Source organism: Glaciecola sp. 1036, from assembly GCF_050306235.1.
In the GTDB taxonomy this organism is placed as follows: Bacteria; Pseudomonadota; Gammaproteobacteria; order Enterobacterales; family Alteromonadaceae; genus Glaciecola.
The window spans coordinates 1-171,042 of sequence record NZ_JBLWFH010000009.1 but is presented as its reverse complement, the minus strand read 5'-3'; the positions used below and the strand labels follow the sequence as shown (position 1 = coordinate 171,042).

The window sequence follows — 171,042 nt, the reverse complement described above, 5'->3', positions numbered from 1 at the left end:
CGCGTGCGGAAGGATTCGAACCTCCGACCGCCTGGTTCGTAGCCAGGTACTCTATCCAGCTGAGCTACGCACGCGCAGTGAAATTGGTGCAGATGAAGAAAAAATGGCGCGTGCGGAAGGATTCGAACCTCCGACCGCCTGGTTCGTAGCCAGGTACTCTATCCAGCTGAGCTACGCACGCGCATTAGTCTAATTCCCTATTATATACGATCTGCAAAGGTATACAAAAATGGCGGAGAGGGAGGGATTCGAACCCTCGATACAGCTACAAACTGTATGGTCCCTTAGCAGGGGACTGGTTTCAGCCACTCACCCACCTCTCCTGAATTAGGGCGCAAAGTTTACTGAATCAGAATACTAAGTCAATGTTTTTTTGGTGTGAATTTAGCGATTGATAGTTTTTTCACCAATCAACCCCAGAAGTAGCTGTTGAAAGCGCTATAAAAAGAAAAAACCCAGCGAATTGCTGGGTAATTTTTATCCGTTAGTAACGTTGCCGTTACCTTTTTCCGCTTGAATACGCATGTAGATTTCTTCCCTGTGCACAGAGACATCTTTTGGCGCATTGACACCGATCCTCACTTGGTTACCTTTAACACCAAGTACTGTTACTGTTACGTTATCGCCCACCATCAAAGTTTCACCAACTCTGCGTGTTAAAATAAGCATTTAATTAACTCCTTATCAAAGACCATTTTTCAATACTGCATGGCCTATCTCTATACACTTTACATAAACTATAATTCAAGGTGGCAGTTTTCGCCAATCTAAGCCATGTAAAAAGAACTTATATGCATTATCTGTCAAAAAGATAACACACAAATATTATACTTTAGTTCAAGCAGTCTTTGAGCCAATCGCTCGCACTTGCTATCGCTTGATGTAATTTTTCAGTCTGAGATCCACCAGCTTGCGCCATATCAGGACGCCCACCACCTTTACCGCCAACTTGAGTAGCCAAATGATTTACCAATTCCCCTGCTTTCACTTTGGACGTCAAATCGTTTGTTACACCTACTATCAAGTTTACTTTTTGTCCATTTTTAAGACCTAAAGCGATTACACCTGAACCAATTTGATTTTTTAAATCGTCAAGGATGCTTCGTAACGCCTTAGGCTCCACTCCATCTAGTTCGGTCGCGAGCAATTTTACCCCATTAATCTCGACCACTTGGTCTAACAAGCCTTTTGACTTCTGGCCAGCGAGTTTTTGCTTGATAGTGTCCAATTCTTTTTCTAACTGCTTAGTGGTTTGTATTTGTTGCTGAAGTTTCGAAACTAACGAACGCTTGTCAGCTTTCACCAAGTTTGCAACTGCAAATAACAAATCAGCATCTTTATGCATGTAATCGAGCGCTACCTGACCGGTAACCGCTTCAATTCTGCGTACGCCTGCAGATATTCCGCTTTCAGATACTATTTTAAATAAACCAATATCACCTGTACTCGATACGTGTGTGCCGCCACAAAGTTCGGTAGAAAATTCTCCCATACTTACAACACGCACATCATCGTCATATTTTTCACCAAACAATGCCATAGCACCTGAAGCTTTCGCTTCATCTAATTTCATCATTTTGGTTTTTAGCGGATGGTTTGCTCTTATTTGGGCATTTACTGCATTTTCAATAGCAGTAAGCTGTTCACTGCTAATACTTTCAAAATGAGAAAAGTCAAATCGTAGTTTTTCAGCATCAACCAAAGAACCTTTCTGATTTACATGGTCACCAAGGATGTTACGCAGAGCTGCATGTAAAAGATGCGTTGCACTGTGATTTAATTTTATAGCTTCCCTTCTAGCACTATTGACTTCTAACGAGACTTCATCACCGGTAGCAAGTGTTCCAGTTACTTCACAGGTATGTGCAAATGCATTACCCGACTTTTGTGTGTCTTTTACGACGCCATTGCCATTACGCCCAATAATTCTTCCTGTATCACCAACTTGACCACCGGATTCGGCATAAAATGGTGTTTTAGTAAAAATCAGGGTTGCCTCTTGATTAGACACTTTTTCTACAGGTTTTCCATTCACAAAAATTTCAGAGATTTTTGTCGCACCCGTCACACTGTCATAGCCAGAGAATTCTGTGCTTATTTCCGTACGTAACAAACTATTGTAATCAGTACCAAATTTACCCGCTGCTTGCGCCATTTCACGCTGCTTTTGCATCGCAGCTTCGAAGCCTTCTTGATCAACTTCAAAGCCTTGCTCTCGCGCTACATCGTTCGTTAAGTCAACCGGAAAGCCATAGGTGTCATAGAGTTTAAACGCCAGTTCCCCTGGAATTTTCTTACCTTCAACGTCTTTCAAGGCATCCGTCAGGATCCCCATCCCTCTCGCGAGAGTATTAGAAAACTGCTCTTCTTCTAATTTAAGCACTTTTTCAATCAACGCTTGTTGCTCGACCAACTCGGGATAAGCTTCTCCCATTTCATTAGCCAAGGTTGCAACCAATTTGTAGAAAAATACGTCTTCACAACCAAGTTTGTAACCGTGTCTAACTGCGCGTCTGATAATTCTTCGTAATACGTAACCACGCCCTTCATTAGACGGCATAACGCCATCAGCAACCAAGAAGCTACATGAGCGAATGTGGTCAGCAATAACGCGCAGTGATTTGTTATTCAGATCTTTAGCGCCAGTAATATCTGCTGCACTTTTGATTAAACTCTGAAATAAATCGATTTCATAGTTTGAATGCACATTTTGTAAAATGGCAGAGATACGCTCAAGTCCCATCCCTGTATCGATAGAAGGCTTGGGTAGCGGTTCCATAGAACCATCAGCTTGCTTATTAAACTGCATGAATACTAAATTCCAGATTTCGATAAATCTGTCACCGTCTTCTTCAGGTGAACCTGGAGGACCACCCCAAATATGCTCTCCGTGGTCATAAAAAATTTCAGAGCAAGGGCCGCATGGACCAGTATCGCCCATTGACCAAAAGTTGTCAGAGGTCGCTATTCGAATAATTTTTTCTGCCGGTATACCGATTTGGGAGTGCCAAATGTCATAAGCTTCATCATCCTCATGGTAAACAGTAACCAGTAATTTTTCTTTTGGTAACTTTAATTCTTCGGTCAAAAATTCCCACGCAAAATGAATAGCTTCTTTTTTAAAGTAATCACCAAAACTAAAATTACCCAGCATTTCAAAAAATGTATGGTGGCGAGCAGTATAACCAACATTCTCTAGGTCGTTATGCTTACCACCTGCTCGTACACATCGCTGTGAGGATACAGCTCTATTGTAATCTCGCTTTTCTAGCCCTAGCAGCACATCTTTGAACTGATTCATGCCTGCGTTGGTAAACAGCAAAGTGGGATCATCATGAGGTACTAGAGAAGAGCTAGCCACCGCTTTATGTTGATGGCGGCCAAAAAAGTCGATAAATGCGCTTCTGATATCGGCTGTAGAGCGTGTCATTGAGCTTCCTGTTGTGTTATTTTTTGAACCTAAAATTTCCGCCGCAACAATAGCACACAGCGGACATGTTTTAAATATAGATTGTTAGAATGCGGCCTCTATTTGTGCCATAGTAAACCCTCGTGTTTGCAAAAATCGTTTTTGTTTTTGTACTAACGTCCAATCATCGGGTATTTCTTGACCAAATCGCTTGATTCTCACTTGTTGAGCAAGGGCAAACCAATCATATTCTTGTGTATCTAATTCTGCAAAAGATATGGATTGAATATCATGCATCTGCAATTGTTGCATGATGTACTGTGGACCTTTGCCTTTGTGATAGGCTGAGCGAGTTAAAACGACAGCAAATCTTTCATCTGACTGAATATTCTTATCGACAAATTTCTGCAATTCTGATTCTGCAATGGCATAGGGAATCTCTTTTGCACTGAGTTTTTGCATTAACTCTTTATAAGAATGTTCTCGACGCGCCAATAAACGCGTAATCGTGTGTCTTGTTTGTTGATTATAGTCGATATCCTGCACTTTATAGCCGTTTTAGAATTTGTATTTTTTCATTGATGCCTTTTAAAAGATTCTTTGGTCATTTTTGACAACACGCAAAAACTTGACGAGACACCAATCGAACTATGCTCTATGATATTAAATATGCGTGACTTTTACCATTTTGACAACTAAAGCTTTGTTTTCTATTAGCCTTTTTAAAAGCATTCAACAACTTCTGGAACAAGTGCCAGACGCCAGTAATCTATTACCCGCTCAAGATCCTTTTGTAAACCTGACATTTCTAGAACTTTTAGAAAAAAGCCAAAGCGTAGGTGGCGAAACTGGCTGGCAACCTAACCATTTCGGCATATGGCAGAACCAGTCGTTAATTGCATTGATTCCTTGTTATGAAAAATACCACAGTTATGGCGAATATGTTTTCGACCATGCATGGGCAAACGCTTATCACCAACATGGTTTGGAATATTACCCGAAATTACTTTGCGCTATTCCATTTACGCCTGTAACCCTGAATAAAATGTTGCTAAAACCACAATCCAATCTAACCGAAGAGGATTTGGTAAACCTTTTATCTCAACATTGGCTTGAAATGGAGCCAATTCACAGCTCTTTTCATGCTTTATTTATACCTGAAAACCAGCGGCAAATTTTTTCCCAACATGACTTCCATACGCGGTTAAATGTACAGTTTGTTTTTAACAATCAAGACTATGGCTGCTTTGATAATTTTCTAGATGATCTAAAATCTCGTAAACGCAAATCCATTCGCAAAGAGCGCAATGAAGCAGTAAGCACTGGAGTAAACATAAAACGTTTCAGTGGAAAAGAAATCACACCGGAATTAATGGATGATTTTTACTTGTGCTATCAAGCGACTTATTTAAAACGTTCAGGTCATACGGGTTATCTAACCGAAGCGTTTTTTAAAGGTTTGGTAACTAACATGCGAGATCACATAATGCTGGTAATGGCATTCAAAAACCATAAAACGGTAGCCGGTGCTTTATTCTTTTTTGATAACACTCATCTTTACGGCAGATATTGGGGGGCGCTAGAGGATATCTCTCAATTGCATTTTGAATGCTGTTATTATCAAGGCATTGAATTTACTATTGAAAAAGGTCTTCAATACTTTAACCCCGGGACTCAAGGTGAACACAAGATTGCCCGGGGTTTTCGCCCGACACTTTGTTACTCCATGCATAAAATGCGTCATCCTGCGTTTGATGATGCAGTAAAAGATTTTACGGAAAGAGAAGCTCCTCATATGCTGCAATATTATGAAGAAACACAGCAATTGCTTCCATTTAAACTTGAATAGATATCAATTGCTATTTAACGTGTAACCGCTTAAATCAAGGTGGGATTGGAAACAGTTTCCCTAAACTGCGTAACTAAACCAATAAAAACGCAAACCCAATTTGAGTATTGTTTAGAAAATGGTCAAGGAAAATGCAGTACTGAAAATTTACTAATAAATTCACACTGTATTACAGGCCCTCATATTGACGTTATTCGTTCAGTTGGCTCGCCGATTAGGCGTGCTAGACAGCTGTAAAATTCAGTTAATTTTGTTACAAAACGTGTTTCCAGTATTGGCATAGTCTCCACTTCGTTAGATAATTTGGCTTTACAATAATAAAAATCGACGGAAGTATATTAATGAAATTAAAACTAATTGTATTGGCCTTGTCGCCAATCTTGGCCCTATCGGCTTGCTCTCAGCCAGAAAATTCAACTACTCAACAAGTTTCAACTGAACAACAAGCTAGTGTTGAAACCACTAAAGGCAAACCTGAACTGGGCAGTTTCGGCGTTGAATTGAGCGCCAGAAACACCAATATCAAACCTGGTGATGACTTCTTCGGTTATGCGAGTGGCACTTGGTACGACAATTTTGAAATGCCATCAGATAAAACGCGATTTGGCGCATTTGACAAATTACGTGATCTAAGTGACGAAAGAGTAAAAGAAATCGTTGAAAAAGTCGCTTCCGTTGAGAATAAAACCGAAGAACAACAGTTGATAAATGCCTATTATCAATCTTATATGAACACCGAGTTGTTGAATGAAAAAGGTGTCACACCTCTTCAACCTATGGTGGATACAATTAATGCTATTAGTAATCAAAGTGAACTTGCTAAGGTTTTTGGTTCAAATTGGTTGTTAAACACTAATTCTCCAATAGCTGCAGGCCTATCAATTGACCGCAAAAATCCAGATAAATATCAGTTATCTATAAGTGCAACAGGGCTAGGACTGCCCGATCGTTCATATTACCTGCAAGAAGGTGAACGCTTCGAGAATATTAGAGCAGCTTACCAAGAAAATATTGCAGCTATGTTGGGATATTTAAGCATTGAAAATCCTTCGGAAGTCGCTCAAGAGATTGTTGCGTTAGAAACCAAAATCGCTGAAATTTTGTGGCCGCGAGAAAAAAGAAGGAACCGTGATCTGACGTTAAATCCAATTGCTAGAAATGACCTAGCAAGTGAATATCCTAATTTCGATTGGGATACCTTTTTTACCGCCACAGGTTATGCAGCTCAAGATTTAAACGTTAATCATCCAGAGCCAGTGAAACAATTAATTGCATTGATTAACGAACAGCCTTTGTCGACCTGGAAAAATTACCTGAAATATCACTTAATCAGCGACAATGCTTCTATTTTATCTCAAGAAATATTGCAAACTAACTTTGATTTTTACGGCAAAACCTTAAATGGTCAGCAAGAACCTCGCCCTAGAGAAATTCGTGCAGTCAATGCAATGTCAAGCACACAATCGTTGGGTTTCGCCATTGGTAAAACCTATGTAGAAGAATATTTCCCTGAATCATCCAAACAACAAATGAGTGAATTGGTGGAAAATCTACGCACTGCGCTTGGACAAAGAATCAAAGATTTAGATTGGATGGGCGAAGAGACTAAAGTAAATGCTCAAGCTAAATTACAAGCGTTTAATCCTAAAATAGGCTACCCAGATGAATGGGAATCCTATGAGGGTTTAACCTTATCCGAACATGACTTAATGGGTAATGTGCAATCTCTACGCAAATTCTTTAGAGCAAAATCTGTAGAAGAAGAAACCAAACCAACCAATAAAGACGACTGGTTTATGACGCCACAAACTGTAAACGCCTACTACAATTCTTCTTATAATGAAATTGTATTCCCAGCGGCGATATTACAACCGCCATTTTTCGATCCTAATGCCGATCCTGCTGTAAACTACGGCGCAACTGGTGCTGTTATTGGACATGAAATGGGACACGGATTTGATGACCAAGGTTCTAAGTCTGATGCTCATGGTATTCAAACTAACTGGTGGACAGATGAAGACCGTGCTGCTTTTGAAACCAAAACCCAACAACTTATTGATCAATACAGTGCTTACGAGCCAATTGAAGGCAACCATGTAAATGGCGCTAACAGCTTAGGTGAAAACATTGGTGACGTTGGCGGATTGGCCATGGCTTACCATGCTTATAAATTAAGCCTTAACGGCAAAGAAGCGCCAGTGATTGATGGATTAACAGGCGACCAACGTTTCTTCTTAGCATGGGCACAAGTGTGGCGTGAAAAACGTACCGAAGAAAGTATGCTAAATCAATTAAGAGCAGGTACCCACAGTCCTGGTCAATATCGAGCTCTAGCACCACGTAACCACGATGCATGGTATGAAGCGTTTGATGTTCAACCAGGTGATGCCTTATATCTTGCGCCTGAAGATAGAGTGCGTATTTGGTAAGCAAATTTGCAACCTAAAAAAAGGGGCTTATAGGCCCCTTTGTTATTAGTCTTGCAAATTAGGCATTAGCCACTTTTGAGCTTCTTCTAAAGACCAGTTTTTGCGTTTCGCATAATCGTCTAATTGATCTTGTTGAATTTTAGCTACAGCAAAATATCTTGATTCTGGGTGCGAGAAATACCAACCTGATACAGAAGCTGCCGGCCACATGGCATAAGATTCGGTTAACTTCATGCCGATAGTATTTTCAACGTCCAATAAATCCCATATTTTCTGCTTTTCAGTATGCTCAGGACAAGCAGCATAGCCAGGGGCTGGGCGAATGCCTTGATATTTCTCGCCAATTAATTCATCGTTACTAAATGCTTCGTCACTGGCATAACCCCACAACTCTTTTCGCACTACTTCATGCAAGTATTCGGCAAAGGCTTCAGCGAGTCTATCGGCAACGGCTTTGACCATAATGGCATTGTAGTCATCCCCTGCCTTTTCGTATTCTTGGGCAAGTTCATCTTCACCTATGCCTGCAGTGACTGCAAAAGCCCCTATGTAGTCGGGTTTGTCTACTGCTATAGGGCTAACAAAATCACTTAAACAATAGTTAAACCCTTTGGCCTTTTCAGTTTGTTGTCGCAGATGCTGACAACGTAATAGCTCCTTATCGCTATTTTCTGGATCAAAAACTATGACTGACTCATCTTGGCTATTGGCAGGGAAAATGCCAACTCTAGCTTTAGCTGTTAAGTTCGCTGATTGAATGAGGGTATCCAACATACTATTAGCATCTTTAAACAGTTTTTGAGCCTCCTCCCCTACTACTTCATCATTTAAGATGCGAGGATATTTACCGGCAAGTGACCAAGTAAGGAAGAATGGTGTCCAGTCGATGTAATTTCTTAGGGTTGGTAAGTCTACAGAGACTGTTTTCACGCCGGTAAAATTCGGCGTCGGCGCATCATAATTAGTCCAATCACAAGTGAACTTATTTTCCTGTGCTTGTTCAAAACTGATCGCTTTTGTACGCGGTTTTTTACGCGCATGTTGGTCGCGCGCTTTTTCGTATTCTACCGCTATTTGTGCTGCATATTCAGCTTTGGCATCTTCAGATATAAGTTTCTGACAAACGCCTACTGCTCGGCTAGCATTTGGCACATAGACCACAGGATGTTCATAAGCTGGCGCGATTTTCACCGCAGTATGTGCTTTTGAAGTTGTCGCCCCACCAATGAGTAATGGCAAGTCCAAACCTAAACGCTGCATCTCACTGGCCACATGCACCATTTCATCAAGCGAAGGTGTGATTAAGCCAGACAAACCAATCATATCGGCTTTTTCATCAATGGCTGTTTGAATAATTTTTGCTGCGGGCACCATAACGCCCAAATCAATGACTTCAAAGTTGTTACATTGCAAGACCACGCCCACGATGTTTTTACCTATATCGTGTACATCGCCTTTAACCGTTGCCATGACGATTTTTCCGTTAGCTTTGGCGCCTTCTTCTTTGCCCGCTTCAATATAAGGTTGAAGATGAGCCACAGCTTTTTTCATTACCCGAGCAGATTTGACCACCTGAGGCAGGAACATTTTACCTTCGCCAAATAAATCCCCTACTACGTTCATGCCGTCCATCAAAGGACCTTCGATGACGTGCAGCGGTTTTTCCGCGTTTAGTCTGGCTTCCTCAGTGTCTTGCTCGATATATTCAGTAATACCTTTGACCAAACCATGTTCTAAGCGTTTATTGACGGGCAATTCTCGCCAAGCCAGATCTTCCACCTGGGCAGCTTTGCCATCCCCTTGATAATTTGGCGCAATTTCTAAAAGGCGATCTGTGGCGTCATCACGACGATTAAGAATGACGTCTTCAACGGCTTCTCTTAATTCCGCTGGAATTTCGTCATATACTTCTAATTGACCAGCGTTCACAATTCCCATATCCATTCCGGCACGAATGGCATGATAAAGAAATACCGAGTGCATAGCTTCGCGCACTGGATTATTGCCACGAAATGAAAACGAAATATTGGATAGCCCGCCTGAAACATGACAGTGAGGCAAGTTTTGGCGAATTAATCGGGTTGCCTCAATAAAATCGACAGCGTAGTTATTGTGTTCTTCAATCCCAGTCGCCACGGCAAAAATATTGGGATCGAAAATAATATCCTCTGGTGGAAAGCCTATTTCATTCACCAGAATATTGTAACTGCGTTTACAAATCTCAAATTTCCGCGCTTGAGTGTCAGCTTGCCCTTTTTCATCAAACGCCATTACAACTGTTGCAGCACCATAGCGTTTGATTTTTTTTGCTTGCTCTTTAAATGGTGCTTCGCCTTCTTTTAGGCTTATAGAGTTGACAATTGCCTTGCCTTGCACGCATTTCAAACCGGCTTCAATAACCGTCCATTTGGACGAATCCAACATAATGGGGACTCGGCTTATATCAGGCTCTGATGCAATAAGGTTAAGAAACCTTACCATAGCAGCTTCGGAATCTAACATGGCTTCGTCCATGTTGATGTCGATAATTTGCGCGCCATTTTCTACTTGCTGACGTGCGACATCTAAAGCCGCTTCATAGTCTTCTGATAGTATAAGGCGTTTAAAAATGGCGGAACCGGTGACATTGGTTCGTTCGCCTACATTTACAAAGGTTGAAATCTGTTTTGTCATCTTAAGCTCAATTAATGGACAAAAGGTTCAAGGCCAGAAAGCCGCATACGTGTATCAATTTTGGGTAGCTTGCGCGGCCTTACACCTTGAGTAACGCGCGCAATTGCAGCTATATGCTCAGGAGTGCTACCACAACATCCGCCTACGATATTCACCAAGCCGCTAGCTGCCCATTCTTTGATGTGGGCGGCCATTTCGTCAGCATCCATATCATACTCACCAAATTCATTGGGCAACCCTGCGTTTGGATGAGCAGATACTAAAACTTCAGATACTCTGGATAATTCTGCCACATATTGTCTAAGCAAATCAGGACCAAGGGCGCAATTCAAGCCAAATGAAAACGGATTTACATGGCGCAATGAATTATAAAAAGCTTCAGTGGTTTGCCCAGATAAAGTTCTTCCAGACGCATCGGTAATTGTACCGGAAATCATTACTGGTAAAGTGATTTGCATCTCTTCAAACACCTGCATTACGGCAAAGGCTGCAGCTTTGGCGTTAAGGGTATCAAATATTGTTTCGAGCATAATAAGATCAACTTGTCCTTCGATTAGGGCAATTGTTGCCTCACGGTAAGACTCGACTAGTTGATCAAAATTTACGTTACGTTTTCCCGGATCATTTACGTCGGGAGAAATTGACGCCGTTCGACTTGTGGGACCAAGAACTCCTGCCACAAATCTTGGCTTTTCAGGGGTTTGCAGTGTCATTTCATCCGCAGCTTCTCTGGCCAATTTAGCTGCTGCTTTATTAATCGCTACTACTTCTGATTGCATGTCGTAGTCAGCCATGGAAATAGCGGTAGCATTAAAAGTGTTGGTTTCAATAATGTCGGCACCGGCTTTTAAATAGGCTAAATGAATTTGTTTTATAATCTCTGGTTGAGTAATAGCCAATAGGTCATTGTTGCCTTTGAGGTCGCAATGCCAATCTTTGTATTGACTACCGCGATAGTCAGCTTCTTCTAATTTATGCTGCTGAATCATGGTACCCATTGCACCATCAAGCAGTAAAATTCTTTCGTTAGCCGCGGTTTGCAGTTGTACTAACTTATCCAATTGCGTTCCTTTTTTACTCAGTCAATTCATTTAAATCAAACGGCGTACTCTGGTAAACACAATAGTTTAACCAGTTAGTAAACAATAGTGTTCCGTGTGACTTCCAACGCACTATAATATCATTATTGGGATCATCCTGCTGATAATAGTTTTCAGGAATACTCGGATTTAACCCCAATTGCTGATCTCGCTTAAATTCAGAATCTAAGGTATTGGGATCATATTCTGGATGCCCAGTGACAAATACCATTCTAGCATTTTGTGTAGCCGATAAATAAACCCCAGCTTGTTCTGAACTTGCCAACACTTTAAGGTTTTCTACTGACACGTAATCTTGTAAAAGAATTTCACCTACTCGAGAATGTGGTGCACAAAAAATAGGGTCAAATCCACGCATTAATTCATGTTTACATTCTAGCACTTGATGTTCATAAACGCCTGAGAGCTTATTTTCTCTTATTTGACGTTGCAAGCCATAAAAATGATAAAGTGCAGCATGGGCTGCCCAGCATAAATACAAAGTAGATTGTACGTGACGTTTAGCCCAATCCATCAATTCAACCATTTTGTCCCAATAATTAACCTCTTCATACTCCAGGGTACCAAGAGGAGCGCCTGTGACTATCAAGCCGTCGTATTTTTTATCTTTAACTTCATCAAATACATGATAAAACGCATTCATATGTGACACAGGTGTATGTTTGGGCACAGTATCATCGATACGAATCAAATCGATATTAATTTGCAAGGGGGTGTTTGAGAGCATGCGTAAGATTTGTAGCTCAGTCTCAATTTTATTTGGCATTAGATTCAAAATACCCACTTCTAACGGACGAATATTTTGTTTAAGCGCGCGTTCGTTATCCATAGCGAAAATGTTTTCGTTGAGTAACTCATCTAACGCGGGCAATTCTGCGGGTATTTTAATAGGCATACTGATAAAACCGACTAATTAGCATCTAATACATGCGGCTATTGTCTGCATACTGAGACAAATGTCAAGAATTTACGTCTAGACGTCTATACGTTTATTTGAATTTATTGATTATTTTCTTCTGTGCACATCAAAAAGCATTTCAACTTCGGCTCTTGGAAGCCCGCTTGCCGCCACTACATCTTCTAAATCTTCACCAGCGGCGACCAATTTATTTGCTTTGGCATAAAGCTTTAATTCCGGATCTCTTTCTTGAAGATCGATCACTTTTTCCTCGAACCTCGCTATTTTACTTTCAACGGTTTGGTGCTGCTGTTCCAATTCCAACACTCGTTGCTGTAAATCTGATGCATCAACAGAAGATTTTGACGCTGAAATACTGGTTTCGGCAGTGGCGAGTCTTTTCTCTAACTGCTGAAGCATTTTATGTAAATTATCAATAAGACCAACACTTTGAAGGAGTTTTGCTTTGGTATTCCTAGTGTAAGCAAATAGAATAAATATAATTACCAATAATAGCAGAATGATTGAAGAGAAGGTGATAAGCCAATATTGTTCGGACATGAAACTGAATACATAACAGTTAAAGGTATTATCAGTATAAACATGAACATTGAATTTACTCAATAAAAAAGCCGCAAAGGCAATACCTAAGCGGCTTTATTTCATAATTCATTTTTGTTGAAACGAATATTCTGGACTATAAGCCCATAACATCATCCCATTCGTCGTCTGACAATAACTTGTTCAAATCTACCAGAATAAGCAGCTCATCGCCTCTATTGCTTACACCTTGGATAAATTTAGCACTTTCTTCTGTGCCAACATTTGGCGCACTATCAATTTCTGAAGAGCGTAGATAGACGACTTCTGCAACACTATCCACTAAAATGCCAACGACATGTTCATCCGATTCAATTATAACGATACGTGAATTATCCGTAATATCAGCAGGCGGTAGTCCAAATCTTGCCCGAGTATCGATAACGGTCACAACATTACCACGAAGGTTGATGATACCTAATACATAGTTAGGCGCTCCGGGTACTGGCGCAATTTCGGTATAGCGCAATACTTCTTGTACTTGCATTACGTTTATACCATAGGTTTCCTCATCTAAACGATAAGTAACCCATTGAAGAACCTCATCATTTGGATCTGCGGCAGTCGCAGTGGCTCTTTCTTCTGACATAAAAATTACTCCGTATATCAATAGTGTTTTTGATATGTATAGCAACGATATCTAATTAACTTAATATGAGTATCGGCATATTTATCAGCTTCTAAAGCCTAGATTTGGATTTGTTGCAATAAAATTCGACAAAAGTTAAGCAAGCGCCTTAGATGTGCTTGGATTACTCAGAAGTTTTACCAGTTCTTCAGCATCTACAAGGGCACACATTTTTTCTTTCACCGTACCAGCAAACCAAGGTTGCTTTTTGCCATTGTCTCGCCACTTTATATCATGTTGAGAAATTTCTAAGGTATCCTCTATTGCTTCACAAGCAAGTACATACCCTGTTTTACCCAGCTGCACTGCAAATTTATAAGCCGGAATTTCTTGTTTAAGGCTTAAATATTTTTCTGGCATTATCCACCTGGCGGTGTCAATACATTGAAATTTTTCTTCCCCTTTTACCATAAGTCCTAAAATATACTCAGGCTTTCTTGGTAGTGAAGTGACTTTATCTAGTTTATGGATTCCACCGAGTTCAACTAACGGTAAGGCAAGTGTCACACCTGCTAAGTTAAAAAACAAAGCCTGAAATCTCACTGGCAAACGCTCTTTCAGTGCTATTAAATTTTCTTCGAGATATTGCTCAACATTCAGATTCTGATCAGATTCTTGATTTACTATCTCAGATGTTTCAGCTTGCACTTGCTCATTGAGTAATTGTTGTTGGGCGTTTTGCAATAAACTGGCGGCATTATCTAATGCTTTTAGTTCTTCAGCGGGAGTAATTAATACAGAAAAGTAATCCTGTAACACTTGAGATTCTGATGTTTTATTCATAAGGATTTTAAGCTTAGATTAACTAAATCATTCGACAATTTGTCATAAGCAAAACTGCCTCTTGACGCTGGGTTTAATAAATTAATAGGTTGACCTTTTTCGCTTGCATCTCTGAATTTTGTATCCACAGGGATGTAGCCACGCCATAGCATCTCTGAATGTGCTTCTTTCAACATTAAAAATGCTTTCTGACAAGCCTTTAAACGTCTATCAAACATAGTGGCGATTATCTTTATCTTTGCTTGGCTATTTAACAAGGGTTGCAGTAATTGCAAGGTTGACAGCATGTTCTTTAGCCCTTCTAAGGCTAAAAATTCAGTTTGTGTCGGGATAACTATCACATCAGCAGCTGTTAGCCCATTGACCATTAATACACCCAACACGGGTGGACAATCTATGAGTACATAATCGTATTGGCCAATCAAGGAGCGACACAACTGTTTAATCACCAATCCTTTACCTTGAGCATTACCAAACTCTCTATCAAGTGTAGCCAAGGTTTTTGATCCAGGTATAACGTCAACCTTAGGAATTGACGTTTTCGCGATAAGATCCGACACGTTTTTATCATCTGGTGCCAAAAAATAGTCATACAAACCCACTGTTGCTGACTGTTTAACTCTGAGGTAGACAGTCAGTGAGCCTTGGGGATCTAAATCCACGATCAGCACCTTATAGCCTTGATTAACCAAGCTTCCAGCGAGTGATACTGCGGTTGTAGTTTTGCCTACACCGCCCTTTTGATTGACTATCGTCCAGGTTTTCATTGGATATTTAATCTAAGTGTTTACACACAATTTTGGTTAGTTGCTCTGTATTGATAAATCTAATGCTATTTTTGGACCAAATCTGCATTTATCTAGCATAAAGTAAAAAGCCGAATGACAATGCATTCGGCCTTAGTTACTAATTGACTAAAATTAGTAGTTATCTGGGTTATCTGGCATAACGCTTAAGTAAACTTGGAATGTCCAAGATTAACGCTATTCCACCGTCTGATGTGATGGTTGCGCCAGCCATACCAGGAGTACCTTGAAGCAATGCATCCAGAGGCTTAATAACAACTTCTTCTTGACCAATTAAGCTGTCCACCACAAACCCAACTTGCTTAGTGCCAATCTGAACCACAACCACATGACCTTGTGCTCTATCCTTGATTGGTTTCATTGGATTTAACCAATCATTTAAATAGAACAATGGGATGGCTTTCGATCTAACGATCATCGTCAATTGACCATCTACAGTATTGGTTTTCTTTAGATCCATGTTAATGATTTCATTAACAGAACCTAAAGGTAACGCAAAGGTTTGTTGTCCAACTACTATCATCAGGGTTGGCAAAATAGCCAAGGTCAAAGGTACTTTAATTTCTAATGTAGTACCTACACCCAATTTAGAGTCAATGTTAACTGTACCATTGAGCTGGTTGATTTTGGTTTTCACCACATCCATACCTACACCACGGCCTGAGATATCACTAATTTCTGTTTTAGTAGAGAAACCAGGTGCAAAAATAAGATTGAAAGCTTCTACGTCAGACATTCTAGCGGCAGAATCTGCATCTAAAACTCCCCGACTGATAGCAATATCTTTCAATTTTTCAGGATCCATACCTTTACCATCATCTTTGATGGTCAGCAAGATATGATCACCTTCCTGAGAAGCTGCTAGTTTTACAGTACCCATTCTAGGTTTGCCTGCAGCTTCTCGCTCATCCGGCATTTCAATACCGTGATCCACACTGTTTCGCACCAAGTGCACCAAAGGATCGGCTAATGCTTCAACCAGATTTTTATCTAAATCGGTTTCTTCACCTTCTAGAACTAGGGTGATTTCCTTTTTCAAAGAACGCGCTAGGTCTCGGACAACTCTAGGGAATCGACCAAATACCTTTTTAATGGGTTGCATACGGGTTTTCATAACCGCGCCTTGCAAGTCACCGGTAACAACATCCAAATTCGCAATAGCTTTGCTCATGCTCTCATCATTGACGTTAATGCCAAGACTGAGCAGTCTATTTCGTACCAGTACCAACTCACCGACCATGTTCATGATCTGGTCTAGACGTTTGGTATCGACCCTAACCGTAGTTTCTGCTTGTGCCTGCGTAGGTTTAGCTTCGGCCTTTTTGGCCGCAGCTGGCGCTGGTGCAGGTTTAGCTTCTGGCTTAGGCGCTGGCTTGCTAGCCGCAATTGGCGCTGGTGTTTTCGGCGCTTCAGGCTTGTTAGGCTCGCTACTAGCTGCTGGCTTTTCAGCTTCAGGTACAGAACTCTTAGGACTTACATCCTTGGCTGCAGCTTTTTCCTCTGCACCGTCATTGAGTGTTGGAGATTTACCTTTACCATGCAAGTCATCTAATAAGGCTTCAAATTCTTCGTCAGTAATCTCATCATCACCGCCAGCTTTCGCTGCAGGTGATTCTGCTTTAGCTTCAGGCGCGGATTCTGTAACTTTGAAATCACCTTTACCGTGCAATTCATCTAACAAAGCCTCGAATTCATCATCGGTAATATCATCACTGTTTGATGGTGCTGCTGGCTTAGCTGCTTCCACACTTTCAGTTGGGGCTGACTGCCCTGGCGCTTTGTCGCCATGTAATTCGTCTAATAGCGCTTCAAACTCATCTTCAGAAATTTCGTCAATACTGTCGCCTTCATTTGTATTCTCTTTGGCTTCTGGCTCGACTAATTCAATATCCTCACCTACAGCTTCTGAAGATTCGCTTTGTGCATCTGGCGTTTCATCAGGCACACTACTTTTAGCTTCAGCGTTTTCAAAAATATTTTCGTCGGCAGTTTCAGGCGCGCTTAACTTATGGAGTAACTCTACTAACTCGGCAGGCGCTGGATCTAATGGTTCACGAGCTTTAACTTGCTCAAACATTGCGACCACAACATCCGTCGCTTGTAGAATGGTATCCATTAGCTCGGGCGTTAAGGTGCGTTGACCATTTCGCATTACATCAAATACGTTCTCTGCACCGTGACAAATTTCAACTAATTCGGTCAATGACAGAAATCCGGCACCACCTTTAACTGTGTGGTAACCGCGGAAAATTGCATTCAGCAGGTCTGCATCCTCAGGATTATTCTCGAGATCTACCAACTGCTCTTGCAATTGTTCAAGTATTTCTCCGGCTTCCACCAAGAAATCTTGTAAAATATCCTCATCAACCTCAAATGACATTGAATCGCTCCCCTAAAAACCTAAACTAGACAGCAAGTCATCAACGTCATCTTGACTTTGGGCGACGTCGTTTCGCGTTGCTGCATCAATAATTGGCCCTTCGGCTTTTATCTTATCGTCAGATTTCGACAAAGGTTGAGCTTTACTTTCTTTAACTTCTTGTTCACCAAAGGTCGCCAGCATTTCTACAAGCCCTTCTTCAACTTCGTTAACTAATTCAATTACCCGGCGTATCACCTGACCCGTTAAGTCTTGGTAGCCTTGCGCCATAAGAACTTCAGTGAGCATAGAATTTAACGCAGCAGAATCGTTTTGAGCATCGTTCAACAGGTCATCAAGTTCATGGCAAAGGGATTTAAATTCGCCAAGCTCAATTTGACGCTGCATAAGCTTTTTCCAATTAGGAATAAGGCTGTTTAATCTGTCATTAAGTTGCTCTGCCAATGGCATGCTGCGTTCAACCGCATCCATTGTCGAATTTGCAGCTTTTTCTGTTTCTTCAATAACATATTCGAGTCTTGATTGAGCATCAGGTATCGAATGATTGGTAATTTGCGACAGTTTTTCATCAAGCTGGAAATTGACCAAGGACGTGTGTAACTGACGAGTTAACTTGCCAACTTCAGAAAAAAGTTCGTTGGACTCTCTCAAAGCTGCACTATGCACAATGTCGTTTGCCGCTTCTACGTCGCCGTTTTCAAGAAATGCTACTAGCTCTTTCGCTTCTTCAAGCGAAATTAAAGAATTTTCGGTAGTCATTAGGCCTAACCTCTATTGTTCGTTTTAGCCCAGACGTTCAAAAATCTTGTCTAGTTTCTCTTTCAGCGTAGCTGCTGTAAAAGGCTTAACTACATATCCATTTACGCCAGCTTGCGCAGCTGCAACAATCTGCTCTTTCTTAGCTTCAGCCGTAACCATGAGTACAGGTAGATGCTTGAGTTTATCGTTTGAGCGGATTGCACGTAACAAATCAATACCCTGCATGCCAGGCATGTTCCAATCCGTTACGACAAAGTTAAAGTCACCTTGCTGTAGCATCGGCAACGCCGTATTACCATCATCAGCTTCTTGGATATTTGTAAACCCAAGATCTTTAAGCAGGTTTTTAATGATACGCCGCATTGTTGAGAAATCATCAACAACCAGTATCTTCATATTCTTATCCAAAACTACCTCCAGTATGGAAAATATTAATTACTATTTGTTACTCAGCACGCCAAGACTGCATCTTTGCTTTTAACTTCAGCATTGCTTGACTGTGAATTTGACTCACTCGCGATTCGCTAACCTCAAGCACTTCACCAATTTCACGTAAATTTAACTCTTCGTCATAATACAAAGAAAGTACGATAGCTTCTCGCTCTGGTAATGTTGTTATCGCCCGCGCGAGCGCTTTCTGAAATGATCCTTGCATCATTTCTTGAAAAGGTATGTCATTTCCTTTGTTTTCTTCGTTTGTAAGCACGTCTTCGGAGACACCCAAATCTTCGATTCCGACTAATTTTCCAGCATTTACTTCATTTAGCATCTGATGATAGTCGTTTAGCGATACTTGAAGTTTGGCAGCAACTTCTGTATCTCTGGCATCTCTGCCTGTTTCACTTTCCACTTCATTAATGGCTTCAGTAATAGATCTAGAATTTTTATGCACAGATCTTGGTGTCCAATCGCCTTTACGGATTTCATCCAGCATGGCACCTCGGATGCGAATGCCTGCGAAAGTTTCAAAACTAGCCCCCTTGGTACCATCAAAGTTTCTTGCTGCTTCCAAAAGGCCTATCATGCCCGACTGAATGAGATCGTCGACCAAAACGCTTGCTGGTAATCTTGCCATAAGGTGATGGGCAATGCGTTTAACGAGCGGCGCGTGTCTTTCGACAAGCTGATTTTTGTCTATTTGCTGTTGATATACTGTCACTTTGTTACTCACTTTTGCTTACCTACTCATGCAAAGACACAAGATTTTCCAAGAAAAACTCTAGGTGTCCGCCCGCTTGTTTGGGTATTGGCCAAGAATTAACACGACTTGCTAGCTGATTTATCGCTTTAGAAGCAGGTGTTGATGGATAAGCATCGACTACTGCTGTTTGCTTCCTGATTGCTTTTCTGACATTTTCATCGAAAGGAATAATGCCGACCAACTCCATAGCTACATCTAAAAAGCGTCCTGTTACTTTTGAAAGTTTGGAAAATAAATCCTGACCTTCACGCTCTGAACGCACCATGTTCGCGACCACTTTAAACTTAAAGACGCCATGTTCGCGATTTAGAATTTTGATTAAGGCATAAGCATCTGTTAACGATGTTGGTTCGTCGCATACTACTATGATGACTTCTTGTGAGGCCCTTGAGAAACTCACCACCATATCTGAAATGCCCGCGGCGGTATCCACTAACAACATATCAATAGGGGTTTTAAGTTCTCCAAATGCTCGAATTAAGCCAGCATGTTCTCGCGGATCTAGCTCTGCCATGTTTTTAGTACCAGAGGTCGCAGGGGCTATTTTGATACCATGAGGGCCATTCACTAGGACTTCATCGAGAGTACAGTCCCCTGAAAGCACATGAGATAGATTTCGCTGAACGCGTAGACCTAACATAACGTCAACGTTTGCAAGACCTAAATCGGCATCAAGGACCATGACTCGCTGGCCTAGTTTGGCAGATGCAATTGCAAGGTTAAGAGTGAGGTTGGTTTTGCCAACGCCGCCTTTTCCACCCGTTACTGCCACTACTTTAATTTGTTTGGACTGATTCATCTTTCTTAAGCTACTCGCTTGATCTTCCATCATAACCCACCAGCTATCGCTACTGAATCATTAGGCTGTTGTGACAATCCATACTTCTTGTATAGTTTTGCTGCGACCAGAGTAAGGTTCCCTGAATCAGCTAACTTGATGTCTTCCGGGACGCGTTGACCGTCGGTAACATAGCTTAATGATAGATCATTTTCAATGATTACGCTTAATGCTTCTCCAAGGCTGTAACATTCATCTAATTTGCTAAAGATACATCCAGTAAGATCAATGTTGTTGTAGGTCTTTACTGTTTCGTTCAGAACTCGATATTGAGAAGCCGCTGGTAACACTAAATATTTTTTGATATCAACAGATAAGCCGTTTTCATACTCATTCAACTGTTCAATAAGTCTAGCATCTCGCTGACTGAAACCAGCCGTATCTATTAACACCAATTTTTTATTGCGCATTTGATATAAAATTTGATTTAACTCTTCAGCGTTTTGCGCTTTTTTAACCGAACAGCCAATGATGCGGCCATAAGTTGCAAGTTGTTCGTAAGCAGCAATCCTATAGGTGTCGATTGTCACCAGAGCAACTTGGTCAGGACCGTATTTTTGTGCGTATTTCGCTGCAAGTTTAGCTAAGGTAGTTGTTTTGCCAGTCCCTGTTGGTCCCACTAAAGCGACAACTCCGGCTTTCCCCAGAATATCGTTTCCGCCAACTACAATTCGATTAGATAAGAGGTTTAGTAGGTATTTCCAACCTTGCTTTTCATCTATTTTATGCGGCATAAAGTCAATAAATTGTTGACATAAACGCTGGCTAATTCCCATACCGGTTAGCTGTTCTTTTAGATAATGATGCACAGGGTTATTGCGTTTTTTGCGTTCTTCAGAAAGTTCTGACACTTGGAATTTAAGCACATTTTTAATGGATTCAAGTTCAGCTCGAATACTATCTAACTGCTCAGGTTCTAACACACTTGGTGGAGGTGTTAAACTCGCTGCTTGAGTGTCATTTAGATTAAGATCATCGGTAAACGCAGGAGATCGAATCATACTCTCATCTGCTCGTTTTTTTTGATGACTAATCTGCTGCTGAGAGTTTGTATTAGCGTTGTAAGACGTAGTTTCCCGTATTTGGCTATTATTAGCCTGGGCTGAATTAAGGTTTTCTTTAGCAATTTCAGCACTTCGCTGCAAAAGCGCTTGCAGACTGTCACTGTCGTCTTCACCAATAACTTCGCGTAAAGTCGTTTTAGACGGCTTTTTGGCGGGCACTGGATCTGGTGTATGACTAGTAGGGTCTACTGCTGCAACTAACTCTACTCCTTGTGCTGTTTTTTTATTCGACATGATAACGGCATCACCGCCTAACTCTTCTTTCACTTTATTGAGAGCTTCCCGCATATCTTTGCCAAAAAAACGTCTAATTTTCATATCTTCCTCTCTTTTTCAGCAGCTCTGTCACTTTATTGACCTACCGACGATACTATTTTTATTTGTTTGTCATCCGGTATTTCCTGATATGACAATACATGTAAACCAGAAACCGATTGTTTGAAGAACCTAGCGAGTACAGGGCGTAAAATACCTGACGTCAATAATACAGCGGGTTCTCCAGCCATTTCTTGCTGTTGAGTCGCCTCAACTAGCGAATTCTGTAGCTTTTCAGCTAATCCAGGCTCAATGCCAGCACCATCTTCGCCACCAGCTTGAAGTGACTTATGCAACATCTGTTCCAGCTCTGGAGCAAGCGTGATAACGGGAATTTCCTGACCACCGTTATTGATTTCTTGCACAATTAATTTTTTCAGTGAAATGCGCAGTGCAGACACTAATACTTCGGGATCTTGGCTCTTAGGCCCATACTCGCAAAGAGTTTGAACTATGGTACGCATATCACGAATAGGTACGCCTTCAAACAAGAGGGTTTGAAGAACTTTTACCACGGTACTTAATGGCAAAATATCTGGCACCAAACCTTCAACTAATTTCGGATGAGTTTTCTCTAACATATCAAGTAGTTGCTGTACTTCTTCATAGCCTAATAATTGATGTGCTTGTGTGGTTAATAACTGACTTAAATGTGTTGCGATAACAGTAGCTGCGTCTACTACAGTGTATCCAAGTGTTTGGGCATGTTCGCGCTGACTCGGCTTGATCCAAACTGCATCTAAACCAAATGCAGGATCTTTTGTCGGTGTACCTTCCAAGGTGCCAAAAACTTGTCCAGGATTAATGGCCAATTCGCAATCATGGCTTATTTCAGCATCACCAACAGTGACACCTAGCATCGAAATAGCGTAACTACTAGGGGTAAAGTCAAGGTTGTCTCGTATATGTACCGCGGGAACGAGAAAGCCTAACTCTTGGGATAATTTTTTGCGCACGCCTTTAATACGATTAAGTAATTCACCGCCTTGGGATTTGTCGACTAATGGAATCAACCTATAGCCCACCTCAAGACCAATGCAATCTACTGGTTGTACGTCATCCCAGCTCAAGTCTTTAATTTCTGGCGCAGAGGTTGTAGCTTCGGGTAACTGTTTTGATTGACTTTCTTGCTCTTCTAGCTTTTTACGACTCCATTCACGGTAGAAGGCATATCCACCAACTGCTGCGGAGAAAGACAAAAATGCAAGGTGTGGCATACCTGGCACTATGCCCATTACAAATAGAATTGCCGACGTAATATAAAGCGCCTTTTTATTCGCCAGTTGTTCACGAATTTCATCTCCCATTTCTTGGGTATCGTTTTCGCGCGTCACAATTATGGCGGTGGCAACTGATAGCAGCAAAGAAGGAATTTGTGCGACCAAGCCATCTCCAATGGTAAGGACGGTGTATACTTCCATGGCGTTACTGAAGCTTAGATCATGTTGATACATGCCGATAAACAAACCGCCGACTATGTTAATCAACATGATAAATAAACCAGCGATCGCGTCGCCTTTTACAAATTTTGACGCACCGTCCATGGAACCATAAAAATCAGCCTCTGAGGTTATTTCTTCGCGTCTTTTTCGAGCTTCATCTTGATCGATATAACCTGCGTTCAAATCTGCGTCTATGGCCATTTGTTTACCTGGCATAGCATCAAGTGTAAATCGCGCACTTACTTCAGAGATTCGGCCCGCACCTTCCGTTACTACTTTGAAGTTAATAATCAGAAGAATGGTAAATACAACTATACCCACTACGTAATTTCCGCCGATCACAACCTCACCGAAAGCTTGAATCACCTTACCCGCTGCATCTCCACCGTCATGCCCTTCTATTAAAACAATTCGAGTAGATGCAACGTTGAGCGCTAGTCTTAGGACGGTTGCGACGAGTAAGACTAAAGGGAAAATACCAAAATCAATTGGACGCTGTGTGAATACACAAACAAGAATGATGATTAGAGACAAAGCTATGTTGAAGCTAAACAGTATATCCAGAAGAAACGAAGGCATGGGAAGAATAACCATCCCCATCAGTGCGAGTACAACGATAGGGGCACCTAAGCCACTGGTAAACTGTTTTATTGAATTGGTATTGACGTTTTGAAAAACATTAGTTAATTGCATACAACAAAATTTTGACTTCTCACTCCGAATATTCGTTGTACTTCAACTAACGTGCCAACCAGAAACAATACTTAAAAAAAATAATGGAGCCGTAGTACAAACAATGGAGCCGTAGTTCATTCTTAATACAGAATTTTTTATATTACTGTCACTTACGCTAAAATTAATGAACTACGATTCCATTGTTTAAACTTGAAGTTGGTGGTAGACCTTTTATTTTACGGGGGTGGAGTGAGAATGAACTACGACTCCATTGTTTGTACTACGGCTCCATTATTTTTTTTTTATCTTCTGAGTTCTGGAGGGATTGGTAGATCTTTCTTCAGCGGTTTGGGGCGTTTGCCCTTACCAGATTTGAATGCTTTTAATTGATATACATAAGCTAATACTTGCGCTACCGCCATAAATAACTTTTGTGGTACTTCATGATTTACTTCGGTCGCATAATATATAGCACGCGCTAATGCCGGTGATTCAACGATAGGAACCTCGTGGGCTGTCGCGATCTTACGAATATGGAACGCCAATTCGTCGACACCTTTTGCTACCACTACTGGCGCTCTTTCACCTTGCTGATCATACTGTACCGCTATTGAATAATGCGTCGGGTTGGTGATGATGACGTCTGCATTAGGAACTTCTTGCATCATTCGATTAGCCGCTGACTGGTACTGCAACCTTCGAACGCGACTTTTAACCGCAGGATCACCTTCTGCATTTTTACGTTCGTCTTTAACCTCTTGCAAGGTCATTTTTAATTCTTTGTTATGCTTATGGCGCTGGTAAGGCACGTCAATTAATGCAATGGGAATCATGCCGCAACACAACAACAAAAATGCCCATTCAATCATATCTAAAGCGTGGAACAAATTTAATGGGTACAACTCAATGTCAAGATGTAACGCTTCATCTTTAAAGATGTTCAAAGCTAACAGTGCCATACCAACAATAACGGAAACCTTACCAATGGCTTTTAATAATTCGACGATGGCATCTTTACCAAACATCCGTTTAAAACCTTGAATCGGGGATAATCGACTAGCTTTAGGCGCAGCTGAAGACCAAGTAAAATTATAACCGCCTAAGGCGATGGAGCCGTAAACCCCACCTACCATAGCAATAATCATAAATAGGATTAGAGGTGTAGCGCTTTCAAGCACTGACATTTCCAAAATTTGAAACATATGTTTTAAATCGTAGGTTTCATCTCTGGATAAGGTGAATGACCTTTGTGTGATCCCATACATAGCGCTGGCAATTAAACTGCCAACAGATAACAACGCAAATGAGCTAAAAATAAGTACCAAAGTCGTAGCCAGTTCTTTGGATCGCGCAATCTGCCCTTTCTCTCGGGCGTCCTTGAGTTTTTTGGGTGTGGGTTCTTCTGTTTTTTCCTGAGCTGAACTATTTTCTGCCATCTTATTATTCCTAACAAGTTAGCAGTAGTTGGCACATCATATCTTGTGCGCGCAACCACTGTTGTTCAAAGTGCAAAGCTTGGTTACCCAAGGTTATCCAAATAATAATCAGCCCCATAATTTGTGCAATTGCGAAACCAATACTGAAAATATTGAGTTGAGGAGCCGCTTTAGTCATTACGCCAAAAGCTAAATTCACAATTAATAACGACACTATTGGCGCCAAAGCTATGGTTACCGCTGAAATAAACATCCAGCCTGCCCACTGTGCTATCTGCTTAAATTGGTCTGGTGTCCACCAGCCTTCTCCAACCGGGAAAGCGTCAAAACTTAGAACGATCATTTGAATCATCATAAGATGACCATCCACGGTCCAAAAAATCAAAGTCGCCAGTACCAAATAAAACTGACCTACTGCTGGCACGTTGATACCGTTTATTGGATCCACTATAGATGCAAAGCCTAAACCTGTTTGCATAGCGATGATTTGTCCCGCCAACACAAAGGTATTGATAACCATCATTGAGATAAAACCAATACCAATGCCTATTACCAGTTGCTTAATCACCTCAACAAAGGTGCCTACACTGACAATTTCTTGCACCGGTACTGGCGGTAATACTGGTAACACCATTATAGTAATTACAATAGCAAGTAAGTTACGAACAGGAGTGGGAATAGTTCGAGCGCTAATACCAGCCATGGCCACAAATAAACCGCTTATACGCATAAATGACAGCATATAATCAGCTATAAAACCCATGATGGTGCTGCTCAGTATTTCCATTTTCGATTAACCGACCACTGAAGGAATGCTAAGCACTAAGTTATTGGTAAAATCCATCATCTTAGTAACCAACCAATTACCCAAAAAGCTCAGAGCAAGTAAGGTGATTAATAAACGTGGTAGAAAACTCATGGTTTGTTCATTGATTGAGGTTGCCGCTTGGAAAACCGCGACAACTAATCCCACTAACAAACCAGGCACTATGATAGCACTTGTAATAATAATGATGGTGAACATAGCATCGCGCATTATGTCAACAAAGGCTTCTGGACTCATGGTTAGACTCCCATTCCAAAACTATTCGCTAAGGTTCCAAAAATAAGGTTCCAACCATCTACTAATACAAATAACATTAGTTTAAAGGGTAGCGACACAATCATTGGGGACAACATCATCATACCCATTGCCATAAGTATTGAGGCTACAACTAAATCCAGTATCAAAAACGGTATAAACAACATAAATCCAATTTGAAAGGCGGTTTTCAGCTCGCTAGTCACAAAAGCAGGAATCAATACAGTTAATGGCACTTGCTCAGGTTCGTCAAACTGACCTTCATAACCGCCGATTCTGACAAAAGTTTCCAAATCTGAAATGCGGGTCTGACTTAACATAAATTGACGCATGGGTTCTTTGGCATTCTCGAATGCTTGTTTAGACGTAATAGTTTCTTCTAAATAAGGCTGTAAAGCCGACGCGTTAATCTCATCAAACACAGGCGCCATAATAAACATGCTCAAAAATAAACTTACACCAATTAAAATTTGATTCGATGGTGATTGCTGCAAGCCAATGGCTTGACGCAATATTGATAACACCACAATGATGCGGGTAAAAGACGTCATTAGCATCACAAATGCAGGAATCAAACTCAGCGCAGTCATAATAAACAACGCTTGCAAGGTCATAGAATAATCTTGAGACCCGTCTGCATTTGTCGTGACGGTAACCGCCGGAATTCCAGGCCCTTGTTGCGCGAGAGCGTCTGGCATGAAACAACAAGAACCCACAACTACCATTATCCAGATTAACTTACGCATCGTTTTTTCCTTTCCCTGATATGGTTTGCGCCATTGCTTGCACCAACTTTTGTTGAAATCCTTGCTTTCCATCAATAGGTAATTGATTGGGACCAGCTTTTGTATTGGTCAGCGGCTTCTCAAGTTTGGCAAGGTGGTTGATATTATGTGCGGTTACGCCCAGCAAGTGCTGTTCATCACCAACTTCGATAACCATGACTTTTTCTTTAGTGCCTGCGACCAAACTCGCAACGACGCGCATTTGACCATTTCCAGCTTGAGTGACATTAAATCGACGCATTAAGTAGGCCATGGCAAAAATTATGGCGATTACAAATAAAAGCGACAGAAAAATGCTGATGAAGGTGCTTGTAGATGAAAGAGAATTTGTTTTCTCTTGCGCCCACAAAGGTGAATGGAAAAGCGTTGCAACTAGCCCGTAAACACAGGATTTACAACGCTTTAGACGCGTTTCTCTATTTGAGTTTTTTAATTCTTTCGACTTGACTAATAACATCCGTTAACCGAATACCAAATTTATCGTTAATCACTACTACTTCTCCATGAGCAATCAACGTGCCATTTACTAAAACATCTAATGGCTCACCTGCAACTCGGTCTAATTCCACGACTGAACCTTGGTTCAGTTGCAATAAATTACGAATACTAATATTTGTTCGTCCTACTTCCATAGAAATAGTAACGGGAATGTCTAAAATGGTCTCTAGTTTCTGGTCTTCACTAGATTTGACCGCATCTTCCGATAACTCATCCAGCTCAGCAGCCTGCACTTCGTCTTCTGCAGCTTGCTCGGCAGCTTCGGCGTCTGCCTGTTCAGCCATCGCGGCTTCCCAATCGTCTAAGCCTTCGCCTTCTTCGCTCATCGTTATATCCTCTTCAATATTGTGGCTAAGTCTTCTTCGAGTACTTGTAACTCTGCATCACTATCGATGACTTTGCCGTTTTTAGTAAATGAATTAAGTTCTGATTTCACCGACACAGGTCTAGGTATCTTGTCGGTTATCTTCAATGCAATTGCATCTCTGGATTGCCCTAACTTAGCTCTAAAGGTAGGTAAATCTTCCACCGAAACTGTGACAGTTTCCGGCATATTAATCGGAATAATATCCCCATCTTTATAATGAATAAGATCGTCAAGGGTGACATCTAAGTCCATAAAGTGCACTGACATGTCGACTTTTACGTCCATAATTTCATCACGTAGCGCTTTACTCCACCTGAAGTCAGTATCTTCCTTGTCGGTTTGCACCCCAGCGTCTAACATTTCACGTATAGGTTCTAGCATGGAATAAGGCAAGGACACATGGAAATCGCCGCCACCGCCATCAAGTTCTATATGGAAAGAACTAATGACAACTACTTCTGATGGACTTACGATATTGGCCATAGCTGGGTTTACTTCAGAATCCAAATATTCAAATGAAACGTCCATCACAGGACCCCAAGCTTCTTTATAATCTTCAAAAATTAGCTTAAGGAGCATTTGAATTATTCGTCTTTCTGTAGGGGTAAATTCTCGCCCTTCAATCTTTGCATGATAACGACCATCACCGCCGAAAAAGTTGTCTACCATGATAAAGACTAAGCGCGCCTCCATGGTAATAAGGCCTGTACCTTTTAGTGGTCTAAAGCGCACCATGTTCAAACTGGTAGGTACAAACAAGGTATGAATGTACTCGCCAAATTTGATCATTTGGATGCCGTTAATGGAGACCTCAGCCGAACGCCGCATCATGTTAAACAAACTCACGCGCATATGTCTGGCAAATCGTTCATTTACCAGTTCGAGCGTGGGCATGCGTCCACGTACGATGCGATCTTGAGAAGAAAAGTCATATTCTAGGGCTGAGCCGTCTTCCTCGACTTCCTCGACCTCTTCTTCTTCTACATCATCTACACCGTGTAACAGCGCATCAATTTCGTCTTGTGATAATAAATCGCTCACTCGTGATTATCCTGCTATTGTATTACGAAGCCAGTAAACAACACTTGTTCTACTACTGGATTACCTTCTAATTCATTCATCACTTTTCTTACTTGGTCAGTGGCCCTATCGCGTAATTCTTTTTTACCCACTTCAGTGACCAAAACATCGGCACTAGCGGCACTGAATACTTGCAATAAGTTAGCTTTAATCATAGGAATGTGGCGTGTTGCCCTATCCTGATTTTCCACACCTCTAACCATTAATTGCACGTCTATTTGCACCAATCTTTCACGGGTTATGCCTGGCGCATTAAATTGAAATGAATCAGGCATCGCCACATAAATTGCTTGACCTTTATTGTCAGCCATTTCTTCGGAACTTTCGCCTTCAGCTACTTCACCTTCTGCAACTGGCTCATCTGATCCCATTAGAAAGAAATACGCTGCTCCACCGCCTCCTGCGAGTAAAACGACAACAATAATGATGATAAGCATCAGCTTACTTTTTTTCTTACCACCCTCTTCTGTATTTAACTCTTCGTCTGCCATTATTTGCCTCGTATTAAATGTGTTATCCCGTTAGGCGTAGTAATCTATGCCACCCAAGGAACCACCGGAAATTCTCTGTTCAATTACAGACCCATGAAATTCTTCATGCTGATCAGAAAATCCAGTGTCAGAAACTTGACCCATACCTTGATTATCGGCAAATCCTTGCTGATCCTGACCTGAGCCTTTACTATCTTGCTGAACAGAAGACTGTCCTAACTGAATCCCCTGCTCTTGTAACATCTCTCGCAACCTTGGAACTGCTTGCTCCAAAGATTCTTTAGCTTGAATGGATTGCACGGCAAAGTTCACTGTCGCAGCATCACCATTCATATTTATACGTATTTGCATAGCGCCTAACTCAGGCGGATCCATTCTTATTTCCGCGGCAGTGTTACGCCCGTTTATCATCCAGCGGACTTTTTCTACCAATTGTTGTTGTCCCTCTGGCTTAAAAATATTCACTGCTTTATCTATACTTGTAGCACTTGAACTGGCTTGAGCAAGTTTCGTACCTTCTAGAGAAGTTTGTGCAATTTTTTCCATAGCTACTGTTTCAGCCTGCGTAAATAGCTGGCTAGCATGAAGTTGCGGATTTTGCTGAACACTAGATGCTAAGTTTAATGTGGCGGAGAATTGACTGATTGACTGGTCTAATTTTGGCAGTGCTTTGTCAGATATTTGAGTTTCGGTAGATGCCAAAGCTTCGCTCACAAGGGCTTTTAAATCTATCCCTGGTTCTCGACCTTGGGCCAACTGATTTTTAAATTCCTTTACACCACTTTGCAAGGCAGCAACAAATTCGTTGCCTTTTGATTCAGGCATACTAACCACCAGCTGTTGCACTCTTTGCTGCAGATTATCCAGCGCTTTTTCCAAGCGCTGTTCATCTAAAGCAATTAATTGTTTTAAAGGTTTATTTGCATCCTCAGAACTAGTATTTACCTTGATTTCGATTGATTTATTTTCTTGCAGAATAGGCCCTGTGTCTGCTTGTGCTAGACTTTGTTCTTCAGCAGTTTCCGCCAACATCTGATTCAATTGTGAGTCAACTGCTTTGATGGTTTCCTTCAAAGTCTGTAGATCAGTCTTATCAATAGCTTCAATAGTAGTTTCTTTGGCATCTAAGAGTTCATTTAGCGCTTTTGATATGGATGCAAGGATCTCTTTAGGAAGGTTTTCTAGATCAATGGTAGTAGATTCTTGGGCAGAAAACTGCTGAATAATATCTGCAACCTCTGTATTTGTCTCTACCGGTTGCTGTAGAAGTTGCTCCATTAAAGCTTGATCAAATGACTCTTGAGCTTGAGTTTCTGCACTGTTAAGGCTGTCGTTTTCTTGAGCCTCTTTCATTTGCGACATCAGATTTTCGATTGCTTGGCGTAATTCTTCGTTAACTACTTCCCCTTCAGTATTCGTATTCTGCTGCGCTTCTAAAATAGCTTGCAAATCTTCTTGGCTTAAATGCACGATAGCGAAATCAGCTTCTTCCTCTGACAAAGTTTCGACGTCGACTTGTTCTGTGTCTAGTAAACCACCATCAATGCCTTTTTGTTCGGATGCTAAGGTATCTTGGTTGATTGCTTTTACGCTGGTGACAAATTCTACGTAATTAAAATCAGCACCCGATTCCTGCAAAATTTGCGAATACTTTTCATAGTTATCAATAGCGACAATATATTCATCATCATGATCATTTTCATTATCTAGATTACTATCAGAATTTTCCGTTTTAGGTTTTTCTGCCCCACTAATTTTTGTATCAACGACTTGGTCTACCTGTTCCACGTTTTCCGGTTTTTGGGGAGATTTAGCGTTGACGTCGTCAGACAAAGGCTCAGGCGTATTTGCTTGTGGTTCACTATTTTGCTGGTGTTTATTTCCAGTTGGCTCGTCACCTTTTATTTTCTCAGCTCGAGTACGCGCGCCTTCAAAGGCTGAAACTTTTGGACTGGTTTGTTCTTGTAGTACTAATGAAAACTCTGTCCCGTCTTTTGGTTCAACTTTGACATCTACCGGCAATATTGGGGCGGCAATATCTTTTGTTTGGGTGGCAATTTGTTGCATCATATATAAAGTTTCCTAAACGCCGTATGTTAGCTATAGCATTGATTTAAATAACAATTTAAATATGCAATCAGCCGAGTTATCTACACTTTTGCAAATGGCATACCAAAATACTAACAACAATCTAAATCAAAAAATCTAAGTGTTTATATATGACGACATCTGTTAACTTATAGCGGAATTACCGTTAAACAAGAATATAGACCGGTCGTCATATAATTGCCCAGTGATAAACAAAAGTAGTTTAGTCTGAGTAAAAACCTATGGAGACAGTTATGAAATTAATTAAAGCAATTTTACTCAGCCTACTGCTTAGTATTTTCGCCTCTGCTACTCAGGCTTCAGACGATTACTCAGGTCAGTGGCGCGGACTTTTAGAATTTGCGCCTAATGCAGGTATTGTTTTAGGCGTTCAAATAAATAAAACCCATGATGGCTACATAGTGTTATTGGATAGTCCTAATCAAGGAATGCAGGATAAACCCGTTGATGAGTTTTCTATTACAGGTAACACCCTAGAATTTAAGGTTAAAGAATTAAATGCTTCTTTTAAAGGCTCATTTGATGGTGATTTACTTTCTGGCACTTTTAGCCAACAACGCAAGTTCCCCATTGAACTCAAACGTTTAGACGCAAAAAGTCTTGTTATGTTAGACAATGAAACCCGCTGGTTTGGTGACTTACAAATTTCTAAGAGCGCTACTTTACCATTAGTGTTAGCAGTGGCCGTGTTAAACAATCAGTACCACGTTACCTTAGATAGCCCACAACAACAAAGTTTCGGCATTCCGGTAGACAAATTTAGCATCACTAATGACGATTTGAGTTTCACATCAAGCATGCTAAATGCAAATTACCAAGCCGACTGGCAAGATGGGGAATGGGTAGGAACCTTTATTCAAGGTGCTGCTATGCCATTAACACTTAAAAAAAAAGCCCTCCCTCAATAATTCCTGAACTAGGCGATTTGACACCTTGGTTGTCTGAATACTTTGGACAACAAGGTGTCGCTATTGCGCTAATAACCGCTGAAGACACTTCTATTCTCACCCATGGTTTTGCAGATACTGCTCTGAAGCTAAAGGTTACTAAGGATACCCTTTTTGAAATAGGTTCTGTGAGTAAACCTGTCACCGCATTCGCTTTTGCCGAACCTGTAGCAACCCATAAAATTGATATACACAAACCAGTGATTAGCCAAATTTCCATCCAAGATCTAGCTACTGAAGATACAGTGCTAGCAAATATTACCTTGGCAGAACTGATGAGTCATAGCAGTGGATTACCTCGATTACCAACAAATATGCCGTTAGATGATCTGACAGATCCCTATGCTACTTACACTAAAGACATGTTATTTAATGATCTTGCCAACGTGAGTTTAGGTGAAAAAACATTCAGCTATTCAAATTATGGTTTCGGCGTTGTATCAACCTTGGCAGAAATTTATTTCAAAGCCTCATATCCGGACCTAATGCAGAAAAGAGTTTTCGAGCCTTTAGGCATGAAAACAGCCGCAATTGCAGTGCCAAATAAAGTTCCCGAAGCGCTAGCATCAGGATATGATATTAGTCTAGAACAAGTGAGTAATTGGCATTTTGATGCTTTAGCGGGTGCCGGCTCTGTTATTGCTTCGATACAAGATATGAAAACAATGGTGCAAAGTATTCTGCATAAAGAAGATACTACTTTAGCTATTCAAACTTGGGTAAATTTAGCTACCAATGAAGATAGCTCCATGACTATGGGCTGGATGCGACATGGGGAAGACTGGCTTTGGCATGCAGGTCAAACCGCTGGTTTTTGTGCTTTTGTCGCTTTTAACAAGGAAAAACAATTAGGAATCGTCATTTTGACAAACGTAGCAAAAAACATTACCAGTGCAGGTTTTTCTATCGCTAAACAAATGGAAGAAAAGTACTGATGAGGTTGTCCCTTTACGCAATAATTCAAGTAAGCGCTTGGGGGCTAGTCTACGCCTTTACGAGTACCATAATTGCCCAAAGACCTGTTAATCCTCCCTTTGAATTTTTATACGGCGCCATATTAATTACTTGCTCAGCACTTGGCTCTCACGGAATTCGATATCTGTATCGAAAGTTGGTGAAAAATTGGGTTATGTGGCAGCAAATCCTTTATTTTATTCTCGCCAGCATCTTCTTTGCAGCCATGGCCGTGAGCGTCATGATTAGCATTGTGTTTATTCTTTCTACCACTGACTACGCATTCCCAATTCCCGCGAGTCAGCGTTGGTTTGTAATAAAATCAGTGTTCACTGGCAACTTTTTAAATATGCTTGCGCTACTATTTTTATGGTGCGCACTCTATGTTTCTATAAGCTACTGGCGCCAATTAAAGCAAACTCAAAAACTTCTACAGGATACTCAACTAGATGCGTTAACCAATCAATTAAAGCCGCATTTTTTGTTTAATAGTTTGAATAATATTCGAGCGCTTATATTAGAAGATCCAGAGCGCTCTCGAACGATGTTGGCGGTTTTATCTGACATGCTAAGGTACGCCCTTAATCAAGAACAAAGTGTTAAGGTGACAGTAGAAAAAGAAATGGGATTCGTGCGGGATTACCTTGCTTTGTGCAGTATCCAATTTGAAGATAGATTACATACAGAAGAGTTAATAGACGAAAACTGCACCAGATGTTTGGTGCCTAGAATGTTATTGCAGCTCTGTGTAGAAAATTGCATCAAACACGGACTCAGTCATAGTGTTTCTGGCGGTACAATTGGAATACAAATAAATAGTGAATCATCTAAACTGATAGTGATAGTCACTAATCCCGGTATCTTAAAGCAAGACAAACTCAAATCCGGTATTGGTATTGCCAATATCCGCCGCCGTTTAGCTTTATTGTATGATGGAGATGCATCCATCGACCTAAGTCAACAAGATGACGCTGTGGTCACTAAAATTTGTTTACCCTTGGAGTTGGGATAATGAAAGTTCTTATTGTTGACGATAGTCGACTGGCACGAGTGGAATTAAAACAACAACTTGAAAGCATAGATGGCATTGATGAAATACAAGAAGCCAGTAACATTATTGAAGCGAAAACCAGGGTTGAACAATACACGCCAGATCTATTATTACTCGACATTAATATGCCAGGGGGCGACGGTTTTCAGTTATTGGACCAACTTGATCACCCACCTCAAGTGATTTTTGTTACTGCTTATGATGATTATGCCCTTAAATCTTTTGATTATGATGCGAAAGATTATTTATTAAAGCCAGTAACCCGAGAACGCTTGATTACCGCATTGGATAAGCTTCCGGCTTATTCCAATAAAGTATGCGACGTTTTGACCATGGACAGTCAGGTGTTTTTAAAAGACGGTGAACATTGTTTCTTTGTGCCACTGCACAAAATTATCGCCTTCGAATCTATAGGCAATTACAGCAAAGTCTATCTTGAAGCAAAAACGCCCTGTATTTATAAGAATTTGACGGCGTTAGAAAGCCGCTTGCCTCAAGCGTCCTTTTTTCGTGCCAGTCGCAGTTGGATATTCAATACCCAATATATAGAACACATAGAAGCCTCTATTAGCAATGGTTTCGAGGTAACACTTAAAAATGGACTAGAGCTAGAAATTTCGCGCAGACAGGCAGTGCTGTTTAAACAACGATGGTCGTTGTAGCCAGATTCTAGCACTAGCCAATTCAGATTATTAAGGTTAACATCCGAGCAAATTAGCTAGCATTATACTGACTATGATTACTCAACTAACCGCCTTACAAGCCCGTGTAATTGGGGTTTTATTGGAAAAAGAAATTACCACCCCTGATCAATACCCCCTATCTTTGAACAGCTTAACCTTGGGCTGTAACCAAAAAAGCAATCGCGAACCTGTATTGCAACTTAGCGAACAAGAAGTGCAAAATGTATTAGACGAACTAGACGGTAAAAACTTATTGTTCCAGCAAGCTTCTGGTCGAGTAGTTAAGTACAAGCACAGATTTTGTAATACAGAATTTAGCAGTTTAAAATTTTCTCCACAACAAAGGGCCATTATTTGCGTTCTGTTGTTAAGAGGACCACAAACACCGGGAGAATTACGAACCCGCACCAATCGTCTGGCAGATTTTGCCAATGTACAAGAAGTAGAAGATTGCCTAACGTCTTTGAGCGACTTTAATAGCGAGACACTAGTAGTCAAACTGCCAAGAGAACCAGGCAAACGAGAGTCTCGTTATAGCCAGATGTTTAATCCTCACGATATAGAAAGTGACTTTGAATCTAGTTTTCAGGTGCAAACTGAATCATTGCAATCAGATGATGCTTTGCAACAGGCGCTAGAAAGAATAGCAGCGCTAGAAGCAGATGTTTTACAATTGAAAGCTAGACTAGATGACTTGGAAAATTAACGTAAACAGGATTCAGATTTCCTTATCCACTCAGGGCTAGATAATCAACTAGCCCCAAAGTTATCTAGTTATCGAATTTTTTCAAACACACTGCATTCAGACAAGCTATGTTGAAATTTTCGCTTGGTTTCACGAATTACAAAGGGGATTTCCACAGGGCCAAAAACACGTTTAAAATGAGGCGCCAGCGCTGATTCTAACGCATTGGTTGACGTTAAGGTTTCCCCTGTAGATTCCTTGTAACCGCCTAACCATTCATTTTTTTCTGTATACTCGGTAAGCCAAGTAAATGGCGAAGTAATCACTAAAATCCCCCCCACATTTAGCCGTTCTGTGACTATCTTAAGCACTTTGCGCGGGCTATAAACTCTATCCAACAAATTGCCCATGAAAATAAGGTCGTAGTTATCGTATTTGGTTGCCAGATTACAGGCATCGCCCTGCATAAAGGCAATATTCGGTGCTTTGGATAGCCCTAATGCACTTAACCTTTGTACATGAAACGAGGTTAATTCCCCTTCATCAACTAGGGTATATCGAATCTCAGCACTTTCCTGAAATGCCGCTGCTACTTTGATAAAACGCGCTGAAAAATCAACCCCATCCACATGCTCAAACGCTTTTGCCAATTCAAACGAAGCTCGACCCACTGCACACCCAAGATCTAGCGCTTTACGTTTAGGTTTATCTTCCATCTGTTTAAGACATAGTTGCGCGCATGCTTTTGGGAAATTAGGTACACCAAAGTATTCACTGCCATAGTGGAATTCACAATACTGAGAAATTTGGGTGTCACTTTCGTAATCTAAATCAGAGACTTGAATATCTAAGTCTGATTCGATGTAACGGAATCCAGCGTGTTGGAAAAAGTGCCGACGAAAAGCGTAACGACTATCTTTACTGGCCTCATTTCCTGTGGAGATCCAACTCCCGCCTTTAATCAAATTATGTTTATTGTCAAAAGTAGGTGTGGTGAAATCATCATATAAAGGATGTACTTTAAATCCTTCTAAAGGATAAATAGGCGTTTCCGTCCATTGCCAAACATTGCCAATAATATCAAAAAAGTCGCCGTGAGCATTAACGTCAACCGGCATAGAGGAAGCAAATTTTGATAAATGAATATTAGCATTTTCACTGTATCTTGCTTGTGTCAAACCAACAAAGTCGCGAAGTCTCAACCACTCATGTTCTGATGGTAAGCGTAAATTTTTACCCGTCTTTTCACTTTTCCAATTACAAAATGCCTTTGCTTCATGATAATTCACATCAACCGGCCAGTTTAAAGGTAATGGTATTTCCTCTAACATGGTTCGATATAGGATACCTTCTGGGGTTTTTCGCCAAAAGTGCGGATGTGTCGCTTGCGTGTATTCTCGCCACTGCCAACCTTCATCTTCCCAATATTCACTATTTAGATACCCATTTTCTTGTACAAAGGCTAAGAATTCGCCATTGGAAACTAAGTATTGAGACGCTTTAAAACTAGCAACGTCGGCATTATCGGCACCATATTCGTTATCCCAGCCATAAATGTTGTCATCAAAATTTTTACTTCGACTCACCTCACCTTGGGACACTTGGATGAGTCTATTTTCTGGATTCGAAGCAGAATTTGGGCATGCAGGCCAGTCAGCAGAGCCTTGTACATAAGATATATCCAGTTGACGAATCAAAACTGAGGACGTTTCAAGGTGAATTCGCTCGTGCTCAATGCCCATGATGATTGGCCACATAGGACTGTCCCAATCAATGGGCATAGTAAATTCAATATTCTGAATAATCTCAGTCACTACTTCTTTAACTTGTTGGCGATATGAGCGAACTTCCTCTACCTTGGGCCAGTTGTAGTTGGTTTCGTTGAGATCGTCCCAACTCATCTCATCCACGCCAACGGCAAACAATGACTCAAATTTTGGTTGAATTCGTTGCTTTAGAGCTTTTGCTAGGACTAACTTATTAATATAAAAAGTGGCTGTATGACCAAAATAAAAAATTAAGGGGTGACGAAGTTTTTCCGGTCGCTGATAAAAAGCCTGTTGGTCTTTAAGTACTGAAAAAAGTGATTCATAAGTGGAAAAGGCATCAAGAAAATATGACAGTATTTCTTTGCGTTTTTCCTCAACCGTACCTTCCCGTAAATCGGGGGTATGGGGATGCTTCATGTATTGCCCCTAAAAATTAAACTAACAGAAATTAGATGTTCATTTTTACTGTAAAAATACTTACTTATTTGTCACGCAATAAGATTTATTTGCATGTAATCTAACACAAATTCAAATCCGCGACATGCCAAATCTTATTGCGGAGTCATAGTAGAGCCTGTTTATCTTTATGCATTATTCGTGCTGAAGGTCATCTAGTTACTTTTAGGCGCTTCACCAAATCGACCAAGCATTTTTAACGCGCATGGAATTACCAACATAGAAATGATGGGACTTAACACCATGCCCCCAAGCATGGGCGCTGCTATACGCTGCATAACTTCATTACCGCTCCCTTCACCCAACATGATAGGTAGCAAACCCGCAATGATAGTTATTACCGTCATTGCTTTTGGTCTAACTCTTTGTAGAGCCCCTTGGTAGATGGCTTTATCGAGAGGTAAATCGGTATCTTGGCGAACCCGATTAATGTATAACAACATGATTACCCCAAATTCAGCGGCGACCCCCGCCAGTGCAATCATCCCCACGGCCACGGCCACTGACATTTCATAGCCGAGCAAATAAACTAACCACAAACTGCCAGAAAGCGCGATTGGCAAACTAGCCATGACTAAAAACGCCTGCACAAACGAATTAAAGGTCAGATATAACAAGACCAGTATGATTAATAAGGTCAAGGGCACCAAATATTGCATGCTTTGTTCGGCCCGTTGCATATATTCATATTGCCCGGTAAAAGTAACGCTTGATCCTATTGGCAAATTCACTTCGGTTTGCAAATGTGATTGGGCTTTTTGAATGTATGCAGCAATATCGACATTGTCCTTTAGATCCACAAATACCAAGGCCATTAATCGACCGTTTTCACTTTTTATAAGGGCTGGCCCATCTGCTATCTCAATACTCGCCACTTGTCCCAAAGTGAGCCATTGTCCGTTATTTCCTCGCATTGGCAGGTCCCGTAATTGCTCAGGCGATTGACGATAATCTTGAGGAAAACGCAAATTAATGCCAAATCTTTTGTCACCCTGTACACTAATGCCAATTTCATCTCCACCTACAGCGTAACGTACCAACTGTTGTACTTGCATGATATTCAAACCGTATTGTGCTAAAGCGAGTCGATTAGGTACTATTTCAATGTAACGCCCAGATCTGGCGCGTTCAGCAAAGGCGCTTTGGGTTTCAGGTAAATCTCCCAGAGCTTGCTCAACCGCTACTGCTGTTGCTTGTAATTGGGTTAAATTAGTACCTGAAATTTTAAGCCCTACAGGGGTTTTGACACCTGTTGATAACATGTCGATTCGGGTTCGTATCGGCTGTACCCAAGCATTGGTCAATCCAGGTACTTGTACTCGCTGATCAAGCTCCGAAATTATGTCATCTAACGTAATGCCTGGGCGCCATAAGCTTATATCTTTCAATTGAATGGTGGTTTCTAGCATTGTAAGCGGTGCAGGATCTGTCGCTGTATTTGCCCTACCTACTTTACCAAACACAGAGGCTACCTCTGGTTGTGTCTTAATTAAACGATCAGTTTGTTGCAAGAGCTCCCCTGCTTTAGCTGGTGAGACGCCTGGTAAGGTGGTTGGCATATACATGAGATCACCTTCTTGCAAATCAGGCATAAATTCGCTGCCCATTTTTTGCCAAGGATAATAAGCAGATCCTGCTATTGCGATTGCAAATAAAATAGTCAACCAAGGTAATTTTAATGACAGTTTTAACATGGGCGCATAAAGCCAAGTAAGTACTCGACTGATGGGATTAACTGATTCATCTTTTATATGTCCTCTTACCAACAAACTAAGTAGCACTGGTACTAGGGTAATTGCGAGTAGCGCTGAGGCTGCCATAACTAGCGTCTTAGTCATAGCTAAAGGACCAAATAACTTGCCCTCTTGAGACGTAAGACCGAACACTGGAATAAAACTCAAGGTAATGATTAATAGCGAAATAAAAAGTGCCGGACACACCTCAAAACAAGACTTTTTGACTATTTCCCAGTGTGCTTTCCCTTTTGCCACTTTGCCTTGAGTCTGTTGATAATGATGTAAATGTTTATGCAGGTTTTCTATCATTACAATTGCGGCATCGACTAGAGCACCAACAGCAATGGCGATACCACCTAAACTCATAATATTAATGCGCACATCGAGCAACCACATAACCACAAAGCCTAGCAAAACCGCCAAAGGTAGACTGATCATGGCGACTAGGGTCGAACGTAGGTGCCATAAGAAGAGTAAACAAACTACAATTACCACAATAATTTCTTGCAGTAGCTTGTTCTGTAAATTATCCACCGAACTTTGAATCAAGGTTGAGCGGTCGTAAACAGTTCGGATTTCAACCCCTTCCGGTAGTCCTTTGGCAAGTTGTTCAAGTTTGGCTTTAACACTATTGATGACTGTCATTGCATTTTCACCTTGACGCATCACCACTATGCCGCCAACGACTTCTCCTTCTCCATTTAATTCGGCAATACCACGTCGTAATTCAGGGCCATTTGTTACTACAGCTACATCTTTTAATAGCAAAGGGCTAGCTTGCGCACTCATAATCCCTAAAGGTATTTGTTCAATTTGTTCAATGCTTGTGAGATAGCCTTGGCTACGAATCATATATTCGGCTTCCGCCATCTCTATAATACCCCCACCAACTTCTCCATTATTGGCTGAAACTGCGTCCATAACTTGTTGAATACTCAAGTTGTATTGGGTTAACCGTTGTGGATCTAATACTATTTGATAGGTCTTTTTCATGCCGCCAACGGTTGCCACTTCGGACACCCCTGGTACAGATTGCAATTCTAATTTTAGAAACCAGTCTTGTAAGGTCGTCAGGTCTCCCAAATGTTGATTTCCCGTGGTATCTGTTAACGCATATTGATATATCCAACCCACACCACTGGCGTCAGGTCCAAGCTCTGGCTGAGCAGACGCAGGCAATTGAGAGCTAATTTGATTCAAATATTCTAAAACGCGGGTTCTTGCCCAATATATATCGGTGCCATCTTCAAAAATAATGTATATATAAGAATCACCAAAAAACGAAAAACCTCTTACTGTTTTAGCTTTGGGTACTGCTAATAGTCCAGTAGACAATGGGTAGGTAATTTGCTCTTCAACTAACTGAGGTGATTGACCTGGATAGCTGGTTTTTACGATAACTTGTACGTCACTTAAATCAGGTATAGCATCCACTGGAATTCGCTGCAGGCTTAAATATCCATAGATGCCTAACACCGTGAATATTAGCAATACTATGGCCGGAAAACGCATACTACGATCTATTAAAAATTTAATCATAATAGGATCCTAGTGGTTGTGAGACTGCGGCATAACAGTCTTTTCATCATGTTCTGATAGGCCATTGCTAAAATGAGATAAGCTGGCTTCAGAATCTAATAAGAACTGTCCTGAAGTCACCACTCTTTCATCGATAGATAACCCTTGCCGAATTTCGACCAGATCATCAGTAATCACTCCAATGGCTACTTTGCGCTGGACAAATTCTTGGTCGTTTGTCTGCACAATAACTCTTGATGATTTGCCAGTTCTAATCAGTGCTTGCAACGGAATATACAACACATCATTTAGTGCTTGAGTTTGAATTTCAAGCTTTGCCAGCATCCCTGGTTTAAGTGTTTGCTTTTGATTTGGTACATCGACCCGTAATTTCATTGTGCGAGTGTTAGGGTCCATATCAGGGTAAATAAAACTTATAGGCGCTGACAGATCATTAATGTCAGCAGCAGGAACCGATAGATTGACCTTGAGATTCTGTTCTATCAATGGCGCATTAGATTCAGATACATCCGCAACTATCCACACTTCACTGCGATCCGCTATCATCATCATTTCTTGCGCAGGTTGAACATACATTCCCTCACGGACATCAAGTCTATCAACCACACCTGATTGGCGAGCATAATAAGGCAATTGATAGATAGACTTTTTGGTGTTTGCTATTCGTTCAATTAACGCATCATCTACGCCTAATAAACTCAAACGTTTCTTTCCTCTTTCAATCAGTTCTGGATTACTGATACCGCTGGCCAAAAGGGATAAAAAATCATCTTGGGCAACAATTAATTCCGGTGAATAAATTTCATACAATAAGTCGCCTTTTTTAATGGCTTCACCCAAGCTATTTACCGCCAATTTCTCTATCCATCCACTTACCCTTGAATGAATATGTCTGATTTTTGTTTCGTCATACTCTACGCTTCCATAGGCTAGTATGACGGGTTGTATGCTTCCCCTTTGCACAAGCGCAGTTTGAATTGCCAGACTTTGTTGCATAGCCCCTGAGACCTGTACACTCGGTCCCTTAGATGTTTGCGCTGATTTTTTGGGAACTAAATCCATGCCACAAATAGGACAAGTCCCAGGGTGATCCTTGACAATATGCTCATGCATGGGACAAACATATTGGCTAGCGGTAGATTCAAATAGATTATCCAACTGCATTGATGGCATGCTTTGCATAGTATCCATTGATTCATGATCATCTTCACCATGCATCTCCAACATCTCATCGTCAGTATGTTCGTTCGATGTTTTCTTCGCCACCAAATCCATGCCGCAAATCGGACAATCTCCGGGGGTGTCGCTGGTAATATGATTGTGCATCGGACAAATATAAATCGGTTGGTCATTTTGAGCACGAAGCTCTTCAGTAGAAAGGCTGTATAACCCAGCAACAAGTAGGAAATATACAAAATAATTGCGCATGAGTACGCTCCATCAAACATTAAAAATTAAACTTTTTGTGTCTTTGGATTAAACAAATCCAAAGCACTTGACATCATTTTAAAATTTAATTGATGGGGGGATTATCAGCTCTAGGACAGGGGAACTATATGCCGTGATAACTGTGGCGATGTTATGGTCGCTTGAAAGTTCAGGTGCATGCGCTTGTATAGAGGTCGCTAAGGCTATAAAACCTGTGGCGCCGTGACAGTGACTACAATTACCTTCACAATTTGCCATTGCTAATCCACAGGTACCATTGTCGCAACAGTCATTTTCTTGCGCTTGGGTTGACTGCATAGCCTCAACATCAGAGTGCATGCTCTGCATGTGGCAATCCGTCATATCTACTTCAAAACTTTGCGCGCTTGGGCTAAAAGTTAAGTTGAAGATTAACGTAAGTGAAAATAGTATCGTCAACAATTTCATGGAGTTATGATAGCAATTCAAATTTAACTCAGCAAATTTACCAAGACAAATTATTAGAAGTTTTATGCATAGTACAATATTAGACATAAAAAAGCCGCTGAAAATTTCAACGGCTTTTAAAATTAACTCAATATTTTATACTTTAAATTGTTCTACATTTTGTGACAAGCGGCTTGCCGTCTGTTCTAAACTTAACACAGCATTAGTCGTTTGATTCACCGTTTCAACACTATTGTTGCTATGCTCATGTAGGGCAACAATATTACCGTTAATTTCATCTGTGGCTTCACTTTGTTGCTGAGTGCCAGTGGCAATTTGTGAAATTAAGTCACTAGCTTTATCGACAGATTGATTGGCTTGTTCTAATGACGATTTTACCGTATTTGATGCATTAACCACTTGTTCAACCTGAGAGTTACCCTTTTGTATAGCTTCTACAGCCTCGGTAACACCCTTACCAAACCCAGACAACATACTGTTGATGTCTTCTGTTGACTGTTGTGTTCTACTTGCAAGTGTGCGAACTTCGTCTGCAACAACCGCAAAGCCTCTGCCCTGTTCTCCGGCGCGTGCAGCTTCTATGGCCGCGTTAAGTGCGAGCAAGTTAGTTTGGTCGGCAATATCTCTAATAACATCTAGTACTGAAATAATATGCTTTGACTCGTCCGCTAGATTAGTGATTACGTCACTTGCATGCACAATTGATGAAGACAAGGACGATATATGTGAAACCGAAGCAGTCACCGATTTTGTTGAATCAATACTGAGTTCTTTGGCAGAGTTAATATACTCTAATGCGTTATTTGAACTCAGGGCGACCTCTTTTACTGCATAACTCAATTCGTTAACAGCCGCAGCGATGTTATCAAGGTTGGCATTTTGTTCATTTACAATCACTTTATTTTGCGCAGAAGAACCGTTCAATTCAATAACTGAGTCATTTAAACTACTGGCATCGTTTTTGATCGTAATAACCAATTGTTGTAGTTTTGACATCCAAAGATTAAATGCATGAGCAAGTTGAGAAAGCTCATCTTTACCATTCTCATCTAGTCGAACTTTAAGGTTGCCTTCACCCTCGCTAATGTCTTTCATTACTTTCAATAGTTGATCTAGTCGATTGGTAATAAGGCGTGGACCATAAATGATACTAACGGCACAAACAATTAAACTAATTAAAATCATCACTGTCAGTTGAGTCGCCTCTGAAGTGCCTATATCCTTAGCATTCGTCGTCGCCTTATCAGCATGTAATTTCAACTCACCACCGATAACGTCATAATGTTCTCTTAACCTATCAAAATTACCAATAACAGTTTGTTCATAAAACTGGGTGGCTTCTAACGCACTTCCTGTCTTCGCCATCTCTAAGGTTTTTTCTGAACTGGCTAACCAAGTATTATAATCTTGGTTGAAATTTCTAATTTTAGCTAACGATTCTGGGTATCCCACCATGAGGGATTTAACTTTTTCCATCCTGTCAAGCGCTTGCTGAGCGTTTTCATTAAACGTTTCTAGGTTTTTACTTTCTGTACCCAAATCCAATGAAGCAGACAACAAATAATTTTGTGCAGCGGCATGAGCTTGATATAAATCTCTATCAGCATTTAACGCTAAATTTATCCCTTCTAAAAAGGTATCAGAAATTGTATTTGTGGTTGTTAATAGTCGACTGTTTCCTAAATAGCTAACAGTTGCCATTATGGCGATAAGCAAAGTAATTAAAACGATAGGAAAGGCAAATTTGGCTCTAACCGAATAGTTTTGAGATTCTAGCATCAGTAATGTCCTCAAAAGACGCAAATCGTTGTGATTTTGTTCATATGACTATATCGGCAGATTTTAAATTTGATAAAATTATTTTTTTAAACTTAAGTATAATTCAACTAAAAACTTAAGTTGCCTAGATGGATGTCGATATCCTCGTTAACAATCATTATATTCACACCAATTAAGGGGAAAATCCTTATGTCCAATCCCACTGCAATTATCGGCAGAATGTTGTTAGCCGCGTTTATTATGTTATTAATCGGTAAGCCCGCTTTTTCTGAAGAGGGTTCTATTGGCGAACTTTATTCAAAGATAAATGTTAATGCCCAGCTTTCAGATGAAGGTGGCGATCAATTTACTGAAATTAGAAGTAACAACTCATGGATTGGAGTTAAAGGTGATGTTGAAGTCGATGACGACTTGACAGTCGTTTACCGATTGGAATGGAAAGTCGATATTACTGGCGAATCAGGTAGCGATAATATATCAGCTCGTCCACAGTATGTTGGTCTAAGATCTAAAACCTTAGGTGAACTTACTATTGGCCGAAATTTTACCCCTGTATGGGCGCCAGGTCGTGCTTTAGATCTATTTAACCATTATGAAGGTGATATAAAAGTCCTATGGGAAGGTGAAAACAGACTCACCGACGTAGTTACTTATATTACACCTACATTCAATAACTTTCGCATTGAAACTCTGTACCAAGCAGATAAATCAGAGGGCGGTGATTCAGCAGTATCCAGTGCGCTTTTTTACGGTGACCGTAAATTGAAAAAAACTAGTTTATACGCGGGTATCGCCCATGATTTTGATGTAGAAGATTATGATGTAACACGCATATTCGCTCGATTTAAACTAGCAGGTGCTCAGATAGGTGCTATGTATCAAACCCAAGAACCAGCGGTTGGCGGAGAAAGTGAAAACGGTGTGTTGTTAAACGCCAGCTACAAAGTGAAAAACATTGACTACAAAATCCAATATCAAACCCTTGAAGATGATTCCAACTTCAACATTGGATTAGATTATATTCTTTCAAAAAGCCTTAAACTCTATACTTGGTATAGCCTTATTGATAAAGAAGACGTGGAAGATAAAAGCTATTTTGCTTTGGGTATTCAATACAATTGGTCTTTTAAATTCTAAGCGCTCTATAAGTAAAGGTAAAAGCGGCTTTTAGCCGCTTTTTTTATGACAGAAAGTGAGAGAAGTCATGCTTGGCTAGGCGTTGATTCTATAATGGGTGAAAACCTCTCCGCGTCTAAAATCTTCTCTGCGACTATCACTATTTCGCGATGAAATTTAGACGGTACTACACGATAGGCTAGTGATAACAAGGCCTTTTTCTTTCCATTAGTATTTTTATGGAACCTGTAGGTTGTTGCAGTTGCGACAAATCCACTGGCTTCTAAACAACTGACGACTTCCTTTGAAGAGTATTCACGGATATGTCCCATGTGCCCTACGCCGCGAAGTTTTGCAAATTCATGAACGGGATCTGCGATGCTTCTACCGGTTATAAACCTTGCCACAGACGGTAACGAATATACATTTGGGGTTGTTAATAACAACTTACCTCCCGGCTTCAATACGCGGTTAAGTTGACTGAGTGTAAAGGGTAAATCAATCCTTAAATGCTCGAAGACTTCACTAAAGACTATGCATTCAAAAGCGTTATCAGGAAATGGTAAGGGTGCAGTTTCAATGTCGCAAGCATGAACATCTAAGCCAAACGCTTGGATTATTGGTGCCATACGCTCCGGTGCGAGATCTACCCCGGTAACATCTAAATCATGCAATGCTAATATAGCTGTCATATGGCCGGGTGCAGAACCAATTTCTAAAATAGGGCCTTTAGGATTAAGTGCCAATAATAAAGCTAAGTCGGCTTGGAATCGTTTTTTATGATCGGTGAAATAACCTTTTTGCCAAGGGTCTATTGGGCTATCAGGATGTTGTAAAAAGTTCTCTACAATTTGGAATGTGTGAAGATCCATCTCAATTGATTCCGGTAAGGAGTTGAAAATAGATTATTCATAAAATGGTTAAATTGCAATGGGGATTGGGAGATTCCAAATCAAGTTTGGAATGACGACGTGTGGTTTGGAATGACGACGTGTGGTTTGGAATGACGACGTGTGGTTTGGAATGACGACGTGTGGTTTGGAATGACGGCGTGTGGTTTGGAATGACGAGTTTGGTTGGGAATGGCGAACTAGAGTTGCAATAAAGGGTAAAGAAATTAGTACCCCATAGAACTCCGGCTGCGATGAAACCGCTGGGAGGCAATCTCGTCGAACAGTTTCTGCTCTTTCTTTTGTTCTAACATCTGAGCTTGAATTCGACGTTTTTGAATAAGCGCTTCAACCGCTTTAGTTTTCTTTTGCTGCAAAAGCCACTGTTGCTTGCGCTGATTCTCGGCCATTACACCTTGGTTAATAATATTAATTTGTTGCTGACAGGCTTTATCCAGCTTAGCTACAAAATTTTGGTGCTGAATTAAGGTTTTCGCTCCTACACCTTGATTCACTTTTTGCTTAATTTGCTTTAGGTATTCTAGTCGATAGTTTTCCAATCCTGATAACTTTCGTTGATTATCAAAAACATACTGCTTAGCCGTTTGATAATGTTGTAAAAGGGTGTTCTCTTTCTTTTTTTCAATATCTACCACTAGTTGTAATTGCTGAATACTCGCCATAATTTACGTCCTCTATTTACCGCCCCGTAGACCTGAGTCTAGGGTGGTGAGTGTTTCTAAGGCATTATCGAAAGGCACTACCTGTGATGTTTGCTGCTGTAAAAATGCATTAATAGCAGGTGCGGCAGCAATAGATAAATCGATTAATTGATCACTTCCTTTGGCATAAGCACCTAAGTTAATCAGATCTTTATTCTGTCGATAGGCTGAATACACACGTTTTAAGTTGCGTGCACTGGCTTCATGCTCAGGGCTAACCACTTGGGGCATGACACGTGAAATAGAAGCTTCGATATCAATGGCTGGATAATGGCCAGACTCAGCTAATTCTCTTGATAATACAACATGACCATCCAAAATAGCGCGAGCGGCGTCAGCAATGGGATCTTGCAAGTCATCGCCTTCGGTCAATACAGTATAAAAAGCGGTGATTGAACCTTGATACTGATTACCATTCCCCGCCCTTTCCACTAAGGCAGGTAATTTGGCAAATACTGAAGGTGGGTAGCCTTTAGTCGCTGGAGGTTCTCCAACAGCCAAGGAAATTTCACGTTGTGCCATAGCATATCGAGTTAACGAATCTATCAACAACAGGACATTTTTGCCCTGGTCTCTAAAATACTCAGCTATGGTCACTGCAGTTTCACTGCCTTTTAAGCGCATCAATGGTGATGTATCAGCCGGTGCTGCTACCACTACCGCTTTTTGACGTTCCTCTGGAGATAAAATATCGTCAATAAATTCTTTTACTTCTCGCCCACGCTCACCAATTAAACCAACCACTACAACGTCGGCTGTGGTACCACGAGTCATCATGCCCATAAGCACACTTTTACCCACGCCACTGCCCGCAAACAACCCCATTCTCTGTCCTTTACCCACAGTAAGAACTGAGTTAATGGCGCGCACGCCAACATCCAAGGGTTCTTTCACTGGTTTTCTTTGCAGTGGATTTATCGGCGGCGGGCTGGTAGACACTCTATGACTGCATTGAATTGGTCCTTGACCATCTAATGGCTTTCCATTGGCGTCTATTACGCGACCAAGCAATGCATCCCCAACCGCTAATCCAGTATCCATCGAAATCGGTTCAACCATAGAGCCTGGCACTATGCCTTGAATAGATTCTGCTGGCATTAAATACGTAATATCATCTGCGAAGCCCACTACTTCTGCTTCGACTTTTCCTGTGGTCGTTCTGACCAAACATCGACCGCCAATAGGAATTTGACAACCGACAGCTTCCAAGGTTAGTCCAACTCCCCGCACCAGTTTGCCAGAAGAAATTGGCGTAGGTTCTGCTACTTGTTCACGCAAATCGCGAAAACTATCAATCAGCTCTTGGATCATTGTTGATTCCTTGGGCCAAAAGCACTTGTGAAATGACTTGTTCGCTACGTCTTTTGATCGACAAATCTACTGCATTTTGCTTAGTGGTAATTTTGCAGCCACCTTTTGCCATGGATTCATCGGGTACCAACTGCCAATGCATTTCTTGATTATGTTGCGGCTGGTTTGAGAAATCCTGTAAGTATGCCTGTACCGTTGAAATCTGTGATGGATGCAAATGAATACTGGTGACTAAGTCATTTAACGGCAATGTCGCTATGCCCTTTTCTATAGCGTCGGTAATCAAGCTCTCATCATGTTCAATTTGTTTACCCACAATGGCATTCGCCATGGTCACAGTTAACAAGGTAAGTTCTTTTTTCAATTCGGAGGTAACTTGTTTAAACGGCTGATGGAGTTGCTCTAAAATTGCTGTTAATTCAGCTAATTTTGCCTGAATATCTTGTTCAGCTTGGGCCATTCCTTCCTCGAATCCAGCTTGTTTAGCGTCTTCAAAACCGAGTTGTTTTCCTTCTTCGTAACCTTGTGTTTTTCCAGCCTCTTTGCCTTCAGCTTGGCCTTGTTCAAAGCCTTCTTGATACGCAGATTTACGGATCGCTTCTATATCTTCTGCTGTTAACGGACGAACATCTTCCTCTTCTTCAGGGGGCTCATATTTCCATTTATTGTAAGGTTTATTTAATGCATTGGTTTTTGCATCATCTTCTGCCAAAGCATCATCGACAGATGGCAAATTCCAAAGCTTAGCCTCACTAAATTCAGTTTTGTCGTCGGCTTGTGTCATTATACAAACTCTTCACCGCCACCGCCGCCAAGCATAATTTCACCGGCGTCAGCTAAACGTCTTGCAACTGATAGAATTTCTTTTTGTGCGGTTTCAACTTCACTTAAGCGTACTGGTCCCATAGCTTCTATATCATCAAGTAACATTTCCGCGGCGCGTTTAGACATATTCTTAGTGAATTTTTCTCTAAGATCTTCATCCGCACCTTTAATCGCTTTCATTAATGATTCTTGCTGTACTTCTCTGAGAAGCGCTTGAATACCTCTATCATCTACATCAATCAAGTTATCAAATACAAACATAAGGTCTTGAATCTGTTGACTCATTTCTTCGTCTTGTTCTCTGATAGCATCCATCAATTGATTTTCGATGTTGGTATCTAGATAGTTCATGATGTTGGCAGCTGCTTTTAAACCGCCCATTTTGGCTGCTTGAGCACCGGCCTGGCCGGCAAATTGTTTCTCCATAATTTCGTTTAGTTCTTGTAATGCCGCAGGTTGAACTTCTTCTAAGTTGGCTACACGCATTAACAGATCTAAACGTACTTTTTCTGGGAACTGGGCCAAAATTTCAGCCGATTGTTCTGGCTCTAAATACGACATAACAATGGTTTGAATTTGGGGGTGTTCATTGCGAATAATAGTCGCAACCTGTTTTGAATCCATCCATTTAAGAGATTCAAGGCCTTTTGCGCCACTGCCCGCCATAATCTGATCAAGTAGGTGTGCAGCTTTGTCTTCACCCAATGCAGAAATAAGCGCTCGGCGAACAAAGTCTTCACTCTTAAAGCCTATGGTCGAGTAGTTCTGAATTTCTTCAATAAAATGTTTATGCACGGCCGTTATCTTTGGCTGTGTCATATCATCCATACTTGCCATTGCCGATCCAAGTACTTGAACCTGTTTTGGCTCCATGAATCGTAGGATCTGAGCAGCATCATCTTCCGTTAAGCTTAATAACAGGATGGCTGCCTTTTCTATACCTTCGAGCTTAGCAACGTCATATTCTACTTCTTGTTCTACCATTTCTTTACTTTCTGGCACAGTATCACCTATTCGTCTTCTAACAACCAACCGCGCACGACTTGAGCTGACAATTCAGGCTCATTTGCCACCAACGCACGCACTGCTTTTAATACATCTTCATCTTTATGTAGATTCGGTAATCTTAATGACCCATCAGCGGCAAAACCAACCTGACTTTCATCAAAATCATCACTTAGCATATCAATAGTTTCATCCCCAAGGTCAAGCTCAAGACTGGTTTCACCTTCGCTCTCTGCCACTTCTGCGTCAGGGAAGATAAGCTTCTTAAGCATGGGTCGAATAACCGCCATAATCAGTACTATGATGACCAATGCACCCATTACCAATTTCAGCATAGGCATAAAGAACTCTTGTTCCCAGAAAGGTTTTTCCGCTACTTCACCTATGTCTAAACGATTAAACGGAATGCTCACTACTTCTAGCGAATCACCTCTGGTCACGTCAAAACCAATACCACCTTGTAGCAAACGACGAATGTTCAATAATTCTTGTTGAGACATAGGCTGTGATTGCGCTTCACCTTCTGCGTTTACAGTTGTCATGTGATCAACTGCAACAGACACACTTAGGCGTCTTATTACACCTGTTTGTTGAGAAGTGTGGCTAATGGTAGTATCAAGTTCATAATTACGGGTTTGGTCTTTACTGCTATTACCTGGCACTGGCGTAGAGTTACCGTTGCCGACGGCTTCTTCAGGAATATCAGAATCTAAAGGAGGCTGGTTGGTCAAAGCACCTGGAATACCCGCAATAACATTACCCACACTGTTAGTTTCGGAAATACTTTCGCTGCGTACTGCAGGCAGATCTGGGTTGTAGCTACGTTGAGTTTGCTCAACTTTGGTAAAATCCATGCTCACATCAACTTGCGCAGTATAGTTACCCAGGCCTAAAACAGGAATCAAAATAGAGTCAATTTTTTGTAAGTATTCGTCTTCCCGTTTCTTTTCTAATTCATATTCTTTACGAGCTCGAGCACTAACAGAGTCTTGTGAACCTGAATTTAGTAAGCGCCCGTTATTGTCAGTAACTGTAACATTTGAAGGTTCCATGCTTTGCACTGCAGAAGCGACAATATCAACGATTGCATCGACTTCTTCACCCTTAAGAATCGACCCTCTTCTTGCAGTCACAACAACGGTGGCTGTGGCTGGTTTAGAATGTCTTGCAAACACGTTTTCTTTGGGTAAGGCTAATAAAACTCTGGCTTTGGCGACTGCATTGATATCTTCGATAGTTCGCGCAATTTGCTGTTCTCTGGCATGTTTAAGTCGTTCAAGTTCTAATCGTTGACTGACACCAAATCCCATGTCTTGCATGATGATGTTGCTGCCTTCATCATTTGACGTCTGGATCCCTGCCCTTGCCATACCTAAACGAACATCCTTAAATTGCGACTCATTGACTAAAATCGTGTTTCCATCAATTTTGTAATCAATTTGACTTTGATCTAAGTAGTCCAGAGTTTCTATCATTTCTTCTGGCGGCATGTGTGCCATAGGTCTGTAGGTGGGTTCTTTTGACCAAAGAAAAATGAAGAACGCAATAGCCACACAAATAACCAAGGTGACTACCATGGTAATTTGTCGAATAGTTTCAGTATTGCTTAAGGTATCTAAAACCAAATTACGCGGCGCTTCTTGTTGAGAATCGTTATCGCCTACATCATCGGTAATTGCAAGTTCAGTACTAGTTGATTCAGCCACTTTTTAGTTCCTTACTACACTGGCATATTCATAATGGTCTTATAAGCTTCTAGCACCTTATTTCTGACCTGAATTGTTGCTTCAAATGCGATTCCAGACTTTTCCTTGGCAACCATGACATCAACAAGTGATAAATCCGGGTCACCCATTTCAAATCTGCGTTGCAAATCTCTTGAAGTATGTTGTAGACCATTTACGCCATCTAACGCTTGATTTAGCATATCTGAAAACTCAGCTTTAGAAGGATTTGTTTCTACCCTTTGAAGTGGCGTTGATTGAGATGAAATCTCTGCCACCATTGATTGCATTTCCTGATATAAAGAACTGGCATTTATTTCCATCAGAAAGCTCCACCTGTCATTTTTTTGAATCTATGTTGTTCTAAAAATGACTAGTGCAAATGTAATGCCATGCTTTTACAAAAAGCGGCAATTTTTGTCATTTGGTATGCAATGAGTTGCAGTGAAGTTAAGTTTGGCAAAAAAAACCGCCCAACGAGATTGGGCGGAAGTAGGGAATCGACATCCATTGTCTACTGCTTACACATAAACCTTGGGAGAGGTTAAAGTATCTAGCACGGCAGCTCGATACCAGACTCTCGCATTTTGGCTAACTTGTATCTTAGTGTACGAGGACTAATACCAAGCTTTTCAGCAACATCTTTTCGTTTACCATGGCATTGCTGCAGTGCATCCAAGATAATTTGATGTTCCTGAAATTTTAATTCTGAACCTAATAATTTGTTATCGTCAGAAACTTGACTTTCATTAGCAACTTGAATTCTTGTCTGACCAGAAATTGGTTGGGTCATTTCAATTAACAAATCACTGGCATCAATTTGACCATTTTCAGCCAATATTAACGCTCGTTGAATAACGTTTTCTAATTCGCGAACATTGCCTGGCCAACTGTGATTAAGTAACTTGTGTACCGCACTCGCAGTAAGTTTTGGCAAAGATTGACCTGCTTGGGCTGCATGGCGAGCTATGAGATGTTCAGCCAGCGGCATAATATCGCCGGGGCGTTGACTCAAAGGTAACCAAGTGATCGGGAATACATTTAAGCGATAATAAAGGTCTTCTCTAAATTTACCTTGGTTCACCGCTTCTTTTAGATCTCTGTTACTTGTTGCGATTACTCTTACATTTAATCCAATAGTTTTGCGTCCACCGAGTCGCTCCACTTCTCTTTCTTGAAGTACACGCAGTAATTTTGCTTGCAGAGATAAATCCATCTCAGTAATTTCATCAAGTAAAATGGTGCCGTCTTGGGCTTGTTCAAATTTACCAGGACAGGCTTGAATTGCTCCAGTAAAAGCACCTTTTTCATATCCAAATAAGGTGGCTTCTAACATGTTTTCAGGAATAGCTGCGCAGTTAATGGCAACAAATGGCGCTTCGTTTCTTGGCGATTGATCATGGATATAACGTGATAAGACTTCTTTACCACTACCACTTGGTCCGAGCACCATAACGGTAGCGTCTGACTTTGCGACTTTGCGGGCTAAATTAAGTAACACTTGGCTACTTTCGTCACCAACGATAGGGTCTTTTGATTCTACTCGCTGCGCAGGCGCATAGCGTCCGATAAGGTTTAATAGTACCTGAGGTGCAAAAGGCTTGGATAAATAATCAGTTGCGCCATCTCGCATTGCTTGAATAGCATCATTAATGTTTGCATAAGCAGTCATTAGCACCATAGGCAATTTAGGATATTTGTTCTTTACGCTACGCAATAACGAAAGACCGTCCATGCCTTGCATTTGAATATCACTTACTACCAAATCAAACTCTGCTTCTGAAAGCTTCACCATGGCAGATTCAGCACTATCTACCGGTGTAACCTGATAGCCTCCCAACAAAAGAGTGTCGACTAAAGCTTCTCTCAGACCATGATCATCTTCTACAATTAAAATCTTAGTTTTGCTCACGTTCTGCTTCTCCTAAAGTTTGTTCAGTTTTGTTTGCATCATACATAGGAATGTAGATGCTAAACCAAGCGCCGCCGGATTCATTGTTGCCACAATTAACAAAACCTTTATGGGCTTTTGCTACTGTGTTTACTACCGCCAATCCCAGACCAGTACCTTGCGACTTGGTGGTAAAAAAGGGTTCGAATAATTTTTGTGCCTCACAGTTACCTAAGCCTTTGCCATTATCGGTAACCTTAAATTCAATATGAGGCAGCGCATTCACAGTTGCTTGCTGAATGCATAAACAGACTTGAGGGTTGTCTACTTCTGAAACCGCATGAAGCGCATTGTGTAGAAGGTTACCCAAGGCGCCATCTAATGCACTGGCATTGGCAAGAATGAATGAAGATTCAGACAAGTTTTGTTGATTAAAGCTCACATTAGCCGCCACAAACTGTGCTTCAACTTGTGCACAGGCACTGGTTTCAACATCTTTTGATGTCATAGGTTTTGCTATTTGATTATCGCCACTTTTGGCAAACAACAACATGTCATTTACTTGGGACTCTAAATCATGCAAACGAGAAAGCAATTTATCGGAAAATCTCTCGGCTAACGCATCATTGTCACAAATGCTTTTTAAGTTTTCAGCATACAAAAGCGCTGCGCTTAATGGGGTTCTCACTTGATGTGCTAATGAAGCAACCATCTTTCCTAACGAAGAAAGTCGTTGCATATGACTGACTCTATTTTGTAACGCACGGGTTTCAGTCAAGTCAGTAATCACCACTAATTGACCTTTTTCTTCAGTCAAAGGCGATATGTCTATTTTAACCCTTTTGCCGTTTCGCATGCTCACTTCATGCCCATCATCGGCTTTCGGAGCAAATGCACGTTGAATCACTTCACGCCACAGTTTACCAATCAATGGCTCTTCTAATAGCAGCTTTGCCTGATTATTCGCTAACGAAACCTTACCTTTATGATCAATCACAAGAACACCTGCTGGCATAACTGAAAGCAAGTGAGATAGTCTGTTTTGATCTTTACTCAGTTTTAACTGATGATTAGACGTTAGATGGCTTACATTTGGTGGCATTTGCTCACCAAGACTTAAGCTTGCTCTTGTCTCTTGGTTTTCGGTGACTCTAGATTTTGTGACGCTTAACGACATAAAAAACACTACCTATTCTTTTGTTGAATAGACTAATGCATTCATTATGCCAATGATAATTATTCTTAATTTTCAGCTAGTTACACAATAAATATTTATGAAGCGTCAAATAGCCGTCTTAAGATTAACCGTTGTCGGGTTCTTTTTGACGGTTGATATCATATTTGCGCATTTTTTCAACTAGCGTGGTTCTTCGCATCCCAAGTTGATCTGCAGCTCTAGCAACAACCCAATCCTGTTTATCCAGCGCTTGTTTAATTAGACTAATTTCTAAATCAGACAAATACTCTTTCAAATTTACGCCATCTGAAGGAAGTTCAGTGTCTGTTGCCATAGGTTGACTGATATCGGAATCAGAAGACAGTGGATTATTCTCTGCATATCTGAACATAGCGTTAATTGCATCACGTTCATTAGCATCGTTAGGCACAGCATGCTCTTGAGAATTGCCTTCTTCGTCATATTGATATTTGTGAGGCAAGTGTTGAGTATCTATCACTTTGCTTGGATGTAAAATAGACAAACGCTCCACCAAGTTAGACAATTCCCTTACGTTTCCTGGCCAATCATGCAACATCAGAGACTTCATGGCGTTTTGAGTGAATTTCACACTGGCTTGGCGAGCACCTTCTAAACGCGATGCTAACTCTTGTAATAAAAGCGGAATATCTTGCGCACGCTCACGTAAGGCTGGCGATTCAATAGGAAACACATTTAAACGATAAAATAAATCTTCCCTAAATTTGCCTTCTGCAATCATAGATTCTAGATTACGGTGAGTTGCCGCCACAATGCGAACATCACATTGCATGGTTTTATTTCCGCCTACGCGCTCAAATATTCGCTCTTGCAACACTCGCAATAATTTGACTTGCATTTGCAAGGGCATGTCCCCTATTTCATCGAGAAATAAGGTGCCGCCTTCGGCCAATTCAAAACGACCTTTACGGGCGCTAATCGCCCCTGTGAAAGCACCTTTTTCATGACCAAAAAGCTCACTTTCAAGCAATTCACCTGGAATAGCCCCACAGTTCACCGGAACAAAAGGGCCTTTGCGGCGTTTTGACATATAGTGAATATTTCGTGCAATAACTTCTTTACCAGTACCTGATTCACCAAGCACTAGTACATTTGCTTCTACTGGCGCTACTTGCTCAATCAAATCACGAACTTCTGTAATACCACGACTGTTCCCTACTAAGGATCTGAACAGTTTAGTTTTGCCCGACACTAGTGTTGAAATAGGACGGTTTGCAGTGAAATAGTCTTCACTTTTTCGCAATAGCTCAGTAAAACTTGGGTAGGTAATGGGCTCAAATAAAGAACCAATTAAATTTTTAAATTCTTTATCACCACTGAGTTGAAAGCCTATATTGATAAATGGGCGGTCAGGGAATTGTTGAATAATATCTTCCGCCAATTCAGGCATTTCTCCATCAATTAAAATAGCGCTTAAAACATCTTTACTACTGATTTTATTGATACAATCTTGATAGTTAGTTGCGCTGCTGTTTTCACCCAAAAACGTTAATATGATAGATAAGGTATCAATACGATCTTGGTTGTCACTAACTATTAAAATCTCACTCATGGCAATATTATTTCTTTTTTAGTCACTCAGAATTAATTGGATACTATCAAATCAACCGTTTAAAAACACACAATTTTATCTATAAATGGCGTCAATAACGGGATTATAGGTCACAAATGTGCATTTTTTAAACGATTCAGTGGAATTTTTGAATAAAATTGGCAATTTAATAGCGAGAAAATTATTCCTTTGCTAGTTTTTTATTCCAAACTCCAAAGATTAGGGCAAAGATATTTGTAACTAACGCTGAATATAATATTGATATTTAAATTCAGCTTGTTGCCAATCATCTTGGGTATCGATGTCTTGGACCAAATAACTGGGAATTATGATGGGATGAGAGTGGTTACTAAAAATTGGGCTGGCGTTCAACCATGTTCTCGCCCTTGCCCAATAAAACTGACCAGCATCATGGTAAACCTCAGGTAAATCTTGAGATCTTGTTTGCATGAACTCAGGGAATAGCATCTCGAGACCTTCCGCTTCTACTACAAAACCTCTTTGCACTGGAAATTCAAAAGCAGTCGCACAAAAGCTGTAATGTATATGGCGGTCAGACGCAACGATTTTTTGGGCAAGATCAATATTTTTGTTATCCACTAAGGGAGCAGTAGCATAGAGACAACAAACCAAACTATCATCTGTTAACGCGCATTGCTTAATAGCATCTTGAATAACATCCGCGGTGGTGGCGAAGTCATCGCTTAATTGGGCATTTCGCCAAATAATCTGATCAGCACCATTAGCCAAAGCTACCTCAGCAATTTCTTCATCATCTGTGGTCACTATAATTTTTTCAATTGATTGACTGCTCAGCGCTGCATTAATCGAGTAACTTATTAAAGGTTTGCCAAGAAATGACTTTATATTTTTACGAGGGATACGCTTACTTCCACCGCGCGCTGGAATTATACAATAGCTCATGAAGCTTGATCATCTGTTTGAGACTGGTTGACAAAAAAGTCCGAAATCAAACTTGAGACCTTTTGTTGTTGGTCGTCAGTTAAATCAACAAAGATGGGTAAACTAATTGCCCCGTGATAATAATTTTCGGCTACGGGAAAATCACCTTTAAAAAATCCAAGTGCTTGATAATAAGGGTGATAATGGATGGGAATATAATGTACATTTACCCCTATTCCATTCGCTAGTAAATAATTATACAGCGGTAATCTATGCTCATGTGCAACTTGTATGCTGTATAAATGCCAAGCCGAACTATCAGCTTGTTCCATGTTAGGCAATTTAATGGGTAAGTCGCCCAACAACTTCGCATAGTTTTTTGCCACTTTAACCCGAGCGCTAACAAAACTATCGATTCGTTTTAATTGACTGATGCCCAAAGCCGCATGAATATCACTGAGTCTAAAATTGTATCCCAACTCCAATTGCTGATAGAACCAACTCCCTTCTGAATGAGGCTGCATCCAATCAGGATTTCGGGTAATGCCATGCTTGGCAAATAGCGTGGCTTGCTTAGCTAATTCAGCGTTATTGGTTAATACAGCGCCACCTTCTGCTGTGGTAATTGTTTTCACTGGATGGAAACTTAATACACAAAAATCAGAATAAGCACAGCTACCCACCTTTGAATCAAGATAAGTGGCTCCCAATGCATGTGCTGCATCTTCGATAATAGCAACTGCATATTTTTGACATAAGGCATGAAGCTGCTGCATATCATTACTCATGCCTGCAAAATGCACTACCACTATGGCTTTGGGTAAAGTTTGGGTATTTGCTGCTCGTTCGAGCTTTAGCTTTAACTTTTGCAGAGATATATTGCGAGTGTCGGGATCTATGTCCACAAAATCTACATCAGCACCACAATAGCGAGCACAATTGGCTGATGCTGCAAAAGAGTTTGGTGAAGTCCATACCAAATCCCCTTGGCCTATACCTAAACTTAAACATGCCACATGTAAGCCTGATGTACCTGAATTCACCGCAATACAATGTTCAGCGCCTGTGTATTGGCACAGGGCTTCCTCGAAAGCTGGAACCATTTTGCCTTGAGTAATAAACTGGTTCTCTAACACATCCACCACTGTGGCTATGTCTTGCGGGTCTATTTTGTGCTTTCCATAAGGGATCATAAGGTATTTTTATCTAACTCAACGAGTTCTTCTACAGTTAAAAAGTGTGGATTGGTACCTGAATGATATTCGAATTTATCAGAAACCTGGGTTCCTCTCTCTAATAGCTTATTTTGAAAATAGTCTACCGAATTATCAAAAAACTTAATGGCTGGCGTTATGACAAAGTGATCGCTAAATTCTATCGAATGATGGGCCATCTCTTCAGGCACCATGACTTCATGTAATTTTTCGCCCGGACGAATACCTACCAATTTAAAATCTCGGTGGCCACTCATGGCTTCCACCAGATCGACAATATTAATGGATGGAATCTTGGGCACAAAGATCTCCCCTCCTTGCATACGGGCAAAGTTCTTAATTACAAAAGAAACGCCTTCATCCAAGGTGATCCAAAAACGTGTCATTTCTTCATGGGTGACAGGTAAAACTTCAGTACCTTTAGCCAAGAGTTCTCTAAAAAAGGGCACAACAGATCCTCTTGACCCCACAACATTGCCATATCGTACAACCGCAAATCTAGTGCCACTAGCCCCTGCGATGTTATTTGCAGCCACAAACAATTTATCCGAGGCTAATTTAGTTGCGCCATATAAGTTTACTGGGTTAGCGGCTTTATCAGTGGATAGTGCGATTACTTTGGAAATTTGATTAGCAATACAAGCGTCTATTACGTTTTGCGCGCCATTAATATTGGTTTTAATGCATTCATTTGGGTTGTACTCAGCGGCCGGCACTTGTTTTAGCGCTGCGGCATGCACAACAAAATCCACGCCCTTGGTGGCCGTGAGCAATCTTTCTCGATCTCTCACATCGCCCAAAAAATAACGCATGCAGGGATGATCGAATTGCTGCTGCATTTCAAACTGTTTTAACTCGTCTCTGGAAAATACGATGAGACGTGCAGGTTGATAATGGGCCAAAATATGGGTGATAAAACGTTTGCCAAAAGACCCAGTTCCGCCAGTTATTAAAATACTTTTGTTATCAAACACCTTTGGCAAACTCCTCTAAACATTGCTCAATTTGATTAATATTAGTTGCGAAATAGCCGTAGTCCAATACATCTGTTGCAAAGATGGGACGATTGAGCCATATACCTCTACTACCAAACTTATCAAGAATTGTGCCGCTTTGAATTTTTTGCTTTGGAATTGCGATATAATGTTTAAAAGCAAACACTTGAGACTGCTGTTGCAGAAGTTCGAGCAAGGAAACGACTGATTTATGATTGGCTGGGTGCTGAGGGTCTGATAAGGAAATCTGAAAAAACTGATTTAGTTTAAATCTAGGTTTTTGCACAAAAACGCCAAATTCATGACGTTGCTCGAATCTAGCTTGCAGATTATGTGTTAGATCTTGGATTAAGGGTAGACTTATTTGACCTTGGTTAAAATCTGAAATCAAGTTTTCACAAGCTAACCAGTTAGCATAATCCACCAGCATCACACTTATTGTATTGCTCGCTTTTGCAACTTCCTTGGCAATCTCAATGTTTGAGGTCACGAACAAACAATCACTTTTATCCCAATGTTTATAGGCTACTTTAAACTCAGTAAACTGCGCCTGACTATCTAAGTACAGAGCACATTTATCAAGATCCTTAGTATCATCTCTTTCTAGTAGTTGAATCTGTCCGCAATCCTGTTTTATTAACTGGGTAAGCTTAGGTTCAAAACTTAACAAAGGCAATTTGGGTGCTTGTAGATATTTTTTTTCTCTTAATTCAGCAAAGGCAACACTAATATCCCAAACCGGGGATGGAAGTTTAAGCAGGCTGATAACCTTAATTAAAAATTGATGCCATGCTGTTAAAATCTGATTAGCGTTTGCGATGGCACTTTCTTCAGGTAAGGTCTTTACCTTTATTAAAGCAGCCATGAAGCAACTGACCGTCGAGCTAAATAACACATTAAAATACATAGTGTTGAAGCTCTCTAATATAGATTTGGTTTGATAGGCGCTTAATAAGGCTTCAATTTCCTCAACTGCCTGCAGGTTTTTTGGCGTTCTTTCAGCAAGTTCTTGCAATAAGGCGACTAAATCTTCAGTAGCAAAAACGCTTTCAAAATCCTGTTTAAATGAAGCTTCAATTGGCGTAAAACAGGCTCTAAATGCCTCTAAGGATTTGACTTTTTCTTCAGGTGTGGCCAATACAAAAATATCTTCAATAGGAAGAGGATAACTGCCTTGCACTTTTGCGCCATCGGAGGTGTTATAACAATCTAGGGAAAAATCTCCAAGCACTTGTTCTAACATGGTCTTGGACATTTTAAATTCAAACTTAGTAAATACAGATTGACTAAAATTACCTGGCACTTGCAGTAAGTCTTTACCTTGGCCGGAAACTTTATATACATCCTTCCCCTGCTGATAGTACGCTGAGTTTTTACTGTGGTGGGCATTAGGGTCTTTAAAACCTAAATCGACGCCAAAAAGATAAATATCTGTAAAACCTGCGTGAGCAAAAAAGCTTAAAACAAAATTAGATACCGTTGGATAAGCCGCGCTAAGAGAAACAAAGTCATTCTCGGGGCGTAAAAATTTAACCACTGAGGAAGAGGCTTCGCCATTTTTTAATGCTAAAAGAACATCTTTGAACAACTGAGTATTATCCGGGTGAATGCCATCCACACTAATCAGCGTAATTTGCTTTAAATAGTCAGCATCATCAATTTGTGTAATCCAGTCATAATTTGCCCTATAGAGCTCAATTTCTGCATGAAAATCTGGGCAGATACCATGAGTGTATAAGGATTTTATTGCAGTGCCGCAACTAATGATAATAGCTGTATCTTGGCAAGCTTTGATTTGTTCAATACTGTAGTCCAGTGATGGACCATTGCCCACTATAAAGACAGGCTGTTGACGAAGTTTTTTACTTAATCCTGTTACATCTTTTGTCATGTATGGCACTGAAGTTTCAACTGAATGCAAAAAATGTTGAATGCCATAGAATGAATGATCAAAATTATCAGAAATACCAAACAAGCTGGTAAAGGTATTACGCAACTCGGTGAGTTTAAGGTCGATATTCTGGGCTGCATAGCCCTGAAAAATAAAGGATTGCGCGACCTGATGATTGCCTATTAATGCGAGTTGATAACTGTATTCAGATATCAAACTGGCGCCTAGTTCACCAATGTTTAAATATACGTGCCCGTCACCTTGATCTTTATGTTTAAAAATTTGTTGCCAATCTGACACCAGCAATGACCAGTAAAAAAAGTCTGGGTTTGGCTCATTAATAAAAAAGTGTTCATTTTCGCGCAAATTATAAAGTGCTTCCGCTACATAGCCATTGCCCAATCCGAAGGCGATTAGTACTCCAATTGATGGGGGCAAAGCGGCTCGTTGCTCTGTTTGACCGGAAATAACAGCGCCAATTTGAGTGTAAAATTGGTTAAACGCAAAGTGAGTAAGCTTATTCCCTGCATACCCCATCACCAGTGACTCTTTATTCGGATAATTGGCAAATTGCTCTGTACTGGCTACGGCGTCTTGTTCTGGGTTAGGAGTATAGGCACACAGGTGAATTGCATTAAACAGACTTATTTGACCTGAAGTTTTATGTACTATTGGCATCCAATACTGAGATTTATAGTTTTTAAAAACCTGATAAATATCATTGAAATAATATTCCAATGACGAAAGGTTGTTGGTCAATTTTTCAGGCGGTGTTTCCAGTACTTCCCAGTCTTGTATATTAATTGCAGAACGCCAAACGCCCGGCTCACTCAAATAGGCGTCACGGGAATTATCTTTCATCTCTGGATTTCGCAATGAGCGCAGAATTTCGTCAGAAGTAGCATTATGCAAATGCTGAAAAACAACCGCTTTATTAGCTTGTGTATGATTCGCCAATTCAACTAAATCTTGGGTTAACGTCTGTCCCGAGGACTGAGTTTGAAAAAACAGTGCCGTACCATCTTTAGCAAGTAATTCTAGAAAAGCAGCCCAATCAAAGGCTAACGCTGATGTATGAATAAAATGCGGATTTTCTTCATATATAATAAAATACTTAGGACGTAATTTTTGGTACAGGTCGAGCAAATGTAGCCCTTTACCCAAGCCCAAAACAACTAGGGTGTCGGCAGTTTTTGCATACATTTCTAACTGCTCAGTATACGCACAAGTTTGTTGAAAAATGTTGTCTTGGCCTACTAGTTTTACACTGGGAAAAATCCTCTCAGAGGAAGGGTCAATATCCACAAGCACCGAGGATAATGGCCAATGTTTGGTTTGATTTTGAATTTCAGTATCAACATGAAATGGATATAGCACTTTGCCTGTGGAAAAGTTTACAACATTGAGTTCACCGTTAGCATTAGTAAATACACTTGTAGTTTGAGGCACGAAGTGTTTTAAAAAATTACCAATATTAGGCAGATATTGTTCAAATGCGGCTAAATTGGCCGCAAATCTTTGTTGAATAAAGAGGGATTTTTGTTGTTCTATTTCAGCTTGGACAGTCTCATTTTCATGGAGATGTTGTCTTATGTAATTTAGCATGCTTACCCGTGTAATGGCCGATCGCTTTTTTACCTTTGCTTAAACCTAGAATTTCTTGTTGTACCCCTTTTTTAAGGTCATCAACAAATTTTAATAACTGTTGGTTTATTGACAGTTCAGCTTGTATAAAGGCTTTTACGTCGAAATTTGGCGTTTTTGGTTGTTCTTGCAAGCTAGTTAGCAAGTTTTCGACCAAAATTGCCCTTTCTTGGGTAAGTTTTGAAATTTCGTCTATATCTTGTATGTCATTTTCCAGATTCGCTTGCAAAGCTCGGTTTACAAGCGACAATTCTGGCGGCACCTGCTCGTGATTTAGCAGAGCAATATCAAATGTCATGGCTAAGCTCGCTGAGCATAAGCTTGTTGTTTGTCATTCTCAGAAATTTGCTGCCATGCTTCTTTGATTGGGGTAAAGAGTTGCAGTAATTCATCTAACGTCGATATTGCATTTTCTGCTTTAATATCAATAAGTTTTTCGATCATATAATCGTATAAACTGGCTAGGTTTTCTGCAAATTCTCCACCAATATTAGTATCTAATGTATCGCGCAGATTAATAAAAATCGCCGTTGCTTTGGCAACAAATTCTGCTCTGGCTTTAATGTCATTACGATCATGAGCTCCTTTAGCATAAGCTAAACGATCAAGCGCCCCTTGCATTAACATTAAGGTTAACTGATGGGGATCAGCAGAAGCAATTCTTTGCTTTAAACTATCTTTTTGGTAAGCATTAATTGCTCTAATTGACATTTTGTAATCCTCCTAACGCAGCGAATAGCGCATTTCCTGTATTTTGTAATTGTGCAACAGTCGTATCCAGACTCAGGTAACGAGCGCGCAAGGTTTGCTCGTAACTATCCATTCTGCGTTCAAAACGCTCAATATCATCTGCAATACGATCTTGTTGAGATTTGATACTACTTTCTCTATCGGACAAAATGCCAGATGATTGAGTATATTCTTTGGTAAACGTATTTAGACGGCTCGCAATGCCGTTTTCTGAATTAAACAGCACCGCGATATCGTCAAAATTATCATTTAGTGCTCTTTCTAAACGCTCGGAACCTGTACCTAATCCAAAGTCTGTAGAACCGATTTCCAAACGTCCGTCGATATTCAATTCAATACCAAGTGAAAATAATCCACCTAACTCTGAATCTGCCACTGCGCTTCCAAGAATATTACTAAGACCAGATAAAATACCACGAACGGTAGAATCCCCCGCTAAAGGGCCGTCACTATCATCTTCAGTTAGACCATAGCTACTTAATCTGTCTAGTTCATCGTAGAGCTCGTTATACTTTTCGACAAAGGTTTCTATATTTTCTTTTAACCCTTCAACATCAAACCCAACTTTTAATGTAGAAGCGATAGGGTCGCCATTAGTATCTAAGTCAGATAACTCTCGAACATCAAATCGAATGTTTTCTAAAGCATCTTCAAATGCATTGGTATCACTTTGCACTTCAATGCCGTCGATAGTGGCAATTGCATTTTGTGCATAAAGCTTAGGGGTTAGATAAGTAGCTGTTTCTGTTGAGTCCGTGGTACTCAGTTTATTTAATTCAGCATTGTTATCTTTGTTGATAATTCGAAGGTCGTTCCCGACGCCAGTGACATCTGAAGTAAATACCAATCGTGTGCCGCCATCCGCGGTATTGGTATTCACCACGTTTACATTAACGCCGAAATTATTCTCGTCGTCATTAATTTGATCACGTAGTTGGGATAAAGTTGTACCGGCAGCAACAGTGATTGTAAATTCTTCGCCACTGTCGCCAATTTTGAACGTAAGGTCAGCAGTGCCAGAGCTTAGTATAACCTCGTCAGAACTATTATAACCGCCATCTAAAGCTGATGCAGTTTCAATTCGACTACCACGAGCAAGTTGTGACACTGCAATTTGGTAACTGCCTGGAACGGCTGAATTTGAAGGCGTTGCCGTAAAAGGTTCATTGCCTTCAGAAGGGTTTTCAATATCAGGGGTGCGCCCTGATAGATTATTGATATCTTGTAATGCCTTAACTGCATCTTCAAATTCAGACAATTTAGACTTTACTTGCCCTATAGCAGATATCTCACTATCTAAGGCGCGCTCTTGTTGATTAAATCTTTGTTGTTTAGGCAAACGTTCTGCTTGTAACAACTGTTGTACCAAAGATTCTAGATCTAGCCCAGAACCTACACCCAAAGATTGAATCGACATAGTTTCACCTCATATTATGCCCGCCCATCAACTAAAACACCTGACGAATTGTCAGGATTAGCGGCAAGCTCTTGAATTCTTGCGGCAAAATCTAACACTTCCTCGGAAGGTATTTGCCGTATCACGTCACCTGTTTGCTTGTCCATAACGGTCACCACTTGACGTGATGTGCCATTGTCAATTGAAAATGCAAGTTCAGTGCCGCGTGCTCGCAAAAATTCACTAATATCTCCGATTGCCTCAGAAATATTGACTTTTTCCTCTCTCTTCTCTTTATCGGCATTAGCTAAATTTTCCTTTAGCTTTTTTTCCTCTAGAGCTTTACTTGGTAAGTCGGCTACAGCTTTATCGACAAATCTTACTTGTTGAAAAACGGCAGCGTTTTCACCACCAGAAAAAGCGCTTGCTCCGGTTTGAAACCCGATTAGGTTAGCATTAGTAAAGGTTTTTTCATTGATAGTAGTAGCAGCTTCTCGCGCTACCGACTGACCAATTCTTGTGTTTATGGAATCCATAATACACTCCTTTTAAAAGAGGAGCGGTTGCACCGATACTGCATGGTGAACCGCCCGTTCAACGCAACTGTTTAACGCAATATCTATTAACCTAATAACGATAATGCTACTTGCGGTCGCTGGTTAGCCTGCGACAAGACGGATAAGGATGCCTGCTGAAGGATCTGATTTCGAGTTAGATTTGCAGTTTCTGTTGCAAAGTCAGTATCTTGAATACGCGAACGGGCGGCTGACAAATTCTCACTTACGTTTGCAATATTTCGGATACTAGATTGAAAACGGTTTTCTGACGCACCAAGACCTGCTCGAATAGTTCCTACCGCAGATAGTGCGTTATCAATAGTAGTTAATGCCGTTGCAGCCGCTGCAGATGTAGCAATAGAAACACCATTTATACCTAATCCTGTGGCACTAAAACCGGCAGTTGGGATGGCAGCAGCTCGCAGATCAACGGCAACTGTTTGCCCCGCATTTGCCCCCACCAAAAAGCTCGCGTTAAAGGAACCATTAAAAATATTTTGACCATTAAATTCAGTGGTTGTCGCAATACGCGAAATTTCTAGTAATAGAGATGATACTTCTTTATTAAGTGCATTACGGTCTGCCGCTGAATTTATACCATTTTGCGATTGTACAGCCAATTGTCGAATACGTTGTAACGCATTAGTTGTTTCGCCCAAAGCACCTTCTGCAACTTGGGTCAAAGAAATGCCATCATTAGCATTGCGAACTGCTTCGTTTAATCCATTAATTTGCGAGGTAAGTCTTGTCGATACTTGCAAACCTGCTGCGTCATCAGCAGCACTATTAATGCGATATCCAGACGATAAACGCTCGTATGATTTGTTTAAAGAATTACTAGAATCAAATAATTGACGTTGCGCATTCAGCGCAGCTGTATTTGTGTTTACAAATAAAGACATTTACTACCTCCATAAGCCAGAAATTGAGAGAGCCATCGACATACGACGGATTCCTGACTACTTTTCTTTCGTTTAACTTTACCTCGGGTTCACTAGGCCCAAGGTTCAGACCTCATATTTGGTGAAAAAAACTTATATCACCCCTCAGCTAAAGGTATCGGCCCTAACTAAAGAAACTTTAGAAAAAAATAATAATTTTTTAAAATTATTTATATATCATTGTTTTTATTAAACTTTATATCCGCCAAAAAAGTTATTTAAACGTGATTTCAGGGGTAACGAGGAACCTATACAGATGGAATCAAATGAAGTATTGAGAATAATGGTTAGCTTAAATGAAGTTTTTTGGCACAGGAAATGCTTAGATATTTATAACAACAAAAACTTGGCAAATTAAGAAATATTGCTAAATTTATTGTGAACTGTGCTTAAATGAAAAAAGGGCTGAGCCAAGGGGCGGCTCAGCCAAATTGCTCACGTTAGGAGTTGGAGCAAACTGTTTCGTCGACTGGCAGGATTGTAGAACGTATACTGGCCTCTCAACCAAAACCTACACTCTCAGTCTTGTTAGTCGGCATTTTATTCTTGCAAAATCCTCTATATACGCACCTTCCTTGGCGCAGAGAGGGCCTCTCAAGCCTATAAAATACTACTAGTTTCGCTTGGAAATCGGATAAAGCTTGATTTCCTATCCTTGCAACAGACTTAATGCTGCTTGAGGTCTTTGATTCGCCTGACTTAAAATCGAAGTGCTGGCTTGTTGAATAATTTGTAGTCTTGTGAGGTTTGAAGTCTCGGCAGCAAAATCCGTATCTCTTATTCGAGATCTCGCAGCACTCACATTTTCACTAATATTAGATAAGTTTCTGATGGTGGATTGGAAACGGTTTTGTATCGCCCCCAAATCAGCTCGTTTATTGTCAACGACATCAATGGCGGTATCAACCGCTGTCATGGCAGCGCTTGCTGCTAAAGGCGTAGACACGGATAAGTTTAGAGCACCAAAGAGTCCTAAATAGCCAAATCCACCTGGGCGACTTACATTCACGCTGATAGTTTGACCAACGTTAGCACCGACTAAAAATTTAGAAGAGAAAGTGCCATCTAGTACATCTACCCCTGCAAATTGTGTAGTCGACGCAATTCTTGAAATTTCAAGCTTTAATGCGGATACTTCTTTTTGCAAAGCAAATCTGTCTTCAACTGCATTAATGCCGTTTTGGCTCTGAATCGCTAGTACGCGAATTCGTTGTAATGCGTTTGTGGTTTCTTGCAAGGCGCCTTCAATGGTTTGCGATAATGAAATTCCATCGTTTGCGTTGCGAACCGCCTGATCAAGCCCCATAATTTGAGACGTCATACGGTTAGAAATTTGTAGGCCGGCGGCATCATCTTTGGCGCTGTTGATACGCAAACCTGAAGATAATCTTTCGAACGCTGTACCTAAATTGGTAGTTGTTTCATTCATAAAGCGTCTAGCGCTTAAAGAACTCACATTAGTATTTACAAAAAGTGACATAATTTACTCCTAACGATTTCCAATACTTGCTCTTTTATAAAAAATTGAGCAAAAAACTAGCATTCCTGGCATATAATCTGCTTTAATATCAGTGAATCACGGACTGATTCGTTCGTTATCATCACTAGATAGCGAAGCATATATGCTGTAACAGAGCGAAAGCTCATTGCTGACAGGCGGGTATGATGTTCCAGACCTCATACCTCTCACTACCTCCTGGCATCATTCCTGTCAGTCAGCAGTTCGGCATTCGGTTTGCACCTGTCAATTTTTCTACTTTTCATTAGGCATGACTTGACCGTTAGCGGTTTTCCACCACTTTAAAATCTTCAAACTATAATGAAAGATAGTGACCAATTGCTGTATTGTTTTTGTTGTATCAGCTTGGTTAATTTAGTTATCGAACAGACACGCAAAAACCTTTAGCAAAAATGCCAAAGTTTTTAAAAAAAGTTTGTGAGGCCAGGCTTAATGCCTGGCCGACTGCCGTTTTAATTAAAGAGAGTGGCCTTTTCTCTCTGCTGTTTGGCTAGTCAAAGCTGGTAACTACCTCCTGGCTTCATTCCCCAAACAGTAGGGTCAGTTTAGGCTTATCCTAATAGCTGAAGAGCGGCCTGTGGACGCTGATTAGCCTGAGATAGTATAGATGTACTAGCCTGCTGAATGATTTGGTTTCTAGTCAAGTTCGCTGTTTCGGCTGCGAAATCAGTGTCTTGAATTCTAGAACGTGCTGCTGACACGTTTTCAGTTACATTCGAAAGGTTACGAATAGTAGATTGGAAACGGTTAGTTAATGCACCTAGTTCAGAACGGGTAGCTCCAACGGTAGATAATGCCGCATCGATAGAAGCCATAGCTGCTGAAGCGCCAGCAGAAGTACTAATATCAACCGCGTTAACTGCAAGACCAGTCGCTGTGAAAGCTTGAGCTGTTAAGTCTACGTCAATTTTTTGGTTAACGTTAGAACCCACTAGGAAGCTAGCACCGTAAGCGCCGTCTAGAATGTTAGTGTCGTTAAACTGAGTATCAGTACCAACACGTGAGATTTCAGTAAGTAGCGCTGTAACTTCATCTTGCAAAGCTCTTCTATCGTCTGCGGTGTTAATACCGTTTTGAGATTGAATCGCTAGCTGACGGATACGTTGAAGTGAATTAGTAGTTTCACCTAGAGCACCTTCAGCAGTTTGCGTAAGAGAAATTGCGTCGTTCGCGTTTCTTACTGCTTGATTTAAACCATTAATTTGAGACGTCATACGATCAGAAATTTGTAGACCGGCAGCATCATCTGCAGCTCGGTTGATACGCATACCTGAAGATAAACGTTCAAAAGACGTGTTTAATGAATTTTGTGAATTGAAAAGCTGACGCTGGGCATTTAATGCCGACACGTTTGTATTAACATAAAGTGACATAAGTCTCTCCTACACTCTCAGTCCAGCGCTTGCTGGCAGCCGGACGAACTCCGGTGATTTTTTTCAAATTGTAGAACATCACTTCCTAAAAACTAAAAAGTGTATGTACTGGCTCTCTCGTTTAAGGTTATCGACAAGGGAGAAAAACCCTTTAAACAAAATTTAAAAAAAAATACAAAAAAGCGGCAAAAAATTGCCGCCCTTAAATATTGAACACTGACTGGAGCTAGAAATTATGCCTCAGTGAAACCGACTGAGGTCATTTTTTTAGGAGAAAAAAATTATAGATAGTTGAATAAAGAGAGGTTTGCAATGCGCGGAAAAGAGGCAAACGCTGCATCAAGAGCTGTTTCTTGTTTTGCAAAATCCGAAGATGCTTTGGCATAATCCACGTCCTGAATTGCACCTCTAGCTCTTTCATTTGCAACACCAGCATCTAATAAAGAGCCTCGCACAGATTCAGCAATGTTTAATCTGGCACCAACAGAAGAATTTTCACGGGCCATTTTGTTCAACCCATTGTCTAATCCCACTAAAGCATCACTAATGGCACGTTGAAACTCTCCATCAGTGATAGTGTTATTGTTCAGCGCTACTGAAAATTTATGAAGTGTTTCTGCAAGGTTGGTTTTTTCTGGACGCGCTAGATCAAAGTTCAAGGTATCCCCAGGCACACCTTGAATGTCAAACTCCATTCCAGCAATAACCACAGGCTCATTGGTTTGATAACTTCTGGTATCCACTACAGCGCCAGTCCCCAAGTTTGTTATTTGCACTTGGTTGCCGGGTAAAATTTCAAGTTGAAACGCATTATTGGCCGGCACGCCTGCGTCAAAATTGGCGGTATGAAATAAATCAAAATCATCCTGACTTTGCATCTGATAACTGTTAAATGTTAACCCAGCAGAGCCGGTAACATTTATGTCCAATCTTGCTCTTACATCTTCGAATAAGGTTTTACCTGATGTAGTAGTTTGAATTGACACACTATCAGATAGTTGAATAGCATTAGTTCCATCATCCCCAACAAAACGAATGGGATTACTAGCATCCGCTGGATCAAATTCAAACGCTTGCTTGCTCGATTGATACCCTGCAAAAATATATTCACCCGCAGCGTTTTGTGAATTCATCAAGTCTATAACTTGATTTCTAATTTGCGATATTTCAGCAGCAATAGCCTTTCTATCTTCCGTTGATACTATGCCATTACCCGATTGAACGGTTAATACTCGCGCACGATTTACAATAGTATTCATGCTTTGCAATGTCGTATCTTGCAACTCTAGGTTGTTTACTGCTAAATCGATATTGCGCTTATATTGCTCAATTTTATCGATTTCTTCGGTTATTCGAATAACTTGCACGGATCCCACAGGATCATCGGATGGTCGTAAAATTCGCTTGCCGCTAGCCAGTTGAGTTTGTATATCCGAAAGTTGTCCCTGACTGTTATTGATAGCCCGTAAATTTTGATCGTAAATTAGATTCGTTGTAATTCTCATGTCTCTACCCTATCGATTTTATCTGGCTACTTGTAAAATAGTTTGGAACATTTCTTGTGCAGAGCTCAGGATCCTCGCCGCAGCTGCATAGCTTTGTTGAAACTGTATAAGATTGGCAGCTTCTTCATCTAAACTTACGCCAGAACTAGATTCAAACCATTCACTTGATTGAGTCTTCATCACGTTGGCAGCTTCCAAATCTATTTTTGCGCTAGAAGTCGCAGCTCCCACCTGCCCCACTATGGTGGCAAAAGACTCATTGTAGTTAACCGGATTACCTAAACTTGAATTGCTTTGTCGAACCAAAGATTGTTGTTGCAATGAAGCTAATTCCAACGCATTTCTGTTGTCATTAAATCCGTTTTGATTAAATGAAATACTGAATTCGTCGTTGGTTTGCGGGATCCCTTGTAAAGAAAAGTCATAACCAGGGTAATCGCTAAGTGCGGCGAATTCAGCAGGCCATGCAGGAACTCCAGTCGCCTTAGCTTGCTCTATCAAGTTGTTGAGGTCGGCAACCCCTGACACTGTAGTGATCACATTGTCGTTTGAATCTAATACTTGATACTCATCGGTAGCGGTAAATCTAACCGACACTGGCGCACCAAATATTGGCGACGGACTAGTGCCAGGAGCATGAATTCCTGCGTTACCATTAAATGCGGACGCATTAGGATTAGCAAATGTATTATCCACATTGGTATTGGTGACCTTAGTCGCGATTAAACTGGCGTCGCCTAAATTGTCGATGTTCGCATCAATTCTTATGGGTTTAGCAAAGGCTAAGTCTTCACCTCTTGTAGTGGCTAAGTTTAAATTTGCCGCAGCTAATCGTGTTGGTTGCACTAAAAATTCATCGCCAACGGCATAACTTGCCCCACTGGCAAATTCTAATTCTATACCACCGATGGTGGCATTATATTGACCTTGAGCTGCCGTTACTGTCAGCGTTTGAGTAATAGGATTGTTGTTTTCATCTAATTGCGGCGTACCATCATTTTTTATTGCGGCAACTTGTACATCGAAAGTTGCTGGCGCACCAGCAGGTGCTGTAAGCACAGTGATTCTATAATCATTATTGGTTATCTCACTGGAACCACCAGGGATAATTCGACCCTTTATGCTTAGCGATAAATCACTATTGTCTGGATAATTTATGCCTCGAAAATCCGAGATACTGAAGATGTTTTGCCCTAGCTGCTGATCTAAATCCATACCTTGGCGGTTTTGTGTATTTACCGTATCAGCTAACACTGTCGCTAATTTGCCTAGGTTCCGTTCTGCCGGTTCTAGCACTTGTTCTCGATATTTAAACACACCGCCTAAAGCACCGCCTAAATCCTGCTCTACTATATTTATTTTGGTGTCGGCTTTATTAAACTTTTGAAAGTCTGTGGACAATTGCAGTTGTCTATTGGTGTAATCGGGCTCACCGCCAACGGTAAATACGTTGAACGCACCGTCTGCCAATACCAGTGACTCGCCGGATTTTAAATTCACCACTAAGCCATTGTCATTATTGTTTGAACTTTGCCTGACATCTATGGCCACAAGTTCAGATAATTCTAGAATTGCCAAATCTCGTTGATTTAATAATTTGGTAGGCGTATCGACCACACTGTTACCTTGGGCTACCTGAATGGCTTCGTTTAATTCGCCTATTTGCTTGATTAAACTGTTAGCTTTAGAAACAGATGCTTCAATATGCTGTTCTACTTCTATTTCTTTAGCTTTCATATAATCGCCAAGTTGGTTGATACGATTCAACATCCCTTGGGCTTGACCAATTATTGCGTCTCTAGACGGCATAGAAGTAGGATCATCAGACGCCGTTTGTATTGACTCAAAAAATTTGGTCATTGCACTGGATATACTGTTAGCTTCGCTGGCTAGGGTATTATCTAAACCTTCAACTCTGTCGTAAAAAGCCTGATATTGTCCAACCAAACTAGTGTCCCGCCTTAGCTGGTTTTGAGCGAATACATCAAGTACACGATCAGTAAAACCAAAATCTACGCCACCATTTAGTCGCGAAGTAAACTGAGTACGTTCCCGCACATAACCTTCGCTATTGATATTCGCAATGTTGTTACTCGTGGTTGCCAGTAATTTACTACTTGCATTTAAACCCGAGGTTGCCAGGGTATATAAATCAGCATTTCTAATCATGGCAATAACCCATTCATTAAGTCTCCTTCATAGACAGACATAACCTTGTTGGCATATTCAGGATCTGTGGCATATCCGGCTTTTTGAAGTGCTTCAAAATAGGCTTTAGGATCATGCGTTTGATTAACAGCATCTTGATAACGCGGATTGTTTTTAACGAAACTGACATAGTCATTTAATGACGCACTGAAATCTTCATAACTTCTAAATGCCGCTTGCTGTTTTTGCGGTAATGCATCTTTAAATTCAATGGTATCTACTACCACCTTGTTGCCTGACCAGCGACTGTCGGCTTTAATACCAAATAGATTATTGGCACTTTCGCCATTTGGCTGGTGCATAATAAATTTACCCCAGCCTGTTTCTACCGCGGCCTGTGCTAGCAAGGCTTTAGGATCTATTCCTAATGACTGGGCAGCCGCTTGAGCTTGAGGATAAAGTGATTGCACAAAATCTTCAGGGGATGAAAACATAGCTTGTTTACTAGCAGCACTCGCATTTTCCATAATGCTCTCTGCCCGTTGTCGCATTTGAACTTGAAATCGATTCATAGGGGACAAGTTAGCATCATTACGAATAGCACTTGCTGGCATGAAACCTTCTTCGTTCACACTCATTTGTTGCACGATTAATTCCGCAAGTCCTAAACTTCCTTTAGAAGAAAGATCTGTGGCTAATTGTTGATCGTGCATATCGCGATAAAATTTGACTTGTTCTGAGTTAAACGGGCTATCATCGTCTGCCAACGCCTCTTGAGCTTTACGCATAGACTTGAGCAGCATTTGCACAAAAATCGCTTCAAACTGTTGAGCGGCCTCTTTTAATGCAGCTTTATCTCCCTTCTGGGCAGCTTGACGCAACAAATCCGTACTACTCATATCATGAACAGTACGGGACATTTCTAATTGCGATTTTGTGCTATTTGCTAGGTCCATATAAAATCTCTAAATAACGATTAATTCGCCATGTAAAGCACCGGCTTGACGCAATGCTTCAAGTATCGCCATTAAATCCCCTGGTGCTGCGCCAATTTCATTTACCGCGCGTACCAAGGTATCCAGTGATACGCCAGGTTCAAATTTGAACATCCGACTATCTGCCAAATCCACATCTACTACTGAACGCGGGGCTACTACGGTTTGCCCATTAGCTAAAGGGTTCGGTTGAGCAACGTCTACATTTTCACTGATAGTTACTGTTAATCCGCCATGAGTAATGGCAGCAGGCAATAACTTCACATCTTGCCCGACAACTATAGTGCCGGTGCGACTGTTTATAACGATGCGCGCAGGTGCTTGTGCAGGTGTAAATTGGAAATTTTCAATAGTGGCGAGAAAGCCGATTCGTTGTGCGACATCTCGGGGCGCACTGACTCTAACCGAGGCTGCATCTATGGGCGATGCAATGGAATAACCATTCGCCGGATCTGCACCTAGGCGACGGTTAATTTCATCCGCCATTGCTTGCGCAGTAGAAAAATCAGGTGTATTCAGGTTTAAGGTTAGAAAATCATTTTGCATAAAACCGCTTGGAACACTTCGCTCTACCAAGGCGCCGTTGGCAATAGTACCTACGGTTGGCGTATTGGCGACAATTCGAGAGCCATCGTTACCTTGAGCCCCAAATCCTGACACTACTAATGAACCTTGAGCGACGGCATAAATTTCACCGTCCAACCCTTTTAAAAAGGTTTGTAATAAGGTTCCGCCTTGCAAACTTGACGCTTCGCCAATAGACGACACTGTAATGTCAATGGTTTGTCCCGGTTTAGCGAAAGCTGGTAATTCTGCATGTACAGCCACTGCTGCCACATTCTTAATTTTCGGTTTTACGTTATCATCCAAACTAATGCCAAAATTCTTTAGCATGGTTCTAAAGGATTGTTCGGTAAAGGGACTAGTTTCCCCAGTGCCTGGCAAACCAACGACGAGTCCATATCCCACTAGTTGATTTGAACGCACCCCTTGGACTGAAGCTAAATCTTTAATACGGCTAGCGGCGCTCGCTGAATGTGGAGACAAAACTAGTAAACAACCACTTAATAGCAGCACAAGTTGTTGAATTAAACGTCTCATAACGGCCACCACTGAGAACTAAAGAATTTGGTCAGCCAGCCTTTTTCTTGCGCTCGCGCGAAACTACCCGTACCACTGTATTGAATTCTTGCATTGGCGATTTTGGTCGATTGAATTTCGTTGTCAGGGGTAATATCCGCGGGTCTGATAATACCGGTGAGTCGAATATACTCATCACCACTATTCAAGGTTAACCATTTTTCACCGCGAATCACGAGGTTTTGATTGGGCATTACTTCAACCACGGTTACCGAAATATTGCCTTGCAATGAATTACTTTGATTTGCTTGAGCATCTCCAGAAAAGTCGTTGCTGGAGTTCATCCCAAATTGAATCGCTTCGTTACCTATGCGAATTGGATTATTACCTAGCCCTAAAATCGGTTGCACATCAACATTTGACGCTTTTGATGTAACGGTTCCAGCACTCTTAGATGCATTGGTGTTTTCACGCAACGCCACAGTAATAATATCTCCAACGCGGCGCGCTTTTACGTCCGAATACAAACTATTTGCCGCCGCTTGAGTAAACAGGCTTCCCGTTTCTGCAATTTCTTCGCGTTTATAAATTGGGGTCGCTGGCGCAAAAAATGGGTCGTCCGCAATAGGCGCTTCAGTAGATGTACTCGAACACCCAACAACGAAATAGCTGGCTATTAAAAGCATGAAGGAACTGATTATGTGTTTTTTAGTGTTATACATCATCTTGCCTTATAGCTGCTGAATGACCTGACCTAACATCTGATCCACTGATGAAATCACTTTTGAGTTCATTTCATACAAACGCTGACTTTCAATCAAATTCACAAGCTCTTCGGTAACATTAACGTTTGAGGTCTCAAGCGAGCCTTGTGATAAACCACCAAGTCCTTCTAACCCTGGAATACCCTGAATAGGAGCACCAGATACCGCTGTCTCCACATAAAGGTTTTGACCTTTAGGCTGAAGTCCCGCTGGATTCACAAAGTCTGTAATATTGATTTGTCCAAGCACCTGTGGTTCCGCCTGACCTCTTAACTGCGCAGATACCTGACCATCTTGAGAAATGGTAATTTGCTGTGCGTCAGGTGGAATGGTAATGACTGGTTGGAGTAAGTAACCTGCCCCAGGTGTCACCATCTGTCCTTGGTCGTTTAAAGAGAACTGTCCATTTCGGGTATAAGACAAACTGCCATCTGGCATTAAGACTTCAAAATAGCCGCGTCCTTGAATCGAAAGATCAAGTGCATTTCCAGTGGTCAGCAAATTACCTTGAGTATGCGTCTTTTGGGTAGCCACAACTTTTGAACCTGCACCTAACATCAAGCCTGAGGGTAATTCAGTATCTGCAGAAGAGCGTCCACCTGGCTGATTGATGTTTTGATAAAGTAAATCTTCAAAAACCGCTCGGTCTTTTTTAAATCCAATGGTACTAGCGTTAGCTAGATTGTTTGATACCACTGAAACGTCTGTTTGAGCCGCATCAAGGCCTGTTTTACTGATCCATAGAGCTGGGTGCATATCTTGTACCTCCGCGAACTTAATTCGCTATTAGAAAATTCTAAGTAATTCGTTACCGCGCGTTGAAAGCTGATCAGCTTTGCGCATTAATTTCACTTGCATTTCGTAGTGACGCTGTAGTGAAATCATCTCGACCATTTCTTCAACCGCGTTTACGTTGGAACCTTCAAGCATTCCTGAACTAACGGCTACCGTTATATCTTGCTCGGCAATCTCTCCGCTTTTAAGCTCAAATAGCCCATCTTCTCGGCGCTTTACTTGATCTTTAGGAGGATTAACTAATTTAAGACGCCCAACTTCTTCAACTACGTTTTCAGGGGCACCTTGTAAGCGAGCAGATATAATGCCGTCATTGGCAATAGTGACATTAGCCACTGGAATAGGCATAAAGATGGGTCCATTTTCGCCCATTACTAAATTACCGGAGGCATCTTGCAATGCGCCATTGGCTGCAATATTAAGATTTCCTGCTCGGGTAAATACTTCTTCACCTTGGGGAGTTTGTACGCTCAGCCATCCATCACCTTGAATTGCCACATCTAAAGGTCGACCTGTCGTAATCATGGCGCCGCCCTCGTAATTATTTGACGGACTTTCTGTCATATTAAATACGCGAGTCGGCAAACCTTGGCCGTATGCCGGCATTGCTCTTGCCTGCTCTAACTGCGCCTTGAAACCTGTGGTCTGCGCGTTCGCCAAGTTATTGGCACGCACGGCTGTAGCCATGAGATCTTGCTTAGCGCCACTGGCGGCAACGTATAACATCTTATCCATTTTGCTTGCCTTAATGTCAAAGTTTGACGTTATGGATTAACTTAATGGAAGTTTTGCAATAAGGATGCCAGCTTTGGGATAGTCGTTATTTCGTGCAGCATAGGATTGGCTTTTTACTCATTTTGTTTGTTTAGCAATTGAGGGGAATACGCGCTTTTGAAAGACGCTGTAAACCCATCCATGGGCGCTCTACGAAATCATCCATGATTTCGAAGCTTTCAAAAGCGCGTATTCCCCTCAATTCACAAACATGCATTCGTAAAAATCGAATCCTATGATTAAAGAACAAAAGATCATTAACACAAATAAGAAAGGTTTGAAGAAATTATGAATAGTGCTACTTAAGCGTCAAGTAGCACTAATTAATTATCCTATCTGATATTTAAGATAGTTTGGTTAAGCTGGTTGTTAACTTCTAATGCTCTAGAGTTAGCTTGAAAGTTACGTTGAGCAATTATCATGTCGATAAGCTCAGTGGTTAAGTTTACGTTAGCTTGTTCTAATGCTGACGAGTTGATGTCACCAAAAGTACCCGTTGTGGCTTCACCTGCAAGCGCTTCACCAGATTCGATACTTTCTTTCCATTGAGTACCTGATTGCTGGGTTAAGCCTTGCTCATTTGCAAAACGTACAAGGGCAACACGAACGATAGGTTCAGATGTACCGTTTGAGAAGGTTGCACGTACGAGACCGTCAGGGGAAATATCGATACCCGTTAAACGACCTACTGGCAGACCGTCTTGCTCTAAAGACGTAACCTCAAATGCTGATGCAAACTGGGTTGGTTCGTTTGGCGTTGCACCTGTTGTGTCTAAGTTAAAATCAATCGAAATTTGTTGAGTTGAATCTGAGCCGTTAGATAAGATTGTGCCACCTAAGGCCTCAGTAATGAATTTTTGGTTTGGTTGGGCTAATCCATCCGCTGACTCAATACCAATGAAATCACCACCTTCACTGAATCGAATTTTAGCTGCCGTAACCGCATTACCCGAGTTAGAACCTAAGGTATTAACAGCTGTTGCAGGGTCCGCATCACTGCCATCCGAGTTTGCAACGTCTACCAATTGGTCATCTACTGCAGTGGCCACATACCACTCGTTTACCGCTGCTGGATCATTATCTTTTAAGAAGTAATAGGTCATTACGTGAGAGTCACCTAATGAATCATAGACAGTAACTGATGTAGCTGCGTTATATGTCAAAGGGTCATTAGGGTCAAATTCGGTTGGATCTTTAATTTGATCACCTGCTGGTAAGTTAAATCTTACATCTACTTCAGTGGTCATTTGTGGTGAACCTGAAGAGTCAGGAATTCGCACTGGAACGGTAGTACTTAATGCAACCGATGCAGAAGTGCCATCAGGGTTAACCGGAAAACCTAATAAATTGTCGCCTGATGAATTGACCACAAAATTATTACTGTCTAGCTTAAATTGGCCTGCACGCGTAAAAGAAAAGTCTCTTGATGTAATCTCAGGGACAGTGGCAAAGAAACCATTACCGGTAATTGCCAAATCCAACGCGTTATTAGTAAAGCTAAGTGAACCTTGAGAAAACTGTTGAGAAACTTCTTGTGTCAAAACACCGTCACCCACTTTTGTTCTACCTGCAGCTAACAATGAAGCCGCATACACGTCACCAAATTCTGCTCGAGATTCTTTAAAACCTACTGTATTTACGTTCGCAATATTATTAGCGGTAGTGTCTAAGTCCTTTTGAGATGCTGCGACACCGCTGAGTGCTATATTAAATGACATGCTTTAACTCCTATGAATTACCGATTTGAATAACGTCTGCAAGCTTAATACTCACGTCGCCATCTAGATTTAATACTACACCTTGACCAGAGCTAGTAAGGCTCACACTATCAACGTGTCTGTTAATTGCTGTTGGAAGTGCGGTCGGCTCACCGAACACATTTCCTTGAACTTGCACCGCATAGTCTCCAGGCGGCAATGGATTGCCGTGGTTGTCAGTGCCGTCCCAGTTAAATTGAATATTACCTGCTGGTTGTGTACCTATATCCATGGTTCGCACTACTGCGCCCGAAGCATCATAGATATTGATTTCAGTGTTTTGCGAGGTGTCTTCATTAATGATAACCCCTGACAATCCTGCTTCAGCTGACTCTTTATGACCAATATTGCCGTTTACCAATACTGTCTGGCCGATTAAGCTTGATGCTTGCAATGCTTGGTTAGACGTCATAGAAGCGGCAAACGAGGTAAATTGTTCATTCAACTGAGAGATACCGTCTGCGGTGGTAAATGATGTCATCTGCGCCACCATTTGATCATTGTCTACCGGCTTTGTCGGATCCTGATTTGCTAACTGTTCAGTAAGAAGTGCAAAAAAGTCTTCTTGCTTTAAAGTTTGCTCAGTACCGTCTGCTACTGGGATCTCTGGCTCTGTGTTCCAGTATAAATCCCGATTAAGTCCGCGCTGTTCTAATACATTCATTCGTATATCCTCTAACTAAACGCGATTATCTGGATTGTCCAAGCTGTAACACACGACGAAAGATTCTTTTCGTGGTATCTGCAACCTGTACGTTGGTTTCATATGCTTTGGAAGCTGACATCATGTCTGCCATTTCTTCTACTATGTTGACATTTGGCTTATAGATATAGCCATTTTCATCTGCCATAGGATTGTGAGGAGAATATTCAACATTCAAAGGTTTGTTGCTTTCTACAACGCCCAGTACATTTACGCCTACACCTTTTGACTGCTCGGCACTGGCTTTATCTAAAGCGGCGGCAAAAACAGGATGCCTTGCCCTATACGTTTCCTCATAGCTACTGCTAACACTATTGGCATTGGCAATATTACTGGCAGTTGTGTTCAAGCGGACGTTTTCTGCCGCCATGCCAGAAGTTGAAATATTCATTACATTAAAAAGGCTCATTACCCTTGACCTCCACCGCTAAGTGCTTTCTTCATGCCGCTAAACTTGCCACTTAGCAAGGTTAGTCCCGCTTCGTAGCGCATGCCTGTTTCTAAAAAATTGTTACGTTCTTCTTGCACATCTACAGTGTTTCCATCTCCAGTATCCGGTTGAGTTGGAATTCTAAATTGCACGTCAAACTGAGATGCTTTGCCGCCTTCAATATGATTGTGGTGAGTGGTAACCATGCCTGATTGGCCGTAGTTTGCCTTTGCCATAGCTTGTTGGAAGTTGATGTCACGAGCCTTATAGCCTGGGGTGTTGGCATTTGCCAAGTTACCGGCGATAACTTCCATCTTATCCGCTCTGATTTGAAGCGCTTTATGATGGAACCCGACCATTTTATCCAAACTAATTGCCATTTTGTCACCGTCAAACGAATTTTCGAATTTGTGATGACTCAGCAATTGATGTGCCAATGGTTGAAAAAAAGTAATTTTTTGTAGAAATTAAGAAGGGGCAATTAAGCTAGAGCTTAGAATAATAAAGGCCTTGCGATTGTTTCACCATTTTAAACAGATGTTCTGCACCGGCGATTGATTCTGCCGCGCCTAAAAATAAGCTGCCATTTGCCGGTAGCTGAGCGGAAATTTTTTGCAGTATCTTTGCCTTATCCTTGTCATCAAAGTAAATCAGGACATTTCGACAAAACACCAAGTCGCATTGACCTATTGAAGAAAAGCTATCAAATAGATTCAATTTGCGAAATTGCACTAACTTTTTAATATCACTATTTAGTGTCCATTTTTTGACTGAATTCTGGGTAAAAAAGTTATTTAACCTTTCTTTACTGAGTCCTCTTGATACAGCAAGCTCGTCATATTCAGCTAACGCCGCCCGTTCCAAAACCGGATTGGTGACATCAGTTGCGATAATTTCAACTTGATTAAACCGTTTAGTAGGATATTTATTATTGAACTCTGAAATTATCATGGCAATGCTGTAAGGCTCTTGTCCATACGAACAAGCAGCACTCCAAATACGAATCTTATTCTTTTGTTGAGCAAGCTCTGGAAGTAGATGATTGCTTAAGATGTCGAACGGGTATAAATCCCTAAACCAAAAGGTTTCATTGGTTGTCATGGCAAATAATGCGCGATCGACTAACGCTTGATTATTATCCTGCAAAATCGCCGAGATCATTTTATCTAGGGAATCATAATTAAAATCTCTGGAAATAGAGCTTAAGCGACTTCTTACCAGATACTGTTTGTTATCACCTAGTGTGATGCCAATCTTTAACTTTAAGAAACTTGAAAACTGCTTATAAGATTCTTCTGAAAGTTCTTTCTGCACTATTGCTTAGCTCGCAAATCAGTTTGTAACCACTTCTGAACAGATTGGGCCAATTCGTCTGGGTGAAACTTGGCGATAAAATCGTCAGCACCCACTTTTTGCACCATTGCCTGATTAAAAACACCACTTAAAGATGTGTGTAACACCACGTGAAGGCGATTCAGTTCTGGGGTATTTTTTATTTCTGCGGTAAGCGTGTAACCATCCATTTCAGGCATTTCAATATCTGAAACCAAAACACCTACTTTGTCTGTCACATCACCCGTTTCTGCTGCAATTTCTTTTAAACGTTTTAAAGCTTCTAACCCGTTTTTAGCCATTTCGATTTCTAAACCAAGGGTGGTAAGTGCTTTTTTAACCTGGTTGCGAGCTACCGAAGAGTCATCTGCGATGAAAATGATCTTATCTTTACTTTTAGAAACATCTACGTTGTCGGCAACGGAGTCACTCACATCGGTAGATAAAGGTGAAATCTCGTTTAAGATTTTTTCAACGTCTAAAATTTCGATTAGCTCTTTGTCAACTTCAGTAACAGCAGTCAAATAACTGGCACGACCGGCTCCTTGCGGAGGAGGCAAAATTGCATCCCAGTTAGTATTAATGATGCGTTCAACTGAGCCTACAAGGAATCCTTGAACTGAACGGTTGTATTCAGCAATGATAATAAAAGCTGATTTTAGATCTGCAATGGGAGCCCCACCTGTTGCCATAGAAAGGTCGATAACTGAAATGGTTTGCCCACGAATATGAGCGACACCTCGGACTAAAGCGTTTAATTTCGGAATCGATGTAAGCGGTGGGCATTGCAATACTTCTCTTACTTTAAAAACGTTAATGCCAAATCTTTGTTTCGAATTTAAACGAAACAGCAATAGCTCTAATCTATTTTGACCCACTAATTGTGTGCGTTGATTGACCGAATCTAAAATTCCCGACATGTGACCCCCATTGTAATTTTGCGGCATGATTGTTGCGTTACATCGAAAAACCGTGAAAACAAGTGACAAATCACTATCGATTTACTGTTTTCTGCCAAATTAATGGCAGGACTCTAATGAGAAAAAACGCTGAGGATTTTTCTATGCAACTTGACCATATAACGAGGTTATCGACATATCGTACCCTTGCCTTTACTTTTTTATTGATTAATTTTGCATTTATTTGTCAGGCAAAAACAAAGGCGACTGATATTCAGCAGGAAGCATTGGCTTATATAGAACAAAACTTATTAGCATCAGCTTCAGAAGAAGCCACTATATTGGTTCGCGAACTAGATAAAAGATTGTTAATTCCTGATTGTCACTCTGGATTTATATATGAAGCCCCCAACTATTCTCCAGATACAACGAATTTTTCGGTAAAAGTATCTTGTCGAGATAATAATTGGTACACCTTTTTGAATGTATCGATAAGTCAAACCCAATTAGTGGTCGTTACCAACAATACCATGAGTCCAGGAGAAGTGCTTTCTGCCTATAATACCCGTATGACTGAGGTAGATAAGCAGCGTTTACGAGGATCCACATTTGATTCATTGGAGATTGTAAAAGGTGCTCGATTAAAACGACGAGTGCGCGAAGGGACTATTATCACTTCTAATATGCTGTGTTTCGTTTGCAAAGGTGATCGCGTTACATTGTCTGCTGTCACCCAAGGGCTATCCATAGAAGCCAGCGCAATAGCAGTTGAAGATGGAAACCTGGGCGACACTATAAGAGTTGAAAATAATTCTACTGAAAGAGTAGTTAATGCGAGGGTGGTAAGTGTTAGTCAGGTAATCATTAATATCTAGAGAATTTTTTATTCATTATCGAATATGGAAAATGGATATTGCAAACATGGTATATGGATTGCAAAGACATCATTAAGTGCGTCAAAATATCGTAATATTGGACGCAAATAGGAAACTAGTGACGCTATTAAGCTTCGGTTAATCACCCTAAAGCTGGTAAAAACTAAAGGATTTACTAAACTTTTTAAGGTTCAAGCCGAAAACAAAGTAGTCACTTGAAATAATGACAAAAAAATGTCAGTTTTAACCCTAAAGGTTTTTCGCAAGTGGTCGATAAAGGTTTAGAGGTAACATTTTGGTGGTGAATTTATTATGTCAATAAACAATGTAAACAATACTGGTAAAGCCCAGTTGGACGCTCAGAAGCTTGCCCAACAGCAAGCTCAAGGGCAAAAAGCCGCTGGCAGTCAAGGAGCGGCGACGCAATCTGCACAGTCTGCACCTAGGCAAGATTCTGTTTCTTTAACACAATCGGCACAGCAATTGTCGAATGTTCAAAAGAAAGGTTCGGAAGCTCCAGTTAATCAAGAGAAGGTGGATCGTCTTAAAAAAGCGATTGCGGACGGAGATTACAGAGTAAACCCAGAAGCGCTTGCTAAGAAAATAGCAGTGTTAGAAGCTCAAATTTTAGGCATCAGAGCATAAAAGAGAGAATACTATGGCAACAAGTCTAGAGAATGCAATTGCGAAACAACTAGAGCAACTTAGTGAATTAAAAGACACGCTAGAGCAGGAATTACATTTAATTTCTTCTCGCGAGCCTGAAACCTTGATGCAACTTTTAAAACACAAAGAAGCGCTGTTGGAGCGAATTGAGTCTCAAGATCAAGCTGTAGAGATCTTGTATAACCGCAATGCTAGTGCTGGTAACATTACAGATGCAGCATGCGAGTCTTTATTCGCTGAATGCAAGAAAGTGCTTGATGAATGCAAGTACTTAACTGAAATAAACGGCCGCTCGGTCGAGCATGGTCAATTGCGTCTAGTACATCTTCGCAATACTATGTTAGAACTAAGAGCTCGTGAGAGCATGACTTACGACCGCGCAGGAAAAACTACTGGTGAAACCAGTGGCAAAGGCATTACTGCCTGAACGAACTAATACCACCAACAAAAAAAGCACCCAAAAGGGTGCTTTTTTTGTTTATCCGCCCTGTTAAATCTTTGGCAAACCAGAATATGTTTCAAAAACATCATCTTAATAACATTCTGTAACCATTATTTAATTTCGCCAAAAAGTCTTTTGTTTTATGTTACATCTGAGATAGCTTCCGCCGGTTTAGTCGTTATTGGAAGCCAGTATCGGGGATCGAGGGCAAATAACACTCCAAACAACGGGAAAGATGAATTTGGCGGTGATGATGTCAACGATGTGCTTGCTTTGCAATCAATCTTAGTTGAAATACCCGAGGCTGATATGTCTCAGATTTCGTTAGTCGGCTGGAGTCGAGGTGTCATGCAATCTTATTTAGTCGCCAAACAAATGCACAATCTTAAGGCCATTGTGAGTATAGCGGGAAATTCTGATGCTCGAAAATCATTAGAGTGGCGTTCAGAAATGGAAAAAGTGTATATGGCGAGAGTGCCTAATTACGAGGCTAACAAAGTGCAAGAGTTATCAAAGCGATCTGTTGTGGATTGGGTTGATGAATTAGGAGGTACGCCAATTTTACTTATTCATGGCTCTGGGGATAAGCGCGTCAACGTTGAATAATCTATCTCTTTTGCCGATATTCTCAAGAACAAAAATCATCCACATAAACTGATTATTTATGAGGGTGACAATCATAATTTGTCTAATAGTCGTGCTCTCATGATAGGTGAAGTTATTCAGTGGCTTAAAAAGTATAGATAGATATTAAAGGTTTTAATTTACATGAGTCATCATATGAAAATGGCTCCAAGTATTTATGCACAAAGACAAACACGCTTTAGTAATAATTGACTTTACGAATGCGCTGAGGTTTTGCTGTGGTTAAATACAGGTCGTAGACCACGGCCATGTCTAGCTCAAGCTCAGTTGCATAAGTGTCTTCGCCGACTGGATAAGTTTTTATCACTCTAGCCCCGCGTATTACCCCTTCGACTGAGCTGCGAAGTTGATTATCAGTTAGTACCAGATTTGCTAAAGACTGTTCGCCGTCAACTTTTTGGCCATATACTTGCTCTGCCAACTCGCGGTAAGCATCTAACTTTGACGCTTTTATTGCCATTAAGCGTTTGCTTGATTCATCAATACCTATTTGCGCATTGATAGGCGCATAACCTACAGCAGATAGTACAGGATATTCTTCAGGTTGAACGGTTTCCCACTCTACATGTTTAGTAAACAATGACTGACACCCTGCAACACTAAGCATAGCTACAATAAAACAGGCGTGTAGTACAAGTTTAACTGGAATTGTTGTAAGCATATTACGCATTTTTAAAGGCCTCTTGATGCTAGCTGAAACTGCATATTTCTTGCTTAAATTCTGCTTAAACATAAAAATCTACAGCGGCAATTTATTCTTATTTATCATCTTATATTTAGCATTTAGCAAGCCTTATGCCATCAAACCAGTTTCGCTCACAAATTATTCCGCGTTATGGCATGTTAGTTGTATATGGTTATCCTAATCGTTGTGGTTGGTAAAACCTTTGACGTTGTTAGAAGTTCGTCAACTTGCACATTCCAACTACCCACAGATCATTTGATAAAAGGCTGTGCTATGAAATTATTGTTAAAAATTCGCATGTTTATTTTAAGTTGCTTAGTGTTAACTTGCGCCCAGTTAAATGCAGCTTGGTTTTCAGCAACAGGACAAGCAGTGGTAGTGGACGGAAATGTCGAACATGCGAGGCAACTGGCTACTGAGGAAGCGATTAAACAAGCCTTACTTTTTGCTGGCGCTAACGTAAGGAGCGTGCAAAAAATCACAAACGGCTTGTTGATGAATGATCATTTAGAAGTTCGAGCAATGGGTGAAGTCAGCAGTGTCGAATTAATCGATGAAATCCACGAAGACGGTGTTGTCACGGTTTCAATCAGAGCTGACATATTTGCTCAAAAAAGCCAATGCAGTGCAGCAGACTATACCAAGAAAATTGCTACCACTTACTTTCCTATAAGATACGAAGCTCAAGCATCTACAGGGCGAGTTCAAAAAATGGGGCAAGAAATTGCCTTAAATATGCAAGCAATGATGAATCAATTGACCCCAGGAATGCAATTAGCCCACATAGAACCTTATGTATTCGATTGGCATAAAGCGGATGTGAGTACTCATGCTAAATCATTAGCTAATAAAACCAATACCCAATATGTGCTGACTTTAGTCATTGATGATATTTCGGTAAATAAACAAAAATCCTCTCCCTTTGAATTTTACAAAGATGCGCTTTATTTGCGCGCGTTTGATTTCACCTTGAACCTGATCAATGGCGCTACAGGCGAAACCTTGTATACAAAGTCTTACCGCTCCACAGCGCCATGGGATTACAGCCCTACTACTTCTGTTGATGTAGCTTCACTGGATTTCTGGCGCAGTCACTATGGCGTAAATATTAAGCACTTATTACAAGAGAGTATTACAGATTTAGAGGAGTTTGCTACTTGCCAGCCTACCATGGGTCGTGTCTTACAAGTGGCAAATAATCAGCTTCAAATTAATTTAGGTAGGACTCATCAAGTTCAGGCTGGTGATCAATTGACCTTATTCAATGTTAAACAAATCACTGATCCATTTGGACAAGAATATCGACAATTTGTATTGCACCCTACTACCTTGGTTGTTCGACAAGTGTTTTCGAACACTGCAACAGTGAGTGCAATCGATAATAGTTTGTTAGGTAACGTTCAACCCAACGATTATGTAGCAAGGCAGTAGAATCAGCCTTGCTTCATATATAAATTAGCGTTTTTAATGCTTTCAAAGTCGTTAAACCGTACACCCTGCTGTCGCATAATTTCGTTTATTTTGCGACTAATTGCTTGGCGTAAATAGAAAGGTTGATTCGGCACAAAGTGATGAATAGTGTGAGTCTTACCAAAATTAAAGCAAAATAGGTGAAACGGAAAAAATAACCGACTTGTAAGCACATGGGTTTGCTCATAAAGATTGGTTACTTTGCCGTAATAGTGCATTGATGAGGTAACCAAGTTAAGTGATGTGGATCGAATCACATTGGGTAAGATCAAAACTACCATCAAAAATTCAAACACAGATAACACCGAGTGTCCCCACACAGGTATCATTTCAGACATTGGCAAGGCCAAGTTTAAAAGATGATAGAGAATGACGGTGTACAACACAATAAAGTAAGCCGTTGTTAGCGGGAAACCAGCATTAAATACTCGCTTAAAACTGAACCCTTTGATTTCACGTTTGAAGGTTTTGCGATTTATGACTAGACCTAATAATCCATCCACCACCACAATAAAACGTAGAAATGGATTTTTAATACCATTACCGACCAGTCTCTCTTCTAAATCCTGTTCAGTTCCCGAAACCTTATGATGGTGTAAATGTATTTTTCTTCGATACCATGGGTTAATGGTGTTTGGTCGCATTACCCACACCAAAAGCATCATAAAATTATGAACCAGAGGTTGGTTACTGAAATATTGTTTATGAATTAAGTCATGTTCAATTTCATGGGAAATTGAGGTTACCATGGCAGCAAGTATTATACATACCCATGCTGGAATTATGGCATAGTAATAAAGGCTAGCGAGACCAATCAGTGTCGCGAACGAAGTAAGTAGGATAATTAACCCCAAAGTATTCTGATGTGATAATACAGGATACTTAGCACGCAAACGCTTTTCTTCACTTTTTATCGCATTTACTATGGTTCTAATTTTTTCCTTGGCTAATTGATTTGTCATAGGCTTTTTATGTGACCAAAAATATACCCCGACTATACCTGATTTTCGACCTTGAATGAATACTTTGGTCGAGGTTTGAAGTCCGATGAGTGACTGAGTCGGGAAGCTAGAATTTATGTGTATACGGATAATTTTCTAAGATAGTTTGCTTCTTAAAAGCCTAATGTATTAATCTGAAAGCTCAGTGTAAGAATTCAGCTTTCGATTTTTTCAAAAAGGAAACCAAATAGGTGGCGATAATCCAATCTTTTGCTATCTCTCATATTGGTCACCGACAAGAAAATCAAGATAGCTTTTGTGTATTAGAAGATCCTCAAAGTAAAACTCACCTTGTCATTGTCGCGGATGGAATGGGTGGTCATTTAGGAGGAGCACTTGCAGCCCAAACCATTATTGAATCTGCTCGCAAAACTTGGTCTGCTTGTATTCCTATACAGGACCCTAATAAATTTCTTAAGCACTTAATTGAAGACGCTCATAACACTGTACTGAATATTCAGCGCAATGAAAACGCCTTTGCTCAAAGTACCTTATGCGCATTATTACTGCATCAACATTACTGGTGCAGCGCCCATGTCGGTGACTCCAGAGTCATACAAATTGCAAATGGCAAAGTATTAAAACGTACGCTTGACCATTCTATTGCTCAATTGGCGCAATCTCAGGGAAAAATCACCGAAGATGAATTAGCATCGCATCCTGATCAAAACAAGCTTTATAGCAGTATTGGTGGTCCAATATATCCTAAATTTGACATCCAACAATATGAAAGCGTCAGTTGCCGATTTGTGGTTTGTTCTGATGGTTTTTGGGAATTTTTCAATGCCAAAGAACTAGGTGAATTCATCGAAAAAGTTAATTCACAGCATCAGTTAGAAATGTTGGTTGAAACAAAACTGTCCGAAAAAAAGCGCCATGACAATGTCACAGCTGTCATTTTAGAGGTCTCAGGTGAGGATACTTCTGATGCAAGAAAAAATACTAATGGTGTTCGGTTATTAGAAAAAGCAAATAATACGTTAGGTCGTATTATTATAGTTTCCATCTGTCTTTTGGTTGTTTGTACTATTTTGCTGTTTTGGCTATAAGAGAAAGTTAATCGCGGTCTGCAGTGTAACTGTATGGTTTAATGTTAAGTCTTCTTTAGGGAGGTTACTTCATCTTTGAATTTTACTGTTCTAAGTTAGTCCCTCAAACTAAAAAGCCAAGTAGTAAAATACTACTTGGCAGCTCAGAAACAGATTATTTTTTAGCGTCAATATAATCAACCACACGGCGTTCTAAAAGAGATAAAGGCATTGCACCACCGCCTAGAATCACATCGTGGAATTCTCGAATATCAAATTTATCCTTCAATTCGCTTTCAGCTAAACGTCTTAACTCTTGAATTTTCAGCATACCGACTTTATATCCAGTCGCTTGGCCTACAAGCACCAAGTAACGGCGTACTTCTGATCTGGCTTGTTCTTCGGTTATCGCTGAGTTCGCCATAAAGTATTCAACCGCCTGATCTTCAGTCCAGCCCTTTGAATGCAAACCTGTATCTAGTACTAGACGAATTGCACGCCAAATTTCTGATCCTAATCGGCCAAACTCAGAAAGGGGATCTTGATAAGTGCCAGGCATCTCTTTAGCTAACCATTCACTGTAAAGTCCCCAACCCTCAGCATAAGCATTAAAACCAGCTTGGGTTCTAAATGTGGGTACATCGCCTAACTCTTGGGCAATGGCGATTTGCATATGATGCCCAGGTAAACCTTCATGGTAAGCAATAACCTCAAGTTCGCGTTTTGGCATAGCGGTCATATCAGATAAATGAGCATAATACACGCCTGGTCGACTACCGTCTGGGGTTGATGGGAAATAATGCTGTGCAGCACCATCTTGCTCTCTAAAAGGCTCAACGCGCTTAACTACCATGTCAGCTTTAGGCAAAATACCAAAGTATTCTGGCAACACGGCTTTGATTTTATCAATTGCCGCAGTTGCGTCGTCAATATAACCTTGACGCCCTGCATCAGTATTTGGATAGTAAAGTCTTTCGTCGTCTTTGGTTTCTCTAAGAAATACAAAAAACTCTTGTAACGTTCCTTCAAAGCCAAACTCTTGTTTAACTTTTTCCATCTCACTACGGAGGCGTTTCACTTCAGCTAAACCAATGTCATGAATTTCATCAGCCGTTAAAGTAGTAGTGGTATTTTGCTCGAGCATCATATTGTAATATGCATCACCGTTTGGCAGCGCGCTCGCACCTTGCGCTAATTCTGTGGCATTTACCATGTCCTCTTGCTGCCAAGCGATTAATCGCTCATAGGCCGGTTGCAATTCGTTTACTAAAGCATCTTTTACTTGCTGTAGCATCTGCTCAGCTTCTTCATCGGTTAGCTTTTCAGCGGCAACTAAACTCTCAATCTTAGATTTCGCATCTGACCATAACGAACTCTCCCCTTCATCTGTAAAAGGTTGTCCGGAAATGATTTTTTGTGATTCATCAATCACAGACTCAAAGGCAAAATATGGCGGTCTAACACCCAATTTAGCAACATCTTTAGAGCCTTTAATCAACTGGTCAATTGCCACTGCACTTGCAGAAATACGGGCAATATAGTTCTGCATATCCTGAGGTTCACTGACGCGATGAAATGCAATTAACAGTTGGGGGAAGAAACTATGTATGGCCTGCATTTGATCAAACACATAAGCGTTGTTTCTAAACTCATATGATTTCTCTGCACTTTCGGCTAAATACACCCAAATGTCATATGACAACTTTGCGTCCGCAGTTAATTTGTCGTAATCAAACTTTTCTTTTAACTCTGCTAAATTTTTGCGGCTACGCTCAATATTTCTGAGTGAACCTTGTTCACTAAAATCATCTATTTCGTCTTGTCTTTCCGTTCTGCCTAAAAAGGTTAATTGAATAGGACTATTAAGCACCCCTTCCTCATACTTTTCTTCAAACCAAGCATTTAAGCGTTTGGTTTCTTCAGCAATTTCACTTGCTGATGGGGCTTGTTGGGTAACAGAAGTCGTACTTTCAGCTTCTGAAGTATTAGAGGCGGGTTGGCAACCAAACAAAGCTGCACATGTCGCTAAAGCTACTAGGGTTAATCTCATTGTTTTTCCTGTGTGAGTCTTTCTTATGATGTAACAAAATGACAATACCATCGCGAAGATTATGCATGAAGTCTTACTTTTGGAAAAACTGTTACAAATGTTTACCAAGTTTTTTAACGACAAAAATTGACGTAGTGCAACTTTCTAAAACTTTGCGGCGTATCCCCCCACATAAACTCATTTTTATCAATATTTACACGCTTTAATCCAAAAAAGGAATTAGTTATGTTTCAGTCAAATATTAAAACAATCTTTTTGTCGTCTGTCGCCATAGTGCTCTTGGCGGTGTCAACTATATCTTATGCAACCCCTATTCTTGTGGGCACGAGCGATAGAGCTCTAGGGATTGAGAATTTACAAATTGGTGATGACCTTTTTGATGTTTCTTTCACTAATTTTGGAAGGTTTAATGACAGAGTAACCCAACCTATGGCTTTCGTTGGTAATGAGAGCATGGCGTTAGAAGCGGCAACTATAATGGCCAACTTTTTAACAGACAACACTGTTACTGGTTTAACCAATGTTTCGAATAATTTTAATACCATATTTGTGATGGTGCCATTTGAGTTTACTGCGGACGAATTTACCACTCATAGAGCAAGGAGTTTTGCTCCCCACGATGGTACTTGGAGCACTACTGCAACGCCATTAACCCTGTCTAGGACGGGCAATTTCGGCAACCTCGCTTTTGCTAACTTCACCCAACTTAATCCAGTAAATGCGCCCTCAAGTTTAGCTTTGATTGCATTGGTAACAATGGGCTTCTTCCTCAGACGTAAAAAAGCATAATGATTTGTTGTGCCAAGGACGGCTTTTTACCTACTTTATCCTACCAAGCCAATGGATGGCAAAGGATAACCACGGAGTTAGTCATATGCCCAAAGAATCAATAAATACCCTAGCGAAAGCGGCGTTATTTTTTTTCTTAACTTATCATTCATATGTTAAAGGCAATATTGCCATTCAGGACCAAGCTTTATTAGCATGTATTAACGAGCATGCAGAACAAAACCTTGTGCCCATTGAAAGGTTAGAAAAACTTAAATGCCATGGAAAAGACATTGAGTCACTAAAGGGTATTGAAAGCCTTACAAAGCTTGAACATCTTTCGCTCTATTCAAATCAAATATCTCAGGCGGATCTTAGTGCTTTAAAAGCGTTAACATATTTAAATTTAGCCAACAACCGCCTAAAGTCGTTGCACATACAAGGTTTAAACCATCTAGAAACCTTATATTTATTTAAAAACAACCTTACTCATTTGAATGTTTCAGGTCTTATAGGCTTAAAAAAATTAAGAATGACAGAGAACCGATTGCAATCGTTAGAAATGTCAGATCTCGTTTCATTAGAAGAAGCTTATCTTTGGGATAATCAACTTGAAGATTTGGATATTACGGCTTTAGATAAATTAACCTTCTTAGATGTTAAACAAAATCCAATGCCCGATGAGTTATACGATTTTTTCGATGAGCAATCCGGCATCACTATCAGTCACGATGGAAACGCCGACGATTGGAAGTAGAAATTTAAAATTTATATGACGCCGATACAATCAAACTGGTTAAATCTTCTTGAGAACTTGGTATTGCATCAATTCCGTTATCAGTAAAAAACATGGCAGCAATAAAAGTAAACTCCCAATCTCGCGTGTAGCGATATGCCACCTCAAGATCGACTTCATACCCTATAGTCCTGCCAGACGATGCACTATTAAATTGGTGCAATAAAGCCCGCCAGCGCAGTTTTCCACTTCTCCCTCGATAAGTGACAAATGTATCAGTTAACCCTTGAGCATTCGCATAACTTTGAAACACATCGGCCCATCCTAAAAACAAATGATTATTACCTAATGAAGTAACGAAGGCTAAGCCGTTATCTTGGCTAAGTCTTTCATGGGTAATACTGATTTCATGACTCTTATATTGTGCGCTTACTTCTGCTGAAAAATAAAATCCATTATAGTCCCAAGGGCTACTACTACTTGTTTGTTGGTGGGCAATTTCGGCACTGTAACCATATTTAATAGCTTCAGGTTTAATCTGACCTTCAATACGCATTCCAAAAGTATCGCTAGAAAACTGTCGGGCGGAACTATTGTTGAGCAGATATGCGTAGCCTGTTAAAGATACATATGGATTTACAGCATACGACAAATTAAACATATGACTATTGTGATCGTGATTTCCTAGTTCTGAGAAAGGTCTGATTGGGTTGGTTTCAAATCTAGGATCAGATTCAGGCAAAATAACACCAGCATCATCAGAAAATATTCTGTGCACCTTAGTCAAATATGCATAATTAAAATCCCACTTAATACCATCAGCATAGTGCAGTAACACGGCATCGAAGGTCTGATCATTTTGCCAAAATTCAACACTGCTAATATGGCGTTCATTGTCAAAATTTAAATGTTGCCGTCCTACTTTTACCAACCAATTAGTCTCAGATGAATATTGCATCCAAAACTGATTTAATTCACTGCTTGGCACATCTGAAATGGGACTAGTAGCAATATTTTCGGTGACAGAATTGAAGTTTCCTCGATTAAACCCATGCACGTGATCATATTGGGCTAACCCCGACCATTGGTGATTATTGTCCCAAGCGGCGGTAATTCGTAGAGCTAATGTACTCGCACTGGCATCACCTCTGTTTTGATCCTGTACTTGTTGATATCGGTAACGCCCTGAAGGTTCTATTTCCAACTGCTCAAAGAAGGTATTTGCATTCGCATTACTGCTAAGAGCCAATCCACATGCAACAGCTTGCATCACCTTTGTGTTTTTACGTGTTATCACCTTTATTTAAGCCTTTTTATTATAGGTTTTAGAGTTAGCTTTGGGCGTCCCATGCTGACAACCTTATACACAAGCCACGGGAAACAACTAATTCACTGGGTTCACCAATGGGAGAACCACCCTCTTCTTCAATGGATAAAATTAAATAGGAGGAATCCTTAATTAAACGCCATTCAGCCTCTGAAAGTTGACGTTGAAAGCTAGTCATATCTTTCGGCACCTGGCCCAAGCTACGAATTTGATTATCGGTTTTGGACGTTACCCAGAGCTCAAAACTTTCAGTTTCAGCAATTTCTGGTAATTCAATAATATCCAGCACTAAATTTTTTGAATTTCCGTAGGTTGCTGCCACCATCTGAGGTTGATTGTCGGAAGTTTCCATTACCGCTACATAACTTAAGGGATCTTCTTCAAAGGACCCATTGATCAGCAACACAGCAAACATCAAACAACAGGCAAAACTTATGGCGCCAAACCATTTAGGGTTTAAAATTGAGGACACCCAAGAAACCTGTTTTTGTGGAGCAGCGTTAAACTTAAGTTGCTTTTGAATGTTCTTCCACGTTTGCGGTGACGGCGCTAATTCAGGTGTCTTTTCATTTAAGGGGGAAAGCTTTTGTTCCCAATAACTAATGCGCTCATCGATAAGTTTATAGTCATACTCAAGCCTTAATCGTTCGAGGCGCTTTGTCACTAAAATACTTAACTGACCTAGTACGTATTGAGACGCTAAATGTTCCGCAACTTCGGGTTGTTGATAACGAGCCAAGGTGTTTTTCATTGTCCCAGACATTGTTTTAACCTCTCTGCACCACGTCTTAACCAAGACTTGATAGTATTTACTGGGCGTTCAAAATGCATCGCCAATTCTTCTCGACTAAAGCCAAGGTAATAAGCCATTAAAATTGATTTATGTTGGTTATCATCTAGTATCGATAAACAGTTGGATAGTTCCTGACTGAGTTCACACATTTGAATGCCCGTTTTGTGGGTACTTTCGATGGAATCAAAACTTTCCAGATCTGCCTTGTACTGAGCACCTTCAATGCGGCGCTTTTCAAATTTTATTCTGTCATAAGCTCGATACCGCACAATAGATGCCATCCATGTCATAGGCTCAGCTTTATCTGCTCGGTATTCCCCTGCGTTATTCCAGATCTGAATAAAAGCTTCTTGCAAAACTTCGTTAGCTGTATCTACGCTGTTAAGAATGCGATAGGCAATGCCATTTAACTTACCAGCAACTTTTTGATATAGGCGTGCGAATGCTGCTTGATCTTGCAGGGCACACCTTGCAAGCAATTCTTCAAGTAATTCTGATTCGATGGGCGTTGACATTACGTCCTCACAAAGCCCTAAGGCTTTTTGGGTTTATTTTGCTATTGCTGAGGATTACGCCAAGGAATATTGGAAAGTTGCAGTGGGAATCAATTCATCTGTGTAGACATGAATCTAGAAGATAATTGTATTAAAGATAGTCGGGAGATTTAAAAGGTTTTCACCGAAAAAGCGTCGAATAATTTTACATTGCCTGAGAACCCGTCTATACAAAACATGGTAACCCTCTGATTCTAATGTAAATATAAACTTAGGTCTAATTTTTGCTTTAAGTTTAACCGTCACATAGATTCAAGGAGAGATCAAAAAATGAAAACAGTAGTGCGCCCAATATTGGCAATGATTTTTGTATTTATGGCTTCAACAGCAAATGCAAACTTTATATCAGATGTGGGCGGAATCGATAATTTTATTACTAGCTTCAATGTACCAAACAGCGGTAGTGCAACGGAAGAAAGCTGGGTGGAGTCTGTTCTTGGTGCAGATGTGACTATAGACAATAGCTATTCATCTTCAGGAAGTAATTGGACGCTTGTAGATGATGCTGGAATTGACGATGTTTATTACTTAAGCTTAAGTAGTCCAGTGGATTATTTTTTAGTTAAATTAGGTAACGGTGGAACTTCCATTGACTCACATTACCTTTTTGAAAATATCGGCGATTTAGCATTTGCCGTTGTAGACTTTTCGGTAGCTGGGGTAGATTTTTCGATAAGAAATATTAGTATTGACCGTATGAGCCATGTGAGTGAGTTTTTGACTGACACACCGCCTTCTGGTGGACCTGGTACGTCACAACAAAATGTTTCTGCACCTTCAAACGTGCTTTTGCTAGCATTAGGGTTATTAGCCTTTGTTGTGCGTAAACGTAAAATGCTAGGTAATTCCATTTAGTACTTTTATCTTATTAGTTTTACCTAAAAGTGGCCTCAAATATTAAGACTCGCAATTAAATATATTTGTGGCCCTTTATATTTACTTAATGAGTAAGTAAATACCCAACCCCAGTCACAGCGATAAACCCCAATGAATATGCAATTAATAATGGGATTATAAAGCGCAAATAGCGCACAAAATTCAATTCTTCTACTTTACTCATAGCGACAACTCCAGCTGCTGAGCCAATGACTAAAAGAGAACCACCAACGCCTACTGAATAAGTTAAGGTTAACCACTCAGCTAAATTCATATCGATGCCTGATTTTAAAATTGCAGCTGTTAAGGGAACATTATCTAATAACGCGGATACTAGGCCTACGAGGTAATTTGCAGCTTGTACTGGGATCACATCGTACAATTGAGGAAAATATGACAACACTCTTAGTTCTTTAAGCATTCCTACTAGCAATAAAACCCCAAGAAAGAACAATAAAGTGTCAAATTCGATATGGCGAATATATTCGAGGACTTGCTCATCTCGGTTTAAAAACTGCACCACCATAAACATTAAAGAGAGTCCAAACAGAAAACAAAGTACAGGGGGAATACCAAACGCCACATTTGCAGCCAAAGTTCCTAAAATAGTTAATAAGAATAAACCCGCGACAATTTTATCGCCGCGATTGATAGACACATTGTTCTGTTCAAACACCAGTTGTTCTTTCATGCCAATTGACAACATACTGGCCAAAACCATAACCGCTAAGAACGCTGGAATACTGATGAGCAATAAATTGGTGATACTGACTTTACCGGCCAAGAATATCATTAGGGTAGTTACATCACCTGTAATTAATGCAGCACCACCGGCGTTGACTGAAAAGATGATCAAGACCAAATAGCGCAGTAGCTTTTTTGTGTCTAGATTTAAACTGAGCAAAAATGAAATACAGACTAATGTTGATGTAATGTTATCGGCGATAGAAGAAAACAAAAAGCCAAAGAGTCCGGTTAGAAACATTAGCTTTTTCTCACTGATGCGCTCTGGCAACATACGACCAACCATACCTTCAATGATGCCCTTAGCGGATAAGTAAGCCACAAAAGTCATAGCAGCCATCAAAAACAACCACAGAGTTGCCACATCTAGTAGGTTTTCATTCAGAACATCCATGCGTCCATTACTATCATGATCGCCAATGGGCAAAATGAAATACAGCACCCAAACCAATGAACCAAAGAACAAAGTGGTTTTAGCTTTATCGATATGCACGATATCCTCAACCACGATCGAAATAAAACCGAGCGCGACTAAGATTAGCAGGACTGTAGTCATCTAAAATGCCTTGATGTAGGACGGGAAATTGAGGGGCGAATTATAGCGAAAAGTCATGCCTACAGCGGCATTTATTTTTCGATATTCAAGATAAATTTAGGCTATATGAAAAGGCGTTGTAATTATTGATAATCAACTGTTAATCAATAGCAATCTTCGGTATCTTTTTGCACAAAATTAGGATTTATTTCTAATTAAATTTTACAAACATTCACAGCCGCTTTTTAAGTTCGTCTAACAAGGGCGAAGGCGTATTTTTCATTAATAAATCTTGTTTTTCTGCATAACTGAGTTTGTCTCTTCCGTTGTCTAAGAACTTCGATAAATAGGCTAGTCGATTACCATCAAAATCACCAAATGATGAAATATCCCATTGTAATACGCCATTCTCAGAACCCACATAAAGATCTTTTCCATTTGGGCTAATGGCCAGTGATAAGGTTCTTTTGTGGCCCGAAAAAGTGGCCAATTTTGCGCCTGTTTGCACATCCCATAAATACACTTGATCAATACTGACACTACCCGTTGCGGCTATATAACCTTTTGGATGAAAAGCCACTGAAACTGGGCCTCCAAAAAAATTCACATGCTCGGTTAGTTCAACGACCTGTTGCCAATTAGATTCTTTTGCGTCTTTTGCTTGTTCATTGGACTCTTGCTTGCAATAAAACAGCAATTTATTTTCGTTTACCACAACAATACGATTGACCTGGTTATTAATGCAAATAGACGTACTCTTCTCTAAACCAGTCTCGAAAATATAGGCAGGATCTGAGCTATTGATTTGTTTTATCGCCACTCGGCCTTTTACATCTATAGATACCAAGTGAGTGCCCGCATCATTGAAATGAAGGTTTTCAATCTTCACATCATGAACTCGATAATTTTCATTTCTTTTATTGGATACATCTTGAATTTGAATATTACCATCTTGATCGGCAAAAGCAGCCAATTGCGCTCCCTTGCATAAAGCATTTGCCGAGGTATTTTCAAGTTGTTGTAGGGTTTCAAATTCAGGCTCGTCGTCATAAATGCATAATAAAATATTGTGAGGCCTTCCTTCATCTAACAACAAGGTCTCATATTTAGGGTGGGTAACGATATTATAAGGACCTGAAAATCCCTTTGGTGTTTTTAATAAAAAGAACTCGTTATCGGATAAATCTTTAGTCAAAACACCCACTTTTGGATATCCGGCACTTATAAAGCTCCCACATTCACTAACACTTAGCGCCCAAGCATCATTAGTGTTATTAAATACATTTTTGGGTTTTGGAAAATTTATTGACCACATTCTTACAGTATTGTCTTCGCTTTCCCCTTGGTGCTTTACCGAAGCATTTACGTAGACCCCGGCGGAACTGACAAACCAGTTACCACGCTTACTCAAGGCTAAATCTGTCACGGGCCCAGTATGCCCCTTATATTCAGCTACACAAGTATTGGCTTTGAGATCAAATAGATGGATAATCCTGTCTGCAGTACCGATAAATAAAAATTGCTGGCATTTTGATTGTTTAATGGTTGAATTAGCCTCGGCATTTACCATAAGTTTATTTACCAACTTTCCAGTTTCCACCTCAAATACGCCTAAATATTCGCCCTCAACAGGGGCGACTAAATGACTTTCGTCAAGTAACATTTGTGCACTCGTAAATGAAATATTACGCAGGGTATTGGTACATAAAAGTTCACCGCTGCTTATATCCCATATTTGAATTGTCATGGCTTTTTTCTTTGTTTTTAAACAAATATGCCGCATTAGCACTATCAGTTGATAAGTTTCATGGATTAGATGCGTTAATATATGAGAATGATACCAGCGAATGTTAGGAGCATCTTTGTCTAAATGCTCAAGTGCACGTTCAATTGTGGGTAATTTCATGCTTTCACTGTCAGCTAAATCATGTAAAAGAACATGATTTGAGGAAGTCGAAACTAGCATAGCCGAATCGGCATTAAACTGAATCTTATCGACCCCATCAGTATGACTTAATGGAAATTGTGCGAGCAATTTTTGTGATCGCATTCCCCAAACTTTTATATCATTGTTTCGCTTGTCTTGGGTCGCTCTTCCACCGCTGGCTAGCATCATTTTGTCTGCAGATAACGTAAACGTCTTAACTTCTTCTTCGTGCTTTGTTAGCTCACTTACAAGCGTTTTAGTCTCAATATCCCAAACTCGAACCACACCACTTTCGCCAGCCACTAATAGCGAGCGATTGTCTTCTAATAATAGTGCTTTGTTGATTTTTTCTAGCGGTGGTTGCAATGCAAAACAAATCTCACAGCTTTGTATATCCCAAACGAAAAGTTGGCCACGATAGGAATACCCTAAAACCTTTGTTTCATCGTCACTAAGCTGCACATTTCCAAGGTGTTCACTAGCGCCATAAAATATCTTTTGAACCAAGGTTGGTTCGCTTGCTGCTGAAATAGCACTTCGCCACAAAGCGTGTTTTTCAGTGTGATGCGCGTTTTCTTCCAGCGTTAAGTTAGGATCATCCGATAAAATTGCGCCGGCAGCAATTTTGCGTAACGCAGAATCAAATTTACCATCTTCCAGTGCTGTTTGAGCCGGTTGCACAAAGCTTCGTTGAATAATAGTGCGTTTGAAATTACGATCTTTTTCTTCTTGCGCTAGGCTGGCATCTAAAAACTCAGATAATAAATCGGAGATTTCTAACGACGTATGAGAATGGTTTTTGAGCAGTTGATTTGCCCGAGCAATGGCATCAGCTCTCAGCAAATAAGACGGATTACGCCCATTGTTGTCCCATAAATAAGCAGCTTGCGTCAATCGGGTATGCTCTCTCACTAGAGCCTGATCTGACTTTAACGCTTGCACTAACCTATCAAATTCTCGTTGTTGAATGTCGGATTGATTTAAAAAAGTAAAGTTTATTCTTTGCAATCGTCCAGGTATTAAGTCTAATTCAGTGTCTTTTAGAATCACCGGAAATATGCGCTTTGCCAGACGTTCAGATTCATCCACTTCCCAAGAACATACATGAGATTTAATGGATTCAGGACTAATCAAAAACAGCACCGAATTAGCACTAGCAATCATATCTGACAAACGGGTTTGCCAATCTTCACCCGCTGCAATATCGTATTTATCGAACAATGCATTAAAGCCTTGGGCGTTTAGGTCATGGCGAATTTGCTCCGCTAATTCGATGTCTTGTCGGGAATAGGAAATAAAAACAGTATTTTGATCTTTGGACGATGGCATCGGGAAAACTCAGAACCTTAGATAAAATGAAAATAAACTAAACAAACAAAAGAGCATTTAGCGGTTTACATAGGGATAATATTTGCGAAGTGGGAACTTGTTTAGAAATAACGGAGGTTTGGTTGGTTCTATTACACTTCATAGAAATTACACTCAAAAGTACTGCTAATTTGTCAAATGCTTGGATTTGCTCTGAATGGCGTTGCTGCAAAAAACGCTTTTGCGGATAAATAATTAGGTGAATTTACCTTATCGTATAGCGAAAGACAAAGTTGAATTTTTGAAGGATGATATTTCCAAACATACTGTGAACGTTTTCTTTTTTATCAGTCGGATATGCCAATTGTTCAACTGCATGACTTTTTGTTCCACCATTGCACTAAATATTTCCCCAATTTTTTCAATTCAATTTACAAGTTATTATGAATAATATTTGAATTTTAGAACATACAGAACCTAGTGAGATTGATTACTATTACTGGATCATTTGTCGATAAAACTAATCAACGGCTGAAACACTTTCCAATCTTCTAAAACATGATGCTAAGAAAATAACTTTTTGAAAAAAGCCTTAAGATAATTATCTTTCTCTAACTCTTCTTGTTTCAATCTAGACTCTTCTTGTTGCAATCGAGATTCTTCTATAATTTTGGCTGAATAATTATCTAATGACTGAGTAGATCTTGACCAAGTAAAACCATTTCTTACTACCTTTGCAGGTATACCCAACAAAATAGAATTCTTTTCAAATGTCCCTCTGGATACAACTGATCCCAAGCCCACCACTGAGCCACTTAATACATTAGAGCTATTTAACAAAGTCGTTTGGCGAGCCAACCAAACATGTTCACCCACTTTAACCGAAGCCCTATCCGCGTTTACAATATCTCCACTCTCTACATTGACAATACCATGCTGATCTCCACATTGAAAAATTACATGATCTGCAATCATACAGTCTTCACCGATATGCACATCACCATTGTCACAAATTACCCGACACCCATTACTTGAAGTATTAGGATCAATATTTACGGTAGACGCCCCCCAGATACTAATAAAGAATTTTCCAAAACAATTATCGCCAATCGAAATTTTAGTATTAAATTCCGCGATAGAGATTGAAATCATTCCTGACTTAGCCCCTATTTCAATAATAACGTTTTCTAGTTTAGCCACGCCGCCATGACGCTCTACAATTATTTTCAAGCGACCACTTTTCAGTGCATCCTTCGCTAAATCACTTAGAATTAACTTACAAGATTCATTAAATTGACCATTAATTGACGCCCCATCTACCGCCTCAGACAGAGAATAAATAATCTTACCCACACAACTACCTCATCAATATAATTCTCGAAAATATAAACAACTAACAATCTAACATAAACTGGTCTTACCCGGTTTGAATCAGGCACGCGAGATGCATAGTAGAGATCGCCTCTGACGATTATTCAAACCAGTTCTGGATGGTAGAAATCTCGGATTTTGGCGGTCCAACCTGAACCACTATATTGCTTAACATAAATTAAATTAAAGATTTATGTTTGAACGAGTTTGCATAGTGATCGTTAAAATTGGAGCAACGTGAATACAATTCATAACAGTTTTCAATCCACTCATTGAATGAATATTTTGACTCATTGAATAAAGCGTTCTGACATTCAAACTCCAACTCTAACGCTTCTTTTACGACGGGTAAAATAGGCGGCTGAGAAAAGCCATGAAGTTCATTAGCTGGCATTGATATAGAATTTTCATCAAGTGAAAACCGCTTCTGAATCTCTTGAACGATCAGTTTTACAACGATATTAGAGGGATGGTTGTGAATATGAAATAATTTCTTTTGCTTGAAGTTTTGTTCGATAAACGATGAAATACAAACATCCAAATTGTAATTTACCTCTCTAGACTTCAACTCTTGAATAGATTCAGCGGCAACTTTTTTGATTTTGTTACGAATTGTTTGATTGAGCTCACTTAAAACTGTTATGGCCTGTTTTACATCTTTACCCGCATTAAAAAGCTGAATAAGTGTAGCGGAATGGTGGCTTCCTGTTTTTTCCATTAATGGGGTAAATGCTGTGTCAACTTGCGACAACTTAAATTCAACCAAATCAGGATGATATCCTTGAAAAAAAGCATTCGGAACTTTTATTCGGTTACTTTCCGATACAACACTTTCTACGTAACCTGAGCTTGCAGTTTGAAAATCTGAAGATAAAATTGGTTGATATACTACCAAGTCAACTTCCCTTAACTCACTTTCCAATTTTTTAAAATGCGGTGCTTTCATCAAAAAGACAGGGGGAATCCCAACTTCTTCAAAACTAGATTTAAATTCGTCGCTCGATTTCAATACGTTGATTATTGAGCCCCGTTGACAATTTCCTATAACAATAAAACGTTTCATTTTTACTTGTACTCAAACCTAACGTTTTTTTCATCAATCATGACTTTTTCTTCGGGCAAAAACACCCGATTATTTTGCGAATTATTTACAAATTTGAATAGTTTTTCGTTATCAAAGCCAAACCTGTTTTGCCAGTGTAAATGAACAACCGACACCTTACCGGATAGAATCGCTGTTTGTCCACCTCTGAAGTTTAGCTCAGTTGGAAGAGTAAAAACTTTAACCTTGTTTTTGTAAACGAGATTAGAAAGTATGGGCTGATCCGGATATCCGTTCTTCTTGCTTAATAATTCGGCTTTCCATGCATCTAAAATAGATGACACTTTTTTAGAGTTCCGAAATGCGAAAACTCCGGAGTTGAAATCAGGAAAGCACTGAGATGTATTCATTCTGGCGGTCGCGTGTGCCATCGCCATCTCATAACCGTCATCTAATAACTTGAATAACACGCTGATATCTTCACCAACATAAATATCGGTATCTAAAAATAAAACTTTTCCTTCTTTTACACTAGTAAGGGCATTTACTTTATCTCTAAAAGAATTTTCAGGATTTTTAATCTCTATTGGAGAAACATTTTCGAAGCCTGCAAACTCGCTTACAACATCTGTAAATATTTTAATTTTTTGTTTTGGCATCACCTTTTGAAGCTGAGCGATTGATAACTTGGCCTCATTTCTAAAGTACGGTTTAGTTGCAACGTAGACAACAATTCCCTCTTCATTCTTCTTTCTAAATATCATCTATCTACATCCAAGCATTTTGGCTATTAAAATTTGAAATTAGCTTTATCTCATCACCAGACAAATACAAATTTACATCTATGTCATTTTTTTGAGGAGCTTTATTTAACAGTGGATCCCATGCTTGCTCCTTTCTCTCTACCTTCGCATTTTGTGCCAACTTCGGATCAACACCAATAAATGAGAAGACTTTATCTAAGGTTCTTGTTGGGTCGCTCGTTAACTGCCCATATGGAACAACTATTACATTTTTACCATGCTCCTTAAATAAATGAGTAATTCTCTTATCAATGTTATTAAAATACTTCAGGTAATCTTCGGTACTATGCGCCAACCAAGCTATTGAAGGATCATCAGGGCGCTTCCCTAGCTCAATTTCTTTTTGATAGCGCTTTTTATGAGAAGCGATTATTTCAGCAGGAGCACGAGTGCATATCAATATTTTTGCATTTGGAAAGGTCTCAAGGATTTCTTCAGCACACCTTATGTGCGCAGGGGTCTTTTCTACCAGTCGTTTTTCGCCCAAATGCTTCCATGAATGATAGAAAAATGCACAAATGATATGTTTATACCGACGTTCAAACCAAATGTCTTTTCGCTTAGAATTGTTAATATATGGAACAGGCATGCCCTGTTCAGTCAGCATTTTATTTCGCTCAATTAACGGTGCAATGCTGTCTTGAAATGCAGTCAGATTTTCTGGTCCCAAATATACTCTCATTTCATAATTCTCAGCCTTGGCAGGTTCCAGCAATAGCCATGGCTTTATAAAACAAAATGTTTCTACGGTAGCGTGCGAAAAATCACAGAATGCAGGATGATTTGACACTTGTTGAAAAAGTAGGCTAGTCCCACTTCTTTCCGGCCCCATGATAAAAACAGGTTCTTGATCAACAGCCCATTCTGTAAGTGTTTTCTTATATGTTTGAAAATCCATTAACTTTTAGCCAAATAATCTTTTAAAGGTATCATCTTGCAACTCATTGTATTCATCGAATGCTGTTTTGGGATTTTCTTCCCGAAGATTCTGATGACTTTCATCAAACTCATAAAGACTTTCAACCAACTCCTCCACTGTCTAAAACTGATAAATTAAAGATGACGATTGTATCCCATCTATCGCACCAAGTATTACCAAAAGCGGTTTATCAAATGATAAAGCTTCCAAAGGGCTAATTTTAAGCTCCGTCCCACCGAGTATAGAATTATCAACTAAATTGATGTCCCTAAAGAATTTATCAAGGTCGTATACCACACCAATAAAATTAAACTCCTCGTTGATTGATACGAATGAATTAAAAAAACTTGCCTGCAAGATAAAATTCAAAACGCTCAAGCAGGCCGAGGTTTAAATTTAATTCATTTTGTAACGAGGTTGCTGATAAAACATTAAATGGCTTCCACTACCTATAAATCCAGTACGAACTTTTTAAAAATTGGCGGTTGAGCTTATAAAACCTGTAAAGGCGAAACATATCCAATTACTTCTAGTTCAATGCTGGTAATTTATCGGAAATGAATTAACTCATCATCCTGAATGCGATAGCTAAAATAGAGCGTTCGAGGACAAAAGCTTCGAGAACTTTATAAAAACCAAACATAATTCAAGAAGCCAAGATCAAACTGCCATCGGTTATGTAATTCCTCTGCCACGATGGATATTCTTTGACCGTGAGTATAAGGCGGTTTAAAGGTATTTACTACCCTCTGTGATAGCTTCTGTTAATTTGCAGTTAAAAGTGATCCACCGAGCCTGTAACGTAACGACAGCCCTTAATTCGAATAGTGCACACGTAGATCAATATAGCCCTTTTCCTTCATTGAGTAATACATTTTATTTTTCCAATGGATTTGAACATGAACCTGATTTTTATATCGCTGGTCGAAACAACAATAATTACTGAATCACTAATAGTTGATTTTAACCCAAGATGCATTCTCTGTGCCTTGGGTAGCCCTTAATATAAATTTTTCAAATTGATAATATGGACTTCTGTCAGTTTCCAGTCTTGATTTTTACAAGTCAATATCTAAGAACTGATAGTTTGTTTTCTTAAAGCCTTCTCCCCATGGAGCATTAAACGCGAGTGCTACGGCTTCCTCAAGCTACCCTTCTAGATATTTAGAAATTTTTTTTTCGGTTTGACAAATACTAGTGCCTTGTATCGTTTCCCTGCTGGTCTTACTCTAGTGTATTGGCCTCGCAGATCAAAACGGTTTTATTTCCATTGTTATTCCGTATTTGTTCTGAAGTATGAGCCAAGCCCGCGCGAACTCTTCGTATTACGCTTCAAGATATTTTTGGCCTGTACGCCTGCCATCGACGAGTCTAGTGTCATTCATAGGTATTTAAAAACAGCCGCATAAACGCTGCAGGCTAGGGACTAGTTTCAATTTAGATAAAATTGACTGCGCCCCTTTAACTTGCTTTCAACGAAACTGCTCCCTTGATCTGTTATAATTCATTGCACCTAGAAGTATCGGCTTTGTAACCTTTGAACATATTGTCCATCTCAACCAAATAGCTTTTTACTTCTTCAGCCGTAAGCCTGTTTAGAAGCGTTTCGAGCACTTGCTTGTAGTGTGGTTTGTTGTTTGCAGAAACAATACTCTCTATAGCCATTTCAGCAAAAGGTCTATCTTCAAATTGGTACTTTAATGCTATTTTCGATAAATACTCAAGGTCTTCCTTGCTGCCTAATTGACCTAAAAGACTAGTAGCAGTTTGAGAAAAACGAGATTTTTTACCTATTAAATGTTTACTAAGCTGCCGATATTCCTCAACGTCCGGTTTTGTTAAACCACAGTTCGATGTTACTAGTATATAGTGATAAATTGCCTGAATTTGAACTCCTTCATCCTTTAATATTTCATACTCATATGAGTTATTAATTATTCTATTTAGAATATTAATATATTGATCTAATGGAAGATTTTTTTTGTTTTTCAGCAGAGATAACACCAGTTAAAGGGCTGGCAATTTGAATGTATTCATAGTTCTGAAGATCATTTATTTTCAGACCGGAATTTTGAAACTCTTGTTCCGAAACAAAAATTCTTTTCTCAAGAAAAGTTTCAATAGAATTATCATAAGAGTGTTTTGCATATGATGAACTGCATAAGCAATTTATGATTGCCAAAGTCAACGGGACTAATATCTTAAATTGACTTATCATTGATTTAACCATTTTGGTGTCGGCATTGCTATCGGTACTTCGAGCATAGGTCCATTTTCATATGAAATAAACAATAAACATTAGATAAAATCAATAATTCAAGCTGCTGGAGTGATGAGATACGTCACAAGGGCTGTACTCAAAAATGATACAACCATTTGTGCTAAAACTATCCTTCGAGTGAACTTTATAAGGTGATGCCATTTTTTTTCAAAAGCAATGTTTACATCTATTCTTCGCGCTATTCTTATATTAATAATATGCAATGCAACGACCAGAACAATCACTGATATAATAATCCATTTCTCATTCAATCTATCGAGCCAATATAAAAATAAGATAACAAAAGGTAATATATTCATCGCCTGCATTATACTTAAGTGATGTACTGCGCTAAATATGACATCTTTTTTATCACATCCCTTTTTGACGAAGTCCGCAACGGCTCCTCTATAATAATTTATCATCTATTAAATCCTGAGTTTGGTAAACCGAATGCTTCCCTAAAATAAGATTCTACTCCTTGTAACTGCATCTTCTTATATTCGTTGGCCAGTTGCGTTTTAACATTCACACTATTGGTTTCGGGTCAAAATCGACCAATATTTGGCCACCCCTACAGGACTTGAACCTGTATCAAAGACTTAGGAGGTCTCCGTTTTATCCAGTTAAACTAAGGGGTGACTGTGAGAAGCGATATTTTGTGTCAAAACGCACACTAACACAACCTTGGTTTAGTCCCATCGTTGACTAAACTTCAAGTTTAAATTTAACGGATAAAAAAACAGCCTCGCAAAGAAGGCTGTTTAGACGTAAATGGAATTTAGCACTATTGCAATAAAAGTTGCGCTGCAGTTTCTATTGCTGTGTCTATATCATTTTCTCTATCTTCCAGTTCTAAAAACGGCACTTCAACATCCACTGAGATACCACTACCTTCCAGCCATTGTCCTTGCGGATTATAGAAAAACTGATTGGATAATTTTAGCTCAAAACCTACAGGAAGAATCCAGTCTAATGTGGTCGACAATGCGCCTTGTGTTGCCTCCCCTACTAAGGTGACATGAGGCATTACCGACATAGTTTGAGCAAAATACTCCCCTGCTGACGTAGTGGTAGCACTGGTTAATACCACAATATTACCTGTGTACTGTGAATCCCCTAAAGGCTCAACAAATACTTGGTTTAAAGCAGTTTTATCGCTACCTAACCTCGTTTGTTTGCTATAGGCATGTCTTGTTTGGTCAGCAAATCGCCCTGCAATGGCTAAACTTAGCGTTTCTTGACCACCACCATTGGTACGTATATCAATAATCAATCCTTGCGTATTGGCAAAATCATCAATGACTTGGTCCAAGGCCTCATTCAACGCCTCATACCAAGCATCAAACAAATATTGAGGAATATCCGCATCGTTTTGTTCTGTAAAATAAGCCATATTATTGATTCTTAAATAGCCTACACCATTGGTTTCAAACCACACAAACTGGCCATTGGCTGCAGTTTTAATTTGATTTTGGTTTTCTGCATAACCATCAACAACCCCATAAAATGCTTGAATCTGCTGGTCGATATATTGATTAATCTGAGCCGCGATGGCAGGTGTCAAATCATCTTCCTCCAAAGGAAACGGCAAGCCATTATTTTGTGCATATTCTTGAATCAATACCTGATACATCAGCGGCTTATTATTGACGTTAAAGCTAGTGCCATTTTCAAAAATGATACTGTTGTGAGAATCGGCTAATGGCGTAAGCATTTCAGCGATAGCTTCAAATAGTTCTTGTTCATTTGAAGCAGTATTTAACAATGGTGCGATCTGGGCGTATAAGCCAGGCCAGTCGACATCCTTCAAACCGAAATCAACATAATGCTCAGCAAATAATTGATAAAACATATCGAAATCTCGCTCGGCATTATACTGATAGCCTTGTTGCCCTTTCAGGGCAACTAGATTATTAATGCAGGCATTGGGTAGTGCTGTGGCTTTTTCAAATGTTTGCAATAGCTGATTAAATCCAGACTGAGAACTTAGCGTATATTCTTCAAGGGAATTGCCATCTGCACTTAATCGTAAATATGTGCTTAGTTCGGCGTTGGAAATACCTTCCAATTCGTCGGTTTTAATACAAAAATCACTGGTGTAGCTAAATCCTGAGACATTATTGGACGTAATTTGCCATACTTTACCATTAGCAGGCGATGCCCAAACCCCTTGATATTCAACTGCTATGTTTTGCGCCGGCAAATTGTTAATGGGTGAATTATTGGAAGAATCACCACTGCCAGAACCACAACCGGTTAACACTGAAGTTCCCAATATCACCGCTGTTGCAAGTGTTACTAACGAAAGTTTCATACCCTATTCCTTTTATTTAGCAATTATTCAACGATATCTTTTGCTAATCGTTTTGACTTGGGAGCTAGATTACTAGGCGATGGGTAAAATAAAGGTGAAGCAGTTAGGATTTATTTTAGGGCAATAAAAATGGCCAGCATTATGCTGACCATTAAATTTAAAACTAACAATAAATTAGTTTGAAAGTGAAGGTGCTTTACGTGCTTTGCTAATCTGCTCAAAATGATAGGCGGCTTCAATTAACACGGGTTCAGATAACTTGGTGCCAAAGAACGAAAGTCCCACCGGCATGCCTTGAACATATCCCATAGGCACTGTGATATGTGGATATCCTGAAATGGCCGCTGGTCCACTGGCAGCCCCTAAAAAGTGGTCTCCAGTTAAATGATCAATTTTCCAAGCACCTTGATTACTAGGCGCAATTAACATGTCTAAATCATGTTGTTTTAACGCTGCGTCAATCCCATCAGGACCTGACATTTTTTTCAACTGGGCTTGTTTTTCAACATATTCTTGTTCAGACAAACTGGGTTTAAGGGCTTGCAAAAATATTTCTTGACCAAAATATGGCATTTCATCGTCAGCATGTTGTTTATTAAATTCAATGAGCTGTTCAAGGGTTTTGGGCACGCCTTCGGCAGTGCTGGCTAGGTATTGTTCAAGGTCTGGTTTGAATTCATAAATTAGAATTTGATATTCCAGTGATCCCCATTTTCTGCGGTCTGGTAATTCCACCTTATCGATGATTTCAGCACCAGCACTTTTCAGTAATTCAATTTGCTTTTCAAATACTGCATCTACGTCTGCATGATAACCACTGAGCTCTCGCACAACACCAATGCGCTTGCCTTTTAAACCATCCGCTTTTAAATGAGATAGATAATCAACATCCGCCTTAATCGCTTGCTTGTCATTATCATCAAAACTCACCATGGCTTGCAGTAAAGCAACAGCGCCAGCGACAGAGCGCGCCATAGGTCCAGCTGTATCTTGGCTATGAGAAATAGGAATAATACCATTTCGACTAACTAAACCCAAAGTGGGTTTTATGCCCACTATGCCATTTACCGAAGATGGACAAGTCACCGAACCATCGGTTTCTGTGCCTACCGCCAATAAGGTAAAATCTGCAGCGACAGCCACCCCAGAACCTGAACTAGATCCACAAGGGCTGCGAGTTAAATCATAAGGATTGCGGGTTTGACCATACATGCCAGACCAACCGCTACTGCTACGAGATGATCGAAAGTTTGCCCATTCACTTAAGTTAGTTTTGCCTAAGATAATCGCCCCCGCATCTTTGAGTCTTTGCACTAAAAATGCATCTTCATTAGGAAAGTTATTTTTAAGAGCCAATGAACCAGCACTGTTGCTCATTCCGTCGCCAGTATCAATATTATCTTTCAATAAAACAGGCATACCGTGAATTGGACTTCTAGGCCCCTTTTCGGCTCTTTCTTTATCCAGTTCCATCGCCACTTTGAGTGCTGTAGGACTAATTTGTGAAACGGCATTAGTGCTATTTTCTCTATTATCTACCAATTCAATGCGCTGTAAATAGTAGCGCACCAATTGTTCACTGGTAATTTCACCCGCTTGCAACTTAGCGTTGGCTTGAGACCAATTGAGTTCCGACAAAGTGATTTTTGCTACTGCAGAAAAAGAAAAACAAACCGTGGCTATTAGTGCGATAAAACGATGCATCATTTATATCCTAAAATTTTAGTCTCAGTAATATGCCACTAAGCCTGCTTTTTCACAATTATACCAAAGTGTTTTAATTGCTTTCACGCAATCCTTTAACAAGCTCAACACGATCTTGAAAAGGATCTGCGCCTATAGAAGCTTTAGCGTCATTTTGAATATTTAAAATTTGCGGTTCATAAAGGTCAAATTTAGGCCAAAATTCTAGACTCTCTGAATTTGGATTACCGGTTTTCACAAAGTTAATAAAGTAACTCGCTGACAGCTCACTTGCTTGTTTATCAAGTGCAGTCAGAGCTTGTTGATATTTTGCCTCTACTGTATTTAAAAAGTACGGAATTTCAGTAGCGTGCGGAGCGCCAGGCCACTGATTTCGCATAGATTCTGCGACATAAGAAAATCTATAGACCCAAGCTGGCAAATCATGTTGTCTAAACTGGGTTGCCAAATAATGAGCAGGTTCATGCATCATCTTATCTGCACCGTGATACATATTTAGCATAGTAACATCGGTGTTTCCTTTTGGATCATATAGCATTTTTGCCATCTCAGCTTGAGCACCGAACTGTTCGAAAAATGCGGCTTTTGAAGGCGCGAACCCAAAACCTATATCCATACTTGTGGTACCGATAATAAGTGGAACTTTACTAAAATTTCCTTGCGAGAATGCGCTTTCAGGGTCTTCTACAGACGTTTCACCATCGACCAATGGACCACCGGCATAGGTTTGCTGGTTACCCATAGAAGACATATTTAAGCCATCAGTGACTTGTTCAGCAGATAAAGCTCTAAGTGCTTCTAGCGCTTCAGGGCCCTTACCTTGAATACCGTATTGCTCGGCAAAATTAACCCCATACCATTCAGCAGACTTACGGTCACCAATAGCCTCAGACACTTTCCTAGGCCCCATTAAGGGTCCACGACCACCTCCTGACATTACGATTGCTTGGTGAAACTTGCCTCCGGCTTCTTTGGACGTTAAAAGGTTGATTACCGAACCTCCACCGGCAGATTCTCCCATAATTGTCACTTGTTCTGGGTTGCCTCCGAAAGCAGAGATATTGCGTTGGACCCAACCTAGCGCAAAAACCTGATCCATATATCCGTAATTACCCGAACCGCCTTCTGACGCAGTTAACGCAGGATGTGCGAAGAAACCAAAACGCCCTAAACGATAGTTAAAACTAACAAAAACGATATCTTGTTGGGCAAAATAATCACCACTATAGACCTCTGGTGAAGAGCCACCATTAACAAAACCACCACCATAAATCCAAATTACCACAGGTAATTTTTTGTCGAGATTTTCAGCCTTGGTCCAAACATTTACAAATAAACAATCTTCTGCAGGTTCAGTTCCCAAAGGCGCTGCATCACTTGGAAAGGGCTTTTGCATACAATCAGCCCCATAACTTGCTGCATCTAAAGTATCCTGCCAAGGTGTAGGGGATTGAGGAGCAGCCCAACGCAAATCACCTACAGGTGCTTTCGCAAAAGGAACGCCTTTAAACGACAAAACGCCATTATTGGCCTCGCTACCCTGTATTTTTCCGGATTCAATCTTCACAATCATAGGGGTGTTTGGATCTGTAGTCTGTTGTTGGTCTGTCGAAGACGCTGGATGTTTTTGAGTGTCACAAGCCGCCAAACCTACACAAAGAAAGATGATAGAGATAAAGAGTTTACAATGATACATAGAATTTTGATTTCCGTTGAGTTACAACCTGTACGGTTTCTGCGCTTTAATTAGACTGAATCTAAATTTACTCAATGACAAGATTGCAGACTGATATATTGTTATATGTTTTTAAAATCAAACTGGCTCAAGAAAGTTCTGTTTATTTTGAGATAGCTGACTCAGACCACAAACAATATTTATGCCATGGAATAAGAACTGCATCGTTTTTTAAAATACTTAATGCAAACTTAAGTGTCGTTTCTAAATTAGCTTATGTTTCTAACTTTAACCACTAGGAGTGATTGTATGCGAACCATAATACCCTTTTTGTGCATGCTTTTTGTGTTTCCAGCCCAATCAAATGATCTTCCATCCCCCTCATTGGAATTTGTTTTTAAAGCTTTCGTCACTTTGGACCCACCACAAGAGTTAGGAATGACCAAGTATGGCAAGCGGCGAATTATAGGCATTAATGGAGGTTCCTTTTCGGGTCCAAAATTAAAAGGCAAAGTGCTCTCGGGCGGAGCAGATTGGCAAACGGTGAGAAACGATGGTACTGCTGATTTAGTTGCCAAATATAGTATTCAAACTGAAGATGGCCACATTATTTACGTGCAAGATAGTGGGATTCGCACCGCTTCGCCTGAGATATTGGCTAAACTTGCCAAAGGTGAACCCGTTGCAGCTACAGACTATTACATGCGTACAATAGCAACCTTAGAAGTTGCAGAGGACAGTCCTTATGCCTGGCTAAACAAAGCGGTTTTTATTTCTACTGGTCGTCGCAATGCCGATAGCGTTGAATTGGATTTTTATATGGTTAAGTAGCTAAATTTTAGACAATAGTTTTCCGCTTTAAAAATTGCGTTACTAGTCTAAAACGGCATCTACCAACGCAGTATCAAAATATTCGGTAACCTGAATAATTTTGCCATTTTCAACGGTCATTACTTGGCAATAGGTATTGTTATATGCTTTTCCTTCGTGGGTTTCCGCTTGGCCCTTGGTTTGTATAACCACAGTATTACCTTCGCATATTACATTCTCGATGGTTGATGTAATCCCTGCTTTCAGTTGCCCAAACAAAGGACCTAATAAATCATTTAATAACGCTTGTTTGCCCTTGAAGGTACCGGAAAATTTTGTCGAACCTATATTTGTCCAAATAATTTCATCTGAAATTAAACTCAAACAGGTATCCATATCACCACGACCGCCTGCCGCATAAAATTCTAAAACAATTTCTTTATTGTCCATCATTGAATTTTCTCTCCTTTGACTCTTTTTAATTTAGGAGTTTAACTATTAATCATTGAGTATAAGCCGCTAACGCTAGTTTCTCATCATACGCTGACATTTTTGTAATTCAAATGTTGACATATATCTGTGTATTTAGGTGATTTTATAACACAAGGGTTATGTATTAATATTCAGCTTTAACATCTTCCATTGCAAAAGGATTTTTATAATGAGTCAGTTTTCCCGAAAGATAACCCCCTTTGTAGAATCTGAGATTCAGTTATCCCAAATTCATTTTGAAAATAAGGATTATGAAAGAGCTTTCCAGCATTTGGAAAATGCGCATGTTTTAGGACAAGAATCAACATGGTGGCATGTAAAAGTCCATGTGTTGATGTTCAAATGGGCATTTAATCGTAAAGATATAAAAGAAATGCTTGGTCAAATTGTGCGGATAGTAGGTGCAGCCACTAAAACAGCCATAGGATTGGTTCCCATTGGAAATACAGGGGGCACAAACATAAGCCCTTTCAAACCTCTACCTTTAAAGCCTGATCACCAAGCTGCAATCCAGTATGCCAAGGAGTCTAATTAAATTGGCAGTCAGTTAAACTTGTCACTGAGATGGCAAAGCTTAGGCTATATGAGAAAAATCACCTAGGAATTGGCTGGAAATAAGCGAGCTAAGGCCGTTTAATCACGGCCTTTTAGTTTGTATGCTTGCTTCATAGTGTGTTTTACAAACTTGCCGAAAGATTTTTCTTTCGCGCGTTTTTCAGCAATAGATGCAGAGTTATTCGCTTCCTCTCTTATAAGTTTGTGGTAGCTGCTTAATCGACGTTGGGTAATTTGTCCGCTTTCTACCGCGGTTATTACCGCGCACCCCGGTTCGTTGATATGTTGGCAGTCTTTAAACCTGCATTCCGACGATAAGCCTTCGATGTCGGCAAAAGTCGCCGAGATCCCTGTCTCACAATCGGCAAGTTGCAACTCACGCATACCCGGCGTATCTAGAACTAAACCACCATTCTCAAGTTTTAAAAGAGAACGACTGGTGGTGGTATGCCTGCCTTTGGCATCCTGCAATCGAATTTCATTGGTTAACTGCTGAGGTTTTCCAATAAGCGTATTGGTTAACGTTGACTTACCTACTCCCGATGAACCAAGTAACACACAAGTTTTACCCAGGCTAAGCCAAGGAGAAAGTGTGTCTAAACAAGATCTTTCAAACGCATTCACCGGAATTACGGCTAAGGTGTTGTCCATAGCTAAAATTTGCTGTTGCCACTCTTCAGTAGAAGTAACCAAGTCACTTTTAGTTAAAATAACTACTGGCTCAACGCCTGCTTCATTGACCAAGGATAAATATCGCTCTAATCGATTAAGATTAAAATCGAGATTCATCGACATCAAAATAAAAGCGGTATCTACATTAGAAGCGATAAGTTGAAAGCGCTGCTGAATGCCAGCAGCCTTGCGTTTAAAGCATGACTTCCTGTCCAACAGCCGCAAAAAGTTCTGTTCTTTATCCAATAATACCCAGTCTCCTACCGTCATCTCTGGCATCGAATGGTGGACGGGAATACTAATATTAGAAGTATCTGTTGTAGCTGTTAAAATTGATTTTTGTTGCTCAAATATACGAGCAGGAATGGTTTGTTCCCATTCTTCAAGGGTAAGTTGTTGTTGAAAAAATGGTGACCAACCAAGTGAAGTTAATGATTGAAAATTTGTCATCGCAAACCCTTAACACATAAGTTAATAATAATGGTAAGGGGGCATTAGCCCCGGTTATAAACCGAGCAAAATGTAAGTAAATTTATCTCTTATGCTCGGTCAGGCTTGCTACTATCATTTGCATTCTCCTAACCGTTTTATTGCGACAACTGCATTGTAACCCTATCACTGAATTTATCAAACTTTCCCCTGTGAAACCCATCAAAATAACTGCTTCATTTGCCCCAAGAACATTTCCGTTTTTGTTGAAATTCATGATACATTGAACATCAAATATATAAATAACCATCCAAGGCAACTGTGGGCACTCACAATTTTCATGCGGATCCTCGCAATCAAGACATTCTCATAAACATTAATGGCCAATTATTTCCTAGAGCAGACGCTAAGATATCCGTGTTTGATAGCGGTTTTATATTGGGTGATGGCGTATGGGAAGGCATTCGCATGCATGAGGGAAAATTGGCCTTCATCAATGAGCACATGGAGCGGCTATATAAAGGTGCCACGGCTTTAGATATGGATATAGGACTGAGTAAACAACAATTGGTGAAACGCATTTATGATACCTGTGATGCCAATCAAATGTCTGACCAAGTGCATATTCGTTTAATGATAACCCGAGGTGAGAAATCTACGCCTTATCAAGACCCAAGGGTGACAATCTCTCCGCCCACCATAGTCATCATTGCTGAATACAAAGAACCTATTGCTCCTTCTTCTAAAGGTGTTCGTTTATTCACAACTCATGTGAGGCGAGGATATTCTGACGTACAAGATCCAAAGCTCAATACACATTCCAAATTAAATTGTATTTTTGCTTGCATTCAAGCATCTAAAGCTGGCGTAGATGAAGCATTGATGTTGGATCCTCATGGCTTTGTTGCTACCTGTAACTCAACCCATTTTTTTATCGTGAATAAAGGTGAACTCTGGACATCCACAGGCGATTATTGTTTAGACGGTATTACCCGCAGTAAGGTGATTCAAGTTGCAAAACAAACCTCTATTCCTGTGTTTTGTAAAAACTTTACTTTATCGGATGTTTATTCAGCTGACGAAGCTTTCATAACAGGGACTTTTGCCGGACTTACACCTGTGGCTGAAGTGGATGGACGAACCATCGGCAGCGGTGAATCACCTATTATGAAACAATTACAACAGGCATATGTGGCATTGGTCAAATCTGAAACGGGTCAGTTAATATGACCATCAGAATAGCCATGTGGTCTGGACCACGTAATATTTCTACAGCCATGATGCGCAGTTGGGAAAATAGACCTGACTGCACTGTGGTAGATGAACCTTTTTATGCTTTTTACCTAACACATTCTGGTAAACGCCACCCTATGCAAGAAGAAGTACTGGCGTCTCAAGACAGTAATTTTGATAACCTAGTAAAAATGCTCACTGAAGGTGACGTCAGTCAACCTATTCAATATCAAAAACATATGACTCAACATATGCTTGCTGATGTTGACTTATCCTGGACCAAACAATTACGCCATTGTTTTTTAATCCGAGATCCTGCTGCAATAGTGTCTTCTTTCAGTAAAAGTATGACGAACGTCAGTACGGAAGATATTGGAATTTTGAGGCAGGCTGAACTCTATACGCTTTTAAGTGAACAAAGTGAAACCCTTATACCGGTTATATCATCTGAAGAAGTGTTGAAAAATCCAAGATCAGTATTACAACAGCTTTGTCATGCCCTAGAAGTCCCTTTTGCAAACGAAATGCTCGAATGGCCAGCGGGCAAACGTTATACTGACGGCGTATGGGCCCCCCACTGGTATGCAAATGTTGAAAAGTCCACAGGTTTTGGTCCTGCTATTGAAAAAGAACTAAGATTGAATGATTGGCAACAACGCATTGTGGATGAAGTAATGCCAGCTTACGAAACCTTAGCGAAACGAGCTATTAAAGCGGACTAGCTCAATCTTTTAGTAAGGGTTTTAGCATATTTTCGAGGCCGTTCACTTTTACTTCATGAATAAGGGCTAGTTGTTCTCCTAGTTTGCCAGCTGGAAAACCCTGATTGTGAAACCAAACCAAATAAGGCTCAGGAAGGAGTAAAAGTTTACGCCCTGCATATTTTCCAAACGGCATAGTTTGGTTGATAGCTTCAAGTAATTGGGCCTGCTGTGAATCCGTCAATGTCTAAATCCTAAGATCAATAGTGTCAAGCAACAATGTTTCCTATGTGTACAAAAACAAAGATTAATTCGCCCTAACTAAAAAATGCTGTATTTGTTTTACTCTTATTCTTTTTGTGCCACCGGCTCAAAAAAATACGACTAATAAAATACGATATTACAATGAACAACACCACACTAATATCCATTAGTAAATAATAAAAAAGAGGTTCATAGTCCATTATTATTTACCACCAATGTCTTTTCTTGATACTGTGTTTGAGGGATTTCCATTTTTAATACTGGATCTATGGGGGAAGCGACTATTGCTAAAACCATCCAGAAAAAAATCTGCCAATACACCAAGCCTATGATTAAATTCTAGGTATTGTTTTTCCGATAATATTTCAAATAACAAAGGTTTTAGTTTACGAAGTTGCACAAATGCATAAGATCGCCAATCTTTACTAAGTAACGTGTCACATATGACTTCTTCGAGATTTAACGCAACACGCAAATATATCTTTTTAGTGCTTTCAATAGAGTCACACCGCCCAGCTAACCATAACCCTAAATGAACGTATTTATTAATGGTCAAAATATCTCGTTCAGGATCTTGGTTTCTAATTGCCCGTTCGTAACAGTCTAATTCAAAAGAATACATCTCACCCTCTTACAATCTAAATGATAATGATTTTTATTTAGATTAATTCATGGATTTTGCTTTGTCAAAGGCTTTATTGTCCTGTTTGGGGATGAGGTATTGTTCTTATTTCAGTGGTTCAAAATAAAAAAGCCACCAGAGAGGTGGCTTTAAGCATGCAAATAAACAGTTAAAACATGACGGCTAGTTTTTCACCACAAATGTAGCATGTTCTTGTGTCTGCTCTACACTTGAAACCACCTGTGGTTGTTCCTGCGTATTCGCATGTGGTTGAGCTAATGCAAAGATATACAAAGTAACAGCTAAAATTGCATAAAAGATACCTGATAACTTCCGTTTCATAATAGATCCTCGCTTTTAAAATCTAATCGAATGTGTTGTTGAGTGGCATATGTGCCAATCTATGCAATCTCTAATACAGAAAATATGCCAAATTCTATCTATTTGTTTTTTATACTTTTTTTGTTTGTTGCGTTTTGATGAAAGTTTAAAAAGTGGTAAATTTGCTTATAAAATCGTGGATTCGACTATTTGGACAGTAAATGAAGAAGTTATTTTAACCTTGGTTTTGCTCTATTGCGCATCCAAAATTTTGCTTGTTCGTCATGTAGAATTTCCTCTTCTACGGTAAAGGTTTTATCTGCGATGATTTCACCATCCAACTCAATTGTCATGCGCCATTCACCCAATTTATCATCAATAGGCTCCCACAGGGTATCGCCTAAATAAAAATGCCAGTCATTACTTTTTATGTATTCTTCACCATCGAATGGTGGCATTGGGATACCTTTTTTGTCCGGAATATTAGGATGATAAATGCAATACTTAATCTTTTTATTTTTAGCGCGCTTCACATTTATCACCATACCAAACTCAATGTCGATTTGTGCAGGAATTAGCGTGGTGAATTGGCGTATTTTCGGAAGCGCTTTATCTTGTGAATCCCATTGGGTATAAATACCATAGCTCACTAATTCAATTACAGGATTTCGTTTAGCCATAAAAACAAAATTTAGCTCAGATAAAAATTAAATGATAGCAAACTAGACCCTGTTTATCTTTACGGCTCGAAATAAATTTTAAGCCAAAGATTGCGAATCAACATATAAGTATTGTAGCTTTGTATATTCATACGCAGTAAACACTCAAGACAGGAGGAAATTATGAGTAAAACAGCATCGGATTTGTCCTTTTTCGAAGAAATGTCAGATGTCACTCCATTAAAGCCTGTCAACACTCGCTATACAAATAGCCCGAGTAAGCCTAGTCTTGCACAGACGCTAAAAAAACAAGCCATAGAAAAACAAATAGCATTAGATGACAATGGACTTAGTATCGAGTACGTGCAACCAGTAGATCCATTGGATTTTATCGCCTATAAAAAAGATGGTGTGCAAGAAGGCGTATATAAAAACCTGAGGTTGGGGAAATATCAAATAGATGCTCGTTTAGTAATAAAGCATCTAAACTTTGAAGACGCACGATTAACCATCTACCAAAATATTCAAGAATGCTATGCGCGAGGGGTGCGTACCCTACTAATTGATCATGGCATGGGCAAACAGTCAAAACCCTTCCCAGGATTTATGAAGAGTTATGTAAATCAATGGCTCAAGGAGATTGAGCCCGTGATTGCATATCACACAGCTTTAAAACATCATGGAGGCTTAGGTGCTGTCTATGTTTTGCTGAAAAAGCACCCCACACAAAAGCTAACGAATAGAGAGCGTCATCAAAAACGCTAAGCTACTAGCCTAGCGTTTTTCTTGCGTTTCTAAAGATTCGCATCCAAGGACTATCTTCCTGCCAATCGTCTGCACGCCATGAATTAGTAACAGCTCTAAATACACGCTCTGGATGCGGCATCATGATAGTTGAACGACCGTCTAACGACGTCAAACCGGTAATACCATCTACGGATCCGTTAGGGTTGGCCGGGTATTGTTCAGTCACTTTGCCATAGTTATCAACGTACCTTAGTGCAACCTGATTATTTTGCGTAATGGCCGCTAATTGATCAGGTTTTGCAAACTCTGCTCTGCCTTCGCCATGTGAAACTGCGATGGGCATTCTAGAGCCTTGCATTCCCTGCAAAAAGACAGAAGGAGAATCTGTGACCTCAACCATGGCAAATCTGGCCTCGAAGCGCTCAGACATATTGGTCACAAAATGCGGCCAATGTTCTGCACCCGGAATTAGAGATTTTAAGTTTGACATCATTTGACAACCATTACACACACCTAAACTGATGGTGTTTTTATTGGCAAAAAATTCCGCAAATTGATGTTTTACCTTGTCATTAAACAAAATAGATTTGGCCCAGCCTTCCCCTGCCCCGAGTACATCTCCATATGAAAAGCCGCCGCAAGCAACCAAGGCGTCAAAGCTAGACAATTCTTGTTTGCCACGATCTAAATCGCTCATATGAACATCAACAGGTTCAAACCCAGCTCGATGGAATGCAGCCGCCATTTCAACATGAGAGTTAACACCTTGTTCGCGTAAAATTGCTATCTTAGGTCTTGCACCTTTCAGTATAAAAGGCGCTGCAACATCAGCATTAATATCGTAGGTTAAATTGGCGTGCAAACCTGGATCTGCTGAATCCATTTTGGCCTGATTTTCTTGTTCAGCGCAAACAGGGTTATCCCGTAAAGACTGCATAGCAAAGGTAGTATTAGCCCATAACATGCGCATAGCAGTGCGTGAATCATTGAAAATTTCTGCACCCTGGTACTTAATTTCAAGATTATCAGTTGTATTTAAGGTACCGATGTCGTGCCAAGCATTGCCTAGTTGATGATTTGATAAAATACCTGCAATAACCTCTACATCCGAGGCTTTTACTTGTATTACTACACCAATTTCTTCGTTAAACAAGATACTCGCTGCAGAATTGCCTAAACCAGAAATATCTAATGAAATACCGGTTTTACCAGCAAATGCCATCTCAAAACATGTGGTCAAAAGACCACCATCTGATCTGTCATGGTAAGCCAATGCTAAAGATTTTTGGTTAATTTCTTGCAAAGCATTAAATAGGTTTAACAGTTCCTGTGCCGAATCTACATTTGGCGTTTCTTGCCCAAGCGCACTATACACTTGAGCTAAACAACTTCCGCCTAGACGTTGCTTTCCATTTGCACCATCAATAAAGAGTAAACGTGTATCTCCCTTATTGGTGCGTAATTCTGGCGTTAAGGTTTTACGTACATCTTTAACTGCCGCGAAGCTGGTAATCACCAAGGATAATGGCGCAGTAACCGATTTATTTTCATCTTCTTGCTGCCAAGCAGTTTTCATTGACATACTGTCTTTACCAACAGGAATCGTAAGCCCTAATGCTGGACACAATTCTTCTCCTACCGCTTTCACGGCAGCATACAAACCTGCATCTTCGCCAGGGTGTCCTGCAGCAGCCATCCAGTTTGCAGACAGCTTTACACGTTTGATATCACCAATATTGGCAGCAGCTAGGTTAGTTAAGGATTCAGCCACCGCCATTTTCGCTGAGGCTGCATGGTCAAGCAAGGCGATAGGTGTTCGTTCACCTAATGCCATAGCCTCACCGCAATAGGTATCAAATGCAGATGTGGTCACGGCCACGTCTGCCACAGGCACTTGCCAAGGACCGACCATTTGATCTCTAGAGACCATGCCTGTGACTGTGCGATCCCCTATGGTAACCAAAAATGTTTTCTCTGCGATAGTCGGCAATTGCATTAAACGCTGTGCAGCATCTGCAATGTCTAATGTATCTAGGTTTATCTGATCACCCTTTGATTGCGTGGAAACAACGTCTCGGTGCATCTTGGGTGGTTTGCCTAGCAAGACTTCTAATGGTAGATCAACCGGCTTATTGCCAAATAATTTATCGCTAACCGTTAGGTGTTGTTCTCGAGTTGCTTTACCAACAATCGCAAATGGCGCTCGCTCGCGTTCGCAAAGTTCAGTGAAAAGTGCCATGTTTTCTGGTGCAACGGAAAGTACATAGCGTTCTTGTGATTCATTACACCAAATTTCCAAAGGTGACATACCACCTTCATCACAATGGATATTTCTAAGTTCAAAGATACCGCCACGCTCGCCATCATTCACTAATTCAGGAAATGCGTTGGATAAACCACCTGCACCTACATCGTGAATAAATTGTATGGGATTTTGTTCGCCCAATTGCCAACATTTGTCGATAACTTCTTGGCAACGTCTTTCCATCTCTGGGTTATCTCGTTGCACTGACGCAAAATCAAGGTCTTGGTTACCTTGGCCTGAAGTGACCGAAGACGCCGCACCGCCACCTAAACCTATATTCATTGCTGGGCCACCAAGCGCAATTAGATTTGCGCCCTCGGTAATGGTCCCTTTTTCAATATGCTCCCGGCGAATATTACCCAACCCACCAGCAAGCATAATAGGCTTGTGGTAGCCACGTACTTCAACACCATTAAAACTATCTACTTGCTGTTCGTAGGTTCGAAAATATCCAAGAATATTAGGTCGACCAAATTCGTTGTTAAAAGCAGCGCCCCCCAAAGGCCCATCAATCATAATGTCTAACGCACTGACTATTCGATCGGGTTTTCCATAATCTTTTTCCCAAGGATGTTGCTGATTGGGCAATTTAAGATTAGAAACGCTAAATCCAACTAATCCGGCTTTGGGTTTTGAACCTATTCCAGTTGCCCCTTCGTCACGAATTTCACCTCCGGAACCTGTAGCAGCACCAGGAAATGGGGAAATTGCCGTAGGGTGGTTGTGAGTTTCAACTTTCATTAATATATCGATGGCTTCGTGATGATAGTCATAGATATTGCTTTGCGCATTCGGGAAAAAGCGTCCGGCTTCCCATCCAAGCATAACCGCAGCGTTATCTTTATAGGCTGAAAACACAAAATCAGGCGTTACCTCAAAAGTGTTTTTGATCATCTTAAACAGAGACTTTGGCTGTTCAACACCATCAATAGTCCAGTCAGCATTGAATATTTTGTGTCGACAATGCTCTGAGTTTGCTTGAGCAAACATGTAGAGTTCAATGTCGTTAGGATTGCGATTTAGTTTTTTAAAGTTTTCGACTAAATAATCTATTTCATCTTCTGCTAGGGCTAATCCTAGCTTGATATTTGCTGAGGCTAAAGCTTCTCTGCCACCATTTAGAATATCTACCGAAGTGACAGATTTAGGTGAATGTTCTTCAAACAACGCCGAGGTTTTATTGATATCTTCAATGACATCTTGAGTCATTCGGTCATGTACCAAGTCTGCAAGCACACTATTTGCATTTTGTGAGCTAGACTCAAAATAATACATTATGCCCCTTTCAATTCGACGCACTTTGCTCAAACCACAGTTCTTTGCAATATTGGTTGCCTTACTCGACCACGGTGAAATGGTGCCCGTTCTAGGAACCACCAGAAAACTCTGTGAAAACTCTTTCTCATGGCTAGAAATTGGACCATAAGTTAACAGGTTCGCAAGCACTTCAGCTTCTTCATCATTTAGGTCATCACTAAGGTCCACAATATGAACATAGCGCGCTGCAATATCCTCAAATTGAATATTCTGTTGTGATAGTTGATCCAGAAGTTTGGATTTAGCGAAAGGCGAGAGTGCGGTTGAGCCAAACAATACAAGCATGTTTTTTTTCCATTCACAAAAGGGGGAGCCATTAGAAAGCATGGCAAAATTTTGGTTGGCAATTATAGTGGAAGTCAGCTTAATTGATAAGCCAAGATTGCGTATTTATTTGTTTTTTGACAATATCTGATAGTGACTTATGTAACACTGAGATTCTGTTTGTCGTGACGTTGATGAAAATGCCATTACGAAAACGCGGTTTAGCACTGATTTTAGCCAGTTCAATGGTTCTGGTGAGCTGTGCTAAATATAGCTATGAGTCTACTTTAGGTAAAATTTTAGACGAAGGTGTCATCAAGGTAGGGAGTCTGTATGGCAGCACCTCTTATTATAATGGTGCCACTTCTCCTGAAGGCTTTGAGTACGAGTTAGCAAAAGGTTTTGCAGAATACATAGGTGTGAAACTTGAAGTTTATCCCTTTCACAGTTTTGATGAACTGGAGCAACAGTTAGACGCTGGCCGTATCGACATAATTGCTGCAAACGTTACTATGACAGAAAGGCGTAAAGAGTCCTACAAATTTGGTCCCTCTTACCAAAACACAATATTTGAACTGGTTTATCAAAAAGGTGAAAACCGGCCTCGAAATATCGAACAATTAGAGGGTGACATTACCATCCCGAAAAATGGGCTTTATCGAGAAGTCTTATCTAAGGCTACGCAATCTACCAACATTAATTGGCAAGAAACCAACGAAAAAGATATAGAAGAATTACTCGAAATGGTCGCCAATGGTGAACTTGAGTATACGGTGTCTGATTCAAATATTTTAAATATTGCTCGTCGCCGTTTCCCCAATTTAGGCATAGGATTTTCCCTAACTGAAACTTTACAAATCGGTTGGGTATTGAACAAAAAAACCGATGACTCCTTAAGAGCCGCTTTGTTGGAATATTTCGGCGCCATGCAAAAAGACGGAAAATTGTCAGCTTTGGAAGATCGATATTTTGGCCACGTGCGATCATTCGACTTTGTTGACACTCGCGCCTTTATGCGTGCTGTGCAAAGCAAATTGCCTAAATATAGAGAAATGTTTGAAGCCCATGCTGGCGAGTTTGATTGGCGTTTGTTAGCTGCAATTTCGTATCAAGAGAGCCATTGGAACCCCAAAGCAATTTCGCCCACCGGGGTTCGAGGCATGATGATGTTAACTCAGGGAACCGCGAGGGACATGGGCGTATCCTCCAGAATAGACGCTGAGCAGAGTATAAGCGGAGGGGCGCGGTACTTTGCCAGTTTGTTGCGACGAATCCCGGCTAGAATCCAAGAACCTGACCGATTATGGATGGCAATGGCTGCTTATAACGTAGGTCTAGGTCATTTAGAAGATGCTAGAAAAATCACCGAAGCCCTGGGCTTTAACCCAGATCTTTGGATCGATGTGAAACAACATTTGCCGCTACTACGGCAAAAAAAATACTACAAACATACCCGTTTCGGTTATGCTCGCGGGGATGAGGCGGTCAATTACGTTGAAAATATAAGACGTTATTATGACAGTTTAATATGGTTAGAATCTCAAGAAAGCTTACCGACAGAAGAAGATGAGTCTCCTATGGATGATACCTCTGAGCTACCAATTTTACAGGAAGTCGCTGAAAATCCTGCTGAATCTTCAAGTTAAAATACACATATGCACAACTTAAGTGCAATTATTTTGAACTTTCCCCTTGTAAATTGTCATAAAACCACAAGATATCTGTAATAAAAATGGTGCATATATTGCTTACATTTACACTAGCACAAATCTGAATGAACGATTTTTTAAAATGAAGCGGTCTATTCAAAAGAGTTAGCTAGGCAAATTTTCGGGTTAAACCAAATTGAAATATGTGCCGATAACAAGATACAAACAAAACAGAATGAGATTATGATGAGAAAACCAAGAACATTTAAAAATACAAACCGCAGACGCGCATTAGTGAAGAAAGTACACAACAAGGTATTATTAAGACGTAAACAGTTTACCGCTTTTGAATTAGACGGAGAATTCCAAGAAGCCTGCTAATCTATACGCTTCAAGGCTTTTTTCTCCGCCCTTCGACGGGCGAAAAATGCTGATAGTAAACTTCCACATTCCTCCTTTAATATTCCCCCAGTCACTTTGAATTGATGGTTTAGCTGCATATGTTGGCTTAGATCCATAATGCTGCCACATGCACCCGTTTTTAAATCCTCAGCTCCAAAAACTAAATGCTCAATACGACTGTGCACTAAAAAACCCGCACACATGCTGCAAGGTTCAAGGGTGACATATAAGGTGGTACCTGGAAAACGGTAGTTTTTAAGCTGCTTGCCTGCAGCCCGAATTGCGCCAATTTCCGCATGAGCGGAAGGATCGTGGTCAATAATCGATCGGTTAAAGCCAGTACCAATAACCTTTCCTTCATGTACCAAAACAGCGCCCACAGGCACTTCATTTATTTGTTCTGCAAGTCTCGCTTGCTCCAACGCTAAACGCATAAAATTTTGATGTTCTATCATACAAGTATCAACTCAGCTTTTAATTGGTTGATTTAACCAAATATTAGTCAAAGTAGCTATTAAAGATTTCCCCCAATTTATGAAGGAAATAATATATCTATATTTATCATGTAGTTACATAGTGGCAAGCGGCTTGCAATATCTGACTTTATCACTGAGCAAGTAAATTGGAAGCGTCAAAAGATTCGTAAGGTCAAACATAATAAAACAATTCGATTATGACCTTTTACACATGACCTTTAATTCGCAGCTTGATTAAATTGTTGTATTACATTTTCAAGGAGAAATTGTCATGAATATGACCGCTGTCGCTATTATTGCACTAATTTGTTTGATGGTAGTTAACATAGTGAAAACTGTGCAAGCAAAGGAACACCGTAAAAAAGATAACGCTGAACACAAAGATTTGCAGGACTACACAAAAGAAATTGAAAAACGTCTTGAAGAAATGAGCGAACGAATTGCAACCCTTGAAAAGATTGTAACGGATGAAAAGTATCAGTTGAACAAGGAATTTGAAAAGTTATAAGCCTCTCCCAAGGCAAATCGCGCCGCAGGGAATCATTTCCTCGGCGCTAATAGTTTCGATAAATAAAGAAAAAACAATGTAAGGAGAGTGAGTATGGAATTTCTCGCAATGATAATTGGTGCAGTTTTTTGTTTTTTAATTTGGATTTATCCAATCATTCGAATTGCGGCGTCCAACAGAACGTCTGGTGGTGAAAAGGTCGCTTGGTTATTGCTTACAATATTTGTTTTCTGGTTTGCTTGGATTTTTTATCTACTTTTGGCGCCGTTAAAAACCAGTCATTCCAAGTATCGAACCTACTAATTAACCACCACCTAGAATATATTTCTCTATCCGTTCAACCCTTCTGGGTTTTCCGGAAATCACCAATACATCCTTCGCTCGCAATTTAGTATGCAGCGGAGGATTTTCCACCTCTTGCAAGTCTCTTCTAAGGGCAACCACCTGAACGCGTTTATTACTTAAACCTAATTCATCCAAGGTTTTTCCATCTGCAAAGGCATTTTCAGTGATCACCACAGCATGCATAAATTCCAGTTTATCACGGGTTTCGAAACTGATTTCTGTAGTCTCTCCAGGAAAAAATCCATGCATATGAACATAACCTTTTTGTCGTTCATTGCGGATGCGTTTTAAAATACGAGACATCGGAATACCGGCATAGTGCAAGACCTGAGATATCAGCATTAAGCTACCTTCTTGAATTTCAGGGACCACTTGAAGAGCGCCTTCTTTGTATAGCTCATCCGCATGATAATCTTTGCGGGTACGTACAATAATTTTGATATCTGGAAAAAGATCTCGCAATACATGGATAAGGGTTTTGGCTCTTGCATGATTATCAAAAGTAACTATTGATAACTGCGCATGACGACCAATGGCTTTTTTCAATATATCTTTTTTTGTGGCATCACCATAATAGATATCTTCTCCGGCCGTTCTGGCTTCCTGGACGCGAATAGGATCACTGTCTATAACAACATATTGTAGCCCCTCAAGTTTCATCATTCGGGCGACAGTTTGCCCAACACGACCAAACCCAAGGATTACGGCATCAATTTTTCGCTCCTGTATCCTGTTTTCTGGACTTACACTCGGCAATTTTTGAAAGGACAGTTTTTCAGAAAGCCAATCGCTCTTGTCGATCAAACTAGGTGTAATTGCCATACTAACCAAACCTACACTGATGATTAAATTAGATTGGTAGGTTGAAATAACATTATTATCAGCCGCAAGGGCGGCAAGCACAAAACTAAACTCACCTATTTGCGCAAGTTTAAATCCAGCCGCCCAGGCATCACTACTTTGAATCTGATAAAGTTGGCCGATAAATTTAATCACGGCAGCCTTGGCCACAACTAATATGCCAACGCCGAGCAAAATCCAATACCATTCGCTGAACACAACATCTAACTTTAATTGCATGCCAACCGTAATAAAAAACAGCCCCATCAAAATATCTCTAAAGGGTCTAATATCCGCTTCCAGTTGATGACGATATTGGGATTCACTCAACATCATACCTGCTAAGAAAGCACCTAATGCCATAGAAAGACCAAAGGCATAAGTAGCACCTGCGGCTAACAAGGTGATTACTAAGGTCGTCAGTACAAAAAGTTCTTCCGTCTGGGTACGAGCAATTTCATTGTAAATTCTCGGTAATAGCCATTTACCAAAGGATAATAAGGCGGTCACGGCGATGACGCCCTTGAGTAACGCCAAAAGTACAGCTGTGGTGATGGACTGTCCGTCAGGCTGCGCCAACAAGGGAATAATGATCAATAAAGGGACAACTGCTAAATCTTGAAATAACAGTACACTTATCGCAATTTGAGAACGTCTGGTGTTAAGTCGTCCTTTGTCATCAATGGTTTTAATGACGATAGCAGTGGATGACAAGCCTAAAAGTGCGCCAAGAATAATAGAAGTGGAAAGATCTTGCCCCCAAAGCAAGGCGATAATGGCAAATAATGCCGTAGTGGCAAACATCTGCCCGCCGCCTACGCCAAAAACCAGCCGCCTCATCGCCATTAATTTGGCCAGAGAAAACTCCAAACCCAGGGTAAAAAGCAACAAAACAATGCCGACTTCGGCCGCCAAATGCATGGATTCTGATTCTGCAAAAAGGTCTAACAACTCGGGGCCGACGACTACCCCAGCGACTAGGTAGGCCAGAATTGGCGGGAGGTGAGCACGTTTAAACAGCCAAATAAAGGCTACCGATATAACCATTAATGAAAGGATGCTTAAAAAGCTATGCGTCATATTGGTTGGTCATCCATTTTAAAAATAGGCATGAATAATGCAAAGTTCGATTTAACGACGAAGCATTCAGTTTATTAACCTTGCGTTAATGATTGAATACTAAAGTAAAACGTGAGTAATTACCAAAATCGTCGATTTTTTGGCAGTAATAATCGAGGTAGACTATGGAAATCGGACTAATGTCTCAGGAAACAACGCAAAACGCATCACTTTTTACTGATGAAAGTGACTTAACAGTGCTTACCATGGCTGAGTCGGCCAATATTATGCGCGCTATGTTGTCTTCTATTGACCTAGAAGAACTTACCAACGATTATTTTCTCATTTTAGCAGAAAAATTACCCTGTACGTCGCTTAAACTGACTTTTGCTGATCAGGTTCTTAGAACCGGAAACGCTAAGGTTAGAGCACGTATTATGAAAATATCAATTTATTATGGTCAACCTTTTGGTACTCCTCAGCATGCACAATTAGCTTATTCGTTTAGCAAAGTTTTAACGCCCGTTCAGCGCAAACTTCTATCCGAAATTCATAGTATATTTGCTATGAGTTTAAAGCATGCTTTGGAGTATTATCGCATTAGCCAATTAGCCACCAAAGATGTACTAACGGGGTTAGGTAATCGTACCAATTATATCGAATCGGTGAATAAGCTAATTAGTATTTGCAAACGAAATAATGACACTTTCGGCTTACTAGTCTTTGATTTAGACAATTTTAAATCTGTTAACGACCGCTTTGGGCATCAAGAAGGTGATCAAGTGCTTATCGTCTTTGCACAAATACTTAAAAATTGTATGCGCGATAGTGATTACGCGTTTCGATTTGGTGGAGATGAGTTTTGTTGTTTGATGATCGATAGTACACCGAAAACAAATGCAATGATTGCCCAACGCATTACAAACGCTGTAAATAAGCATCCATTGTTTAGTCAATACGGTGTTTCAAGCAGTGTTGGTACTACCGCATTCATCCCCACAGATACTGCGGTTACAATATTTGAACGCGCAGATAATGCACTGTACAAAGCGAAACAAGCTGGTAAAAATCACATTATTGCAGCTTAGGGTGTAACTCTCTCTAAGCTCACCCCTTTACTATCGATTAGGGGTTTTGCATAGGCGCAATCAACATAAAGTTGCTCAGCAATAACCGCTAATAATTTATCACCAAGCATTAATAGCGGTATATTCTGCCTTTCCCAAGGTGGGATATTCCATTCTTTACACCAATCTTTTAACGCTTTTGTCGGACGGTTAGAAAAGGGTTTTATTGTTGCGGTGAGAACGCCATATTCCACTCGTAGTTGACTGTTATTTGGCAAGTGAAAATTCGCCGATTCTGGCGTTTGAGCCAAAGATAACCGAACATTGGCTGAGGAGATAGTAAAAGGAAATTCGGAAATTAATTGACTTTGGGGCTGTGGCGATGGTGTCTTATAAACATAAATCTTGTCATTAAATTTCGAAATAACGTTTTCACCCAAATTGACCTGAGGCTGCTTATCGGATTTGGCGTCAGGAAAAGCAACAATTTGATCTAGCTGGGTCGCATTCGGCAAGGGTAGATTCAATAATTCACACCAATAGCGAACAAATGCTGTTTTGGTCACATCTGACAGTAACGCGAACTTATCTACAAAAATAGATTTATCCTCGCCTAAAATGTCATTCGCCAATAAGGCCATGTATTCTTGTAATACTTGAGATTCGTCTGCACACCTTAACGCACTTTTTGCGAGTACTTTATTAGCCTCTGGCCAGCGTTGCTGTAAAACTGGCACTATTTGGTGACGCAAGAAGTTGCGGTCGAATTTTGTACTTTGGTTAGACTCATCTTCTATCCATTGCAAATTTTCATTTTTCGCAAAATCAAGAATTTGAGCGCGAGTAACCCCTAGCAAAGGTCGCAAATAGTGTAAATTATTTTGCAACTTGTACTCAGGCATTGAGCTTAAACCTTTGGGGCCTGCTCCTCGCATCAATTGAAGTAGCAATGTTTCCCCTTGATCATCTTGATGCTGACCAAGTAGAACTATACTTTGATTATCTAATCTTTGAGCAATTGCCTCATATCTAGCATCCCTAGCCGCTGCTTCGAGGCCTTTTTTTGCATCCTTTGCTACATCGACTTTAACTGAATAACACTTAATACCAAGTAATTCGCATTGATGCTCACAGTGCTGCTGCCATGCATCAGCATTAGAGCTAATTTGGTGATTAATGTGAATGGCTTTTAAAGTTTTGCTTTCTTTTTGCGCGTACTGAAGCGCTAGATGTAAAATGACAGTGGAATCGACGCCGCCACTATAAGCAACAACCAAATCCTCTTGATTGTTGCTATATTTTGATAGGACTTCGTCAAAATGCGATTGAATGTCTAACAAGGGGCAATGTTAACAATATCCGAACGACATTAAGCGTTCATATCTTTCTTGCATCAGGGCATCAGTGCTCAACGAAGATAGTTGCGCCAACTGTTGTTTTATTGTGGCTTTTAAATTCGCAGCCATAGCCGCATGGTCACGGTGTGCTCCTCCTAGAGGTTCATCCACAATAGTATTAATTAAGCCTAACTCTTTAATCTGTGGCGCGGTAACCCCCATAGCTTCGGCCGCGACAGGCGCTTTTTCAGCACTTTTCCACAGTATCGACGCACAGCCTTCAGGTGAGATAACCGAATAAGTTGAATATTGCAACATGTTCACTCTGTCACCCACTCCAATTGCCAAGGCACCACCAGAGCCACCTTCACCAATAACAGTACAGATAATGGGAACCTTCAATTCAGCCATGACTTTTAAGTTGGTAGCAATAGCTTCACTTTGACCGCGCTCTTCAGCGCCAACACCAGGATATGCACCTGGAGTGTCAATGAAGGTAATAATCGGCAAATTAAATCTTTCTGCCATGCGCATTAAGCGCAGAGCTTTACGATAGCCTTCAGGTTTAGGCATACCAAAATTACGTTTAATTTTTTCTTGGGTATCTCGGCCTTTTTGATGCCCAATTACCATCACCGGAATGCCATCTAACCGCGCTAAACCACCTACTATGGCTTTATCATCAGCAAAAGCTCTGTCACCCGCGAGTTCGTCAAATTCTTGTAACATGTGCTTGATATAGTCATGCGTGTACGGTCGCATAGGATGACGCGCAACTTGAGAAATTTGCCATGCACCTAAATTAGAAAATATTTTCCGTGTTAGTTCACCGCTTTTCTCACGTAGTTTGGTAATTTCTTCTTCTATACCAACATCGAACTCACCGCCTTGATTGACGAGGCGAAGTTCTTCAATTTTAGCTTCTAATTCAGCTATGGGTTGCTCAAAATCTAAAAAGTGTAGACCCATTTCTTATCCCAATTTATATCATTATTATTTATTGAAAAACTAACCTTACGTTGTCTTCGCCTAATTCATAGCGCAGACTGGTTAACAATTCATCATCTGGTCTAATATACCAATTATTGGCTGCAGCTAATCCAACCGCTACATCTGGATGTTCAATGTACAGATGTAAGGGGCAACTGCCACCCTTATAATTGTGTAGTATATCCTGAATTTTTGCCACTGACGACAAACTACAGGACGAAGACGTTAACGAAATGGCTAAATGTGAAGTATAGCGCGTTCTGGCATCCGCTAACGTCATAACTTCCGTGGCCGACATTGTATTGCTCCCTGAGTACTGATCAAAGCTGACCTGTCCACGAACCCAGAGTAAATTGTCACTTACTAGCAAATCTTCGTATTGCTCATACAGATCTGGAAAAAACCTAACTTCAAAGCGTGCACTTTTATCATCCAATGTCACCAAGGCCCAACGCCGACCTTTTTTGTTCATCATTACTCGAACGCCAAGCACCAAACCAACCACACTTATTGGGTTATCTTTGGACGTAGGCTTTACATCGACTAATTTGCAATCTGTGTAATTTTGTATTTCTTTTATGTATTGATTAATTGGATGACCCGTTAAATAAAGTCCAAGGGTTTCTTTTTCACCGTCTAGCCATACCTTGTCTGACCATTTAGGCACTTTCTTAAACGCATTGGCGACTTCTTTTTCACAGGTCATTTCTGTACCAAACAAGTCGCCCTGACCTGATAAAGCCGCGTTTGCCGTTTGCACAGCCATGTCTAATGCATCTTTTAGCGTAGCCATTAGAGAGGCTCTATGTGAACCACCAAATTTATCCATAGATCCTGCTAAGATCAGCTTTTCGATAACGCGTTTGTTTATTTTTTTCAAATTTACTTTAGCACAAAAATCAAACAGGTCGGTAAACTCACCTTGACTTTGTCGGGCTTCAATAATAGCTTCAACAGGGCCTTCTCCTACGCCTTTGATGGCCCCAATGCCATACACAATTTGACCATCTTGATTGACCGAGAATTTATATTGCCCTGAATTCAAATCTGGAGGTAGCACCTCTAAGCCCATGCGATTACATTCATCGATGAGGGTCACTACTTTGTCTGTATTATCCATATCTGCTGATAATACAGCGGCCATAAATTCAGCAGGATAATGGACTTTTAACCACAACGTTTGATACGAAACTAATGCATAGGCTGCCGAGTGAGATTTGTTAAATCCATATCCAGCAAACTTCTCTACCAAGTCAAAAATCTTCATTGCCAATTCTGGATCAATGTTGTTATTTTTTGCACCTTCTTCAAAGGTAGAGCGTTGTTTTGCCATTTCTTCAGGTTTTTTCTTACCCATGGCGCGTCGCAACAAATCCGCTCCGCCGAGGGAATACCCCGACATTTCTTGCGCAATTTGCATAACTTGTTCTTGATATAAAATAATCCCGTAAGTCGGTTGCAGGATCTCTTTTAAGCATTCATGCTGATAGGTGGCATCTGGATATGAAATATCTTCTCTTCCATGCTTTCTATCAATAAAGTTATCAACCATGCCCGATTGCAAAGGTCCGGGTCTAAATAGTGCCACCAAGGCGATAATATCTTCAAAACAGTCCGGAGAAAGACGTTTTATCAGATCTTTCATTCCGCGTGATTCCAGCTGAAACACCGCCGTAGTTTCAGCATTTTGAAGGTATTTAAACGATTTAGGATCGTTTAATGGGATTTGAGTAATATCGACATCTTTGTTTTGCACTTCTTTGATCATGTCGATAGCCCATTGAATAATGGTCAGGGTTCGCAGTCCCAAGAAGTCAAATTTAACCAATCCAGCAGTTTCTACATCATTTTTGTCGTATTGGGTAACAGGATTTGCCCCCGTATCATCACAATAAAGCGGAGAGAAATCTGTAATGGTTGTAGGTGAAATAACAACACCACCGGCGTGTTTACCCGCATTTCTTGTGACACCTTCAAGAATTCGCGCCATATCGATGAGTTCTTTAACTTCATCATCAGACGAATAGGCTTCGTTTAATCTAGGTTCGACTTCAAAGGCTTTTTTCAGCGTCATACCAGGATCCCCTGGCACTAGTTTTGAAATGCGATCGACAAAACCATAAGGATGCCCCAGTACCCTGCCGACATCACGAATTACGGCTTTCGCCGCCATAGTACCAAAGGTAATTATCTGGGATACCGCATCTCGTCCGTACATTTCTGCCACATGATCGATAACTTCGTCTCGTCGATCCATACAAAAATCGATATCAAAATCAGGCATTGAAACACGTTCGGGATTCAAGAATCGCTCAAATAGCAAATCAAACTCTAATGGGTCCAAATCGGTAATATCTAATGCATAAGCAACCAAGGAACCTGCACCTGAACCACGTCCAGGACCAACGGGAATATTGTTATCTTTACTCCATTGAATAAATTCCATTACGATCAAGAAATATCCAGGGAAACCCATTTGATTGATTACGTCTAACTCAATCCTTAAACGCTCGTCATATTCAACGCGTTTTACTTGCCTTTCTTGTTCGTCGGGAAATAAGGTAAGCAGTCGACGTTCTAATCCCTCTTCAGACACTTTCACTAAAAACTCTTCAGTAGAAAGATCGCCGGTAGGGAAATTTGGCAAGAAATATTTGCCTAAGGTTAATTCCACACTACAGCGCTTAGCTATTTCCACTGAATTTGCAATGGCCTCCGGAATGTCATCAAACAGCTCAATCATTTCTTGCGCACTACGCAAATATTGATATTGCGTGTAATTTTTTGGTCTGCGGTTGTCTTCTAGGGTATATCCCTCAGCAATACATACACGAATTTCGTGAGCTTCAAAATCTGCCGATTTCATAAATCGTACATTGTTAGTTGCTACTACAGGGATTCCTAGTTCCTCTGCTAACTTTACCGCCTGTTCAATATAGATATTTTCTTCTGGCTTACCTACTCTGCAAAGTTCCAAATAAAACCGATCCCCAAAAATGGAAAGATAATATTCAGCAACTTCTTTGGCTTGTTGGTACTTTTCTTTACTAAGCAGCATGCCTAAATCACTGTCTTGGCCACCTGAAAGTAAAATAACACCGTCGGAGTATTTTTGAAGCCATTGGGTCTGGGCTACCACTTTATGTTGAATATGGCCTTGTAAATAGGCGTCAGAAATCAAACAAGTAATGTTTTTATACCCTTGCTGATTCATCGCCAATAGGGTCATACAACCAATTTGATCTTCAATGTGTTGACTTAAAAAGTTAACGTCACATCCAACTATGGGCTTTATGCCTCGAGACATAGCGCCAGAATAAAATCTTACCAGACCACACATATTCATTTGATCAGTCACTGCAATTGCAGGCATATTAAGATCGACCACTTTATCCAGAATAGGGTTTACCTTATTCAAGCCATCAATCATGGAAAAGTCACTGTGGACTCGCAAATGAACAAAATCTGTATGCACCTTGTTTAAATCTCCGGTTAACCTTTTTTGGTAATAAGCTGTTGTACAGGTTTAAATGATTTTCGATGTATGTCAAGAGGCCCATATTCGGCTAATTTAGCCAAATGCACCTTGGTAGGATAACCTTTATGCTTGGCGAAGTCATAATTGGGGAAAGCTTGATCCAACAACATCATATCATGATCCCTGGCGACCTTAGCGATTATCGAGGCCGCAGCAATTTCAGGATGCTTATCGTCCCCTTTGACGATTGCTTGTGCTGAATATCCCCACACTGGCAAACGATTCCCATCTACTAAAATATGCTCAGGTGAAATGCTCAAGGCATCAACAGCTCTTTGCATGGCTAACATTGAGGCATGCAATATATTGATTTTATCTATTTCTATTGGCGAAGCTCTACCAATAGCCCAAGCCAGTGCCTTTTGGCGGATTTCTTGATCTAAGATATTACGCTTTTTCTCAGATAGTTTTTTTGAATCACGCAAGCCTTCAATGGGCTGACTTGGATCTAAGATGACAGCAGCAGCTACTACATCTCCTACAAGAGGTCCCCGACCAACCTCGTCCACGCCAGCAACTAACATCTTATTCGGACTCCATTAAATCTTTGATAGCTAATGCCGCTTGCTTGTCTGCATCGCACTTTAATTGGCGATGTATTTGCTCAAATTTTTCAATTAGCCCCTCTTGGGCATTTTGTGATTGCAAAATTAGGTGCTTACAAAGATTTTCAGGATTGACATCTTGTTGCAAAAATTCCGGCACCAATAGCTCATTGGCTAAAATATTCGGCAAGGCGAAATATTTGGGAATATATAAACGTTCCATCATTTTGTAGGTGATATATGACATCTTATACGCCACAACCATAGGGCGTTTACATAACATTGCTTCCAGACTCGCTGTGCCAGATGCTAGTAAAATTAGGTCAGACGCCATCATTACATCTCGGGCCGCGGCCTGTGTAACTTGAACTTCTATAGAAAGCGCTTTTTGCTTTAAAGCTGTTTCAATCTGTTGCTTTCTCGCTTGGTTTGCAGCAGGGATAATCACTAGAATTTCTTGGTGCTTATTGTAAAGTTGCGCAGTGTCGAGAAAAACATCTAACAGATTTTCAATTTCTTTTGCTCTAGAACCTGGCAACAAAGCTAATACCTGTTTATTAGTCTCTATAGCTAGCTTCTTCCGCACAGCTTCTTGATCAACTTTAATAGGTATCTCATCAGCCAATGTGTGTCCAACATATTGATAATGATAGCCATATTTATCATAGGTCGTTTTTTCAAAAGGAAAAATACCCAGCACCAAATTAGTTGCTTTAGCAATTTTATGAATTCGCTTTTCTCGCCAAGCCCAAACAGTAGGGCTAACGTAATGCACGGTCTTAATACCGGCTTGCTTTAACTTTGCTTCAACAGGCAAATTAAAGTCTGGGGCATCTACGCCAATAAAAACATCTGGTGGATTAGATAGAAAGTGCTGAAGAATTCTTTTGCGAATACCTAAAAGGCTTGGTAGATGTTTTACTACCTCGACCAAACCCATTACCGAAAGAGCGTTTATATCTTCATGACTTTTTAATCCGGCAGCTATCATATGCTGACCGCCGATCCCGTCAATGACAGCATCTGGGTAAAGCTGTTTTAACTCACGAATAAGACCTGCTGCAAGAACGTCACCTGACGCTTCTCCGGCAATAACGCCAATATGCAAAGGCTTAGCCATAGTTTATTTGCCTTTAGCGCGCTAGACCGCGGTTATTGGAGCGTAAAAAGTCGGTTAAAATAGCAAGTTCTGCATTTTCTTGGGTTAATTCATCTAGCTTAGTTAGCGCTTCTTCAACCGTATTACCTTGTCTGTAGATAATTTTATAAGCGCGTTTGATATTCAGTATTTGTTCTGCTGAAAACCCTCTTCGCTTGAGACCTTCAGAATTTATCCCTTGAGGCATTTGTTTAACGCCCGAATACATCACATAGGGAGCAATATCGCGCAGTACAATAGAGCCACCACCAGTAAAAGCATGAGATCCTAGATGGCAAAATTGATGAACAGCTGTCATGCCACCCAGAATAACAAAGTCTCCCATATGCACATGACCGGCTACAGCCACGTTGTTAGCCAAAATATTATCACTACCGATAATACAATCATGGGCCAAATGGGCATTTACCATAAATAAATTACGCGAACCTATTTTAGTAATACTGTTGTCTTGGACCGTACCACGATGAATGGTACAAGACTCTCTAAACACATTATCATCACCTATTTCTAAGTAGGTTTGTTCACCTGCATATTTCTTGTCTTGGCAATCTTCACCAATGGAACAAAATTGGAAAAATTCATTTCGCTTACCAATTTTTGTGTGACCTTTTACCACTACGTGGCTGCGGAGAACACAACCTTGTTCAATTTCTACATTATCACCAATGTAGCAAAAGGGACCTATACTGACGTCTTCAGCAATTTTTGCTGAAGGGGAAATAACAGATGATGGATGAATCATGTTAAAAGTCTCGCATTGCACACATAAATTCGGCGCTACATACTTCCTTGCCATCTACACTTGCAACACCAGCGAATTTCCAAATACCACGTTTTTCCTTAATCAGAGTGACCTTCATATCCATTCGGTCGCCTGGCACTACTGGTTGCTTAAAGCGAGCTTTATCAATACCTGCGTAAAGATATAACTTATCGCTTCTACCAACCGTTTTAAATCCTAAAACACCGGCTGCTTGAGCCAAAGCTTCTAGAATCAAAACGCCTGGAAAGATTGGATGGTCTGGAAAGTGGCCATTAAAAATCTGTTCATTAATTGAAATATTCTTATACGCAGTAATAGATTCGCCAAGAGTGTAATCTGTCACCCGATCAATCAATAGAAATGGATATCTGTGAGGTAACAACTCCATAATTTCTTTGATTTCTATAATATTGAGAGAATTTGCCAAGTATATCTCCTAATTATTTGGCTTTAATTGTGTTCAAAAGAACGTTGAGGCGCATAAGATAAGGCCTGAAAGGGAAAAAACAAATCAGACCAACGGACGTTGGCCTGATTTTTTCAGATTAGTTAGCTTTACTTACCTGATCAAGAACTTTTTGAGAGATATCAAATTCTTGTTTTACATAAGGGACTGCAGTTCTGTTTAAGACAAGGTCATAGCCTTCTTTAGCTGCAATGCCATCAATCGCCTGTTGGATTAAACCAAATAACTTTTGGCGTTCTTCGTTTGTGCGACGTTGGATGTTTTGCTGTAACGGCTGAGCTTTAGCTTGCAAATCTTGGCTAAGCGCCTGAATTTGCTCTTGTAATTTAACCTTTTCTTCTTCACTCATAGTAGCAGACTCACGCTGAAGTTTTTGTACCATGAAGTTACCATCAGACTGAAGTTTTTGGATTTCTTGACGTTGATCTCTAAACTCTTCATTGATGTTCTGTTCAATGGTGGCAATTTGCGGTAGAGATTGAAGAATCATTTGTACATCAACCACCCCGATTTTATCCGCTGCATTGGCAGCCATAGACATCATACTAAAGCCTGCTAATAAAACTACAGCCAGCCCTTTTTTCAAAATTTTCAAAATAACACTCCTCGGGTTTGTTATTGTTATAAATGTTAACGTAAAACGTACTGGATTATACCCTTTCTAGAAGGTCGATCCAATGTTGAAAGTAAAGAATTTTGCGTCATCGCCGGGTCTTTCTTTTAATGCATTAGAGAAACTGAAGACCATGGGTCCCATTGGCGAAATCCACTGCACTGATATACCCGCTGAACTACGATAATATTTCCAGTCACTATAATCAGCGAAAGCATTTTCACTTTCGCCGGCAAGATCAACATTCAAATTCCGATATTCGTCGTAATTGAACTCAGTGTCCCAAACGTTACCAATATCGAAGAAAATACTGGTTCTGACTGAATTATCAAATTCTGCTTCAACAAAAGGTGTAGGAACAATTAACTCCACTCCACCTATTGCCATTGCGTTACCACCTAAACTGCGTCGGGATAATTGCAAGGTATCTAAACTAGGATCACCAATAATAGGCGTTCCATTTGGAGTAGTACCGATGACATTTCGGCGGCGATATACACCACGCGGACCAACGGTGTTGTTTTCGAAACCACGTAAGGTGTCTGAACCACCAGCGGTAAAGTTCTCAGTGAACGGCAATATTTGTTCTATACCGTCCTTTTCACCATAACCATTACCATAACCCAATCGAGCACGTGCTAATACCGACCATCTCTGATTTCGGGTAAGTGGGAAGTACCACTTGGTATCAGCAACAAATTTAAAATAATTCACATCAGAATTTGGCGTAGTAATACTAAATGAAGCCCTTTGAGAAGAACCTGCTGTCGGGAACAAACCTCGGTTAAGCGTATTTCTGGTCCAAGTAGCAGAGGCTAAGAAACTATCGTATTCAATTGGTGCTTCAGGATCGTTGGGATCTTCAAATTGCTGATAGAACTGTCTAGTTTGTTCAAAACTTGTGTTATCAGACGTTAATTCAACATCTGAATAGGTCAATCCAAAACTGATGCGATTAACTTCATTAATCGGATAACCAATGTTGCCACCTAAAGACCAACGCTTGGTGTTATATCTAACCGTATTAAAATCGCTTCCATCAAATTCACTGTAAGCAATTGAGCCACCTAGGCTGATGCCATCAATGGTGAAATAAGGATCTAAATAGGTTAGCTGGGCAGTTTTCTGGTATGAAACCGTAGACAAGTTAATCCCTACTCTTTTACCCGTACCTAAGAAGTTATCTTGTTGAATACCGGCTTGTAAGCTTAATTTGGTAGCATCACCATAACCTATACCAGCAGTAAAGGAACCGGATGGCTGCTCTTTTACAGTAAAGTCAACATCGACTTTATCGTCTTCCGTCGGCAACCTATGGGTTTCGTACTCAACTTCTTCCATGTAAGTTAAACGAGACAGTTGTGCTTTTGAAGTTTCTAACAATTGGTCAGATAAATACGTACCTTCAAGCTGAACTGTGTTCTGACGCAATACCGCATCAGAGGTGACTGAATTACCTTTAAAGTTAATTCGACGAACGTAGATGCGTTTACCAGGATCAACCGATAAAGTTAGCTTTACCGTCTTATCTTCCTCGTTAATTTCAGGAATAGTTGTCACTGTTGGATAAGCGTAACCGAAGCGTCCAAGATAGTTAGCAACAAACTCTTCTGCATAAGTAACATCTGACTGATTGTATAAAGTGCCAGAGCGTATAGGTATCACTTGTGAAAGAAAGTTTTCAAAACCTAATAAATCACCTGATAACTCTATGTCTGAAATTGTGTAAGTCTCACCTTCAGAAACGTTCAAAGTGATGTAGATACCATCTTTTTCAGGTGACATTGAAACCTGAGTAGAGGTGATCGCAAACTGCAAATAACCTTGGTCTTTGTAATAACTGGTAATAGTTTCCATATCACCAGATAAGGTCTGTTGCTGATACCGAGTTTCGGACATAAAGTCCCACCATGGTGTGTCAAACTGCAGTTCAATCTGTTTTAGAAGTTCAGTGTCGTCGAAAACTTCGTTTCCAACCACATTAATTTGTTTAATTTTTGCTGCGTCACCCTCTTCAAATAAGAGTTTAAGATCTACTCGGTTTCTAGGAAGCGGTGTCACTATGGCTTCAACATCAGCGTTGTATTTACCAATACTATAGAAAAAGTCTTTTAATCCGTTTTCTATCGAAGTAATTACCGTGCGGTCTAAAGGCTCACCTACACGAATATTGGAGTTATCCAAACTTTCCTGTAACTGTTCATCCTTTATATCGTCGTTACCATCAAAGGCAATACTGGCAATTGTAGGACGCTCTTCAACCTCAATTATTAGGGTGTTTCCATCGCGAAACACCTCAACTCTTTCAAAGTGAGTCGATGAATATAGCGAGCGAATTAATTGCGTTATACGAAATTGATTGAGTGTATCTCCTCTTTGCACTGGGAGATATGTTAAGGCTGCGCCCAAAGCAACACGTTGAAGACCTTCAACACGAATATCTTCTACAACAAAATCATAACGCGATTGCGCAAATGACGATGATGAAGCGGCAAGTAATGCAGCAAGAATAAGTTTATTACACTTCATTTACTATCAAAAATCCAATATCTTGTGTCAGCTATTATTTTCGTTATATGTATCTCAGGATATCGTTGAATATTGCGGTCGCCATCACTGCGAATAACACGACACTCCCTATTCTAAATCCTAATTCCTGAACCGCCTCTGACACAGGCTTTCCAGTTATCCATTCGACAATAAAGTACATTAAATGACCACCGTCCAATACGGGAAGCGGCAAAAGGTTGATGATACCAAGATTTACACTAATTAGCGCTAAAAATGTTAAAAATTCCGTTAACCCATAACTAGCACTGGTACCTGCACCTTCAGCAATCGAAATAGGTCCGCTCAAACTCTTTACTGATAAATCACCAGTAAATAACTTGCCCAGCATTGTAAAAGTAACTGAAACTAATCTTCCCGTTTCCTCTACGCCATATTTGAATGCACCCCAAAAGCCGTATTCCACGGTGTGTACATATTTTTCTGGCCAGGGTTCAGAGTAAGGAATAACACCTAAATATCCTCTTCCGGGAAAATCTGGATGCTCCGCGAATTTGATATCAAATTCTAAGGTGCGATTATCCCTTTCAACCTGTATAACGCCATTTTGATTTAATCTTGGCTCAATCAAACCGACTATTTGGCTCCAGTTTTCTAAACTAGTTCCATCGATTGCGATAATTTTATCACCCGCTTTAAGACCAGCAACACCAGCAGGACTGTTTTCTTGCACTTGATATAGGGTTGTAGAAGTCTGTGGTCGATATGCGGTAATACCAAACGCATCAAAAATGTTCTGACCATCAGGATCAATTTTCCAGCCATTTATGGCAACAGTTAAATCTCTTTCTACGCCATTATCATCTTTTACTTTAATGGGCATAACATCTTCCCCACTAAAGGTCACCATTTGCATACTAACACTGCGCCAAGTTTGCGTTTGGGTGTCTCCAATTTGGACTATTTCATCTAGAGGTTGAACGCCAGCATTGTAAAAATAAGAACCTTGAGCGACTTCGGCGACCACAGGTTTCTGAGCTTGGTAACCAATCAGACCAATTACCATGGCGGCAAATATTGCGAAAATAAAGTTCACTATTGGACCTGCCGCTACTATGGCGAACCTCTGCCAAACAGGTTTAAAATTAAATGCGACAGCCTTATCTTGCTCTTCGAGTTCATCTACCCTTCCGTCTAACATTCGCACGTAACCGCCTAATGGAATTGCGGCAATCACGAACTCCATTCCGCTAGAGGTTATGCGCTTATACAAGGGCTTACCAAAACCGATGGAATAACGAATGATTTTCACCTTGCACAATTTTGCAACGTAATAATGCCCCCATTCATGGACAGCTACCAAAATACTGAGAGCTAATATGAAAAAGAAAATATTCTGGATAATAGACATTAGAGCGAAAGCTTCCTCACTAGATCATTTGCATAGTTACGACATTCTTTATCGTGGGCAATAATATCTTCTATTGACGCTAATGCAACCGAGTCAAACTTATTTACCACCTTGTCATTTACATTATAGATGTCCATAAAACCAATTCGTTCATTTAAAAATGCGTCTACGGCCACTTCATTACCAGCATTAAGCGCAGTTGTGGCAGATTGACCTAACTTACAAGCATGCATAGCCAAGTAAAGGTTGGGAAATCTAGATTCACAAGGCGCTTGAAACGAAAAATCCTGTAAACTAAAAAAGTCCAACGCTTTTACGCCAGATACTATCCGCTCAGGAAAAGCCAAAGCATGAGCAATAGGCGTTCTCATATCTGGGTTCCCCATTTGTGCAAGCACACTGCCATCAACATATTGCACCATGGAATGTATGGTACTTTGAGGATGAATCACCACCTTGATGTTATCTTCGGCAATACCGAAAAGCCATTTCGCTTCAATAAACTCAAGTCCTTTGTTCATCATAGAAGCTGAGTCAACGGATATTTTTCTGCCCATATCCCAATTGGGATGATTGCAAGCTTGATCCGGTGTTACCTTGTGAAGTTCATTTAACGGGAGCTCTCGAAAAGGGCCACCTGAGGCTGTTAACAATAAATGGGAAATACCTGATGATTGAGGATTGCCATATTGATAGTCTTTTGGCAGACATTGAAAAATAGCATTATGTTCGCTATCTACTGGAATCAAAGTTGCTTGATGTTGTTCTACCGCTTGAATAAACAACTCACCCGACATCACTAGCGATTCTTTGTTCGCCAACAAAACTTGTTTTCCAGCCTTAATTGCCGCCATGGTTGGTACTAGTCCTGCCGCTCCTACAATGGCAGACATAACAATATCGACGTCAGAATCCGAAGAAATATCACAAAGCGCCTGTTCACCAAATAAAATTTGAGTTTCTTTGATGTTGGCTTGGCTGAATAAATCTGCAAGCTGGTTTGCTTTTTCGGATGTTGTTACCACTACATATTTAGGTGAAAACGATAGGGTAATTTCTAATAGCTTTTGAAGCTGTGAATGACCTGATACGGCAAACACTTTAAATGCAGCCTGATTGCGCTGAATAACATCTAAAGTATTCAAGCCAATAGAGCCTGTAGCACCTAACACAGTGACGTTTTTAATAGCGGACATCATTACTTCCTAGCAACCACTATAGTATCAACATTAAGCATAAAAAGTTACGCCATCCAAACCACGTAACAAAAGGCAAAAACAGGGAATGCTGCAGTTAAGCTATCAATGCGATCCATAACCCCACCATGACCGGGTAACAATTTACCACTGTCTTTTATGCCTGCGCAGCGCTTAAACATAGACTCATTCAAATCACCTAAAGCTGATACGCCAACTGTAATTCCGCCTATCACGACATGAAGCCATATAATCGAAGGGTCTACTTGATAATGCATTGCAGCAAACGCGATGATGGCTAAAGATGCCATTACGCCACCTAATAGTCCTTCAAGGGTTTTCCCTGGAGATACATTCGGACGCAGTTTATGCTTACCAAATTTTACGCCAACGAAAAATGCCCCGATATCCGCAGCCCACACTATACCCAATACATAGAATAAAAGAGAAGCGCCATAAAAGGGATCAACGTCATACAAACTGGTGCGCAGACTTACGATAGCGACCCAAGTAGGAATCAAAGTGAGCACCCCAAATGCAGCACGAATTGGAATACTGTTTTTCCAGAACTGACTGTATTTAGGATAGGCAATTATCATAAATAGACTAAGTGCCCACCAAATCACTGCAATAGTTAAAATGCTAGTAAAAACAGGTGTTAATTGTCCTTGAACCCAAATAGATTCTGCATCTATGAAGTAAATCAGTAGACCACAAAGGCAACCAATAAACAGCATAAACCAGCCTTTGAATATGCGAATGGTAATGCCAGACATATTGGCCCACTCGTAGGCGCCCAAACAAACAACAGCTGCCACCGCTATTTTAAAATGCTCAATGGATAAAAATAGAATGGCAAATAACGCTAAAGGCGCCAGTACCAAGGCTGTAATCACACGCTGCTTTAACATTATTTTCGCTCAGGGTCTTCTGTCATAATTTGCTCACCTGTGAGACCAAATCGACGTTGTCTTGAAGAAAAGTCTTCAACTGCGGCTCTAAAAGCATCTTCATTAAAATCGGGCCAAAGCGTATCCGTAAAATAAAATTCTGCGTAAGCACATTGCCACAATAAGAAGTTGCTGATGCGATGGTCTCCGCCTGTTCTGATCAATAAATCTAATTCAGGTAAACCTTGGGTACTTAAAAATGTAGAAAATACGTCTTCGTCAATATTCTGAATATCGATCTGGCTATTTTTCACTTGCTCAGAAATCTGCCTAGCTGCATTTACAATGTCCCATCGTCCACCATAGTTTGCTGCTATATTTAAGGTTAGCGAGGCATTTTTTTCTGTGAGTTCTTCAGCCTGACGAATTTTACTCTGAAGCTTATCTGAAAACGCAGATAAGTCACCAATCACTTTGAGTCGTATGTCGTTTTTATGCAGGCGTTTCACTTCACTCTTTAACACTAATCCGAATAAGTCCATGAGCACACCGACTTCTTCTTCTGGACGTTTCCAGTTTTCACTGGAAAATGCAAATAATGTTAAAGATTCAATATCAGTCGCTCTTGCATACCGTACTGAGGCGCGCACTGCTTCTACACCAGCCTTGTGTCCAAAAGTGCGGCGTTTACCTCTCACCTGCGCCCAACGACCATTTCCATCCATGATGATGCCCACATGACGCGGCGCTTTTAGTATAGTCGCCGCCTCATTAGACATTTTTTCAGTCCTATTATTACTCATAAGACTGACGTTACACTTCCATCAATTCTTTTTCTTTATCAGCAAGTAACTCATCTACTTTTTTGATAAATTGATTGGTGATTGTTTGGATATTTTCTTCACCAGCGCGACTTTCATCTTCACTGATTTCTTTTTCTTTTAGCAATTCTTTGATATCGCTATTAGCGTCTCTGCGAACGTTACGAATCGCAATTCGACCTTGTTCAGCCTCAGCTCTTACCACTTTAATCAAGTCTTTACGACGCTCTTCAGTTAACGGAGGCATAGGAATGCGAATGGTGGAACCTGCTGACATTGGATTTAATCCCAAGTCAGATTGCATTATGGCCTTTTCGACCGCTTGAATTGAACTTTTATCAAAAACTGAAAGCGCTAGGGTTCTGGAATCTTCAGCCACTATATTTGCTAATTGTTTTAGCGGCGTATCTGCCCCATAATAATTCACCATTATGGTATCAAGCAAACTAGGGTGAGCTCTTCCTGTTCTAATTTTACTAAACTGTCCTTTTAATGCAGCAATACTCTTTTCCATTCGATCGCTTGCATCTAATTCAATTTCATCAATCATTTTATACCCTATTTTATTTTTCTTCAGGATGACATATTAGTGTGCCTTCGGCGTCACCAAGAACAACACGCTTCAAACATCCGGGTTGATTCATGTTAAACACCCGAATAGGCATATTGTGATCTCTTGCTAACGTAAACGCAGATAAATCCATTACTTTTAATTCTTTTTCTAGTACTTCTTGATAACTCAAGGTCTCTAACAATACTGCATCAGGATTGCTCACCGGATCAGAATCATAAACGCCGTCGACTTTGGTTGCCTTAAATACCGCATCAGCTTCGATTTCTATACCGCGTAAACAAGCGGCTGAATCTGTAGTAAAAAATGGATTCCCAGTACCGGCAGCGAATATTACTACTTTACCAGACTTTAATAAACTAATGGCATCGGTCCAATTGTAGGGGTCGCAGACTCCATTTAAAGGAATTGCAGACATTAAACGTGCGTTCACGTAAGCGCGATGTAAAGCATCTCGCATAGCTAAACCGTTCATTACAGTGGCTAACATACCCATGTGGTCACCCACAACTCTGTTCATGCCAGCTTTAGCTAAACCCTGACCTCTAAATAAGTTACCACCGCCGATAACTAATCCAACTTCGACGCCTAACTCAACCAGTTCTTTGATTTCTTGCGCCATGCGATCGAGAACTTTAGCATCAATACCAAAATTTTCTTCACCCATTAAAGCTTCGCCAGAAAGTTTTAGTAGAATTCTTCTATATGCCGGTTTTGGTGAAACACTCATGTTATTATTGTCCTTTCCTGCGTCGGTCTATTTTAGTTAAAAAAAAGCACCCCATTTGAGGTGCTCTAAGTGTATATTAACATTTCGCTAAGCAAAAGTCGGCAATGCAATTATTTCTTTGCTGCTTCCATTTGCGCTGCAACTTCAGCTGCGAAATCTTCAGTCTTCTTCTCAATACCTTCACCAACTTCAAAACGAACGAAGTTGATAACGTCTGCACCTTTAGATTTAAGTAGCGCGCCAACGTTAGTGCTAGGATCTTTGATAAAAGGTTGACCAGTTAAGCTGATTTCGCCAGTGAATTTCTTCATACGACCAACAACCATTTTTTCAGCGATGTCAGCAGGCTTACCAGATTGAACTGCAATTTCTACCTGAATAGCTTTTTCTTTTTCAACAACTTCAGCAGGCACATCTTCAGGCTTCACGTATTGTGGCGTTGCCGCAGCTACGTGCATAGCGATATCTTTCGCTAGCTCTTCGTCACCACCAGTTAGAATGGCAAGTACACCTATGCGACCACCGTGTACATAAGCACCTAGGTTATCACCAGAAATGCTAATTACGCGACGTGGAGAGATATTTTCACCGATTTTCGCAACAAGCGTGTCACGCGCGTCAGCTACGGTAGTACCGTCTAACTCAGCTGCATTCAATGTGTCGATGTCATTAATTTCGTTTGCTGCTGCAATTTCAACAAGTTTTTCACCGAACGCTAAGAAGCCTTCATCTCTTGCTACGAAATCAGTTTCACAGTTTAATTCCAACATAGTGGCTTTGTTGCCATCTACTTTGGTTAAAATTACACCTTCAGCGGCAATTCGGCCGGCCTTTTTGGCTGCTTTCGCCTGACCAGACTTACGCATATTTTCAATGGCTTGCTCGATATCGCCATCGGTTTCAACCAATGCTTTTTTACAATCTAGCATACCAGCGCCAGTGCGCTCGCGTAGTTCTTTTACCAGTGCTGCAGTCACTGCCATGGTTCTATTCCTCAATATTTAATTTTTAAAAAAGGAGACCTCGGTCTCCTTGATAAACTTGATAGAAGCGAATTATTCGCCTTCTACTACAAACTCGTCTTCAGCTACAGCTTCAGTTCCGCCATTTTTACCTTGTAAAACAGCGTCAGCAGCAGCGTTAGTATAAAGCTGAATTGCACGGATAGCGTCATCATTACCAGGAATGATGTAATCAACACCGTCAGGGTTAGAGTTAGTATCAACAACAGATACTACAGGGATACCCAAATTACGTGCTTCAGTGATAGCGATGTGCTCGTGATCAGCATCAACAACAAAGATAACGTCTGGTAAGCCGCCCATGTCCTTGATTCCGCCTAAGCTGCTTTCTAGCTTAAACATTTCACGCTCAAGCAATAACACTTCTTTTTTAGTTAACTTGTCAAAAGTGCCATCTTTGCTTTGAGACTCAAGTTCTTTTAAACGGTTGATTGATTGACGAACTGTTTTCCAGTTAGTCAACATTCCACCTAACCAACGCTTGTTTACGTAGTATTGACCACATTTTTGCGCTGCTTCTTTTACTGCTTCCGATGCTGCACGCTTAGTACCAACAAAAAGTACTTTACCTTTACGGTTTGCAACACTTGTTAAGAAACTTAAAGCTTCGTTGAAAAGAGGGACTGTTTTTTCAAGGTTGATAATATGAACCTTGTTGCGAGCACCAAAAATGAAAGGTGCCATTTTAGGGTTCCAGTAACGTGTTTGGTGACCAAAGTGCACGCCAGCTTGGAGCATGTCACGCATAGATACGTTTGCCATGATAATATTTTCCTATTGTAGGGGTTAGGCCTCCACATATCCTTAATTCCGATCCTTACCGACTATTCGCATAATCGTCAAAGACACCCCGAAACCAAGTGATGATATGTGTGTGTATTTAAATTAAGTTATGCTATTTTCATCGTTTAAACGAAAATAGCGCGCGCTTTATACCACCTCAATGTTTATTTGGCAAGTAAAATCCCCTTTTAGCCGCTATTTTTTGACATCTTCGTATAACTCTACTTCATTTGGTTATATTCCCTGTGAATGAGTAATATCGGTTTTTCGTGTTTATGTTATAATGCCGCGATTTTAAGTTGCCTAATGCTATAAAGCCTTAATTTAATTAATGAATGGAGTTGAATCTTGGGTATCAATATTAAAACACCTGAAGAAATCGAAAAAATGCGCATTGCTGGCAAACTTGCGTCAGACGTATTAGTAATGATTGGTGAGCACGTTAAAAAAGGGGTCACTACAGAGCATCTCAATCAACTGTGCCATGACTATATCGTTGATGTGCAAGGAGGCATTCCAGCACCGCTAAATTACGGCCATCCTCCATTTCCAAAATCCATTTGCACCTCGGTAAATCATGTGATTTGTCACGGTATTCCAGGCGATAAGAAACTTAAAGACGGCGATATTGTGAATATCGACGTTACGGTTAAAAAAGACGGTTATCACGGCGATACATCTAAGATGTTTGTGGTTGGAAAACCTTCTATTATGGCTGAACGCTTAATTCGCGTTACCCAGGAATGTCTGTATAAGGCTATCGAAATTGTTAAACCTGGCGTTAAGCTTGGAGATATAGGGCATATTATTCAACAGCATGCTGAAGGCCACCATTACAGTGTTGTACGAGAATATTGTGGTCACGGTATAGGCGCAGGTTTTCACGAGGACCCTCAAGTAGTCCATTATGGTCGCCCCAATACTGGTGAAGAACTGGTGCCAGGTATGTGCTTGACTATTGAGCCGATGATAAATGCTGGTAAACGATATTCTAAAATACTACCTGATCAGTGGACAGTGGTGACAAAAGACCGAAGTTTAAGTGCCCAATGGGAGCACACTTTGTTAGTTACCGAAACAGGCGTAGAGATACTGACCCACAGAGAAGAAGAAAGCATTCCTAACGTTTTCAATCATTAATTAGCTGAAGGAACTTTTGTTGTATGACTCTCAGCCTACTGATTCAAGAAATTAAAAATATTGATAACATCAATAAAGTAGCCGCATTCAAAAAGTTAGTCACTGAAAACTATAAATGGTTAAGAGACAATTTTAATACCATACATGTAGATGAATTAGTTGTGGCACGTGCAGAATTTACCGATGAGCTGCTATGCCATGCTTGGCGTCTATTGGAGCTAGACAAAACACCTCAATTGGCGCTTTGTGCTGTTGGCGGCTATGGCAGAGGTCAATTACAACCCTATTCTGACATTGACTTATTAATTCTGAGCGAAAAACCTCTGACTCAGGAGTTACAAGAAAAAGTCAGTCAATTTATTACCTTTCTTTGGGATGTGAAATTAGAAATCGGTCAATCAGTCCGGACCATCAGCGAAACTTTTCAGCTCGCTAAGAACGATATTTCAATCGCCACAAATTTGGTAGAAGCACGGCTTTTAATCGGTTGTAAATCTACTTTTAAGAGCCTACAAACCAAGGTAAATAGCCCTAAAACTTGGAGCAGCAAGGCATTTTTCCAAGCCAAAATAAAAGAACAACAGACCCGTCATCATAAATTTAATGATACGTCGTATAATTTAGAACCTAACATAAAAGAAAATCCAGGGTGTTTGCGAGATATTCAATCCATAGGATGGGTCGCCAAGAAGCATTTTCGAGAGTATGATGGACTAACCCTTATTGGTCATGGCTATTTTACTGAATTAGAACATGCTGAGTTAATAGAATGTCGGTCGAACCTGTGGCGAATTCGCTATGCCCTGCATTTAGTAGCGGATCGCTCTGAAAACCGTTTATTATTTGATTATCAACCTCAGGTAGCAAAGTTATTAGGCTTTGGAGAAGGAAAATCAGGCGTCGAAAAAATGATGAAGCATATGTTTCGCATTGTCCGTCGTGTTTCTGAATTGAACTCCATGTTGTTACAGCGTTTTAGCGAAGATATCCTAGGCAGAAGTAAAAAGAAAATACAGATCATTAGTGATGACTTTTGTTATCAAGAAGGTCTTTTAAAGCCTAGACACGATAATTGTTTTCCAACCCCTGTTTCTATGCTGAGCTTCCTTGGTTTATTAGCTAAGTACCCGGATATAAAAGGCTTAGACGGAAACTGTATCCGTCAACTTCGAAATGCCCGACGACAGTTCCAATCGAAATACTTTATCGAATACCCTGAATGCCGCGAAACCTTTATGCAACTCGTTTCTGATCCTGACTTTTTTGATTTAGGTTGGGATATCATGCACAAGAATGGGATTTTGCAGGCGTATTTACCCGAGTGGGATAAAATTGTTGGCATGATGCAGTTTGACCTGTTTCACGCTTACACTGTTGATGAACACACCCATAGATTAGTCAAATATGTAAGACGTTATTTTACTGAGCCACAAGAGTTTCCTCGTTGCAGTCGTATTGTTAATCACTTGGATGAACCCGAAGTATTGCTCTTAGCTGCCATATTCCATGATATAGCCAAAGGTCGTGGTGGCGATCATTCTAAATTGGGCGCCAAAGATGTAGATTCGTTTTGTTCCAGACATGGAGTCTCGGCCAAAAACTCTGCCATGATCGCTTGGTTAGTAGAAAATCACCTGTTAATGTCTGTAATTGCACAACGCAGAGACATATACGATCCCGAAGTTATCAACGAATTTGCGACCCAAGTAAAGAGTCATCTGCACCTAGATCTCTTGTATACACTTACCTTGGCGGACATTCGCGCCACTAATAGCAATTTGTGGAACGATTGGAAAGCAAGTTTGTTAAGAGAGCTATATTTGCTTACTCAACAAGCCTTGGACAATGGGTTTGAATGTCGAAAAACCCTAGAAGAGCGCATTATCGAGCATAAGCATCAGGCCGCAGAGTTGTTAAGCCAAGCCAATATGTCACCAGATAGTTATGCCGATTACTGGAATCGAATGACTCCCGATTACTTTGCGCGCTTTAAGCCTAAACAGATCGCTTGGCATTCTCAAAAAATCGTTGAGCACGGTGAACTAGCAAAAGATGAAATCATAGTCGCAGCCAGCAACGAAACTACTCGTGCGGGCACCGAAATTTTTATTTATTGCCACGACCGCTCCGCTTTGTTTGCTCAAATAGCGTCAGTACTAGATAGTAGAAATTGTTCGGTACATGATGCCCAAATCGTGGTGACTCATGATGGTTATGTATTCGATAGCATGATAGTGCTGGATCACAATGCAAAACGCATCAGTTCGGACGATCATGCCAATGTTTTAGCCCAAGCTATTCATCAACAATTAATCAAACCCGGCCGCTCCCATAGCAATCAACGAAAAATGTCGAGACAAATGCGTCACTTAGATGTACCCACTAAAGTGCGCTTTTTTGATATTGCTGATGATGTAACTCTGATAGAATTAGAAGCGCTAGATGCTCCTGGTTTACTCGCCCGTGTAGGTCACTTATTTGTTGATCTTAATATGACTCTAAAAATGGCTAAAATAACAACTATAGGCGAGCGAGCAGAAGACATATTCATTATTTGTAACGAAGATGGCAAGAGCCTGACACAAGATCAAAAAATCATTTTACGTAAACAACTAAAACTTAAATTAGATAAACCAGAAGTGAATACCGCGATATGAAAGAATTAGCGACCCTGATTGAACAAGCATTTGAAACTAGAGATACCTTCACAGCTGAAACTGCCAGCGAGCAAGTAAGAGAAGCTGTAAACCAAGCCATCGCTTTATTAAATAGCGGTGAAGCTCGAGTAGCGGAAAAAGTGGGAACTGATTGGCAAGTTAATGAATGGCTAAAGAAAGCCGTTCTGTTGTTTTTTAAACTCAATGACAACGATCTTATTCAAGGCGCTGAATCAACCTTTTATGACAAAGTACCTTTAAAATTCACTGATTACGACGCTGCACGATTTAAAGCTGAAGGAATGCGGATTGTGCCGCCGGCGGCTGTTAGAACGGGCTCTTTCATTGGCAAAAATGTAGTGGTTATGCCTTCTTATGTAAATATTGGGGCCTATGTTGATGAAGGTACCATGGTAGATACTTGGGCAACCGTGGGTTCTTGTGCACAAATTGGTAAAAACGTACATTTATCTGGTGGTGTTGGTATTGGTGGTGTTTTAGAACCACTTCAAGCAAGCCCAACAATAATTGAAGATAACTGCTTCATCGGTGCGCGTTCTGAAATAGTAGAAGGTGTCATTGTAGAAGAAGGTTCAGTGATTTCTATGGGCGTTTACATAGGTCAAAGCACTAAAATCTATGATAGAGAAACCGGTGAAGTTCATTTTGGTCGCGTTCCAGCTGGCTCAGTAGTAGTACCGGGTAACTTACCAAGCAAATGCGGCAAATACTCTTTATATGCAGCCATTATAGTGAAAAAAGTGGACGCTAAAACCCTATCTAAAACCGGCATCAACGACATCCTTCGTAACGCTGAGTAATTTCAAGACTAAGCACTTGATCTGCCTATCAAGTGCTTTTCTACTCTGGTGGTAGAAAATTCAGTATTAACGGGGAATGGCGATATTTGAAAGACGCTGTGAACCCATCCATGGGCGCTCTACGAAATCATCCATGATTTCGAAGCTTTCAAATGTCGCCATACCCCGTTAATCCATATATTCAAAAGCCTGAGAGAGAAATTAACTATTGAGTTAATCTTTCAATATTAGCTTTGATAAAAGGTACTACTTCATCTTCAGGTGATAGGGTTTCGATGGCGTCCACTTCGAGCATGTCTGCAATAGGATTACCTTGCAGTTCTTGTAGTAATTCAAAGAATTGACGCCCTGCTCCACAGTAACTGTCGCCGTATGAACTATCCCCGAGCCCTGCAACAACAAAAGGCTTATTATTCATTAGTGGAAACTGGTCCTTTAACTCTTGAAAGAATAATTCAATGTTAGGCGGAACATCTCCCTGACCTGTTGTAGAAGTGATTATCACCACAGATTCAGCTTCAACAAAATCTGAGATATCCGGATCATGAAATACTTGCGCGTCTACGCCTTCTTTTTCCAACATAGCAACCACTGCTTCGGCGACATGTTGGGCGTTGCCGTAGACTGATCCTGCAAATATGCTAACACTGCGCATGTAAACTCTCTTCTATTCTAAGTCGTTTTAAACTGTTTATTTGATAAGGGCGGTATTGTATTTATCAAGGTTAATTAATCAAGGTGCTATACAACAAACTATTATCTTGATTGTTTGTCAGGTTAATTCCTAGTTCTGAAAAAGTCTTCACCAAGGCTTTTAACTCACCATCAATTTTTGCCATGACGGCGATTTTCTGAAGAGTGACAGGGTGAGTAAACATCATTGAATATGCATGAAGGGCTAAACGGTGAAAATTCAACTCTTCTCTCGCAAATCGGTTTTGTTTACCATCTCCATGGGTTGTATCGCCTATGATTGGATGGCGAATATGCGCCATGTGCCGTCTAAGTTGATGTTTTCTACCGGTAATTGGTTTCAAATTAACTAAGCTAAATCTTGCCTTTGGGTATCTTGACACTGGCTTATCGATTTCTAAGGTTGCTAACGGCAATAAGTTGGTTATTGCAGCTTTTGCCAAATTTTGTTTATCCAAGTTATCAGTCATCTTGTCTAACTTTTCGACCAAAGGATAATCAATTTCTTTGGCCTCATGAACAAATCCCCTCACTACAGCAATATAGTGTTTTTCGATGAGTTGTTGTTCAAATTGAGGCTGTAATTGACTAGCTATTTCCGATGATTTTGCGAAGAGCACCAAACCTGACGTAGGTTTGTCTAATCGATGTAAAGGGTAAACGTGACAATTTAACTGATCACGCAACGTCTGCATCAGAAACACAGTTTCTCTTCTGTCTATGGCACTTCTATGCACCAACATGTTAGCAGGTTTATTTACAACCACTAGACATTCGTCTTCAAATTCAATGTTTATCATGTGGTTAGAATCCCCAGTTTAATGCTAGACTATTAGGATAGATTTTTTAATTCAGTACAAGATGACAGACGTTACTCCCTCAATCAGTACAATCAGTGAATTTTTACTCCATGCCGGCACAGAATACATCATAATTGATGTTAGTCGAGGCAAACACGTCTTTGATCCACAAGATTTTTTCGATATCGAAAATCATAAAGCACCCTTTCCTCGCGCAAGACAAGGAAAAGCTTGGTTATGTATCATGTTTTGGAATCGAAAACTGAATAATGAACATTATATCTGGTATTTGTCATTACCTTTAGATGAGCGCAGCTTATTACAAAGCGCTGCTAGAGATCAGTTTCTACAGATTGTAGTAGATGCTCTCGGACAATCGTTAGAAAAGACACAAGAAACTGACAAAGGTTTGCCAGAAAATCCCTACATTTTCACGCCTAATCAGCAACTTTTGGCCGATTGTAACGCTCTATTAAAAAAACGCTTAGCCTTTGATTTATCTGATGAAGCGATTAAAGCCAAAGATTATCTGACAAAGCCAAACGGCTCTAATTGGGAATCCTTAAGCGTACAAAATATTTCTGATGCAGTGGTTATGCTTTCAGAAATCGAGCTATCGAATTTGCTTGACTCTGATTTACAAACGCTCCCCTCACCTGTACTAAATTGCTTGTTGAGTTCCCTTGAATCGATCAAATTGAATACCCAGCAAACTAACGCTTTGATTACTTTTTTTAACACCCAAGAAGGTAATACAAAAGCATTGGCGCTAAGAGCACTAGCACATGGCGATTTAGAAACCTTAAAGGCATTAATTGATGATATTGTAAGGTCTGAAGAAGTGTTAGATGTTGAGTTATTAGTGGTTATTGCAGGCCGTCATTGGCATTACTTTAATCATGATGATCGAGTACTAAATTACTTTCATAAAGTCGCTGAAGCCAGTCCTGATTTTACTTTGTTTAAAGGTGTATTCGCAGATTTAGTAATGCTACCTGAAGTAAGAGCTTATCTGTTAAGGTTCCTTAAAAATGAACAGCAAACGCCTCTTACTAAAAGAGCCATCCAAGAATTAATTAAAATAAGCTAGTGAATAATGACCTCTGTAAACATTTTAATTCTCGTTATTATTATCGCCATTGCATTTCAATTTTGGCGACTACGCGGCATCGGCGAATACACCATCCGTTTCGCTAAGCAATATTGTGAAAGAGAAGGTTTGCAATATGTTTCTTTGGCAAGAGTATCTACCAAAATCGGTATTTTTAAAGGTAAAGTCGACTGGCTAAATAAATACGAGTTGAGCTTCAGTAGCGATGGTGAGAATCTTTATACGGGCACTATAAGTACTGTAGGCAGCCGGGTGGTATCAGTAGATTTACCGGCTTTTCGAATCGCAAACTGATACTTAACATAAGCCTAAACGCAAAAAAGCAGACCTAAGTCTGCTTTTCCGAGAATTTTGAGTATCCCTCTCGGCGTTCCGTCGCTGAAACATCATCCAGATAAAAGTCCATTACGCCCCTTTCCTTATTATCCCACTCATCCTAAGCAGGCAACACATCCAGTGTGAAGGTCCCTTTTCCGTTAATCCTAAAAAAAGTATTTCATCCCTAAAACACTATTCTCCATCATGGAGTGGTCCATATGCTTCCATTCTGCAAACGTCCTGTTTGCCTCTGTCTTTATTTCCGAAGAAATTCCCTAAAGACAGGTTTAGAATAACGGACTATTAACCCTATCGGTTAAGAAAAATTAATGTTTAGGATAAATTAACTTTAAACTTAAGTCTAAATAATTCGGCAACTACATGAATTATATAGATTTAGTGATTTTTTTGCAGAAAAAAACAGTTAAAATTAACGGATATATTAGACAGCTTTTGTAGGATATGTCCTACAAAAGCTATAGACATTTAGGAAGTAATAGTTCTAGGTCTAAACATTACTTTCCCTTGAATACTTCCCGCATGCACATCGGTAATGTCTTGAAATTGCCCATCTTGGAAAAATGACAGGCATTTTGGTAGGGTAACTAATACCCCAATACCTTCGCTAGAAGGATCCTCTAACATGACCCCAAGAATGGCACTTAATAAGATGTGGCCCAATCCTAAATCCTGATAATCTGGATGAACGCCAATTAACGATAGCATATGAAAATTCTTAGCAGGAATATGCTCTCTTACTTTTTCTTCTTTGGCAATCATTTGCTTGGTGCCAAAATAACCAGCTGTGAGCAACATTTTTAAACGCCAGTGCCAAAAGCGCCCCGCACCAAAAGCAGCATCAGGACTAATTAAACAACTCACAGCTAACAACCGCTTGTCTTCGTATAGCCCTATCAAGGGTTGATCAGAATCCCAAAAAGTCGTGATTTCTTCACGAATTGCCGAGCGCAATCTCGCTTCATAACCTTCACGGTTGGCTTGGAAAATTTCAGTGAATAGGGGATCATCAAAGTAAGCGTTATATAAAATAGAAGCAGCGACATTGAGATCTTCAGCTGACAAATAAGCGGAAGTCACTTGTTTTAGATCTGGTTGATACACTGACGTGGTCATTTAACAATTTCCCTCTTAAACTTTGACCAACTTATTGTAAAACAGAATCTTTATTTTTGTAACATATTTTTTACATACTAGGATAAAAAATAAGCCGGAGAGCCGGCTTATTCTTCATATTCTTTGTTTACAGCTTTTCTAATGCGGTCTCACCGATGCCAATGAGCGCATTATTTTTAAATACGACTGCCGTACATTCATCTTTCGTAGTCATACCATCACCATGTCGACGTTGAGTACGATAAAAAAGTACTCTGTATTCAGTGTCACCTTTAACTAACAACTCACTGAAGTCAGGTGTTCCTAAATCACTTTTAATTTCTTTTAAATTTGCGCCAGCATCTAATTTTGCAATGTATTCTCTATTATCATCTTCCCGACTTGATTCACTGTGATAACTTCTTTCACCACTATAATCATCATCGCCTACTGCGATTACACAACCTTGTAAAGCGAATACAGCAACCCCAACTATAGCTAACGTTTTTAATTTCATTATGTTTTCCTAAGTGATTTGATATTTCGTTATCGATTCTTAAACAAATTTTAGACCAATATTAAATTACTTTAAAATTCAGATAGTTAAAAGATATTACCGTTTTTTACTTTGTTATTTTCACTAAGACTTGGCATCTTTCACTAAAAATTGACTTTAAACAAAACATGAAGAATACTGAATACCAGATAGGTCGAGTAATTAATGCTTGCGTTGAACTATCAGAAAATAATAAAAAACCTTCCGTTGGCCTATTAAAAGCAAAGTTAGGCCCTGATTATAAGCTGCCTATTTTGATTAGAGGCATTAATCGGTGGCAAGAAAATCCTCAGCGAGTAGACCTGGCACCTAAAGAAATTAAGACCGAACCAGAAAACAAAAACTTGCAACAACAAATTGATGATTTGACGCGCAGAGTGAGCGAACTTGAACATCAATTATCTACACTTTTAACAACCAAGTAGCCGTTTCATAAGCTCACTTTTGTTGGCACTGGGTCTAATGATGTAAAAAATGCGGTTAAATTCTCGGCCAAAACTTCTTGATGTGGTTTACCCACAAATTCGAGCACCACTTCTCCGGAGTTAGGTAATAACGAAATCACAAAGTCTTCTTCATCAGTGACAGCGAAAAATAAGGTTTCAGGCTGTTTAAGTTTCCGCTTCATAAGAACATGGGCTATCAAGTTCTTTTGTAGCCGCTCAAAGTCTTCATCATTGATAGCCTGTAAGATCGTAAGCTTTCCACGTTGCGTCTGCGCATTTAAATCGAAACTGTAGTACCTGCCAAATAGATGATGAAAAGCGGCTGGAATTTCTAAATCTAAGGCTGATGCAATATTGCCAAGATTTGCCGAAGGGTCTCTCAATGCTGGTGTCCATTTGACGAGATCTCCGTCCTCTAGTTGATTATCCAATTCAAAACAAGGAGATTGCCAATCACTATCGTATTCTGTCATCAACCCTTGATTTTCAGAATCTGATTGGGATTTGTAGGCGTTAATAAAAGTGTCAAATGCTTTAATGAAGGCTGTATCCATGGATTAAATCTGTTTCTCGTATGTGTTTCGAATAAATTATAAATGCTAATTTTCACGTGACCAGAGAATAAAAGCGGTAAGAATTGAGCTTATATCATTATTTTTCACTATAATACCCTGTATAACATGAAAACACAGTGGTAGATTTTACATTTGAAAGACTTAACTTTAGGTAAAGCAGTTGATTACCCTGACGCCTACTCGCCTGATTTATTGCAGGCGGTACCTCGTCAACTTAGCAGAGACAATATTGGATTATCTGATAATGCACTGCCTTTCACAGGTGAAGATGTTTGGAATGCCTATGAGATTTCTTGGTTAAATCTTAAGGGTAAGCCACAGGTCGCCATACTTGAATGTCATGTTCCTTATGATTCACCAAATTTAATTGAATCTAAATCATTTAAGCTGTATTTGAATAGCTTTAATCAAGAGTCTTTTGCAACGTATCAAGATGTTTTAGACCTTATGCAAACAGATCTCTCCAAGTGTGCGGGAGCTCAAGTAAGATTGGTTTTAGTCCCCGTAGCCGAATTTACCCAACAATATATTGGCGATCTTCCAGGTCATGTCATTGATGACCTTGATGTGGAAATATCTGGTAGTGATATTTTAAACGAGCAACTTAAGAGTGACGAAAATACAATAGTAAATGAAACCTTGGTGAGTCATTTATTAAAATCAAACTGTTTAATTACCAATCAACCCGATTGGGGCAGCCTTTGTATTCGCTATCAGGGTCCTAAAATTGATCAAGCATCACTACTGAAGTATGTCATCTCATTCCGCCAACACAATGAATTTCATGAACAATGTGTTGAACGGATTTTTAAAGATCTGTTAGATCATTGTCGACCAACGCATTTAACTGTATATGCTAGATATACAAGACGTGGCGGACTCGATATTAACCCCTTCCGTTCAAATTTTGAATCTACTTATCCTAATGTGCGTTTAGCTCGACAATAACACTTTTACACTTGTATCAGTTATTGATGAAGAACAAGCAAGCGCCGATACAACAAAATGAATAAAAAAACACACAATATTATATTAAAGGAAGATGAATGACTAAAACCGTACAACTAAACCCTGTTGGTTGGATGAGTCAACTGTCACAACTTGAAGTCAACCAACTAGCCACTTCCACCTCTACAGAACTTTACCGCACGTTTAGAAACTGCTGTTTAGCCGTTTTGAATTCAGGTGTAGAACAAGATGATTCAGAAGCCTTGTTTGATGAATTCAAAGATTTTGATGTGCGCTTAGTTCGCAAAGAGCGTGGTGTCAAAATAGAATTGATAAATCCACCTGAAGTAGCTTTCGTAGATGGAAAGCTTATTTTAGGTGTGCATGAGCATTTGTTCGCTGTATTGAGAGATATGCTCTACATGAGCGCAAAACATCAGTATAGCTTTGAGAACCAAGCTGACGAGAACCACATTACCACCCACATGGTATTTGATATGTTACGTCACGCGAATGCACTCAGCGCTTCTGAGCCTTCCAAATTAATCGTCTGTTGGGGAGGTCATTCAATTAACAAAGAAGAATATAAATTTACCAAAGAAGTCGGATATCAACTGGGTTTACGCGGGTTTAATATTTGTACTGGTTGTGGACCAGGTGCGATGAAAGGCCCCATGAAAGGAGCTGCTATTGGACACGCTAAACAGCGAATAAAGAACGGTCGATACGTTGGCATCACTGAACCTAGCATTATTGCCGCAGAGCCACCAAATGCCATCGTAAATGAACTTATTATCATGCCTGATATTGAAAAGCGCCTTGAAGCCTTTGTCCGCGCTTCCCATGGTATTGTTATATTTCCTGGCGGCGTAGGTACAGCTGAAGAATTATTGTATTTATTGGGCTTATTATTGCAGGCTGAAAATGCTGATCAAGTATTGCCTGTGATCTTAACGGGCCCTGAAAATAAAGCAGACTACTTTAATGCTATCGACAACTTTATCGCTGATACGTTAGGCGAAGAAGCGCAATCGAAATATGAAATTGTAGTCGGCGACGCACAAAAAGTAGCCGCTAGGTTAGATGAAATTCAACACGATGTTTTAGTGTTTAGAAAACAACATGGAGACTCATTTAATTTTAATTGGCGCTTACAAATACCCGATGATTTCCAACATCCCTTTGAACCGACTCATGAGTCCATGGCGGCTTTGGATTTAAGTTTAGATCAATCTGCAGGGGACTTAGCTGCCAATCTCAGAAAGTGTTTTTCAGGTATTGTAGCGGGTAATGTAAAAGCTGAAGGGGTTAAACAGATTCACGCTAAAGGACCTTTTGTGCTGAAAGGAGATAAGACTTTGATGGCACATATGGATAAGTTACTTACATCTTTTGTTGAGCAAGGTAGAATGAAACTTCCAGGTAGTGAATATCATCCCTGCTACCGAGTCGAAGTATAAGTGCTGTATCTGTGCAAGAACTGATGAATAGCCCTTTGATCAGCTTTTTATGTAATGTAGAATACCTGCGATTTAATTTAGGAAAGTAGAAGAATGTCCCAACAACGAATAACTGTTATACGTGGTGACGGTATAGGTCCCGATATAATTGATGCAGCCATACAAATTTTAGACAAAGTAGGTTGCGATTTCGCATATGATTATGCCGATGCCGGCCTGGTAGCATTAGAGAATCACGGTGATCTTTTACCTGAAGAAACCAAAGAGTTAATTGCAAAAAATAAAATTGCGTTAAAAGGCCCGCTCACTACTCCAGTAGGAGAGGGATTTACTTCGATTAATGTGAGTCTTCGCAAACAGTTTAATTTATACGCAAACTTGCGCCCGGTACTTTCATTCAAGGGAACAAAAGCGCGATATGAAGATATCGACATCATCACTGTACGTGAAAACACCCAAGGTATGTACTCAGGCTTAGGCCAAAAAGTGTCTGATGATGGTCAAGAAGCTGAAGCCATGAGTAAAATCACACGAGATGGCGCTGAAAAAATTGTTGAGTTTGCATATCAATTAGCGCGTCGTGAAGGTCGTAAGAAAGTCACTGCTGTCCATAAAGCAAACATCTTAAAATCTACTTCTGGTTTATTCTTAAAAGTTGCCCGTGAAGTGGGTGCAAGATATCCAGATATCGAATCAACTGAGATGATCGTAGACAACTGCTGTATGCAGCTTGTAATGAACCCTCATCAATTTGACGTAATAGTGACCACCAACCTGTTCGGTGACATTCTATCAGATCTTTGTGCAGGCCTTGTCGGCGGCTTAGGTATGGCACCGGGTGCTAATATCGGAACAGATTGTGCGATATTCGAAGCGGTTCACGGCTCAGCGCCTGATATCGCGGGTAAAAACCTTGCAAATCCTACATCAGTGATCTTAGCCTCTGTACAAATGCTTGAATATTTAGGTATGGCAGATAAAGCAGAAAAAATTCGCTCTGCGCTTAAAGATGTTATTGAATCAGGTGACCGCACAACTCGTGATCTAGGTGGCGAGCACGGTACAACTGACTTTACGCAAGCTGTTTTAGACAGACTATAAATAGTTTTCAATTATCTTTAAAAACCTGAAATAGATATCTATTTCAGGTTTTTTTATGCCCCTTTCACAATAATCTATCCCCTCGTACAGTTATTTTTTTATGTTTCCTTGATTAGCATAGAGATGGTGAATTTATTCATCACAATTATTATTTACCAAGGAGAAAGATATGAAACTTACTACATGGATTACACTACTATTTTTGTTAATGGGGGTCAGCATTTACTCTCAACAGCAAGCTTTTGCCATGACAGATAAAGAGACCCAAAGCGAACAGTCTGAGCGGATTAACATTAATACCGCCGACATTAAAACCTTAAGTACCCTACCTGGTGTTGGCGTTAAAAAAGCCGAAGCTATAGTGGCTTACCGTGACCGCAATGGCAATTTCACCAGTGTTGAAGAGTTGGTTAATGTTAAGGGGATTGGTGAGAAAATGTTGGCTAAGATGATAGATAAAGTGACCATAGGTAACTAAGCTGCATCTTCAAGCGATTGCCGTTCAGGCTTGCCCTTTGATAGTTATCTTAGGGCTCTTACAATATGTACTTCAACATTAAGAAGGTTAATTATTTATTATCCCCAAGTAATTTTAAAAACGAGGTGTGGAGCACTGTTTTATTCAGCATTTGATGATACACCAATTTAGGGGATACCAAGATTGAGAATTAGAGATAAAATGAAAGCTAACAGGCTTTCATAGAAATTAGCCAAATAACAACAGAACCACCTCTTCTAAGAATGAAATCAATATTTTTATTCTATATTATTAGTCAAATATTCGATTTTAGTGTAATAAATACGTATTAAACGTTACAATTAAATCGTAAATAATAAAAACATAAAAACATGATTAATCTTGGGGACACCATGCCATTAACCATATTTGTTGCTGTTGGAGAACTGCGACTTTCTTCTTTGCGAGAATTATTCCTATATCATGAAATCGAATATTCATTGATAGACAAATCAAAAGACGCAACAAAAGAAACATCTTTTGCGTCGCTTTTGAAAGAAAAGATTGAAAATCCAAACCTCAAAGCTCTAATAATAGAATCATTCGACGAAAATTATGAATTCTTTGCAGAATATAGCAGCGTCAATATTGTGCTGTTATTTAGCTCTCCTTTGATTTATTTGGAGCAAAGACTTTATCAGTCAAACGGTCAATCAGGGATAGAAGATGATATAGAAATATGGGGGAAAACGCTCAATGAGGCATTAGTATCCTTGAAAAATCTACCGGCAGCTTCATTAATGAATCTAGAAGATATAAGAAAACACGATTTAGATTTTATTAGCGAGATGTTCGGCATAGTTAAAAAGCAACCTGCGCCCTGTTCCTCCCCTTTTTTAGAAGAGTTGCTATCACAACATATTAGTTACTTGTCACTAATTGAAGAAGAGGAGCCGTTTGAACTCTTTGATGAAGCATTATCTTCTGCTAGGCTTCTTGGACAATTTTCGCCCCACCTTTCGCCAAATAGCTCTGATTTAAAAAATAATGTAGCAACTTTGAACTCAATATTATCGCAGCTTACTGATTTAAAAAATAAACAAACCTACTATGGAGACATTGAGAAAGAATTTAAACATCTAAAGAAAAAGTTAGTCTCCCTTGCTTCAGTGGAAAAGCAAAATCAATACCTAGAAAATGAGAAGTTAAACATTGCTTCGATTTTAGAAGAAACACGACAGGAATTAGATCTTCAAAAACTTCGATCGAATGAATTTGAAAAAGAAAATGCAAAACTTGTAGAAGAGTTAGATAGTAAGATTGAGAAATCACTTTTAGATGACGAGAAAAACTCAACTGAACAGTTAAACATTGAACTCGAATTAGCAAGTTTACAAATTAATCAGTTACAAGAAGAATTAGAGTATTATTATTTAGCATTTCATGAAACCTATAATAAGCGAAAAAGAAGGAATTTTATGCCAATCATAATGAACAAGGTTTTTGACAGAGTTAAAGCTGAAAGAGTTACAATTACTCAGAGGTATAAAACCGATGGTTATGAAGACATTCATTTGAGATTAAGTAATGTAGAACTTGCAGACGGAAGAGTTATAGACAATTTAGATGCCAAACTTCTAAATATTGCAAACCACTACGGTATTGAATTCAGACATTCGAATGAATCTTTATTTAGATCTTTTGACGATTCTCAAGACGAATTTGGTCCATATCTGAGATACTTCGCGACTGCCCCTGAAAGCCAAAAAGAAGCATTGCAAAAAAGTATTAATCGTTTTAATGCAAGCGAACGGATTTTAATAATGAGCACGATTAATGCCATAGCTGAATTGCTTCAATCCAACAATATTAAGGTAGAATGTGACGCTGAACTTGAGGCTCAAGAATGGCTAAATTGGCGCAAAGCGTCCCGCACTTTAGCAGAACATGTAGACACTTTGCCAGTCTGGCTTAGTTTAGATTCAGTAGTGTTGAAAGAAGAATATCATAGTGAGGGATATGAGCATCTTTGGATTAAGTTTGATCACTTGCTTGTGGGGAATGTTTGGCGTGACGCCCTAGAATGTAAAATTCTCGCGTTAAATATAGGTTCAGCTGATACCGAGCATTTTAGTGATTCCCTATACCTCGAATTTAGAGAACTAGAAGATGGTAGTGCTCAGCTGTTTTCTTGGCCTCCAAACGAATCAGACGAGTTTGGTCCCAAATATCTCGTTTCTCTAGATGCAGATGTCGCTCAATTGGATCTGGCGCTACAAGACAGAATATTAATAAAACACTTACGAAGTAACCTTCCTAGTATTTTACAAAAGCTCAGCTTTGAGAACAAAGAAACCAATAGAAGTAAATACGAATGGATATCTGCAATTTCCGAGAAAGTTTTATCTCCAATTGAATCTTCTGCTTCAATAGGACCATCTATAACCAAAGAGCCGAATTCTACTAAGGATAGCAATCCGATTGAGTTAACTTTTTTGGAAATAGTGAGTTTAGGTAGTTATCAGCATATAGTCTTTACCGATTCAGAAGAAAAGCTTCAAATAAAGCTGAAAGCAGAAAATATTAATTCAGACACATTTGAATCCGAGTTATTTTTTGAATTGAGAAATGGTACAAATGATGTTCAGTTTTGTGAGACAGAATATTTTGGAGAAGACGAATACGGCCCACGAGTTTTGATACCATTTGATTCTATTAAATCTTTTGCTAAAACTAACGATGGTGGAGATTTCGCGTGGTTAATATGTTTATATAACCAAATTGAAAACGATGTAAATCAAATAGAGGATTTGGATGACCTTATTCGATTGATGTGGCAGAATCTAATAAAAAACAAAAAAAAGAATACTAAATAGCTATGCAGCAAATTTGCATAATTGATCCTGGTATGATGGAGGCAGGCGGGCATCACGCTGCTCTATTAAACAATTTTCTAGTAAAACATGATCAAGCTAACATCAATATTCACTTTTTCGTACATCAGGAAATTGATCGTCGGTTCTTGGATGATGCAATTGAAAGAGGGTTTACCGTAAATAAGCATTTTAATCAGAATTTCTATGAGCACTTTTCAAATGATAGTAATGTTAGTCTATCATCGATTCAGTCATACATTAGACAACTAGCTATCGAATATATTGAAGCGTTAAAGCAATACTTAAGTGATTTTGACAGCAACACAAAGATTGTTTGCTTTTATCCGAGTCTTAACTGGGACCATGCTTGCGCGTTGAATTTAGCCTTGCAACATGTGAAATTTGGAAAACTACAAACAATTCATAAAATATGTTGTATGTTTTCACAGAATCGCAGAAGTAACCTTAAGGAAAAACTACAATACCAAATTTCTTTCAAAAATCTATCTCTTTGTTCTAATGTTGAATTATATGCTTCAGATAAGGAAACATTGGACTATTATACATCCTTAAATATTCCAATGTCTGGTATTCACCCATGTTATTTGCTTCCTTGGAAGCAAATAAAGCAGTCAGAAACGACACTAAATACAGTACCTCGTATACTCTTATATCTCGGCGATGCTAAAAAGAGTAAAGGTTTTTTAACCTTACCTGAAACTACTCTTACTATACTCAAACAATTTAACTTCTCCGTGGAAGTGATCATTCAATTTACTTTACCTTGGGAGAATCTTGAGATTGACAACACAATAGAAGAATTAAAAAAAATTTCTAATCAATATTCTCAACTAAAAATATATAGGGAATTCTGGTCTGTAACTAAATTGTCTGTTATTATTCAGTCCGTAGATCTTCTATGTTGCACTCACTGCCCACAAGCTTATCAATACAAAAGTTCAGGACTAGTATGGCTGGCTTCTTATTTTAATATCCCCGTAATAGTAAAGGGGAATTGCTGGTTAACCCGTGAACTTGATCGACTTGAAAGTACCTATTATATAAATGCTGCATTCAAGAAACTCTCAATTTCAATCGCTAGGAAATCAAAACGAAACAACTATTTTAGAACTCTATTCAATGATTTGATAGATTGGCTTTTAGACTGATATTCGGAAACCTGAAATGAAAGAGTGTATAAACTATTTATTGCAGTATATCCAAAAACCTCTTAACTCCTTACTTTATATAGGAGCAGGGACTGGCTCAAGTATACCTGTGTTGAAAAAATTTAAAGCAGAAAACCTAACGCTTGTCGAAGGATCAACTCAGCTATACGCAGCGCTGGAACAAAAAGCTAAGAAACATTCAGGCATAATATCTTTCAAAAATTGGGTTTTCCCAGGAAGTAATCAAAAAGGTGACGTTTTTACATACAACAACCCTCGATATAATTCACTATTGTCTCAAGAGAGGCTCGCATCCTCTCATCCAAATTTAAAGTTAATATCAAAAGAAATCGTTGCCGGTATTTCTATAAATTCCCTGTTGAGTAAATTTTCATCAGAAAACGACCAAGCGAACATACTGATTTTGTCAGTGAACGGTGGGGAAAGATTTCTGCTAGAAAGTGCAGATAAAAATTTAATTGAAAAGTTTGAGTATGTAATACTTGATGGATTAACTCATTTTGCAGAAAGGTTTCCAGAAACTCTGACAGGTGCACTTGAAAACTTTACAGTGCTACCTAATCTTAGTACTGGAATAGAATGCTGTATTATTCAAAGAGTCGATTGTTTGATACAAGCTAAAAATCTAGCCGAAAAGCAACTGCAAGAAACTGAGGAAATCAAAAGGTCCTGTGAAAAAATAGAAGCTATTTTAAAAACTGTGTTAGATGAAAGAGACAACCTACAGATAAAATTAACCGAATTGCTAACAATTAAGAAACAGATTGAAGGCGAGTTACAAGTCAAAAGCGAAAAGACTAATGAACTAAATGCTTTCAACCAAAAAAAACAAGAAATAATTTCAAAGTTAGAACAAGAAATAAAATCAAACTCGTCTAACTTTAAGGAGTTAAAGTCTGAATATGAAATTCTTGAAGTGCAATACAAACAACTGAATGTCGAGTTGATTGAAGTATCAAAAGCAAAGGGTAACCAAGAAAAAATAATTTCAGAGTTTGAACATGAAATCTCTTTAAAAACTTCAATTTGTAATGAGTTAACAGAGAAGCTCGAATCCGTTGAGATAAAAAATAATCAACTCAATAATAAACTTACAGAAATGTCAGGCACTCTCGTAACCCGCGAAAGTAGAATTTCTGAACTAGAAGAAGAAGTATCTTTAAAAACTTCAAATTGTAATGAGTTTACAGAAAAGCTCGAATCCGTTGAGATAAAAAATAATCAACTCAATAATAAACTTACAGAAATGTCAGGCACTCTCGTAACCTGCGAAAATAGAATTTCTGAACTAGAAGAAGAAGTATCTTTAAAGACTTCAAATTGTAATGAGTTTACAGAAAAGCTCGAATCCGTTGAGATAAAAAATAATCAACTCAATAATAAACTTAC

General features: G+C 40.1%; 152 protein-coding genes and 4 tRNA genes. 39 read left to right on the top strand and 117 right to left on the bottom strand.

Annotated features, from left to right (window positions below; translation table 11 throughout):
• The 6 genes from ACNKW3_RS14275 to ACNKW3_RS14250 all read right to left on the bottom strand — a co-directional run bounded on the left by ACNKW3_RS14275 (window position 1) and on the right by ACNKW3_RS14250 (window position 3,955).
• Window positions 1–74, bottom strand: a tRNA-Arg gene (locus tag ACNKW3_RS14275).
• Window positions 75–104: 30 nt separating this feature from the next.
• Window positions 105–181 (bottom strand) — tRNA-Arg (locus ACNKW3_RS14270).
• A 49-nt stretch (window positions 182–230) separates the two neighbouring features.
• Window positions 231–323, bottom strand: a tRNA-Ser gene (locus ACNKW3_RS14265).
• A 154-nt stretch (window positions 324–477) separates the two neighbouring features.
• Window positions 478–669 carry a carbon storage regulator CsrA gene (gene csrA, locus ACNKW3_RS14260; RefSeq protein WP_427399980.1) on the bottom strand — a complete coding sequence of 64 codons (192 nt, stop codon included), beginning with the start codon at window positions 667–669 and terminating at the stop codon, window positions 478–480.
• 163 nt (window positions 670–832) lie between these two features.
• Window positions 833–3,430 carry an alanine--tRNA ligase gene (gene alaS, locus ACNKW3_RS14255; protein ID WP_427399979.1) on the bottom strand — a complete coding sequence of 866 codons (2,598 nt, stop codon included), beginning with the start codon at window positions 3,428–3,430 and terminating at the stop codon, window positions 833–835.
• Window positions 3,431–3,514: 84 nt separating this feature from the next.
• Complete coding sequence (locus tag ACNKW3_RS14250; protein ID WP_427399978.1) at window positions 3,515–3,955, bottom strand: regulatory protein RecX; 441 nt, start codon at window positions 3,953–3,955, stop codon at window positions 3,515–3,517.
• A 127-nt stretch (window positions 3,956–4,082) separates the two neighbouring features.
• On the opposite strand from ACNKW3_RS14250, the gene ACNKW3_RS14245 reads away from it, so the two are divergent.
• Both ACNKW3_RS14245 and ACNKW3_RS14240 read left to right on the top strand, forming a co-directional pair.
• Window positions 4,083–5,258, top strand: a complete 1,176-nt coding sequence (locus tag ACNKW3_RS14245) for a GNAT family N-acetyltransferase (RefSeq protein WP_427399977.1) — start codon at window positions 4,083–4,085, stop codon at window positions 5,256–5,258.
• Between the two features lie 341 nt (window positions 5,259–5,599).
• A complete protein-coding gene (locus ACNKW3_RS14240) occupies window positions 5,600–7,687 on the top strand; it encodes a M13 family metallopeptidase (RefSeq protein WP_427399976.1) in 2,088 nt (695 codons plus the stop codon).
• A gap of 45 nt (window positions 7,688–7,732) precedes the next feature.
• Here the strand turns inward: ACNKW3_RS14240 and metH are convergent, their stop codons facing one another.
• From metH to ACNKW3_RS14125, 23 genes are all read right to left on the bottom strand, one after another.
• Window positions 7,733–10,360, bottom strand: a complete 2,628-nt coding sequence (metH, locus tag ACNKW3_RS14235; RefSeq protein WP_427399975.1) for a methionine synthase — start codon at window positions 10,358–10,360, stop codon at window positions 7,733–7,735.
• An 11-nt stretch (window positions 10,361–10,371) separates the two neighbouring features.
• A complete protein-coding gene (locus tag ACNKW3_RS14230; protein ID WP_427399974.1) occupies window positions 10,372–11,421 on the bottom strand; it encodes a homocysteine S-methyltransferase family protein in 1,050 nt (349 codons plus the stop codon).
• 13 nt (window positions 11,422–11,434) lie between these two features.
• On the bottom strand, window positions 11,435–12,355 hold the full coding sequence (locus ACNKW3_RS14225) for a homoserine O-succinyltransferase (protein ID WP_427399973.1): 921 nt from the start codon (window positions 12,353–12,355) through the stop codon (window positions 11,435–11,437).
• A gap of 111 nt (window positions 12,356–12,466) precedes the next feature.
• Window positions 12,467–12,919 carry a DUF2802 domain-containing protein gene (locus tag ACNKW3_RS14220; RefSeq protein WP_427399972.1) on the bottom strand — a complete coding sequence of 151 codons (453 nt, stop codon included), beginning with the start codon at window positions 12,917–12,919 and terminating at the stop codon, window positions 12,467–12,469.
• Between the two features lie 136 nt (window positions 12,920–13,055).
• Window positions 13,056–13,547, bottom strand: a complete 492-nt coding sequence (locus tag ACNKW3_RS14215) for a chemotaxis protein CheW (RefSeq protein WP_427399971.1) — start codon at window positions 13,545–13,547, stop codon at window positions 13,056–13,058.
• A 135-nt stretch (window positions 13,548–13,682) separates the two neighbouring features.
• The gene (locus tag ACNKW3_RS14210; protein WP_427399970.1) at window positions 13,683–14,369 is read right to left on the bottom strand and encodes a chemotaxis protein CheW; all 687 of its coding nucleotides are present in this window, start codon (window positions 14,367–14,369) and stop codon (window positions 13,683–13,685) included.
• Window positions 14,366–15,136, bottom strand: a complete 771-nt coding sequence (locus ACNKW3_RS14205; RefSeq protein WP_427399969.1) for a ParA family protein — start codon at window positions 15,134–15,136, stop codon at window positions 14,366–14,368. Before ACNKW3_RS14205 ends, ACNKW3_RS14210 begins: the two co-directional genes overlap by 4 nt.
• Window positions 15,137–15,305: 169 nt before the next feature.
• Window positions 15,306–17,555, bottom strand: a complete 2,250-nt coding sequence (locus ACNKW3_RS14200) for a chemotaxis protein CheW (protein WP_427399968.1) — start codon at window positions 17,553–17,555, stop codon at window positions 15,306–15,308.
• A 12-nt stretch (window positions 17,556–17,567) separates the two neighbouring features.
• Window positions 17,568–18,314, bottom strand: a complete 747-nt coding sequence (locus ACNKW3_RS14195) for a protein phosphatase CheZ (RefSeq protein WP_427399967.1) — start codon at window positions 18,312–18,314, stop codon at window positions 17,568–17,570.
• Window positions 18,315–18,338: 24 nt separating this feature from the next.
• The gene (cheY, locus tag ACNKW3_RS14190) at window positions 18,339–18,722 is read right to left on the bottom strand and encodes a chemotaxis response regulator CheY (RefSeq protein ID WP_427399966.1); all 384 of its coding nucleotides are present in this window, start codon (window positions 18,720–18,722) and stop codon (window positions 18,339–18,341) included.
• Between the two features lie 37 nt (window positions 18,723–18,759).
• Window positions 18,760–19,485 (bottom strand): RNA polymerase sigma factor FliA, encoded by a 726-nt coding sequence (locus ACNKW3_RS14185; RefSeq protein WP_427399965.1) that lies wholly within the window; start codon window positions 19,483–19,485, stop codon window positions 18,760–18,762.
• 10 nt (window positions 19,486–19,495) lie between these two features.
• Window positions 19,496–20,347, bottom strand: a complete 852-nt coding sequence (locus ACNKW3_RS14180) for a MinD/ParA family ATP-binding protein (protein WP_427399964.1) — start codon at window positions 20,345–20,347, stop codon at window positions 19,496–19,498.
• Entirely contained in the window at window positions 20,344–21,735 is a 1,392-nt protein-coding gene (flhF, locus tag ACNKW3_RS14175; protein WP_427399963.1) for a flagellar biosynthesis protein FlhF, read from the bottom strand. The genes ACNKW3_RS14180 and flhF overlap by 4 nt, the downstream gene beginning before the upstream one ends.
• A gap of 32 nt (window positions 21,736–21,767) precedes the next feature.
• On the bottom strand, window positions 21,768–23,867 hold the full coding sequence (gene flhA, locus ACNKW3_RS14170; protein WP_427399962.1) for a flagellar biosynthesis protein FlhA: 2,100 nt from the start codon (window positions 23,865–23,867) through the stop codon (window positions 21,768–21,770).
• A 284-nt stretch (window positions 23,868–24,151) separates the two neighbouring features.
• Window positions 24,152–25,285, bottom strand: a complete 1,134-nt coding sequence (flhB, locus tag ACNKW3_RS14165) for a flagellar biosynthesis protein FlhB (protein WP_427399961.1) — start codon at window positions 25,283–25,285, stop codon at window positions 24,152–24,154.
• Window positions 25,286–25,295: 10 nt separating this feature from the next.
• The gene (gene fliR, locus ACNKW3_RS14160) at window positions 25,296–26,072 is read right to left on the bottom strand and encodes a flagellar biosynthetic protein FliR (protein WP_427399960.1); all 777 of its coding nucleotides are present in this window, start codon (window positions 26,070–26,072) and stop codon (window positions 25,296–25,298) included.
• Between the two features lie 6 nt (window positions 26,073–26,078).
• Complete coding sequence (fliQ, locus tag ACNKW3_RS14155) at window positions 26,079–26,348, bottom strand: flagellar biosynthesis protein FliQ (protein WP_427399959.1); 270 nt, start codon at window positions 26,346–26,348, stop codon at window positions 26,079–26,081.
• Window positions 26,349–26,350: 2 nt separating this feature from the next.
• Window positions 26,351–27,091, bottom strand: coding sequence for a flagellar type III secretion system pore protein FliP (fliP, locus tag ACNKW3_RS14150; protein WP_427399986.1), 741 nt, complete (start codon window positions 27,089–27,091; stop codon window positions 26,351–26,353).
• Window positions 27,092–27,104: 13 nt separating this feature from the next.
• Window positions 27,105–27,608: a flagellar biosynthetic protein FliO gene (fliO, locus tag ACNKW3_RS14145; RefSeq protein ID WP_427399958.1), complete on the bottom strand. Its 504-nt coding sequence runs from the start codon at window positions 27,606–27,608 to the stop codon at window positions 27,105–27,107.
• Window positions 27,568–27,975: a flagellar motor switch protein FliN gene (gene fliN / locus ACNKW3_RS14140; RefSeq protein WP_427399957.1), complete on the bottom strand. Its 408-nt coding sequence runs from the start codon at window positions 27,973–27,975 to the stop codon at window positions 27,568–27,570. Before fliN ends, fliO begins: the two co-directional genes overlap by 41 nt.
• A gap of 2 nt (window positions 27,976–27,977) precedes the next feature.
• Window positions 27,978–29,057, bottom strand: a complete 1,080-nt coding sequence (fliM, locus tag ACNKW3_RS14135; RefSeq protein WP_427399956.1) for a flagellar motor switch protein FliM — start codon at window positions 29,055–29,057, stop codon at window positions 27,978–27,980.
• Window positions 29,058–29,071: 14 nt separating this feature from the next.
• Complete coding sequence (fliL, locus tag ACNKW3_RS14130; protein WP_427399955.1) at window positions 29,072–29,587, bottom strand: flagellar basal body-associated protein FliL; 516 nt, start codon at window positions 29,585–29,587, stop codon at window positions 29,072–29,074.
• 30 nt (window positions 29,588–29,617) lie between these two features.
• Entirely contained in the window at window positions 29,618–31,657 is a 2,040-nt protein-coding gene (locus tag ACNKW3_RS14125; protein WP_427399954.1) for a flagellar hook-length control protein FliK, read from the bottom strand.
• Window positions 31,658–31,929: 272 nt separating this feature from the next.
• Here ACNKW3_RS14125 and ACNKW3_RS14120 point away from each other — a divergent pair, with 272 nt between their 5' ends.
• From ACNKW3_RS14120 to ACNKW3_RS14100, 5 genes are all read left to right on the top strand, one after another.
• Window positions 31,930–32,604: a hypothetical protein gene (locus ACNKW3_RS14120; RefSeq protein ID WP_427399953.1), complete on the top strand. Its 675-nt coding sequence runs from the start codon at window positions 31,930–31,932 to the stop codon at window positions 32,602–32,604.
• Window positions 32,605–32,633: 29 nt separating this feature from the next.
• Entirely contained in the window at window positions 32,634–33,578 is a 945-nt protein-coding gene (locus ACNKW3_RS14115; protein WP_427399952.1) for a serine hydrolase domain-containing protein, read from the top strand.
• A complete protein-coding gene (locus ACNKW3_RS14110) occupies window positions 33,578–34,609 on the top strand; it encodes a sensor histidine kinase (protein ID WP_427399951.1) in 1,032 nt (343 codons plus the stop codon). The genes ACNKW3_RS14115 and ACNKW3_RS14110 overlap by 1 nt, the downstream gene beginning before the upstream one ends.
• A complete protein-coding gene (locus tag ACNKW3_RS14105; protein ID WP_427399950.1) occupies window positions 34,609–35,310 on the top strand; it encodes a LytR/AlgR family response regulator transcription factor in 702 nt (233 codons plus the stop codon). The genes ACNKW3_RS14110 and ACNKW3_RS14105 overlap by 1 nt, the downstream gene beginning before the upstream one ends.
• 73 nt (window positions 35,311–35,383) lie before the next feature.
• On the top strand, window positions 35,384–36,037 hold the full coding sequence (locus tag ACNKW3_RS14100; RefSeq protein ID WP_427399949.1) for a YceH family protein: 654 nt from the start codon (window positions 35,384–35,386) through the stop codon (window positions 36,035–36,037).
• 68 nt (window positions 36,038–36,105) lie between these two features.
• On the opposite strand, the gene ovoA is transcribed toward ACNKW3_RS14100, so the two are convergent.
• From ovoA to ACNKW3_RS14075, 5 genes are all read right to left on the bottom strand, one after another.
• On the bottom strand, window positions 36,106–38,202 hold the full coding sequence (ovoA, locus tag ACNKW3_RS14095) for a 5-histidylcysteine sulfoxide synthase (RefSeq protein WP_427399948.1): 2,097 nt from the start codon (window positions 38,200–38,202) through the stop codon (window positions 36,106–36,108).
• 194 nt (window positions 38,203–38,396) lie between these two features.
• Window positions 38,397–41,516, bottom strand: coding sequence for an efflux RND transporter permease subunit (locus ACNKW3_RS14090; RefSeq protein ID WP_427399947.1), 3,120 nt, complete (start codon window positions 41,514–41,516; stop codon window positions 38,397–38,399).
• A 9-nt stretch (window positions 41,517–41,525) separates the two neighbouring features.
• The gene (locus ACNKW3_RS14085; RefSeq protein ID WP_427399946.1) at window positions 41,526–42,944 is read right to left on the bottom strand and encodes an efflux RND transporter periplasmic adaptor subunit; all 1,419 of its coding nucleotides are present in this window, start codon (window positions 42,942–42,944) and stop codon (window positions 41,526–41,528) included.
• Window positions 42,945–43,022: 78 nt separating this feature from the next.
• Window positions 43,023–43,292: a hypothetical protein gene (locus tag ACNKW3_RS14080; RefSeq protein WP_427399945.1), complete on the bottom strand. Its 270-nt coding sequence runs from the start codon at window positions 43,290–43,292 to the stop codon at window positions 43,023–43,025.
• 234 nt (window positions 43,293–43,526) lie between these two features.
• Window positions 43,527–45,170 (bottom strand): methyl-accepting chemotaxis protein, encoded by a 1,644-nt coding sequence (locus tag ACNKW3_RS14075; protein WP_427399944.1) that lies wholly within the window; start codon window positions 45,168–45,170, stop codon window positions 43,527–43,529.
• A 189-nt stretch (window positions 45,171–45,359) separates the two neighbouring features.
• On the opposite strand from ACNKW3_RS14075, the gene ACNKW3_RS14070 reads away from it, so the two are divergent.
• On the top strand, window positions 45,360–46,307 hold the full coding sequence (locus tag ACNKW3_RS14070; protein ID WP_427399943.1) for a porin: 948 nt from the start codon (window positions 45,360–45,362) through the stop codon (window positions 46,305–46,307).
• A gap of 65 nt (window positions 46,308–46,372) precedes the next feature.
• Here the strand turns inward: ACNKW3_RS14070 and ACNKW3_RS14065 are convergent, their stop codons facing one another.
• The 34 genes from ACNKW3_RS14065 to ACNKW3_RS13900 all read right to left on the bottom strand — a co-directional run bounded on the left by ACNKW3_RS14065 (window position 46,373) and on the right by ACNKW3_RS13900 (window position 83,808).
• A complete protein-coding gene (locus ACNKW3_RS14065; RefSeq protein WP_427399942.1) occupies window positions 46,373–47,158 on the bottom strand; it encodes a class I SAM-dependent methyltransferase in 786 nt (261 codons plus the stop codon).
• A 245-nt stretch (window positions 47,159–47,403) separates the two neighbouring features.
• Complete coding sequence (gene fliJ / locus ACNKW3_RS14060) at window positions 47,404–47,859, bottom strand: flagellar export protein FliJ (RefSeq protein ID WP_427399941.1); 456 nt, start codon at window positions 47,857–47,859, stop codon at window positions 47,404–47,406.
• Window positions 47,860–47,871: 12 nt separating this feature from the next.
• A complete protein-coding gene (gene fliI, locus ACNKW3_RS14055) occupies window positions 47,872–49,209 on the bottom strand; it encodes a flagellar protein export ATPase FliI (protein WP_427399940.1) in 1,338 nt (445 codons plus the stop codon).
• Window positions 49,190–49,993: a flagellar assembly protein FliH gene (locus ACNKW3_RS14050; protein WP_427399939.1), complete on the bottom strand. Its 804-nt coding sequence runs from the start codon at window positions 49,991–49,993 to the stop codon at window positions 49,190–49,192. The genes fliI and ACNKW3_RS14050 overlap by 20 nt, the downstream gene beginning before the upstream one ends.
• Window positions 49,993–51,018 (bottom strand): flagellar motor switch protein FliG, encoded by a 1,026-nt coding sequence (gene fliG, locus ACNKW3_RS14045; RefSeq protein WP_427399985.1) that lies wholly within the window; start codon window positions 51,016–51,018, stop codon window positions 49,993–49,995. Before fliG ends, ACNKW3_RS14050 begins: the two co-directional genes overlap by 1 nt.
• 26 nt (window positions 51,019–51,044) lie before the next feature.
• Window positions 51,045–52,745, bottom strand: a complete 1,701-nt coding sequence (fliF, locus tag ACNKW3_RS14040) for a flagellar basal-body MS-ring/collar protein FliF (protein ID WP_427399938.1) — start codon at window positions 52,743–52,745, stop codon at window positions 51,045–51,047.
• 14 nt (window positions 52,746–52,759) lie between these two features.
• Window positions 52,760–53,086 carry a flagellar hook-basal body complex protein FliE gene (gene fliE, locus ACNKW3_RS14035; RefSeq protein WP_427399937.1) on the bottom strand — a complete coding sequence of 109 codons (327 nt, stop codon included), beginning with the start codon at window positions 53,084–53,086 and terminating at the stop codon, window positions 52,760–52,762.
• A gap of 230 nt (window positions 53,087–53,316) precedes the next feature.
• Entirely contained in the window at window positions 53,317–54,675 is a 1,359-nt protein-coding gene (locus ACNKW3_RS14030; RefSeq protein ID WP_427399936.1) for a sigma-54-dependent transcriptional regulator, read from the bottom strand.
• Window positions 54,662–55,831 (bottom strand): sensor histidine kinase, encoded by a 1,170-nt coding sequence (locus tag ACNKW3_RS14025; RefSeq protein WP_427399935.1) that lies wholly within the window; start codon window positions 55,829–55,831, stop codon window positions 54,662–54,664. The genes ACNKW3_RS14030 and ACNKW3_RS14025 overlap by 14 nt, the downstream gene beginning before the upstream one ends.
• Window positions 55,832–55,955: 124 nt before the next feature.
• Window positions 55,956–57,422, bottom strand: coding sequence for a sigma-54 dependent transcriptional regulator (locus ACNKW3_RS14020; protein WP_427399934.1), 1,467 nt, complete (start codon window positions 57,420–57,422; stop codon window positions 55,956–55,958).
• Window positions 57,423–57,662: 240 nt separating this feature from the next.
• On the bottom strand, window positions 57,663–58,346 hold the full coding sequence (pseF, locus tag ACNKW3_RS14015; RefSeq protein WP_427399933.1) for a pseudaminic acid cytidylyltransferase: 684 nt from the start codon (window positions 58,344–58,346) through the stop codon (window positions 57,663–57,665).
• Window positions 58,343–59,518 (bottom strand): UDP-4-amino-4,6-dideoxy-N-acetyl-beta-L-altrosamine transaminase, encoded by a 1,176-nt coding sequence (gene pseC, locus ACNKW3_RS14010; RefSeq protein WP_427399932.1) that lies wholly within the window; start codon window positions 59,516–59,518, stop codon window positions 58,343–58,345. The genes pseF and pseC overlap by 4 nt, the downstream gene beginning before the upstream one ends.
• Window positions 59,515–60,513, bottom strand: a complete 999-nt coding sequence (pseB, locus tag ACNKW3_RS14005; RefSeq protein ID WP_427399931.1) for a UDP-N-acetylglucosamine 4,6-dehydratase (inverting) — start codon at window positions 60,511–60,513, stop codon at window positions 59,515–59,517. Before pseB ends, pseC begins: the two co-directional genes overlap by 4 nt.
• Window positions 60,506–64,030 carry a 6-hydroxymethylpterin diphosphokinase MptE-like protein gene (locus tag ACNKW3_RS14000; protein WP_427399930.1) on the bottom strand — a complete coding sequence of 1,175 codons (3,525 nt, stop codon included), beginning with the start codon at window positions 64,028–64,030 and terminating at the stop codon, window positions 60,506–60,508. Before ACNKW3_RS14000 ends, pseB begins: the two co-directional genes overlap by 8 nt.
• Entirely contained in the window at window positions 63,999–64,367 is a 369-nt protein-coding gene (locus tag ACNKW3_RS13995; protein WP_427399929.1) for a hypothetical protein, read from the bottom strand. Before ACNKW3_RS13995 ends, ACNKW3_RS14000 begins: the two co-directional genes overlap by 32 nt.
• A gap of 2 nt (window positions 64,368–64,369) precedes the next feature.
• The gene (gene fliS / locus ACNKW3_RS13990; RefSeq protein ID WP_427399928.1) at window positions 64,370–64,780 is read right to left on the bottom strand and encodes a flagellar export chaperone FliS; all 411 of its coding nucleotides are present in this window, start codon (window positions 64,778–64,780) and stop codon (window positions 64,370–64,372) included.
• Window positions 64,770–66,236, bottom strand: a complete 1,467-nt coding sequence (gene fliD / locus ACNKW3_RS13985; protein ID WP_427399927.1) for a flagellar filament capping protein FliD — start codon at window positions 66,234–66,236, stop codon at window positions 64,770–64,772. Before fliD ends, fliS begins: the two co-directional genes overlap by 11 nt.
• A 14-nt stretch (window positions 66,237–66,250) precedes the next feature.
• Window positions 66,251–66,751, bottom strand: a complete 501-nt coding sequence (locus ACNKW3_RS13980) for a flagellar protein FlaG (protein WP_427399926.1) — start codon at window positions 66,749–66,751, stop codon at window positions 66,251–66,253.
• 86 nt (window positions 66,752–66,837) lie between these two features.
• Window positions 66,838–67,674, bottom strand: a complete 837-nt coding sequence (locus ACNKW3_RS13975; RefSeq protein WP_427399925.1) for a flagellin — start codon at window positions 67,672–67,674, stop codon at window positions 66,838–66,840.
• A 688-nt stretch (window positions 67,675–68,362) separates the two neighbouring features.
• A complete protein-coding gene (locus ACNKW3_RS13970) occupies window positions 68,363–69,193 on the bottom strand; it encodes a flagellin (RefSeq protein ID WP_427399924.1) in 831 nt (276 codons plus the stop codon).
• A 590-nt stretch (window positions 69,194–69,783) separates the two neighbouring features.
• Window positions 69,784–70,605, bottom strand: a complete 822-nt coding sequence (locus ACNKW3_RS13965; RefSeq protein ID WP_427399923.1) for a flagellin — start codon at window positions 70,603–70,605, stop codon at window positions 69,784–69,786.
• A 281-nt stretch (window positions 70,606–70,886) separates the two neighbouring features.
• Window positions 70,887–72,110: a flagellar hook-associated protein FlgL gene (gene flgL / locus ACNKW3_RS13960; RefSeq protein ID WP_427399922.1), complete on the bottom strand. Its 1,224-nt coding sequence runs from the start codon at window positions 72,108–72,110 to the stop codon at window positions 70,887–70,889.
• A gap of 18 nt (window positions 72,111–72,128) precedes the next feature.
• Window positions 72,129–74,279, bottom strand: coding sequence for a flagellar hook-associated protein FlgK (gene flgK, locus ACNKW3_RS13955; RefSeq protein WP_427399921.1), 2,151 nt, complete (start codon window positions 74,277–74,279; stop codon window positions 72,129–72,131).
• Complete coding sequence (gene flgJ / locus ACNKW3_RS13950; protein WP_427399920.1) at window positions 74,276–75,214, bottom strand: flagellar assembly peptidoglycan hydrolase FlgJ; 939 nt, start codon at window positions 75,212–75,214, stop codon at window positions 74,276–74,278. The genes flgK and flgJ overlap by 4 nt, the downstream gene beginning before the upstream one ends.
• Before the next feature lie 9 nt (window positions 75,215–75,223).
• Complete coding sequence (locus ACNKW3_RS13945; RefSeq protein ID WP_427399919.1) at window positions 75,224–76,354, bottom strand: flagellar basal body P-ring protein FlgI; 1,131 nt, start codon at window positions 76,352–76,354, stop codon at window positions 75,224–75,226.
• On the bottom strand, window positions 76,351–77,019 hold the full coding sequence (gene flgH, locus ACNKW3_RS13940) for a flagellar basal body L-ring protein FlgH (protein ID WP_427399984.1): 669 nt from the start codon (window positions 77,017–77,019) through the stop codon (window positions 76,351–76,353). Before flgH ends, ACNKW3_RS13945 begins: the two co-directional genes overlap by 4 nt.
• Before the next feature lie 45 nt (window positions 77,020–77,064).
• Window positions 77,065–77,853 carry a flagellar basal-body rod protein FlgG gene (flgG, locus tag ACNKW3_RS13935; RefSeq protein ID WP_427399918.1) on the bottom strand — a complete coding sequence of 263 codons (789 nt, stop codon included), beginning with the start codon at window positions 77,851–77,853 and terminating at the stop codon, window positions 77,065–77,067.
• 30 nt (window positions 77,854–77,883) lie between these two features.
• Complete coding sequence (gene flgF / locus ACNKW3_RS13930) at window positions 77,884–78,627, bottom strand: flagellar basal-body rod protein FlgF (RefSeq protein ID WP_427399917.1); 744 nt, start codon at window positions 78,625–78,627, stop codon at window positions 77,884–77,886.
• A 371-nt stretch (window positions 78,628–78,998) separates the two neighbouring features.
• Window positions 78,999–80,384, bottom strand: a complete 1,386-nt coding sequence (gene flgE, locus ACNKW3_RS13925) for a flagellar hook protein FlgE (RefSeq protein ID WP_427399916.1) — start codon at window positions 80,382–80,384, stop codon at window positions 78,999–79,001.
• Between the two features lie 10 nt (window positions 80,385–80,394).
• Window positions 80,395–81,087 carry a flagellar hook assembly protein FlgD gene (gene flgD / locus ACNKW3_RS13920; protein WP_427399915.1) on the bottom strand — a complete coding sequence of 231 codons (693 nt, stop codon included), beginning with the start codon at window positions 81,085–81,087 and terminating at the stop codon, window positions 80,395–80,397.
• A 25-nt stretch (window positions 81,088–81,112) separates the two neighbouring features.
• Window positions 81,113–81,535 carry a flagellar basal body rod protein FlgC gene (gene flgC, locus ACNKW3_RS13915; RefSeq protein ID WP_427399914.1) on the bottom strand — a complete coding sequence of 141 codons (423 nt, stop codon included), beginning with the start codon at window positions 81,533–81,535 and terminating at the stop codon, window positions 81,113–81,115.
• The gene (gene flgB, locus ACNKW3_RS13910) at window positions 81,535–81,936 is read right to left on the bottom strand and encodes a flagellar basal body rod protein FlgB (protein ID WP_427399913.1); all 402 of its coding nucleotides are present in this window, start codon (window positions 81,934–81,936) and stop codon (window positions 81,535–81,537) included. Before flgB ends, flgC begins: the two co-directional genes overlap by 1 nt.
• A 106-nt stretch (window positions 81,937–82,042) precedes the next feature.
• A complete protein-coding gene (locus ACNKW3_RS13905; RefSeq protein ID WP_427399912.1) occupies window positions 82,043–82,870 on the bottom strand; it encodes a CheR family methyltransferase in 828 nt (275 codons plus the stop codon).
• Window positions 82,870–83,808 carry a chemotaxis protein CheV gene (locus tag ACNKW3_RS13900; RefSeq protein WP_427399911.1) on the bottom strand — a complete coding sequence of 313 codons (939 nt, stop codon included), beginning with the start codon at window positions 83,806–83,808 and terminating at the stop codon, window positions 82,870–82,872. The genes ACNKW3_RS13905 and ACNKW3_RS13900 overlap by 1 nt, the downstream gene beginning before the upstream one ends.
• 116 nt (window positions 83,809–83,924) lie before the next feature.
• Here ACNKW3_RS13900 and flgA point away from each other — a divergent pair, with 116 nt between their 5' ends.
• From flgA to ACNKW3_RS13880, 4 genes are all read left to right on the top strand, one after another.
• Window positions 83,925–84,662, top strand: coding sequence for a flagellar basal body P-ring formation chaperone FlgA (flgA, locus tag ACNKW3_RS13895; RefSeq protein WP_427399910.1), 738 nt, complete (start codon window positions 83,925–83,927; stop codon window positions 84,660–84,662).
• A 312-nt stretch (window positions 84,663–84,974) separates the two neighbouring features.
• Entirely contained in the window at window positions 84,975–85,307 is a 333-nt protein-coding gene (gene flgM, locus ACNKW3_RS13890) for a flagellar biosynthesis anti-sigma factor FlgM (RefSeq protein ID WP_427399909.1), read from the top strand.
• 13 nt (window positions 85,308–85,320) lie between these two features.
• Window positions 85,321–85,755 (top strand): flagella synthesis protein FlgN, encoded by a 435-nt coding sequence (locus ACNKW3_RS13885; RefSeq protein WP_427399908.1) that lies wholly within the window; start codon window positions 85,321–85,323, stop codon window positions 85,753–85,755.
• 150 nt (window positions 85,756–85,905) lie between these two features.
• The gene (locus ACNKW3_RS13880; RefSeq protein WP_427399907.1) at window positions 85,906–86,376 is read left to right on the top strand and encodes an alpha/beta hydrolase family protein; all 471 of its coding nucleotides are present in this window, start codon (window positions 85,906–85,908) and stop codon (window positions 86,374–86,376) included.
• Between the two features lie 217 nt (window positions 86,377–86,593).
• On the opposite strand, the gene ACNKW3_RS13875 is transcribed toward ACNKW3_RS13880, so the two are convergent.
• Window positions 86,594–87,076, bottom strand: a complete 483-nt coding sequence (locus tag ACNKW3_RS13875; protein ID WP_427399983.1) for an LPP20 family lipoprotein — start codon at window positions 87,074–87,076, stop codon at window positions 86,594–86,596.
• 297 nt (window positions 87,077–87,373) lie between these two features.
• Between ACNKW3_RS13875 and ACNKW3_RS13870 the strand changes: the two genes are divergently transcribed.
• Window positions 87,374–88,531: a flagellar assembly protein T N-terminal domain-containing protein gene (locus ACNKW3_RS13870; RefSeq protein ID WP_427399906.1), complete on the top strand. Its 1,158-nt coding sequence runs from the start codon at window positions 87,374–87,376 to the stop codon at window positions 88,529–88,531.
• 2 nt (window positions 88,532–88,533) lie between these two features.
• Here ACNKW3_RS13870 and ACNKW3_RS13865 read toward each other — a convergent pair whose 3' ends face one another.
• Window positions 88,534–89,532, bottom strand: a complete 999-nt coding sequence (locus ACNKW3_RS13865) for a fatty acid desaturase (protein ID WP_427399905.1) — start codon at window positions 89,530–89,532, stop codon at window positions 88,534–88,536.
• A 230-nt stretch (window positions 89,533–89,762) separates the two neighbouring features.
• Between ACNKW3_RS13865 and ACNKW3_RS13860 the strand changes: the two genes are divergently transcribed.
• Window positions 89,763–90,620 carry a PP2C family protein-serine/threonine phosphatase gene (locus ACNKW3_RS13860; protein WP_427399904.1) on the top strand — a complete coding sequence of 286 codons (858 nt, stop codon included), beginning with the start codon at window positions 89,763–89,765 and terminating at the stop codon, window positions 90,618–90,620.
• A 154-nt stretch (window positions 90,621–90,774) separates the two neighbouring features.
• Here the strand turns inward: ACNKW3_RS13860 and ACNKW3_RS13855 are convergent, their stop codons facing one another.
• Window positions 90,775–92,649, bottom strand: a complete 1,875-nt coding sequence (locus ACNKW3_RS13855; RefSeq protein WP_427399903.1) for a DUF885 domain-containing protein — start codon at window positions 92,647–92,649, stop codon at window positions 90,775–90,777.
• 225 nt (window positions 92,650–92,874) lie between these two features.
• On the opposite strand from ACNKW3_RS13855, the gene ACNKW3_RS13850 reads away from it, so the two are divergent.
• Entirely contained in the window at window positions 92,875–93,438 is a 564-nt protein-coding gene (locus ACNKW3_RS13850) for a PEP-CTERM sorting domain-containing protein (RefSeq protein WP_427399902.1), read from the top strand.
• Between the two features lie 85 nt (window positions 93,439–93,523).
• On the top strand, window positions 93,524–94,174 hold the full coding sequence (locus tag ACNKW3_RS13845) for a leucine-rich repeat domain-containing protein (protein WP_427399901.1): 651 nt from the start codon (window positions 93,524–93,526) through the stop codon (window positions 94,172–94,174).
• A gap of 4 nt (window positions 94,175–94,178) precedes the next feature.
• Here the strand turns inward: ACNKW3_RS13845 and ACNKW3_RS13840 are convergent, their stop codons facing one another.
• From ACNKW3_RS13840 to ACNKW3_RS13830, 3 genes are read right to left on the bottom strand one after another with little or no spacing between them, the layout of a single operon-like run.
• Window positions 94,179–95,450 carry an alginate export family protein gene (locus ACNKW3_RS13840; protein ID WP_427399900.1) on the bottom strand — a complete coding sequence of 424 codons (1,272 nt, stop codon included), beginning with the start codon at window positions 95,448–95,450 and terminating at the stop codon, window positions 94,179–94,181.
• Window positions 95,451–95,484: 34 nt separating this feature from the next.
• Window positions 95,485–96,243, bottom strand: a complete 759-nt coding sequence (locus ACNKW3_RS13835; protein WP_427399899.1) for an anti-sigma factor — start codon at window positions 96,241–96,243, stop codon at window positions 95,485–95,487.
• Window positions 96,228–96,788 (bottom strand): sigma-70 family RNA polymerase sigma factor, encoded by a 561-nt coding sequence (locus tag ACNKW3_RS13830; RefSeq protein ID WP_427399898.1) that lies wholly within the window; start codon window positions 96,786–96,788, stop codon window positions 96,228–96,230. Before ACNKW3_RS13830 ends, ACNKW3_RS13835 begins: the two co-directional genes overlap by 16 nt.
• A 309-nt stretch (window positions 96,789–97,097) precedes the next feature.
• Here ACNKW3_RS13830 and ACNKW3_RS13825 point away from each other — a divergent pair, with 309 nt between their 5' ends.
• The gene (locus ACNKW3_RS13825) at window positions 97,098–97,682 is read left to right on the top strand and encodes a hypothetical protein (protein WP_427399897.1); all 585 of its coding nucleotides are present in this window, start codon (window positions 97,098–97,100) and stop codon (window positions 97,680–97,682) included.
• An 85-nt stretch (window positions 97,683–97,767) separates the two neighbouring features.
• Here the strand turns inward: ACNKW3_RS13825 and nhaD are convergent, their stop codons facing one another.
• The 12 genes from nhaD to ACNKW3_RS13765 form a co-directional block, all read right to left on the bottom strand.
• On the bottom strand, window positions 97,768–99,003 hold the full coding sequence (gene nhaD, locus ACNKW3_RS13820; protein WP_427399896.1) for a sodium:proton antiporter NhaD: 1,236 nt from the start codon (window positions 99,001–99,003) through the stop codon (window positions 97,768–97,770).
• Window positions 99,004–99,214: 211 nt separating this feature from the next.
• Window positions 99,215–102,238 carry a toll/interleukin-1 receptor domain-containing protein gene (locus ACNKW3_RS13815; protein WP_427399895.1) on the bottom strand — a complete coding sequence of 1,008 codons (3,024 nt, stop codon included), beginning with the start codon at window positions 102,236–102,238 and terminating at the stop codon, window positions 99,215–99,217.
• Window positions 102,239–102,781: 543 nt separating this feature from the next.
• Window positions 102,782–103,570, bottom strand: coding sequence for an acyltransferase (locus tag ACNKW3_RS13810; RefSeq protein ID WP_427399894.1), 789 nt, complete (start codon window positions 103,568–103,570; stop codon window positions 102,782–102,784).
• Between the two features lie 196 nt (window positions 103,571–103,766).
• On the bottom strand, window positions 103,767–104,651 hold the full coding sequence (locus ACNKW3_RS13805; protein ID WP_427399893.1) for a WcbI family polysaccharide biosynthesis putative acetyltransferase: 885 nt from the start codon (window positions 104,649–104,651) through the stop codon (window positions 103,767–103,769).
• Window positions 104,652–104,653: 2 nt separating this feature from the next.
• Window positions 104,654–105,394: a putative nucleotide-diphospho-sugar transferase gene (locus ACNKW3_RS13800; RefSeq protein WP_427399892.1), complete on the bottom strand. Its 741-nt coding sequence runs from the start codon at window positions 105,392–105,394 to the stop codon at window positions 104,654–104,656.
• Window positions 105,395–105,398: 4 nt separating this feature from the next.
• A complete protein-coding gene (locus ACNKW3_RS13795) occupies window positions 105,399–106,331 on the bottom strand; it encodes a sulfotransferase family protein (protein WP_427399891.1) in 933 nt (310 codons plus the stop codon).
• Between the two features lie 1,518 nt (window positions 106,332–107,849).
• Window positions 107,850–108,356 (bottom strand): hypothetical protein, encoded by a 507-nt coding sequence (locus ACNKW3_RS13790; RefSeq protein ID WP_427399890.1) that lies wholly within the window; start codon window positions 108,354–108,356, stop codon window positions 107,850–107,852.
• 312 nt (window positions 108,357–108,668) lie between these two features.
• Window positions 108,669–109,037: a hypothetical protein gene (locus ACNKW3_RS13785; RefSeq protein WP_427399889.1), complete on the bottom strand. Its 369-nt coding sequence runs from the start codon at window positions 109,035–109,037 to the stop codon at window positions 108,669–108,671.
• A gap of 140 nt (window positions 109,038–109,177) precedes the next feature.
• Window positions 109,178–109,253, bottom strand: a tRNA-Arg gene (locus tag ACNKW3_RS13780).
• 146 nt (window positions 109,254–109,399) lie between these two features.
• A complete protein-coding gene (locus ACNKW3_RS13775) occupies window positions 109,400–110,929 on the bottom strand; it encodes a S41 family peptidase (RefSeq protein WP_427399888.1) in 1,530 nt (509 codons plus the stop codon).
• Between the two features lie 174 nt (window positions 110,930–111,103).
• Window positions 111,104–112,636, bottom strand: coding sequence for an amidase (locus ACNKW3_RS13770; protein ID WP_427399887.1), 1,533 nt, complete (start codon window positions 112,634–112,636; stop codon window positions 111,104–111,106).
• A 70-nt stretch (window positions 112,637–112,706) separates the two neighbouring features.
• The gene (locus ACNKW3_RS13765) at window positions 112,707–114,329 is read right to left on the bottom strand and encodes a carboxylesterase/lipase family protein (RefSeq protein WP_427399886.1); all 1,623 of its coding nucleotides are present in this window, start codon (window positions 114,327–114,329) and stop codon (window positions 112,707–112,709) included.
• Between the two features lie 288 nt (window positions 114,330–114,617).
• On the opposite strand from ACNKW3_RS13765, the gene ACNKW3_RS13760 reads away from it, so the two are divergent.
• Window positions 114,618–115,139, top strand: coding sequence for a DUF3237 domain-containing protein (locus tag ACNKW3_RS13760; protein WP_427399885.1), 522 nt, complete (start codon window positions 114,618–114,620; stop codon window positions 115,137–115,139).
• A gap of 42 nt (window positions 115,140–115,181) precedes the next feature.
• Here ACNKW3_RS13760 and ACNKW3_RS13755 read toward each other — a convergent pair whose 3' ends face one another.
• Window positions 115,182–115,571, bottom strand: a complete 390-nt coding sequence (locus tag ACNKW3_RS13755; protein WP_427399884.1) for a nuclear transport factor 2 family protein — start codon at window positions 115,569–115,571, stop codon at window positions 115,182–115,184.
• Window positions 115,572–115,776: 205 nt separating this feature from the next.
• Here ACNKW3_RS13755 and ACNKW3_RS13750 point away from each other — a divergent pair, with 205 nt between their 5' ends.
• Complete coding sequence (locus ACNKW3_RS13750) at window positions 115,777–116,145, top strand: DUF3703 domain-containing protein (protein WP_427399982.1); 369 nt, start codon at window positions 115,777–115,779, stop codon at window positions 116,143–116,145.
• Between the two features lie 98 nt (window positions 116,146–116,243).
• Here ACNKW3_RS13750 and rsgA read toward each other — a convergent pair whose 3' ends face one another.
• On the bottom strand, window positions 116,244–117,287 hold the full coding sequence (rsgA, locus tag ACNKW3_RS13745; protein WP_427399883.1) for a ribosome small subunit-dependent GTPase A: 1,044 nt from the start codon (window positions 117,285–117,287) through the stop codon (window positions 116,244–116,246).
• A gap of 300 nt (window positions 117,288–117,587) precedes the next feature.
• On the opposite strand from rsgA, the gene ACNKW3_RS13740 reads away from it, so the two are divergent.
• Window positions 117,588–118,496, top strand: coding sequence for an aminotransferase class IV (locus ACNKW3_RS13740; RefSeq protein WP_427399882.1), 909 nt, complete (start codon window positions 117,588–117,590; stop codon window positions 118,494–118,496).
• Entirely contained in the window at window positions 118,493–119,221 is a 729-nt protein-coding gene (locus tag ACNKW3_RS13735; protein WP_427399881.1) for a hypothetical protein, read from the top strand. Before ACNKW3_RS13740 ends, ACNKW3_RS13735 begins: the two co-directional genes overlap by 4 nt.
• A 1-nt stretch (window position 119,222) precedes the next feature.
• On the opposite strand, the gene ACNKW3_RS13730 is transcribed toward ACNKW3_RS13735, so the two are convergent.
• The 4 genes from ACNKW3_RS13730 to ACNKW3_RS13715 all read right to left on the bottom strand — a co-directional run bounded on the left by ACNKW3_RS13730 (window position 119,223) and on the right by ACNKW3_RS13715 (window position 121,087).
• On the bottom strand, window positions 119,223–119,444 hold the full coding sequence (locus tag ACNKW3_RS13730; RefSeq protein ID WP_427399880.1) for a DUF3820 family protein: 222 nt from the start codon (window positions 119,442–119,444) through the stop codon (window positions 119,223–119,225).
• Between the two features lie 222 nt (window positions 119,445–119,666).
• The gene (locus ACNKW3_RS13725; RefSeq protein WP_427399879.1) at window positions 119,667–120,086 is read right to left on the bottom strand and encodes a hypothetical protein; all 420 of its coding nucleotides are present in this window, start codon (window positions 120,084–120,086) and stop codon (window positions 119,667–119,669) included.
• A gap of 183 nt (window positions 120,087–120,269) precedes the next feature.
• A complete protein-coding gene (locus ACNKW3_RS13720) occupies window positions 120,270–120,428 on the bottom strand; it encodes a hypothetical protein (protein WP_427399878.1) in 159 nt (52 codons plus the stop codon).
• A 209-nt stretch (window positions 120,429–120,637) separates the two neighbouring features.
• Window positions 120,638–121,087, bottom strand: coding sequence for a DUF3859 domain-containing protein (locus ACNKW3_RS13715; RefSeq protein ID WP_427399877.1), 450 nt, complete (start codon window positions 121,085–121,087; stop codon window positions 120,638–120,640).
• Window positions 121,088–121,249: 162 nt separating this feature from the next.
• Here ACNKW3_RS13715 and smrA point away from each other — a divergent pair, with 162 nt between their 5' ends.
• Window positions 121,250–121,831 (top strand): DNA endonuclease SmrA, encoded by a 582-nt coding sequence (gene smrA, locus ACNKW3_RS13710; RefSeq protein WP_427399876.1) that lies wholly within the window; start codon window positions 121,250–121,252, stop codon window positions 121,829–121,831.
• A 4-nt stretch (window positions 121,832–121,835) separates the two neighbouring features.
• Here smrA and purL read toward each other — a convergent pair whose 3' ends face one another.
• On the bottom strand, window positions 121,836–125,720 hold the full coding sequence (gene purL, locus ACNKW3_RS13705) for a phosphoribosylformylglycinamidine synthase (RefSeq protein ID WP_427399875.1): 3,885 nt from the start codon (window positions 125,718–125,720) through the stop codon (window positions 121,836–121,838).
• A gap of 173 nt (window positions 125,721–125,893) precedes the next feature.
• Between purL and mltF the strand changes: the two genes are divergently transcribed.
• Entirely contained in the window at window positions 125,894–127,345 is a 1,452-nt protein-coding gene (gene mltF / locus ACNKW3_RS13700; protein WP_427399874.1) for a membrane-bound lytic murein transglycosylase MltF, read from the top strand.
• Window positions 127,346–127,725: 380 nt separating this feature from the next.
• On the opposite strand, the gene tadA is transcribed toward mltF, so the two are convergent.
• Window positions 127,726–128,205, bottom strand: coding sequence for a tRNA adenosine(34) deaminase TadA (gene tadA, locus ACNKW3_RS13695; protein ID WP_427399873.1), 480 nt, complete (start codon window positions 128,203–128,205; stop codon window positions 127,726–127,728).
• 292 nt (window positions 128,206–128,497) lie between these two features.
• Between tadA and ACNKW3_RS13690 the strand changes: the two genes are divergently transcribed.
• Both ACNKW3_RS13690 and ACNKW3_RS13685 read left to right on the top strand, forming a co-directional pair.
• Window positions 128,498–128,734 (top strand): hypothetical protein, encoded by a 237-nt coding sequence (locus ACNKW3_RS13690; RefSeq protein ID WP_427399872.1) that lies wholly within the window; start codon window positions 128,498–128,500, stop codon window positions 128,732–128,734.
• 93 nt (window positions 128,735–128,827) lie between these two features.
• A complete protein-coding gene (locus ACNKW3_RS13685; RefSeq protein ID WP_427399871.1) occupies window positions 128,828–129,037 on the top strand; it encodes a hypothetical protein in 210 nt (69 codons plus the stop codon).
• On the opposite strand, the gene ACNKW3_RS13680 is transcribed toward ACNKW3_RS13685, so the two are convergent.
• Complete coding sequence (locus tag ACNKW3_RS13680; protein WP_427399870.1) at window positions 129,038–130,999, bottom strand: cation:proton antiporter; 1,962 nt, start codon at window positions 130,997–130,999, stop codon at window positions 129,038–129,040.
• 179 nt (window positions 131,000–131,178) lie between these two features.
• On the opposite strand from ACNKW3_RS13680, the gene ACNKW3_RS13675 reads away from it, so the two are divergent.
• Complete coding sequence (locus tag ACNKW3_RS13675) at window positions 131,179–132,066, top strand: GGDEF domain-containing protein (RefSeq protein ID WP_427399869.1); 888 nt, start codon at window positions 131,179–131,181, stop codon at window positions 132,064–132,066.
• Here ACNKW3_RS13675 and tilS read toward each other — a convergent pair.
• From tilS to rpsB, 17 genes are all read right to left on the bottom strand, one after another.
• The gene (tilS, locus tag ACNKW3_RS13670; RefSeq protein WP_427399868.1) at window positions 132,063–133,385 is read right to left on the bottom strand and encodes a tRNA lysidine(34) synthetase TilS; all 1,323 of its coding nucleotides are present in this window, start codon (window positions 133,383–133,385) and stop codon (window positions 132,063–132,065) included. The two genes, ACNKW3_RS13675 and tilS, sit on opposite strands and share 4 nt — an antisense overlap.
• 9 nt (window positions 133,386–133,394) lie before the next feature.
• Window positions 133,395–134,351 carry an acetyl-CoA carboxylase carboxyl transferase subunit alpha gene (accA, locus tag ACNKW3_RS13665; RefSeq protein WP_427399867.1) on the bottom strand — a complete coding sequence of 319 codons (957 nt, stop codon included), beginning with the start codon at window positions 134,349–134,351 and terminating at the stop codon, window positions 133,395–133,397.
• A gap of 28 nt (window positions 134,352–134,379) precedes the next feature.
• Entirely contained in the window at window positions 134,380–137,847 is a 3,468-nt protein-coding gene (dnaE, locus tag ACNKW3_RS13660; protein ID WP_427399866.1) for a DNA polymerase III subunit alpha, read from the bottom strand.
• A 17-nt stretch (window positions 137,848–137,864) separates the two neighbouring features.
• Window positions 137,865–138,434 (bottom strand): ribonuclease HII, encoded by a 570-nt coding sequence (gene rnhB / locus ACNKW3_RS13655; protein ID WP_427399865.1) that lies wholly within the window; start codon window positions 138,432–138,434, stop codon window positions 137,865–137,867.
• 1 nt (window position 138,435) lies between these two features.
• A complete protein-coding gene (gene lpxB / locus ACNKW3_RS13650; protein WP_427399864.1) occupies window positions 138,436–139,575 on the bottom strand; it encodes a lipid-A-disaccharide synthase in 1,140 nt (379 codons plus the stop codon).
• Window positions 139,576–139,588: 13 nt separating this feature from the next.
• Entirely contained in the window at window positions 139,589–140,359 is a 771-nt protein-coding gene (lpxA, locus tag ACNKW3_RS13645; RefSeq protein ID WP_427399863.1) for an acyl-ACP--UDP-N-acetylglucosamine O-acyltransferase, read from the bottom strand.
• A 1-nt stretch (window position 140,360) separates the two neighbouring features.
• Window positions 140,361–140,807 (bottom strand): 3-hydroxyacyl-ACP dehydratase FabZ, encoded by a 447-nt coding sequence (gene fabZ / locus ACNKW3_RS13640; RefSeq protein ID WP_427399862.1) that lies wholly within the window; start codon window positions 140,805–140,807, stop codon window positions 140,361–140,363.
• A gap of 118 nt (window positions 140,808–140,925) precedes the next feature.
• The gene (locus ACNKW3_RS13635; RefSeq protein ID WP_427399861.1) at window positions 140,926–141,441 is read right to left on the bottom strand and encodes an OmpH family outer membrane protein; all 516 of its coding nucleotides are present in this window, start codon (window positions 141,439–141,441) and stop codon (window positions 140,926–140,928) included.
• Between the two features lie 66 nt (window positions 141,442–141,507).
• Complete coding sequence (gene bamA, locus ACNKW3_RS13630; protein ID WP_427399860.1) at window positions 141,508–143,988, bottom strand: outer membrane protein assembly factor BamA; 2,481 nt, start codon at window positions 143,986–143,988, stop codon at window positions 141,508–141,510.
• 43 nt (window positions 143,989–144,031) lie between these two features.
• The gene (gene rseP, locus ACNKW3_RS13625; RefSeq protein WP_427399859.1) at window positions 144,032–145,378 is read right to left on the bottom strand and encodes an RIP metalloprotease RseP; all 1,347 of its coding nucleotides are present in this window, start codon (window positions 145,376–145,378) and stop codon (window positions 144,032–144,034) included.
• Window positions 145,378–146,565: a 1-deoxy-D-xylulose-5-phosphate reductoisomerase gene (gene ispC / locus ACNKW3_RS13620; protein WP_427399981.1), complete on the bottom strand. Its 1,188-nt coding sequence runs from the start codon at window positions 146,563–146,565 to the stop codon at window positions 145,378–145,380. The genes rseP and ispC overlap by 1 nt, the downstream gene beginning before the upstream one ends.
• Window positions 146,566–146,621: 56 nt before the next feature.
• Window positions 146,622–147,485: a phosphatidate cytidylyltransferase gene (locus ACNKW3_RS13615; RefSeq protein ID WP_427399858.1), complete on the bottom strand. Its 864-nt coding sequence runs from the start codon at window positions 147,483–147,485 to the stop codon at window positions 146,622–146,624.
• Window positions 147,485–148,243: a polyprenyl diphosphate synthase gene (gene uppS, locus ACNKW3_RS13610; protein ID WP_427399857.1), complete on the bottom strand. Its 759-nt coding sequence runs from the start codon at window positions 148,241–148,243 to the stop codon at window positions 147,485–147,487. Before uppS ends, ACNKW3_RS13615 begins: the two co-directional genes overlap by 1 nt.
• A gap of 34 nt (window positions 148,244–148,277) precedes the next feature.
• Entirely contained in the window at window positions 148,278–148,835 is a 558-nt protein-coding gene (gene frr, locus ACNKW3_RS13605) for a ribosome recycling factor (protein ID WP_427399856.1), read from the bottom strand.
• A gap of 13 nt (window positions 148,836–148,848) precedes the next feature.
• Window positions 148,849–149,586, bottom strand: coding sequence for a UMP kinase (gene pyrH / locus ACNKW3_RS13600; protein WP_427399855.1), 738 nt, complete (start codon window positions 149,584–149,586; stop codon window positions 148,849–148,851).
• Between the two features lie 110 nt (window positions 149,587–149,696).
• Complete coding sequence (tsf, locus tag ACNKW3_RS13595; protein ID WP_427399854.1) at window positions 149,697–150,569, bottom strand: translation elongation factor Ts; 873 nt, start codon at window positions 150,567–150,569, stop codon at window positions 149,697–149,699.
• A gap of 72 nt (window positions 150,570–150,641) precedes the next feature.
• The gene (rpsB, locus tag ACNKW3_RS13590) at window positions 150,642–151,370 is read right to left on the bottom strand and encodes a 30S ribosomal protein S2 (RefSeq protein ID WP_427399853.1); all 729 of its coding nucleotides are present in this window, start codon (window positions 151,368–151,370) and stop codon (window positions 150,642–150,644) included.
• A gap of 369 nt (window positions 151,371–151,739) precedes the next feature.
• Between rpsB and map the strand changes: the two genes are divergently transcribed.
• From map to dapD, 3 genes are read left to right on the top strand one after another with little or no spacing between them, the layout of a single operon-like run.
• Window positions 151,740–152,531: a type I methionyl aminopeptidase gene (map, locus tag ACNKW3_RS13585; RefSeq protein WP_427399852.1), complete on the top strand. Its 792-nt coding sequence runs from the start codon at window positions 151,740–151,742 to the stop codon at window positions 152,529–152,531.
• A gap of 23 nt (window positions 152,532–152,554) precedes the next feature.
• The gene (glnD, locus tag ACNKW3_RS13580) at window positions 152,555–155,188 is read left to right on the top strand and encodes a [protein-PII] uridylyltransferase (protein WP_427399851.1); all 2,634 of its coding nucleotides are present in this window, start codon (window positions 152,555–152,557) and stop codon (window positions 155,186–155,188) included.
• Window positions 155,185–156,009, top strand: coding sequence for a 2,3,4,5-tetrahydropyridine-2,6-dicarboxylate N-succinyltransferase (gene dapD, locus ACNKW3_RS13575; protein WP_427399850.1), 825 nt, complete (start codon window positions 155,185–155,187; stop codon window positions 156,007–156,009). Before glnD ends, dapD begins: the two co-directional genes overlap by 4 nt.
• A gap of 205 nt (window positions 156,010–156,214) precedes the next feature.
• Here dapD and ACNKW3_RS13570 read toward each other — a convergent pair whose 3' ends face one another.
• Together ACNKW3_RS13570 and ACNKW3_RS13565 are read right to left on the bottom strand one after the other, a co-directional pair.
• Window positions 156,215–156,664: a flavodoxin gene (locus ACNKW3_RS13570; RefSeq protein WP_427399849.1), complete on the bottom strand. Its 450-nt coding sequence runs from the start codon at window positions 156,662–156,664 to the stop codon at window positions 156,215–156,217.
• Between the two features lie 70 nt (window positions 156,665–156,734).
• The gene (locus ACNKW3_RS13565) at window positions 156,735–157,502 is read right to left on the bottom strand and encodes a pseudouridine synthase (protein WP_427399848.1); all 768 of its coding nucleotides are present in this window, start codon (window positions 157,500–157,502) and stop codon (window positions 156,735–156,737) included.
• A gap of 61 nt (window positions 157,503–157,563) precedes the next feature.
• On the opposite strand from ACNKW3_RS13565, the gene ACNKW3_RS13560 reads away from it, so the two are divergent.
• Both ACNKW3_RS13560 and ACNKW3_RS13555 read left to right on the top strand, forming a co-directional pair.
• A complete protein-coding gene (locus tag ACNKW3_RS13560) occupies window positions 157,564–158,592 on the top strand; it encodes a DUF3549 family protein (RefSeq protein WP_427399847.1) in 1,029 nt (342 codons plus the stop codon).
• Between the two features lie 6 nt (window positions 158,593–158,598).
• Window positions 158,599–158,907 carry a DUF3301 domain-containing protein gene (locus ACNKW3_RS13555; RefSeq protein WP_427399846.1) on the top strand — a complete coding sequence of 103 codons (309 nt, stop codon included), beginning with the start codon at window positions 158,599–158,601 and terminating at the stop codon, window positions 158,905–158,907.
• A 510-nt stretch (window positions 158,908–159,417) separates the two neighbouring features.
• Here the strand turns inward: ACNKW3_RS13555 and ACNKW3_RS13550 are convergent.
• Together ACNKW3_RS13550 and ACNKW3_RS13545 are read right to left on the bottom strand one after the other, a co-directional pair.
• A complete protein-coding gene (locus ACNKW3_RS13550) occupies window positions 159,418–160,065 on the bottom strand; it encodes a GNAT family N-acetyltransferase (RefSeq protein ID WP_427399845.1) in 648 nt (215 codons plus the stop codon).
• Window positions 160,066–160,192: 127 nt separating this feature from the next.
• Window positions 160,193–160,561 carry a DUF3192 domain-containing protein gene (locus ACNKW3_RS13545; protein ID WP_427399844.1) on the bottom strand — a complete coding sequence of 123 codons (369 nt, stop codon included), beginning with the start codon at window positions 160,559–160,561 and terminating at the stop codon, window positions 160,193–160,195.
• Between the two features lie 167 nt (window positions 160,562–160,728).
• On the opposite strand from ACNKW3_RS13545, the gene ACNKW3_RS13540 reads away from it, so the two are divergent.
• A complete protein-coding gene (locus ACNKW3_RS13540; RefSeq protein WP_427399843.1) occupies window positions 160,729–161,025 on the top strand; it encodes a hypothetical protein in 297 nt (98 codons plus the stop codon).
• A gap of 5 nt (window positions 161,026–161,030) precedes the next feature.
• Here the strand turns inward: ACNKW3_RS13540 and syd are convergent, their stop codons facing one another.
• Window positions 161,031–161,600: a SecY-interacting protein gene (gene syd / locus ACNKW3_RS13535; protein WP_427399842.1), complete on the bottom strand. Its 570-nt coding sequence runs from the start codon at window positions 161,598–161,600 to the stop codon at window positions 161,031–161,033.
• Window positions 161,601–161,753: 153 nt separating this feature from the next.
• Between syd and queF the strand changes: the two genes are divergently transcribed.
• The 7 genes from queF to ACNKW3_RS13500 form a co-directional block, all read left to right on the top strand.
• Window positions 161,754–162,569, top strand: coding sequence for an NADPH-dependent 7-cyano-7-deazaguanine reductase QueF (queF, locus tag ACNKW3_RS13530; protein ID WP_427399841.1), 816 nt, complete (start codon window positions 161,754–161,756; stop codon window positions 162,567–162,569).
• A gap of 98 nt (window positions 162,570–162,667) precedes the next feature.
• Window positions 162,668–164,029 carry a nucleotide 5'-monophosphate nucleosidase PpnN gene (ppnN, locus tag ACNKW3_RS13525; protein ID WP_427399840.1) on the top strand — a complete coding sequence of 454 codons (1,362 nt, stop codon included), beginning with the start codon at window positions 162,668–162,670 and terminating at the stop codon, window positions 164,027–164,029.
• Window positions 164,030–164,122: 93 nt separating this feature from the next.
• On the top strand, window positions 164,123–165,130 hold the full coding sequence (locus tag ACNKW3_RS13520) for an isocitrate dehydrogenase (RefSeq protein ID WP_427399839.1): 1,008 nt from the start codon (window positions 164,123–164,125) through the stop codon (window positions 165,128–165,130).
• Between the two features lie 169 nt (window positions 165,131–165,299).
• On the top strand, window positions 165,300–165,608 hold the full coding sequence (locus ACNKW3_RS13515; RefSeq protein WP_427399838.1) for a ComEA family DNA-binding protein: 309 nt from the start codon (window positions 165,300–165,302) through the stop codon (window positions 165,606–165,608).
• A gap of 392 nt (window positions 165,609–166,000) precedes the next feature.
• Window positions 166,001–168,463, top strand: coding sequence for a hypothetical protein (locus ACNKW3_RS13510; RefSeq protein WP_427399837.1), 2,463 nt, complete (start codon window positions 166,001–166,003; stop codon window positions 168,461–168,463).
• Window positions 168,464–168,465: 2 nt separating this feature from the next.
• On the top strand, window positions 168,466–169,632 hold the full coding sequence (locus ACNKW3_RS13505; RefSeq protein WP_427399836.1) for a hypothetical protein: 1,167 nt from the start codon (window positions 168,466–168,468) through the stop codon (window positions 169,630–169,632).
• 16 nt (window positions 169,633–169,648) lie between these two features.
• Window positions 169,649–171,042, top strand: a 1,394-nt coding sequence (locus ACNKW3_RS13500) for a hypothetical protein (protein WP_427399835.1), incomplete at its 3' end; no start/stop codon positions are given.

Excerpts from the sequence above, each read along its gene's own strand:
- csrA (WP_427399980.1), bottom strand. The coding sequence starts at position 669 with ATGCTTATTTTAACACGCAGAGTTGGTGAAACTTTGATGGTGGGCGAT.
- alaS (WP_427399979.1), bottom strand. The coding sequence starts at position 3,430 with ATGACACGCTCTACAGCCGATATCAGAAGCGCATTTATCGACTTTTTT.
- ACNKW3_RS14240 (WP_427399976.1), top strand. The coding sequence starts at position 5,600 with ATGAAATTAAAACTAATTGTATTGGCCTTGTCGCCAATCTTGGCCCTA.
- metH (WP_427399975.1), bottom strand. The coding sequence starts at position 10,360 with ATGACAAAACAGATTTCAACCTTTGTAAATGTAGGCGAACGAACCAAT.
- ACNKW3_RS14225 (WP_427399973.1), bottom strand. The coding sequence starts at position 12,355 with ATGCCTATTAAAATACCCGCAGAATTGCCCGCGTTAGATGAGTTACTC.
- ACNKW3_RS14220 (WP_427399972.1), bottom strand. The coding sequence starts at position 12,919 with ATGTCCGAACAATATTGGCTTATCACCTTCTCTTCAATCATTCTGCTA.
- ACNKW3_RS14215 (WP_427399971.1), bottom strand. The coding sequence starts at position 13,547 with ATGTCAGAAGAAAGAGCCACTGCGACTGCCGCAGATCCAAATGATGAG.
- ACNKW3_RS14210 (WP_427399970.1), bottom strand. The coding sequence starts at position 14,369 with ATGAATAAAACATCAGAATCTCAAGTGTTACAGGATTACTTTTCTGTA.
- ACNKW3_RS14205 (WP_427399969.1), bottom strand. The coding sequence starts at position 15,136 with ATGAAAACCTGGACGATAGTCAATCAAAAGGGCGGTGTAGGCAAAACT.
- ACNKW3_RS14200 (WP_427399968.1), bottom strand. The coding sequence starts at position 17,555 with ATGTCATTTGAGGTTGATGAGGATATTTTACAAGATTTCTTGGTGGAA.
- ACNKW3_RS14195 (WP_427399967.1), bottom strand. The coding sequence starts at position 18,314 with ATGACTACCGAAAATTCTTTAATTTCGCTTGAAGAAGCGAAAGAGCTA.
- ACNKW3_RS14180 (WP_427399964.1), bottom strand. The coding sequence starts at position 20,347 with ATGATGGAAGATCAAGCGAGTAGCTTAAGAAAGATGAATCAGTCCAAA.
- flhF (WP_427399963.1), bottom strand. The coding sequence starts at position 21,735 with ATGAAAATTAGACGTTTTTTTGGCAAAGATATGCGGGAAGCTCTCAAT.
- flhA (WP_427399962.1), bottom strand. The coding sequence starts at position 23,867 with ATGCAATTAACTAATGTTTTTCAAAACGTCAATACCAATTCAATAAAA.
- flhB (WP_427399961.1), bottom strand. The coding sequence starts at position 25,285 with ATGGCAGAAAATAGTTCAGCTCAGGAAAAAACAGAAGAACCCACACCC.
- fliR (WP_427399960.1), bottom strand. The coding sequence starts at position 26,072 with ATGGAAATACTGAGCAGCACCATCATGGGTTTTATAGCTGATTATATG.
- fliQ (WP_427399959.1), bottom strand. The coding sequence starts at position 26,348 with ATGAGTCCAGAAGCCTTTGTTGACATAATGCGCGATGCTATGTTCACC.
- fliP (WP_427399986.1), bottom strand. The coding sequence starts at position 27,091 with ATGGTAGTTGTGGGTTCTTGTTGTTTCATGCCAGACGCTCTCGCGCAA.
- fliO (WP_427399958.1), bottom strand. The coding sequence starts at position 27,608 with ATGTTATTAGTCAAGTCGAAAGAATTAAAAAACTCAAATAGAGAAACG.
- fliN (WP_427399957.1), bottom strand. The coding sequence starts at position 27,975 with ATGAGCGAAGAAGGCGAAGGCTTAGACGATTGGGAAGCCGCGATGGCT.
- fliL (WP_427399955.1), bottom strand. The coding sequence starts at position 29,587 with ATGGCAGACGAAGAGTTAAATACAGAAGAGGGTGGTAAGAAAAAAAGT.
- ACNKW3_RS14125 (WP_427399954.1), bottom strand. The coding sequence starts at position 31,657 with ATGATGCAACAAATTGCCACCCAAACAAAAGATATTGCCGCCCCAATA.
- ACNKW3_RS14120 (WP_427399953.1), top strand. The coding sequence starts at position 31,930 with ATGAAATTAATTAAAGCAATTTTACTCAGCCTACTGCTTAGTATTTTC.
- ACNKW3_RS14110 (WP_427399951.1), top strand. The coding sequence starts at position 33,578 with ATGAGGTTGTCCCTTTACGCAATAATTCAAGTAAGCGCTTGGGGGCTA.
- ACNKW3_RS14105 (WP_427399950.1), top strand. The coding sequence starts at position 34,609 with ATGAAAGTTCTTATTGTTGACGATAGTCGACTGGCACGAGTGGAATTA.
- ACNKW3_RS14100 (WP_427399949.1), top strand. The coding sequence starts at position 35,384 with ATGATTACTCAACTAACCGCCTTACAAGCCCGTGTAATTGGGGTTTTA.
- ovoA (WP_427399948.1), bottom strand. The coding sequence starts at position 38,202 with ATGAAGCATCCCCATACCCCCGATTTACGGGAAGGTACGGTTGAGGAA.
- ACNKW3_RS14090 (WP_427399947.1), bottom strand. The coding sequence starts at position 41,516 with ATGATTAAATTTTTAATAGATCGTAGTATGCGTTTTCCGGCCATAGTA.
- ACNKW3_RS14085 (WP_427399946.1), bottom strand. The coding sequence starts at position 42,944 with ATGCGCAATTATTTTGTATATTTCCTACTTGTTGCTGGGTTATACAGC.
- ACNKW3_RS14080 (WP_427399945.1), bottom strand. The coding sequence starts at position 43,292 with ATGCAGAGCATGCACTCTGATGTTGAGGCTATGCAGTCAACCCAAGCG.
- ACNKW3_RS14075 (WP_427399944.1), bottom strand. The coding sequence starts at position 45,170 with ATGCTAGAATCTCAAAACTATTCGGTTAGAGCCAAATTTGCCTTTCCT.
- ACNKW3_RS14070 (WP_427399943.1), top strand. The coding sequence starts at position 45,360 with ATGTCCAATCCCACTGCAATTATCGGCAGAATGTTGTTAGCCGCGTTT.
- ACNKW3_RS14065 (WP_427399942.1), bottom strand. The coding sequence starts at position 47,158 with ATGGATCTTCACACATTCCAAATTGTAGAGAACTTTTTACAACATCCT.
- fliJ (WP_427399941.1), bottom strand. The coding sequence starts at position 47,859 with ATGGCGAGTATTCAGCAATTACAACTAGTGGTAGATATTGAAAAAAAG.
- fliI (WP_427399940.1), bottom strand. The coding sequence starts at position 49,209 with ATGATCCAAGAGCTGATTGATAGTTTTCGCGATTTGCGTGAACAAGTA.
- ACNKW3_RS14050 (WP_427399939.1), bottom strand. The coding sequence starts at position 49,993 with ATGACACAAGCCGACGACAAAACTGAATTTAGTGAGGCTAAGCTTTGG.
- fliG (WP_427399985.1), bottom strand. The coding sequence starts at position 51,018 with ATGGTAGAACAAGAAGTAGAATATGACGTTGCTAAGCTCGAAGGTATA.
- fliE (WP_427399937.1), bottom strand. The coding sequence starts at position 53,086 with ATGGAAATAAATGCCAGTTCTTTATATCAGGAAATGCAATCAATGGTG.
- ACNKW3_RS14025 (WP_427399935.1), bottom strand. The coding sequence starts at position 55,831 with ATGTCGTTAAGCGTCACAAAATCTAGAGTCACCGAAAACCAAGAGACA.
- ACNKW3_RS14020 (WP_427399934.1), bottom strand. The coding sequence starts at position 57,422 with ATGAGTGAGATTTTAATAGTTAGTGACAACCAAGATCGTATTGATACC.
- pseF (WP_427399933.1), bottom strand. The coding sequence starts at position 58,346 with ATGAGCTATTGTATAATTCCAGCGCGCGGTGGAAGTAAGCGTATCCCT.
- pseC (WP_427399932.1), bottom strand. The coding sequence starts at position 59,518 with ATGATCCCTTATGGAAAGCACAAAATAGACCCGCAAGACATAGCCACA.
- ACNKW3_RS14000 (WP_427399930.1), bottom strand. The coding sequence starts at position 64,030 with ATGCTAAATTACATAAGACAACATCTCCATGAAAATGAGACTGTCCAA.
- ACNKW3_RS13995 (WP_427399929.1), bottom strand. The coding sequence starts at position 64,367 with ATGACATTTGATATTGCTCTGCTAAATCACGAGCAGGTGCCGCCAGAA.
- fliS (WP_427399928.1), bottom strand. The coding sequence starts at position 64,780 with ATGTCAATTAGAGCAATTAATGCTTACCAAAAAGATAGTTTAAAGCAA.
- fliD (WP_427399927.1), bottom strand. The coding sequence starts at position 66,236 with ATGTCGATTCAATCTTTGGGTGTAGGTTCTGGGCTAGATCTAGAATCT.
- ACNKW3_RS13980 (WP_427399926.1), bottom strand. The coding sequence starts at position 66,751 with ATGGATTCCATAAACACAAGAATTGGTCAGTCGGTAGCGCGAGAAGCT.
- ACNKW3_RS13975 (WP_427399925.1), bottom strand. The coding sequence starts at position 67,674 with ATGTCTTTATTTGTAAACACAAATACAGCTGCGCTGAATGCGCAACGT.
- ACNKW3_RS13970 (WP_427399924.1), bottom strand. The coding sequence starts at position 69,193 with ATGTCACTTTTTGTAAATACTAATGTGAGTTCTTTAAGCGCTAGACGC.
- ACNKW3_RS13965 (WP_427399923.1), bottom strand. The coding sequence starts at position 70,605 with ATGTCACTTTATGTTAATACAAACGTGTCGGCATTAAATGCCCAGCGT.
- flgL (WP_427399922.1), bottom strand. The coding sequence starts at position 72,110 with ATGAGAATTACAACGAATCTAATTTACGATCAAAATTTACGGGCTATC.
- flgK (WP_427399921.1), bottom strand. The coding sequence starts at position 74,279 with ATGATTAGAAATGCTGATTTATATACCCTGGCAACCTCGGGTTTAAAT.
- flgJ (WP_427399920.1), bottom strand. The coding sequence starts at position 75,214 with ATGGACCTAGCAAATAGCACAAAATCGCAATTAGAAATGTCCCGTACT.
- ACNKW3_RS13945 (WP_427399919.1), bottom strand. The coding sequence starts at position 76,354 with ATGAGACGTTTAATTCAACAACTTGTGCTGCTATTAAGTGGTTGTTTA.
- flgH (WP_427399984.1), bottom strand. The coding sequence starts at position 77,019 with ATGCTTTTAATAGCCAGCTATTTCGTTGTTGGGTGTTCGAGTACATCT.
- flgG (WP_427399918.1), bottom strand. The coding sequence starts at position 77,853 with ATGCACCCAGCTCTATGGATCAGTAAAACAGGCCTTGATGCGGCTCAA.
- flgF (WP_427399917.1), bottom strand. The coding sequence starts at position 78,627 with ATGGATAAGATGTTATACGTTGCCGCCAGTGGCGCTAAGCAAGATCTC.
- flgE (WP_427399916.1), bottom strand. The coding sequence starts at position 80,384 with ATGTCATTTAATATAGCACTCAGCGGTGTCGCAGCATCTCAAAAGGAC.
- flgD (WP_427399915.1), bottom strand. The coding sequence starts at position 81,087 with ATGAATGTATTAGAACAGCGCGGACTTAATCGGGATTTATACTGGAAC.
- flgC (WP_427399914.1), bottom strand. The coding sequence starts at position 81,535 with ATGAGCCTTTTTAATGTAATGAATATTTCAACTTCTGGCATGGCGGCA.
- flgB (WP_427399913.1), bottom strand. The coding sequence starts at position 81,936 with ATGGCAATTAGTTTGGATAAAATGGTCGGGTTCCATCATAAAGCGCTT.
- ACNKW3_RS13900 (WP_427399911.1), bottom strand. The coding sequence starts at position 83,808 with ATGTCGGGAATTTTAGATTCGGTCAATCAACGCACACAATTAGTGGGT.
- flgA (WP_427399910.1), top strand. The coding sequence starts at position 83,925 with ATGAGAAAAAACGCTGAGGATTTTTCTATGCAACTTGACCATATAACG.
- flgM (WP_427399909.1), top strand. The coding sequence starts at position 84,975 with ATGTCAATAAACAATGTAAACAATACTGGTAAAGCCCAGTTGGACGCT.
- ACNKW3_RS13885 (WP_427399908.1), top strand. The coding sequence starts at position 85,321 with ATGGCAACAAGTCTAGAGAATGCAATTGCGAAACAACTAGAGCAACTT.
- ACNKW3_RS13875 (WP_427399983.1), bottom strand. The coding sequence starts at position 87,076 with ATGCTTACAACAATTCCAGTTAAACTTGTACTACACGCCTGTTTTATT.
- ACNKW3_RS13870 (WP_427399906.1), top strand. The coding sequence starts at position 87,374 with ATGAAATTATTGTTAAAAATTCGCATGTTTATTTTAAGTTGCTTAGTG.
- ACNKW3_RS13865 (WP_427399905.1), bottom strand. The coding sequence starts at position 89,532 with ATGACAAATCAATTAGCCAAGGAAAAAATTAGAACCATAGTAAATGCG.
- ACNKW3_RS13855 (WP_427399903.1), bottom strand. The coding sequence starts at position 92,649 with ATGAGATTAACCCTAGTAGCTTTAGCGACATGTGCAGCTTTGTTTGGT.
- ACNKW3_RS13850 (WP_427399902.1), top strand. The coding sequence starts at position 92,875 with ATGTTTCAGTCAAATATTAAAACAATCTTTTTGTCGTCTGTCGCCATA.
- ACNKW3_RS13845 (WP_427399901.1), top strand. The coding sequence starts at position 93,524 with ATGCCCAAAGAATCAATAAATACCCTAGCGAAAGCGGCGTTATTTTTT.
- ACNKW3_RS13835 (WP_427399899.1), bottom strand. The coding sequence starts at position 96,243 with ATGTCTGGGACAATGAAAAACACCTTGGCTCGTTATCAACAACCCGAA.
- ACNKW3_RS13830 (WP_427399898.1), bottom strand. The coding sequence starts at position 96,788 with ATGTCAACGCCCATCGAATCAGAATTACTTGAAGAATTGCTTGCAAGG.
- ACNKW3_RS13825 (WP_427399897.1), top strand. The coding sequence starts at position 97,098 with ATGAAAACAGTAGTGCGCCCAATATTGGCAATGATTTTTGTATTTATG.
- nhaD (WP_427399896.1), bottom strand. The coding sequence starts at position 99,003 with ATGACTACAGTCCTGCTAATCTTAGTCGCGCTCGGTTTTATTTCGATC.
- ACNKW3_RS13815 (WP_427399895.1), bottom strand. The coding sequence starts at position 102,238 with ATGCCATCGTCCAAAGATCAAAATACTGTTTTTATTTCCTATTCCCGA.
- ACNKW3_RS13805 (WP_427399893.1), bottom strand. The coding sequence starts at position 104,651 with ATGAAACGTTTTATTGTTATAGGAAATTGTCAACGGGGCTCAATAATC.
- ACNKW3_RS13800 (WP_427399892.1), bottom strand. The coding sequence starts at position 105,394 with ATGATATTTAGAAAGAAGAATGAAGAGGGAATTGTTGTCTACGTTGCA.
- ACNKW3_RS13795 (WP_427399891.1), bottom strand. The coding sequence starts at position 106,331 with ATGGATTTTCAAACATATAAGAAAACACTTACAGAATGGGCTGTTGAT.
- ACNKW3_RS13785 (WP_427399889.1), bottom strand. The coding sequence starts at position 109,037 with ATGATAAATTATTATAGAGGAGCCGTTGCGGACTTCGTCAAAAAGGGA.
- ACNKW3_RS13775 (WP_427399888.1), bottom strand. The coding sequence starts at position 110,929 with ATGAAACTTTCGTTAGTAACACTTGCAACAGCGGTGATATTGGGAACT.
- ACNKW3_RS13770 (WP_427399887.1), bottom strand. The coding sequence starts at position 112,636 with ATGATGCATCGTTTTATCGCACTAATAGCCACGGTTTGTTTTTCTTTT.
- ACNKW3_RS13765 (WP_427399886.1), bottom strand. The coding sequence starts at position 114,329 with ATGTATCATTGTAAACTCTTTATCTCTATCATCTTTCTTTGTGTAGGT.
- ACNKW3_RS13760 (WP_427399885.1), top strand. The coding sequence starts at position 114,618 with ATGCGAACCATAATACCCTTTTTGTGCATGCTTTTTGTGTTTCCAGCC.
- ACNKW3_RS13755 (WP_427399884.1), bottom strand. The coding sequence starts at position 115,571 with ATGATGGACAATAAAGAAATTGTTTTAGAATTTTATGCGGCAGGCGGT.
- rsgA (WP_427399883.1), bottom strand. The coding sequence starts at position 117,287 with ATGACAAATTTTCAATCATTAACTTCACTTGGTTGGTCACCATTTTTT.
- ACNKW3_RS13735 (WP_427399881.1), top strand. The coding sequence starts at position 118,493 with ATGACCATCAGAATAGCCATGTGGTCTGGACCACGTAATATTTCTACA.
- ACNKW3_RS13725 (WP_427399879.1), bottom strand. The coding sequence starts at position 120,086 with ATGTATTCTTTTGAATTAGACTGTTACGAACGGGCAATTAGAAACCAA.
- ACNKW3_RS13720 (WP_427399878.1), bottom strand. The coding sequence starts at position 120,428 with ATGAAACGGAAGTTATCAGGTATCTTTTATGCAATTTTAGCTGTTACT.
- ACNKW3_RS13715 (WP_427399877.1), bottom strand. The coding sequence starts at position 121,087 with ATGGCTAAACGAAATCCTGTAATTGAATTAGTGAGCTATGGTATTTAT.
- smrA (WP_427399876.1), top strand. The coding sequence starts at position 121,250 with ATGAGTAAAACAGCATCGGATTTGTCCTTTTTCGAAGAAATGTCAGAT.
- purL (WP_427399875.1), bottom strand. The coding sequence starts at position 125,720 with ATGCTTGTATTGTTTGGCTCAACCGCACTCTCGCCTTTCGCTAAATCC.
- mltF (WP_427399874.1), top strand. The coding sequence starts at position 125,894 with ATGAAAATGCCATTACGAAAACGCGGTTTAGCACTGATTTTAGCCAGT.
- tadA (WP_427399873.1), bottom strand. The coding sequence starts at position 128,205 with ATGATAGAACATCAAAATTTTATGCGTTTAGCGTTGGAGCAAGCGAGA.
- ACNKW3_RS13690 (WP_427399872.1), top strand. The coding sequence starts at position 128,498 with ATGAATATGACCGCTGTCGCTATTATTGCACTAATTTGTTTGATGGTA.
- ACNKW3_RS13685 (WP_427399871.1), top strand. The coding sequence starts at position 128,828 with ATGGAATTTCTCGCAATGATAATTGGTGCAGTTTTTTGTTTTTTAATT.
- ACNKW3_RS13680 (WP_427399870.1), bottom strand. The coding sequence starts at position 130,999 with ATGACGCATAGCTTTTTAAGCATCCTTTCATTAATGGTTATATCGGTA.
- ACNKW3_RS13675 (WP_427399869.1), top strand. The coding sequence starts at position 131,179 with ATGTCTCAGGAAACAACGCAAAACGCATCACTTTTTACTGATGAAAGT.
- accA (WP_427399867.1), bottom strand. The coding sequence starts at position 134,351 with ATGGGTCTACACTTTTTAGATTTTGAGCAACCCATAGCTGAATTAGAA.
- rnhB (WP_427399865.1), bottom strand. The coding sequence starts at position 138,434 with ATGTTAGTTGCTGGCGTGGACGAGGTTGGTCGGGGACCTCTTGTAGGA.
- lpxB (WP_427399864.1), bottom strand. The coding sequence starts at position 139,575 with ATGGCTAAGCCTTTGCATATTGGCGTTATTGCCGGAGAAGCGTCAGGT.
- lpxA (WP_427399863.1), bottom strand. The coding sequence starts at position 140,359 with ATGATTCATCCATCATCTGTTATTTCCCCTTCAGCAAAAATTGCTGAA.
- bamA (WP_427399860.1), bottom strand. The coding sequence starts at position 143,988 with ATGAAGTGTAATAAACTTATTCTTGCTGCATTACTTGCCGCTTCATCA.
- rseP (WP_427399859.1), bottom strand. The coding sequence starts at position 145,378 with ATGTCTATTATCCAGAATATTTTCTTTTTCATATTAGCTCTCAGTATT.
- ACNKW3_RS13615 (WP_427399858.1), bottom strand. The coding sequence starts at position 147,485 with ATGTTAAAGCAGCGTGTGATTACAGCCTTGGTACTGGCGCCTTTAGCG.
- uppS (WP_427399857.1), bottom strand. The coding sequence starts at position 148,243 with ATGTCTAATGAGGCGGCGACTATACTAAAAGCGCCGCGTCATGTGGGC.
- frr (WP_427399856.1), bottom strand. The coding sequence starts at position 148,835 with ATGATTGATGAAATTGAATTAGATGCAAGCGATCGAATGGAAAAGAGT.
- pyrH (WP_427399855.1), bottom strand. The coding sequence starts at position 149,586 with ATGAGTGTTTCACCAAAACCGGCATATAGAAGAATTCTACTAAAACTT.
- tsf (WP_427399854.1), bottom strand. The coding sequence starts at position 150,569 with ATGGCAGTGACTGCAGCACTGGTAAAAGAACTACGCGAGCGCACTGGC.
- rpsB (WP_427399853.1), bottom strand. The coding sequence starts at position 151,370 with ATGGCAAACGTATCTATGCGTGACATGCTCCAAGCTGGCGTGCACTTT.
- glnD (WP_427399851.1), top strand. The coding sequence starts at position 152,555 with ATGACTCTCAGCCTACTGATTCAAGAAATTAAAAATATTGATAACATC.
- dapD (WP_427399850.1), top strand. The coding sequence starts at position 155,185 with ATGAAAGAATTAGCGACCCTGATTGAACAAGCATTTGAAACTAGAGAT.
- ACNKW3_RS13570 (WP_427399849.1), bottom strand. The coding sequence starts at position 156,664 with ATGCGCAGTGTTAGCATATTTGCAGGATCAGTCTACGGCAACGCCCAA.
- ACNKW3_RS13565 (WP_427399848.1), bottom strand. The coding sequence starts at position 157,502 with ATGATAAACATTGAATTTGAAGACGAATGTCTAGTGGTTGTAAATAAA.
- ACNKW3_RS13560 (WP_427399847.1), top strand. The coding sequence starts at position 157,564 with ATGACAGACGTTACTCCCTCAATCAGTACAATCAGTGAATTTTTACTC.
- ACNKW3_RS13555 (WP_427399846.1), top strand. The coding sequence starts at position 158,599 with ATGACCTCTGTAAACATTTTAATTCTCGTTATTATTATCGCCATTGCA.
- ACNKW3_RS13550 (WP_427399845.1), bottom strand. The coding sequence starts at position 160,065 with ATGACCACGTCAGTGTATCAACCAGATCTAAAACAAGTGACTTCCGCT.
- ACNKW3_RS13545 (WP_427399844.1), bottom strand. The coding sequence starts at position 160,561 with ATGAAATTAAAAACGTTAGCTATAGTTGGGGTTGCTGTATTCGCTTTA.
- ACNKW3_RS13540 (WP_427399843.1), top strand. The coding sequence starts at position 160,729 with ATGAAGAATACTGAATACCAGATAGGTCGAGTAATTAATGCTTGCGTT.
- syd (WP_427399842.1), bottom strand. The coding sequence starts at position 161,600 with ATGGATACAGCCTTCATTAAAGCATTTGACACTTTTATTAACGCCTAC.
- ppnN (WP_427399840.1), top strand. The coding sequence starts at position 162,668 with ATGACTAAAACCGTACAACTAAACCCTGTTGGTTGGATGAGTCAACTG.
- ACNKW3_RS13520 (WP_427399839.1), top strand. The coding sequence starts at position 164,123 with ATGTCCCAACAACGAATAACTGTTATACGTGGTGACGGTATAGGTCCC.
- ACNKW3_RS13515 (WP_427399838.1), top strand. The coding sequence starts at position 165,300 with ATGAAACTTACTACATGGATTACACTACTATTTTTGTTAATGGGGGTC.
- ACNKW3_RS13510 (WP_427399837.1), top strand. The coding sequence starts at position 166,001 with ATGCCATTAACCATATTTGTTGCTGTTGGAGAACTGCGACTTTCTTCT.
- ACNKW3_RS13505 (WP_427399836.1), top strand. The coding sequence starts at position 168,466 with ATGCAGCAAATTTGCATAATTGATCCTGGTATGATGGAGGCAGGCGGG.